Annotated in this window: 129 protein-coding genes, 2 tRNA genes and 4 pseudogenes (2 of these 135 cut by a window edge); 83 read left to right on the forward strand and 52 right to left on the reverse strand. The window is 69.9% G+C overall.

Annotation, left to right across the window (positions count from 1 at the left end):
* The 19 genes in view from OG407_RS42285 to OG407_RS42375 are tightly spaced (at most 15 nt apart) and all read left to right on the forward strand, a layout consistent with a single transcriptional unit that may run on beyond the window.
* Positions 1 to 364, forward strand: partial view of a glycosyltransferase family 4 protein gene (locus tag OG407_RS42285; RefSeq protein WP_405865685.1) — the end only. 902 nt of this gene lie to the left of the window's left edge; the window shows 364 of its 1,266 coding nt (coding positions 903-1,266); its start codon lies beyond the left edge, outside the window; it ends in the stop codon at positions 362 to 364.
* The gene (locus tag OG407_RS42290; protein WP_405865687.1) at positions 361 to 1,731 is read left to right on the forward strand and encodes a Wzz/FepE/Etk N-terminal domain-containing protein; all 1,371 of its coding nucleotides are present in this window, start codon (positions 361 to 363) and stop codon (positions 1,729 to 1,731) included. The genes OG407_RS42285 and OG407_RS42290 overlap by 4 nt, the downstream gene beginning before the upstream one ends.
* A complete protein-coding gene (locus tag OG407_RS42295; protein WP_405865689.1) occupies positions 1,728 to 3,281 on the forward strand; it encodes a Wzz/FepE/Etk N-terminal domain-containing protein in 1,554 nt (517 codons plus the stop codon). Before OG407_RS42290 ends, OG407_RS42295 begins: the two co-directional genes overlap by 4 nt.
* Before the next feature lie 2 nt (positions 3,282 to 3,283).
* Positions 3,284 to 5,218: an asparagine synthase (glutamine-hydrolyzing) gene (gene asnB / locus OG407_RS42300; RefSeq protein WP_405865691.1), complete on the forward strand. Its 1,935-nt coding sequence runs from the start codon at positions 3,284 to 3,286 to the stop codon at positions 5,216 to 5,218.
* Positions 5,219 to 5,233: 15 nt separating this feature from the next.
* Positions 5,234 to 7,423 (forward strand): bi-domain-containing oxidoreductase, encoded by a 2,190-nt coding sequence (locus tag OG407_RS42305; protein ID WP_405865693.1) that lies wholly within the window; start codon positions 5,234 to 5,236, stop codon positions 7,421 to 7,423.
* Positions 7,420 to 9,396, forward strand: a complete 1,977-nt coding sequence (locus OG407_RS42310; protein ID WP_405865695.1) for an alginate lyase family protein — start codon at positions 7,420 to 7,422, stop codon at positions 9,394 to 9,396. Before OG407_RS42305 ends, OG407_RS42310 begins: the two co-directional genes overlap by 4 nt.
* Complete coding sequence (locus OG407_RS42315; RefSeq protein WP_405865697.1) at positions 9,393 to 10,937, forward strand: right-handed parallel beta-helix repeat-containing protein; 1,545 nt, start codon at positions 9,393 to 9,395, stop codon at positions 10,935 to 10,937. The genes OG407_RS42310 and OG407_RS42315 overlap by 4 nt, the downstream gene beginning before the upstream one ends.
* A gap of 1 nt (position 10,938) precedes the next feature.
* Positions 10,939 to 12,228 carry an O-antigen ligase domain-containing protein gene (locus OG407_RS42320; protein WP_403585607.1) on the forward strand — a complete coding sequence of 430 codons (1,290 nt, stop codon included), beginning with the start codon at positions 10,939 to 10,941 and terminating at the stop codon, positions 12,226 to 12,228.
* Between the two features lie 2 nt (positions 12,229 to 12,230).
* Positions 12,231 to 13,472, forward strand: coding sequence for a glycosyltransferase family 4 protein (locus tag OG407_RS42325; RefSeq protein ID WP_405865699.1), 1,242 nt, complete (start codon positions 12,231 to 12,233; stop codon positions 13,470 to 13,472).
* A complete protein-coding gene (locus OG407_RS42330) occupies positions 13,469 to 14,719 on the forward strand; it encodes a methyltransferase domain-containing protein (RefSeq protein WP_405865701.1) in 1,251 nt (416 codons plus the stop codon). The genes OG407_RS42325 and OG407_RS42330 overlap by 4 nt, the downstream gene beginning before the upstream one ends.
* Positions 14,716 to 15,510, forward strand: a complete 795-nt coding sequence (locus OG407_RS42335; protein ID WP_405865703.1) for a sugar phosphate nucleotidyltransferase — start codon at positions 14,716 to 14,718, stop codon at positions 15,508 to 15,510. Before OG407_RS42330 ends, OG407_RS42335 begins: the two co-directional genes overlap by 4 nt.
* Positions 15,507 to 16,154, forward strand: a complete 648-nt coding sequence (locus OG407_RS42340; protein ID WP_405865705.1) for a PIG-L deacetylase family protein — start codon at positions 15,507 to 15,509, stop codon at positions 16,152 to 16,154. Before OG407_RS42335 ends, OG407_RS42340 begins: the two co-directional genes overlap by 4 nt.
* Before the next feature lie 6 nt (positions 16,155 to 16,160).
* Positions 16,161 to 17,186: an NAD-dependent epimerase/dehydratase family protein gene (locus OG407_RS42345; protein WP_405865707.1), complete on the forward strand. Its 1,026-nt coding sequence runs from the start codon at positions 16,161 to 16,163 to the stop codon at positions 17,184 to 17,186.
* Positions 17,174 to 18,457, forward strand: a complete 1,284-nt coding sequence (locus OG407_RS42350; protein ID WP_405865709.1) for a DUF4910 domain-containing protein — start codon at positions 17,174 to 17,176, stop codon at positions 18,455 to 18,457. Before OG407_RS42345 ends, OG407_RS42350 begins: the two co-directional genes overlap by 13 nt.
* Positions 18,454 to 19,761, forward strand: a complete 1,308-nt coding sequence (locus tag OG407_RS42355; protein WP_405865711.1) for a hypothetical protein — start codon at positions 18,454 to 18,456, stop codon at positions 19,759 to 19,761. The genes OG407_RS42350 and OG407_RS42355 overlap by 4 nt, the downstream gene beginning before the upstream one ends.
* A complete protein-coding gene (locus OG407_RS42360; RefSeq protein ID WP_405865713.1) occupies positions 19,758 to 20,705 on the forward strand; it encodes a glycosyltransferase family 2 protein in 948 nt (315 codons plus the stop codon). The genes OG407_RS42355 and OG407_RS42360 overlap by 4 nt, the downstream gene beginning before the upstream one ends.
* The gene (locus OG407_RS42365; protein ID WP_405865715.1) at positions 20,702 to 21,940 is read left to right on the forward strand and encodes a polysaccharide pyruvyl transferase family protein; all 1,239 of its coding nucleotides are present in this window, start codon (positions 20,702 to 20,704) and stop codon (positions 21,938 to 21,940) included. Before OG407_RS42360 ends, OG407_RS42365 begins: the two co-directional genes overlap by 4 nt.
* Entirely contained in the window at positions 21,937 to 22,488 is a 552-nt protein-coding gene (gene rfbC / locus OG407_RS42370) for a dTDP-4-dehydrorhamnose 3,5-epimerase (RefSeq protein WP_405865717.1), read from the forward strand. Before OG407_RS42365 ends, rfbC begins: the two co-directional genes overlap by 4 nt.
* Positions 22,489 to 22,495: 7 nt before the next feature.
* Complete coding sequence (locus OG407_RS42375; protein ID WP_405865719.1) at positions 22,496 to 23,821, forward strand: glutamate-1-semialdehyde 2,1-aminomutase; 1,326 nt, start codon at positions 22,496 to 22,498, stop codon at positions 23,819 to 23,821.
* Positions 23,822 to 23,828: 7 nt separating this feature from the next.
* Here OG407_RS42375 and OG407_RS42380 read toward each other — a convergent pair whose 3' ends face one another.
* Together OG407_RS42380 and OG407_RS42385 are read right to left on the reverse strand one after the other, a co-directional pair.
* Positions 23,829 to 24,503 (reverse strand): phosphatase PAP2 family protein, encoded by a 675-nt coding sequence (locus OG407_RS42380; RefSeq protein WP_405865721.1) that lies wholly within the window; start codon positions 24,501 to 24,503, stop codon positions 23,829 to 23,831.
* Between the two features lie 264 nt (positions 24,504 to 24,767).
* Complete coding sequence (locus OG407_RS42385) at positions 24,768 to 25,226, reverse strand: hypothetical protein (protein ID WP_405865723.1); 459 nt, start codon at positions 25,224 to 25,226, stop codon at positions 24,768 to 24,770.
* Between the two features lie 62 nt (positions 25,227 to 25,288).
* On the opposite strand from OG407_RS42385, the gene OG407_RS42390 reads away from it, so the two are divergent.
* From OG407_RS42390 to OG407_RS42410, 5 genes are all read left to right on the forward strand, one after another.
* Positions 25,289 to 26,374 (forward strand): S-(hydroxymethyl)mycothiol dehydrogenase, encoded by a 1,086-nt coding sequence (locus OG407_RS42390; RefSeq protein ID WP_405865725.1) that lies wholly within the window; start codon positions 25,289 to 25,291, stop codon positions 26,372 to 26,374.
* Positions 26,374 to 27,003, forward strand: a complete 630-nt coding sequence (locus tag OG407_RS42395; protein ID WP_405865727.1) for an MBL fold metallo-hydrolase — start codon at positions 26,374 to 26,376, stop codon at positions 27,001 to 27,003. The genes OG407_RS42390 and OG407_RS42395 overlap by 1 nt, the downstream gene beginning before the upstream one ends.
* Positions 27,004 to 27,162: 159 nt before the next feature.
* A complete protein-coding gene (locus tag OG407_RS42400; protein WP_266766476.1) occupies positions 27,163 to 27,525 on the forward strand; it encodes a bifunctional 3-phenylpropionate/cinnamic acid dioxygenase ferredoxin subunit in 363 nt (120 codons plus the stop codon).
* Positions 27,522 to 28,691 carry an NAD(P)/FAD-dependent oxidoreductase gene (locus OG407_RS42405; protein WP_405865729.1) on the forward strand — a complete coding sequence of 390 codons (1,170 nt, stop codon included), beginning with the start codon at positions 27,522 to 27,524 and terminating at the stop codon, positions 28,689 to 28,691. Before OG407_RS42400 ends, OG407_RS42405 begins: the two co-directional genes overlap by 4 nt.
* A gap of 76 nt (positions 28,692 to 28,767) precedes the next feature.
* Entirely contained in the window at positions 28,768 to 29,898 is a 1,131-nt protein-coding gene (locus tag OG407_RS42410) for an aromatic ring-hydroxylating dioxygenase subunit alpha (RefSeq protein WP_405865731.1), read from the forward strand.
* A 12-nt stretch (positions 29,899 to 29,910) separates the two neighbouring features.
* Here the strand turns inward: OG407_RS42410 and OG407_RS42415 are convergent, their stop codons facing one another.
* The 5 genes from OG407_RS42415 to OG407_RS42435 form a co-directional block, all read right to left on the reverse strand.
* The gene (locus OG407_RS42415; protein WP_405868890.1) at positions 29,911 to 30,657 is read right to left on the reverse strand and encodes an IclR family transcriptional regulator; all 747 of its coding nucleotides are present in this window, start codon (positions 30,655 to 30,657) and stop codon (positions 29,911 to 29,913) included.
* Between the two features lie 233 nt (positions 30,658 to 30,890).
* A complete protein-coding gene (locus tag OG407_RS42420) occupies positions 30,891 to 32,111 on the reverse strand; it encodes a metallophosphoesterase (RefSeq protein ID WP_405865733.1) in 1,221 nt (406 codons plus the stop codon).
* Between the two features lie 242 nt (positions 32,112 to 32,353).
* A complete protein-coding gene (locus OG407_RS42425; RefSeq protein ID WP_405865735.1) occupies positions 32,354 to 32,587 on the reverse strand; it encodes a tautomerase family protein in 234 nt (77 codons plus the stop codon).
* Between the two features lie 53 nt (positions 32,588 to 32,640).
* Positions 32,641 to 33,603, reverse strand: a complete 963-nt coding sequence (locus tag OG407_RS42430) for an SDR family oxidoreductase (RefSeq protein WP_405865737.1) — start codon at positions 33,601 to 33,603, stop codon at positions 32,641 to 32,643.
* 58 nt (positions 33,604 to 33,661) lie between these two features.
* Positions 33,662 to 34,447: an SDR family oxidoreductase gene (locus OG407_RS42435; protein WP_405865739.1), complete on the reverse strand. Its 786-nt coding sequence runs from the start codon at positions 34,445 to 34,447 to the stop codon at positions 33,662 to 33,664.
* 163 nt (positions 34,448 to 34,610) lie between these two features.
* On the opposite strand from OG407_RS42435, the gene OG407_RS42440 reads away from it, so the two are divergent.
* From OG407_RS42440 to OG407_RS42450, 3 genes are all read left to right on the forward strand, one after another.
* Positions 34,611 to 35,516, forward strand: coding sequence for a helix-turn-helix domain-containing protein (locus OG407_RS42440; RefSeq protein ID WP_405865741.1), 906 nt, complete (start codon positions 34,611 to 34,613; stop codon positions 35,514 to 35,516).
* A gap of 345 nt (positions 35,517 to 35,861) precedes the next feature.
* Entirely contained in the window at positions 35,862 to 37,367 is a 1,506-nt protein-coding gene (locus OG407_RS42445; protein WP_405865743.1) for a pyridoxal phosphate-dependent decarboxylase family protein, read from the forward strand.
* On the forward strand, positions 37,364 to 37,639 hold the full coding sequence (locus tag OG407_RS42450; protein ID WP_405865745.1) for a hypothetical protein: 276 nt from the start codon (positions 37,364 to 37,366) through the stop codon (positions 37,637 to 37,639). Before OG407_RS42445 ends, OG407_RS42450 begins: the two co-directional genes overlap by 4 nt.
* A gap of 10 nt (positions 37,640 to 37,649) precedes the next feature.
* Here the strand turns inward: OG407_RS42450 and OG407_RS42455 are convergent, their stop codons facing one another.
* Positions 37,650 to 38,324, reverse strand: coding sequence for a lysophospholipid acyltransferase family protein (locus OG407_RS42455; protein WP_405868892.1), 675 nt, complete (start codon positions 38,322 to 38,324; stop codon positions 37,650 to 37,652).
* Between the two features lie 125 nt (positions 38,325 to 38,449).
* On the opposite strand from OG407_RS42455, the pseudogene OG407_RS42460 reads away from it, so the two are divergent.
* A pseudogene (locus tag OG407_RS42460) lies at positions 38,450 to 38,629 on the forward strand (substrate-binding domain-containing protein); the annotation flags it as partial.
* Positions 38,630 to 38,691: 62 nt separating this feature from the next.
* Here OG407_RS42460 and OG407_RS42465 read toward each other — a convergent pair.
* Together OG407_RS42465 and OG407_RS42470 are read right to left on the reverse strand one after the other, a co-directional pair.
* Positions 38,692 to 40,740, reverse strand: coding sequence for a WD40 repeat domain-containing protein (locus OG407_RS42465; protein WP_405865747.1), 2,049 nt, complete (start codon positions 40,738 to 40,740; stop codon positions 38,692 to 38,694).
* Positions 40,741 to 40,872: 132 nt separating this feature from the next.
* Entirely contained in the window at positions 40,873 to 42,591 is a 1,719-nt protein-coding gene (locus OG407_RS42470) for a hypothetical protein (protein ID WP_405865749.1), read from the reverse strand.
* A 148-nt stretch (positions 42,592 to 42,739) separates the two neighbouring features.
* Between OG407_RS42470 and OG407_RS42475 the strand changes: the two are divergent.
* The 4 genes and pseudogenes from OG407_RS42475 to betA form a co-directional block, all read left to right on the forward strand.
* Positions 42,740 to 42,910: pseudogene (locus tag OG407_RS42475) on the forward strand (glycoside hydrolase family 1 protein); the annotation flags it as partial.
* A gap of 142 nt (positions 42,911 to 43,052) precedes the next feature.
* Positions 43,053 to 43,666, forward strand: a pseudogene (locus OG407_RS42480) (twin-arginine translocation signal domain-containing protein); the annotation flags it as partial.
* Positions 43,667 to 43,700: 34 nt separating this feature from the next.
* On the forward strand, positions 43,701 to 43,841 hold the full coding sequence (locus OG407_RS42485) for a hypothetical protein (RefSeq protein WP_405869006.1): 141 nt from the start codon (positions 43,701 to 43,703) through the stop codon (positions 43,839 to 43,841).
* A 178-nt stretch (positions 43,842 to 44,019) separates the two neighbouring features.
* On the forward strand, positions 44,020 to 45,690 hold the full coding sequence (gene betA, locus OG407_RS42490) for a choline dehydrogenase (protein ID WP_405865751.1): 1,671 nt from the start codon (positions 44,020 to 44,022) through the stop codon (positions 45,688 to 45,690).
* Between the two features lie 195 nt (positions 45,691 to 45,885).
* Here the strand turns inward: betA and purU are convergent.
* Positions 45,886 to 46,755: pseudogene (purU, locus tag OG407_RS42495) on the reverse strand (formyltetrahydrofolate deformylase); the annotation flags it as partial.
* A gap of 233 nt (positions 46,756 to 46,988) precedes the next feature.
* Here purU and OG407_RS42500 point away from each other — a divergent pair.
* The 9 genes from OG407_RS42500 (at position 46,989) to OG407_RS42540 (ending at position 61,726) form a co-directional block, all read left to right on the forward strand.
* Entirely contained in the window at positions 46,989 to 48,458 is a 1,470-nt protein-coding gene (locus OG407_RS42500; RefSeq protein ID WP_405865753.1) for an aldehyde dehydrogenase family protein, read from the forward strand.
* 20 nt (positions 48,459 to 48,478) lie between these two features.
* Positions 48,479 to 49,567: a glycine betaine/L-proline ABC transporter ATP-binding protein gene (locus OG407_RS42505; protein ID WP_403585538.1), complete on the forward strand. Its 1,089-nt coding sequence runs from the start codon at positions 48,479 to 48,481 to the stop codon at positions 49,565 to 49,567.
* Positions 49,567 to 51,573, forward strand: coding sequence for an ABC transporter permease (locus OG407_RS42510; RefSeq protein WP_405865755.1), 2,007 nt, complete (start codon positions 49,567 to 49,569; stop codon positions 51,571 to 51,573). The genes OG407_RS42505 and OG407_RS42510 overlap by 1 nt, the downstream gene beginning before the upstream one ends.
* 14 nt (positions 51,574 to 51,587) lie before the next feature.
* The gene (locus OG407_RS42515; protein ID WP_405865757.1) at positions 51,588 to 52,550 is read left to right on the forward strand and encodes an ABC transporter substrate-binding protein; all 963 of its coding nucleotides are present in this window, start codon (positions 51,588 to 51,590) and stop codon (positions 52,548 to 52,550) included.
* 216 nt (positions 52,551 to 52,766) lie between these two features.
* The gene (locus OG407_RS42520; RefSeq protein ID WP_405865759.1) at positions 52,767 to 55,205 is read left to right on the forward strand and encodes an FAD-dependent oxidoreductase; all 2,439 of its coding nucleotides are present in this window, start codon (positions 52,767 to 52,769) and stop codon (positions 55,203 to 55,205) included.
* Between the two features lie 21 nt (positions 55,206 to 55,226).
* Positions 55,227 to 56,510, forward strand: coding sequence for a serine hydroxymethyltransferase (gene glyA / locus OG407_RS42525; protein ID WP_405865761.1), 1,284 nt, complete (start codon positions 55,227 to 55,229; stop codon positions 56,508 to 56,510).
* Positions 56,507 to 57,739: a sarcosine oxidase subunit beta family protein gene (locus OG407_RS42530; RefSeq protein ID WP_405865763.1), complete on the forward strand. Its 1,233-nt coding sequence runs from the start codon at positions 56,507 to 56,509 to the stop codon at positions 57,737 to 57,739. The genes glyA and OG407_RS42530 overlap by 4 nt, the downstream gene beginning before the upstream one ends.
* An 11-nt stretch (positions 57,740 to 57,750) precedes the next feature.
* The gene (locus OG407_RS42535; RefSeq protein ID WP_405865765.1) at positions 57,751 to 61,122 is read left to right on the forward strand and encodes a sarcosine oxidase subunit delta family protein; all 3,372 of its coding nucleotides are present in this window, start codon (positions 57,751 to 57,753) and stop codon (positions 61,120 to 61,122) included.
* A complete protein-coding gene (locus tag OG407_RS42540) occupies positions 61,115 to 61,726 on the forward strand; it encodes a sarcosine oxidase subunit gamma (protein WP_405865767.1) in 612 nt (203 codons plus the stop codon). The genes OG407_RS42535 and OG407_RS42540 overlap by 8 nt, the downstream gene beginning before the upstream one ends.
* Before the next feature lie 77 nt (positions 61,727 to 61,803).
* Here the strand turns inward: OG407_RS42540 and OG407_RS42545 are convergent, their stop codons facing one another.
* Complete coding sequence (locus tag OG407_RS42545) at positions 61,804 to 63,264, reverse strand: MFS transporter (RefSeq protein WP_405865769.1); 1,461 nt, start codon at positions 63,262 to 63,264, stop codon at positions 61,804 to 61,806.
* Between the two features lie 607 nt (positions 63,265 to 63,871).
* On the opposite strand from OG407_RS42545, the gene OG407_RS42550 reads away from it, so the two are divergent.
* Positions 63,872 to 64,261: an ABC transporter permease subunit gene (locus OG407_RS42550; RefSeq protein ID WP_405865771.1), complete on the forward strand. Its 390-nt coding sequence runs from the start codon at positions 63,872 to 63,874 to the stop codon at positions 64,259 to 64,261.
* A 9-nt stretch (positions 64,262 to 64,270) separates the two neighbouring features.
* On the opposite strand, the gene OG407_RS42555 is transcribed toward OG407_RS42550, so the two are convergent.
* From OG407_RS42555 to OG407_RS42580, 6 genes are all read right to left on the reverse strand, one after another.
* Complete coding sequence (locus tag OG407_RS42555) at positions 64,271 to 64,807, reverse strand: NUDIX hydrolase family protein (RefSeq protein ID WP_328676127.1); 537 nt, start codon at positions 64,805 to 64,807, stop codon at positions 64,271 to 64,273.
* Between the two features lie 15 nt (positions 64,808 to 64,822).
* Positions 64,823 to 65,962: an amidohydrolase family protein gene (locus OG407_RS42560; RefSeq protein ID WP_405865773.1), complete on the reverse strand. Its 1,140-nt coding sequence runs from the start codon at positions 65,960 to 65,962 to the stop codon at positions 64,823 to 64,825.
* Positions 65,963 to 65,964: 2 nt separating this feature from the next.
* Positions 65,965 to 67,368: a glutamine synthetase gene (locus tag OG407_RS42565; protein ID WP_405865775.1), complete on the reverse strand. Its 1,404-nt coding sequence runs from the start codon at positions 67,366 to 67,368 to the stop codon at positions 65,965 to 65,967.
* A gap of 40 nt (positions 67,369 to 67,408) precedes the next feature.
* Entirely contained in the window at positions 67,409 to 68,221 is an 813-nt protein-coding gene (locus tag OG407_RS42570; RefSeq protein ID WP_405865777.1) for an SAM-dependent methyltransferase, read from the reverse strand.
* Positions 68,222 to 68,356: 135 nt separating this feature from the next.
* On the reverse strand, positions 68,357 to 69,253 hold the full coding sequence (locus OG407_RS42575) for a hypothetical protein (RefSeq protein WP_405865779.1): 897 nt from the start codon (positions 69,251 to 69,253) through the stop codon (positions 68,357 to 68,359).
* Positions 69,254 to 69,808: 555 nt separating this feature from the next.
* Positions 69,809 to 70,156: a hypothetical protein gene (locus OG407_RS42580; RefSeq protein ID WP_405865781.1), complete on the reverse strand. Its 348-nt coding sequence runs from the start codon at positions 70,154 to 70,156 to the stop codon at positions 69,809 to 69,811.
* A 211-nt stretch (positions 70,157 to 70,367) separates the two neighbouring features.
* Here OG407_RS42580 and OG407_RS42585 point away from each other — a divergent pair, with 211 nt between their 5' ends.
* The gene (locus OG407_RS42585) at positions 70,368 to 70,841 is read left to right on the forward strand and encodes a potassium channel family protein (protein ID WP_405865783.1); all 474 of its coding nucleotides are present in this window, start codon (positions 70,368 to 70,370) and stop codon (positions 70,839 to 70,841) included.
* A 190-nt stretch (positions 70,842 to 71,031) separates the two neighbouring features.
* On the opposite strand, the gene OG407_RS42590 is transcribed toward OG407_RS42585, so the two are convergent.
* From OG407_RS42590 to OG407_RS42605, 4 genes are all read right to left on the reverse strand, one after another.
* Positions 71,032 to 72,585: a carboxylesterase/lipase family protein gene (locus OG407_RS42590; RefSeq protein WP_405865785.1), complete on the reverse strand. Its 1,554-nt coding sequence runs from the start codon at positions 72,583 to 72,585 to the stop codon at positions 71,032 to 71,034.
* A gap of 107 nt (positions 72,586 to 72,692) precedes the next feature.
* On the reverse strand, positions 72,693 to 74,174 hold the full coding sequence (locus OG407_RS42595; RefSeq protein ID WP_405865787.1) for an MFS transporter: 1,482 nt from the start codon (positions 74,172 to 74,174) through the stop codon (positions 72,693 to 72,695).
* An 84-nt stretch (positions 74,175 to 74,258) separates the two neighbouring features.
* Positions 74,259 to 75,476, reverse strand: coding sequence for a sensor histidine kinase (locus OG407_RS42600; protein ID WP_405865789.1), 1,218 nt, complete (start codon positions 75,474 to 75,476; stop codon positions 74,259 to 74,261).
* Between the two features lie 102 nt (positions 75,477 to 75,578).
* Positions 75,579 to 76,616 (reverse strand): zinc-binding dehydrogenase, encoded by a 1,038-nt coding sequence (locus OG407_RS42605; protein WP_405868894.1) that lies wholly within the window; start codon positions 76,614 to 76,616, stop codon positions 75,579 to 75,581.
* Positions 76,617 to 76,880: 264 nt separating this feature from the next.
* Here OG407_RS42605 and OG407_RS42610 point away from each other — a divergent pair, with 264 nt between their 5' ends.
* Positions 76,881 to 77,384, forward strand: a complete 504-nt coding sequence (locus tag OG407_RS42610) for a MarR family winged helix-turn-helix transcriptional regulator (protein WP_405865791.1) — start codon at positions 76,881 to 76,883, stop codon at positions 77,382 to 77,384.
* Between the two features lie 35 nt (positions 77,385 to 77,419).
* Here OG407_RS42610 and OG407_RS42615 read toward each other — a convergent pair whose 3' ends face one another.
* Together OG407_RS42615 and OG407_RS42620 are read right to left on the reverse strand one after the other, a co-directional pair.
* On the reverse strand, positions 77,420 to 78,232 hold the full coding sequence (locus tag OG407_RS42615) for an SAM-dependent methyltransferase (protein WP_405865793.1): 813 nt from the start codon (positions 78,230 to 78,232) through the stop codon (positions 77,420 to 77,422).
* Positions 78,233 to 78,322: 90 nt separating this feature from the next.
* Positions 78,323 to 79,162, reverse strand: coding sequence for an alpha/beta hydrolase (locus OG407_RS42620; protein ID WP_405865795.1), 840 nt, complete (start codon positions 79,160 to 79,162; stop codon positions 78,323 to 78,325).
* A 114-nt stretch (positions 79,163 to 79,276) separates the two neighbouring features.
* Between OG407_RS42620 and OG407_RS42625 the strand changes: the two genes are divergently transcribed.
* Positions 79,277 to 80,074: a sulfite exporter TauE/SafE family protein gene (locus OG407_RS42625; RefSeq protein WP_405865797.1), complete on the forward strand. Its 798-nt coding sequence runs from the start codon at positions 79,277 to 79,279 to the stop codon at positions 80,072 to 80,074.
* 33 nt (positions 80,075 to 80,107) lie between these two features.
* Positions 80,108 to 80,857: a cobalt-precorrin-6A reductase gene (locus tag OG407_RS42630; protein WP_405865799.1), complete on the forward strand. Its 750-nt coding sequence runs from the start codon at positions 80,108 to 80,110 to the stop codon at positions 80,855 to 80,857.
* Here the strand turns inward: OG407_RS42630 and OG407_RS42635 are convergent.
* The 4 genes from OG407_RS42635 to OG407_RS42650 form a co-directional block, all read right to left on the reverse strand.
* A complete protein-coding gene (locus OG407_RS42635; RefSeq protein ID WP_405865801.1) occupies positions 80,841 to 81,326 on the reverse strand; it encodes a hypothetical protein in 486 nt (161 codons plus the stop codon). The two genes, OG407_RS42630 and OG407_RS42635, sit on opposite strands and share 17 nt — an antisense overlap.
* A gap of 43 nt (positions 81,327 to 81,369) precedes the next feature.
* A complete protein-coding gene (locus OG407_RS42640; RefSeq protein WP_405865803.1) occupies positions 81,370 to 83,448 on the reverse strand; it encodes an MDR family MFS transporter in 2,079 nt (692 codons plus the stop codon).
* A gap of 73 nt (positions 83,449 to 83,521) precedes the next feature.
* The gene (gene cobF / locus OG407_RS42645) at positions 83,522 to 84,295 is read right to left on the reverse strand and encodes a precorrin-6A synthase (deacetylating) (RefSeq protein ID WP_405865805.1); all 774 of its coding nucleotides are present in this window, start codon (positions 84,293 to 84,295) and stop codon (positions 83,522 to 83,524) included.
* An 88-nt stretch (positions 84,296 to 84,383) separates the two neighbouring features.
* Positions 84,384 to 84,905 (reverse strand): DUF309 domain-containing protein, encoded by a 522-nt coding sequence (locus tag OG407_RS42650; protein WP_328676110.1) that lies wholly within the window; start codon positions 84,903 to 84,905, stop codon positions 84,384 to 84,386.
* A 99-nt stretch (positions 84,906 to 85,004) separates the two neighbouring features.
* Between OG407_RS42650 and OG407_RS42655 the strand changes: the two genes are divergently transcribed.
* Positions 85,005 to 85,078 (forward strand) — tRNA-Pro (locus tag OG407_RS42655).
* Here OG407_RS42655 and OG407_RS42660 read toward each other — a convergent pair.
* The 8 genes from OG407_RS42660 to OG407_RS42695 all read right to left on the reverse strand — a co-directional run bounded on the left by OG407_RS42660 (position 85,060) and on the right by OG407_RS42695 (position 96,452).
* Complete coding sequence (locus tag OG407_RS42660) at positions 85,060 to 86,055, reverse strand: ROK family protein (RefSeq protein WP_405865807.1); 996 nt, start codon at positions 86,053 to 86,055, stop codon at positions 85,060 to 85,062. The two genes, OG407_RS42655 and OG407_RS42660, sit on opposite strands and share 19 nt — an antisense overlap.
* Positions 86,052 to 87,755: a class I mannose-6-phosphate isomerase gene (locus OG407_RS42665; RefSeq protein WP_405865809.1), complete on the reverse strand. Its 1,704-nt coding sequence runs from the start codon at positions 87,753 to 87,755 to the stop codon at positions 86,052 to 86,054. Before OG407_RS42665 ends, OG407_RS42660 begins: the two co-directional genes overlap by 4 nt.
* 29 nt (positions 87,756 to 87,784) lie before the next feature.
* Positions 87,785 to 88,699, reverse strand: coding sequence for a carbohydrate ABC transporter permease (locus tag OG407_RS42670; protein ID WP_405865811.1), 915 nt, complete (start codon positions 88,697 to 88,699; stop codon positions 87,785 to 87,787).
* Positions 88,696 to 89,625, reverse strand: coding sequence for a carbohydrate ABC transporter permease (locus OG407_RS42675; RefSeq protein ID WP_405865813.1), 930 nt, complete (start codon positions 89,623 to 89,625; stop codon positions 88,696 to 88,698). Before OG407_RS42675 ends, OG407_RS42670 begins: the two co-directional genes overlap by 4 nt.
* Positions 89,622 to 91,007, reverse strand: a complete 1,386-nt coding sequence (locus OG407_RS42680; protein ID WP_405865815.1) for an ABC transporter substrate-binding protein — start codon at positions 91,005 to 91,007, stop codon at positions 89,622 to 89,624. Before OG407_RS42680 ends, OG407_RS42675 begins: the two co-directional genes overlap by 4 nt.
* A gap of 32 nt (positions 91,008 to 91,039) precedes the next feature.
* Positions 91,040 to 92,137, reverse strand: a complete 1,098-nt coding sequence (locus tag OG407_RS42685) for an enolase C-terminal domain-like protein (protein WP_405865817.1) — start codon at positions 92,135 to 92,137, stop codon at positions 91,040 to 91,042.
* A 97-nt stretch (positions 92,138 to 92,234) separates the two neighbouring features.
* A complete protein-coding gene (locus OG407_RS42690; protein ID WP_405868896.1) occupies positions 92,235 to 95,441 on the reverse strand; it encodes a discoidin domain-containing protein in 3,207 nt (1,068 codons plus the stop codon).
* A gap of 243 nt (positions 95,442 to 95,684) precedes the next feature.
* Positions 95,685 to 96,452, reverse strand: coding sequence for a FadR/GntR family transcriptional regulator (locus OG407_RS42695; RefSeq protein ID WP_405865819.1), 768 nt, complete (start codon positions 96,450 to 96,452; stop codon positions 95,685 to 95,687).
* Between the two features lie 247 nt (positions 96,453 to 96,699).
* Between OG407_RS42695 and OG407_RS42700 the strand changes: the two genes are divergently transcribed.
* The 7 genes from OG407_RS42700 to OG407_RS42730 all read left to right on the forward strand — a co-directional run bounded on the left by OG407_RS42700 (position 96,700) and on the right by OG407_RS42730 (position 108,764).
* The gene (locus OG407_RS42700; RefSeq protein ID WP_405865821.1) at positions 96,700 to 97,686 is read left to right on the forward strand and encodes an aldo/keto reductase; all 987 of its coding nucleotides are present in this window, start codon (positions 96,700 to 96,702) and stop codon (positions 97,684 to 97,686) included.
* 142 nt (positions 97,687 to 97,828) lie between these two features.
* Entirely contained in the window at positions 97,829 to 100,930 is a 3,102-nt protein-coding gene (locus tag OG407_RS42705; protein WP_405865823.1) for a carbohydrate-binding protein, read from the forward strand.
* Between the two features lie 252 nt (positions 100,931 to 101,182).
* Positions 101,183 to 104,743, forward strand: coding sequence for a choice-of-anchor D domain-containing protein (locus OG407_RS42710; RefSeq protein WP_405865825.1), 3,561 nt, complete (start codon positions 101,183 to 101,185; stop codon positions 104,741 to 104,743).
* A 102-nt stretch (positions 104,744 to 104,845) separates the two neighbouring features.
* Positions 104,846 to 106,819, forward strand: a complete 1,974-nt coding sequence (locus OG407_RS42715) for a discoidin domain-containing protein (protein ID WP_405865827.1) — start codon at positions 104,846 to 104,848, stop codon at positions 106,817 to 106,819.
* Positions 106,820 to 106,951: 132 nt separating this feature from the next.
* Positions 106,952 to 107,605, forward strand: a complete 654-nt coding sequence (locus OG407_RS42720; RefSeq protein WP_403585451.1) for a hypothetical protein — start codon at positions 106,952 to 106,954, stop codon at positions 107,603 to 107,605.
* Positions 107,606 to 107,649: 44 nt separating this feature from the next.
* Entirely contained in the window at positions 107,650 to 108,066 is a 417-nt protein-coding gene (locus tag OG407_RS42725) for a DUF6153 family protein (RefSeq protein WP_405865829.1), read from the forward strand.
* Between the two features lie 74 nt (positions 108,067 to 108,140).
* Positions 108,141 to 108,764 carry a DUF305 domain-containing protein gene (locus OG407_RS42730; RefSeq protein ID WP_405865831.1) on the forward strand — a complete coding sequence of 208 codons (624 nt, stop codon included), beginning with the start codon at positions 108,141 to 108,143 and terminating at the stop codon, positions 108,762 to 108,764.
* 54 nt (positions 108,765 to 108,818) lie between these two features.
* On the opposite strand, the gene OG407_RS42735 is transcribed toward OG407_RS42730, so the two are convergent.
* Positions 108,819 to 109,946, reverse strand: coding sequence for a DUF5954 family protein (locus tag OG407_RS42735; RefSeq protein WP_405865833.1), 1,128 nt, complete (start codon positions 109,944 to 109,946; stop codon positions 108,819 to 108,821).
* Positions 109,947 to 110,111: 165 nt separating this feature from the next.
* Between OG407_RS42735 and OG407_RS42740 the strand changes: the two genes are divergently transcribed.
* Both OG407_RS42740 and OG407_RS42745 read left to right on the forward strand, forming a co-directional pair.
* Positions 110,112 to 110,774 carry an NUDIX domain-containing protein gene (locus OG407_RS42740; protein WP_405865835.1) on the forward strand — a complete coding sequence of 221 codons (663 nt, stop codon included), beginning with the start codon at positions 110,112 to 110,114 and terminating at the stop codon, positions 110,772 to 110,774.
* Positions 110,775 to 110,861: 87 nt separating this feature from the next.
* Complete coding sequence (locus OG407_RS42745) at positions 110,862 to 111,848, forward strand: aldo/keto reductase (protein ID WP_405865837.1); 987 nt, start codon at positions 110,862 to 110,864, stop codon at positions 111,846 to 111,848.
* A 1-nt stretch (position 111,849) separates the two neighbouring features.
* Here the strand turns inward: OG407_RS42745 and OG407_RS42750 are convergent, their stop codons facing one another.
* The 6 genes from OG407_RS42750 to iolC are packed head-to-tail and all read right to left on the reverse strand — an operon-like array spanning position 111,850 to position 118,865.
* Positions 111,850 to 112,635 carry a GntR family transcriptional regulator gene (locus OG407_RS42750; protein WP_405865839.1) on the reverse strand — a complete coding sequence of 262 codons (786 nt, stop codon included), beginning with the start codon at positions 112,633 to 112,635 and terminating at the stop codon, positions 111,850 to 111,852.
* Positions 112,636 to 112,667: 32 nt separating this feature from the next.
* Positions 112,668 to 114,161 carry a CoA-acylating methylmalonate-semialdehyde dehydrogenase gene (locus OG407_RS42755; RefSeq protein ID WP_405865841.1) on the reverse strand — a complete coding sequence of 498 codons (1,494 nt, stop codon included), beginning with the start codon at positions 114,159 to 114,161 and terminating at the stop codon, positions 112,668 to 112,670.
* 29 nt (positions 114,162 to 114,190) lie between these two features.
* Positions 114,191 to 116,068, reverse strand: coding sequence for a 3D-(3,5/4)-trihydroxycyclohexane-1,2-dione acylhydrolase (decyclizing) (gene iolD, locus OG407_RS42760; RefSeq protein ID WP_405865843.1), 1,878 nt, complete (start codon positions 116,066 to 116,068; stop codon positions 114,191 to 114,193).
* Positions 116,068 to 116,964, reverse strand: a complete 897-nt coding sequence (gene iolB, locus OG407_RS42765; RefSeq protein ID WP_405865845.1) for a 5-deoxy-glucuronate isomerase — start codon at positions 116,962 to 116,964, stop codon at positions 116,068 to 116,070. The genes iolD and iolB overlap by 1 nt, the downstream gene beginning before the upstream one ends.
* Positions 116,965 to 116,978: 14 nt before the next feature.
* Entirely contained in the window at positions 116,979 to 117,857 is an 879-nt protein-coding gene (locus tag OG407_RS42770) for a deoxyribose-phosphate aldolase (RefSeq protein ID WP_405865847.1), read from the reverse strand.
* A 39-nt stretch (positions 117,858 to 117,896) separates the two neighbouring features.
* Positions 117,897 to 118,865 carry a 5-dehydro-2-deoxygluconokinase gene (gene iolC / locus OG407_RS42775; protein ID WP_405865849.1) on the reverse strand — a complete coding sequence of 323 codons (969 nt, stop codon included), beginning with the start codon at positions 118,863 to 118,865 and terminating at the stop codon, positions 117,897 to 117,899.
* 287 nt (positions 118,866 to 119,152) lie between these two features.
* Here iolC and OG407_RS42780 point away from each other — a divergent pair, with 287 nt between their 5' ends.
* From OG407_RS42780 to OG407_RS42800, 5 genes are read left to right on the forward strand one after another with little or no spacing between them, the layout of a single operon-like run.
* Entirely contained in the window at positions 119,153 to 120,172 is a 1,020-nt protein-coding gene (locus OG407_RS42780) for a sugar ABC transporter substrate-binding protein (protein WP_328676087.1), read from the forward strand.
* On the forward strand, positions 120,172 to 121,248 hold the full coding sequence (locus OG407_RS42785; protein WP_405865851.1) for an ABC transporter permease: 1,077 nt from the start codon (positions 120,172 to 120,174) through the stop codon (positions 121,246 to 121,248). The genes OG407_RS42780 and OG407_RS42785 overlap by 1 nt, the downstream gene beginning before the upstream one ends.
* Positions 121,249 to 121,253: 5 nt before the next feature.
* Complete coding sequence (locus OG407_RS42790; RefSeq protein ID WP_405865853.1) at positions 121,254 to 122,168, forward strand: ATP-binding cassette domain-containing protein; 915 nt, start codon at positions 121,254 to 121,256, stop codon at positions 122,166 to 122,168.
* Between the two features lies 1 nt (position 122,169).
* Entirely contained in the window at positions 122,170 to 123,078 is a 909-nt protein-coding gene (locus OG407_RS42795) for a sugar phosphate isomerase/epimerase family protein (protein WP_405865855.1), read from the forward strand.
* 38 nt (positions 123,079 to 123,116) lie between these two features.
* Positions 123,117 to 124,142, forward strand: a complete 1,026-nt coding sequence (locus OG407_RS42800; protein ID WP_405865857.1) for a Gfo/Idh/MocA family protein — start codon at positions 123,117 to 123,119, stop codon at positions 124,140 to 124,142.
* A 58-nt stretch (positions 124,143 to 124,200) separates the two neighbouring features.
* On the opposite strand, the gene OG407_RS42805 is transcribed toward OG407_RS42800, so the two are convergent.
* From OG407_RS42805 to OG407_RS42820, 4 genes are read right to left on the reverse strand one after another with little or no spacing between them, the layout of a single operon-like run.
* Entirely contained in the window at positions 124,201 to 125,223 is a 1,023-nt protein-coding gene (locus OG407_RS42805; protein WP_405865859.1) for a Gfo/Idh/MocA family protein, read from the reverse strand.
* On the reverse strand, positions 125,220 to 126,224 hold the full coding sequence (locus OG407_RS42810) for a Gfo/Idh/MocA family oxidoreductase (protein WP_403585407.1): 1,005 nt from the start codon (positions 126,222 to 126,224) through the stop codon (positions 125,220 to 125,222). Before OG407_RS42810 ends, OG407_RS42805 begins: the two co-directional genes overlap by 4 nt.
* Before the next feature lie 50 nt (positions 126,225 to 126,274).
* Complete coding sequence (locus OG407_RS42815; protein WP_405865861.1) at positions 126,275 to 127,078, reverse strand: SDR family oxidoreductase; 804 nt, start codon at positions 127,076 to 127,078, stop codon at positions 126,275 to 126,277.
* Positions 127,079 to 127,086: 8 nt separating this feature from the next.
* Complete coding sequence (locus OG407_RS42820) at positions 127,087 to 128,262, reverse strand: phytanoyl-CoA dioxygenase family protein (protein ID WP_405865863.1); 1,176 nt, start codon at positions 128,260 to 128,262, stop codon at positions 127,087 to 127,089.
* A gap of 107 nt (positions 128,263 to 128,369) precedes the next feature.
* On the opposite strand from OG407_RS42820, the gene OG407_RS42825 reads away from it, so the two are divergent.
* Positions 128,370 to 129,401 carry a LacI family DNA-binding transcriptional regulator gene (locus OG407_RS42825; protein ID WP_405865865.1) on the forward strand — a complete coding sequence of 344 codons (1,032 nt, stop codon included), beginning with the start codon at positions 128,370 to 128,372 and terminating at the stop codon, positions 129,399 to 129,401.
* A gap of 6 nt (positions 129,402 to 129,407) precedes the next feature.
* Here the strand turns inward: OG407_RS42825 and OG407_RS42830 are convergent, their stop codons facing one another.
* Complete coding sequence (locus OG407_RS42830; protein ID WP_366096950.1) at positions 129,408 to 129,752, reverse strand: cupin domain-containing protein; 345 nt, start codon at positions 129,750 to 129,752, stop codon at positions 129,408 to 129,410.
* A gap of 122 nt (positions 129,753 to 129,874) precedes the next feature.
* Between OG407_RS42830 and OG407_RS42835 the strand changes: the two genes are divergently transcribed.
* Positions 129,875 to 130,399: a hypothetical protein gene (locus OG407_RS42835; RefSeq protein ID WP_405865867.1), complete on the forward strand. Its 525-nt coding sequence runs from the start codon at positions 129,875 to 129,877 to the stop codon at positions 130,397 to 130,399.
* Between the two features lie 89 nt (positions 130,400 to 130,488).
* Here OG407_RS42835 and OG407_RS42840 read toward each other — a convergent pair whose 3' ends face one another.
* Positions 130,489 to 132,531, reverse strand: a complete 2,043-nt coding sequence (locus OG407_RS42840; RefSeq protein WP_405865869.1) for a helix-turn-helix domain-containing protein — start codon at positions 132,529 to 132,531, stop codon at positions 130,489 to 130,491.
* 214 nt (positions 132,532 to 132,745) lie between these two features.
* Between OG407_RS42840 and OG407_RS42845 the strand changes: the two genes are divergently transcribed.
* The 3 genes from OG407_RS42845 to OG407_RS42855 are packed head-to-tail and all read left to right on the forward strand — an operon-like array spanning position 132,746 to position 136,458.
* The gene (locus OG407_RS42845; protein ID WP_405865871.1) at positions 132,746 to 134,491 is read left to right on the forward strand and encodes an FAD-dependent monooxygenase; all 1,746 of its coding nucleotides are present in this window, start codon (positions 132,746 to 132,748) and stop codon (positions 134,489 to 134,491) included.
* 42 nt (positions 134,492 to 134,533) lie between these two features.
* Positions 134,534 to 135,391 (forward strand): intradiol ring-cleavage dioxygenase, encoded by an 858-nt coding sequence (locus OG407_RS42850; protein ID WP_405865873.1) that lies wholly within the window; start codon positions 134,534 to 134,536, stop codon positions 135,389 to 135,391.
* Positions 135,388 to 136,458 (forward strand): maleylacetate reductase, encoded by a 1,071-nt coding sequence (locus OG407_RS42855; RefSeq protein ID WP_405865875.1) that lies wholly within the window; start codon positions 135,388 to 135,390, stop codon positions 136,456 to 136,458. Before OG407_RS42850 ends, OG407_RS42855 begins: the two co-directional genes overlap by 4 nt.
* A 24-nt stretch (positions 136,459 to 136,482) precedes the next feature.
* On the opposite strand, the gene OG407_RS42860 is transcribed toward OG407_RS42855, so the two are convergent.
* Positions 136,483 to 137,061 (reverse strand): TetR/AcrR family transcriptional regulator, encoded by a 579-nt coding sequence (locus tag OG407_RS42860; protein WP_405865877.1) that lies wholly within the window; start codon positions 137,059 to 137,061, stop codon positions 136,483 to 136,485.
* A gap of 147 nt (positions 137,062 to 137,208) precedes the next feature.
* Between OG407_RS42860 and OG407_RS42865 the strand changes: the two genes are divergently transcribed.
* The 4 genes from OG407_RS42865 (at position 137,209) to OG407_RS42880 (ending at position 140,593) form a co-directional block, all read left to right on the forward strand.
* Positions 137,209 to 138,669, forward strand: coding sequence for an MFS transporter (locus tag OG407_RS42865; RefSeq protein WP_405865879.1), 1,461 nt, complete (start codon positions 137,209 to 137,211; stop codon positions 138,667 to 138,669).
* A gap of 26 nt (positions 138,670 to 138,695) precedes the next feature.
* A complete protein-coding gene (locus tag OG407_RS42870) occupies positions 138,696 to 139,457 on the forward strand; it encodes an NUDIX domain-containing protein (protein WP_405865881.1) in 762 nt (253 codons plus the stop codon).
* 86 nt (positions 139,458 to 139,543) lie between these two features.
* Positions 139,544 to 140,458, forward strand: coding sequence for a YceI family protein (locus OG407_RS42875; RefSeq protein WP_405865883.1), 915 nt, complete (start codon positions 139,544 to 139,546; stop codon positions 140,456 to 140,458).
* Between the two features lie 61 nt (positions 140,459 to 140,519).
* Positions 140,520 to 140,593, forward strand: a tRNA-Pro gene (locus OG407_RS42880).
* A gap of 114 nt (positions 140,594 to 140,707) precedes the next feature.
* On the opposite strand, the gene dpgD is transcribed toward OG407_RS42880, so the two are convergent.
* Positions 140,708 to 141,511, reverse strand: a complete 804-nt coding sequence (dpgD, locus tag OG407_RS42885; RefSeq protein WP_405865885.1) for an enoyl-CoA-hydratase DpgD — start codon at positions 141,509 to 141,511, stop codon at positions 140,708 to 140,710.
* Between the two features lie 59 nt (positions 141,512 to 141,570).
* Complete coding sequence (locus tag OG407_RS42890) at positions 141,571 to 141,792, reverse strand: hypothetical protein (protein ID WP_403585321.1); 222 nt, start codon at positions 141,790 to 141,792, stop codon at positions 141,571 to 141,573.
* A 401-nt stretch (positions 141,793 to 142,193) separates the two neighbouring features.
* Here OG407_RS42890 and OG407_RS42895 point away from each other — a divergent pair, with 401 nt between their 5' ends.
* The 13 genes from OG407_RS42895 to OG407_RS42955 all read left to right on the forward strand — a co-directional run.
* Positions 142,194 to 143,225 (forward strand): ornithine cyclodeaminase family protein, encoded by a 1,032-nt coding sequence (locus OG407_RS42895; RefSeq protein WP_405865887.1) that lies wholly within the window; start codon positions 142,194 to 142,196, stop codon positions 143,223 to 143,225.
* A 302-nt stretch (positions 143,226 to 143,527) separates the two neighbouring features.
* On the forward strand, positions 143,528 to 144,538 hold the full coding sequence (gene gntD / locus OG407_RS42900; RefSeq protein WP_405865889.1) for a guanitoxin biosynthesis L-enduracididine beta-hydroxylase GntD: 1,011 nt from the start codon (positions 143,528 to 143,530) through the stop codon (positions 144,536 to 144,538).
* A gap of 46 nt (positions 144,539 to 144,584) precedes the next feature.
* A complete protein-coding gene (gene vioD, locus OG407_RS42905; RefSeq protein ID WP_405865891.1) occupies positions 144,585 to 145,700 on the forward strand; it encodes a capreomycidine synthase in 1,116 nt (371 codons plus the stop codon).
* 137 nt (positions 145,701 to 145,837) lie between these two features.
* Positions 145,838 to 147,079: a sensor histidine kinase gene (locus OG407_RS42910; RefSeq protein WP_405865893.1), complete on the forward strand. Its 1,242-nt coding sequence runs from the start codon at positions 145,838 to 145,840 to the stop codon at positions 147,077 to 147,079.
* Positions 147,076 to 147,777, forward strand: coding sequence for a response regulator (locus OG407_RS42915; RefSeq protein WP_405865895.1), 702 nt, complete (start codon positions 147,076 to 147,078; stop codon positions 147,775 to 147,777). Before OG407_RS42910 ends, OG407_RS42915 begins: the two co-directional genes overlap by 4 nt.
* A gap of 211 nt (positions 147,778 to 147,988) precedes the next feature.
* Complete coding sequence (locus tag OG407_RS42920) at positions 147,989 to 149,938, forward strand: ABC transporter ATP-binding protein (RefSeq protein WP_405865897.1); 1,950 nt, start codon at positions 147,989 to 147,991, stop codon at positions 149,936 to 149,938.
* Positions 149,939 to 150,032: 94 nt separating this feature from the next.
* On the forward strand, positions 150,033 to 150,254 hold the full coding sequence (locus OG407_RS42925; RefSeq protein WP_403585304.1) for an MbtH family protein: 222 nt from the start codon (positions 150,033 to 150,035) through the stop codon (positions 150,252 to 150,254).
* A gap of 11 nt (positions 150,255 to 150,265) precedes the next feature.
* On the forward strand, positions 150,266 to 151,063 hold the full coding sequence (locus tag OG407_RS42930; protein ID WP_405865898.1) for an alpha/beta fold hydrolase: 798 nt from the start codon (positions 150,266 to 150,268) through the stop codon (positions 151,061 to 151,063).
* A 138-nt stretch (positions 151,064 to 151,201) separates the two neighbouring features.
* Positions 151,202 to 171,205: a non-ribosomal peptide synthase/polyketide synthase gene (locus OG407_RS42935; protein ID WP_405868898.1), complete on the forward strand. Its 20,004-nt coding sequence runs from the start codon at positions 151,202 to 151,204 to the stop codon at positions 171,203 to 171,205.
* On the forward strand, positions 171,202 to 177,798 hold the full coding sequence (locus OG407_RS42940; protein ID WP_405865899.1) for an amino acid adenylation domain-containing protein: 6,597 nt from the start codon (positions 171,202 to 171,204) through the stop codon (positions 177,796 to 177,798). Before OG407_RS42935 ends, OG407_RS42940 begins: the two co-directional genes overlap by 4 nt.
* 2 nt (positions 177,799 to 177,800) lie before the next feature.
* Positions 177,801 to 202,589, forward strand: coding sequence for a non-ribosomal peptide synthase/polyketide synthase (locus tag OG407_RS42945; protein ID WP_405865901.1), 24,789 nt, complete (start codon positions 177,801 to 177,803; stop codon positions 202,587 to 202,589).
* A complete protein-coding gene (locus OG407_RS42950) occupies positions 202,586 to 203,404 on the forward strand; it encodes an FkbM family methyltransferase (protein WP_405865903.1) in 819 nt (272 codons plus the stop codon). Before OG407_RS42945 ends, OG407_RS42950 begins: the two co-directional genes overlap by 4 nt.
* A 259-nt stretch (positions 203,405 to 203,663) precedes the next feature.
* A protein-coding gene (locus tag OG407_RS42955) for a non-ribosomal peptide synthase/polyketide synthase (RefSeq protein ID WP_405865905.1) crosses the window boundary here: on the forward strand, positions 203,664 to 230,686 show its 5' portion. Its footprint extends 5,965 nt past the window's final position; only the first 27,023 of its 32,988 coding nucleotides appear in the window; the start codon lies at positions 203,664 to 203,666; its stop codon lies beyond the right edge, outside the window.

Raw genomic sequence — 230,686 nt, forward strand, 5'->3', positions numbered from 1 at the left:
TTCCCCCGACCCGTGCAATCCGCTCAACGACGTGTCGACCATGAACAAGGTCCTGGAATACATGGCGATGGGACGGCCGATCGTCTCGTTCGACCTCCGGGAGGCGCGCGTCTCCGCCGGTGACGCCGCCGTCTACGCGCCCGACGACGACGAGGCCCAGTTCGCCAAGCTCATCGCGCTGCTCCTCGACGATCCCGAGAAGCGGGCCCGGATGGGCAAGATCGGCCAGGAGCGGGTCAGCGGGCCGCTGTCCTGGGAGAACTCGCAAGCGTCACTGCTCGCCGCCTATGCCGCCGCCTGCCGGGACCAAGCCCCGGTGTCCGCGGATGGGCCGGTCCGTACGGGGAAGAGGCCGCACCATTGAATGACGACACGATCCGCCTGGTCACGATCGGACGGATTCTCCGTCGGCGATGGCGGCTCCTCGCCGTCCTCGCCGTAGCGGGCGCGCTCTTCGGCTACGGCACCTCGGTGCTGCTGCTTCCGCCGCGCTACACGGCAGAGGCATCGGTGCTGCTGCCGGGCCAGTGGGAAGAGCGCGAACTGCTGACCCAGGTGGACATCGCCACCAGTTCGGCGGTGGTCGACCGCGCGGCCGCCGCGCTCAACTGGACCGGCGTCAACGGCACCGAACTGCAGAAAGACGTGAGTGCCAAGGCGGACGACGGAAACATCATCAAGGTCTCCGGTACGGCCGACACCCCGGAGCGCGCGCAGCGGCTCTCCGACCAGCTGGCCCAGCAGTTCGTCACCTTCGCCACCCGTATCGCGGGCGGCAGCACCGACCCCGCGGCGGACACGGCGACAGAGGCGCTGCGGAAGCAGGTGGCCGAGACCAACCGTCGTATCACCGATCTGGCCGACTCGGCGGATCCGGGGCAGACCGTGGAGGGCGTGCAGGCCCGCACCGAGCTGGAGGGGCTGCGCACCGGGCTGCAGGACGCCATGAAGAAGCTGGAGGAGGCCAACCCGGCGAGCGCCAAGGCCAGCATGGTCGTCATGGGGCCGGCACCCCGGCCGACCGGAGCGGCGGCGCCGACGAGGACGCAGCTCATCGTCGCCGGGGCGCTGCTGTTCTTCGTGCTCGCGATCGTGGGCCATCTCGCCGCCGCACGGGTGAGCCGCCGGCTGCGCGCCGAACCGGAGATCGCCGCGGCGCTCGGCTCGCCGTTCCTCGGCACCGTCGACGTGCCCGGCGAACGGCACGGGCACCGGCCCGAGAGCCACGGCTCGCGGGCCCGGCTCCGCCGCCTTCTCGGCATCGACACCCGGTGGGACGTACCGGCCCCGCAGCGGTCCGGCGACGAGGCCGAGCGGCGGCTCCGCTACCGGCGGGTGTGCGCCCGCCTCCGGGACCAACTGCCCGCCCCCCGGCGGCTGCTGGTCGTCGTACCGGAAGGCGACGAGGTCGCCCGGCTGGCCGCCGGACAGCTCGTCGCCGAGGCCTCCGGTGACCCGCGGCTGCGGGTGGTGGAGGTCTCGGTGGACCGGCCGATCGTGCCGGACCGCGACACCGAGTCCGGTGCCCTCGCCGTCCTCAGCGCCGGGAGCTGGACCGCCGGGGAACTCGCCGGCATCGCCGAGGCGTGCGCGGACGGCGGCCACGAGCTCGTCGGCGTCGTCGTCGCCGGCACGGTCCGCACCCGGCCGACGGAAACCGCCGAACGACTTTCCGACGACGCCACTTTGACGTTCGCGGTACACGGCCGCGCGACAGGAGATTCAGCGTGACGACGAGCACGACTTCGGAGTCGTCGGCCGCCGCCCCGCTCCTCGACCTCCAGGCGCTGGTGGTCGCGGTGCGCAGACGCCGCCGTCTGTGGGGCGCCATGGCGCTCCTCGGGATGCTGGCCGGCGCGGCCGTGGCGGTCCTGCTGCCGCCGGCCCCGGCCGCCGTGACCAAGGTGCTGGTCGCGCATCAGGAGGACCAGCCGAACGACACCGGAACGCTGATCCGCACCGACGCCCAGCTGCTGGCGACCTCGCGGATCGCCGGCCAGGCCCTGCGGATCCTCAAGTCCCCGGAAAAACCCGAGGACTTCATGAAGAACTACCGGGGCACCGGACTGACCAACAACGTCCTTGAGATCGATGTGACGGGCAAGACCGACGCGGAAGCGGTGGCCCGGGCCAAGGCACTGGCCGAGGCGTTCGTCGCGGACCACGCCAAGCGCATCAACGACATCGCCAACGCCAACGCCCAGGGCCTGCTCGACCAGCGGGACCGTATGGAGGCGGAGCTCGCCGACGTCAACAAGTCGATCGGCGGCCGGTCGCCCGACACCGACCCCAAGGACGCGGCGAACCTTGAGTCGCTCTTCGCCCGGCGGGCCGAACTCACCTCGCAGATCTCCGACTTCGGCCAGCGCGCCGAGGAGGCCCGCGTCGGCGCGCCCCAGCTCGTCGCAGGCACCCAGATCGTGGACGCCCCGCGCGCGGTGCGGCACTCGCTGCCCAAGGCCCTCGTCACCGACGGCGTGGTCGGCCTCGTCCTCGGGCTCTTCCTGGGGCTCGCGCTGGCCGCGGTCGGCGTGGTGGTCGCGGACCGCCCCGTCCTGCGCCGGGACATCGCGGCGAACCTCGGCGCCTCGGTCATCGCCGAACTGCCGCGCCGCTCCGGCAGGTTGTGGCAGCGCCGGCGGACCCGGGTGGCACGCGAACGGCTCGCCACCACGCTGGCCCGCACCTCGCGCGGCTCGGCGGAGCCGCTGTCGCTGCTGGAACTCGGCTGCGCGCGCAGCACGGCCGTGATCGCCCTCGGTCTCGCCCGGGCCCTGGGGGAGGACGGGCCGGTGACCGTCGTCGACGGTCTCCCCGGCACGCAGCTCTCGGGCCGCCGCCCGAAACCGGGGGACCCCACCGTGGTCGGCGGCGAGAAGGCCGCCACCGTGTCCCCGCAGGAGCAGCGGATCGGCGTCGGCTCGGTGGCACCCGGCACGGCGTGGACCGACCTTCAGCACCTCGGCTCCCGGACCGTGCTCGTCGTGCGTGCCGGGCACGGCAGCGCCGCATGGCTGCACACCGTGGCCCGGCAGCTCGCGGACCAGCACATCCCGGTGATCGGTGTGGTGCTGATCGACCCCGATCCGCGCGACCGGACCGACGGCACGCTGTGGGACGGGCTGGCCAACGCGCTGCGTGGCCGGAGCGAGCGGCCGACCTGGCAGAACGGTGGGGGTACCTCCCACGCCGTTCAGGCAGCGGGGGAGGGCCGGCGGCTCACGGAACGCCAGCCGATACGGGCCGCACGGGTCCCGGACAACGACCAGGAGGTGCGGTAGACGTGTGTGGCATCGCGGGCACATACCGCTGGCCGGACGGAAAGGCCGTCACCGACCGCCTCACCGACACCCTCGCCCACCGCGGCCCGGACGGCGCGGGCCGCTACGGTCACCCCCTGGGTGACGGCGAAGTGCAGCTCGGGCACCGTCGGCTGTCCATCATCGACCTGTCCGAGACCGGCGCCCAGCCGATGGTCTCGGACGGCCTCGCCCTGACGTACAACGGCGAGCTGTACAACGCGCCCGAGCTGCGGGCCGAGCTGGCGGCCACCGGGGTGCGCTTCCGCGGCACCTCCGACACCGAGGTGCTCCTGGAGGCCTGGCGGCGCTGGGGCACGGACTGCCTGCCCCGGCTGCGCGGCATGTTCGCGTTCGGCGTCTTCGACGAGCGGACCGGTGAACTGGTGCTCGCCCGCGACCAGTTGGGCATCAAGCCGCTGTTCCTGCTCCGGCGCGGCGAGGGCCTGATGTTCGCCTCCGAGCTCAAGGCGCTCGCCGCCGCGACCGGCAAGTCGCTGGAGGTGGACCAGGCGGCGCTGGTGGCGTCCCTCCTCTACTACTGGGTGCCGGACTCGCGCTGCGCGTTCCGCGAGGCGGAGAAGCTGCCGCCGGGGAGCTGGCTGCGCTGCCGGCCCGACGGCCGGGTGGAGCGCGGCAGCTTCTGGAACCTGAAGGACGTCGCCGCCGAGGGCCGGGACCGGGCGCTGGCCGGTGAGCACCCGGACCTCGACGCCGTCGTCGAGGAGTCGACCCGGCGCCACCTGCTCTCCGACGTACCCGTGGCGACGTTCCTCTCCGGCGGCCTCGACTCCAGCTATCTGACCGCGCTGGCGGCCCGCCACCAGCCCGGGATCTCCGCCTACACGATCGGATTCCGCGCCGAGGACGCCAAGTTCGAGGCGATGCCCGACGACCTGCGCTACGCCCGGCAGGTCGCCGAGCAGTTCGGCGTCGACCTGCACGAGATCGAGATCGCCCCGAACGTGCTCGACCTGCTGCCGCAGATGACGTACAGCCTCGACGAGCCGATCGGCGACCCCGCCGCGATCAACACGTACCTGATCTGCATGGCCGCCCGGGAGGCCGGGGTCAAGGTGATGCTCTCGGGGATGGGCGCGGACGAGCTGTTCGCGGGATACCGCAAGCACTTCGCCAACCTGCTCGCGCTGCGCTACCAGCGCGTCCCGCGGCCCCTGCGGCGCGGGGTGTCCGGAATCGTGGACCGGCTGCCGGTCGCCTCGGCCCGGCGCGGCTACCGGTCGGTGCGTTTCGCGAAGCGGTTCCTCTCCTTCGCCGAGCTGCCCGAGGAGACCGCGTTCCGGCGCAGCTACACCATGTACGACCAGGACGAGCTGCTGGCCCTGCTCAACCCGGATCTGGCCGGGACGGTCGACGACGTACTGACCGAACACGCGGACGTCTACCAGGACAACGACCTCGACGACTTCGTCAACCGCATGTGCCTGACCGATGCCCGGATGTTCCTGCCGGGCCTGAACCTCGCCTACACGGACCGGTCGAGCATGGCCGCGTCGACCGAGGTGCGGGTGCCGTACGTGGACGTCGAGGTGGTCAAGGCGGCGTTCGCCGTGCCCGGCGATCGCAAGATCGTCGGACGGCAGGGCAAGGCCGCCCTCAAGGAGGCGGCCACCTCGATCCTGCCCCGGGAGATCGTGTACCGGCCCAAGGGCCTGTTCAGCGCCCCGCTGCGCGCCTGGATGAGCCGGGACCTGGCACCGCTGGTGCGCGAGGTGGTCAACGACGGCGTGCTCGTCAACTCCGGGCTCCTGCGCCGCGACGCGCTGGCGCGGATGGTCGCCGAGGACGCCGCCGGACAGGCGGACTACTCCAAGCATCTGTGGCACGTACTGACCCTTGAGTACTGGTATCGCGACGCGACCTCTGGCTCCGCCCAGAGCGCTCGGACGACGGCTTAGAAAACAGGAGTTCTGGTGAAGCAGGTTGTACAGAACTACAAGAGCGGCGAGCTGGCGGTGCTCGACGTTCCGGTGCCGGGGTGCAAGCCGGGCGGTGTGCTGGTCCGCAGCGCCTACTCGCTGATATCCACCGGCACCGAGCTCATGAAGGTCTCCGAGGCCGGCATGTCGATGCTGGGCAAGGCCCGCTCACGGCCGGACCAGGTGGCCAAGGTCATGCAGAGCGTGGCCACCAACGGGGTGCCCGCCACCTACCGCAAGGTGATGGGCAAGCTGGACTCCTACACGCCGCTGGGCTATTCGCTGTGCGGGGTGGTCGAGCAGGTCGGCGCCGGGATCGACGACGTGAAGGTCGGCGACCTCGTGGCCTGCGCCGGCAACGAGCACGCTCTGCACGCCGAGTTGAACTGGGTGCCGAAGAACCTCTACGCCCCCGTCCCCGACGGTCTCGCGCCGCGGCACGCGGCCTTCGGCACCGTCGGCTCGATCGCGATGCAGGGCGTCCGCCAGGGCGAGCCGCAGCTCGGCGAGGTGGCGCTGGTCATCGGCCTCGGACTGATCGGGCAGCTGGTGGTGCAGCTGCTCACCGCCGCGGGAGTCCGCGTGGTCGGCGCCGACCCCGACCCGACGCGCTGCGAACTCGCCGCGCGCCTGGGCGCCGCGGCCTGCGGCGATCCCGCCTCCGCGGCCGTGGAGGCGGCGGTCGCCGAACTCACCGGCGGTCACGGCGTGGACCATGTGTTCCTGGCCGCCGGCGGCGGCAGCAACCAGCCCGTCGAGCTGGCCGCCCGGCTCGCACGGGACCGCGGCCGGGTCGTCGACATCGGCAAGTGCCGCCTGGACCTGCCGTGGAACGCGTACTACGAGAAGGAGCTCGACGTCCGGTTCTCGCGCTCCTACGGCCCCGGGCGCTACGACCCGTCGTACGAGCTGGAGGGACGCGACTACCCGATCGGCTACGTGCGCTGGACCGAGCGCCGCAACCTGGCCTGCTTCCTCGATCTCCTCGCCCGCGGCAGGGTCGACGTGGAGCCCCTGGTCTCCCACATCGCCGACTTCGACGATGCCGTGGAGACGTACCAGCGTCTGAAGGACGGCGAACTGAAGGCCGTGGCCGTGCTGTTCCGCTACCCCGAACAGGCGGCGGAACAAGAGGAGTCGGCGGCCCCGGAGGTGTCCGTGCCCGAGGTGCGACGCACCGGCACGACCGTCGCCCCGGCCCGGTCCGCCAAGACTCCCGTGCGGCTCGCTTTCGTGGGTGCGGGAAACTATGCGACGTCGATGCTGCTGCCGCACCTGGCCCAGCGCGAGGGCGTCGAGCTGTCGACCGTCGTCACCACGACGGCGCTGTCCGCGGCCAACGCGCAGCGGAAGTTCGGCTTCGCCGAGGCGACCACCGACCTCGACGCCGTGCTCGGCGACAAGTCCATCGACGCGGTGTTCGTGGTCACCCGGCACAGTTCGCACGCCGAGCTGACCCGGCAGGCGCTGCTGGCCGGCAAGACCGTTTTCGTGGAGAAGCCCCTGGCCCTCACCGAGGACGAGCTGGCCGGCGTCCTCGCGGCGGTGGAGGAGTCCGGCAACGACCGGCTCCAGGTCGGCTTCAACCGCCGGTTCGCGCCGCTGCTCCAGGAGGCCAAGGACCGCTTCGGCACCCGGACCGGTCCGGCGAGCCTGCGCTACCTGGTCAACGCGGGCAAGCTCCAGCACGGCAGCTGGTACCTCCAACAGGGCGCCGAGGGCTCGCGGTTCGCCGGCGAGGGCGGCCACTTCATCGACACGGCGAGCTGGCTCCTCGACGCCGACCCGGTCTCCGTGTACGCGACGGCCGCGCCCGGCAACGAGGACCTCCAGGTCGTCCTGCGCTACCCGGACGGGTCCACCGCCACCATCAGCTACGTCACCACCGGCGCGCCCGGGTTCCCCAAGGAGACGCTGGACCTGGTCGCGGACGGCAAGGTGCTGCGGCTCGACGACTTCGTCAAGGCCTCGGTGTACGGGAGCAAGAAGTGGGTCAGCTCGCGGCTGCCCAAGGCCCGGGACAAGGGCCAGAACGCCGAACTGGCCGCGTTCATCAAGGCGGTTCGGACCGGCGGACCGATGCCGGTGCCGCTGGAGTCGCTGGTCGCCACCACGGCGGCCACCCTCGCCGTGGGGACCGGCCTGGCCGGTGGCGCGCCGGTGACGTTGGCGAGGACGCCATGACCGTGACCTCGGGGAGTCCGGGCTGGTACCTGCGCCGGCTGTCCCGGATGGGCCCGGGTGAGATCGCGGGCCGGGCCGGCGACACCGTGCGCAGACGGCGCTGGCGGTCGGCGCCGCCCGGCTGTCCGACCGTCACCGGCGCCCGCTTCACCTCCGTCCTGCCCGCGGGCACGGTCGCCGAGGTGCCGCCGGACGCCGTGAAACGGCTTGTCGCCGATGCGGACCAACTGATGGGCGGGCACGCCGAGTTCTTCGGCGTGGTCCGCGACGACCTCGCCGACCCGGACTGGTTCTACGACCCGAAGACCGGGCGCCGGGCCCCCTCGGGCTACGCCTTCGACGTGCCGTACCGGAACGAGGACCTGGCCGGGGACATCAAGCAGATCTGGGAGCCGTCCAGGCACCAGTACCTCACCGTGCTCGCCGCCGCCTACGCGGTCACCGGGGACGAGCGGTACGCCGAGCGTGTCGCCGCGCACCTACGGTCGTGGTGGGCGGCCAACCCGCCGCTGCGAGGCGTGCACTGGATCAGCGGCATCGAGCTGGGCATCCGGCTGCTGTCCTGGGTGTGGATCCGTCGTCTCCTCGACGGCTGGCCGGGCGCGGCCGAGCTGTTCGAGGACAACCCGGTGGCCCGGAACCAGATCTGGCACCACCAGCGCTGGCTGGCCGCGTTCCCCAGCCGGGGCTCCTCGGCGAACAACCACGTCATCGCCGAAACGGCCGGGCAGTTCGCCGCGGCCTGCGCGTTCAACTGGTTCCCCTCGTCGGCGCGTTGGCGCTCCGACGCACTGCGCTCGCTGGAACGCCAGTTGCGCGCCAACACCTTCGGCTCCGGCCTCAACCGCGAACTGGCCACCGAGTACCACGGACTCGTGCTGGAACTCGGCCTGGCCGCGCTGGCCGAGGCCGATGTCGCGGGCGTGCCGGTGCCCGGATCGCTGCGGTTGGTGCTGCTGCGGATGACCGACGCGCTGGCCGCCGTAGTGGACAACCGGCTGCGTCCGCCCCGCCAGGGGGACGCGGACGACGGATACGGCCTGATCCTGGACGGTGCGGGCACCGACCGCTGGGGCTCGCTGCTGGCCACCGGCGAGGCCGTGTTCGGCCGGCTCGACTGGTGGCCGACCGTCACCGGCACCGATGTGCGCACCCCGCTGCTGGCCGCGCTCGTCCGGCCGTACGCGAAGGACGGAACCGCCCGCCCCGCGACCAGGCCCGCCCGCTTCGCCGACGCGGGGCTCACCGTCCTGCGCGGTCCTGAGGAGATCTGGTGCCGCTGCGACGGCGGTCCGCACGGCTTCCTGTCCATCGCCGCGCATGCCCACGCCGACGCGCTGTCCGTGGAGGTCCGGCACGACGGGGTGGACGTGCTCGCCGACCCGGGGACGTACTGCTACCACGGGCAGCCCGCATGGCGGCGGTACTTCCGCTCGACCCTCGGCCACAACACCCTGCAACTGGACGGCGCTGACCAGTCCGTCTCCGGCGGCCCGTTCCTGTGGACCCGGCACGCCCGCAGCCGCGTCCTGGACGTGGACAACTCCGGTGCGGGGGTGGCCCGTTGGGCCGCCGAGCACGACGGCTACCAGGGCTCGGTGCACCGCCGGCGGGTGGAGCTGACGGCCGAGAGCCAGGAGCTGAGGATCGTCGACGAGGTCCGTGGCCGACTCAGCCCGCGCCGGGACGTGCGGTTGGCGTTCCACCTCGGCCCGGCGATCGCCGCGGACCTGGCCGGGCACCGGGCCGTGCTCACCTGGACCCGGGACGGTGAGGAGCGCTCCGCGGTGCTCGACCTGCCCGGGCAGCTGTCCTGGCAGGCGCATCGCGGCGAGACGGACCCGCCGCTGGGCTGGTACTCCGCCGGATTCGGGCGCAAGGAACCCACCACCACGCTGATCGGCACCGGCTTCGCCGACGGCGCGGACGGGTTCACCACCGTGCTCGGGTTCCGCGGCCAGGGGGACGCGTGAGGATCAACAGGCGGCACTGGGCGTCGGCGGCGGCACCGCTGGTGCTGGCCCTGCTGACGGTCACCGGCTGCGACAGCACGTCGAGCGCCCCGGCCGCGACGAAGCCCAACGCCGCGCCGTCCACGGCGACGTCCGCCGCCCGGTCCGTGGCCCGGGTGTGCGCCGGCCCCGCCGCCGGACCGGCGAAGGCACCGGCGGGCGCGGTCACCGTGGACCCCGAGGTGGTCGGCGACCTGGCGGCGAAGACCAAGAAGAGCCCCCCGGACACCACGTTCTGGCTCAAGCCGGGCACGCACCGGCTGGAGCGGGACCGCTACGCCCAGGTCATCCCGAAGAAGGGGGACCACTACATCGGCGCGCCGGGCGCGGTGCTCGACGGCCGGAAGGTCAACCAGTACGCCTTCACCGGCAGCGCCGCCGATGTCACCATCCGCTATCTGACAGTGCAGGGTTTTGTCGCGCCGCAGGACGAGGGCGTCGTCAACCACGACTCGGCCGACGGATGGGTCATCGAACACTCGACGATCAAGGACAACTCCGGCGCCGGACTGATGGCCGGTGCCCGCCAGCAGGTCCGCGCCGACTGCCTGCGCGACAACGGCCAGTACGGCATGAACGCGTACAAGGGCAACGGCCGTATCACCGGCCTGGTGGTCGAGGGCAACGAGATCACGGGCAACAACACCGGTGACTGGGAGCGGCGCAAGGAGGGCTGCGGCTGCACCGGAGGCATCAAGTTCTGGGAGGTCGACGGCGCCGACATCAGCGGGAACTGGGTGCACGACAACCGCGGCACCGGACTGTGGGCGGACACCAACAACAACGACTTCCGTATCGAGAACAACGTGATCGAGGCCAACGACGGTGCCGCGCTGATCTACGAGACCAGCTACAACGCGGTCATCCGCGGCAACACGATCCGGCGGAACAACTGGGTCGAGGGCCGCAAGGCGGCCGACGGCGGCGACAACTTCCCGTACGCGACCGTCTACCTGTCCGAGTCCGGCGGTGAGCCACGGATCAAGGCCCGCACCGACAAGATCGAGATCTACCGGAACGTGCTGGAGGACAACTGGTCCGGGATCACCCTGTGGGAGAACGCCGACCGGTTCTGCAACAGCCCGGCCAACACCTCGTCCGGTGACTGCACGCTGCTGGTGAAGAAGACGAGCAGTTGCGTGCGACCGGCGATCACCAAGGCACCCCTCTACTCGGACTGCCGGTGGAAGACCCAGCGGGTGGACATCCACGACAACCGCTTCGTCCTCGACGAGTCCGTCGTCAAGTGCACGGAGATGTGCGACCGCATGGCCGTGCTGTCCAACTACGGCACCTATCCCGACTGGTCGCCGTACAAGGGCGAGCAGGTGGCCGACGCCATCACCGAGAAGCAGCACAACAGCTGGCACGACAACGTCTACGTCGGACCGTGGAAGTTCGTCGCCGAGGACCAGAGCCGGGTGCTCGACTTCGGGCAGTGGCAGGCGACGCCGTACTCGCAGGACAAGGGCAGCACCCTCGACCTTCAGGCCGGTGGTTGAGATGGCTGAGAACCTGACGCGCGCGGCGGCCACGGCGGGGACGCCGCCCGGCGCCGCACCGCGCCCGGCCGGCCCACCGAAGACCGTCGGCATCGTGTGGGGGCTGCTGGTCCTCAACACGCTCGGCTCCGCCGGGGCGAAGACCATCGTCCCGCTGCCCCGCTCCCTCATCCAGATGGTCACCATGGGCTCGCTGGTCGCCGCGTTCGGGCTGGCGCTCGTGGTCAACCAGCGGGTGCGCATCAGGGCCAGCGCCTATGTGCTGCTGCTCTCCCTGCTGCTGGTGTCCAGCGTGATCTCCAGCGCGAGCCTGGAGTCCGGGATGGGCGCGCTGTTCCGCTGCTTCCGGCTGACCCTCTTCGTCGGCACCCTGTGGCTGCTCAGCCGCTGGTGGGACGGCAGCCTCACGTTCGTCCGGTACCACATCCGGGCCTACTTCGCGGTCCTCGGCTCGGTGGCCCTCGGCCTGGCCGTCTCCCCGGGCAAGGCCCTGCCCGGCCTCTACGGCGGACGCCTCGTGGGCGCGCTGTGGCCGCTCACCCCGCCGCAGATCGGGCAGTACGCGGCGGTGATCATCGGGCTCACCGCGCTGCTCGTCATCGGCAAGCGGACCGACCGGACCAGCGCTGTGCTGGTCATCGTGCCGTCGCTGGTGCTGCTCGCGCTGACCCACACCCGGACGGCCACGCTCGGCCTGCTCCTCGGGCTGGCGCTGGCGATCGGCTCGCTCATCCTGACCAGCGCCGCGGCCCGCCGCTTCTTCACCTGGGCCGTGCTGATCTCCGTGGTGGCCGCGGTCGGCTTCGCCTCCGCGCTGCAGACCTGGTTCCTGCGCGGACAGAGCCAGGAGAACTTCTCCAGTCTCACCGGCCGGGCCAAGGTCTGGAACGCCCTGCTGGCCGAGCCCCGGACCGCCGCGCAGCAGGCGTTCGGCGTGGGCCTGGGCGACAAGTCCTTCGGCGGGCTGCCGATCGACAACAGCTGGCTGGCCGTCTACAACGAGCAGGGTCTGATCGGCGTCACCCTCGTCGCGTTGATCATCGTCGTGCTGGGCGGCGTCGCGCTGCTGAGGCCGCCGTCCTTGCAGCGGGCCTGCGCGATCTTCCTGATCAGCTACTGCGCGATCGCCTCGTACACCGAGGCCGGCCTCGGCGACGCCTCGCCGTATCTGCTCCATCTGGCCCTGGCCGCCTCGCTGTTGGCGGCACCCGCCCGGGCCGTTGCGCTCGCCCTGCCCGAAGCCCCTCGACGGCACGTCCCGCGCTGGGCCCGTAGATCGGAGGTGAACTGAGCATGCACGTTCTCGTGGTGCACAACCGCTACAACTCGGCGCAGCCGAGCGGGGAGAACAAGGTCGTCGACCAGGAGGTGGACCTGCTGCGCGCGGCCGGCCACCGGGTCGAGGTGTTCGAGCGGCGCAGCGACGACATCGGCGCCCGCTCCCTCCTCGGCAAGGTCGCGGTGCCGCTCCTGGTGCCGTGGAACCCGGCCGTCCGCACGGAACTCGCGGCCAGGCTGCGCGCCGAGCGGCCGGACGTGGTGCACGTCCACAACGTGTTCCCGCTCCTGTCGCCCGCCGTGCTCGCCGCCTGCGCCGACGCCGATGTGCCCGCCGTCGCCACGCTGCACAACTACACCCAGGTCTGCCCGCCCGGCACACTCCAGCGGGACGGCCGACCGTGCACCGAGTGCGTCGGCTCGACACCGCTGCCCGCCGTCCGGCACGGCTGCTACCGCAACTCCAGCCTCGCGACCGTGCCGCTCGCGGTCAGCCTCTCGGTCAACCGGAAGCGCTGGTGGACCGGCGTGGAGCGCTTCCTGTGCATCTCCGCCGCGCAGCGTGACGTCCTGGTGAGCTCCGGCATGCCGGCCGAACGCCTGGCGGTGAAGCACAACTTCGTCCCGGAACCCGACATCCGCCGGGAAGGCGGGGGAGAGCAGGTGCTCTACCTCGGCCGGCTCGCCGAGGCCAAGGGCGTACGGCTGCTCATGGCCGCGTGGGACGAGGTCGCGGCGGGCGGCGGTGCGGGCGTCCCGCTCGTGATCGCCGGCACCGGGCCGCTGGAGAAAGAGGTGACCGCCTGGGCGGCGGGCCGCGACGACGTGCGCTACGTCGGCCTGCTGGACCCGGCGGAGTGCCGCAAGGCCATCGCGCGCTCGGTCGCCGTGGTGGCGCCCTCGACCTGGCTGGAGGCGTTCGGCCTGGTGGTCGTGGAGGCGATGGCGGCCGGGGTCCCGACCGTCGCCGCGGGCCACGGCGCCTTCGTCGAACTCGTCGAGGACGGCGTCACCGGGCTGCTGCACCGGCCGGGCGAGCCCGCCTCGCTCGCGTCCTGCATACGCCGGATCGCGGCCGAGCCGACCCGCAACCGGGAGATGGGGCAGGCGGCCCGGCGCCGCTACGAGCAGGGATTCAGCCCGGCCGTCGGCCTGGAGCGCCTGCTGGAGGAATACCGCACCGCGATCGCGGGTCGGTCAGCACTGGCTCGCGGCGGGGACACCCGCGCGGGCAGGGGGGATGGGGAGAGCAGATGACACGATGCCGACTCTGCGGCTCGGAAGCGACGACGAGCGTCGTCGATCTTGGGGCGACACCGCCATGTGAGAGCTTTCTCGCCGCGGACCAACTGGACCTGCCGGAGCAGACGTACCCGCTGCACCTGCGGGTCTGCACCGACTGCTGGCTCGCGCAGCTCCCTCCGTTGATCACGCCGGAGGAGACGTTCAAGGAGTACGCGTACTTCTCCTCGTTCTCGACCTCCTGGGTGGAGCACGCGCGCACGTTCGTCGACGGCGCCGTACAGCGCCTCGACCTGGGCCCCGACGCCTTCGTGGTCGAGGTCGCGAGCAACGACGGCTACCTGCTGCGGCACGTGGTGGACCGGGGGATCCGCTGCCTCGGTATCGAGCCGTCGGTGAACGTCGGTGCCGCGGCGCGGGAGGCGGGGGTGCCCACGGTCACGGAGTTCCTGAGCCCCGACACCGGCTCGGCCGTCCGTGCCGAGCACGGTCCGGCGGACCTGGTCGTGGCCAACAACGTGTACGCGCACATCCCCGACGTCGTCGGGTTCACCCAGGGGCTGCGCGCGCTGGTCGCCGACGACGGCTGGGTCTCCATCGAGGTGCAGCACCTGCTGACCCTGATCGAGGAGAACCAGTACGACACGATCTACCACGAGCACTTCCAGTACTACACGGTCGCCTCCGCGATCCGGGCCCTCGCGAGCGGCGGACTCGCCCTGGTGGACGTCGAGTTGCTGCCCACGCACGGCGGCTCCATCCGGCTGTGGGCCCGGCCGGCCGAGGTGGCGGGCGAGCCGTCGCAGCGGGTGGCCGACGTGCTGGCCCGGGAGAAGGCCGCAGGCTTGCAGGAGCTGTCGGGGTACACCGAGTTCTCCGCCCGGGTGGCCAAGGTGCGCCGGGATCTGCTGCGGTTCCTCATCGAGGCGGCCGAGCGCGGCGAGACGGTCGTCGGCTACGGCGCCCCGGGCAAGGGCAACACCCTGCTCAACCACTGCGGTATCCGGTCCGACCTGCTCGCCTACACGGTCGACCGCAATCCGTACAAGCACGGCAGGTTCACCCCGGGCACCCGCATCCCGATCCTGCCGCCCGAGCAGATAGCCGCCGACAAGCCGGACTACGTCCTCGTCCTCCCGTGGAACCTGCGGGCCGAGCTGGTCGAGCAGCTGTCGTTCGTGCACGAGTGGGGCGGCCGGCTGGTCTTCCCGATCCCGGAACTGAGCATTGTCGAAGGCGTTCTGAAGGAGGTCACAGCATGAAGGTCGTCCTGTTCTGCGGCGGTTACGGGATGCGCATGCGCAACGGAACCTCCGACGACGTGCCCAAGCCGATGGCGATGGTCGGGCCGCGCCCGCTGATCTGGCACGTCATGCGCTACTACGCGCACTTCGGGCACACGGAGTTCATCCTCTGCCTCGGCTACGGGGCCCACCACATCAAGGACTTCTTCCTCAACTACCAGGAGACGGCGTCCAACGACTTCGTCCTGCGGGGCGGGCGCACCGAGCTGCTGTCCACCGACATCGCCGACTGGACGATCACGTTCGCGCAGACCGGCATCGAGTCACCGATCGGGGAGCGGCTGCGCAGGGTGCGGCACCATCTGGACGGCGACGAGATGTTCCTCGCCAACTACGCCGACGTGCTCACCGACGCCCCGCTGCCCGAGATGATCGACCGGTTCGCCCAGCGCGACGCCGGGGCGTCGATGATGGTCGTACCGCCACAATCCTCCTTCCACTGTGTGGAGTTGGGCGAGGACGGCCTCGTAGGGGGCATCACCGCGGTGAGCGACATGCCGCTGTGGGAGAACGGCGGCTACTTCGTGCTCCGCCAGGAGGTCTTCGACCACATACCGGAGAACGGGGACCTGGTCGCCGATGGATGTGCCCAACTGGCCAAGCGCGGACGGCTGGTGGCGCACCAGCACCGCGGCTTCTGGAAGCCGACCGACACCGTGAAGGAGCGGGCCGCGCTCGACGAGGCCTACACCCGGGGCGACCGTCCGTGGGCCGTGTGGGAGCGGGACAGCGCGGAGGTGCGTACGTGATCAGGCTCGGAGCCGGTCCTCTCGACCGGATCGTCGTCGTGGGCGCGCACTGCGACGACATCGCCATCGGCGCCGGCGGCACCCTGCTGACGCTCTGTCAGGCGCGGCCGGGCCTACGCGTAGACGCACTTGTGCTCTCGGGCGGCGGCAGTGAGCGCGAGCAGGAAGAACAGGCCGCGCTCACCGCCTTCTGCCCGGGCGCCGACCTGCGGCTGACCGTGCACAAGCTGCCGGACGGCCGGCTGCCCACGCACTGGGACGAGGCCAAGGCCGCGGTCGAGGAACTGCGCGAGCGGACCGACCCGGATCTGATCCTGGCCCCGCGTACCGATGACGCGCACCAGGACCACCGCGGCCTGGCACAGCTGGTACCCACCGCGTTCCGCGACCACCTCGTGCTCGGCTACGAGATCGTCAAGTGGGACGGCGATCTCGGCCGCATGGCGGCGTACCAGCCGCTGGCGCCGGAGACCGCCGAAGAGAAGGTGCGGCTGCTTCAGGAGCACTACGCCTCGCAGCGACACCGGCCCTGGTACGACCGGGAGGCCTTCCTCGGCCTGGCCCGGATCCGCGGCATCGAATGCCACGAGCGATACGCCGAGGCGTTCGCCGTCACCAAACTCACGCTCAACCTGGGGGGTTGAACAACCTTGCGCGTACTACTGACCGGACACCAGGGCTATCTGGGCACCGTCATGGCACCCGTCCTCACCGCCGCCGGACACGAGGTCGTCGGCCTCGACTCCGGCCTGTTCGCCGACTCCGTCCTCGGCCCGCAGCCCGCCGACCCGCCCGGGGTGCGGGTGGACCTGCGCGACATCACCGCCGAGCACGTGGCCGGGGTGGACGCGGTGATCCACCTGGCCGCGCTGTCCAACGACCCGCTCGGATCGCTGGCACCGGAACTCACCTACGACATCAACCACCACGCGTCCGTACGGCTGGCCCAACTGGCCCGCGACGCCGGTGTGCGGCGCTTCCTGTACGCGTCGACCTGCTCCGTCTACGGCGCCTCCGGCGGCGACGGCCTGGTGACCGAGGACGCCCCGCTGCGCCCGGTGACGCCGTACGCGGAGTCGAAGGTGCGGGTCGAGGACGACCTGCACGAACTGGCCGACGGCGACTTCACCCCGGTGTTCATGCGCAACGCCACCGCCTTCGGCTACTCGCCCCGGCTGCGCGCCGACATCGTGCTGAACAACCTGGTCGGCCACGCGCTGCTGTCCGGCGAGGTCCTTGTCCTCTCCGACGGCACTCCCTGGCGCCCGCTGGTGCACGCCGGCGACATCGCCCGCGCCTTCACGGCCGCGCTGACCGCGCCGCGCGAAGCGGTGCACGACCGGGCGTTCAACATCGGCAGCGAGATCAACAACGTCACGGTCGCCGAGATCGCCGACCAGGTCGCCGAGGCGGTGGCCGGCGCCAAGGTGGTGATCACCGGGGAGAACGGTGCCGACCCGCGGTCCTACCGGGTGGACTTCTCCCGGTTCCGCGCCGCGATCCCCGGCTTCGACTGCGAGTGGACGGTGAAGCAGGGCGCACTCGAACTCGCCGACGCCTACCGGAAGTTCGACCTGACCCGGGAGGACTTCGACCGCTGCTTCACCCGCCTCGCCGTGCTGCGCGCGGCGACCGACGCCGGCACCGTCGACGACACCCTGCGGTGGCGCCGATGACCGACACGGGCGAGGAAATGTACGGCCTGGTGGAGCGGCTGTATCCGCTCTGCCGGAGCATCACGGGCGACGGTGTGCGCGCCACCCTGGACATCGTCGGCGAGTACCTTCCGCTCCAGGTGCACGAGGTGCCGACCGGGACGCAGGTCCTCGATTGGACCGTTCCACAGGAGTGGAACATCCGGGACGCGTACATCGCCGACAGCACCGGCCGGCGGGTCGTCGACTTCGCCGCGTCCAGCCTGCACGTGCTCGGCTACAGCGTGCCGGTGGCGAGGACCATGCCCCTGTCCGAGCTGCGCGCGCACCTGCACACCCTGCCGGACCAGCCCAACTGGGTGCCGTACCGCACCAGTTACTACAAGCCGGAGTGGGGCTTCTGCCTGGCCCAGGAGACCCTGGACGCGCTGCCGGACGGCGACTACGAGGTGCGGATCGACTCCACCCTCGCCGACGGGCACCTCACCTACGCCGAGCACGTGGTCCCCGGGCAGGTCGCCGACGAGGTGATCGTCTCCTGCCACACCTGCCACCCGTCGCTGGCCAACGACAACCTGGCCGGCATCGCGGTGGCGACGTTCCTCGCCCGGGAGCTGGCGCGGCAGACGCCGTACTACACCTACCGGTTCATCTACGCCCCCGGCACCATCGGGGCGATCACCTGGCTGGCCCGCAACGCGGAGCGGATCGAGCGGGTCAAGCACGGGCTCGTGCTGGCCTGCGCCGGGGACCCGGGACAGGTGACGTACAAGCAGAGCAGGCGCGGCGACGCGGAGATCGACCGGGTGCTGCGGCACGTGCTGGCGGCGTCCGAACGCCCGCACCAGGTCAACGAGTTCACCCCGTACGGCTACGACGAGCGGCAGTACTGCTCGCCCGGCTTCAACCTGGGCGTGGGCTCGCTCACCCGGACCCCGTACGCGGGCTACCCCGAGTACCACACCTCCGCGGACAACCTGGACTACGTCTCCCCGGAGGCGATGGCGGACACCCTCGCCGTCTGCCGCGAGGCGTTCGCCGTTCTCGACCGCAACCGGCGGTACCTCAACCTCAGCCCCTACGGCGAACCACAGCTGGGCCGGCGCGGGTTGTACGACGCGCTCGGCGGGCGCAGCGACACCAAGCAGGCCCAGATGGCCATGCTCTGGGTGCTCAACCTCTCCGACGGCGAGCACAGCCTGCTCGACGTCGCCGAGCGGTCCGGGCTGCCGTTCGACACCGTCGCCGGCGCGGCCGACGCCCTGCACGAGGCCGGACTGATCAAGACATGACGCCGATGACCACCGACGGGGAGAATCCGCCGACGAAGGCGAGACCCGCCCGATCCGCCAAGCGGGCCCTCGTCGGCCGGCTGTCCTGGGGACTGGCCGACCAGGCGGCCTCCAGCATCAGCAACTTCGCGGTGGGCATCTACGTGGCCCGCTCCCTCGGGGTTACCGCGTTCGGCGTGTTCAGCCTCGCCTGGGTGACCTACGGCGTGGTGCTCAACGTCTCCCGCGGCCTGGCCACCGACCCGCTCGTGGTGCGCTTCAGCGGGGTGCCGGAGCCGTCCTGGCGCGGGGCGGTGGCCCGCTCGACGGGTACCGCGCTCTGCGTCGGCACGGCGCTCGGAGTGCTGTGCCTGGCGGCCGGGCTCGGGCTCGGCGGCGGGGTGGGGCCCGCGTTCGCCGCCCTCGGTCTCATGATGCCGGGGCTGCTGCTCCAGGACGCCTGGCGGTTCTCGTTCTTCGCCGCCGGCGACGGCAGGAAGGCGTTCGTCAACGACATCGTGTGGGGCATCGCGCTCATCCCCGCCATGGTGGTGGCGGCCCATGTCGGCACCGTGGCCGCCTTCGTGCTCGCCTGGGGCGCGTCCGCCACGGTGGCCGCGGGGTACGGCTGCGTCCAGTCCGGCATCCGGCCGCGGACCGCACAGGCCCGCGGCTGGCTGCGCGAACAGCGCGACCTCGGCTACCGGTACCTGGTCGAGAACGTCAGCCTCAGCGGCGCGAGCCAGCTCCGCGCGTACGGCCTCGGCGCGATCGTCGGAGTGAGCGCGGTGGGGGCGGTGCGCGGTGCCGAACTCCTCCTCGGCCCCTTCCTCGCCGTACTGATGGGGCTCTCGCTGGTCACCGTCCCCGAGGCGGCACGCGTGCTGCGGCAGGCCCCGCACCGACTGGGCAGGTTCTGCCTCCTCCTCGGCGGGGGACAGGCCACCGGAGCGCTGCTCTGGGGCTCGGCGCTGCTGCTGATGCCGGGCCGGCTCGGCGAGTTGGCGCTCGGCGACGTCTGGCACTCCTCCTCGCACCTCATCGTGCAGATCACCCTCAGCGTCGCGGGAGCGGGCCTCGGCACCGGAGCGGCGGCCGGACTGCGCGCGCTCGGCGCCGCCCGGCGCAGCCTGAAATGCCAGCTGTTCGCCTCCGCCTGCTACGTCGGCGGCGGACTCGGCGGGGCGGCCCTCGCCGGTACGGCCGGCTCGGCCTGGGGCGTCGCCGCCGCGACCATCAGCGGTTCGGCCGTGTGGTGGCTGCAACTGCGCTCCGCCCTGCGCGAGCGCCACCGCGATCCCATCCCCGAAGTGAGGACCTCATGACCGACCGACCGAGGCTGAGCATCGGCCTGCCCGTGTACAACGGCGAGGAGTACCTGGCCGAGTCGTTCGACGCCCTGCTCGGCCAGACCTACGAGGACTTCGAACTGGTCGTCTCCGACAACGCCTCGACCGACGGGACCGAGGCCATCTGCCGCAAGTACGCCGCGCAGGACTCCCGCATCCGCTACCTCCGGCTGCCCCGCAACATCGGCGCCACCCCGAACCACAACCACGTCTTCGCCGAGTCCCGCGGCGAGTTGTTCAAGTGGGCCTCGCACGACGACCTCTACGGCCGCGACCTGCTGCGCCGCTGCATAGAAGCACTGGACGAGCGCCCGGACGTGATCCTCGCCCACACCGACCAGGCGGTCATCGACGGCGACGGCCAGGTGACGGTGCCCTACGACTACACGCTCGCCACCGGCTCCCCGCACGCACCGGACCGCTTCCGCAGCCTGCTGTTCGAGCCGGGCGGTGACGACTTCTACGGCGTGATACGCGCCGACGTGCTGCGCCGGGTGAAACCGATGGACAGCTACCACCACGCGGACCGCACGTTCGTCGCCGAGATCACCCTGCACGGACGCTTCCACCAGGTCCCGGAACTGCTGTACTTCCGCCGCGACCACCCCACCCGCGCCGAACGCGCCAACCCCTCCAAGCGCGCCCGCTGCGTCAACCTGGACCCGCGCCGGGCGGGCGCGCTGCACCCGACGCCCCGACTGCTGGCCGAGTACGTCTGGGGCTTCGCCTCGGCGATCCGGCGGGCGCCGCTCTCCCCGGCCGACCGGCGCGCCTGCTACCGCCACCTGGCTTCCTGGATGACCAGCCGGGTCCGGCCGGGCGCCGGCGAGCGGGTGGAGGACCGCGCCCCGGTCGACCCGGCCCAGCTCACGGTCTCCGTCGACGCCCTCGTCGCCGGCCGCGAGGGGAGGCGCGCATGACGTCAGCGCCCGAACGGCCGGTGCGCGTCGGGGTGTTCGGCCTGCTCGGCTCCGGCAACCTCGGCAACGACGGGTCGCTCGAAGCCGTCCTCGGCTACCTCCGCGCCGACCACCCGGACGCGGTCGTGGACGCCTTCTGCGGCGGACCCGAGGCCGTGACGGCCCGGTTCGGCATCCCCGCCACCCGGATGCACTGGAACCGCGCCGAGTACCGGACCGCGTCCCGCTTGGGCTCGATCGCGTCGAAGGGTCTGGGCAAGTTCGTCGACATCTTCCGCACCGCCGCCTGGGTGCGGAAGCACGACGTGGTGATCGTGCCGGGCATGGGCGTCCTGGAGGCCACCCTGCCGCTACGGCCCTGGGGCTTCCCGTACTCGCTGTTCCTGCTCTGCGCGAGCGGCCGGCTGACGCGCACCCGGGTCGCGCTGGTCAGCGTCGGCGCCGCCGAGATCCGCGACCGGCCCACCCGGGCCCTGGTCCGCCGGTCGGGGCGGCTGGCCGCCTACCGGTCGTACCGGGACGCCCAGTCCCGGGACGCGATGCGGGCGATGGGCGTGGACACCGCACGCGACGAGGTCTACCCGGACCTCGCCTTCTCCCTGCCGGCACCGCCCGCGAGCGCGCCCTCGGACGTGCCGGGCACGGTCTGCGTCGGCGTCATGGACTTCCACGGCGGCAACGACGACCGCGCCCGGGCCGACGAGATATACGGTCGCTACCTCGACGGGACCATCCGGTTCGTCCGCACGCTGGTCGAGGAGGGCAGGCCGGTCCGGCTGCTCACCGGCGACCGGTGCGACGCCACCGTGGTCGCCGCGATCCTCGACGCGGTCGACTCACCCCTGGTCACCGCCGCCGAACCGACCTCCCTGGCCGACCTGATGAAGGAGATGGCGGCCGCCGACACCGTAGTAGCAGTCAGATACCACAACTTGATCTGCGCGCTGAAGACCGGAACACCGGTGCTCGCCCTCAGCTATGCGGCGAAGAGCGACGCGCTCATGGACCGGATGGGCCTCGGCGCGTACTGCCACCCGGCGCGCGAGGTCGACGCCGACCGGTTGCTGGAGCAATTCCGGGCGCTGGAGAAGCGATCGGCCGAGCTGCGGCAGACCCTCGCCGAGCGGAACCTGGCCGCCGCCCGCCAACTGGAGGACCAGTTCAGCTCGTTGACCGCGGCCGTGTTCCCCGCGACCGGCCACGCCCACGCCCACGCTCGGCAGGAGTCTCCATGAAAGCGACCGAAGTCCCGGAGATCGCCGGTGCGTTCCTCTTCGAGCCGACGCCGTACGCCGACGAACGCGGCTTCTTCTGCCGCACCTTCGACGCCGACGTGGTCCGCTCGGTGGGCCTCGACCCGGACGCCTTCGTCCAGGACAGCCTGTCCCGCTCGGTCCGGGGCGTGGTGCGCGGCCTGCACCTGCGATCCGGCGCGGGCGAGGCCAAGTTGGTGCGGTGCTCGTACGGGCGGATCTTCGACGTCGTCGTGGATCTGCGGCCGGATTCCCCGACCTACCGCCATTGGGTTTCCTTTGAACTCACAGGAGAATCACAACCAACTCTTTACATTCCCGCGGGATGCGCGCACGGTTTTCAGGCACTGACCGACACCGCCGACACCTCGTACCGGATCGACCGCCCGCACGATCCGGCCGAGGACGTGACCATCGCCTTCGACGACCCGGAGCTCGCCATTCCCTGGCCGCTGCCGGTTGCACTGATGTCCCAACGGGACCGAGAGGCGCCGAGCCTCGCCGAGGTCCTGAAGCACAGAGAAAGATGAGGTCCCCGTGGACACCGAAGTGCTTGACCTGCCCTTGTCGCGGACAGCCAACGAGCGGCTGCACGCCATGATCCCCGGGGGCGCTCACACCTACGCCAAGGGCGACGACCAGTACCCCGAGAACCTGGCCCCGGTCATCAGCCACGGCAGCGGTGCCCACGTGTGGGACGTCGACGGCAACCGCTACATCGAGTACGGCTCCGGCCTGCGGTCGGTCAGCCTCGGTCACGCCCACCCGCGCGTGATCGAGGCGGTGCGGCGGGAACTCGACCGCGGCAGCAACTTCGTCCGGCCGTCCATCGTGGAGGTCGAGGCCGCGGAACGCTTCCTGGCCACGGTGCCGACCGCCGAGATGGTGAAGTTCGCGAAGAACGGCTCCGACGCCACCTCCGCCGCGGTACGCCTCGCCCGTGCCGCCACCGGCCGCACGAGGGTGGCCCTCTGCTCCGACCACCCGTTCTTCTCCGTCGACGACTGGTTCATCGGCACCACACCGATGTCCGCCGGCATTCCGGCGGCGACCACCGAGCTCATCGCGTCCTTCCCCTACGGCGACCTGACCGCCACGGAGGAGATGCTCAACCGGTACCCGGACCAGATCGCCTGCCTGATCCTCGAACCCGCCACCCACACCGAACCGCCGCCCGGATACCTCGCCGGCCTGCGCGACCTGGCCGACCGGTACGGCTGCGTACTGATCTTCGACGAGATGATCACCGGCTTCCGCTGGTCCGAGGCCGGCGCCCAGGGCCTGTACGGCGTCGTCCCCGACCTCTCCACGTTCGGCAAGGCGCTGGGCAACGGATTCGCCGTCTCCGCGCTGGCCGGGCGCCGCGACCTGATGGAGCGGGGCGGGCTGCGGCACTCCGGCGACCGGGTGTTCCTGCTGTCCACCACGCACGGTGCGGAGACGCACTCCCTGGCAGCGGCGATGGCCGTGCAGGCCACGTACGTCGAAGAGGGGATCACCGCGCGGCTGCACGCCCTGGGCGAGCGGTTGGCCGCCGGTGTCCGCGAGGTCGCGGCCGGCATGGGTGTCGCCGACCACGTCGTCGTCCGGGGCCGGGCCAGCAACCTGGTCTTCGCCACCCTCGACGAGAACCTGCAGCCGTCGCAGCGGTACCGCACCCTGTTCCTGCGCCGGCTCCTCGCGGGCGGAGTGCTGGCCCCCTCGTTCGTGGTGAGCAGCGCACTCGACGACGAGGACATCGACCGTACCGTCGACGTGGTGGCCGAGGCGTGTGCGGTGTACCGGAAGGCGCTGGACGCCGCCGATCCCACCCCCTGGCTGGCCGGGCGACCCGTGAAGCCCGTGTTCCGCCGCTTGGCCTGACGAGACGTCAGCGGTGGTCTCGCCGACCGGGCTCGGCCATCCGGTCGGCGATCCGGTCGACCAGCCACGCGGTCGCCGGAACCACCGCCAGCGCGGTGCACCAGCCGCCGAGGACGTCGGTCGCGTAGTGCGCGCCGAGGGCGACCTCGGCCCAGCCCATGGCGGCTCCGGCCGCCAGCCCCGCCGCGAGCACGAGTGACGTACCGGCCGTCCTGCCGAGGCCGAGCCGGTCCGTCGCGAACAGCGCCGCCATGAGGGCGAGCGCGGTGGCGAAGGCGGTGTGCCCACTCGGGTAGGACAGGTTGCCGGGGCCGTGGATGGTACGTCCCACCAGATGCTTGATGAGCGTGGTCGCCCCCACGGTCGTGCCGACGCCGACCACGACCAGCCCCGCCGCGCGGGGACGCCGAAGCAGCAGACAGCCCACCACGCCGGCCACGATCAGCATCGCCGACCCCGCGGGTTCCCCCAGGAAGTCCAGGGCCAGGGCGACATGGCGCCACGGCGGACGCACACTGTCCGCCGTCGGCGGGATGATCCAGCGGTCCACCGCGCCGGGCTCGCTGTGGCCGGAGTACAGGACCCCGAGCGCGCCGACCACCAGCGCGGCGAGGACCGCGATCAGCCCGAGCCACGGGCGCAGCGACGGGGGCAGCACCGATGGCGCCGGCCGGACGGTCACCACGTTCACCGCGTCCGGTCGACCTGGGCTGGTGCCCTTGCTCCGCTGCCGCCCGCCGTGATCCAACCCGAGCCCCCGTCGTGTCGTGAGCCGTCAACCCTAGCCGCAATCCGGGATGGTGTACGGGTTCGACCTGGTCCATGGCGAGATCAGTACGATGACCGCACCTGACGGTATGCACCCTGCGGGTGCGCGCGGAGGACGACCTCGCCGTGGCGAGTCCGGTTGTGCCGCCCGCGATGGTCACGACGTGTGCCGACGCGCTCATGCGCGTTCGGGGGCGTGGTGGTCACGCGTCGGTGCGGGCCGTGGTGAGCTGGGTCCGGTACCGGCGTGGAACAGTGCCGCGTACAGCAGCGCCCCGACGGTGGGGCCGACCAGCGCGGACAGGTCGGCTCCGCCCAGTCCGGTGGCGAGGGGGCTCTGGAAGTCCGTGGAGTTGATGCACAGGAGCGCGGCGGCGGTGCCGAGGACCTGCGCGGTGACGCCGGTGATGTTGACACCCCCGTGGTACCAGTAGGCGCTGGCGGGGGTCTCGTCGTGCAGGCCGGGGCCGCGGTAGCGATTGCGGCGCAGCAACTGCCCGAACTCGCCGATGCCCAGGCCGCCGACATGGTCGTCGACACCTTTCTGCGGGGGCTCGGTGGTCGGTGAAGTCGGCGGTGTGCGCCGACCCGAATCCTTGACCCCCGTTCTGCCCTCCATGATGCTGTGTTGCGACACGCGCGAAGCGTGCCGTAATGAGCAACGTTATGCCCAGGTCCAGTACCAGCGGAGGAGTGGCCATGACGCATCAGGTCCGTGCTGTCGTCGCGCGAGGCAAGGGTGCCCCCGTCAGCCTGGAGACGATCGTCGTCCCCGATCCCGGGCCGGGCGAGGCGCTGGTGAAGGTCGATGCGTGCGGGGTCTGCCACACCGATCTGCACTATCGCGAGGGCGGTATCAACGACGACTTCCCGTTCCTGCTCGGGCACGAGGCCGCGGGCGTCGTGGAGTCGGTGGGGGAGGGCGTCACCGATGTGGCCCCCGGCGACTTCGTGATCCTCAACTGGCGTGCCGTGTGCGGGAATTGCCGGGCCTGTCGGCGCGGACGGCCGCAGTACTGCTTCAACACCCACAACGCCAAGCAGAAGATGACCCTGCTCGACGGCACCGAACTCTCACCCGCCCTCGGCATCGGCGCCTTCGCCGAGAAGACCCTGGTCGCGGCGGGCCAGTGCACCAAGGTAGACCGGGCCGCATCGGCTGCCGCCGCCGGGCTGCTGGGCTGTGGCGTGATGGCCGGCATCGGCGCCGCCATCAACACCGGGAACGTCGGGCGCGGTGACACCGTCGCGGTCATTGGGTGCGGTGGCGTCGGTGACGCGGCGATCGCCGGGTCCCGGCTCGCGGGTGCGGCACGGATCATCGCCGTGGACATCGACGACCGCAAGCTGGAGAAGGCCCGCTCGCTCGGCGCCACGCACACGGTCAACTCCAAGGCCGGAGATCCCGTCGAGGCCATCCGTGAACTGACCGGTGGCTTCGGTGCCGATGTCGTCATCGAGGCGGTCGGCCGCCCGGAGACCTACAAACAGGCCTTCTACGCCCGGGACTTGGCGGGCACGGTCGTCCTCGTCGGCGTGCCGACCCCCGAGATGAAGCTCGAACTCCCGCTGCTGGACGTCTTCGGGCGGGGCGGCTCGCTCAAGTCGTCGTGGTACGGCGACTGCCTGCCCTCCCGCGACTTCCCGATGCTGATCGACCTCTACCTCCAAGGGCGGCTGGATCTCGACGCGTTCGTCACCGAGACCATCGCGCTGGAGGATGTCGAGAAGGCCTTCGAGCGGATGCACGGCGGCGATGTGCTGCGTTCGGTGGTGGTGCTGTGATGGGCGCTCGTATTGAACACCTCGTCACGTCAGGGCAGTTCACGCTCGACGGCGGTACCTGGGACGTCGACAACAATGTCTGGATCATCGGTGACGACACCGAGGCCGTCGTCATCGACGCCGCGCACGATGCCGACGCCATCGCGAAGGCGGTCGGCGACCGCCGGCTCGTCGCCGTCATCTGTACCCACGCCCACAACGACCACATCGACGCGGCGCCCGACCTCGCCGACCGCACCGGCGCTCCGATCCTGCTGCACGCCGACGACCTGCCGCTGTGGAAGCAGACCCACCCGGACCGGGTGCCCGACGGCGAACTGGTCGACGGGCAGGTCGTGGTGGTGGCGGGGGTCGAGGTGACCGTGCTGCACACGCCCGGGCACGCGCCCGGCGCCGTCTGTCTGTACGCGCCCGCGCTGAACGCCCTCTTCAGCGGGGACACGCTCTTCGCGGGCGGGCCGGGGGCCACGGGGCGGTCGTACTCCCACTTCCCGACCATCGTCGACTCCATCCGGGACCGGCTGCTCGGTCTGCCGGGGGACACCGTCGTATACACCGGACACGGGGACACGACGACCGTCGGCGCCGAGGCTCCGCATCTTCAGGAGTGGATCGACCGCGGGTTCTGAGCCCTGTCCGGTGTTGCTGATGGCGCGCTATGTTGCGTGAAAAGCAACACTGGGTAAGGGGTTCGCGTGGCCTCTGAATGCCTTGACAACGGTTTGGGGCCGCCCTCAAACTGACGTTGCGCTTACCGCAATCCGTTTCGCTATACGCACCGAGGTGTCATGATGATTCCCGCGTGCCTTCTCGTGGATCTGCCGCGAGGCGAGGCCTACCGGCTCGACATCGATCCGCCGGTTTCGGTGTTCCACACCGACGACGGCGAGGTCTTCGCCATCGACGACACGTGCACCCACCAGGACGCCTCGCTCGCGGACGGCTGGCTGGAGGGCTGCGAGGTGGAATGCCCGCTGCACGCTTCGAAGTTCGACCTGCGGACGGGTGCCGTGGACGCTCCGCCGGCCAAGCGCCCGGTGCGTACCCACGAGGTTCTGGTGCAGGACGGCATGATCTACGTCGTGCCGTCCACGGACGCCCCGAACCTGCCGCCCTGCGTCGCGGCCCGGCTCGCCGGAGGCCCCGCGTGAGGACCGTGGCCGTGGTGGGCGCCTCGCTGGCCGGGCTGTCGACGGCGCGCTCGCTGCGGAAGCAGGGCTTCGACGGACGGCTCGTCGTCATCGGCGACGAACCCCATCGCCCGTACGACAGACCGCCGTTGTCCAAGGAGTTCCTCGCCGGGACCGTCACCGAGGACGATCTCCTGCTGGAGATGGACGACGAGGACCTGCGGGCCGAGTGGCTGCTCGGTGCCCGTGCCGTCGGGCTCCAGGTCGACGGCACGGAGCGGGTGTTGCTCCTCGACGACGGGCGGGAGGTGCGGGCCGACGGTGTCGTCGTCGCGACCGGCGCGGTGGCGCGGAACCTGCCCGGCACGGACGGACTGACCGGCGTGCACACCCTGCGCACCCTGGACGACGCCCGCGCCCTGCGCGACGAACTCGCCCTGGGCGGACGGCTGGTGGTGATCGGCGGCGGGTTCATCGGCGCCGAGGTCGCCTCCACGGCCTACGCTCTCGGACTCGACGTCACGGTGATCGAGGCGGCGCCGACCCCCCTCGCGGGACCGCTCGGCGAGACCATGGGCGGGATCGTCTCCGCCCTCCACGAGGCCCACGGCGTACGGCTGTTGTGCGGTGTCGGGGTCAAAGGGCTGAGCGGGGAGGCCCGCGTCGACGCCGTGCTGCTGGAGGACGGGCGAACTGTCCCCGCCGACATGGTCGTTGTCGGTGTGGGCGCGCGGCCCTGCGTCGAGTGGCTGGAGGGTTCGGGGGTCGAGCTGGACAACGGCGTCAAGTGCGGTGCCGACGGCCGGACCAGCCTCGCCGGCGTGGTCGCCGTAGGAGACTGTGCCAACTGGTATGACCCGCGGGCGGGTTCGCACCGGCGGGTCGAGCACTGGACCGGGGCGCGGGAGCGGCCCGAAGCCGCTGTGGCCGCGTTGTTGTCGTGGGGTGCGGTGGAGGCGGGGGCGTCGCGGCCTCCGTACTTCTGGTCGGACCAGTACGGCGTGAAGATCCAGTTCGCCGGTCATGCGGCCGGTGCCGACAGCGTGACCGTCGAGGAGGGCGCCACCGGCGACCGCAGTTTCCTCGCCGTCTACCGGTGTGCCGGGCAGCCGGTCGCCGTGCTCGCGATGAACCAGCCGCGGCTGTTCATGCGGTGGCGCAAGCAGCTTGCCGCCACGGTGAGTTGACCGTAACTACGCCGTCCGGAGTCATTCGTCCCGGCGCGTGAATGACCGACCCACGACGTTCTCCGAGGAGTGCTCTGTGACCTCGACCAGCCTGCCGGACAGCCTGATCGCCACCCTGCCCGGCTCCTCCTACACGGACCCGGACATCTTCGCCCAGGAGCAGGAGCGCATCTTCGAGACGATGTGGTTCTGTGCCGTGCGCTCCTCCGAACTCGCCAAGCCCGGCGCCTTCCGGACCGTGGACGTGGGCCGCGAGAGCATCCTCATCACACGCGCCCGCGACAACTCGATCCGCGCCTACTTCAACGTCTGCCGGCACCGCGGCGCCAAGCTCTGCACCGAGGAGACCGGCGAGGTCAAACGCGCCTTCCAATGCCCGTACCACGCCTGGACGTACGACCTGAACGGCAAGCTCGTCGCGGCGCCCAACCTGACCAAGATGCCCGATGTCGGCCGCACCGAGTTCGGCCTGGTGAGCGTCGCCGTCCGCGAATGGCTCGGCTATGTGTGGGTCAACCTGGCGGAGAATCCACCGTCGTTCGACGAGGACGTCATCAGTGAGGTCGTCACCCGCCTCGGCGACGTGGAGTCCCTCGACCACTACGACATCGACCACCTCTCGGTGGGCCGGCGCATCGTCTACGACGTCAAGGCCAACTGGAAGCTCATCATCGAGAACTTCATGGAGTGCTACCACTGCGCCACGATCCACCCCGAACTCACCGAGGTACTACCGGAGTTCGCCGACGGCTACGCCGCGCAGTACTACGTCGGCCACGGCGCCGAGTTCGGCGAGGAGGTCCAGGGATTCACCGTCGACGGCTCGGAGGGCCTCGACCGCATCCCCGGGGTGAGCGACGACCAGGACCGCCGCTACTACGCGATCACGATCAAGCCGCAGGTGTTCATCAACCTCGTCCCCGACCACGTGATCTTCCACCGGATGTACCCGGTGGCCGTCGACCGCACGATCGTCGAGTGCGACTGGCTCTATCTCCCGCACGTCGTCGAGAGCGGCAAGGACGTCAGCCGGTCCGTGGAACTCTTCGACCGGGTCAACCGCCAGGACTTCGAGGCCTGCGAGCGCACGCAGCCCGGGATGAGCTCCCGGATGTACGCCAAGGGCGGGGTACTGGTGCCGAGTGAGCACCACATTGGAGCGTTCCACGACTGGGTCAACGAGCGCCTGGGGATCAACCAGGGCTGAGCCAAGGGTGTTTCAGCCCAGGTAGCCCATGCGGTGGCTGATCTCCTCGGCGCCCTTGACCAGGACCGGGGCGAGTTCGTGCAGGCGCTCCTCGGTGAACCGGTACGCCGGTCCCGAGGCGCTGACCGCCGCGATGACCTCGCCGTCGCGGTTGCGGACCGGGGCGGCCACGGCGTGCAGGCCGAGCTCCAACTCCTCCAGCGTCCAGGCGTATCCGCGCTCCCGGGCCTCGGCGAGGTTCTTCTCCAGCTTTGTCTTCGAGGTGATGGTGCGCGGGGTCACCTTCTTCAGGCCGGCCTCCGCCAACAGCGCCGTGCGCTCCTTGGCGGGCAGGTGGGCCAGCAGGGCCTTGCCGCTGGAGGTGGCGTGCAACGGGGTGAGTTCTCCTACCCAGTTGTGCGCAGTGACGGCGCCGGGGCCGCGGACCTCGTACAGGTTGATCGCGTACTGCTCCTGCATGACGGCGATGTTGACGGTCTCGCCGATCTCCTCGGCGAGGCGCTCGCAGACCGGGCGGCCCTGCTGCGTGATGTCGATGCGCCCGGTGACCGCGCCGGCCAGCCGCACGATCCCGAACCCGAGCCGATACTTGCCGCGTTCGCCCGCCTGCTCCACCAACCCGCGTGCTTCCAGCGCCCCGAGCAGCCGGAACGCGGTCGACTTGTGAACCTCGATCTCGCCGGCCACCTCACTGACACCGGCCTCGCCACGCTGGGCCAGGATCTCCAGCACGCTGATGGCACGGTCCACGGACTGCACCCCGCCGGACTGCGAACCTGTCGTTTCAGTATCTGGACTGTAGTTGCTCACAGCGAAACTATACGCGTAGTGCGGTACAACCTGTTTACGATGCGGACTCTGATCAGGTCTTTTCGCCTGGTAGCTGCCGGTTCACGCGACGGGGGCATACCGCCTCCACCTGCGGGTTCCGGGGAGTTCCGGGGAGTCTGTGCACAGGTTGTGTCCACGTGGCTGCGCCGGCCCGGCCGGTGCTACGGCGAGGTGGGCGGGTGCGGGGAGCGGAGCACGAGCAGGGTGATCTCGCTGGGGGCGAAGACGCGGAACGGCGGGCCCCAGAAGCCGGTGCCGCGGCTGGTGTAGAGGAGCGTGCGGGTGCCGTGGTGACTGAGACCGGCGAGGGCGGGCTGGTCGATGCGGACCAGGTGGTGGAAGGGCCAGATCTGACCGCCGTGGGTGTGGCCGGAGAGCTGGAGGTCGATGCCGGCGGCTGCCGCCCGGTCGACGAACTTGGGCTGGTGGGCCAGGAGCAGGACAGGGAGATCGGGGTCGGCGCCGTTCAGGGCTCCGTCGAGGTGCGCACCGTGGCCCGCCAGGCCGGACGACTCGGCCGTGACGTCGTCCACGCCGGCGACCACGAGGGTGTCGCCACCGCGTTCGAGCAGCAGATGGCGGTTGCGCAGCGGCTCCCAGCCCAGCTCGCCCATCAGATCGACCCAGCCCTGGGCCTCGCTGTAGTACTCGTGGTTGCCGGTGACGTACACCCGGGCCCGGGTGGCGCGCACGGTACCGAGCGGGACGGCCTGGGCACGACGGCGTTCGGCCGTGCCGTCCGCGATGTCGCCGGTGTGGCAGACCAGGTCGGCCTCCAGCGTGTTCACCGTCTCGCACACCCGCTCCGACCAGCGGGCGCGGTCGAGCGGGCCGTAGTGGGTGTCGGTGATGAGGGCGACCCGGGTGCCGTCCAACCCGGCGCCCAGCCGCGGGAGTTGGACGTCGAGGTGGCGCACGCGTGGCACGCGGCGGGCCTCGGCGTATCCCCAGACGAGCAGTACGGCGGCCGTGCCGAGGATCGCCCAGGTGACGATCCGGGCCCAGTCCTGGCCGTCGCCCACACCGGCCAGGGTCAGGGCGAGCCGCAGCAGGATGCCGAGCAGGACGGACCAGGTGAACAGCACCCAGCTGCCGCCCAGCAGGGTGTCACCGACGATCGCCGCCCAGTCCTGCTGACGCCGGCCGTGGCCGCGCCCCATCGCGAGCGGCATGGCGACGAGGCCGAGGACGAACAGGGCGGTGCCGGCCAACGCGACGGGCAGCGGCCAGTGTTGCCCGGTGTACAGGAGCACCCAGCAGGGCACGGCCCACAGCAGGACGGGGGCGATCAGGGGGAGGTAGCGCATCAGGCGTTGCAGTCGGCTCCGCCGTGGAGCCCGCACTTCGCCTTCGGCGGGGCGGGTGTTGTCGGTGTCGGTCACGCTTCCCCTATCTGGCCGGGCTGCCGTCTCGCGCACTGTATCCGGTCGCCCTCGGGCCGACCGGGCGGGCGGTCAGGGGTACGACTCGGTGGGGCGAAGGGTTCTCCGCGGGACGGCGGGGCTTCGCCGTGGACACCTTTGCGGCACAGAGCCCCCGGGAGGAGGGGGGCCGTGTGGCGACGCTCGTCCCGGGGGCGCTTGGCTTCAAGGGTGTCGGCTTGACCGGGTGGCGGCAGGTGCGGTCAGGCCTCGGTGGTGTCGGTCGGTGTTGCGTCGCCGCCGAGCATGGCGAGGGTCAGCACGTTGCCGGAGATGCCCCAGCCGCCGTCGGGAACCTCTTCGATCAGGACCATGGTGGTGGCGCGGGCGCGCTCGCCGTAGAGCTCGACGTACAGCTCGGTGGTGCGGGTGACGATCTCCTCCTTCTGCTTCGGGGTGAGGGTCTTTTCGAGGACCTTGAAGTTCGCGAAAGGCATGGCTGGTTGTTCCTTTTCTCGGTGGGGTTCTCAGCGGAGTTCTCAGTGGGGTGTTACAGGGAGCTGCCTGCGGTGAGCAGGTTGTCCAGCCCGATGCGGTGGAAGAAGTCGGCGCGGATGCGGTCGGCGACCGCGGAGACGACTTCGCTGCCGTCCCGGCTGGGGTCTATGTGGGTGCGCAGCGGCCGGGTGCTGTGCCGCATCGCGACCAGCCGCGTGACGGCTTCGGCGACCTCGGTCACATCGGCGTCCGGAGGGGTGAGCGCGGCCAGACGTTTGCCCAGATCGCTCATCAGGGGTTGGTGGCGCCGGTCGTAGGCTTCCGCGCGGTCGGTGTCGGCGGGGGTGCCCGCGTGGGCGAAGTGGTTGGTGCCGCTGGTGAACGCACCGGGCACCACGATCGCGGTGTCGATGCCGAACGGGAGCACCTCGGCGGCGTAGCTGACGGCCAGGGCGTCCATCGCGGCCTTGGCCGCGAAGTACGGGGCCAGGAACGGCGGGCAGCCGCCGCGGGTGCTGGAGCTGCCGATCCATACCAGCAGCCCCGAACCCTGCTCGCGCAAGGTCGGCAGGGCGGCGCGGTTGACGCGCTGGGTGCCCAGGACGTTCACGTCGTACAGGTCCGCGAACTGCTCGGGGGTGAACGCCTCGGCGGCGCCCAGGACCATGTGCCCGGCGTTGTGCACGACCACGTCCAGCCGACCGCGTTCGGCGAGGATCCGGTCGATCGCCGCGTCGGCGGAGTCCTGGGAGGTGACGTCCAGTTCGACGGCGTGCACATCGACCTGGTGGTCGGTGCCGTAGCGCGTCAGGTCGGCCGCCGCGGGCGCGTTACGGGTCGCGGTCTGGCGGATGCCCGCGTACACGGTGTGACCGGCGAGGGCCAGCGCACGCACGGACAGTGCGCCGATGCCGCTGGAGGCCCCGGTGACGAGGACGACCTTTCCGGGTCCGTCCCCTCTTGCGTTCCCTGCGTTCCCTTCCTTTCCTGCGTTCCCTGATTCGTTGTTCGTCATGACAGGGCCTTTCGTTGATCGAATCGATGGGGTGACTGCTGGTTGTTCTGTGCGAGTTTCAGATGATTCCACCGTTGGCGCGGATGACCTGTCCGTTGATCCAGTGGCCGGCCGGGGAAGCCAGGAACGCGACGACCTCGGCGATGTCGGCCGGGGTGCCGAGGCGTTCCAGCGGGGACTGGGCGGACAGGCGGGCGATGGTCTCCTCGTCCTTGCCGTCCAGGAACAGGTCGGTGGCCGTGGGGCCGGGCGCGACGGTGTTGGCGGTGACGTCCCGGCCCCGCAGCTCCCGGGCCAGGATCAGCGTCAGCGCCTCGACCGCGCCCTTGCTCGCGGCGTAAGCGCCGTAGCCCGGGAACGCCAGCCCCACCACGGAGGTGGAGAACGTCACGATCGCGCCGCCGGGGCGCACCCGGCGGGCGGCCTGCTGGAGGACGACGAACGTGCCGCGGATGTTGGTGCGGTGCAGGTCGTCCAGGACGGCCAGGTCCAGCTCGGCGATCGGAGCGAGTTGCATCCGTCCGGCCGCGTGCACGACTACGTCGACGCCGCCGAACTCCCCTTCCGCCGCGTCGAACAAGGCCGCGACCGCGTGCTCGTCGGCGACGTCCGCGCGCACCGCGATCGCCCGGCCGCCGGCGGTGACGGCCTCCTTCGCGGCGGCTTCGGCCTCGTCCTGGTTGCCGGCGTAGCCGACCACGACGGCGTACCCGTCGGCGGCCAGCCGGCCGACCGTCCGGCGGCCGATGCCACGCGAGCCGCCGGTGACGACCGCGACCCGGGGTGAGACGGCGGGGGGCCGGGCCGAGGCAGCGGTCCCGTCGGGGGAAGTGGGGACAGGCATGACTGACTCCTGTGGTGGTGGAGGAAGGGGGCGGGCCGCGGTCCTGCCGTTGCCCTGCTGCGTCCTCCACGATCGGCCGGTCGCCCATCGCTAGCCAGGGCTGTGTCTACCCAGGGGTTGCCACCCCCTGGCTGCGTTCTGCCGTACGAGCGACCATGGAGGGGTGAACCTTCCCGAACTCGGCGCCTTCCTCAGGACCCGCCGCGACCGCATCCGACCCGGCGAGGTCGGTCTCCCGCAGGGCCCGCGCCGGCGCGTCCCCGGGCTGCGCCGCGAGGAGGTCGCGCAGCTGGCGGGGCTGTCGGCCGACTACTACACCGAGCTGGAACGCGGCAGCGCGAAGAACGCCGTGCAGCCCTCGGCCCAGACCCTGGCCGCCCTCGCCCGGGCCCTGCGCCTGAACGGCGACGAGCGCGACCACCTGTTCCACCTGGCCGAACGGCCGGTCCCGCCGTCGGCACACGGCCCCTCGGCACATGTGCAACCCGCGCTCCTCGGACTCCTGGACCGGCTCTCCAACACCCCCGCGCGCGTCATCACCGACCTGCACGAAACCCTGGTCGAGAACGACCTCGCCCTGTCCCTGCTCGGCAGCTCCCCGGCCCGCCGCGGTCCGGCGGCGAGCCTCGTGTACCGCTGGTTCACCGACCCGCGGACGCGCGGGATCTATCCGACCGAGGACCACCCGCACCACTCCCGGGTGTTCGTGGCCGACCTCCAGGCGGCGGCCGCCCGGCGCGGCCGGGACGCGGAGGTCACGAAGATGGTCGCCGTACTGCGCCGCCACAGCCAGGAGTTCGCGGACCTCTGGGACACCCACGACGTCGCGGTGCGCCGCATGGACCACAAGAGGATCGTCCACCCCCTGCTCGGCGTCATCGAACTCGACTGCCACAACCTCCTCAGCGAGGACGGCCGGCAACGCCTCCTGTGGTTCACCGCCCCGCCCGGAAGCGCGGGCGCCGAGCAGCTGGAACTGTTGTCCGTCGTAGGGACCCAGGAGCTGAGCGTCACGGAGGGCACGGCACCGGAGAGGTGGTCCGCGGCGGAACCCGGACCGCAGCGCTGAGCTGCGCCGCAGCGGGATACCCGGATCCGCGACGCACGCGGGCGCGGTGCGATCAACACGCCCGCACAGAGCCTCCTGCCGGGGCGGCACGGCCTCAACACCCGTTGTTCCTGGCTGTGTTCACGGGCAGGGGCAGCGGATGTTCACCGGTCCGGACAGTGGTCATCGGCCGTCACTGTGCGACCGATTCGGCGGATGGCTACGGCCCCTCGCGGGAGGCCCCGTCGAGTTGTGCGGGTACACGTGTCGGCCGTTGCGCGTGCTCGTTACGATCATGGCCCTCGCTTCGCTGACCAGGGGGTCCTGTGACGACGAAAGGCCCCACGCGCCACCATGGTTCACCGTTTGTACGACCATGCTCCGTCCCGGTTCGGTGAGTTCGGCCCGTCCCCGGAGCCGCCCGCGGTTCACGCGAAGGTGCTGCGGGACGAACTCGTGGCGGCGGCCGAGTGGGCCGCCCGGTACCTGAGCGAACTGCCCGAGGGCAGGGTGAGCCGTCCGCTGCCTCCGCAGGTGCGGGCCCGGCTGCGGGCGGGGCAACTGCGGGAGCGGGGAGGGGAGTTGGGCGGGGTGCTGGACTTCGTGCGCGAGGAGATCGCGCCGTACCCGACCGGGAACGGGCACCCCGCGTTCTTCGCCTGGGTCAACTCACCGCCCGCACCGGCCGGGATCGTCGCCGACCTGCTGGCCTGTGCCGTCAACGCGACCTGCGGCATGGGCGAGAACGCCCTGATGGACCTGGAACGCGGCACCGTGCGGATGCTGGCCGACCTGGCGGGCCTGCCCGACGGCGCGGGCGGGGTGCTGACCAGCGGCGGCTCCATGGCCAACCTGCTCGCCCTGGCCACGGCCCGCACCTGGTTCCTCACCCGGCGCGGCTCCGGCGACGGCCCCGCCTACGACCGCGACCACGCCCGCCTCACCCTCTACTACAGCGCCCAGGCGCACATGTCCGTCGCCAAGGCGGCCGCCTGCATCGGCCTGCCCGCCCACCGGCTGCGCCCCGTCGCCACCGACCCGCACGACCGGCTGGACCCTGACGCGCTGCGCGCCGCGGTCACCGCCGACCTGGACGCGGGCCTGCTGCCCTTCTGCACCGTCACCACGCTGGGCACCACCGCCACGGGGGCCGTAGACCCGCTCGAACCAGTCACGGAACTGTGCCGGAGCGTGGGGATGTGGCACCACGCGGACGGAGCCTGGGGAGGACTCGGCGCCGCCGTCCCCGCCCTGGCACCCCACTACGCGGGCATCGGCGGTATCGATTCCCTGACCGTTGACCCGCACAAGACCCTCAGCGTGCCGGTGGGCTGCGGGGCGTTGCTCGTCCCGGACCCCGAGCACCTGCACACGGCCTTCGCCCACCAGGCGTCCTACCTCACCGCCGGTGAACCGGACGCCCTGCCCTGGCTGTCCCACGCGACGATCGAGCTGACCCGCCCCGGCACCCGGGCCCTCGCCCTGTGGGCCACGCTGCACCACCTGGGCCGCGACGGGGTCACCGGCCTGATCGAGCAATACCTGGCCCTCGCCGACCAGTTGCGCGAGCGGATCACCGCCGAACCCAGGCTCCATCTGCTGGCCGGCGGCCCGTGGCCGGTCGCCTGCTTCCGGCTCACCGACCCGGACGACGCCGACGCTCTCCACACCCGCATCGCCCGCCGCGTCCAGGACAACGGACGCGCCTACCTCGCCACCGTCGCCGTCCACGGCCGTACGGTCCTGCGCGCCGCCCTGTGCAACTACCGCACCACCACGGACGACCTCGACCTCCTGATCCGCGAGGTCCTCGACGCCGCCGACGCCGAGCACTCCGCCCCCGGAACCGATCAGTCACCGCGGCATAGGTGACCACGGGTCGACGGCCGTCCTCGACCTCGCTGGACCGGATCGATCCGCCTGGCTCGGCGATGGATCGGTCAGGCGGCCGGCGGGGCCAGTCGGGGGAGCTGCCCGAACGTCAACTGGCCGAGGTCAAGGTGCCCGTGTCCTTCTACCTGGCCGACGGGATGCTCCACGGACATCTGAACCTCACCAAGTCCCTTCCGCGGATCGGGAGTTCACTCGACTTCCTCGCCGGGGCGCCGGGGCGGGACGACCACCCGCGACGCACTGTGACCTGACCCGTCCGTCTCACACCTGGGGGTTCGGTGCCGTGCGGGAGGACGGCAGTTGACCGACCGCCTGCTGCCAGGCGGCTTCAACTGCCCTACGGGCGTGTGCGGTTGCCTCGTCGATGCCGCCGGTGAGGTGGACGGGTTCGCCGAGGTGGACGTGGAGGTCCGGGCGGCGCAGCGGCGCGGTGATGACACCGGCGATCTGCTTGACCCGCCCGCCGGAGACGATCCGGCGGGCTCCCGCGTGTCCGAGCGGGACGACGGGCGCGCCGGTGGTGAGCGCGAGGCGGGCCAGTCCGGTACGGAAGGTGCCGGGTCCGCGGTCGGCGGAGTCCCGGCGGCGGGGGAGTCCGCCCTCGGGGTAGATCACCACGACCCGGCCGGCGGCGAGGGCCTCGGCCGCCAGGTCCAGGGCAGCCGCCGCGCTACGACTGCCCCGGTGGACCGGTATGTGGCCCTCGCGGGTGAGACGGCGGCCGAGTACGGGGACCTTCCACAGTCCCGCGGTGGCGAGGACGACCGGCTCGACGCCCAGCCGGTGCAGCGCGGCCAGGACGAGTCCGGGATCGGCGAGAGCGGTGTGGTTGGGCGCGACGATGCTGCCGGGCGCGATGGTGCGGGCCGTCCCGGTGGTGGTCACCGTCAGGCGGCCGAGGAGGGGGACGACGGTACGGGCGAAGGTGCTGAGCACGTGCTGCTGACTCTCTGATCTGCCGGTGATGCCCGGTGTGCGGACGATCTGTATCGTCACGCGACGGGGTGGCCGGGGGCATGAGTACGCGTACTCACCACACCGGCGGTCCGCCGCCCCTGGCCTTGACGACGGTGCGTCAGCCCATGCTGCGGCTGGGGGAGCAGGCTGCCGAACTGCTCGTACAGCGACTCAGCGGAGCGCCGGACAAGGAGCCGGTGTCGTTGATGCTTCCGGTCGCCGTCGTACGCCGCGGCAGCTGTGGGTGTGGCGAGGTCGAGGGGAGCGGACCTCAACTGGGTTAAATCCTGGACGAGTTGGCGACGCAGGCACGGCCGGCCGGCCGGCGGGTCGGTACGGGGTCGGTTCACTGCCTCGTGAGGGGGACTCCGATAACTCCGTGGTCGTGTCCGACGAGCAGGTCGGAACCCGCGGCGGTCAGGCAGGTGATGGTCACATCCAGGGATATCTGCCGCACCGCGCCGGTCGCCGGTTCCCACACCCGCAGGTCGTGCCCGCGCCGGGTGCCCGTGACCAGGACGGTGCGCCCGTCGTGTGGTGTGGTGGCAGCCATGACCGGTAGGCCTGCGGTGCCTGTCGCGGGAGGCAGCCCCTCGCCGACCGGCGTTCCGGTGGCCGGGTCCCAGAGCATGACTACGCCGCGATCGTCGGCGGTCGCCAGGAGGGTTCCGCCGGGCGTGGGTACCGCCGCGACGGCTGCCACCCGGTGTCCGCCATCGCTGAGCGCGCGGTCCTTCAATTGCACGGCCGTGCCCGGGTCCCAGGGGTCGTCGACGGCCGGGTCCCACATGTGAACGCCGCCCTGGGTGTCCGCGGCCGCGATCATCGTCCGTCCGTCGGCGACCGGGACGGCGGCGAGCGACCGGATCGGACGACCGGAGGGGTTGAGCCGCCCGACAGGTTCACCCGTGGCCGGGTCCCGCAACCGGACCGCGCCTCGGGAGGTGGCGGTGACGAGCAGGGTCCGACCGTCGGTGAGGGGCGCGGTGCACATCCCGGTCACCTCGCCGAGCCAGTTGGCGATGGGCTCTCGAACCGGCCGCCCGGTAACGGCATCCCACAGGCCGATCGCCCCGCTGTCGCCCCCACTCGCCAGAAGGACGCGGCCCTCGGCAAGGGGCAGCGCCGTCAACGCGCGGACACGGTCGGGATGTCCGGCCAGCGGCCCATGGACGAGCCGGCCGTCGGCCACGTCCCACAGACACACCAGGCCCTTGTCTCCGGCGCCAACACAGGCTCCGGCCACGAGCGTTGGCCCATCGGGGAGGGCCACCACCGTCAGCGAGTCGACGCCGCTGGGTGAACCCGGTGCGGAATCGGAGAACAGTGTTATACGGCCCCAGGGCGTGCCGTCGGCTGTGAGAAGAGCGTTTCCGTCCTGCCGGAGACGGGGGGTTGCGTCGTCTGTGGGTTCACCTGTTGCTGGCTGCACCGCAGTAGCCGAGCTGTCGGCGGCGTCCGTCGATGCCTGCGCGGCGACGCTCTGGGGGCGGGCGCCGTGCGGGTTCTCCACCAGGCCGTCGGCGATCGTCCAGGTCTGTTCGCAGTTCCAGCAGCGGAAGTGGCCGGTGAGCAGGGCCAGTTGGCGGGCCCATTCGCTTCCGGCCCACTGCGGGGTGCCCTTGGCCGCGACCATCCCGGCGACCAGGCACAGGACGGCAGGCCCCGGTGTTCCGACGGGGACCCCTGCCGCCGCGACCGCACGTGCCACCCGCAGGAAGGGCTCCCACTCCTGCCCCAGGGTTTCCGCCCGCAATGCGTCGGCGACTTCACCCCAGGGATGCTGCCCCTGACGGGCACGGTGGTCCGGATCGGGCAACTCGGGGGCCTCGAAAGACGGATGCACCGGGTCCACGAAGAACGTGAGCATCTCGGTGTCGTACTCGCACCCGGGACACACCAACTGAAGGTAACTTTCCCCGGGTTCAAGGCGCCGCAGCGCCGCGCCGATGTGGTGACCGGCGAAGGCGACGCAGCTCAGGGCGAGTTGGCCGCAGACCTTCGCGGGAGCACCGGCGTCAAGGAGGCTCCGTGTGGCCGCCCGCTCGGCCAGCCGGAGCGCGGCACTGAACCCCGCCTCCAGATCGGCCGGGACGGGGGGCCTGTCCTCCGCGGTCACGATGAAGCCCATGTCCACCCAGAAGTCCACCGACTGATCCGGGGGCAACTCCGCTGCCGCCTCGACGAGATGGGGCAGGACCGCGTAGGCGCTGTCGTACACGGTGCCGTCGGCCATCAGGTCGTCGGTCATGTACGTCCAGGTCTGCCGCCATTCATCGTCGGCGCCGGTGACGGCAGTTGAGGCCATCTGTTCCAGGAGCGCTTGCACCTCCTCGGCTGTCACACCGGCGAGGTCACGCCAACGAGGGCTCTGCAGAGGCAGTTTCGGAATCATGGAGTGAGTCTCGCAATCAGCACTGACAAGAAGCAGAAGAAGCAGAAGAAGCAGAAGAAGCAGAAGAAGCAGAAGAAGCAGAAGAAGCAGAAGATGGAGAGGCGGGAGACGCGGGAGAGGTAGGGCGGCCCGTCACGCGCTGTCGGGCAGCAACTCCTCGGCATGGTCGGCGACGGTTGCCAGCGCACGTGGCGCGAGCCGCTCCAGCAAGGGCAGGGCAGGGACCCAGCCGTCGAGGACCATGACCTGCGCGGCCAGCCTGCGGGCGCGGGGCGGATCGGACAGCTCCGCGAGTGCGACCAGCGCACGGTCTCGGGTCGCGCGGTAGACGATCGAGCGGGCGAGGACCTCCGCGCGGTCCGGATCGCCGCGCCGCCCGACTTCCCGGACGACCGCGATCAGCGCCTCGCCTTCCGCCCAGCGGTCCGTGATCGAGTGGGCCACGGCCTCGGCTTGGTCCGGATCACCGCGCCGGGCCAACTCGCGGACCACGTCGATCAGCGCCCTGGCCTGCGCCCGGCGGTCGGTGATCCCGCGTGCGAGAGTCTCGGCTCGTTCCGTGTCGCCGTAGCGGGCCAACTGCCCGACGATCTCCGCCTGTTGCCCCGCACGCGCCACGGGGGAGTCGATCCGGTCGGCGAGCGCCATGGCCCGTTCGACCTCCCCGTGCCGGGCCAGCAGAAGCACCAAGGAGCGCAGCAGATCATGCCGATCAAGGCCTACGACGGTGTCGAGCAACGCCTCCGCCCGGTCCGCCAGACCGAGGGCCACGTCCTGGGCGGCGGTTCCGGCGACCGCGTCCAGCACACGGGCCGTGTCCAAGGCACCGAGAGGGGAACGGGGCACCGGCAGGTACGTGATGAACGTGTCCGGCTCCGTTTGCGGGGCCACGCCCTGGCCGCCGGAGTGGTCGCCGCCCAACCCGCCCCCGCCCCCACCCCCCGCACCGACCGTCCCCCGCAGCAAAGCATCGACCCGATCCAAGTCCCCTCTCAGCGCCTCCCGAGCCAACACCACGGCCAGCGGCCCGGGTTGACCCCACGGGCCCGGCGAGCTCGACCTGTGCGACCGCGCGAAGTCCTCGACGCGATCGGCGAGCAGGGCCGCCCGCACCTGGTCGCCGACGGCGTCCGCCACCTCCACGAGAAGGGCAAGCACCTCTCCCGTCCCGTCAAAGCCGGCAGAACTCGCCTCGGCGTCGGCGCGCCCAGCGAACCCGAGGGCGTCGAGAACGTCACCCCTGTCGGCCGAGGCTTTCGCCAACAGGGCCCACGCCACACCCCAGTTGTGCGGATAACGCACGCTCCCCGCCACGGCGACAGCCCGGTCGCGCTCGCCCGCGAGGGCCCACGCCGGCACCAGGGCGACCAGCGCCCGGTCTCGCACTTGGCGCACGGGGATAGCCTCGGCCAACTCCTGTGCCGCGCACAGGTCTTCGGCGCCGGCGGCGGCCTTCACCAGGGCCAGGAGTTCCTCACTCCGCTCGGCCTCGTCATCGATGGCGTACGCCGACTCGGCCGCCCGGGCGAGGTGGCCCGTGCGGGCGAGTGCCTGCCGGAACCACCCGTCGGAGACGCGGGTGTCCGGGGCAGTCCCCAGAGACAGCCGGAGCACAGCCAGCAGACAGGGCTCGAACCCCCTTCGCACGAGGGCGAGTTCCGCGTGGTTCTCCGGCGCCAGGCCACCACGTCGCTCCTCCTCCCTGCTCCAGAAAAGCTCTTCACCCCACAGGGCCAACCTCTTCGACGACATGCCGGCATCCCCCTCGGTGTGCGAAGTCCCGGAGCCCAGTACGTCGAAGAAGGCCCAGTACGACACATCATCGTCGCGGATCACCGACCGCACGGGCATCGGGTAAACCACTGAACTTCCCCCGTTCCACAGCGGCCAGGACGGGACCGCCCGTGCCGCCCACCACGACACCCGACCCCACCCAAAGCTCCCTGAATCACCAAATCTTCCGACTCCGAGTTCACGTCATCACCGGATGTCCCAGTCGTTGCGGTGGAGCGCCCTCGACAACTACGAATGGGGCTCCTACCGGCCGACGTTCGGCCTGATCGCCGCGGACCCGGTCACCTTCGCCCGCACCGCCAAGCCGTCCGCCGCCTGGCTCGGCGCCCTGGGCCGCACCCGCGAACTGCCGCGCACGGCAGGCGGGAACGCGTAGCCCCGCCCCAAGTCCCGCGAGCCGACGGGCCCCTGACAACACGTCGGCTCCCGCCCCACCGCTGTCCCACGCCGGGACACGACGACGCGCACACCCCTTCCCTTGCCCGTCCCGCCCGCATTCCCCTGGGAGTTGGACCCACATGAACCGTCGTACGTTCCTCACCACCGCCACGGCCGGAGCCGCCGCCCTCACCGCCGCGCTGCCCCTCGCCTCCGCGTCGGCGCCGGCCTGTGGCCGCCTCGCCCCCGACAGCGCGCCGCTGCGGACCTGGTTCGAGGCGACCTACCGCTCGATGACCGGGATGACCACCGAACTCGGCCTGACCGCCGACACGATGGACGTCTCCGGCACCGGCACCCCCGTGCCCTCGACCCAGACCTCGCCGACCAACATCGGCTGCGTCCTGTGGTCGACCGTCGCCGCGGCCGGCCTCGGCGTGATCTCCGGGTCCGTCATGCACCAGCGCCTGTCCCGCACGCTCACTGCCGTCGAGAAACTGGAACGCGCGCACGGCTTCTGGTTCAACTGGTACGACGCGCACGGCGGTTCGGCGGTTCGGTCCTCACCAGCTGGCCCGGGACGGGCGACCCGGTGCGCCCCTTCCTCTCCACCGTCGACAACGCCTGGCTGGTCACCGGCCTGAAGATCGCCGCCGACGCCGATCCCGAACTGCGACCGCGCGTCGCCCGGTTCCTCGCCGACGCCGACTGGTCGTACTACTACACCCCCTACGACCCGGTCGCCGGACCCGGCCACCATCCCCGAGGGCGGCTACCGCGAGTACGGCGTGGACGCGATCGGCATGCAGGAGGACGGCTACGACTCCCTCGGCGTCGTTACCCCGCACGCCTCCTTCCTCGCCCTGCCGTACGCCGCGCCCGAGGCCCTCGTGCGTCCACTCCTCGGCAAGGAGCGCTTCAGCACCTGAGAGGCGCGGGGAGCCGATCGGGACTCGGCTCGGGCCGCGGGGTGGGAAATCGGGACCCGGGCCTGGAAACAGGGCGGAAACCTGGGCCGTCAGGTTGCGTGGCGCGCAACCTAGTGCGTATAGCGGTACTCGTATTAGCATGCCTCGCGTATCTACGGCGCGAGCGAGACGAGAGATCATGGCTCCCCTGCAATACGACTTCGTCATCGTCGGCGGTGGATCCGCCGGCAGCGCACTGGCGAACCGGCTCTCCGCGGACCCGGCCCACCAGGTGCTGGTCCTGGAGGCCGGCCGGCCCGACTATCCGTGGGACGTCTTCATCCACATGCCGGCCGCGCTGACCTATCCGATCGGCAGCCGGTTCTACGACTGGAAGTACGAGTCTGAACCCGAGCCGCACATGGGTGACCGGCGCGTCTACCACGCCCGCGGCAAGGTGCTCGGCGGTTCCAGCAGCATCAACGGCATGATCTTCCAGCGCGGCAACCCCATGGACTACGAGCGCTGGGCCGCCGACGCCGGCATGGCGAGCTGGGACTACGCGCACTGTCTGCCGTACTTCCGGCGGATGGAGAACTGCCTCGCGGCCGATCCCGACGACGAGTTCCGCGGCCACGACGGCCCGCTCGTCCTGGAACGCGGCCCCGCCTCCAACCCGTTGTTCGGCGCGTTCCTCAACGCCGTGCAGGAAGCGGGGTATCCGCGCACCGAGGACGTCAACGGCTACCAGCAGGAGGGCTTCGCGCCCTTCGACCGCAACGTCAGCCGGGGCCGACGGCTGTCGGCTTCGAAGGCGTATCTGAAGCCGGTGCGCAAGCGGCCCAACCTCACCGTCACCACCCGCGCGATGGTCACCCGCGTCCTCTTCGAGGGCAAGAAGGCCGTCGGCGTCGAGTACCGGCACCGCGGCAAGGTCCGGCAGGTGCGCGCCCGCGAGATCATCCTGTGCGGCGGCGCGATCAACTCCCCCCAGTTGCTTCAGCTTTCGGGTGTCGGCAACGCGGAGGAACTGACCGCGCTCGGCATCGACGTCGTCCACGACCTGCCGGGCGTCGGCGAGAACATGCAGGACCACCTGGAGGTGTACATCCAGTACGCCTGCAAGCAACCCGTCTCCATGCAGCCGTACATGGCGAAGTGGCGCGCCCCCTTCATCGGCCTGCAATGGCTCTTCCGCAAGGGCCCCGCCGCCACCAACCACTTCGAGGCCGGCGGCTTCGCCCGCAGCAACGAGGACGTCGACTATCCCAACCTGATGTTCCACTTCCTGCCCATCGCGGTCCGCTACGACGGCTCGTCGCCGGCCGGTGGTCACGGGTACCAGGTGCACGTCGGGCCCATGTACTCCGACGCGATCGGCTCGGTGAAGATCAAGAGCAAGGATCCGCTGGAGCACCCCGCGCTGCGCTTCAACTACCTGTCCACGGAACAGGATCGGCGTGAGTGGGTCGAGTCGGTCCGGGTCGCCCGCAAGCTCCTCAACCAGCCCGCGCTCGCCCCCTACAACGACGGGGAGATCTCGCCCGGGCCGTCCGTGGAGAGCGACGAGGAGATCCTGGCGTGGGTGGCCAAGGAGGGCGAGACCGCTCTGCATCCGTCCTGCACCTGCAAGATGGGCACGGACGAGATGGCTGTCGTCGACCCTGACAGCATGCGGGTGCACGGGGTGGAGGGGCTGCGGGTCGTGGACGCGTCGGTGATGCCGTACGTCACCAACGGCAACATCTACGCGCCGGTGATGATGATCGCGGAGAAGGCGGCGGACCTGATCCTGGGCAAGGAGCCGCTGGCTCCTTCCTCGGCGGTGTACTACCGGCACCGAGGTGCGCAGCAGAAGCAGGCGGGGTAAGCGCGCCGGGCGTCGAGAGGCTGAGGGTGCCGGGGGTTCTGGGGGCGGTCGCCCCCCGGCCCCCGCTTCGGCCTGAACGGCCTCGTCCTCAAACGCCGGACGGGCTGATGGTGCGGGCCCGTGCCTCCAAGTCCCGCTACCGGAAGCCGTATACAGCGTGCCCGGCACCCACCCCCACTCCCACCCCCACCCCCACCGAAACACCACCGTCCGATTCCCGTACACCATCACCCTGCTCTCGCTGTGCCACTTCACCGCGTGCGCCAGCACCTGCGCCTCCACGTCCCGCCCCACCGTCACCAGCTCGTCCGGGTCGAGCGAGTGGTCGACGCGGACCACGTCCTGGTCGATGATCTGGCCCTCGTCCAGTTCCGGTGTCACGTAGTGCGCCGTGGCGCCCACGAGCTTGACCCCGCGGTCGTAGGCCTGCTGGTAGGGGCGGGCGCCCTTGAAGCTGGGGAGGAAGGAGTGGTGGATGTTGATGGCGTGGCCCTCAAGCTGCTTGCAGAGGTCGTCGGAGAGGATCTGCATGTAGCGGGCCAGTACCACCAGGTCGATGTCCAACTCCCTTACCAGCTCCAGGAGTCGAGCCTCCGCGTCCGCCTTCGTGTCCCTCGTGACGGGGATGTGGTGGAAGGGGATGTCATATGTCTCCGCCAGGCCCTCGAAGTCTCGGTGGTTGGAGACGATCGCCGGGATCTCGATGTTGAGGGCGCCGGTGCGCTTGCGGAACAGCAGGTCGTTCAGGCAGTGGCCGAACTTGGACACCATGATCAGGGTCCGGGTGGGGGTGGCGGCGTCCCGGAGGGTCCAGGAGATGCGGTACGCCTCGGCGACCGGGCCGAATCGGTAACGCAGTGTTTCCAGGTCGGCGTTTGGATCGGAAACGTCGAAGTGGACCCTCATGAAGAAGCGGCCCTTGAGTCGATCATCGAACTGCTGGCTCTCCAGGATGTTGCCGGAGTTCCGGACGAGAAAGCCGCTCACGGCATGGACCAGCCCGGCGCTGTCCGGACACGAGAGGGTGAGGACGAATTCGCGGCCAGGGTGCGGACGAGGGGACACGGGCAGCCTCCGTCGGTGCGTCACATCGATGCGTATTGCACAACATGGTGAGCGATACGCAACAAGATGAGGCCGGGTGCCGCTCGCGGTCAAGAGGCGGCCGGGCAATGGGGGGCATGGCGAAATCGTCATCTGCCAACCCCTTGACGTATGTCTGCACATTCGCCAGGGTGTTCCACCACAAGCAATACGGTGCACGATGCGCAACGGAATTCGCTCGAAGGGCTCCACACGTGGCAGACCTGTATGTGGACGGAGAATGGCGCGACGCGGTGGCCGGCGGTCACCGTGACATCCGCTGTCCCGCCGACGGCACGCTCACCGCGACCGTGTCCGAGGGAACGCGTCCCGACACCGAGGCCGCGATCGCCGCCGCCCGCCGCGCCTTCGACGAAGGGCCCTGGCCGCGTACCCCGGAGCGGGAGCGCGGCGCGCTGCTGCTGCGCACCGCCGACATCCTTGAGCGCGACGCCAAGGAGTTCGCCCGCGCCGAGTCGCTGGACACCGGCAAGCGGCTGGTGGAGAGCGAGTACGACATCGCCGATGTCGTCTCCTGTTTCCGTTACTACGGCGGGATCGGTGGCACCGATGCCGGACGGGTCATCGACACCGGGCGCGACGACGCCGTAAGTCGGGTCGTCTACGAGCCCGTTGGCGTGTGCGGGCTCATCACGCCCTGGAACTACCCGCTGCTGCAGGCCAGTTGGAAGGTCGCTCCGGCGCTCCTCGCGGGGAACACGGTCGTCCTCAAGCCGAGTGAGCTGACTCCCTCCACCTCCATCCTGCTGATGCGCGCGCTGGAGGAGGCCGGGCTTCCCGCCGGCGCCGCCAACCTCGTGCTCGGTGCCGGGCCCGAGGCGGGCGCACCGCTCTCCGAGGACCCCGCCGTCGACATGGTCTCCTTCACCGGCGGCCTTGAGACCGGCAAACGCATCATGGCCACCGCCGCCGCGACCGTGAAAAAGGTCGCGCTGGAGCTGGGCGGCAAGAACCCCAACGTCGTCTTCGCCGACGCCGACTTCGAGACGGCCGTGGACTTCGCGCTCACGGCCGTCTTCCTGCACTCGGGCCAAGTGTGCTCCGCCGGCGCCCGGTTGATCGTCGAGGACTCGCTGCACGACCGGTTCGTCGACGAAGTAGTGCGTCGCGCGCGGCAGATCCGGCTCGGCGGGCCCTTCGATCCCGAGGCCGAGACCGGGGCGTTGATCTCCGCGCGGCACCTGGAGAAGGTCGAGGCGTACGTCGCGGCGGGCATCGCCGAGGGGGCCGTGCTGAGGTGCGGTGGTGAGCGGCCGGACGAACTCGCCCTCGCCGACGGGCACTTCTACCCGCCGACCGTGCTCGACGGCTGCACGCAGGACATGCGGGTGGTGCACGAGGAGTCCTTTGGACCGGTCCTGACCGTCGAGCGGTTCACCGACGAGGACGACGCCGTACGCATCGCCAACGACACCGAGTACGGACTCGCCGGCGCCGTCTGGACCCAGGACGCGGGGAAGGCCCAGCGGGTCGCCCGGCGGCTGCGGCACGGCACGGTGTGGATCAACGACTACCACCCCTACGTGCCGCAAGCGGAATGGGGTGGCTTCGGACACTCGGGCGTGGGCCGGGAGCTGGGACCGACCGGCCTGGACGAGTACCGAGAGCCCAAGCACATCTGGCAGAACATCCAACCCCGGCCGCAGCACTGGTTCCGCGGCTGAACGCCGAAAAGAGGTCGATCGTGACCCCAGCACAGACCGAGGTGCCGCAGCGGCGCGGCACTCCCCAGGACTCGGCCCCCACCCCGGTCATATCCGTGCGCAAGCTGTGGAAGGTGTTCGGGCCGAAGGCAGAGCAGGTACCCGATTCCGAGGAACTGTGCGGGCTCACGCGCCGTGAGCTGATGGACCGCACCGGCTGCACCGCCGCCGTACGCGATGTGAACTTCGAGGTCTCGCCCGGCGAGGTCTTCGTCGTCATGGGGCTGTCCGGCTCCGGGAAGTCCACCCTGGTGCGATGTCTGACCCGGCTGATCGAACCCACCGCCGGTGAGATCGTCTTCGAGGGCGAGGACATCCGGGACGCGGACGCCAAGCGGCTGCGCGAGCTGCGGCGCCGTAAGTTCTCCATGGTCTTCCAGCACTTCGGGCTGCTGCCGCACCGCCGGGTCGTCGACAACGTGTCGTTCGGCCTGGAGATCCGCGGCATGAGCAAGGCCGAACGCACCAAACGGGCCCTGGAAGTCGTCGAGTTGGTGGGGCTCTCCGGGTACGAGAACTCCTACCCCGACCAGCTCTCCGGCGGCATGCAGCAACGCGTCGGTCTCGCACGGGCGTTGGCCGGTGACCCGGACGTCCTCCTCTTCGACGAACCGTTCTCCGCGCTCGACCCGCTGATCCGCCGCGACATGCAGAACGAGGTCATCCGACTGCACCACGAGGTCGGCAAGACCATGGTGTTCATCACCCACGACCTGTCCGAGGCCCTCAAGCTGGGCGACCGCATCCTCATCATGCGCGACGGCAAGATGGTGCAGTGCGGGACCGGGGACGAGCTGGTGGGCGCCCCCGCCGACGACTACGTACGGGAATTCGTGAAGGACGTGCCGCGCGGTGACGTCCTCACCCTGCGCTGGATCATGCGCCCGGCGGTGGACGAAGACGCCCTGGACGGGCCCGAGTTGGGCCCGGACGTCGTCGTACGTGAGGCCACGCGCGCGGTGCTCGCGGCCGACAAGCCCGTCAAGGTCGTCGAGAACGGCAAGCTGCTCGGCATCGTCGGCGACGAGGAGATCCTCGCGGTCGTCGCCGGGCGGGAAGGCGACGCGTGATGACCGTCGCCGTGGAGAAACCGGAGCCCGCACAGCAAGTCGCGGACACCGCACCGGAGTTGAAGAACCCGCGACGCAAGATCACCCGGCCCATGATGGTCGGCGCGATCCTCGTCGTATGGCTCGTGCTGTTCGCCGTGCTGCGCGGCAAGCAGACGCTGACGCTCGCGGCGGCCGATCTCACCGGACTGCACCGCTGGTTCAACGACCTCAACGACTCGGTCGGCGCCAACCGCAACTCCAACCCGCTCTTCCTCTACTTCTTCAACGAGATCCGGCTGGTCATCGACAACCTGGTGACCTTCGTCCAGGACCTGATCTCGCAGCCGAGCGGCGACCGCCCACTGCCGCAGATCGGCTGGCTCGGGGTCGTCGGCATCGCCGGCTTCGTGTCCTGGGCCGTCGGCAACTGGCGGGTCGCACTCCTCGCCATGGCCGGCTTCGCCTTCTTCGGGCTGCAGGGGCTGTGGCAGGAGAGCATGGACACCCTGGCGCTCACCCTCTCCGCGGTCCTCGTGGCGCTGCTGTTCGCGATCCCGCTGGGGGTGTGGGCGGGGCTGTCCGACCGGGTCAACCGGATCATCACGCCCTTCCTCGACTTCATGCAGACGATGCCGACCTTCGTCTACCTGGCCCCGCTGACCCTGATCTTCCTCATCGGCCCGGCCTCCGCCGTCATCGCCACCGTGATCTACGCCGCCCCGCCCGCGATCCGCATCACCGCGCACGGCATCCGCTCCGTACCGGAGACGACCGTGGAAGCGGCCGATTCCATGGGGTCGACGCGGTGGCAGTCACTGCTCAAAGTGCTGCTGCCGATGGCCAAACGGACCGTGGTCATGGGTGTCAACCAGACCATCATGGCCGCCCTCGCGATGGTCACCATCGCGGCCCTGATCGACGCGCCCGGCCTGGGCAAGACCGTCATGCAGGCACTGCAGACGCTCGACGTCGGTACGGCCTTCAACGCCGGCCTGGCCATCGTGATCATGGCCATCGTCCTCGACCGGGTCACCACCGCGTCCAGCACCCGTGCGGAGCAGGCCCGCAATTCGAGCGGCCGTTTCCTCAAGTGGCGCCGGCCGCTGCTCGGTTCGGGCGCGGTCGGCGTCGTGGTCCTGGTCTACCTCTCGCACACCTACCTGTGGGCGGCGCAGTTCCCCGGCGACGGCAGCACCGGCACCCACATCACGAGCGCCGCGAACAGCGTGACGACGTGGGTGCAGGACAACCTCTCGGGCGTCACCAACGCCTTCCGCAACGCACTCACCAACGGCCTGCTCAACCCGTTCCAGTCGCTCCTCACCGACTCGCCGTGGTGGCTCGTCGGCGCGGCACTGGTCGGGATCGGTGTCGTGGTCGGCGGGTGGCGCTCCGGCGTCACAACTGCCGTCTGCGTGGGGCTGCTTGTGGGCACGGGCGTGTGGTCGGACGCCATGACGACACTCGCCTCGACCGTCGTGGCGACCGTGATCGTGATGCTGTTCGGCATCGCCTTCGGCGTGTGGATGGGGCGCAGCGCGATGGTGGACCGGCTGTTGCGGCCCACGCTGGACGCGGCGCAGGTCATGCCGCCGTTCGTCTATCTCGTGCCGTTCCTCGCGCTGTTCGGGGCGACGCGCTTCACCGCGATCGTCGCCGCCGTCGTCTACGCCGTACCGGTCGCCATCAAGATCACCGCCGACGGGGTGCGGGCTGTGCCCGAGACCACCGTCGAGGCGGCCACCGCGGCCGGGTGCAACACCTGGCAGATCATCACCAAGGTTCAACTCCCGATGGCACGCAGCGCCTTGACCCTCGCGACCAACCAGGGCCTGATCTACGTGCTGTCGATGGTTGTTGTGGGCGGCCTGGTGGGAGCCGGCGCCCTCGGCTACGACGTCGTGGCCGGATTCTCGCAGGGCGAGCTGTACGGCAAGGGGCTGGCGGCGGGGCTCGCCATCGTCCTGCTCGGAGTCATGTTCGACCGGATCACTCAGGCGGCCGCGCGCCGAACCAGCGCTTAAAGGAGCACGACACCATGGCAAGACACTGGCGAACCGGCGCGGCCGGCCTGGCCGTCCTCGGCCTCACCCTCACCGCGTGCGGCGGGGCGAAGGTCGGCGACACCTCCTCGGGATCGAGCAGCAGCTCGGGCAAGTGCGGCACCTTCAACCTCGCGGTCAACCCCTGGGTGGGCTACGAGGCGGACGCGGCGGTCGTCGCGTACGTCGCGCAGCACCAACTCGGCTGTACGGTCGAGAAGAAGGACCTCAAGGAAGAGATCGCCTGGCAGGGCTTCGGCACCGGCGAGGTCGACGCCGTCCTGGAGAACTGGGGCCACGACGACCTCAAGAAGAAGTACATCACCGGCCAGAAGACCGCCGTCGAGGCCGGCCAGACCGGCAACAAAGGCATCATCGGCTGGTACGTGCCGCCGTGGCTGGCGAAGGCCCACCCGGACATCCTCAACTACAAGAACCTCAACAAGTACGCGTCCGAGTTCAAGACCTCCGAGTCGGGCGGCAAGGGCCAACTCCTCGACGGCGACCCGTCGTACGTCACCAACGACGCCGCGCTGGTGAAGAACCTGAAGCTGGACTTCAAGGTGGTGTACGCGGGCAGCGAGACCGCGCTCATCCAGGCCTTCCGCACCGCCGAGAAGAACAAGCAGTGGGTCATCGGCTACTTCTACGAGCCGCAGTGGTTCCTCTCCGAGGTCGCGCTCAAGAAGGTCACCCTGCCCACGTACACGACGGGTTGTGACGCCGTCGCGTCGAAGATCGCCTGCGACTATCCGGTCTACGACCTCGACAAGATCGTCAGTGCGAAGTTCGCCAAGTCGGGCAGCCCCGCCTACAACCTGGTGAAGAACTTCAACTGGACGAACGACGACCAGAACACCGTGGCCAAGTACATAGCGCAGGACAAGCTGTCCGACGACGCCGCGGCGAAGAAGTGGGTCGACGCCAACCAGGCCAAGGTCGACGCCTGGCTCAAGTAGGCGGCGGACGAACCCGGTTGACCATGCCCGGTGGGCGGTGCGCGCAGGTGCGTACCGCCCGTCGGGCATTGCCGTGTTCCGGCCGGTGACAGGGGCGTCGTCCGACGTCACGGGACCCCTTGACACCCGCTCCTCACGCCGGGCACATTGAGTTGCGCAACCTGAAGCATGTTGCGCAGACAGCAACCGGATTGCTTTCTAGCCGGAGGTGCGGCGATGGCGGGACCCCGAGTGGTCATCATCGGAGCGGGTGTCGTGGGGGCGGCGCTCGCGGACGAGATCTCCGCGCGAGGCTGGACCGAAGTGACCGTGGTCGACCAGGGCCCGCTGCCCGCCACCGGCGGCTCGTCCTCGCACGCCCCGGGGCTGGTCTTCCAGACCAACTCCTCCAAGACCATGACCGAGTTGGCCCGCTACACGGTCGAGAAGTTCTGCTCCCTCGACGTCGACGGCACGCCCTGCTTCCTCCAGGTCGGCGGTCTCGAAGTCGCCACCACCCCCGAGCGCGTCGCCGAACTCCACCGCCGCCACGGCTGGATCACCGCCTGGGGCATCGAGGCCCGCCTGCTCACTCCCGAGGAGTGCGTCGAGCACCACCCGCTGGTGAACCCGGACCGCGTCCTCGGCGGCCTCCTGGTCCCCACCGACGGCCTCGCGAAAGCCGTTCTCGCCGTAGAGGCGCAGATCCGCCGGGCCACCGAACGCGGCGTGACCTTCCTCGCCCGCCACGAAGTCCTGGACGTCCAGCGGGCCGACGGCCGCGTCACCGGCGTCCTCACCGACCAGGGCGAGATCCCCGCCGACATCGTCGTCTGCTGCGCCGGCATCTGGGGCCCGAAGATCGCCCGCATGGTCGGCATGAACCTTCCGCTGACCCCGCTGGGCCACCAACTCGCCTGGACCGGTCCAGTACCCGCCCTCGCCGGCCAGACCGAGGAGGCCGTCCGCCCGATCCTGCGCCACCAGGACGCCGACCTCTACTACCGCGACCGCTACGACGCCATCGGCATCGGCTACTACGGTCACCGCCCGATGCCCATCTCCGCCGACGACATCCTCTCGGTCGGCGAGGCCGACGACATGCCCTCCGTCCTCAAGTTCACGGAGGACGACTTCGCGCCCGCCTGGACGGAGACGCAGTCCCTGCTCCCCGCGACGAAGGACGCGAAGGTCGAGGAGGGCATCAACGGCCTCTTCTCCTTCACCACCGACAACTTCCCCCTCCTCGGGGAGAGTTCGGCCGTCAAGGGCTTCTGGGTAGCCGAGGCGGTCTGGGTCACCCACTCGGCGGGCGTCGGCCGCGCGATGGCCGAGTGGCTGGTCGACGGCTACTGCTCGTCCTTCGACCTCCACGAGTGCGACGTCAACCGCTTCGAACAGCACCAACTCGCCCCTGAATACGTCCTGGCCCGCGACTGCCAGAACTTCGTCGAGGTCTACGACATCCTCCACCCCCTCCAGCCGTCCGGGAAGCCGCGCCCGATCCGCACCAGCCCCTTCCACACCCGCCAGCAGGAACACGGCGCGGTCTTCCTGGAGGCCAACGGCTGGGAGCGCCCGCAGTGGTACGAGGCCAACTCGGGCCTGGTGGAAGGCCGTTCGATCACCACCCCGAACGACTGGGCGGCCCAGTACTGGTCGCCCATCGTCGGCGCCGAAGCACAGGCCACCCGCGAGACCGTCGCGATGTACGACATGACGGCCCTCAAACGCCTGGAGGTGACCGGCCCCGGTGCCGCCGACTTCCTGGAGGGCCTGGTCACCGGCAAGGTCGCCAAGTCGGTCGGCTCGGTGACGTACACGCTCCTGCTGGACGAGGACGGCGGCATCCGCAGCGACATCACCGTCGCGCGCCTGGCCCGCGACCGCTTCCAGGTCGGCGCCAACGGCAACCTCGACCTCGACTGGTTCACCCGCCACCTGCCCGCCGATGGAACGGTCCAGGTCCGCGACATCACCCCCGGCACCTGCTGCATCGGCCTGTGGGGCCCACTGGCCCGCAAGGTCCTCCAGCCCCTGACGGACGAGGACTTCACCAACGAAGGCCTCAAATACTTCCGCGCCAAAAACGCCTACATTGGAACGGTCCCGGTCACCGCCATGCGCCTGTCCTACGTCGGCGAACTCGGCTGGGAGCTGTACACCACCGCCGACCAGGGCCAGAAACTCTGGGACACCCTGTGGCAGGCGGCCAAGCCCCTCGGCGGTGTCATCGCGGGCCGCGGCGCCTTCAACAGCCTCCGCCTGGAGAAGGGTTACCGCTCCTTCGGCACCGACATGACCTACGAGCACGACCCCTACGAAGCAGGCGTCGGCTTCGCCGTCAAACCCGACAAGGGCGACTTCATCGGCAAGGCCGCACTGGAACGCCGAAAGGCCGACGTACAAAGGCAGTTGACCTGCCTGACCATCGACGACCCGCACGCCGTCGTCATGGGCAAGGAACCGGTCTACGACGGCGAGCGCGCCGTCGGCTACGTCACCAGCGCCGCCTACGGCTACACGATCGGCAAGGGCATCGCGTACGCCTGGCTGCCGTCCGAACTCGCCACCCCCGGCACCCAGTTGCACATCGGCTACTTCGACGAGCGCGTCGAGGCGGTCGTGGCGGCGGAGCCGCTGTTCGACCCGACGATGTCCCGTCTCCGTGGCTGACCGGAAGGACGCGAACTCCCCATGAACGCGCTGAACACCCCCTTGGCGGAACTGGACCCCGAGGTCCACGCCGCGCTCCGCGCCGAACTGCACCGCCAGCAGTCCACGTTGGAGATGATCGCCTCCGAGAACTTCGCGCCCTCCGCCGTGCTGGAGGCGCAGGGCTCGGTCCTCACCAACAAGTACGCGGAGGGCTATCCCGGCCGCCGCTACTACGGCGGCTGCGAACACGTCGACGTCACCGAGCGGTTGGCGATCGAGCGGGTCAAGTCCCTCTTCGGCGCGGGCTTCGCGAACGTCCAGCCGCACTCGGGCGCACAGGCCAACACGGCCGTGTTCTTCGCCCTGTTGAAGCCCGGCGACACGATCCTCGGCCTCGATCTCGCCCACGGCGGGCACCTCACCCACGGCATGCGCCTCAACTACAGCGGCAAGATGCTGAACGTGGTGCCGTACCACGTCTCCGAGACCGACAACCTGGTCGACATGGACGAGGTGGAGCGCCTCGCCAAGGAACACGGCCCCAAGATGATCATCGCGGGCTGGTCGGCGTATCCACGGCAGTTGGACTTCGCGGAGTTCCGGCGGATCGCCGACGAGGTGGGCGCCCTGCTGATGGTCGACATGGCGCACTTCGCGGGCCTGGTGGCCGCAGGCCTGCACCCCAACCCGGTCCCGCACGCCCACGTGACCACGACGACGACACACAAGACCCTCGGCGGCCCGCGCGGCGGAGTCATCCTCACCAACGAGGCCGACCTCGCCAAGAAGATCAACTCGGCGGTGTTTCCCGGCATGCAGGGCGGCCCGCTGGAGCATGTCATCGCCGCGAAGGCGGTGTCGTTCAAGGTCGCGGCGTCCCCGGAGTTCGCGGAACGCCAGTCCCGCACCCTGGCCGGCTCCCGCATCCTCGCGGAGCGCCTCACCCGAGCCGATGTGGCCGCGACCGGCGTGAAGGTCCTGACCGGCGGCACGGACGTGCACCTGGTCCTGGTGGACCTGCGCGACTCGGAGTTGGACGGCAGGCAGGCGGAGGACCTCCTCCACGAGATCGGCATCACCGTCAACCGCAACGCCGTGCCCTTCGACCCACGCCCGCCCATGGTCACGTCGGGCCTGCGCATCGGCACACCGGCGCTGGCCACACGCGGCTTCACGGAGGAGGACTTCGCCGAGGTCTCCGACGTGATCGCGCTGGCCCTCCAACCGGCCCCGGATATCGGCGACTTGCGCGCCCGCACGGAGGCACTGGCGGCGAAACACCCGCTCTACCCGCACCTGTCCGAGGAGGACGCCCCCCGATGACCCCCCGCACCCCGGGCGCAGACCTCCCCGAACACCCGGACTGGCTCTGGCGCACACCGGAGCCGAAACGCTCGTACGACGTAGTCATAGTCGGCGGTGGCGGCCACGGCCTGGCCACCGCCCACTACTTGGCGAAGAACCACGGCATCACCAACGTCGCGGTGCTGGAGAAGGGTTGGCTGGCGGGCGGCAACATGGCCCGCAACACCACGATCATCCGCTCCAACTACCTCTGGGACGAGAGCGCGGGCATCTACGAACACGCGCTCAAACTCTGGGAGGGCCTGGAGGAGGAACTCGACTACCCGATCCTCTTCTCCCAGCGCGGAGTCCTCAACCTCGCCCACAGCCTCCAGGACGTCCGAGACAGCGTGCGCCGAGTGGAGGCGAACCGCCTCAACGGCGTGGACGCGGAATGGCTGGACGAACGGCAGGTCAAGGAGGTCTGCCCGATCGTCAACACCTCACCGGACGTGCGCTATCCGGTGATGGGCGGCACCTACCAACCGCGAGCAGGCATAGCCAAACACGACCACGTGGCGTGGGGCCTGGCCCGCTCCGCAGACGCGGCAGGCATCGACCTCATCCAGAACTGTGAAGTGACCGGCCTGGACATGGTCGACGGCAGAGTGGTGGGCGTACAGACGACGCAGGGACCGATATCGGCGGGCAAGGTGGCACTCTGCTCGGCAGGCCACACGTCGGTCCTTGCCGCCATGGCAGGCATCCGACTCCCGCTCCAGAGCCATCCGTTGCAAGCGCTGGTGTCGGAGCTGCTGGAACCGGTCCACCCCACGGTGGTCATGTCCAACGCGGTCCACGTGTACGTAAGTCAGGCGCACAAGGGCGAGTTGGTGATGGGGGCGGGCATCGACTCGTACAACTCCTACACCCAGCGCGGCGCGTTCCACATCATCGAGGAACAAATGGCCGCGGCCCTGGAACTCTTCCCGGTCTTCGCCCGCGCGCATGTACTGCGCACCTGGGGCGGCATCGTGGACGTCACCCCGGACGCCTCACCGATCGTGGGCCTGACCCCGGTGGACAACCTGTACCTCAACTGCGGCTGGGGAACCGGCGGTTTCAAAGCCACCCCGGGCGTCGGCTGGGTCTACGCCCACACGATCGCCCACGACACCCCTCACCACCTCAACGCCCCCTTCTCGCTCGACCGTTTCACCACCGGCGCGCTCGTCGACGAGCACGGCGCCGCCGCGGTGGCCCACTAGGGAGCCCAACCATGCTGCTGATCCCCTGCCCCTGGTGCGGGCCCCGCGACGAAGCCGAGTACCACTACGGCGGCCAGGCCCACGTCGCCTACCCGGACACCCCGGCCGACCTCACCGATGAGGAGTGGGCCCGCTACCTGTTCTTCCGCGACAACCCCAAGGGCCCCTTCGCGGAACGGTGGAACCACGCGGCGGGGTGCCGCCGATGGTTCAACGCGGTACGCGACACGGCGACGAACGAGATTCTGGGGGTGTACCGGGCGGGGGAGGAGCGGCCAACGGCGAGTGGACAGGGGACGGTTGCCGATTCGCAGGGAGCCCATCCGGCGCCGACGTCCCCTCTCCAGCCCGGGCCGGCAATCTCAGCCCCTCCGGCGTCCACTCTCCAGCGCGGGCCAACAACCGCAGCCCGTACGGCGTTTGAGGACGAGGCCCTTTCGGGGCCGACGGGGGTCCAGGGGGCGGAGCCCCCTGGGAACGGGGTCGAAGGGGCAGAGCCCCTGGAGGATGGGACGGGTAGGGGCGGCGGGGGCGCTGCATCCACCAGCGGCTCTGCCGAGGGCCACCCGCTCCGCCACCCCACCCGAGGCCGAATCCACCGAGACACCCCCCTCACCTTCACCTTCGACGGCACCGAATACCAGGGCTACAAAGGCGACACCCTCGCCTCCGCCCTCCTGGCCAACGGCGTCATCCAAACGGGCACCAGCATCAAACTCGGCCGCCCCCGAGGCATCTTCACGGCGGGCGTCGAAGAACCGAACGCCGTCATCCAGATCGAGGCCCCCTTCCCCGAGCCGATGCTCCCCGCGACAACGGTCGAGCTGTACGACGGCCTGGTAGCGACCAGCCTCCCCGGCCAGGGCCGCCTCGCCACAGAACCGGACCCCGCCCGCTACGACGCGGTCCACGCCCACTGCGACCTACTCGTCGTAGGCGCAGGCCCAGCCGGCCTCGCAGCCGCCGCAGCCGCCGCCCGCACCGGAGCCCGCGTCATCCTCGCCGACGACCGCCCCGAACTGGGCGGCAGCCTCCTGGACACAGCCCAACACCTCGACTGGGTCGCCGAGTTGAGCGAAACCCTCACCACCGCACCCGAGGTCCGCGTCCTGCGCCGTACCACCGTCTTCGGCCACTACGACGACAACCACCTCCTGGCAGTGGAACGCCGCACCAACCACCTGGGCGCGGCAGCCCCCACCCACGTCTCCCGAGAACGCGTCTGGCGCATCCGAGCCCGCCGAGTAGTCCTGGCAACCGGCGCCCACGAACGCTCCCTCGCCTTCCCGGACAACGACCGCCCCGGCGTCATGCTCGCCGCCTCGGCCCGCGCGTACGTCAACCGCCACGGCGTCCTCCCCGGCCGCAGCGCCGTCGTCTTCACCACCAACGACAGCGCGTACGCAGCCGCGTTGGACCTGGTGTCGGCAGGTGTGAAGGTCGAGGCGATCGTAGACACCCGCCCGTCCGGGCCGGAGGAGTGGGCGAGCCGAGCCCGCGAGGCAGGCATCGAGGTACTGCTCGGACACGCCGTCGTAGGCACCGAGGGCGCCCCACGCCTGACCGCTGTAACGGTCGCCCCCTACGGCGAAACCACAGACAAGCCAAGGCAGTTCACCGCGGACCTCCTCCTGGTCTCCGGCGGCTGGAACCCGGTCGCCCACCTCTTCAGCCAGGCAGGCGGCAAACTCCGCTACGACGACACCCTCGGCACCTTCGTCCCCGACACCTGCCGCCAACTGCTGGAGGTCGCGGGCAGCGCGAACGGTGAATTCGACCTGGCCGGAGCCCTGTTGCAGGGCGCAGCCGCAGGCACCCGAGCGATAGAGGCCGAGGGCTACACGGCCGGGACGCCTTCCCTGCCCCAGGTGACCGCAGAAGCCCACACCCCCGCGATGCAGGTCTTCGTCGTCCCCGCCCCCACCGACGCCCCCCGCTTCGTAGACCTCCAACGAGACGTCACCGTCGCCGACTTGACCCGAGCCACCACCGCCGGCCTCGACTCGGTCGAACACACCAAGCGCTACACGACGGCCGGTACGGCCAACGACCAGGGCAAGACCTCAGGCGTCCTGGCCAGCGGAGTGGTCGCCGAACTCCTGGGCGTGGACGTGTCGTTGCTGGGCACCACGACGTTCCGCCCGCCCTACACGCCCGTCTCCTTCGCCACCCTCGCAGGCCGCGACCGGGGCGCGCTGCACGACCCGATCCGTACGACCGCCCTGCACGACTGGCACGTCATGCAGGGCGCGTTGTTCGAGAACGTCGGCCAGTGGAAGCGGCCTTGGTACTACCCGCGCGACGGCGAGAGCATGGAGACCGCGGTCCTGCGCGAGTGCGCTGCGGCCCGCGAGGGCGTCGCCTTCATGGACGGTTCCACCCTCGGCAAGATCGACGTACAGGGCCCGGACGCACCCGTCTTCCTCGACCGGCTCTACACCAACATGATGAGCAACCTGAAGGTCGGCATGATCCGTTACGGCGTCATGTGCCGCCCGGACGGCATGGTCTTCGACGACGGCACGGCCATCCGCCTCGCCCCGGACCGCTACCTGGTCACCACGACCACGGGCAACGCCGCCGCCGTACTGGACTGGATGGAGGAGTGGCACCAGACCGAGTGGCCCGAACTCCGCGTCCACTGCGCCTCGGTGACCGAACAGTGGGCCACCGTCGCCCTGGTCGGCCCCCGCTCCCGCGAGGTGCTCGGCTCACTCGCGCCCCAACTCGCCGTAGGCAACGACGACTTCCCGTTCATGGCCTGGCGGGACACCATCGTCGCCGGCATCGAGGCCAGGGTGTGCCGGATCAGCTTCTCCGGCGAACTCGCCTACGAGATCAACGTGTCACCGTGGGAGGCCCTCGCCCTGTGGGAGGCGTTGTACGAGGCCGGTGCCCCCTTCGGCATCACCCCGTACGGCACCGAGACCATGCACGTCCTGCGTGCCGAGAAGGGCTACCCGATCATCGGCCAGGACACCGACGGCACGGTAACTCCCCAGGATCTCGGCATGAGTTGGGCGGTCTCGAAGAAGAAGCCCGACTTCGTCGGCAAGCGCTCCTTCGCCCGCGCCGACGCCGTCCGCCCCGACCGCAAACACCTCGTCGGCCTGCTCCCCGAGGACCCCGCCGCGTTCCTCCCCGAGGGCACCCAACTGATCACGGACAGCGTGCTCCCGGCCCCACCCGTCCCGATGCTCGGCCACGTCACCTCCAGCTACCGCAGCGCGGCCCTGGGCCGCACCTTCGCCCTGGCTCTCGTCAAGGGCGGTCGCGACCGCATCGGCGAACGCCTCTACGCCCCCGTGGGCGACCAGTTGATCCCGGTCACCGTCGCAAGCCCCGTCCTCTACGACCCCGAGGGAGCCCGCCGCGATGGCTGACACCGCCCTTTCCGTCCCGCGCCGCAGCCCCCTCGCGGGTACCGCCGGCCGGCTGGCGGCCACGACCCGTTCCTCCGGCGGCACGGTCCGGCTGGCCGAACTGCCCTTCCTGGCCCAGGTGAACCTCCGGCTCGACGCGAAGGGCGCGGCGGCGGACGCCGTAGGACTCGCGCTCGGCCTGTCTCTGCCCCTTGAGCCCAACACGGTGGTGCGGGCAGGGGAGTTGACCGTGTTGTGGCTCGGTCCGGACGAGTGGCTGGCGGTGGGACCGCCGGACACTCAGTGGGACGTGGAGAGTCGGATCCGGGCGGCGGCGGGTGACGAACACATCGCCGTCACCGATGTCTCCGCCCAGCGCACCACCCTCCTCGTCTCCGGCGCCCGCGCCCGTGAACTGCTCGCCCACGGCTGCCCGTTGGACCTGCACCCACGAGCCTTCGGCCCCGGACGCTGCGCCCAGACCACCCTGGCCCGCGCCCAGGTCGTCCTGGTCGCCCGGGACGAACCCGGCGCCGGGTTCTGGGTGTTGGTCCGCTCGTCCTTCGCCGGGTATCTGACGGACTGGCTGCTGGACGCGGCGGCCGAGTACGTGCGGAACGACTGAAACGGCCGTACGTCGAAGGCCGTTCGCCCGTCACCGGGAGAACGGCCTTCCGCATGTCAGCGGTTGTGCCGGTGGTGTCAGGCGACGGCCTGCCCGACCTCCACCTCGTCGAGGCGCTTGCTCTTGGGGATCAGAGCGACGAGCACCGCGCCCACGGCGACGCAACCGACCACCAGCCAGAGCCCGTTGGTGAAGCCGGCGTCGAGGTAGAACTGGGTGCCCTTGAGGACCGCCCCGTGCTGCGCCATCACGACGAAGGCCAGCTGGGAGACGACGATCTGGGCGACGCCCTGGCCGAGGGTCTGGACGCCGTTGGCGAGTGCCTGTTCCTCGGGGGTGACCACCTCGATGATCATGATGGGCACGATCGCCATCACGATGCCCGTGCCCAGCCCCGCGATCACGCCCATCTCGATGATCTGCGGGGCGCTGTGGTGCAGATGGGTGCCGATGCCGTAGCCGAGGACCGCGAGCGCGGCGCCGGTGCCCAGGAGGATGCGGGCGTCCACCCGGCGGGAGATCAGACCGGTGCCGACGGCTCCCGCGATGATCATGGCGCTGATCGGGCTGGTGACGATGGCGTTGTGGGTTCCCGACCAGCCCAGGCCCGCTGAGATGGTGGGGATGCTCGGCATCAGGATCAGCAGCTGGATCACCACGCCGACGGCGCTGAGCGAGCCGGCCGCGATGGACGTGGCCAGCAGGACCGTCCACACCGGCCGACGCCGGGTCATGGAGAGCGGGAACAGGGGTTCGGCGACTCGGCGCTCCACGAGGACGAAGACGATCAGCACGATCGCCGCACCTACGACGTAGCCGATGAACTTGGCGCTGCCCCAGCCCCAGTCCGTGCCCTGGCCGACGGCGTACACGATCGCCGTGACCCCGCCGCCGAGGAGGATTCCGCCGACCCAGTCCATCCGGCCGGCCGCCGCACGGATCGGGCTCTCCGGCACGAAGGCCGCCACCAGGGCGAAGCTGACCGCGGTGCTGATGGCCATGAACCACAGGACGCCGCGGAAGCCGTAGTCGTCCAGCAGCCAGCCGGACAGGAACGGCCCGCCGAACGCGACGAGACCGACACCGCCGGCCAGGATTCCGCTGGCGACTCCGACCCACTTACGGGGGAACACGTCGCGGGTGATGGCGTAGGCGAGCGGCGCGCTGGCAGCGTAGATGCCGGCGATGCCGCGGCCGACCAGCAGGGTGCGGTAGTCGGTGGCGACGGCGGCGACGAGGTCGCCCACGAAGCCGAGTCCGATGGCGACGAGCAGGACGCGCTTCTTGCCGAAGATGGCCGCGGCCTTGACCACGAACGGCAGGAAGAACGTCCCGGTCAGCAGGGTCATCAGGGTGAACCACGCGATTTGGGTGGTCCTGAAGTGGATCGCGACGTCGGCCTGCGCGATGCCGGACAACGCGGCGATGAGCGCGACCAGTTGGACGGTCCATACGAGGGCGATGATGACGAGGGCATTGCGTGTGGCAGAGGGCGGTCTTTCGTCTGCCGGCGGGGGAACGAGCTGGGTCTGGGACATCGGCGGCCTTCCGTAAGCGAGCGGAGCGAAGGTCCAGAGAGCCGATAAATTAGACCTAACGGTCGGTACAATCAATGAGTTGCGCAGAAAGAAAGCTAACGTTGTGGTGAGCGTGGACTCCGGGCCTGGTCAGCGGCGCCGGGCCAAATCTTCGACCATATTGTCAACAATGGAGTCGACGCTATTGCTCGCGAATCGCTGAAGAGCTACGTTCCTCGCCGTGCACGCCCCCCGATCCGGCGATCGAACGGACTACCCGGCACGCCCAAGCTGTTCAGATGATGTCGGTGGAATGCGGCCACCTTCAGGGCCACCCTCGCACCAGCCGTCCCATGCTCCTCCGCCGCCCAACTCGACCTGGCCGCCGCCGTCCCCGGCGTGCCCTTCGAGATCACCTCGGCCACCGAACTCGCAGCGAGCGCCAACACCCCCCAAGACGGGGGGCGATGCGAGCGTCCTGTGTCGATGAGCTGGTCCGAACACTGGAGTGCCGGGGCGAATTACCACACGGTGATCGACAAGGGCTCGTATCTCACCGGCCTGGGCGTACGCCCGTTCCGACTCGCGGACGCTGCGGTTCGCGTACTGCACGTCCGCGCTGTCGATCGTGCTGCCCCCGGCTCGGGGTGGTGATCTTCCTCGCCACCGGGTTCGTACGCACCCGCACGACTTCGAGGAGGCCGCGCAGTTGGACGGGGCGAACAAGTGGCAGATCTACTGGCGGATCGTGCTGCCCGTGCTCACCCCGGTGCTCTTCACCGGCGCGGTCATGCTGATCATGTCGGTCTGGAACGACTTCTACTTCGCCCTGTTCCTGCCGCGTGGCTCCCAAGCGGCCACGCTGCCACTGACGTTGTACTCCTTCGCCTCCTCGTCCACGCACGGTGTCAGCCGGAACCGGGTGTTCGCTCATGTGGTGCTGACCAGCCTGCCGCTCGTCCTCGTCCTGCGGCGCCACGTCCTCGCGGGCCTCACGGAAGGAGGCGTCACGGGCTGAGCGTCCCCGTCAGGACACACAACCCACGTGCGCCAGCGCCTGCTTGAGCAACACCCCGTGCCCGCCCGGCATTTCGCTCCGCAGCGCCTCCGAAGCGGCCTCCTCGGGGCTGAACCAGACGAGGTCCAGGGCGTCTTGGCGGGGCCGGCAGTCACCGGTGACCGGCACGACGTAGGCGAGGGACACCGCGTGCTGGCGGGGGTCGTGGTACGGGGTGACGCCGTGCGTCGGGAAGTACTCGGCGACGGTGAACGGCTGTAGCGAGGCCGGGATCCGGGGCAGCGCGACCGGGCCGAGGTCCTTCTCCAGGTTGCGCAGGAGGGCGTCGCGGACCCGCTCGTGGTGCAGCACGCGGCCGGAGACGAGGGTGCGGTTGACGGTGCCGTCGGGGCCGATGCGCAGCAGCAGTCCGATGCTGGTCACCTCCCCGTTGTCGTCGACGCGGACGGGCACCGCTTCGACGTAGAGGATCGGCATGCGGGCGCGTGCCTGTTCGAGGTCGTCGGCGGACAGCCAACCGGGCGTGGTATCGGTCATGTCAGACATTGCTTGATCATACTTTCAGTGTCCGTCGGATAGCCGGTAGACCCGGCGGGCATTGTCGGCCCCCGCCCAGCGTGCCAGTCGCAGCGCGTCGGGCAGGCCCAGTTCGTCGGCGTCCACCCGCTCCTGGAGCAGATCCCCCAGTCCCCGGCGGAACGCCAGTGCTCCGAGCCCATAGAACTCCGCAAGACCATAGGCGTCAGAGCTGTACAAAAGTTTGCGGAACGGTGTGATCTCCATCGCCTCCGCCAGCACCGCCCGCGCCCGGACCGGTCCAACATGGTGCAGGGTGAGCCCCACGTCGAGGTATACCTGTTCGAAGACGGCAGACAGGTAGCCGGCCTGACGCTGATACGGCCAGCAGTGCAGAAGCAGCACCGGGATCGTCCCTGCGGTCAGGTGCAGCCAGTCCGTGAGCAGGGCGGGGTCCGTGCGGTGCAGCCGGATGTCGTTGTCGCCGAACCCCGTGTGGAGCTGGAGCGGAAGCCCCAGGTCGACCGCGGTCCACAGCAACTGCCGTACCAGGACCGGGTCTTCGAGCCGCCCGCCACGGTCCAGCCAGCCGCGGGCCGCCGCGGTCACCTCCGCCTCGGACGGCCTGGCCGGGTCGAGATCGAACCCCGTCCGGTACGCGGCCACCGACTTCACCGCCACCACCCCCGGCTGCCGCACCGCGTCCAGCGCGGCGGCCCTGAACGCGTCGGCGTACCCGTCCGGTTCGACCCCGCGCGCGGCCACGGACTCCGCGACGGCTTCGAGTCGTACGACCTCATGGGCTACGGCGCCCGCCGCCTCCGCGAGTTCGGTGGGCGAGGTGATGTGGTGCGGCGCGAATCCCGTGTCGACGCAGAGGACGCCGGTGCCCGCGGCGGCGAGGAAGCGCCGGTTGACCTCGCCCGGGCCCAACTCTGCCCGCCGGGCGAGGTATTCGTCGGCGGGTGCGTGCCGCTCCAGGTCCAACACCGGTGCGCAGTGACGGCGTACGGCGATGCCGACCGGGCTGTCGAACGGCGAGATCCCGCTGCCGGGCCAGACGTCGCCCTCGGTGAGCAGCGACTCGAAGGCCGCCCGGTCCAGCTCCTCGGTGACGACTCCGTGGCAGTGGTGGTCCACCAACTCCAGCGCGGCGAGCGCCTCGTGGACCGGTCCAGTGGCCATCGTCAGTACTTCCAGCGGTACGCCGCTGCGATCTGCTCGTCGTCCAGCTCCGCCACGGCCGCGATCTCGCCCTGTCGTACGGCGATCACCGCGTCCGCGAGGACCGGTCCAAGCGCGGCCCGCAGCTGCGTGTCCTTGCGGAACTCCGCGACGGACTCGGCGAGGGAGGTCGGCAGTCGTCGTACGCCCCTGGTCTCGGCCTCCGAAACGCCCAGATGTGCGGGGTCTCCGGTGGTCTCCTCGGGCAGGGTGGCGGATGACGTCAGGCCGTCGAGGCCGGCGGCGATCAGGCAGCCGAGGGCGAGATAGGGGTTGGCGGCCAGGTCGACCGGCTTGACCTCCAGGTTCGCCGCCTGGGCGCGTTGGCCCGCCGTGCCGGTGACGACGCGTACCGCCGCCTCGCGGGTCTCGCGGCCCCAGGCGGTGAACACTCCGGCCCACTGGGAGGGTTGGAGGCGGAAGTAGCTGGCCGGGCTCGGCGCGGTCACGGCGGTGAGGGCCGGGAGGTGGGTGAGGACGCCGGCCGCGAAGGACTCGGCGTCGGCCGTCATGCCGTAGCGACGCTCGCCCCTGGTGTGCAGGTTGGCGCCGTCGCGCCAGGCGGAGAGGTGGATGTGGCCGCCGTTGCCGACGCCCTGCGCGAGGACGGACGGCGTGAACGAGGCGCGCAGGGCGTGCCGTTGGGACACCGCGCGAATCGTCTGCCGTACGAGGACACTGCGGTCGGCCGCCGCGACCGGGTCGAGCGCGCCGATCGACAGCTCGAACTGCCCGGCCGCGTACTCGGGATGGAACTGGTCCACGTCCACGCCCTGCGTCGCCAGGGCCGACAGCAACTCGGCGCCGTAGTCGCTCAGTTCGACCTGGCGGGCCGCTCCGTACGCCGGACCGGTCGTGGCGGGGACGAACGCGCCGTCGGGTGCTGTGGCCAGGCCGAGTGCCCACTCGATCTCGATGCCCGCCCGGAAGGTGAGCCCGTGCTGCCGCTGCGCGTCAACGACCGTACGGCGCAGGAAGGTTCGGCTGCACCCGGGGTGCCGCTCGCCCTCCTGGGTGACGCGGTCGACCGGGGCCCAGGCCCAGCCGGGCTGGCCGGACAGGATGGCCAGGTGGTCGAGGTCGGGGTAGAGGCGCAGATCGCCGTCCGGGGAGCCGAGGACGTCGGTGGTGACGATGGAGTCGTTCGCCAGGAACGTGTCGAACACCGGGGACATGCCGACGCCCCAGGCCGCCGCCGAGGCGAGTTTCGCGGTCGGGACCGTCTTCACCCGGCCCACGCCCGCGGTGTCGACGTAGGCCAGGACGATCCCGTGCACACCCCGCCCGGTCAGCTCCGCGGCCAGCGCGGTGGCGCGCTCGACCTCGCCGGGGCGGCCGCCGGGCAGGGGGTCGGCAAGGGTGGTCATACGTCCTCCACGGTCGCGTCCTGCACGGTCGGCGTCACCGTCAGGGTTTCACGGCCACCGCCCCGAACTGCGGTACCACGGCCGGGGAGTCGGAGTCCGGACGCCAGCGCGAGCACGGCACCAGGCCCGGGTCGAGGAGGTCGAGTCCCTCGAAGAACGCGGCGACGTCCGCGCGGCTGCGGGCGGTGATCGGGGGAGTGGCGTTCTCGTTCCAGAACTCCATGGCCGGGACGTTGCCCTCGCCGCCGAGGTCGGCGTCGAAGGTCGGGTGCGTGAGGACCAGGAAACTGCCCGAGGGGACCGCTGCCATGACTTCGCGTACGACGTTCCGGGCGTCCTCGGTGTCGAGGATGAAGTTGAGGATGCCGAGCATCATCACCGCGACGGGACGGTCGAAGTCCAGGGTCCCGGCGACCTGTTGGACGATCGCCGCCGGGTCGTGCACGTCCGCGTCGATGTAGTCGGTGACGCCCTCGCGCGTGCTGGTGAGCAGGGTGCGGGCGTGGATCAGCACCAGCGGGTCGTTGTCGACGTAGACGATGCGTGCGTCGGGGGCGACGCGCTGGGCGATCTCGTGGGTGTTGTCGACCGTCGGCAGTCCGGTGCCGATGTCGAGGAACTGCCGTACCCCGCGCTCGGTGGCGAGGAAACGCACCGCGCGGCCGAGGAAGTCCCGGTCGGCGCGGGCCACTTCACGGATCACCGGGAACAGTCCGGCGACGTGCTCGCCGACCTGCTGGTCGATCTCGTAGTTGTCCTTGCCGCCGATCCAGTAGTTCCACACGCGGGCGTTGTGCGCCACACCGGTGTTGAGCCGGGTAGGTCCCTCTGCCGGGGTGTCGCTGTCACTCACGTCGTGGCTCCTTGTCGCCGGTCTGACTCGTCAACTCCATTGTGCCGTCAGGTGATCACTCCGCCCAAGGGTTCGCGACGCTCGGGCCGAATGTTCCGGCGCCGGTCCTTCGGGAGCGGCGGACTCGGTGAACTGTCAGTCCAGGTTGCCGGGTTGGGCGGGAGGGGTCCGGCCGGCCAGGACGTCCTTCAGGTGCGAAGTGCCGTCCTGTACGGCGGCCTTGGTCGTGTCGCTCTCGGTGCCGTCGAGGCCGCCGGAGGTGACCGTGATCGCGTCGGTGCCGACCCGGACCACGGCCAACTGCAGGGTGAGCGTGGTGGGTTCGTTGCCGCTCGTGCCCGTGACGGTGACCTGGAGACCCTGGCGGGCGTCGCCCACGGAGGGCACCGGGTCCTCGATGACCTGGACCGTCCGGTGGCCGCCCTTGGAGTCGGTCGCGGTGAACTGGTCGCACTTCACCGGCAGGGTCTTCAGCCAGTTCAGGGAGGCACCGAGCTTGGCCCGGTCGTAGGCGGCGACCTGGTACAGCAGCCGTGAGTTGCTCTCCTCGAACCCGGTCAGCGCGGACGCGCCGGTCGGCTTGCCGAGGAGCGTGTCGTCGTAGAGCGCGTCGAGCAGTTTCTGGCAGTCGGCGGCGTTCGTCTTCGCGGTGAGGAAGTCGGCGACGTCGACCTTCCCGATGACCAGCTTGTCGCCCCAGCCGGCGGCACCCTTGACCTGCGTCCAGCTGTCTTCGAGATCGGCCTCGGTGATGAGCGCGGCCCTGGCTCCGGCCGGGGTGAGGACAGGGGCCGCGGACTTCTCGGCGCGGGGCGAGGCGGACTTCCCGGTACGGGGCGAGGCGAGCGGGGACTCGGCGGCGAGGGGTGAGGCGGCCACGTCGGAGGCGGTGTCGTGGCCCGCGCTGCCGCCGTTGCTGCCGCCTCCGCCGGAGCAGGCCGCGCAGGTCAGCAGGGCGCCTGCCGCGAGGACCGAGGCGAGGACACGGCCACGGACAGGGCCGGCGGTTCGGGAGGGCGGGCGACGGTGCATGGCGGGGCCTCCGGGGGAGTGACAGGTGTGTCCCCAGCGCACCACCGGGGGGCCGGGCCCTCCAGTGCAGGGGGCCGTTCGGGTGAGTCACCGGGGGTAGGGGACATGTGCTCGCGGGTGGGAGGCAGGTCAGGGTGGCGCAACCTTGCGGGTCAGAGACGGGTCTGGACGTCTCGTCCTTCGGGTGAGGGTGTGTGCCTGGGCGCGTCGGCCAGTGGAGCGAGGGGGTGCTTGGGTGCGCTGTTCCTGCGGGCGGGTGACATGTCGGCGGGATTCGTCTTCACGGGCGTTCATCCGGGGCGAGAGGGCGGATGGGTGAGTCGTTCCTTGCGGCGAGCGGCTCGCCAGCCCCGCCCTCCAGGGTGAGAGGCGCCCCGGGTCGGGCGTCCCCCGGTGCCCGGCGCGTCAGAGCGTCTCGTCCCTGGGTGAAGGTATGCGCGTGAGTGCGCCGTCCGCTCGGGGCCGGCGGCACACCAGCGAGTCGGGTCCTCCGGTGTGAGGGGCACACATGGGCGCAGCGCCCCACCCGGTGCCCGGTGCCCGGCGCCCGGCGCCTCAGCGCGCCTTGTCCTCCGGCGGGCCGGAATGCCGGTGCGGCAGATGCAGACGATGCTCATGGGGCTCGCGCGGCGGCCGGGGTTCGTGTTCCGCGCGGCGCGCCCGTGCCGCGAGTCCTGCCTCCAGCACATGCACCGTGCGCCCGCCGCACTTGGGGCAGATCGCGTCGGCGAGGGGTGATCTGAGGGCCTTGCCCTCCTCGTCGACGTACTCCTGCGTGGTGAGGCCTGAGGCGTCGGTGGGGTTGGTGAAGAACATCACCTGGAAGGTGGCCTCCCAGCAGTGGCCGCAGTCACCACAGGTGAACGCGAAGGTCTCCGGCACGGCTCGGGGTTCCGCGGTCATGGCAGGGCCCTCCGTTGTGTGGGGCGGTCGGTTGCGTTCCGGGGCGATCGGTCGGGCGGTGAAGCCGTGCCCCCAGCGCACAACGCCCCAGGTCGTACGGCAACTCGAACGCCCCGCCCGGCATGCCCGCACCCCCGCCCGCCCCGACACTGGCCCCAGGCCGGGACGAGCTCCGGCCGCCGCCCCGGCACCCTGACGCGAAGGAGTGACCATGCTGCCCGGATTCCTCACCAGGGCGGTCGAGTTGCTGCTCGGCAAGGAGGGCCGCTCGCTCCACCTGAGGGCGGCGGGCGCGGCGACGGTGGTCCTCGGCGTGGTCATGCTCGTCGGGTCCTGGGCGGTGGTCACCGCCGAACAGGGAGCGCGCGGCGCCAATCTGACGACGTACCCGAAGGCCCTGTGGTGGTCGATCGAGACGGCGACGACTGTCGGATACGGCGACTTCTACCCGGTGACGCTGTGGGGCCGCGTCGTCGGCTCGGTGGTCATGGTCACCGGCATCACCACCTACGGCCTCGTCACGGCGGCCCTGGCCACGTGGTTCGTCGGCCGGGAACAGCGTCGTCGGCATCATCTCGCGCACGGGGCGGAGGAGTTGGGCGAGGAGACGGTACGGGCTCTGCATGACCGGTTCGACCGGTTGGAGCGGATGGTGGCCGGGAAGGGCGGGGACTCGGGAGGGTGAGGTGACGGGGGAGACGGGCGTACCGCCGGGAGGGCGGGAAACTGCTCGCCGACCGGGCACGGGGGTGGCGCCTTACGACCCCTCGCGCCCGCGCGATGCCGCCGACCTCAGCACCTCAGCTCAGCTCATCTCGCCGATCACGGGCGACCCCGCGCCCACCGAGGCAGACGTGCTACTCGGAGTACCCGGTCTACTCGGCCAACGTCGCCGCACCGAAGGCATACCCTTCCCACAGCCGCCGCGAGACCTCCTCCGGATACGCCGTGACCACGGGCTCCGCGTTGAGCACCTGCACCAACCGCCCCTCCGTGTCGTACGCGGGCCATCCAGGGTCTCCCGTCCGCGCGAACGCCGTCCAGGACGCCCGGAATCGGGACGACAGCGCCAGCGCCTCGGGCGACGGGACGACATCGGCGAACAGCAGATTCCCCAGGTCGGCGGTGAACGTGCCGAACAGCAGCGGGATGTCGAGGCCGTGGCAAGATCCCAGCGTTCCGCCCAACCCCGGGGCGGGCCAGGTGAGTTCGTAGACGTGGACACGTCCGCCCGCGGCGACCTGAGCATCCGCCAGGTGGACGCAGGGCATGCGGAACACCCGGTCGGAGTGGACGAGTTCGTACAGCTCGCCCGGGGAGGCGTCCGGGAAGGCGTTGCGATAGGCCCGTTCGGCATCGGGGCCCGGGCCGAACCGGCGCAGTGCGGTCGACGCGTCCTCCTCGGTGATCTTCCCGAGTTGGTCGCCGAGCGTGGTGAACAGGCGGAACTCGTCCCGGTTGTGACCCAGGATCAGTTCCACGTCCCGGGCCGCGCCCGCCGCGACCCCCTGCCAGGGTGTGGTGGGCAGCACCTCTCCGTCGACGACGGGTGCGAAGGGGCTCAGTGTGTGCGCGAGGCTGCCCCACCGGTCCTCGTACTGGTGCATCTTGGCGGTCAACGTCTCGCCCGCCGTGGGCAGTTGGCGCGGGTCCACGGTCGCGAGGTCGGCTGCCGTGGGGCGCAGTCCCGCCTCGGCGGCGATCGCGGTCGCGATGTCCCTGGCCAACCCGTCGGAGAAGAAGGGGCCCGGCACACTCTGCGCGACGGCCCGGCGGAACAGTCCGGCGGCGCTCGGCATGACCAGCAGCGAGGCCACCGATCCGGCACCGGCCGACTCGCCGAAGACGGTGACCTGTTCGGGGTCGCCGCCGAACGCGGTGATGTTCTCCCGTACCCACTCCAGTGCGGCGACCTGGTCGAGCAGCCCGCGGTTGGCGGGGGCGCCGTCGATCCGGGCGAACCCCTCTATGCCGACGCGGTAGTTGAAGGTCACGACCACCAAGTCGCCGTCGCGGGCGATGTGTTGGGCGTCGTAGCCGGGGCTGCCCGCGTGTCCCAGCTTGTAGGCGCCGCCGTAGATCCACACCATGACCGGCCGGCGGGCCGTCGGATCGGGAGCGGGTGTCCACACGTTGACGGTCAGCCAGTCGTCGCCCGTCGGCCCCTCGACCACGCCACGGCGGCCCTGGAATCCGGACTCCTGCGGGGGTGGCGGGCCGAAGTCGCGGGCCTCGCGTACGCCGTCCCAGCCGTGTACGGGTCGGGGTGCCTGGAACCGGGCCTCCCCGACGGGCGGTTCGGCGAACGGGATGCCGCGGAAGACCGCCAGTCCGTCCTCCAGCCGCCCGCGCACCGCTCCGGCGCCGAAACGCACCACGGGTGCGTCGGCCGAACCAGCCGCCGTTTCAGGGGAGTTGGGTGTCGTCATCGTGGACTCCTCGCTGGGTGCCGGGCAAGTGCGGGTACGCGGAGGGCGGTCGCCGTCCCGCAATCACGCGGGACGGCGACCGCCGTGTGCTCGATGGCCAGAATGCCTTACGCCTTGGCCTCGGCGATCTCGGGAGCCGGGGTCGGCTCCTTGTCGGCCGGTGTCTCAACTGCCTTACGGGCCTTGGGGATCAGGCTCGCCAGGAAGAAGGCCAACAGCGCGGCTCCGGCACCGATCGCCATGACCACCTTGAAGCCGTTCTCCGAAGGGAGTGCGGAGCCGCCGAAGTCCGTGGTCATCTGGGCCAGGATCACACCGGCGATGGCGCTGGCGAAGGAGGTGCCCAGGGACCGCATCAGGGTGTTGAGGCTGTTCGCCGCGCCGGTCTGGGACGGGTCGACCGCGCCCATGATCAGGGCGGGCAGGGCGCCGTAGGTGAAGCCGACACCGGCACCGATGATGCAGGACACCAGGACGAGGTGCCAGACCTCGGACATCAGCAGGATGTTGAGGGCGTAGCCGGAGGCCACGATCAGCGCGCCGATCATCAGGGTGACCTTCGGGCCCTTGGCCTTGGTGACGCGGGCGGACACGGCGGACATCGCCATCATCACCAGGCCCTGCGGGGCGAGGACCAGGCCGACCGCCAGCATCGACTTGCCGAGGCCGTAGCCGGTCTGCGTGGGGAGTTGCAGCAGCTGGGGGAGGACCAGGGACATCGCGAACATCGAGAAGCCGAGGGCGATCGAGGCCAGGTTGGTGAACAGCACCTGCGGCTTCGCGGTCGTACGGAGATCGACCAGCGGCTGCGGGCTGCGCAGCTCGTACCAGCCCCAGGAGAGCAGGATCGCGACGGCGGCGAAGCCGAGGGCGAGGGTCGTCGCGCTGGTCCAGCCCCAGTCGGAGCCCTTGGAGATCGCGAGCAGCAGGGAGATCAGTCCGGCGGACAGGCCGAGTGAGCCGACCAGGTCGAAGCGGCCCCCGGTGCGGACCTTGGACTCGGGTACGACCAGCAGGACCAGCAGGAAGGACAGGGCGCCGAGGACGGCGGAGACCCAGAAGAGGATGTGCCAGTTGTAGCGGTCGGCGAGGAAGGCGGCCGAGGGCAGACCCAGGGCACCGCCGACGCCGAGCGAGGCGCTCATCAGCGCGGTGGAGCCGGCCAGCCGGTCGCTGGGCAGCACATCGCGCATGATGCTGATGCCGAGCGGGACGACCGCGGCGGCCAGCCCCTGGAGCGCGCGGCCGATGACCATCGGGACCAGCGAGTCGGCCAGGGCGCAGACGACCGAGCCGGTCACCAGCAGGATGATGCTGGTCAGCAGCATGCGGCGCTTGCCGAACATGTCACCGAGGCGGCCCACGACCGGGGTGGCCACAGCGGCGGCCAGCAGCGTGGCGGTGACCGCCCACGCCGTGTTCGACGCGGAGGCGTTCAGGTACTTCGGCAGCTCCGGGATGATCGGGATCACCAGGGTCTGCATGAGCGAGACGACGACTCCGGCGAGGGCCAGCACCGCGACGACGGCGTTCGACCTCGGCGGAGCGGAGGAGCCCGCTTCGGCGGGTCGGGCAAGGGCGTCGGACATGGCAGTGCCTCCATCTGGAACGAGCGTGACGGTCTGGACGAGCCGACTTGCTTGACTCACTCAACCATAATGAGATTGATTGACTTACGCAAGTGAATTCTGGGTGTGGGGCAGCAGCGGCAGTTCGGTGACGACCTCGAAGCCGCCCCCTGCCCGGTGCCCGGCCCGGAGCCGCCCTCCCGCGGACAGGGCACGCTCGCGCATGCCGATCACGCCGTAGCCGTCGGCCCGAGCGGGGGAGGAAGGCGTCGCGGGGGAGGCGGGAGCCGCCGTACCGCCGTGATCCGTGACGGTGATGCCCAGCCGGTCGTGCGCGTAGGTGAGCCGCACCTCCGCCGAGCCGGTGCCCGCGTGCTTGGTCACGTTGGTGAGTGCTTCCTGCACGATGCGGTACGCCGTGAGATCCGCACCGGCGGACAACGGCCGTGGTGTGCCTTCGGTGTTGACGGTGACGGTCAGCCCGGCGGGCTCGAACGAGGCGGCCAGCTCGGCGAGTTGGGCCAGACCGGGTGCGGGCCCCGACGGGGTCTCGGAGTCGTCGGCGTGACGCAACAGGCCGACGGTGGCCTTGAGTTCGCGTACGGCCGACAGGGTGGTGCCCGCGAGTTCACCGGCGATCCGCTCGGCCTCCTCGGGGCGACTGCGCATCAGCCGTACGACTGTGCCTGCCTGGAGGTTGGCCAGGACGAGGTGATGGGCGACGACGTCGTGGAGGTCGCGGGCGATCCGCATGCGTTCCTCGGTGACGCGGTGCCGTGCCTCGTTCTCCCGGGTGCGTTCCGCGTGGTCGGCGCGGGCCCGCACCGCCTCCAGGTAGGCCGCGCGGAGCCGGGTCGTGGTGCCGAGGGAGGTCGGCAGCAGCAGCCAGAAGACCGGCCCGACCAGTTTCAGGACCAGCGGTTCGGTGTCGGGGCCCACGACCAGGGTCGTGCCCAGCAGCAGGGCGATGCCGGAGACGGTGAACAGGTTCGCGGTGGTCCGGTCGAAACCGCGGGCCAGGGTGTAGAGCGCGACCATCAGCGGTCCGATCACCAGGACCGTGAGGATGTAGCCGAGTGCGGCCACGGCCGTGGCACAGCAGAGGGTGACCACCACCGTGGTGCGCGGCAGGGTGCGCCGCCACAGCAGGGCGACGGACGCGACACCCGCGACCAACACGCCTGGCCACCAAGGGACTTCGAGGTCGCGTCCCGGGAGCGTCAGCACGCTGCCCGGGAAGGAACAGGCGAAGAGCGCGGCGGCGATGACCAGGTCGACGGTGCGGGGACGGCAGCGCAGCAGTCGTTGCAGGCGGTTGATCATGGCGTGGGGATCATGGGGTGGGGGTTCCTGTCCGAGAAGGCCGGCCGTCCGCGGGGTCCCGCCGTCGACCGCTGCCGACGGCGGGAACCCGCGTGCCCACGACTACTCGTCGAAGGTGACGACGACCTTCTCCGCCGCGCCCGGTGTCAGCGCGAGGTCGAAGGCGTCCCCGACCTCGGCGAAGGGCACGCGATGGCTGATCAGCTTGGCGAACCGCTCGTGGTGCTCGGCGATCTCCCGCGTGACCTCGAAGATCTCGGTGGGGTAGCCCTGCGAGGCGATCAGCGTCAGCTCGCTGCGCAGCATCCCGCCGAGGTCGATGTCGGCGCCCTTCTTCTGTACGGCGACCATCACCAGCTTGGCGCCCCACTTCGCGGAGTCGACCGTGGTGTTGACGACCGCGGCGACACCGGCGGCGTCGATGTAGATGTCCGTGCCGGGGCGGGGCTGGCCGAGCGCGTTGGCCGCCTGGCCGTGCAGCTCGGTCAGCCGGGCGGTGACGTCCTCCTCGGCGGAGTTGATCACGGCGTCGGCGCCGACGGCGAGCGCGGTCTCCAGGCGTGAGGCGATGACGTCCGCGACGACGACGTGCTCGACCCCGCGCAGCTTCAGCCAGATCGCCGCGCCCAGCCCGATCGGCCCGGCACCGAAGATGACGACCTTGTCGCCGGGCTTCGCCTCGGACCGGTTGACGGCGTGCCGGGCGACGGCCATCGGCTCGTTGAGCGCGGCGACGTCGAACGGCACGGTCTCGGGGAAGACGGTGACACTCCTGCCGATCTCGCAGTCCTCCAGGAGGAGGTAGTCGCTCATGGCACCGTGCTTGCCGCCGCAGCCGATGATTCCGCTGGGCGCGCCCTGCGGGTTGACGACCACCCGGTCCCCGGCCTTCAGGCCCTCGACCTCCGCGCCGACCTCGACGATCTCACCGGCCGGCTCATGGCCGAGGGGGACCGGGGCCATGGCGCCGCCGGGTCCGAAGGGGCCGCCGCCGAGGTGCAGGAAGAAGGTGTCGGTGCCGCAGATCCCGCAGGCGCGGATCTTCATGAGGGCGTCCTTCGGCCCGGGCGCCGGACGCTCGACGTCCACCACGTCGATCGCGTCGACGGCGCCGGTCCGTACGGACTTCATCGTGGCCATGAGGGGCTCGCTTTCCATGTGCGTGAGGGGATGCGTGAGGGGTGTCACCGGCCCCGGCGGCGGACGGGGGGAGTGCTCCGGTCGCCGGGACCGGTGACTGCGCCGTACTCCGTCCCCACGGCGTACGGCGCGACGGGGACACCTCCGCTCAGGCGGCCCCAGCTCTGGGCTTGCTTGAGTTAGGCAACCATAAATGCGTTACTTGAGTCAAGCAACCGTTTCCGACTTTGCTTAACTCAGGCAAGTAGCTGTTACGGTGGGCGCATGTCCACACTGCCACCCGTAACAGCGCCCGTTCCGGAGGACGTAGCCGAGATCGAGCGGGTCCTCACCCGCATCGCCTACCTGGCGGGGCGGGCCCGGCAGCACGAGCGGTTGATGGCGCTGGCCGGGCTGCCGCTGGACCGGGCCGCCGTGTCGATCCTCCGCTACATCGCCGAGAGCGAGCCGCTGCGCCCCGGTGTGCTGGCGGTCCGGATGTCCGTGGAGGCATCCCATGTCACGCGCCAGCTACGGCAGTTGGAGCAGCTCGGCCATGTGGTCCGCATCCCGGACCCCGACGACGGCCGCGCCCAGCGCGTCCAGCTCACCGACAGCGGCCTGGCCGCCGTCAACCGCATCCGGGACGCGAGCCGCCGCGGCATCGAGATGGCCCTGATCCACTGGTCCGCCGAGGACCTACGCCACCTCGCGGGCCTCTTCCACCGGCTGGTCGACGACTTCGTCAGCCATGCCGAGGCAGCCGTGGACGTCGAGACGTCCGCCTGACGGCTCGGGAACCCGGCCGTGCTCCATCGGAAACCTCAGACCTTGAAGCCGACCCCGCCGTACAACGAGACCGGCCCCTCGCCGAGCGGGGTCTCGTCCTCCGCGAGTTCGGGGTGCCACTCGGACACGGACACGATGCCGGGGTCCATCGGCTCAAGTCCCTTGAAGATGGCGCTCACTTCGGCGTGCGAGCGGGCCACCAGGGTCACCCCGCCCGCCGCGTAGGCGGCGATGCCCCGCTCGACCTTCTCCCGTTCCAGGTCGGCCGTCATCGCGGACAGCACGAGGCAACTCCCCGGCGCCAGCGCGTCGATGAGGGTCGCCACCAGCTCGTGGGCGCCGTCCTCGTCCGGGATGAAGTGCAGCAGGGCGATGAGGGACAGGGCGATCGGGCGGTCGAAGTCGAGGACGCGGGCGGCCTGTTGGAGGATCGTGAGCGGTTCGCGGGCGTCCGCCTGGATGTACTCCGTCGCACCCTCGGGCGTACCGCGCAGCAGTGCCGCCGCGTGGGCGAGCACGATCGGGTCGTTGTCGACGTACACGACCCGCGCGTCCGGCGCCGTGGACTGGGCGATCTGATGGAGGTTGGGCGCGGTCGGTATGCCGGTGCCGACATCCAGGAACTGACGGATGCCCGACTCCCGGACGAGCATCCGCGTCGCCCGCCGCATGAACCAGCGGTTGGCACGCGCGGTCCGCGGGGCGCCCGGGTCAAGTGACGTGATCCGCCTGCCGAGTTGCTCGTCGACCGGGTAGTTGTCCTTGCCGCCGAGGAACCAGTCGTACACCCGCGCCGGATGCGGCTTCGACGTGTCGATCCGCTGGACGGCCGGCTCTGACCCGGTCACGCGATGCTCCTCTGCTCGACGGTGCCCTACGACGACCCGCACGGGCCGGGTACGACGACTCCCGTGGGCTGTGCGAGAAGTTTGGCACGCTCATGCCGACCGGGTGGTGCCGTTTTGGGTGGCGCTGCTCAACACCCCGTCCAGGAAACGGATCAGGTCCGCGAAGACCTCCGCCCGGTTCGTCTCGTTGAACACCTCGTGCCGGGCGCCCGGATACACGCGCTCGGTCAACTCGCCGCCGCTCAACCGCTCCACGCCGCCCCGGCTGCCGGTGAGCGGGACGAGCCGGTCGTCACCGCCGTGCAGCCAGAGCAGGGGGAGTCCGCCGACGTTCCCCAACTCGCCCACGATCTTGAGGGTTTGGGCGAAGGCCTCCAGCGTCGGCCGCTTCATTGGACCGTGCCAGACCAGCGGATCCGCCGCGTACGCCGCACCGACACCGGGGTCGCGGGACAGCGCGGCCGGGCTGATCGGGATGTCGGGGATCTCGTCGAGGGCGAGCAGCCGGCCCGGCAGTTCCCAGGCGCCGATCACCGGTCCGGACAGCACGAGCGCGGCCAGCTCGTCGCCGTAGCGCTGAGCGAAGCGGGAGGCGATCAGGCCGCCCATGGAGTGGCCGATGAGAACGAGGGGGACGCCCGGGTACGTGGCGCGGGCCAGGTCGGCGACGGCGTGCAGGTCCGTGACCACGTCCTCGAAGTCCCCGATCAGCACGCGCTCGCCGGCCGATGTGCCGTGGCCCTGGTGGTCGGGACCGAAGACCGCCGCGCCGTTCGTCTGCAGTACGGCGGCCAACTCGGCGTAGCGGCCGATGTGTTCGCCGTATCCGTGTGCGACGAGGGCGACGAACCGCGGGTGTTCGTGCGGCCACTCGTGTGCGGTGATCGGGTTCCGGGTGCCGGAGAGGACATGCTCGCGGGTGTCGTCCACACCCGAAAACTAGCATCGCTCATCTGATGCCCCGGTCCGCCGCGGGGTGGCAGGGGCCATCTGACGAGACACTCCTTACGCTGGCAGATGTATGGACATACCATCGGTCCTCGCATGAACACGATGACTCTCTGGCACATATCCGGCTGGGAATTCGCCGCGCTCGCCGCCGCGGCCCTGCTCGTCGGCTTCTCGAAGACCGCCGTGAGCGGGGCCAACACGGTCAGCCTGGCGATCTTCGCGGCCGTGCTGCCCGCGCGTGCCTCCACCGGCGTCCTGCTCCCGATCCTGATCGTCGGCGACGTCCTCGCCGTCCTCACCTACCGTCGGCACGCCCACTGGCCCACCCTGTGGCGGCTGTTCCCGGCGGTCGCGGCGGGAGTCGTGATCGGGACGCTGTTCCTGGTGTGGGCGGACGACGCGGTCGTACGGACGTCGATCGGGGCGATTCTGCTGTTCATGGCGGGGGTCACTCTGTGGCGCCGGCGCAAGGCGGAGGCGGCGGCTGGGGACTCGGCAGGGGCTGCCGACGAGCCGGACTCCGTCGCCACCAGGTCCGGGCGGGCGAAGGCGCGCTCCTACGGTGTGCTCGGCGGTTTCACCACGATGGTCGCCAACGCGGGCGGCCCGGTGATGTCGATGTACCTGCTCTCCGCGGGCTTCCGGAAGCTGGGCTTCCTCGGCACGTCGGCGTTCTTCTTCCTGATCGTCAACGTGACCAAGGTGCCCTTCAGCGTGGGCCTCGGCCTGATCGACGGGCACTCCCTCCTCCTTGACGCGGCGCTCGCGGCGTTCGTCGTGCCCGGTGCGTTGATCGGCAAATGGGCTGTGAACCGAATCAACCAGCGATTGTTCGAGCAACTGGTGATCGCGGCGACGATCATCGGCGGCCTGCAACTGCTCCTCCGCTGACCCCTCCGCCCCGTGACCTCGTACGCTCGCCGCATGTCCCCGCACATCCTGATCCTCGGCGGCACCACCGAGGCACGTGAACTGGCCGCCGAGCTGACGGCACTTCCCGAGCTGAAGGTGACCACGTCCCTCGCCGGGCGGGTGTCACGGCAGGGCGCGCTGGCCGGGGACGTACGGATCGGCGGATTCGGCGGAACCGAGGGGCTGGCCGCATGGCTGCGCGAGCACCACGTGGACGCCGTCGTCGACGCCACCCACCCCTTCGCGGCGACGATCACCGCGAACGCGGCGCGGGCCGGTGCGGCGACCGGGCTGCCGGTGGTCGTGCTGCGCAGGCCGGGCTGGCAGCCGGGGCCCGGGGACCACTGGCACCCGGTCGCTTCCTTGAGCGAGGCCGCCGAGGCACTGCCCGCACTCGGACGCCGGGTCCTGCTCACCACCGGCCGCCTCGGCCTCGCCGCCTTCGCCCACCTCGCCCAACTGCACTTCGTCGTACGGTCGGTGGAGCCGCCCGAGCCCCCGATGCCGCCGGACGTCGACGTGCTGCTGGCACGCGGGCCGTTCACGGTGGCCGACGAGTCGGCGCTGCTCCACGAACACCGGATCGACGTGATCGTGACGAAGGACAGCGGGGGAGCGGCGACGGCGGCGAAACTCACGGCCGCGCGGGAGGCGGGCGTCCCCGTCGTGGTCGTACGACGGCCGCCGTTGCCGGACGGGGTGAGCGCGGTGCCTGATGTCGCCGGGGCGCTGGAGCGGCTGGGGCTCAGCCCGGGGCGCTGACCGTGGCCCGGAGACGGTCCACCGCGCGCAGTACCTCGGTCCGGTTCTTGGCGTTCTTCATCCAGGCCGGAAGGCGGGCGACCAGCGTCATCTTCTGACCGGTGTCGTACCAGGGCGCGCGCTCGCGCAGGTCGGCGGCGACGAACCGCCTGATCAGGTCCAGGTGTTGGAGGTTGTACGCCCACAACTCTCCGTGTCTGGTGCCGGTCCGCAGCCACAGGGCCGGGTAGGAGCAGGCGCTGGGGTACCGCGAGAAGCTGTACGGACGGCTGCCGTCCCGGCACAGGCCGCAGGACCGGCAGACCAGGCGGGAGTGCGGATGTGTCCCGCGGTCGGCGCTCGGCGGGGTGCACGGGCGTCGCCCGAAGTACGCGCTCCGCTCGCAGCGCGGGCAGCGGACCAGTATCGACGACGCGAAGTCGGCGAGCGTGGCGCGCGGGTCGTAGAAGCGCACGGGCGTCGGGGACATGCCGTGAGTATGACCGGAGCCCCTTTCACCGTTCACCCGGTTTTCACGGCGCCGAACTGGTCTCCAACTCCGCCGCGCGCTGCGGCAGTCCGGAGCTCAGGTCCTCCACGAGGAGCCGCTTGGCGATGGAGTCGACCGCGGCGCGCAGATCCGTGCCCGAGGGGCGGCCGATGTCCTGCTGGACGCGGTCCTCCAGCCAGGTGCCCCACGCCTTGCCGATGACCTCGGCCTCGCGTTCGCCGGCCGCGGTGTGGGAGAGGAGGTAGCCGTCGCGGGTCAGATAGCCCTCCTGGACCATGCGGTCGAAGACCGGGAGAAGCACCTCCGGAGGCAGGTGGCGGCGGGCGGCGATCAGGCCGAGGCTCGCGTGGCCGACCATCCTGCCGAACAGTTCGACCTGCATCACGGCCCAGGCACCGGCGACGTCCAGCCGGGTGTCGGAGCCCGTGATGATCCGCCGGGCGGTGTCCAGGTCCGTGCTGCCGATGACCTTGCCGACGGCCGCTTCGAGGAGCCGTTGCGAGTCCGCGCCGCGCGGTGACGCGAAGCCCTCGCCCATGTCGGTGGAGCCCATCCGCGCGCTGTCGCGCAGCTGGACCTGCTTGAGGAACAGGGCGACGACGAAGCCGATCACGGCGACCGGGACCGTCCACCGGAACACCGTGTGGATGGTGTCGGCGTAGGCGTTGATGATCGGCGCGGCGGCGGCGTGCGGCAGCTTGTGCAGGCCCTCGGGGCTGGTCGCCGCCTTGGTGATCACGGCCGGGTTCAGCGCGCTGGTCTTCGCCGCCGTGGCGATCCCGTCCTTGAGGTTGGGGCCCAGGCTGTTGGCGTAGATCGTGCCGAAGACGGCCGTACCGAACGAACTGCCCAGCGTACGGAAGAAGGTGACGCCGGAGGTCGCGGTGCCGAGGTCGGTGTACTCGACGGTGTTCTGCACGGCGATCGTCAGCACCTGCATGCACAGTCCGATGCCGGTGCCGAGCACGAACATGTACACCGACTCCAGGAACGCGCCGGTGCCCGGGCCCATGAGGGACATCAGATACAGGCCGACGCCCATCACCGCGGAGCCGATGATCGGGAAGATGCGGTACTGGCCGGTCTTGCTGACCACGTTGCCGCTGAAGACGGACGCGATCAGCAGTCCCATCACCATGGGCAGCGTCCGCACACCCGAGATCGTGGCCGAGTCGCCGTCGACGTACTGCAGATAGGTCGGCAGATACGTCAGCGCGCCGAGCATCGCGAAACCGACGATGAAGCTGAGGATCGAGCAGACCGCGAACACCGGGTTGGTGAACAGCCGCATGGGCAGCATGGGTTGCTCGGCCCGGGTCTCCACCCAGCAGAACAGGCCGAGCGCGATCGCGCCGCCCACGAACAGGCCGATGATGGTCGCCGAACCCCACGCGTACTCGTTGCCGCCCCAACTCGTCGCCAGGATCAGCGAGCTCGCGCCGACCGCGACGAGCGCGATGCCCAGGTAGTCGATGACGGGCCGCATCGCCGACTTGACCACGGGGATGGTGCGGGCCGCCGCGATGACGACGACGATCGCGATCGGGACGTTCACGTAGAACGCCCAGCGCCAGGTGAGGTGGTCGGTGAACAGGCCGCCGAGCAGCGGTCCGATGACCGTGGCGACGCCGAACACCGCGCCGATCGCGCCCTGGTACTTGCCGCGTTCGCGCAGCGGGATGACGTCGGCGATCAGTGCCATGGCCGTCACCATCAGGCCGCCCGCGCCGATGCCCTGCACCGCGCGCCAGGCGATCAGCAGTGTCATGTTGGTGGAGAAGCCGCACAGGAACGAGCCCGAGATGAACACGATCGCCGAGACCTGGAAGACCACCTTGCGGCCGAACAGGTCGCCGAACTTGCCGACCAGCACGGTCGCGACGGTCTCCGCCAGCAGATAGGCGGTGACCACCCACGACATGTGCTCGGCACCGCCCAGGTCCGACACGATCGTCGGCAGGGCCGTACCGACGATCGTCTGGTCGAGGGCCGCCAGCAGCATGCCCAGCATGATCGTCACGAAGACGACGTTGCGGCGGCGGGAATCCAGCACGGGGGGCTGCTGCGCGGAAGGCAGCGAGGTTTCCTCGGCGACTGTCACGAGGTCACTTTCACACCAGGGGGCCACCTCTGCACAGTGGGCGGGTCCGCTCGGGTGCCAGAACCCCCGCCCGTTACTCGCCCTTCGGGTGCCGCCGCAGGAGATACGTGTCCATGATCCAGCCCTTGCGCTCACGGGCCTCCGCGCGCAGCCGCTCGATGCGCGGGGCGGCCTCGGCTATCGGACCGGAGGCGAGGATCTCGTCCGGGGTGCCCAGGTAGGCGCCCCAGTAGATGTCGATGTCCTGGTCGGCGTACCGCCGGAACGCCTGGTGCGCGTCCAGCATCACGACCACGTCGTCCACGCCGTCCGGGAACCCCTCGGACAGCCGTCGGCCCGTGGTGATCTGCACCGGCCGGGCGACCCGGTTGAGTCCCGTGCGGTGCCGGGCGACGAGCGCCGAGACACTGCTGATGCCGGGCACGACGTCGTACTCGAACGCCACCGCACCCCGCTCCAGGATCTCCTCCAGGATGCCGAGCGTGCTGTCGTACAGCGAGGGATCGCCCCACACCAGGAACGCGCCGCTCTCGTCCTCGCCCAACTCCTCGGCGACGAGCCGCTCGTAGATGTCCGCGCGGGCACTGCGCCAGTCCCCGACCGCGGGCGAGTACGCGGCACCCCCGGCCTTCCGGTCGCGCTCCGGGTCCCGCGCCTCGACCAGGCGGTACGTCCCCTCCGGCAGGTGCGCGTCGAGCATGTCCCGGCGGAGCCGGGTGAGATCCGACTTCACCTCGCCCTTGTCGAGGATGAAGAACACGTCCGTGCTCCGCAGCACCCTGACCGCCTGCAGGGTCAGCTGCTCGGGGTCGCCCGCGCCGATACCGATGACATGAATCTTTCGCACACCCCGAGTCTGCCCCACGCCACTGACAGCCCGTACACCGCACCGGAACCTGTCGACACATACCGGGACGATTCGAACTCCCCGTCGGCTACGACGTCCCGCGCAGCCGAGGCGCCCGCGCCCCCGCGTCGACACTCCCGCCGCCCCGCTCCACATCGTCCCCGAGCCCCCGCGCCCAGGCCGCGACCCCCGCGAGATCCATCCCGTACGGCCGCTCCCGCCCCGACCGGGCCGCCCACTCCTCGACGCCCCCGGCACCGCGCCGCAGCAGCCGGACCCCGCCGGTGACGTTCCCGCGGGCCGCGTGCGTGAGGCCCACGGCGAGCTGGGCGAGCCCGCGCCACAGGGCGCGCTCCTCGTCCGGCCCCGACTTCCAGGCGTCCTCGAAGACCTCGTGCGCGTGGAACGGCTTCCCCTCGTCGAGCAGCGCCTGCGCCTCCACGACGGTGTCCTCCGGCGCCCGCACGACCCCCTCGGGCTGCCTCGCCACACCGTCCGCGTCGTACGGCAACGGTCGCCCGAGCCCGTCCCGAGGCCGGGCATTGCGCGCCCGCCCCTCGCCGTCCCGGTCCCGCGCACCGGCCGTACCGCCTGAGGTTGTGTCGCTCATACGACGATTGTCCCGCGCCCGGCACCGGCTTCGGCGCACCCCCCGGCGTGGGGTAAAGTGCAGTTCGCGCGATCACACGGTTCTCCGTGCGAAGCGCACCGGGACGTGGCGCAGCTTGGTAGCGCACTTGACTGGGGGTCAAGGGGTCGCAGGTTCAAATCCTGTCGTCCCGACGGTGTGAAGGGTCTTCGCAGGCGAGAGCTTGCGGGGGCCCTTTTCGTATGGGGCGTTTCCCGTCCTCGGGGTTGAGCGCGCCGCCTGCCGCGCGGGCCGCGCCGACCAGTGCGGCGTCCTCCGCGGAGCCGGCGGGTCTGATCGCGCGGGCTCCGGGAGGCGGCGGATCCGCGCGGGCACCCGGGTCGTCCGGTGTCCAGCCCCCGGCCGCGAGACCGGTGGCCAGAGCGGGGGCGACGAGGTCCCAGGAGCGGGCCATGGAGCCGCCGACGACCAGGGCGGTCGCGCCGAAGTCCACCATGCGCGGGCCCAGTGCGACGCCCAGTGTCCTGAAGGCGTCTTCCAGTACCCGCCGGGCCCGCTCTTCCCCCGCTCGGGCTCGTCCGGCGATGTCGCTCACGTCGGCGGCGGGGTCGCCGTAGCGGGCGAGGATCGCCCTGCGGGAGACGGTGTCCTCCAGTGGCCGGCCGTCGATCTCGGTGAGGTCCATCCGGCCCTCGGGCGGTATGCCGGGACCGGTGTCGCGGATGCGGCCGTCGGCGAGGAACGCGGAGCCGACACCGGTGCCGAGCGTGATGCCCACGGCACGGCGGTGTCCGCGGACGGTGCCTGCCGACCACTCGCCGGTCAGGAAGGCGTGGGCGTCGTTGAGGAACACGATGGCGCCGGGGCGCTGTCGTAGTCCGTGGAGGAGTGCCGCTCGCATGTCCGTCCCGTACAGGGCGTCGAACTTGCCCACCCCCTTGAAGAGGGCGATCCCCCGTGCGTAGTCGAACGGTCCGGGCACCGCCACGCCCCACCGTGCGCCAGGAGGTACCGGCAGTCCGTCGGCGCAGTCGCGTACGCGGCCGAGTATGGCTTCGGCGTCGCCGTCCGCGTCGAGCGGCTTGCGCGTACGGCTGGTGACGCGGCCGTCGCGCGGGTCGACGAGCGCCGCGGTGACATGGGTGCCGCCGATCTCCAGGACAGGGATCAACGGACCAGCGCCTTCACGACACGCACCGGGCCGCCGGTTGTTGCTCGCAGGGTGTAGCGGCCTACCGCGGCCGGCACGGTGAGCGTCTCCGCGTAGGCCAGTTCGTGCCGGTCTCCGGCCGCCGTGCGCACCGTGACGCCTTCCCCTTCGACCACGTTCAGGATGTGGAACCGTCCCTGTGTGTCGTCGACCGCCTCGACCCCGGCGTCGAGGACGAATCTCCTGACCTCGTAGAACATCTCGGGCAGCGCGCCGATGGTCTCCTCCCGCCAACCGGTGCCCTCGCGCAGGGTGCGCGGCCTCTGGACCAGGTCGCGGGCGACGGCCTCCCCGCGTCGTCCGGTCTCCAGGTTGGCGAACCCGTGCTCGTAGGGGAGGGGGCGCGGGTTGCCGTCGGCGCCGGGCCGCAGCCAGTCGTAGAACCTCAGGCTGTACAGGTAGGGGGTGGCGCTGATCTCCAGCACGAGGTTGCCCGCGCCGCTGGCGTGCGGGGTGCCTGCCGGGATCATGAACAACTGGCCCTGTTCGGCGGGGAAGGCGAGGACGTGGTCCTCGGGGTCCATGGGTACTCCGTCGGTGATGGACCGTTCCACCTCCTTGCGGAAGACGTCCACGTCGGCGTCCTCGCGCAGGCCGAGGAACACCTTGGTGCCGGTGCTGCCGAGGGTGAGGTAGTACGTCTCGTGCTGGGTGTACGCCCAGCCGAAACGCTCGCGCATGTACGGCTCCTTCGGGTGGCAGTGCACGGAGAGGCTGCCGCCGCCGACGGTGTCCAGGTAGTCGAAGCGGATCGGGAAGGACGTGCCGAAGCGGGCGTGCACCTCTGCCCCGAGTACGCTCAACGGCTCCAGTACGCACAGGAGTTGGAACGGCACCTCGGCCTGGGTCTCCGGTCCGGTGCCGATGAGGATGCCTGCTTCGGGTGCGATCAGTTCGTAACCGAGCGCGGTGTTGGGGGAGTCGGGGTTGAAGCCGAGTTCGCGCTGGGCCCAATGGCCGCCCCAGGGAGTGGAGTTGAAGTACGGGCGGGTGCGGACGGGCTTGTGGGCCAGGGTGGCGTACGTGGCGCGCAGGTCCGCTCCGTCGATCCACGCCGGGTGCTCGGGGCGCTGCATGTCGAGCCAGGCGTCGAGGTGGGGTGCGAGTGTGTCGCGGTGCCGGTCGAGCATCGGCCAGTCGATGTAGAAGAGGCGTCTGAAGTCGGGCTTCTCGTCCGGCAGTCCGAGGTTGGAGCCGGTCTCACCCGCGCCGACGGCGGCCTCCGCGTAGCGCTTCGGCACATCGGCGTACCAGAGCAGGTCGTGCTCCACGAGGGCGGCGCCGGGGCCGTGGACGAGGAGCAGTCCTGTCTGTGGTGGTGCGGGGACCGGGAGGGTCGGGAGGGTTTCGAAGAGGTCGTCGAGGGGGTTGTCGGCGAGCTTGCGGAAGTAGGGGTCGTCGGCGTCTGCCAGGTGTTCGGTACGGCTCCTGACGCGTGCCGGCGGTGCGTAGTGGCTCCGGATGTCGAGCAGGGTGACGGGGGTGCCGCGCTCGGTCAGCTCGTGTGCGAGGCGGTCGGCGAGGAGGGACCAGTCGACGGACGGGGGGCCGTCGATGGCCAACACCGCCGGGCCGGTGGGGAGTTGGGAGGCCACTGCCTGCCAACCGGTGTGGAGGGCGGCCTGGGGGGCGGGGGCGTAGCGCGGATCGAGCCGGTACACGGGGTTTCCTTTCGCGGACAGGGCGCCGCTCATTCCTTGCTCGATCCGGCGAGCATCCCGGACACCAGCGTGCGCTGCGAGAAGAGGAAGAGCACCAGCACGGGCAGGATGGCGATGACGATGGCCAGGGCGAGTTCCGGGATGGTGATGTTCAGGCCGGCGCCGGCGACCGGATTGAACGACGGTGTGGAGGTGAGGAGTTGGTTCAGTCCCACCTGGACGGGGAACTGCTCGCTGTTCGGCAGGACGAGGTAGGGCAGGAAGAAGTTGTTCCAGTTGCCCACGAAGCTGAAGAACGCGACCAGTCCGACCACCGGCTTGGCGAGCGGGAGCGCGATGCGCGCGAAGAGCTGCCACTCGGTGCAGCCGTCGATGCGCGCGGCGGACAGCAGGTCCTTGGGGAGGCTGCTCCCGAAGTAGATGTAGACCAGGTACACGCCGAACGGATAGAAGGAGAACGGGAGTATCAACGACCAGACGGTGCCGATGAGATGGAAGCGGTTGAGTTCCAGGAAGATCGGCAGCACCAGGGTGGCCTGCGGCATGATCATGGTGACCAGGGTGATCACGAGGAGTGTCTTGCGTCCCCGGAACTTCGTCAGCGCCAGCGCGTAGCCGGCCGGGACGCTGACGGCCAGCGTCAGGACGAGTGAACCGCCCGAGTAGATGGCCGAGTTGAGCAGCCACCTCGTCATGGCGCCATCCTGGAAGGCGAACAAGTGCCGCCAGGCCGTGCCTATTTGATGGAACGAGCCGAAGGACAGCGGGTTGTCCCGCACCACTTCGCCGGCGGTCTTCGACGGTGCCAGCAGCAGCCAGATCACCGGCAGGACGAAGAACACCAGGAGGAAGGCCAGGAGGAGTCCAACGACCAGGAAGGGGAGGCTCTTTGACGGGCGGACGCGTCGCCTCATGGCCGTCAGGGAGAGAGTCGTCTGTGTCATTTCTCGTCCAACGTGAACAGGTTCGAGCGGGCGACCAGGAGACCGGCGGCCAGGAGGCCCACGGCGAGGAGGACGACGGAGATGGCGGCGGCGCCGTTGAAGTCGCCCTGCTGGAAGGCGTAGACGTACGCCAGTTGGTTGGGTGACCAGGTGGGACTCACCCTGCCGAGGCTGGCGGTCTGGAGGAGTTGGGGCTCCACGAACAGCTGGGTGCCCGTCGCGAAGGCCATGATCGCCATGTAGACGATCCACTGCCGGATCATCGGGATCTGGATGTGCCAGGCGGTGCGCCACGGTCCCGCGCCGTCCATGCGGGCCGCTTCCAGCACCTCGTCGGGGATGTTGTTCAACGCCCCGTACATCACGACCATCCAACCGCCTGCACCGGTCCAAAAGGCGATCAGCATGAGGATCAGCGGCAGGTTGCCGGGCGCCAGGACGGCGGCGAACGTCTTGAACCCCAGGGCGGTCAACAGCCGTGACACCGGGCTGACATCGGGGTCCAGCATGAACAGCCAGACCAGCACGCTCGCCACTCCGGCGAGGGCGCCGGGGATGTAGTAGAGGAAGCGGAAGAGCGCCGAGGTGCCCGGCCGCACGCGGCTGCGCAGGATCACGGCGGTCAGCACGACCAGGACGACGAGCGTCACCAGCCACAGGACCAGATAGATCAGCATGTGGGTGAAGGCCGGGGCGAAGCGGTAGTCCTGGACGACCTTCGTGAACTGGTTGAGCCCGGTGAACTGGCCCCGGTCGTTGGTGAGCGACAGGTAGAACGCGTACCCGGTGGGGAAGACGCCGAACGCGAGCAGCAGCAGCGCGTAGCCCGCGACGAAGAAGTAGCCCGCGCGACCGCGGCCCGTGCGCCGCGGCGTGGCGCGGCGCACGGGGGAGACGGTGACGCGCTCGGTCTCCAGCAGGGTCACTGACCGACCACCTTGTAGCCCTGGGTCTTTGCCTCGCCGGCGATTTCCTTCTGCCAGGCCGGCAGCGTCTCGGTCAGGCTCTTTCCGGCGGTCAGCGCCGGGAGTACGACGCTGGACCAGGCGGTGGAGTCCGAGAACCTGGTGTTCGACCAGCCGGTCCACACCTCGTTCGCGGCCTGCTCGAACGGCCCGCTCACGTCATTGGCGAAGTAGTCCTTGTTCACCGGGTTCGCCAGCCATGCCTTCGCGGCCTGGGTGTACGCCGGGTAGGTGGGCGCGGTCGCCTGATTCGCGTCGGAGGTGGTCAGCCAAGTCACCAGATCCGAGGACGCCTTGAGGTTGGCGCTGTGCGAGGACACCATCCACACACCGCCGCCGACGTTGCCCGTGGCAGCCGTGCTCTCTCCCTTCCAGGTCAGCGGAGGTGCCGCGGCGATCTGCTTGGCCGGAGTCTTGAAACCGGCCTTGAACAGGTACTGGCCGTACCACGAAGGGCCGTATGCCATAAGGACTTTGGAGCCGCTGTTCTTGGCGAAGCCCTGGCTGAAGAAGCCCTGGGTGGCGACGGCCTTGGCGCTGATCAGGTGGTCCAGCAGGGTCGCCATCCGGGTGCACTTCGGGTCCTGGAGGTCGGTGCGCAGGGTGTCCGGCTTCGTCAGGCTGAACGCGGGGCACTGGCCCGACCAGAAGTACGACTCGTGGGAGTTGGTGTCGCCGACCGAGCCGACGAGGTAGCCGGGGTGCTCCTTGGCGACCTTCGTGCCGAGCGCCTCGTAGTCCTCCCATGTGGTGGGGACCTGGTAACCCCACTTGTCCATAAGGGACTTGTTGTACCAGAGGACGACCTGCGCGATGTCGTTGCGCATGCAGTAGGTGTGGCCGTCGAACTGACAGGGCGTCAGGGAGCCCTTGGCGAAGCCGTCCAGGGTGCTCTGCGGTACGAGCTTCTCGTCCAGGGGCGCGGCGAACGGCCGCGCGCCGGGCTTGGTGGCCTGCGACGCCCAGGTCACGTCGGTCGGCGTGCCGAACACCACGTCCGGCCAGCCGCTGCCGGTGCGGTCGAACAGCTGCACCTTCGACTGGAGGTACGTCGATCCGTCGGCGCCGCCGTCGTACGTGACGATCTTCATCTTCACGTCCGGGTGAGACTTCTGGTACGCCTGCACCGACGGCAGCCGGGTCGAGTCGGCCCACACCGTGATCTGTGAATTCGCCTTCTGCGCAACCGGCTTGAACGCCGACTGCTTGGAGGCGGAAGGGGTGGTGGTGTCGGCGCTGGCGCAGCCGGCCAGGGCGGCGGCGGTGGCCAGGGACAGCGTGACGGCCGCCGCGCGGAGCAGCGAGTGTCGCCGGCCTGTTCTCGGAGATCGGGAAGACTCCATCGTCTTGCCTTGCCTTTCTGTTCTTGCGCCGCTCAGCGCGGTTGCTCGACGAACGGCAGGAGTTGGCTGCCGTAGCCGAAATCGAGGGGGAGGGCTATGCCGGGCCCCGTGGGGGCGTGCACCAGGCCCTGGTCGTCCACATGGCGCTCTCGGACGACGTTCACCGAGGTCACCAGGGACTCGTAGTAGGTGGTGTTGGAGATGGCCATGCACAGGTGGTGGTTGGGGATGTCCGAACCGTGCACCTCGGCGCGCAGCCGGTAGGCGTCGGCGAGATGCGCGGTGCGCATGGCGCCGGTGATGCCGCCCCGGAGGGTGGTGCCGGCCCGGACACCGAAGGTGGCGGCACCGGCCCGGATGAAGTCCGCCGCGTTCATGTGCGCGCCGTCGGACGTCTCGGCCACCAGCAGCGGTACGCCCACGACCTCGGCCAGCCTCTGGTACGCGGAGATGCTGAACTCCCGCATCGGCTCCTCGTACCAGAGGTAGTCGGCCTCGGAGAGCGCCCGCCCCAGCCGGATCGCGTCGGGCAGGTCGAACCCCGCCGAACCGTCGTACATCAGCGGGACGTCGGGACCGACGTGCTCGCGCAGGGCCAGGCACAGTTCCGCGTCACGGCGGGCGTCGCCCCACGCGTGCAGCTTGATGCCCCGGTAGCCCAGCTCCAGGCACTGGTCGGCCACGTCGAGGAACTCCGCGATGCCGGCGAACGTCGAGGTGGAGGCGTAGGCGGGGATGGCGTCCCGGAAACCGCCGAGCAGGCGCCAGACCGGTTCGCCGTGGTAGCGGCCGGCCAGGTCCCACAGGGCGATGTCGATCAACCCCAGGGTGGGGAGCGGGAGTTCGTGGATACGGTCCAGCTCCCACACCCGGTGCCACAGCCACTCCCGCTGGAACGGGTCGGCTCCGACCAGTTCCGCGCGGAAGACCCGGTCCACCAGGTCCCGCAGCATGGAGTGGGCGCCGGGACGGGCGAACACCGCCACGCCCTCGGCTCCCTCGTCGGTCCCGATGTGCAGGACCGCGCCGTCGCCCACCGGAGCGCTGCCGCTCAGCCCGTCGCGCCAGTGGAAGGGCGGACTGGCTGCCGGAACGTCGATCCGGTGCACTTCGACATGGGTGATCTTCATCCTGGCTTTCGTCTTCTGTAGGGAGAAAGGTTTCGGCTCCGACGCGGAGTATCCGGACGCGGAGTATCCGGAATCGGAGTACTCCGCATCGGAGTGCTCAGAAGCCGCCGTACGCCTGGAGCGCGTAGACGCTGCCGCCGTTGCCGCTGGAACCGGTGACGGTCAGGCGCAGGAAGCGTGCGGTGACGGGGGTGCCGGCGAAGGCGTAGTCGGTCCGCGCGGTGGTGCTCTCGGCTGTGTGGTCCTCGAACGTCGACCAGTTCTGGCCGTCGGTGGAGTACTCCAGGCGGTACTTGTAGCCGCTGGGCAACTCGAACGTGGTGACCACGGTGGAGACGGCGGTGTCCTTGCCGAGGTCGACCTGGAGCCAGGACGGGTCGGGCAGGCCCAGGCCCTGCGCCCAGCGGGTCGACAGATCGCCGTCGACCGCCTTCGCCGGGGCGTAGCCGTCCGACTGGGAGGACGCGGTCGCCGTCCTGTTCAGGGCCAGGTCGTTGTCGGCCGGGGTGGTGACGACTGCTGCCTTGCTGGGGGCGGAGGCGTTCAGCGCCTCGTCGCGTGCCACGACGGTGAAGGAGTACGAGGTGTCGGCGGTGAGGCCGGAGACCCGCAGGGTCGTTGCGTCGGTGACAGCGATCCGCTTGCCGTCCTGGTACACGACGTAGCTGGTGACGCCGGTGTCGTCGGTGGCCGCGATCCAGCTGACATCGACCAGGCTGGGCAGCAGCGGCTTGACCGTGGGCTGTCCGGGGGCAGTTGGGGCCGTGTGGTCCGTGACGGTCCTCGGAGTGCCGTAGACCTGGAAGTCGTAGATGCTGCCGCCGTTCCAGCTGGAGCCGGTGACGGTCAGCCGTACGAAACGGCCCGCGACCGGGGTGTCGGTGTGGGCGTAGTCGGTCGCCGCCGTGGTGTTCGCGGCGGTGCGGTCCGCGAGGGTCTTCCAGTGGACCTCGTCGGGGGAGACCTCGATGCGGTACTTGTAGCCGCTCGCCTTCTCGAAGGTGGTGATCGCGCCGTTCACGTCGTACGACGCCCCGAGGTCGACCTGGATCCAGGACGGGTCGGGTAGGCCCAGGCCCTGGGCCCAGCGAGTGGAGAGGTCTCCGTCGACCGCCTTCTCCGGGGTGTTGGCCTCCGAGTACGACGAGGCGGTGATCGGCTTCTTGAGGGCGAGGTCGGAGCCGGACGGCATGGTGACCTTGACCGCCTGGCTGGGCTGGGACTCGTTGCCGGCGGCGTCACGGGCGGTGACCTTGAAGGCGTACGTCTTTCCGGCGGTCAGGCCTGGGAGGCGTACCGAGGTCTTGCCGGTGGCGCTGACCAGCTTGCCGTCGCGGTAGACGGAGTAGCCCGTGACCGCGGTGTCGTCGGTGGACGCGGGCCAGGTGAGGTCCGCGATCGTCGGGAAGTCGGTGACCGCGCTCGGAGTGCCGGGCCTGCTGGGCGGCTGGTGGTCGGGGACGGCGGGGTCCGGGTCGAGGTGGCGGTAACTCGCTTGCAGGCCCGCGTTGTTGACGATGGAAGCGGGCAACTGGGCGCAGGAGTCCACCGTGGTGTTGCCGGTGATGGTGCTGCCCGTGCTGTTGGCCTGGGTGGAGTAGGCGGGCTGGGTGGTGAAGTTGCCGGTGGCGTCGATGTCCATGCCGTGGTTGAGGAACAGCCACTGGTAGGCGACGTCGCACAGGGCGTTGCGGGTGTTCGTCCAGTACCGGCTGCCCTCGTCGTGGTAGATCGCGCCGTAGGCGGGTGGCGGTGTGCCGTGGATGTAGTTGCCGGACACCACGCCGCCGGGGTTGGAGCTCAGCGTGTAGATGGCACCGCCGTCGGCCTGCGACTTCATGATGTCGTGGATCTCGTTGTCCGTGACCTGGGTGTCGCGGCTGGTCGTGGGGGTGTCCCAGATCGGAACGCCCAGATTCCCGGGGTAGTTGGTGTCGCCGCCCTGGTCGGTGAGGCCCCAGCCCCAGCCGACGGATATGCCGGTGTAGGGCAGGTCGTAGACCTTGTTGTGGGTGATGGTGGTGTGGTCGGTGTAGCCGGCCAGGATGCCGACGGAGCCGTTGTACTGGTCGGCGACCTTGGTGACCACGTTGTTGGCGACCCTGGTGTCCTTGGTGATGTCCCGGGGGTCGTCGGGATGGGCGTCGATCACCTCGACCCCGCCGATCTGGATGCCGGTGGCGGCGATCTGGCGGAAGACGTTGCCCGTGATGTCGGTGCCCTGCGTACCGGTGTTCAAGTTCAGCCCGACCGCGCCGAGATGGGTGAAGGTGTTGCCCTCGAAGCCGATGCCGTGGCCGTAGTCGACGTTGACGGCACCCGGTGTCTTCTGCCACTTCAGGCGGGTCGCGTCGAAGGTCGGGTCGTTGCCGACCATCCGGAAACCGGCCTGGCCCTCGATGAGGCCTTCGGAGGAACTGGGCGCGAGCCAGGTGGAGTTGGAGAAGGTGATGCCGCGGAACGACACGTCGCTCACCGGGGCGGTCCTGGTGCCGTCGAGGTCCACCAGGTCCTGCACCAGCGGCACGGTGACGTTCGCGGTGGACAGGTTCTGGCCGGACTCGGGCATGTAGTAGATCTCGCCCGCGCCCTTGTCCAGGTACCACTCACCGGGGGTGTCCAGCAGTTCGCGGGCGTTCTCCAGCCAGGTCGGGTTCTGGATCTCCTGGCCCTGCTGGAGATGGGCGTTGTGCCAACAGGGCTGCCGCATCGTCATCTTGTTGTCGGCGATCGACTGCACGGGGCAGCGCATCAGCTTCCAGCCCCAGGAGCTGACGACCTCCAGATCCGAGGGACGCTTGTACGCGTTGAGGGCTGAGTCGGTGAAGGCGTAGCCGGTGGACGTCTGGCTGAACCCGGCGGGGTTCTTGCCGCTGCGCGCCCGGGTCTCCAACTCGCCGTCCACATACAGCTGTCGGGTGTCGATGTCACCCACTTTGGCCTTGTAGACCTTCCCCGCCGAGTCGGCCGGGGTCCAGCCGGTGACCTGCTTGCCCCCGCTGATCACCGGGTGCGCGCCGGGCGCGGCCTCGTAGAAGATCCGGTGTCCGTCGCGGCCGGAGTCCCGGGCGGTCAGGGCGAACGTACGGCTGAGTTGGTAGGTGCCGGACATGAGCCGGACATGGATGTCGCCCTTGGCCTTCTGCTTGACGTCGCGCACGTAGTCCCGCGCGTGGTCGAGGGTCTTGAAGGGGTGTGCGGCGGTGCCGGAGCCCACGTCCCGGCCGGTCGGGGAGACATAGACATCGAGGTCCGGCGACCTGGGAGCCGCGTGGGCCGGCACGGCGTTCAGCAGGGCGGCCACAACGGCTGCCGAACAGACGGCCGTGAAACTTCTTCGCAGTGGCACGAAGGCGCCCCTGCGCGCAGACGGATGAGACACACCTATCCAATCGCCTGAGGGAGGTTGATCCCTGCAAGTCCCGGTCGTCCACCGGGACTTCAGGGCGTCGGGCGACCCGATCGCCGTGCTGCGGCACATGCGGGGCCGGCCGGATCTACGGGGCTGCCGCGTCCGCGGACGGCGGTGGAGCCCCGGTGCTGCCACTTATTGAGAGGGCCCCGGAGGTCCCTCGGGGGCCGCTTGGGCGTCGGTACTGAACAGCCGGCCGCGGATCTTGTTCTCGAACTGGCTCTGGGTGGTGCCGATGTGCTCCACCATCAGCCGCTCGGCGAGATCGGCCGCCCCCGCGGCGACCGCCTCCGCTATGGCCACATGCTGGTGTGCGGCGACTTCCAGCGATCCGGGCACGTCACCGTGGAAGAGCAGCACGTCGGACTGGGACGCCAGGCGGCGCACGCCGGCGACGCTCGCCCGCAGGAACACGTTGTGCGAGGCGGCGCCCACCGAGTCGTGGAAGGCCGCGTCCGCCTTGGCGAAGGTGTCCACGTCGTTCATCGTGGCCGCCGTCAGGGAACTCTCCGCGCTCTCCCGGATGGCCCGGACCTCGATCGGGGTCGCGTGGGAGGCGGCACGGCGTGCTGTCTCCGACTCGATCACCTTGCGGTAGTCCAGGAGCATGCGGACGTCTTCCATGCTGGTCGGCCGGAAGTGCGAGAGTTCGTCGTCCAGCAGTCCGCCCACGGAGGCGGCGACGAAGATGCCGGCGCCGCGCCGCACGGTGAGCCGGCCGATGGCGGCCAGCACCTTCACGGCCTCGCGGGTGACGTTGCGGGACGCTCCCAGGATCTGGGCCAGACCCTGCTCCGTGGGGAGACGGTCGCCGGGTCGCAGGTTCTGCTGGGCGATGTACTCCAGCAGTTGCTCCGCGACCAGTTCGTACCCCGGACGGTAGGCCGGTGTTGAGTCACCCAAGGCGAGCCCCTCTTGCGTCACGAATGAATCAGGTTCATTTTCCGGGGCCAATATGGCACTGCCGTTGCGAGTTGGGAAGAGATCGGACGGATCTCGGTATGCAGCCCTGCAAAGATGCCGACAGAGGCTGATGAACTACGCATATCGTCCGAGGTGTTGCGCGAAATGGATCCCATCCTTAGGGTCCTGCCTGCCAGATGAAGCAGATCCTTCCCTATGCGGCGCGGGCCGTGGAAGCGGGAATCCCGTGAGGGCACGCGCACTCGGCCGTACGAGCGTCCAGGTCGGCACGCTGGGATTCGGCGCCGCCCCCATCGGCAATCTCCACAGCCCGATCGGCGACCTCCAGGCGCGGGCCACCCTCGATGCCGCCTGGGACGCGGGGGTGCGCTACTACGACACCGCCCCGCACTACGGCCTCGGACTGTCCGAACGGCGGCTCGGCGACGCCCTCGCGCACCGCCCGCGGACGGGGTTCACCGTCTCCACCAAGGTCGGCCGGCTGCTGGAACCCCACCCGGCACCCACCGGATCCGACCTGACGGCAGGCGGTTTCGCCGTACCCGACACGCTGGTCCGCCGCCCCGACTACTCACGGGACGGCGTGCTGCGAAGCCTCGAAGGCAGCCTGGAACGCCTGCGGTTGGACCATGTGGACATCGTCTACGTCCATGATCCCGACGATCACCTGGACGCTGCCCTTGCCCATGCGCTGCCGGCGTTGACCGCGCTGCGCGACCAGGGTGTCATCGGCGCCGTCGGTGTCGGCGCGAACACGGTCGCCCCGCTGCTGCGCGTGGTCACGGAGGCGGAGGTCGACGCCGTGATGGTGGCCGGGCGGTGGACTCTCCTCGACCGTACCGCCCGCCCCTTGCTGGACGCGTGCGCCGGGCGTGGGGTCTCGGTGGTGGCCGCCGCCCCGTTCAACTCCGGTCTGCTCAGCCGTCCTTACCCCCCGAGTGACGCCACCTTCGACTACGGCCCCGCCTCGGAATCGGCACTGCGTCGTGCCCGGCTTCTCGCCGAGGTGGCAGGTCGACACGGCACCGAACTCCCGCACGCCGCCCTGCTGTTCCCGCTGCGCGACCCCGGGGTGGCCTGCGTGGTCGCGGGTTTCCGCAGCCCGGAGGAGGTCGAGTCCGCTGCCCGCTGGACCGCCACCGAACTGACCGAGGAAGCGTGGCTGGACCTCGACACGGCAGCCGCGCGGGCGGCGGAAGTCCCGCCCGCGTAACGTCAGTGAGTTGCGTATTGCTGCAAGAATCTTGCAGTGGCTTGCGTATTTAATTCTTTACTTCGTCGGAATCTAGCGGGGTCGATGGGGTCTCTGTACGGTCGGGGCGCCGGTCTCCCCCCACTCCGTGAAGGAGCCTCACATGCCGACGATCCTCAGACCCCGGCGACTGGCGGTGGCTGCCGTCGCCGCGGTCGGTGCGCTGTGCGTGTCCGCCTTACCGGCCGCCGCCACACAGCAGGCGCCGCCGAGCAAGGCCGTGGCGAGCGCGGCGGTGGGTGCGACGACGCCGTTCTCGGTCTATGAGGCCGAGGGGGGAACTCCCGGCGGCGGCGCGGCAGTTCGGTCGCTGACCTCGGCGCCGACGACGCAGTACTCCAGCGCGGTCCTGGAGGCGTCCGGCCATTCCTATGTCCACCTGGGCGACACGGGTCAGTCGGTGCAGTGGACGAACACCACCGGGCAGCCGATCTCCTTCCTCAACGTCCGGGCCAGCATTCCGGATTCGGCCTCCGGCGGTGGTCTCACCGGCACGCTGAACCTGTACGTCAACGGCGTGTTCCGGCAGGCGCTGAACCTCAACTCCCGGCAGACCTGGGTGTACGAGGGCAACGGCAACTACAACACCAGCGACGACCAGAACCCGGCCGACGGCGACCCGAGGGTCTTCTGGGACGAGTCGCACACCTTCGTCACCGGGGCCCCGATCCCGGCGGGTGCCACGTTCTCGCTGCGGAAGGACGCCGACAACAGCGCGTCCTTCTACGACGTGGACTCCGTCGACGTGGAGAACCCGCCGGCCCCGCGGACACAGCCCGCGAACTCGATCTCGATCACGAGCTGCGGCGCGGTGGCGGACAACACCCCGACCAACGGCGCGGCCGACAGCCAGGCCGTGGACAGCCGGGCCGCCATCCAGAGCTGCGTCGACCAGGCCGAGCAACAGGGAAAGATCCTCTGGATCCCGCAGGGCACCTTCTACGTGAAGGGCACCGCGGGACTGGACGCACAGGGGATCACCATCGCGGGCGCGGGCCTCTGGTACAGCACGGTCTACCGTGACGTACCCGTCCCCAACTCCACTCCGCTGGCAGCCCTGTTCGACCTGACGTCCTGCACGGTGCGCGACTTCCACATCGACGCCGACGCCGTCAGCCGGAGCACCATCGGCGGGGACGGCGGCGCGATGGACACCACCGGCACCGACTGGGTGGCCGACGGCATCTGGACCCAGCACACCATGTCCGGCTTCTGGGCCTCCGGCACCGGCGGGACGGTGAAGAACAGCAGGCTGACGTCGATCTGGGCCGACGGGATCAACGTCAACAACGTGTCCCTTGGCGCGGACACCGGGAACGACCTGACGGTCACGAACAACTTCGTGCGCGGCACCGGGGACGACGCGATCGCCATCAACTCGGTTGCCTACAACGCCAACAGCGACGGTTCCCAGACCCACTACAACCCGATGACCGATGTCACCGTCAGCGGCAACACCTCGATCGCACCCTGGGGCGGCAAGGGCATCGGGATCTACGGCGGCAGCGGCCACCAGGTCGAGGACAACTACATCAGCGACACGGCCCGTTACATCGGCCTGGGCGCCGGCCGCTTCGGCGTCAACGGCAGCGACCTGCTGTCCGCGACCGTGACCGGCAACACCGTGGTCCGCTCCGGCGGCAACGCCTACAGCCAGGGCCAGCCCGCCCTGCACATCGGCAACGGCGGCGACGGACAGAACACCGGGACCGTCGACAGGGTCACGGTGACCGGCAACACCGTCACCGACTCCCTCTACGACGGCATCGCCTTCTCCACCTCGACCAACACCCTGCTCCAGGACAACACGGTCAACGCCCCCGGCCGCAACGGCATCGCGATCTCGCCGCCGTTCTACCCCGCGCCCACCGGCTCCGCGACGATAACCGGCAACACCGTCACGGGACTTGCCGCCGGCACCTCGGCCTTCGTCAACAACTCCACCGGATTCGTCGCCACGTCGAGCGACAACCACTGGCCGCCCACCGCCCCCGAGGGTCCCTACGGCGGCACCCCGGCCGCCGTGCCCGGCACGGTCCAGGCGGAGGACTACGACACCGGCGGCCAGGGGGTCGCCTACAGCGTCAACTCCGTCAACGGCAACGCCAACTCCTACCGCGCCGACGGCGTCGACCTGGACAACGCCTCGGACACCGGCGGCGGTTACAACCTCGGCTGGACCGACGCGGGACAGTGGTTCCGCTACACCGTGGACGTCGCCACGGCCGGGACCTACACCCTCGACCTCCGTGTCGCGGCCCCGTCCGCGGTGCCCGGCGCGCTGCACCTGTCGGACGCCTCCGGCACGAACCTCACCGGAGCCGTCGACCTGCCCGCCACCGGCGACTGGCAGACCTGGGGCACCGCGACCACGCACGTGACCCTGCCCGCGGGCCGACAGGTTCTGGCCCTCGACCAGGACAGCGGCGGCTGGAACATCAACTCCCTTACGTTTACGGCGAGTAGCGGCTCGCCGTCGGCCGTCCTGACCGCGTCCCCGGGATCACTGACCTTCGCCGACCAGACGGTGAACTCGACCAGCGCCGCGCAGACCGTCACCGTCACCAACTCCGGTAACGGCACTGCCGCGTTGACCGGGGTCACCGCCGGAGGTGACTTCGCCCAGACCAACACGTGCGGCAACTCCCTTGCCGCCGGGGCGAGTTGCGCGGTCTCCGTCACCTTCACCCCCACCGCCTCCGGCACCCGAACCGGCACCCTCACCCTGGCCGGAAACCAGTCCAACAGCCCCACCGCGGTGGGCCTTTCGGGCACCGGCACCGACACCGCCGGGACGAATCTCGCCGCCGGCAAGCCCACCGGCGAGTCCAGCCACACCGACGTGTACCCGTCGTCGAACGTGACGGACGGCAACCAGAACTCCTACTGGGAGAGCGCCAACAACGCGTTCCCGCAGTGGGTCCAGGTCGACCTCGGCTTGGCCCGGAGCGCCTCCCGCGTGGTCCTGCGGCTGCCCGCCTCCTGGGGTGCCCGCACCCAGACCCTGGCCCTCGGCGGCAGCACCGACGGCACCTCCTTCACCACCCTGAAGTCCCCGGCCGCCCACACCTTCGACCCGGGCACCAAGAACACCGTGACGCTCACCTTCCCCGCGGCCACCGACCGCTACTTCCGCGTCACCGTCACCGCCAACACCGGCTGGCCCGCGGGCCAGTTGTCCGAATTCCAGGTCTGGAACGCCTGACCCCGCCCTCCTCCTGACCCACCCTCCCCACGGTGCCGCCGGACATCCCGTCCGGCGGCACCTTCGCGTGTACGGGCACCTGAGATCTTGCGGGATCCAAATTTGTTTGTTGCAAAGCTCTGTCGAGATATTGCGTGATCATGTCAACGATATTACGGTCCCCCATGCATCGTCACCAACCACCCGTCTCCCCTCCCTCTCCGGCGGCACCAGCGCGACAGTTCCGGCATTTCATTACGTAAGGAGTGGCACGTGTTCCATTCCATCCGAGACCTGAGACGAGCCCTCGTCTGGGTGGTCAGCACCGTGATGCTGGCCGCCGTGGGCGTGTTCGCTCTGGCTGTCCCACCCGCCGCGGCGGCGTCCACCGCCACCGGCGGCAGCGGCGCGAGCCTGCCCTACGTCGAGGTGCAGGCGGAGAACTCCGCCACCAACGGCTCGGCCATCGGCCCGAGTTACACCGCGGGCCAGCTGGCCGACGAGGCGTCGTACCGCAAGGCGACGACACTCCAGGGCACCGGCCAGTACGTCACGTTCACCACGCCGGTGGCGACCAACTCGATCAACTTCCGCTACAGCATCCCCGACACCTCGGGCGGCTCGGTCTACACCGCCGCGCTGTCGCTGTACGTCAACGGCGTCAAGCAGCCCGACTTCACCCTGACCAACGCCTACAGCTGGTACTACGGCAGCTACCCCTTCACCAACACCCCGGGCAGCAACCCGCACCACTTCTTCGACGAGGCCCACCGCCTGTTCACCACCACCTATCCGGCGGGCACGACCTTCAAGCTCCAGGTCGACGCGGGGGACACCGCCTCCTCGTACACGATCGACTTCGCCGACTTCGAGCAGGTCGGCGCCGCCCTGACCGCACCCTCGGGCGCGGTGTCGGTGACCAGCAAGGGCGCCGACGCGACCGGCGTGGCCGACGCGACCAGCGCGTTCAACGCCGCGATCAGCTCGGCGGGCCCCGGCGGCACCGTGTGGATCCCGCCGGGCACCTTCAACATCCCCGGCCACATCAGCGTCAACAACGTCACGATCGCCGGCGCCGGCATGTGGTACTCGACCGTCACCGGCACGGCCCCCGGCTTCTACGGCAACTCCGCGCCCAACGCGAGCACCGACGTACGCCTGCAGAACTTCGCGATCTTCGGCAACGTCCAGGAACGCGACGACAGCGCCCAGGTCAACGGCATCGGCGGCGCGCTGAGCGACTCGACCGTCTCCAACCTGTGGATCGACCACATGAAGGTCGGCGCCTGGATGGACGGGCCGATGGACGGCCTGACGTTCACCGGCATGCGCATCCGTGACACCACCGCCGACGGCATCAACTTCCACGGCGGCGTCACCAACTCGAAGGTGACCAACAGCGACATCCGCAACACCGGCGACGACGGCATCGCCACCTGGGCGGACTCCGGCATCGGCGCCGACGCCAACGACACGATCTCCAACAACACCGTGTCCCTGCAGATCCTCGCCAACGCCATCGCGATCTACGGCGGCCACGACAACACCGTCAGCGGCAACCGCGTGGTGGACACCGGCATCGCCCAGGGCGGCGGCATCCACGTGGGGCAGCGCTTCACGTCGACGCCGGTCGGCACCACCACGATCTCCGACAACACCATGGTCCGGGCCGGCAGCCTCGACCCGAACTGGCAGTTCGGCGTAGGGGCGTTGTGGTTCGACGGCAGCCAGGGCGCGATCACCGGCCCCATCAACGTGACCAACGCACTGATCCAGCAGAGCCCCTACGAAGCCGTCCAGTGGGTCGAGGGCACCATCAGCGGGGTCAACCTCAACAACGTGACCATCGCCGGCACCGGAACCTTCGCCCTCCAGGAACAGACCGGCGGCGCCGCCAAGTTCACCAACGTCACGGCCACCGGCGTCGGTTACTCGTCCCCGGTGTACAACTGCTCGGGCGGCAACTTCGTCATCACCGACGGCGGCGGCAACTCCGGCATCAGCGGCACGCCGTACTGCGGCGGCTGGCCCGCTCCGGTCTACCCGCCCTATCCGTCGGAGGGCGTGACGGCCACCCCCGGCGCGCTCAACTTCGGTTCGGTGGCGACCGGTTCGACGAGTGCCGCGCAGACGGTGACGGTCTCCAACCCGACCAGCACCGCCGCGTCCGTCTCCTCGATCTCGACCAGCGGCGACTACGCCCAGACCAACACGTGCGGTTCGTCGATCGCGGCGAACGGCTCGTGCACCGTCAGCGTGAAGTTCGCGCCGACGGCCACCGGCAGCCGTAACGGCGCTCTCACCGTCAACGCGGGCGGGATCACCAACACGGTCAGCCTCTCCGGTACCGGCACCGCGCCGGGCCCGGTGCTGAACACCGATCCGGGGAGCCTGTCCTTCCCCGCCACGGTGGTCGGCTCGTCGGCCACCGCGCAGACGGTGACGGTGACCAACTCGGGCACCGCGTCGGCGACCGTCTCGGCCGTCGCGGCGACCGGTGACTTCAGCCAGACCAACAACTGCTCCACCCTCGCGGTCGGCGCCTCCTGCACGGTGACCGTCGGCTTCAAGCCCACCACGGGCGGAGCGCGCGCGGGCAGCGTGACCGTCACCAGCAACGCCAACAACAGCCCAACTGCCGTATCCCTGACCGGTAGTGGCATCGACAGCACCACCAACATCGCCGCCGGGCGTCCCGCGTCGGCGAGTTCGAGCACGAGCCCCTATGTCGCCTCGAACCTCACCGACACGGACGCGTCGACGTACTGGGAGGGCACGGACGGCTCGTTCCCGCAGTGGGCCCAGGTCGACCTCGGCCAGAACTACGGCGTCGGCAAGGTCGTGCTCAAACTCCCGCCCGCGACCGCGTGGTCGGCCCGTACCCAGACCCTGTCGGTGCAGGGGTCCACGGACGGCTCCAGCTTCTCCACGCTCAAGGCCTCGGCCGGGTACACCTTCGACCCGAGCGCCAACGGCAACACGGTGACCATCACGTTCAGTTCGGCCACCGCGAGATACGTGCGGGTCAACATCACCGCCAACACGGGCTGGGACGCTGCCCAGTTGTCGGACTTCGAGGTGTTCCCGAGCAGCGGCGGCTCCTCACCGGCGACCCTGTCGGCCGACCCGACGTCGTTGTCGTACGCCACTCAGGCGCTCAACACCGCCAGCAGCGCGAAGACGGTCACGGTGACCAACTCCGGTACGGCGGCGGCGACCGTCTCCGGTGTCACCGTCACGGGCGACTTCGCGCAGACCAACACCTGCGGTTCGTCGATCGCGGCGGGCGCCTCCTGCACGGTGAGCGTCACGTTCACACCCACCGCGTCCGGCACCCGCACCGGTGATCTCAGCATCGCCAGCAACGCGTCCAACGGCACAACCGCCGTCGCCCTGACGGGCGTTGGCGCCGGCACGGTGAGCAGGAACCTGGCGGCCGGCGCGGCCACCACCGAGTCCAGCCACACCGACGTGTACGCGTCGTCGAACGTCACGGACGGCAACCAGGGCACCTACTGGGAGAGCGCCAACAACGCCTTCCCGCAGTGGGTCCAGGTGGACCTCGGCTCAGCACAGAGCGCGAGCCGGGTCGTCCTCCAACTGCCCGCCACCTGGGGCGCCCGCAACCAGACGCTGTCCCTGTCGGGCAGCACCGACGGCGCCACCTTCGCCACCCTCAAGTCGTCGGCGACGTACACCTTCGATCCCACCACCAACAACACGGTCACCCTCACGTTCAGCGCGACCACCCAGCGGTACCTCCGCGTGAACATCACGGCGAACAACGGCTGGCCGGCGGGTCAGATCTCGGAGTTCCAGGTCTGGAACAGCTGATCCGACCCGAAGGTGCCGCCGAGCGCGAGCGTGAGCGCGCTCGGCGGCACCGCCCACCGAAGCGGAGCAAGCAGGCGTCAACAGGAGTGCGGAGGAGTCCAGATGGGTGTCACACGCAGAGTCTTCTTGAGAGCCGCGATCGCGACCACGGCCGTAGGAACGGTGGGAGCGACCGGAACCGTCCTCGCCCCCGCCGCGTCGGCGGCCGGCGCGCCGGGCGACGTCGTCGGCAAGATCACCGTCGGCTACCAGGGCTGGTTCGCCTGCATCGGTGACGGCGCGCCCATCAACGGCTGGTGGCACTGGACCCAGAACTGGAGCCAGCCCCCGTCCCCGACCAACACCGGCATCAGCTGCTGGCCCGACGTGCGGGAGTACACCAACACCTACCAGACGTCCTACACAGCCCTGGGCAACGGCCAGCCCGCCAAGCTGTTCTCCTCCTACGATCAGCAGACGGTCAACACCCACTTCCTGTGGATGCAGCAGAACAACATCGACACGGCAGCCCTGCAACGCTTCAACCCCACCGGCGGCGAGGGCCCCACCCGCGACGCCATGGCGACCAAGGTGCGCAGCGCGGCCGAGTCGTACGGGCGGAAGTTCTACATCATGTACGACGTCTCCAACTGGACGAACATGCAGTCCGAGATCAAGACGGACTGGACGAACAAGATGTCCGCGCACACGGCGAGTTCGGCCTACGCGAAGCAGAACGGCAAGCCGGTGGTCTGCATCTGGGGCTTCGGCTTCAACGACCCCAACCACCCTTTCACCCCCGACGCCTGCCTCGACGTCGTCAACTGGTTCAAGAATCAGGGCTGTTACGTCATCGGCGGCGTCCCGCGCGAATGGCGGACGGGTACCGGGGGCTCGCAGCCCGGCTTCTCGGGCGTCTACCACGCCTTCAACATGATCTCGCCGTGGATGGTCGGCGCCATCGGCAACGTGACCGAGGCCGACAACGCCTACACCACGTACACCGTCCCCGACCAGGCCGACTGCACCGCCAACGGCATCGACTTCCAGCCCTGCGTCCTGCCCGGCGACGTCTCCGGACGGCAGCGCGCGCACGGCGACTTCATGTGGCGGCAGTTCTACAACATGGTGCGGGCCGGGGTGCAGGGCATCTACATCTCCATGTTCGACGAATTCAACGAGGGCAACCAGATCGCCAAGACCGCCGAGACCCAGGCCTGGGTGCCCACCAACTCCGGGTTCCTCGCCCTCGACGAGGACGGCACCGCCTGCTCCTCCGACTACTACCTGCGGCTGACCGGCGACGGCGGACGCATGCTCAAGGGGCAGCTCGCGCTGACCTCGACTCGCCCCACCCAGCCCGTAGTTCCGAACGGCGGCGACACCACACCGCCCACCGCGCCGGGCGGCCTGACCGTCACCGGGCACACCGGCGACTCCGTCTCGCTGAGCTGGAACACGGCCACCGACAACGTCGGCGTGAGCGGCTACCGCGTCCTGCGGGTCTCCGGCTCGACCAGCACCCAGGTCGGCACCACCGGCTCAACCTCCTTCACCGTCACCGGACTTGGCGCGTCCACCGTCTACACCTTCGACGTCGTCGCCTACGACGCGGCGGGCAACGTCTCGCAGCCCTCCGGCCAGGTCACCGTCACCACCGACCCGCCGTCCAGCACCACCAACCTGGCGCTCCACCAACCGACTTCGGAGAGCAGTCACACCCAGACGTACGCCTCGGGCAACGCGACCGACGGCGACACCAACACGTACTGGGAGTCCGCCAACAACGCCTTCCCGCAGTGGATCCAGGTCGATCTGGGCGCCGCGACCGGCGTCAAGCGGATCGTCCTGAAACTTCCCCCGGCCACCGCCTGGGCCACCCGCACCCAGACGATCTCCGTCCAGGGCGGCACGGACGCCGGCACCGCCACCCAGCTGCTCGCCTCGGCGGGCTACACCTTCGACCCGGCGACTGGCAACACCGCGACCCTCACGCTTCCCTCCACCGTCACCACCCGCTACGTACGGCTCAACATCACCGCGAACAACGGCTGGCCGGCCGGGCAGGTCTCGGAGTTCCAGGTCTTCGGCGCCTGACTCCCTCAGGTCCGGTGGGGGTGTTGCCAGGACCACCCCCGATCCGGTCCTCAGGCCCAGGGACCGGGAGCGTCGCCGACGGCAGGATTCAAGACGTACCGAATCCACCACACGGAACCTCCGGGGGACCCCATGAACGAAATGTCGGCCAGGCGTCTGGCGGGTGGTGCGGGCATCGCCGCCGCCGTCGCCCTCATTGTCGAAGTGCCCCTGTACTTCGTCTACTCGGGCCCGCCGCCGGACGCCAACGTGCTGGCCCGGCTGCTGATCGGGATCGTCGCGCTGGCGTTCCTGCTGGTGTTCGTGACCGCGTTCCGCGAGCTGGTGAAGCGGGTGAATCCCGAGTACGAGTGGGCCGGTTCGATGGCCTTCACGGCGGGGCTGGTCTACACGACGATCACGCTGGTTTCCAGCGGACTGGAGGCCGGCGCGGTCATCGCCGCCGACCACCCGATCGACCCGACGATCGACGTCAGCGGCACCTACATCCTCTACGGGTCCATCTCCCGGCTCATGCTGGCGTTCTTCCTGACCGCGCTGGGCTTCGCCGTCTCCCGCACGCGACTGCTGCCACGCTGGACCGCCAGGTCGGCCTACGTCCTGGCCGGGATCAACCTCGCCTTCGTACCGTCCCTGTTCTTCGGGAACACGCCCGCGCACTTCTACGCGGCCAACGGCTGGGGCACCACCGCCCTGATGGGCGCGATCCTCAGCTACTGGCTGCTGGCCCTGGGCATCTCCACCTACCGCAGCGCGAAGGCACCCGCGGCGGGGGCACTCACCTAGGTGCCCGGTGCGGGCCGGATACCCAGGGTGGGTATGGTGGCTCCATGGCCCGTCCCGAGCAGCCCGTAGGACCGCACCCTCGCGTGCGGTCCTCCGGGCTGCTCGTGGCCGCCCTGCTGTTCGGCCTGCTCGGGATGCACGGGCTCGGGCCCGTTCCCATGGCCGAGCCCGCTCAGGGGCACACCATGGCGGTTACGACCGTGGCGACGGGCGAGACGGCGTCGACGCCGGACGCCTGCGATCACGACGCGGGCGACTGCGGCGGCAGCCACATGGCACACGCCGACGCGACCTGCGCCTCCGCGTCCGTCGCCGGTGCCCCAGCCGTGATTCCGGTGCTGCAACCCGATGTGGGGGCCTGCGCCGAGGCGCCGGACGGGCGTACGTCCGGGACGGGCAGCGGTCCCGACGGGGGCCGGGCCCCGCCCTCCCTCGCCGAACTCCAACTCCTGCGGATCTAGAGCGGCCCGCGCGACACGTCACCGTGCGCGCACCGGCATGCCCTGAACGGATCCAGACACCAGGAGTTCCCCCCATGACCGCACAGCGCAGGCTCGTCCGTCGTACCGTTCTCGCCGTCACCGCCTCGGTGGCCGCCCTCACGCTCGCCGCGTGCGGCAGCGACGGCGACGGCAAGGCGAGCGGCGGCACCGCGTCCGCCACCGCGACCGGTGGCCACAACGCCGCGGACGTCTCCTTCTCGAAGGAGATGATCCAGCACCACCGCAAGGCCGTGGAGATGGCCGGACTGGCCGTCGGCCACGCCTCCTCGGCGCAGGTCAAGAGCCTCGCCACGAAGATCGAGGGCGCCCAGGCGCCGGAGATCAAGACCATGTCCGGCTGGCTCACCTCGTGGGGCGAGCAGGTGCCCCAGGACATGTCCGGCATGGACTCCGGCATGAACCACGACATGTCGTCGTCCGCCACGCCCGGGATGATGAGCGACGCCGACATGGGCAAGCTGGAGAAGGCATCCGGCGCCGACTTCGACACCATGTTCCTCACCATGATGGTCGAGCACCACGAGGGCGCCGTCGACATGGCCAAGACCGAGAAGGCGGACGGGAGTTACGCCCCGGCCACCGAGCTGGCGGCCGACGTGATCACGGCTCAGAGCGCCGAGATCAAGCAGATGAACACGATGCTCGGCAAGAGCTGACGCCACCGCTGAGGAGGGGGCGGGACCGGTCGGCCCCGCCCCCTCCTCCTCAACTCAGGCCTCGTCGGCGGCTTCTCGCCGGCGCTTCTGCTCCTCGAACAGCCGTAGGAACTCCTTCGCCTGTTCGTCCGCCACGCGGCGCTGCTCGGTCTCCTCCTCGTTCAGGACCCGGTACTCGTCGAAGACGCCCTCCTCGCGGAGCTGCTTCTCCTGTACGGCGGTGGGGAGTTCGGGGTCGGGGTCGGAGGGGCGCGGGCCCTCGGGACCGTCGGGGCCGATGCGGACGAGGCGTTCCACGCGCACGATGCGCGTCCGGGAGCCGTCGATCACGATCTCGTCGCAGCGCTCGGCGTCGATCCGGTCGGCCAGCCGTCCGTACTCCGCCTTGGTCTCCTCGTCGAGCTGCTCCATGACCGGCGCCATCACCCGCAGATAGGTGGTGAGCGTGTCCCGCGATCCCTGCGGGCTCGCGTTCGTCATCTGCGTCGGCGCCCAGTGGCCGTCCGAGAACTCGGCCGCGGTGAACTCGGCGGGCAGCAGCACGCCCCCGGGGTGCGTCTCCAGGGCGCGCAACGAGTCCTTGCGTACGGCGGAGGGAGCGGTGCCCTTGGCTTGGACCAGTGAGAGGAGTTCCATGCGCAGGATGCCCTCGGACATCCCGGTCGGGGTGAAGGGGTCGATCACGAATCCCTTGGTACGGCCGCGGTATTCGTGACCGTGCCCCACCTTCGCCGGGTCGGGGTCGGACGGCCGGGGCGGTTCCGGTCCCGTGGGTCCCATCCGGATGAACTGGTCGCCCCGCACGATCCTGAACCGGCGCCCCAGCACCGTGAGTTCGTCCAGCGCCTCCCAGTCCAGCCGCTCCGCGTTCCGCAGCCACTCCCGCCGCGTCTCCGGGTCGCCCGCGTCCTCGGCGGCCCGCGCCTGTTCGCGGAAGGTCATGGCCATGGTGTCGCGTGCGCCCTGCGGGTAGGGGGTGGAGAAGAGGGAGACGATCTTCCAGCCGCCGGTCTCGATCTCCTCGGCCACACCGAATATCGCGCCACCACCGCCGAGGACGTCCGGATAGGCCTTTCGCGCCTGCCACGCCTCCACGTCCGCGAGGGCAGCCGCCGGGGCGTCCGGCTGGGCTTCCATCCTGATCATCCGGTATCCGGGTACCTGATCACCGTGCTCAGACATGCTTCCAGCATGCCCGGGGCGGGGGACGGTACGCGACGAATCAACGCAACCGGCGCACCAGTTGAACTCGCGGGGCACGGGTTCCGGCCAGGCGTCCCGCGCCCCGGGGTGATAGACGTCGGACATGAACAACTCGATCGTCCCCTCCCGTCCGGCCGGTGTCCGATGACCGCGGGCGCCGACACCCCCGACCGCCGGGGCCGCACCGGCCTGGACCGCACCGGCCTCGACCTGACCGGAAACCCGCGCGTCAAGGTCCGCGACGTGACCCTGCTGTCCAGCCACTGGTACGTCGAGCGGACCACGACCTTCGACTTCCGCCACGGCGACGGCACCTGGACCACCCAGGAACGCGAGACCCACGACCGCGGCAACGGCGCGACCCTGCTCCTCTACGACGCCGAGCGCGAAACGGTGCTGCTCACCCGCCAGTTCCGCTTCCCCGTGTACGTAAACGGCCACCCCGACGGCATGCTCGTCGAGACCCCGGGCGGCCTCCTCGACGACGAGGACGAGCACCCGGAGGAGGCCGTACGGCGCGAGGTGGTGGAGGAGACCGGGCACACCGTCGGCGAGGTCGAGCACGTCTTCGACGTCTACATGAGCCCCGGCTCGGTCACCGAACGCATCGGCTTCTACGCCGCCTCCTACGGCCCATCGACCCGCACCCACGAGGGCGGCGGTCTCCAGGAGGAGGGCGAGGACATCGAGATCCTCGAACTGCCCTTCCACAGAGCCCTGGACATGATCCGCACCGGCGAGATCGCCGACGCCAAGACCATCATGCTGCTCCAATGGGCCGCGCTGGACGGGCCGTTCGCCAAGTAGCCGCGCGGGGCCTTGACTTGAAGTGCGCTTCAAGAGGAAGACTCCCGTTCGCGCCCGGAGAACCGGGTGCGAACGGGAGGGACCATCATGAAGTACCGCACGATAGGCGCCGATCCGGCGCATCGCCGTGAGGTGAGCGTGCTCGCGCTCGGCGCGATGCTGTTCGGCTCCCGCACCGACGAAGCGACCTCCTTCGCCGTGCTCGACCGTTACGTCGAGGCCGGCGGGAACTTCATCGACACGTCCGACAACTACGCGTTCTGGGTCGACGGCGGCCAGGGCGGCCACAGCGAGAAGCTGCTCGGCCGGTGGCGCCGCAGCCGCGGCATCGGCGACGAGATCGTGATCGCCACCAAGCTCGGCGCCCGCCCGCTGGCCCCCGGCTCGGGTTTCGTCGACAACCCGGAGGGCCTGTCCGCGAAGGTCATCCGCGAGTCGGCCGAGCGCAGCCGCGAACGCCTCGGCGTGGACAAACTCGACCTGCTGTACGCACACATCGAGGACCAGAGCGTTCCGCTGCGGGAAACCGTCGAAGGATTCGCCGAGTTGGTGGCCGAGGGCACCGTCGGTCTCCTGGGCGTCAGCAACCACGCCGCCTGGCGGGTGGAACGGTCCCGTGCGCTCGCCGCCGCGGCCGGACTGCCCGGCTACGAGGTCCTCCAGTACCAGCACAGCTATCTGCGCCCGCGGACGGACCTGCCGTCGGAGTTCTTCCCCGACGGCAGCCTCGGCACCGTCGGCCCGGACCTGTTCAGTTACCTGCGCGCCGAGCCCGCCCTCACCCTGGTCGCCTACTCACCGCTGCTGGCCGGCGCCTACACCCGCGAGGACAAACCGCTGCCCGCCGACTACGACCACCCGGGCACCCCCGCCCGCCTCGCCGCGCTGCGGGAAGTGGCGAAGGAGACCGGGGCGAGCGTCAACCAGGTGGTGCTGGCCTGGCAGTTGGGCGGGCCGCTGCCGATCGTCCCGCTCGCGGGGGCGTCGTCGGTGGCCCAGCTGGAGGAGAACCTCGCCGCCGTGGACCTGGAGTTGACGGCGGAGCAGCGGCAACTCCTCGACTCCGCCGTGTAGTTCAGGGCCTGACCAGCAGCTGGAAGTCGAACGCGTACCGCGACGCCCGGTAGATGTGCGTCCCGTACTCGACCGCCCGCCCCGTGTCGTCGTAGGCCGTGCGCTGCATCGTGAGCAGCGCGGCGCCCTCCTTCTCGTCGAGGCGGGTGGCCTCCGCGGGGGTGGCCGAGCGGGCGCCTATCGTCTGGCGGGCGCTGTGCAGGGTGATGCCGGCGGTGCGCAGCATCCGGTACAGGCCCGTCGACTCCAGCCGGGGGGTGTCGAGTTGGAGCAGGTTCGCCGGGAGGTAGTTGCAGAGGAACGCCACCGGCTGGCCGTGCGTGGAGCGCAGCCGTTCCAGGAGGGTGACCTCGCTGCCCTCCGGGACACCGAGGGCAGCGGCGACATCCGCGGTCGCGGGCACTCCCTCGTTGCGCAGCACCTCCGTGGTCGGACCCTGTCCGGCCGACTCCAGGTCGTCGTAGAGGCTGCTGAGTTCCAGCGGTCTCTTGACCTGGCTGTGCACCACCTGCGTGCCGACCCCGCGCCGCCGGACCAACAGCCCCTTGTCGACCAGGGATTGGATGGCCTGGCGGACGGTGGGGCGGGACAGGCCGAGGCGTACGGACAGGTCGATCTCGTTGCCCAGGAGGTTGCCCGGTGCCAGCGTCCCGTGCTCGATCGCCGCCTCCAGCTGCTGTGCGAGCTGGTAGTACAGCGGCACCGGACTGTTGCGGTCCAGGGCGAAATGCAGGGCATCGAGCGGGGACCCGTTCGCGGCACGCGCGAAGTCACCGGTCTTCGCCACAGGGGCACCTCCTCACAGATCGTGACGGACAGTCAGGAGTTGCTGGGGAAACCGAGGTTGATGCCACCGTCGGCCGGGTCCGGCCAGCGGGTGGTGATCACCTTGCCCTGCGTGTAGAAGGCGACGCCGTCGTTGCCGTAGACGTGGAGGTCCCCGAAGAGGGAGTCCTTCCAGCCGCCGAAGGAGTGGTAGCCGACGGGCACCGGGATCGGCACGTTCACGCCGACCATGCCCGCCTTGACCTCCATCTGGAAGCGGCGGGCGGCGCCGCCGTCCCGGGTGAAGATCGCGGTGCCGTTGCCCCAACGGGAGCTGTTGATCAGGGTGATGGCCTCGTCGTAGGACTCGGCGCGGACGACGACCAGGACCGGGCCGAAGATCTCGTCCTTGTACGCGTCCGCCGTCAGCGGCACCTTGTCGAGCAGGGAGACGCCGAGGAAGAAGCCGTCCTCGTGGCCCTCGACCGAGAGGCCGGTGCCGTCGACGACGACCTCGGCGCCCTGGGCGGCGGCCGACGCGACGTACGAGGCGACCTTGTCGCGGTGCTCGCGGGTGATGAGCGGGCCCATCTCGGACGCCGGGTCGTTGCCGGGGCCGATGCGCAGCTTGCCGGCGCGTTCGGCGATCTTGCCGACCAGCTCGTCTCCGGTGTCGCCGACCGCGACCACGACGGAGACGGCCATGCAGCGCTCGCCGGCCGAGCCGTAGGCCGCGTTGATCGCCTGGTCGGCCGCGAAGTCCAGGTCCGCGTCGGGGAGTACGAGCATGTGGTTCTTGGCGCCGCCGAGAGCCTGCACGCGCTTGCCGTGCTCGACCGCCTTGAGCTGGATGTACTTCGCGATCGGCGTCGAGCCGACGAAGGAGACGGCCTCGACGTCCGGGTGCTCCAGGATGCGGTCGACGGCCACCTTGTCGCCCTGCACGACGTTCAGCACACCCTGCGGCAGGCCCGCCTCGGAGGCGAGTTCGGCCAGACGGTAGGACGCCGACGGGTCCTTCTCGCTCGGCTTGAGGATGAAGGTGTTGCCGGTCGCGATGGCGATCGGGAACATCCACATCGGCACCATGGCCGGGAAGTTGAACGGCGTGATGCCCGCAACCACGCCCAGGGGCTGGCGAATTGAGGCCACGTCCACGCGGGTCGAGACCTGCGTCGACAGTTCGCCCTTCAGCTGCACGCTGATGCCGCAGGCGAGTTCGACGATCTCCATGCCGCGCGCGACCTCGCCGAGCGCGTCCGAGTGGACCTTGCCGTGCTCGGCGGTGATCAGCTCGGCGATCTCGTCGCGGTGCGCGTCCAGCAGCTCGCGGTACTTGAACAGGATCGCGGTGCGCTTGGCGAGCGAAGACGTGCCCCAGCTCTCGAACGCGGCCTTCGCGGAGGCGACGGCGGTGTCCACCTCGTCGACGGTCGCGAAGCCGACCTGCTTCTCCTGCGCGCCGGTCGCCGGGTTGTACACGGGACCGAAACGGCCCGAGGTGCTCTCGACGGGCTTGCCGTCGATCCAGTGGGTGATCGTCTTCATGGTGCAAAGGCCTTTCGGGGGAGGGGAGTTCAGAGGTGGCGGCGACGGTCGGCGACCTGGCGGTCGTACTCCTCACGGGCCTGTACGGCCGATGAGCGCGAGGCGGTCTCGGCGACCGGCACGTCCCACCAGGCCTCGGCCGGGGGAGCGGTCGGGGTGGCGGTGTCGGTCTCGACGTAGACGCACGTCGGCCGGTCGGAGGCGCGGGCCGTGGCGAGCGCCTCGCGCAGTTCGCGCACCGTCTTGGCACGCAGGACGTCCATGCCGAGGCTGGCCGCGTTGGCGGCGAGGTCGACCGGGAGCGGGGCGCCGGAGAAGGTGCCGTCGGCCGCGCGGTAGCGGTAGGCGGTGCCGAAGCGCTCGCTGCCGACCGACTCGGAGAGGCCGCCGATGGAGGCGTAGCCGTGATTCTGGATGAGGACCAGGTTGACCGGGAGGCCCTCCTGGACCGCCGTGACGATCTCGGTCGGCATCATCAGGTAGGTGCCGTCGCCGACCAGCGACCAGACGGGGGTGTCGGGGGCGGCCTGCTGGACGCCGATGCCCGCCGGGATCTCGTAGCCCATGCAGGAGTAGCCGTATTCGAGGTGGTACTGGCGCGGGCCGCGTGCTCGCCACAGCTTGTGCAGGTCGCCGGGGAGGGAACCGGCCGCGTTGATGACCACGTCGTCGTCGCCGACGACCGCGTCGAGGGCGCCGAGGAGTTGGGTCTGGGTGGGGACGGCGTTCTCGTCGGGGGCGGTGAACGCGGTGTCAACAACCCGCTCCCAGCGCTCCTTGCCCGCGCGGTACTCGGCCTCGTAAACCGAGTTCACACGGTGATCGGCGAGTGCCTCGGTCAACGCGGTGAGCCCGGCCCTCGCGTCGCACACCAGGGTGCGCGCCGCGAGCTTGTGGGCGTCGAACGCGGTGATGTTGAGGTTGACGAACCGGACGGCCGGGTTCTGGAACAGGGTGTTGGAGGCCGTCGTGAAGTCCGTGTAGCGGGTGCCGACGCCGATCACCAGGTCCGCCGTGCGCGCGATGTCGTCGCTGACCGCGGTGCCTGTGTGGCCGATGCCGCCCAGGTCGGCCGGGTGGTCGTGGCGGAGCGAGCCCTTGCCCGCCTGGGTGGAGGCGACCGGGATGCCTGTCGCGTCGACGAGCGCCTTGAGCGCGTCCTCGGCCTGGCTGTGGTGGATGCCGCCGCCCGCGACGATCACCGGACGCTCGGCGGCCCGGATCGCCGCGACCGCCTCCGCCAGCTCGAACGGATCGGCCGCGGGACGCCGTACGTGCCACACGCGGTCGGCGAAGAACTCCTCCGGCCAGTCGTGCGCCTCGGCCTGAACGTCCTGCGGGAGAGCGAGAGTTACCGCTCCCGTCTCCACCGGGTCGGCCAGCACGCGCATCGCGTTCAGCGCGGCCGGGATCAGGGCCTCGGGGCGCATGACGCGGTCGAAGTAGCGGGAGACCGGGCGCAGCGTGTCGTTGACCGAGAGGTCGCCCTCGACCGGGTGCTCCAGCTGCTGGAGCAGCGGGTCGGCGGCGCGGGTCGCGAAGTAGTCGCCGGGGAGGAGCAGGACCGGCAGGCGGTTGACAGTGGCCAGGGCGGCGCCCGTGACCAGGTTGGTGGCGCCCGGTCCGATCGACGTCGTGACGGCCTGTGCGGAGAGCCGGTCGAGCTGGCGGGTGTAGCCAACTGCCGCGTGCACCATGGCCTGTTCGTTGCGGCCCTGGTGGAACGGCATCGTGTCCTCGCCGGCTTCGAGCAGCGCCTGGCCGAGTCCGGCGACGTTGCCATGGCCGAAGATGCCCCAGGTGCCGGCGATCAGCCGGTGCCGCACGCCGTCGCGCTCGGTGTACTGGACCGACAGGAACTGCACCAGGGCCTGGGCGACGGTCAGGCGGCGGGTGGGGGTGCTCATCAGGACTTCTCCGGTGCCGTGTAGAGGGGGAGACGGGGGTCGACGGGCTGCTCGGGCCAGGTGCCGCGGACCCAGGCGTGATCGGGGTGGTCGCAGATCAGCCAGGAGCGGTCGTCGTCGGGACCCGCCATGACGTTGAGGTAGTACATGTGGTGGCCGGGCACCGCCATCGAGGGCCCGTGCCAGCCGTCCGGGATCAACACGACGTCCCCGCCCCGGACTTCGGCCAGGACGTCCGTGTTACGGCCCTGTCCGGACGGGGAGACGCGCTGGTAGCCGAGACCGGGGGTGCCCTCGTGGTCGGCGAACTCGAAGTAGTAGACCTCTTCGAGGACGGACTCCTCACCGGGCCGGTGCTCGTCGTGCTTGTGCGGCGGGAAGGAGGACCAGTTCCCGCCGGGCGTGATCACTTCCACGGCGATGAGCTTGTCGCACTCGAAGACGCCGGCCGCGCCGAAGTTGTTGACCTGGCGCGAGCTGTTGCCGGTGCCGCGCAGCTCCACCGGCACGGACGAGGCCGGGCCGTAGCGGGCGGGCAGCCGGCGGGTGCAGCGGGCGCCGGTCAGCGCGAAGCGGCCACCGCCGGGCGACAAGATCGTCGTACGGGAATCGCGGGGGACGTACGCGAAGTCGCTCACGGCGGTGAACACGCTCTCGCGGCCGTGGAGTTCGAAGGTGTCGTGGCCGAAGTCGTCGGCGGCGGAGACCGTGCAGGCGCCGCTGAGCGGGACGACGATCCACTCGCTGTCGCCGGTGTCGAAGGTGTGGATGCCGCCCGGCGGCAGCTCCAGGACTCGCAGGCTGGAGTAGCCCCAGGCCGCCGACTCGGGGGTGACGTCCACGACGTAGGGGCCGCCGAGGGCCTTGCCTGCGGGAAGGTGGTACGCGCTCGTCATGGTGTGCCTCCGGTTCACAACAGACCTACAGCGGTGTCCACCGCCGTCTCCACGCCGCCGCCGGCGGGGTAGAGCAGGGAACGGCCCACGACCAGGCCCTGGACGGTGGGCAGGCGCAGCGTCTTGCGCCACTTCTCGTACGCGCCCTCCTGGTCGTCGCCGACCTCGCCGCCGAGCAGGACGACGGGCAGTGTCGACGTCTCCAGGACCTCGGCCATGTCGTCCGGGTCGTCGGTGACGGGCAGTTTCAGCCAGGTGTAGGCGGAGGTGCCGCCCAGGCCCGAGGAGATCGCGATCGAGCGGGTCACGGCCTCGGCGGACAGGTCGTTGCGGACCTTGCCGTCGACCCGGCGGGATATGAACGGTTCGACGAACAGGGGGAGTTGGCGTGCCGCCATGTCGTCGATGGCGCGGGCGGTGGACTCCAGGGTGGTGAGCGAACCCGGGTCGTCGTAGTCGATGCGGAGCAGCAGCTTGCCCGCGTCGAAGCGGAGGCGGGCGATGTCCTCGGCGCGGTGGCCGGTGAACCGGTCGTCCATCTCGAAGGCGGCGCCGGACAGGCCGCCGCGGTTCATCGAGCCCATCACGACCTTGCCGTCCAGGACGCCGAGGAGGAGCAGGTCCTCCGCGATGTCGGCGGTGGCCAGCACTCCGTCGACGCCCGGCCGGGAGAGCGCGATGCAGAGGCGTTCCAGCAGGTCGGCGCGGTTCGCCATGGCCGTGCGGCGGTCGCCGACGCCGAGCGCGCCGCGGGCCGGGTGGTCGGCGGCCACGATCATCAGGCGGCCGCTGTCGCCCAGCAGCGGGCGGCGCACCCGGCGGGCGGCCGCCTCGGCGATCGCCTCCGGGTGCCGGGCTCTGACCGTGACCAGGTCGGGAATGCTGATGCTCAAGAGAAGCTCCGTTCAGGGGTGACCATGGCGGCCACGCGATCAGTCACTCACTCGCGCGCCCACGAGGAGGTCCTCGACCTCGGACTCGGTGGGCATCGCGGTGGAGCAGGCGAGACGGGAGGCGACGAGGGCGCCGGCCGCGTTGGCGAACCGCATGGACCGTTCCAGGTCCCAGCCGGACAGCAGGCCGTGGCACAGGGAGCCGCCGAAGGCGTCGCCCGCGCCGAGGCCGTTGAGCACCTCGACCGGGACCGGCGGCACCTCGGCGGTCGTGCCGTCGCGGTGCACGGCCAGGACGCCCTTGGGACCCTGCTTGACGACGGCGAGTTCCACGCCCGCGTCGAGCAGGGCCTGGGCGCAGGCGCGGGGCTCGCGGACGCCGGTGGCGATCTCGCACTCGTCGAGGTTGCCGACCGCGACCGTCGCGTGCCGCAGCGCCTCCGCGTAGTACGGGCGGGCCTCCTCCGGGTCCGTCCAGAACATGGGGCGCCAGTCGAGGTCGAAGACCGTGATGCCGGCCTTGTCGCGGGCCTTGAGGGCGGCGAGCGTGGCGGAGCGGCTCGGCTCCTCGCTCAGACCGGTGCCGGTGATCCAGAAGACGCGGGCCTGGCGGATCGCGAAGTAGTCCAGCTCCTCGGTGCGGATCTCCAGGTCGGGCGCCTTGGGCTGCCGGTAGAAGTACAGCGGGAAGTCGTCCGGCGGGAAGATCTCGCAGAACGTGACCGGGGTCGGATAGTCCGCGACGGGCGTGACCCAGCGGTCGTCGACCCCGAAGTCCTTGAGGGCCTCGTGCAGATACGTCCCGAAGGGATCGTCGCCGGTGCGGGTGATCACCGCGGTGGTCCGGCCGAGCCGGGCGGCGGCGACCGCCACATTGCTCGCGGAACCCCCGAGGAACTTGCCGAACGTCTCCACACGGGCCAGCGGTACGCCAGACTGCAGCGGGTAGAGATCGACCCCGATGCGGCCCATGGTGATGAGATCGAAGGACTGGGCTGACTCGGCCATGCGCGACACTCCTCTGAGCTGCTGGGGGTGGGCGGGTCCCAGGGGCCTGCCGCCTCCCAGGTGTAGGTCTCGGAGGGGCTCCGTGTCAATAGTTTGTACTTACATTCGGACCTGCTCGTGAAATGATGTCTTAACAAAGTATTGACAGCGGACGCGCCCAGGGATTTGATTCCGTCCCAGCGCAACAGCCGTGTTTCGCGGCGACGACCCGGGGTCGACAGGCCCCGAGCCCGGATTTCTGCGATCATGACTCCCTTTCCCCTGAAGCACAGTGAGGTGCAGGAAAGATGGACCGTTCCACTTACTCCCGCTCGCGCAGAATGGCCCCCTTCGTGGCGGTGGCCGCGGCAGCGGCCCTGACCCTCGCCGGCTGCTCCAGCAGCTCGGGCGGAAAGAAGGCCACGGAGGACAGCTCCGGCGCCTCCGCGGGCAAGGCGAGCACGCCTCGGATGACGGTCGCCCTGGTCACGCACCAGGCACCCGGCGACACGTTCTGGGACATCGTCCGCAAGGGCGCCCAGGCCGCCGCCGACAAGGACAACATCAAGCTCATCTACTCGGCCGACCCGAACGCGGGCAACCAGTCCAACCTGGTGCAGAACGCGATCGACCAGAAGGTCGACGGCATCGCGGTCACCCTCGCCAAGCCCGACGCCCTGAAGGACGTCATCGGCAAGGCGAAGACCGCGAACATACCCGTCGTGGGTCTCAACTCCGGTCTCAGCGACTGGAAGAAGCTCGGCCTGCTGGAGTTCTTCGGCCAGGACGAGACGGTGGCCGGCGAGGCGCTCGGCAAGCGGCTGAACACGGAAGGCGCCAAGAAGGCCGTCTGTGTCATCCAGGAGCAGGGCAACATCGGCCTGACCCAGCGCTGCGCCGGTGTGAAGAAGACGTTCACCGGTACGACCGAGGTCCTCAACGTCAACGGCACGGACATGCCGTCGGTGAAGTCGACGATCACGGCCAAGCTCACCCAGGACAAGTCCATCGACTACGTCGTCACCCTGGGCGCCCCGTTCGCGATGACGGCCGTGCAGTCGCTGGCCGACGCGGGCAGCAAGGCCAAGGTCGCCACCTTCGACCTGAACAGCACGCTGACGGGCGCCATCAAGAAGGGCACCGTCCAGTTCGCGGTGGACCAGCAGCCGTACCTCCAGGGCTACTTGGCGGTCGACTCCCTGTGGCTCTACAAGAACAACGGCAACTACAGCGGCGGCGGTGAGCAGCCCGTACTGACCGGCCCGGCCTTCGTCGACAAGACCAACGTCGACGCCGTCGCGAAGTACGCCGCCAACGGAACCCGGTGATGAGTATGGCCCAGCACGCCGAGCCGGCGGTGACCTCACCGCCGGCCCCCGGCCCCAAGGAGACCGACGGCCGGACCGCTGAACGGCCCCTGGCGCTACGGCTGTTGGCGCGCCCCGAGGTGGGTGTCTTCCTCGGTGCGGCAGCGGTGTACGTGTTCTTCCTGATCGCCGCCCCGCCGGTGCGCGAGGGCGCCGCGATGGCGAACATCCTCTACAGCTCGTCGACGATCGGCATCATGGCGCTGCCGGTCGCCCTGCTGATGATCGGTGGGGAGTTCGACCTCTCCGCCGGTGTCGCGGTCATCACCTCGGCGCTGACCGCGAGCATGCTCAGCTACCAACTCACCATGAACGTGTGGGTCGGTGTGGTCGTCGCGCTGCTGGTGTCGCTGGGGATCGGCTTCCTCAACGGCTGGATGGTCGTCAAGACCGGACTGCCGAGCTTCCTGGTCACCCTGGGCACCTTCCTGATCCTCCAGGGCGTCAACCTCGCGGTGACCAAGCTGGTCACCGGCAACGTCGCCACCGACGACATCAGCAACATGGACGGCTTCGGCCAGGCCAAGAAGGTCTTCGCGGCGTCCTTCGACATCGGCGGCGTCGACGTCAAGATCACTATCTTCTACTGGCTGGTGTTCGCGGCGATCGCGACCTGGGTGCTGCTGCGCACGAAGTACGGCAACTGGATCTTCGCGGTCGGCGGCAACAAGGACTCCGCGCGGGCCGTCGGCGTGCCCGTCGCGTTCACCAAGATCTCCCTGTTCATGCTGGTCGGCCTCGGTGCCTGGTTCATCGGCATGCACCAGCTGTTCACCTTCAACACCGTGCAGTCCGGCGAGGGCGTCGGCCAAGAGCTGATCTACATCTCCGCGGCCGTCATCGGCGGCTGTCTGCTGACCGGCGGCGCCGGCTCGGCGATCGGCCCCGTCTTCGGCGCGTTCATGTTCGGCATGGTGCAGCAGGGCATCGTCTACGCCGGCTGGAACCCCGACTGGTTCAAGGCGTTCCTCGGCGTGATGCTGCTCGGCGCCGTCCTCATCAATCTGTGGGTCCAGCGCACCGCGACCCGGAGGTGACCTTCATGGCAAGCAACGAATCCGGCACCCACGGCGCCATCCTCACCGACAGCGCGCCCGCCGACGCGGACGCCCCGATCGTCCAACTGCGCAACGCGGGCAAGGCGTACGGCAACGTCCGCGCCCTGCACGGCGTCGACCTCGCGGTCCGCCCCGGCCAGGTCACCTGCGTCCTCGGCGACAACGGCGCGGGCAAGTCCACGCTCATCAAAATCATCTCCGGCCTGCACCAGCACACCGAGGGCGAGTTCCTCGTCGACGGGGAGCCGGTACACTTCACCACCCCCCGTCAGGCACTGGACCGGGGCATCGCGACCGTCTACCAGGACCTGGCCGTCGTCCCGCTGATGCCGGTGTGGCGCAACTTCTTCCTCGGCTCCGAGATGACCAAGGGCCCCTGGCCCTTCCGCCGTCTCGACATCGAGCGGATGAAGAAGACCGCCGACGAAGAGCTGCGCAACATGGGCATCGTCCTGGACAATCTGGACCAGCCCATCGGCACCCTCTCCGGCGGCCAGCGCCAGTGCGTCGCCATCGCCCGCGCCGTCTACTTCGGCGCCCGCGTCCTGATCCTGGACGAGCCGACCGCCGCGCTGGGTGTCAAGCAGTCCGGTGTGGTGCTCAAGTACGTGGCCGCCGCCCGCGAACGCGGTCTCGGGGTCATCTTCATCACCCACAACCCGCACCACGCCTACATGGTCGGCGACCACTTCAGCGTCCTGCGCCTCGGCACGATGGAGTTGTCGGCGGAGCGCAGCGAGATCACCCTCGAAGAACTCACCAACCACATGGCCGGCGGCACCGAACTCGCCGCACTCAAGCACGAGTTGTCCCAAGTACGCGGAGTCGACGTCGAGGAACTCCCCGACGCGAAGTCCCTGAAGGCGCCGGTGGCCGCGTCTCCCGAAGGGACCGCCTGACATGTCGGACCGTCCCTTCCTGGACCGCATCCGGGTCGGCTCCGCACCCGACTCGTGGGGCGTGTGGTTCCCGGACGACCCCCAACAGGTGCCGTGGCAACGGTTCCTGGACGAGGTCGCGCAGGCCGGCTACTCCTGGATCGAGCTGGGCCCGTACGGCTATCTGCCGACCGACCCGGCCCGGCTCACGGACGAGATCGCCCGACGTGACCTGAAGGTCTCCGCGGGCACGGTCTTCACCGGCCTGCACCGGGGCCCCTCGGTCTGGGACGCGACATGGGAGCACGTCAGCCAAGTCGCCGCGCTCACCCAGGAGTTGGGCGCGCGGCACCTGGTCGTCATCCCCTCCTTCTGGCGGGACGACAAGACCGCCGAGATCCTGGAGCCGCCAGAGCTGACCGGCGAGCAGTGGGCCCACCTCACCAAGGGCATGGAGCGGCTCGGGCACGAGGTGAAGGAGGCGTACGGGCTCGACATCGTCGTCCACCCGCACGCCGACACCCACCTCGACACCGAGGACCACGTCGAGCGCTTCCTCGACTCGACCGACTCGGAACTGGTCAACCTCTGCCTGGACACCGGGCATTACGCCTACTGCGGCGGCGACAGCGTCAAGCTGATCGAGGCGTACGGCGAACGCATCGGCTATCTGCACCTCAAGCAGGTCGACCCGGAGATCCTCGCCGACGTCGTCAGGAACGAGGTGCCGTTCGGACCGGCGGTGGCGCGCGGAGTGATGTGCGAACCACCGTCCGGCGTACCGGAGTTGGAGCCGGTGCTGATCGCGGCGCAGCGCCTCGGCGTGGAGTTGTTCGCGATCGTCGAGCAGGACATGTATCCCTGCGAGCCGGACAAGCCCCTCCCCATCGCGGAGCGCACCCGCAAGTTCCTCCGTTCCTGCGGTGCCTGACGATTCCCGCGGTGCCTGACGACCCGAAAGGACGGCCGATGGCCGTGAACCCGCGCGACCCGCTCGGAGTGGCAGTCGTCGGAACCGGAAAGATGGGGGCCGACCACGTCCGCAGGATCCAGGACGTGGTCAACGGCGCCCGGGTGAGTGCCGTCGTGGACGTCGACGCCGAGCGCGCCAAACGCATCGCGTCCGGTGTCGACGGCTGCACCGCGTACACCGACCCGGCCGCGGCAATGGCGGCGGCGGACGTCGACGCGGTCCTGATCGCCTCACCGGGCCCGGCCCACGAGGCGGCTCTGCTGACGGCCTTCGAGCACGACCTCCCGGTCCTGTGCGAGAAGCCGCTCACGCCGGACGCGGCCTCGGCGCTGCGGGTGATGGAGGCGGAGCTGCGCCTCGGCCACCGCCGGGTGCAGGTCGGCTTCATGCGGCGCTACGACGCCGAGTATATGAAGCTCAAGTCCCTCCTGGGAACAGGCCAGTTGGGTAGGCCGCTCATGCTCCACAACCGGCACCGCAACGCTGCCAGCCCGCCCTTCTTCACCAGTTCCATGCTGATCAGCGACTCCGTGGCCCACGAGACGGACGCGACCCGCTGGCTGCTCGGCCACGAGATCACGGCGGTGACGGTCCTGCGCCCACGCCCCACGGCGAGCGCCCCGGACGACCTCCAGGACCCGCAGTTCGTCGTCTTCGAGACCGACGGCGGCGCGATCGTCGACGTCGAGATGTTCGTCAACTGCGGCTTCGGCTACCAGGTCCAGGCCGAGATCGTCTGCGAACGCGGCACCGCCCGCATCGGCGACGGCCACGCCATGGTCACCAACATGGCCGGCCGCTGGGGCGGCACCATCGCCCAGGACTACGTCGAACGCTTCGCCGACGCCTACGACCGCGAGGTCCAGGCCTGGGTAGACGCGACCCGCCGCGGTGAGGTGAGCGGGCCGAGCGTGTGGGACGGGTACGCGGCGGCGGCCGTGTGCGAGGCGGGGGTGCGGGCGTTGGAGGACGGGGTGCGGGTGGAGGTGGAGTTGGTGGAGCGGCCCGAGTTCTACCTGTAACCGACTTTGTCGGGGGCGGCGCGTGCGACCACGTGCCGCCCCCGACGTACGTCCACCGCTACCGCACAGCCGACACGCGAGGCCGCGCCTCGAACCCCGCCGCGCGATAGGCCTCGTCGATCAGTGTCATCGTCGCGACCGCGTCGTCCGGGCCCAACGGCAAAGGCGCGCCCTCCCTCAACCGGGCCGCGAACGCCTCCAGTTGGTAGGTGTACGACGAGCGGCGGCCGAGTCGTTCCGTGCGTTCGCCGTCCGTGGTGCGGATGACGATGCGGTCGTCCAGTTGGGGGAGGACGAAGTTCGGGGCGAAGGCCTCGCCGCGGCTGCCGGTGATGCGGCAGCTCATGGCCAGTTCGTCGTACGCCATGTGGGAGCGGGCGGAGCCCGTGGCGCCGCTGGGGTAGACGAGGTTGGCGTCCAGCCACTCGTCGACGCCCGGGGCGCCCGCGCGTTCGCCGCCGCGGGCCGAGGCGAGGCGGGGTGCGCCGCCCGCCCAGGGGGCCAGCATGCGCTGGGCGTGCAGGCTGTAGCAGCCCAGGTCCATCGTGGCGCCGCCGGCCAGGTCCAGGGACCAGCGCGGGTCGGTGTCCGACGGGGCCGGGATCGCGACGAGCGTCTCGACGTGCCGGAGTTCGCCGAGTTCACCGGAGGCCAGCAGTTCGTGCAGGCGCCGGGTGACCGGGTGGAAGAGGTAGTGGAAGGCCTCCATGAAGACCGTCCCGGACTTCGCCGCCGCCTCTCGGACCTCGGCGGCCTCCGCCGCGTTGCTCGCCGACGGCTTCTCCGACAGGACATGCTTGCCCGCCGCGAGCGCGGCGAGGTTCCACGGTCCGTGCAGGCCGTTGGCGAGCGGGTTGTAGACGACCTCCACCTCCGGGTCGGCGATCAGGTCGGCGTACGAGTCCGCCACCCGTTCGACGCGGTGCTCGGCGGCGTACGCCTCGGCCCGGGACCGGTCGCGCGCGGCCACCGCGACGATGCGGTGGCCGGTCGTCCGGGCGGGACCGATCAGGGAGTTCTCGGTGATCCGAGCCGCTCCCAGTACTCCGATGCGCAGGGGTTCCCGGCCCGGACCGCTCATGCTTCGCGTACCTCCTGGATGGTGACGGGGCGGTGCTCGTGCAGCGACAGGGTGCAGGCGTCGGCGATCCAGCCCGCCTCCAGGGCGTCCGCGACCGTGCACGGCGAGGTGCGGGTGCCGGCCACGACCTCGGTGAACGCGGTGAGTTCGGCGCGGTAGGCGGCCGTGAAGCGGTCCATGAAGAAGTCGTGCGGGACGCCCGCCGGGAACGTCACGCCCGGCTCGACCGAGCGCAGCGGCAGCTTGTCCTCCAGGCCCACCGCGATGGAGTCCGTGAAGCCGTGGATCTCCATGCGGACGTCGTAACCCCGGGCGTTGTGGCGGGAGTTGGACACCACCGCGATGGTGCCGTCGTCCAGGGTGAGGATCGCGCCGGTGGTGTCGGCGTCGCCCGCCTCCTTGATGTACTCGGCCCCCCGGTTGCCGCCGACCGCGTACACCTCGGTGACCTCGCGGCCCGTCACCCAGCGGATGATGTCGAAGTCGTGCACGGAACAGTCCCGGAAGATGCCCCCGGACGCGGCGATGTACGCGGCCGGCGGCGGCGCCGGGTCCAGCGTCGTCGAGCGCACGGTGTGCAGCTTGCCCAGCTCGCCGGACCGCACGGCGGCACGCGCGGCGACGAAACCGGCGTCGAAGCGGCGGTTGTAGCCGATCTGGATCGGCACGCTGCTGCCCTCGACGGCCTTGAGGACCTTGACGCCCTCGGCCATCGTCTTGGCGACGGGCTTCTCGCAGAAGACGGGGATGCCCGCCTCGACGGCGGCCAGGATCAGACCCGGGTGGGCGTCCGTCGCCGCGGCGACCACGACACCGTCGACCCCGGCGGCGAGCACGGCCTCGGGGGAGTCCGCGACCTCGGCGCCGAACCGCTCGGCGGCCTTTTTCGCCGCCTCCGCGAACGGGTCGGCCACGACGAGGGACTCGACGACGTCGAGTCCGGACAGGGTCTCGGCGTGGAAGGCGCCGATGCGGCCGAGGCCGAGGATTCCGATGCGCATGAGGGCTCTTGCTTTCTTGAGAGGTGCGGGTGTGTCGCTTGTGCCGAAGGTCAGTCGAGGGCGCCGAGGACGTTCTGGTCCCAGTCGATCACCGAACCGGTGACCACTCCGGACCGGTCGGAGAGCAGGAACACCACGAAGTCGGCGATCTCGTCCGGCTGTCCGAGCTTGCCCATCGGCTGGCGTTCCGCGGCCTGTTGGAGCCAGTCGTCCCCGGCGCCGTGGAAGGCCCGCTGGACGGCGTCCTCGCCCTCGGTCGCCGTCCAGCCGATGTTGACGGTGTTGATCCGGATCCGGTCGAAGCGGTGCGCGTGCGCGGCGTTGCGGGTGAGGCCCGCGAGGCCGGCCTTGGCCGTCGAGTACGGGGCGAGGTAAGGGGGCCCGCCGTGGGCGCAGTTGGAGCCGATGTTGACGATCGTGCCCGGCGCTTCGCGGGCGGTCATGTCGGCGACCGCGGCCTGCATCGCGAAGAACGGCGCCTTCACATTGATGGCCATGTGCTGGTCGAACAGCTCGGGCGTGGTGTCCAGCAGCGAGCCCCGCGAGGTGAGTCCGGCGGAGTTCACCAGGCAGTCGACACGTCCGTGCGCGGCGATCACCTCGGCCACCGCGCCCTTCGCCTGCTCGGCGTCGGACAGGTCGGCCCGGACGAACGTCGCCTTGCCGCCCGCCTCGGTGAGTTCGGCCACCAGGGCATCACCTGGCTCGGCACGGCGACCGGTGAAGGACACCACCGCCCCCTCGCGCACCGCCGTCCGGACGATCGCGGCGCCGATGCCCTGGCTGCCGCCGTTGACGAGGACGACCTTGCCGTCGAGGAGCCCCGTGAGCCCTGTACGTTCCGTGGATCCCATGGTGTTCCTCAGCTCTCGCGCCGCTCGGCACCGGCCCGCAGCTCCCCGCGGAGCGCCTGCGGGTCCCAGCCCTCCCGCACCGCGCGGCGCACGAGGTCGGCCTGCGACGGCGGGGCCAACCCCTCGACCGGCGGGTCGTTGTCGAGGTTGGTCGGGAACGGATAGCCCTCGGCACTCGCCGCGACGACCGTGTCCAGCCACTCCTCGCCCACACCCTCGGCCTTGCGCTTGAGCAGCACCGGGAAGACGGCGTTGGTGACGGCCTCGCGGTCCACCGTCTCCATCGCCCGCCCGAACGCGGAGGACACCTGGAGCAGGTTGGCCATCCGCCGCACGTCGGTGGTGCGGTTGGTGCCGGCCGCGTGGAAGAGCGCCGGGTTGAAGAACGCGGCATCGCCCTTGGCGAGCGGGAGTTGGATGTAGTTCGCTTCGAAGTAGGCCTGGAATTCCGGGAGTCGCCACGCCAGATAGCCCGGCTCGAACTTCTGGGAGTGCGGCAGATACATCGTCGGCCCCGACTCCACCGGCATGTCGCAGTGCGCGACCGCCCCTTGGAGCGTGAGCACGGGGGAGAGGCGGTGCACGTGCGCCGGGTACTCGGCGGCGACCTCGTTCGTGAGGAACCCGAGGTGGTAGTCGCGGTGCACGGTCTGTGCCGCGCCGCCCGGGTGGACCACGTTGATCTGCGAGGTGACCTGGTAGCCGGGGCCGAGCCACGCGGTGGACACCAGGGCCAGGATGTCGTTCGCGTAGTAGTCGGCGAACACCTCGGGGTCGTAGAGCGCGGCCTTCTCCAGCGCGTTCCACACCCGGTCGTTGGCCCCGGGCTTGGCGAAGTGGTCCCCGGCGCCCGCGCCCGAGGCGCGCTGCTCGGCGATCAGGGCGTCGAAGACCCCGGTGGAACGGTCCACCACCGACAGGTCGGGGAAAGCGCCCCGCAGGACCACGATGCCGGGCCCCTCGGCGAACGCCCGGACCAGCTCGGCCTGCACCTCGCGGCGCTCGCCGGCCGCCACGGACTTGCGGAGCCGGTCGCTGTCGTAGACGAGGACGTTCCGCTCGACCGAGGACGCGTACGGGAAGTCGGCCAGCTCGGTCGGCTGCTCGACCAGCGTGCGGAAGGCGTCGAGGTCGCAGTCCTGCTCGGTGAGCCAGGCGCGGGATTCTGCGGATGTGAAGGACATCGTCGTCCCCTCGGGTCACGGAGTGGTGCGGTGCTGTCATTCTTGTCAGTACAAACCCATCGAACAACCAGCAGCCGGCCATCAAAAACCCCTCAAGGAGGCGACCCGTGGGCCACCCCTTCCCGATCCGTGAAATCGCACGTCAGGCGGGTCTCAGCGAGGCCACCGTGGACCGTGTCCTGAACGGCAGGGGCGGGGTCCGCGAGAGCACGCAGCGTGAGGTGCGGCAGGCCATCGCCGATCTCGACCGGCAGCGCACCCAGGTCAGACTCGTCGGCCGTACGTTCATGATCGACATCGTGATGCAGACGCCGGAGCGCTTCTCCACCGCCGTACGGAACGCGCTGGAGGCCGAACTGCCCGACCTGCACCCGGCCGTCGTGCGATCGCGCTTCCACTTCCGGGAGACCGCCCCGGTGAAGGAGCTGGTCGGGACCCTGGACAGGATCGTGCGGCGCGGCTCGCAGGGCGTCATCCTCAAGGCCCCGGACGTCCCCGAGATCACCGCCGCCGTCGGCCGGCTCGTCGCCGCCGGCATCCCGGTCGTCACCCTGGTCACCGACCTGCCCGCGAGCGCCCGCCTGGCCTACGTCGGCATAGACAACCGGGCGGCGGGCGCGACCGCCGCCTACCTCATGGGCCAGTGGCTCGGTGACCGCCCCGGCAACATTCTCACCAGCCTGAGCAGCGGTTTCTTCCGCAACGAGGAAGAACGCGAGATGGGCTTTCGCAGCACCATGCGCGCCCGCTACCCGGAACGCGTGCTGGTGGAGATCACCGAGGGCCAAGGCCTGGACGCCACCCAGTACGAACTCGTCCGGGCCGCCCTCAAGCGCGACCCGGACATCCGCGCGGTCTACTCCATCGGCGGCGGCAACATCGCGACCCTGCGCGCCTTCGCCGACCTGGGCCGCGAGTGCGCCGTGTTCGTCGCGCACGACCTCGACCACGACAACACCCGACTGCTGCACGAGCAGCGGCTCTCCGCCGTCCTCCACCACGACCTGCGCCAGGACGTCCGTGAGGCCTGCCGCATCGTGATGCGCGCCCACGACGCGCTGCCGCCCGCGGGCCCGACCCTGCCGTCCGCGATCCAGGTCGTCACGCCCTACAACCTGCCTACGACACCGCCGCGTTGACCCCGTCTACAGATTGATCGCGTACGCCTTGCGCAGCGTCTCGTGCACCGTCCACGTCGTACGGTCGCCCTCGCGCAGCACGGCCATGTCCCCGGGACCGACCGTCAGCGTCTCCCCGCCCTCGACCTCGATCGTGGCCGAACCGCTGATCACGACGAACAACTCGTCCGCCTCTGTGTCGGTGACCACACCCGGCGTGATCTGCCAGATCCCGCGGACCTGCTTGCCGTCCTCGGACTCCCACACGACCTTCCCGGTGACCTCGGGCGTACCGGAGACGATCTGCGCCGGATCGAGCGGCTCGGGTTCGAGCTCGGCATCGGGGATGTGGACTACGAAACTGTGCGTCATGCCGCGACCCTAACCGGGGTGGACCGTTCCAGGCGTGGACACTGTGTGGGGTATCGGCCCAGGTCGGAGGACACTTCGTCGCGGAGTGGCGGCCCGGACGGCGCCGGGTGATCGTGGAGGGCATGGCGCAGACCACGGCAGCCGTCCCCGAGCCACACCCGCAGCCGCACCCGCACGCAACCCGGGAGAACATCCTCTTCGGGGGCGTCTACGGCTCCGTCCTCGCCTGCTCGATGGTCGCCGCGTTGACTCAGTACGGCCACACCGACAGGGGCAGCCGCCGCTACGACGCCCTGTGGCTGCTGGTGACCGCCGCCGCCTCGGCACTCGCCCACGGGTACGCGCACTACATCGCCGAGCGCGCCCCGCACCGCCGCTGGGACGCCCTGCGCACCCTGCGCGACGAGTGGCCCCTGGTCGCCGCCGCGCTGCCGACCGTGCTGCTGCTCGCCGGGGCCGGCTGGGGCTGGTGGCCCGCGAACGGCGTCGAGTACGCGGCCTTCGTCCTCAACATCGCGCTGCTGTTCTGCCTGGGGCTGGTCACGGCCCGCTGGTCGGCGAGGAGTTGGGCGGCGGCCGTGGTCATCGGGGCGGTGGACGCACTGCTCGGGGTGGTGGTCGTCGTGGCCAACGCCCTGATCAAATAAGCGCGTTCGGCCTGTGCAGTCCGTTCGGCCTGTTCAGCCCGTTCAGCCCGTTCGGTTTGTTCATCAAACGGCACCCGCCTACAGGAGGCCTACGGAATATCCCGGTACCCGCGCAGCTTGCGGTACAGCGTCGCCCGCCCGATCCCCAACGCGGCAGCCGCCCGCGCCTTGTTGCCCCCGTGCCGGCGCAACGCGGCCAGGATCGTCGCGCGTTCGGCGTGCTCCATCGGGCTGAGCCGCCGGGCCGCAGGGCCTTCCCGCACAGGGTCGGGCAGCTCGGCCCGCCGCACCGGGCCGGTGACCCGCCGGTGTTCCGCCAACGCCCTGACGACATGGGCGAGTTCGGTGACGTTCCCGGGCCAGGGGTGTTCCTCCAGGGCCCGGAGCGCGTCCAGGGTCCAGGTGAGCGGCGGCTGTCCCACGGCCGGTCGGGGCGCGAGGACCGGCAGCAACTCCCTTACGTCCTCCGGGCGTTCACGCAACGCGGGCACGGTCACCGACCGAGCCGCGAGGGTGTCCAGCAGTCGCTGGAAGCAAGGGCCCGGGGGAGTGCCGGGCGTGTAGGTGACCAGCAGCCGCACGTCGGGGTGTTCGTCGAGCAGGGAGTTGAGCGCGGCGACGTCCGGCTGGGCGAGCCGTTCCGCGTGCCGCAGGAGGAGCGGGCGACCGTCCGCCAACTCGCTGTACTTCACGCCCAGTTCGGGCGACTCGGCGGCATCGGCAACCAACGGCACGGTCCCGCCGAGCAGTTCACGGGCCAGCGCGGTCTTCCCGCTGCCGCGTTCACCGGTCAGCAGCAGCGGCTCATGGACCCGGGCCAGCTCGACCGCCCGGGCGACCGCGTGCCGCCAGGGTACCGAACCACCCGCGAGCGCCAGCGCGGGTCGCGGCACGAGACGCGGTACCGGCGCCTCGGCAGGGCGGGCTTGGAGTACGGCGACGATCCCGAGGACGCGGCCCTCATGCCGTACCGGAGTGATCTCGGCGGTGCATCCGGCACCGTCGGGGAGCGTCAGGTTGTAGGAGTGCTCCCGCACCGGACGGCATCCGGTGTCGTTGGACCGTTCCACCACGGGACCGCCCCCGGCGTCGGCCGGCTGCTCCCGGCTCGGACCGCTCCCGGCGTCGTTGGACCGTTCCACCACAGGACCGCCTCCGGCGTCGGCCGGCCGTTCCAGGCTCGGACCGCCTCCGGCGTCGTGGGACCGTTCCACTGCGGGACCGCCCCCGGCGTCGGCCGGCTGCTCCCAGCTCGGACCGTCCCCGGTGTCGTTGGACCGTTCCACCACCGAACCGCACCCGGTGTCCTGAGGCGGCCGTGAGCCCTGAGGCGGCCGTGAGTCGTGGAGCGGCCGAACGCCGGAGGCGCGCTCGCTCGCGCTGGACCGTTCCAACGCGGCCAGTACCTGAGGTGTCGCGAGCCGCACCGCCGCCTCGCTGACGATGCGGTTGCGGCCGTCGAGGGCGACGATCGCGCGGGCCGGGCCGTGGGCGGCCGCCCGGGTGTAGGCGTCGAGGAGCACCCGTTCGGCGGTGCGGGAGCGGGCGAGTAGTTCCGCTTCGACCGCCGTGGCCGTCGCCTCGGCGAGGGCGGCCCCGGGGTGCGGGCCGCAGCCGGCGCACAGGGCGGACGCGACGGTCACCGTGCCCAGTACCTGCCCGGAATCCGGGGCGAGCAGCGGCACGCTGACGGCGGACACGTCCTGCCACACGTCGAGGAAGTGCTCGGGGCCGTGCACCTCGGCCCTGCGCCGGGTGCGCAGGGCGAGGGCCGCGCTGTTGTGGCCCACCTCCCGCTCGGACAGGTCACGGCACCGGTCGTCGCCCGGCACCTCGCCCGTGGTCCACAGCACCCGGAGACGCTCGTCGGTGAGGAGCATCGCCGAGTGGCCGAGGGCCGGCGCGATGCGGTCCAGCACGGGCCGCGCGGCCTCCAACAGGGGGGATTCGGCGGGCAGTTCGGGTTCGTGGACCGGTCCATCGAGGTCGTGCCGTACGCCGAAGAAGCGGGCGCGGCGCCAGGCCGCGAGGACCTCGTCCGGGACGTCGTCGGGCAGCGGGCGGCCGCTCAGGAACCGCTCGCGCGCCTGGCGCAGCGGGGCGAGGGCGGGGGGGTGATCCAGGGTGGTCATGACGCCTCTCACCGTATCGGGCCCGTGGCGGCGGCCGCCGAGGGGCTGTAACTGTCTCGTAATGAGACACCCGCGCAGGTCCGGCCCGCATCATGATCGTGAAGAGTCGGTGCCTTTCTCACCTCTGCCTCACCTCTGACTCACCCTGTCTCAACCCGCCCCACCTCCACCCCACCTCCGTCGCACCCCTGCCTCACCCCTGGAGCGTCCCGCCGTGCACGTTGTCGAGACCGACGTACTGATCGTGGGCAGCGGCCCGGCCGGAGCATCCGCCGCGCTGGCGCTGAGCACCTACGGCGTGCCCCACATCGTCGTCACGCGCTACTCGCGCCTCACCCGGACGCCCCGCGCGCACATCACCAACCAGCGCACCATGGAGGTCCTGCGCGACCTCGGCGTCGAGGACGAGGTGCTGGCCCAGGCGACACCGCAGAACCTGATGGGCAACACCACGTTCTGCACCAGCCTCGCCGGTGAGGAGCTGGGCCGGATCCGCTCCTGGGGCAACGACCCGCTCGTGCAGGCCGCCCACGAACTGGCCAGCCCGACCCGCATGTGCGACATGCCGCAGCACCTGATGGAACCGGTGCTCATCGACGCGGCGCTCGCGCGCGGCTCCAACGTCCGCTTCAGCACGGTCTACAAGTCCTTCGTCCAGGACGAGGACGGCGTCACGGTCACCGTCGAGGACCGGCTGCGCGGCGACGAGTACTTGATCCGGTCCAAGTACCTCATCGGCGCCGACGGGGGCCGCTCTCAGGTCGCCGAGGACGCCGGGCTGCCGATGGGCGGCCAGATGGGGGTCGCGGGCAGCATCAACATCGTCTTCGACGCGGACCTCGGCAAGTACACCGCGCACCGCCCCTCCACCCTCTACTGGGTGCTCGCCCCCGGCGCCACCGTCGGCGGCATCGGCGCGGGCCTGGTGCGCTGCGTCAAGCCGTGGAACGAGTGGCTGATCGTGTGGGGCTACGACGTGAGCGCCGGCGCCCCCGACCTCACCGAGGAGTACGCGCTGTCCGTCGTACGGCAGTTGGTCGGCGACGACGACATTCCGGTGACCATCAAGTCGTCCTCGGCGTGGACGGTCAACGAGATGTACGCCGAGACCTACGCCAACGGCCGTGTCCTGTGCGCCGGTGACGCCGTGCACCGCCACCCGCCGTCGAACGGGCTCGGCTCCAACACGTCGATCCAGGACGCCTACAACCTGGCGTGGAAGCTGAAGCTGGTCCTCGACGGCACCGCCACGCCGAAGCTCCTCGACACCTACGACGCCGAACGCGCGCCCGTCGGCAAGCAGATCGTCACCCGCGCCAACAAGTCCATCGGCGAGACCGCCCCGATCTTCGAGGCGCTGGACGGGCTCTCCCCGCAGACGCCCGAGCAGTTGTGGGCCAACATCGAGGCCCGCAAGGACGCCACGGAGGCCGCCGGGAAGCAGCGGGCCGCGTTGCGCGAGGCGATCGCGTTCAAGGTGTACGAGTTCAACGCGCACGGTGTCGACCTCAACCAGCGCTATTCCGCGGAGAGTTCGACCGCGGTCGTCTCCGACGGCACGCCCGACCCCGGCTTCGAGCGCGACCGCGAGCTGCACCACCAGCCCAGCTCCCGCCCCGGTGCCAAACTCCCGCACGCCTGGATCACGTCGGGCACGCGCACCGTCTCGACCCTCGACACGGTCGGCAAGGGCCGCTTCACCCTCCTCACCGGCATCGACGGCGAGGCCTGGGTGCGCGCGGCGCAGGCGCAGTCCCTGGACATCGCCACGGTCGTGATCGGCCCCGGCCAGGAGTACGACGACCCGTACGGCGACTGGGCCCGCCTGAGCGAGGTGTCCGACGGGGGCGCGCTCCTCGTACGCCCCGACGGGTATGTCGCTTTCCGCCACGCCGACGCGGCCGAGAACGCCGGACAGTTGCTCACGGACGCGTTGCGACGCATCCTCGGGCACGGCTGACATTTCGCACAGGGGCAGTTAGCAGAGGGTAGGGAGCCGCAAATGACCACTGACGTCACCGTCACGGACGAGGCCGTCGCCAGCCTGGAGGGGACGGCCGATCCCCGCCTGAAGGAACTGCTGACCGGCCTGATCCGGCACCTCCACGCGTTCGCGCGGGAGACCGACCTGACCCAGGCGGAGTGGGAGCGGGCGATCGGCTTCCTGACGGAGACCGGCAAGATGTGCACGGACACCCGGCAGGAGTTCATCCTCCTGTCGGACGTGCTCGGCCTGTCGATGCTGGTCGAGACGATCAACGGCGACCGGGCCGCCGGTTCCACCGAGTCGACGGTCCTCGGCCCCTTCCACATGACCGAGTCCCCGGTCCGTGAACTCGGCGCGAACATCGACCTGGTGGGCGGCGGCGAGCCGTGCGTGGTCAGCGGCCGGATCGTGTCGGGGGACGGCACGCCGCTCCCCGGCGCGGTCCTCGACGTGTGGCAGGCCGACGGCGACGGCTTCTACGACGTGCAGCGCCCCGACCTCCAACCCCCGGGCAACGGGAGGGGGTTGTTCACCGCGGACGCCGAGGGCCGCTTCTGGTTCCGCACCTGCGTACCGAGCCCGTACCCCATTCCCACGGACGGCCCGGTCGGCGAACTCCTCAAGGCGACCGGCCGCCACCCCTACCGCCCCGCCCACATCCACTTCATCGTCTCGGCCGAGGGCCACACCCCGGTCACCACGCACATCTTCGTAGCGGGCAGCGACTACTTGGACTCCGACGCCGTCTTCGCCGTCAAACAGAGCCTCGTCGAGGACTTCACCCCGACCGACGACCCGTCCCTGGCACGGGAGTTCGGCATCGCCAACCCCTTCCGCCACGCCCGCTTCGACCTCGTCCTGGACCGCGCGTGAAGAACTTCCTGGACTTCGCCTACGACGCCCAGCCCATGCGCGTCGTGTTCCGCCCCGGCGCCGCGCTCACCGCGACCGCCGGTGAGGCCGAACGGCTCGGTCTGCGGCGGGTGTTGGTGCTCTCCGGCGCGCGGGGTGCCGACACCGCCCAGGCGGTCGCCGACTCGCTGGGGGAGGTGTGCGTCGGGGTGCACGCCGAGGCGAAGATGCACGTCCCGGTCGAAGTCGCCGACCGTGCGGTCGAGTTGGTGCGCACGCTGGGCGCCGACGGCTGCGTCGCGGTGGGCGGCGGTTCGGCGGTCGGCCTCGGCAAGGCGATCGCCCTGCGCACCGGCCTCCCGCTGATCGCCGTCCCCTCCACCTACGCCGGCTCCGAGATGACCCCGGTCTGGGGCCTCACCGAGAACGGCGTCAAACGCACCGGCCGCGACCCCGCCGTCCTGCCCCGCAGCGTCGTCTACGACCCCGAACTCACCCTGGAACTCCCCGTACCGCTCACGGTGACCAGCGGCATCAACGCGATCGCGCACTCCGTGGAGGCGCTGTACGCCCCGGACACCTCGCCCGTGGTCGCCCTCATGGCGGAGGAGGGCGTGGGGGCGCTGGCGGGCGCACTGCCCGAACTGGCCGCCGAGCCACGGTCGTTGGAGGCCCGGAGCCGCGCCCTGTACGGGGCGTGGCTGTGCGGTTCCTGCCTCGGCGCCACGACCATGGGCCTGCACCACAAGCTGTGCCATGTCCTCGGCGGCACCTTCGGCCTGCCGCACGCGGAGACGCACACGGTGGTGCTGCCGTACGCGCTGGCGTACAACGCGCCCGCCGTACCGCTGACGGCCTCCGTCGTGGCCCGCGCGCTGGACGCCGACGACGCCCCGCGCGCCCTGTGGGACCTGGCGAGGCGGCTCGGCGCACCGCGCTCGCTCGCCGAACTCGGCCTGAAGGAGGGCGACTTGGCGACGGCCGCCGCGCAGGCGGTGAGCCAGGCGTACGCCAACCCCCGGCCGGTCACGGAGGACGGGGTGCTCGCGCTGCTGCGCGCGGCGTACGAGGGAACTCCCCCCGCGTAGACGGCCGTTCGGTGGTGCGCGCGATCAGTGGTTCGTGCGGACGCCGTCCAGTGCGATGGCCAGGACGCGGTCGCGCTGGGCGTCGTCCACGAACGTCGTGCCGGTGATCCCGGCGGCCATGCGCAGCAGGTCGTTGAAGTCCATGTCCGTGCGGGCCACGCCCGCCTTCTGCGCGCGCTCGAACAGCGGGCCGCCTGCGGAGAACATCGACTCACGGCAGGTCCCGAAGATCTCCGAGTCGTTCTCCAGCGCCTGGCGCACCGCCTGCTTGGTCGTCACGTAGCTTGCGAAACGGTTGAGCCACGAGGTCAGCGCCTCCCACGGCTCCTGGTCGGCGACGTCCAGGGCGAACTGGCACAGCGCGTTCACCTCGTTCGCGTAGACGCTCTCGAAGAGGGCCCGGCGGGTCGGGAAGTTGCGGTACAGCGTGCCGATGCCGACGCCGGCGCGCCGCGCGATGTCCTCCAGCGACGCCTCCGAGCCGTGCTCCGCGAAGGCCTCGCGGGCCGCGGCCAGCAGGGCGTCGTAGTTGCGGGCGGCGTCCTTGCGGTGGGGTCTCTGGGCCGCGACGATCTCGCTGACGGGGAACGGCTGGGCCGTCACGGGTGCCTCCCTGGGATGGGCCCGGTTGAACCGGAGGTATGCCTCCGCTATGGTGGAGGGGTACCTCCACTTTAGCAGTGTGGGCGCGTTCCGCCGTAGAGCCATGCGCGGGCGCACCCCCGTTCGCTTGTTCCGGAGAGGCTCTCGATGCCCCGCAAGTCCTCCCGCCTCACCTTCGCGGTCCTCGCGACCGGTGCGGGCGTGTTCTCCATGCTGCAGTCGCTGATCGCGCCGGCCCTGCCGACCGTCCAGCACGCGCTGCACACCTCCCAGTCCACCGCGACCTGGGTGATGACGGCCTATCTGCTGTCCGCCTCGGTCTTCACCCCGATACTCGGCCGCGTCGGCGACCTGGTCGGCAAGAAGCGCACCCTCGTCGCCGTCCTCCTGGCGGTCCTGGCCGGCTGTCTGGTCGCCGCGCTCGCCCCGAACATCGGCGTGCTGATCATCGCCCGGGTCGTCCAGGGCATCGGCGGCGCGCTGTTCCCGCTGTCCTTCGGCATCATCCGGGACGAGTTCGCCGCGTCCCGAGTCCCCAGCAGCATCAGCAACTTGTCCGCCGTGATCGCCGCGGGCGGTGGCGTCGGCATGGTGGCCGCCGGTCCCATCGTGACCGCGCTCGACTACCGCTGGCTGTTCTGGTTCCCCGTCGGCATCGTCGCCGTCACCACCCTCATCGCCGTGCGCTACGTCCCCGAGTCACCCAACCGCGCCCAGGGGAACGTCAATTGGCTCGGCGCCGTACTCCTCTCCGGCTGGCTGGTCGCCCTGCTGCTCCCGCTGAGCCAGGCGAGCAGCTGGGGCTGGGGCTCCGTGCGGGTCGTCGGCCTGTTCGCCGCGGCCGTCGTACTCTTCGCGGCCTGGCTGCTCTCGGAGGCCCGCTCCCGCAGCCCGCTCATCGACCTGAAGGTGATGCGCCTGCCGTCCGTGTGGACCACCAACACCGCCGCGCTGCTGTTCGGCGCGGGCATGTACGCGATCTGGTCCTTCCTGCCCGGCTTCGTCCAGACCCCGTCGTCCGCAGGCTACGGCTTCGGCGCCAGCGTCACCGCGTCCGGACTCCTCATGCTCCCGATGCTGCTCGCGATGTTCGTCTCGGGCGTGCTGAGCGGCCGCCTGGAACCGGTCGTCGGCGCCAAGGCGCTGCTCACCACCGGTGCCGCCCTCGGCGCCGTCGCCTGCGCGATCCTCGCCCTCTGGCACGACCAGCAATGGCAGATCGCCCTGGTGGCAGGCATCTTCGGCCTCGGCATCGGACTCGCCTTCGCCTCCATGGCCAACCTCATCGTCGGCAGCGTCCCGCCCGAGCAGACCGGCGCCGCGACCGGCATGAACGCCAACATCCGCACCATCGGCGGCTCGATCGGCGCCGCGGTCACCAGCGTCCTGGTCACCGGCCACCTCCAGCCGTCCGGCCTGCCCTACGACTCCGGGTACACCCACGGGTTCACGCTGCTCGCGGTGCTCCTCCTCGGCGCCGCGCTGGCCGCGCTCCTGGTGCCGCGCCGGTCCGGCCGTAGCGGAGGAACGACCGTCGGCGGCTCCGAGTCGGCGCTTCTGAAGGCGGAGGAGGAAGCGTCGGTGATGGCTCCCGGCGCCCTCAACTGACCCGGCCGGTGTGCCAGCATGAGCCGATGATCGAACAGAGCGCGCGGGGTTCCGGTGGTGAACTCCTGGACGTGCACCGGCTCCGGTTCGTCGAGACCGCCGCTCCTCGGCTCACGCCCGAGGAGCGGCTGGCGATGGACCGGGTGTGGGACGCGAAGGTACGGGACAACCCGACCTTCTTCGACGGGCCGGTCCTGGTGTGCGCGGGCACGCGACGGGAGGGACCGGACGACCTCGCCGTCTCCTGGGTCAGGACGACCTACCGCCACTTCGCCCTCCGCCGCGTCCCGTTCTCGACCTCGTGGCTGCCGTCGTTTTTCGTCTCCGTCCTCCAACCGGCCGACGACGGACGCCTGTTGGTGGGCCGGATGTCGAACTCGACGGCGGCACCCGGACGTTGGCAGCTGCCGGGCGGCTCGCTCGAACCGCCCGAGGGGGACGAGCCGCTCGACATGACGGCCCTCCGCCGCCACGCCGCACGGGAGTTGATCGAGGAGACCGGAATCGACACCTCGCCCCACGACCTCACCTTCTGGAACGTCACCCGCGCCGGAAACGGCAGCATCGGCGTCCTGTTCCGCGCCCCCTCCCTCCCGGAGGCGCGACTGCGCGAGCGGTACGAGGCCATGGCGGCGGCGGAGCGGACCCGGGGCCGCGAACCGGAGCTGGACGACATCGCCCTGATCCACTCGACGGCCCAACTCCCGCTCCTGGTGGGCCCGCACGCGGACTACCTGGAGCCGATCGTCCGCCGCTACGAGACATCGGGCGGCGTGGAACGGGCGTAACGGGTGTCTCGATATGAGACACCCGTTCCACGGCCGGAGCCTTCAAGATCGGCAGGGTACGACTGCTGTGAAGAAAGGTGATCACCATGGCCCTCGCACTGCTCAGGCGCTGGCTGCCCCAAGGCGGCCCCGCCACGGCGGCGGGCCTCTCGCTCCCCCTCCCGCCCGGCGCGGGCGGCTTCGGCCGTGAGATCGTCGACCCGATGGGCGTGCCCATGGCCTCCGCCGACGTGACGGTGACGGCCCTGGACTCGCACCGCGTCACGGCCTCCGGTACGACCGACCCGTACGGCTTCTTCCTCGCGGCCCTGCCACCCGGCCGCTACGGCCTCCTCGTCTCGGCCCAGGGGCTCCAGCCGCACCAGGAGACGGTCGAGATCGTCGCCGGAATCGCCGAGCCCACGGAACGCGTCTGGCTCCAGCCCGGCCGCGCCCAGGAACTCCCGCCGCCCGGCACCTGGCTCTTCGACCCGCCGCACACCGCGATCCGCTTCATCGCCAAGCACGTCGGCATGGCCCATGTGCACGGCCGGTTCGAGCGGTTCCAGGGCGGTATCCAGATCGCCCGGGAGATGACCGACTCCCAGGTCCACGTCCGCATCGACGCGTCCAGCATCACCACGGGCAACACCACGCGGGACAACCACCTGCGCTCCGGTGACTTCCTCGACGTCGAGCGCTACCCGTACATCGACTTCGCCAGCACCAGGTTCGCCTACCGCGGCGGCAGCAAATGGACGCTGCAGGGTTCCCTGACGATGCACGGCGTGAGCCGCTCGGTGAACCTGGACACGACCTACCTGGGCACGGTCAACGGCGGCTACGCCGAGGAACTCCGCTGCGCGGCCCTGGCCACGGCCGAGTTGCACCGCGAGGACTACACCCTGAACTGGCGCAGCATGCTGGCCCGGGGCATCGCCGTCGTAGGCCCCACCGTCCAGCTGGAGTTGGACATCCAGGCGATGTACCGCACCCACGACACCCCGACGCCGCCGAAGTGACCTGTCACATGCGGTAGGGTTTCACCTGCGCGTTCACCCGGCCGACCGGGTGCGGCGCGAGCGGGACGTGGCGCAGCTTGGTAGCGCACTTGACTGGGGGTCAAGGGGTCGCAGGTTCAAATCCTGTCGTCCCGACTTGAGAGAGTCGCAGGTCAGGGCCGGTTTCGGAGACATCCGAAACCGGCCGTTGGTCATTCTGGGCAACGGGGCCATCGAACTGGAGAGCGTCGCCCGGCACCGCTGAGTTGCTCATCGGGCCTGCCATTCGGGCTCGCGCTTCTCGGCGAAGGCGCGCGGGCCCTCGACAGCGTCGTCGCTGTGCATCCGGCGCTCCTCCCACGGGTACCGGGTGGCGAACGCCGACTCCAGAGGCAGCGCGGCCGACTTGGTGGCCGCCTCCTTGACGGCGCGGACTGCCAGGGGCGCGCAGCGCACGATGTCCGTCACCCAGGTCTCGGTGACATCATCGAGGTCGCCGGACGCCGCGACCTCGTTGACCAGGCCGAGTTCGTAGGCACGCTGCGCGGTCATCGGCCGCCCGGTCAGCAGATGCCCCATCGCCGTCTTCCACGGCAACTGCCGGCTCAGCCTGAACACCCCGCCGGCCCCCGCGACGAGCCCGAGCCTGGCCTCCGGCAGGGCGAAGGTCGCGTCGTGGGAAGCGACGACGATGTCACAGGCCAGGACGAGTTCGAAGCCACCGCCCAAGGCGTATCCGCGCACCTTGGCGACGACCGGTTTGGCCAGATCGAACCGCTCGGTGAGCCGCGGCCAACCGGGCTTTCCCCGACTGCCGAAGGTGGAGGGAGCGGCCTGCCCCTCCCGCTCCCGGCGCGCCAGCTCCTTCAGGTCCTGTCCGACGGAGAACGCGCGGGAACCGGCGCCGGAGAGAACGGCGACCCACATGTCGTCATCGGCTTCGAAGTCGTCCCAGATCTCCGCGAGTTCCTCGTGCATCCGCAGATCCATCGCATTGAGGACCTCGGGCCTGTCGAGCGTTATCCGGGCAACGTGGGCGCTCTTCTCGTAGCGCACTCTTGGACGCTGAGGCATGCCGGGGACTCTAGCCCGGCCGGGGCGCCCGGCCATCCGTGACCGGCCAGTCGGTTCCGCTACGAGGGGGTCGGGCTGGTCGGGGACGGGCTCGGGCTGGCGGGCGGGCTCGGACTGTCCGTGGACTGGCTCGGGCTGGTCGACGGACTGTCCTGAGGAGGGGCCTGCTCCTTGTCGTTGTGGCCGCACGCGGCCAGCGCGGTCACGAGGCTCGCCGTCCCCAGCCCTGTCACGAAGGTGCGGCGGCTCATCGCTCCCGGAATGCCGGACATCCTGGCCATGCGTCACTTCCTGTCGCCTCGTCTCGGACCGGCCGGCGAGGCGCCGCCGACCGGAGCGTGGGAACACGCTCCGCTCACCGTATGGATCAGGAGCGCCGGTTGTTCGACATTACGGCGAAAGACGCCTCGCGGGCGACGCGATCGAGACAGCCCGGGGTCCGCGCCATCGCCACGACGGCGACGACCGTGTGTCAAGCGACGCACGATCCGTCCGGCCGAACGCGTAAGTGATCACCGGCCGTTCAACCGGCGCGGGGCCGCAGTTGAACGACTGCCCTGGTGAACGCGCCATTGATCGCCCGGGTGGCGTCGGGTCATAGTGCTGCGGCAAGGACCTTTTTCCTTCGCCGGAGGTACTCCCGTGGCAGTGCGAGACAGCGCGTACACCGAGCGGCGCTTCCATGCTTGAGCTGACCCGCGAGGACGTGGCCGGGCTGCTCGGCAAGGTCGACCTCGTCGACGTCGTACGCGAAGTGTTCCTGGCGCACGCGTCCGACCGGACCGTGCTGCCGGAGGAGAGCTGTCTGCGGTGGACCAACGACCAAGGTGAGTCCTGCCGCAGTCTCAACATGCCCGGCCTTGTGGAGATCGACGGCCGGCGCACCGCCGGAACGAAGATCATCAACGCGAGTCTGGGCAATCCGGACCGTGGCCTGCCCCGCGCCGGCGGAATCGTCCTGCTCTTCGACATCACCACCGCCCGGCTGGTGTGCTCCATGGACGCGGCACACATCTCCGCCGGGCGAACGGCGGCGGTGAGCGTGCTCGCCGCGGAACTGCTGTGGGCCCGACCCGCCCGTTCCATCGGGCTGGTGGGTGCCGGGGCCTTGGCCGAGGCGCATCTCGACCTGGCCTTGCGAAGATGGCCGTCGGTACGGGAGGTCCGCCTCCACGACCAGGTGCCCGAGCGGGCGGTACGCCTCACCGAACGTCTGGGAGACACGTTCCGCACGGTCGCCTTCCACGTCGCCTCCACCGCCGAGCAGGCGGTGCGCGAAGCGGATCTGGTCATCCCCGTGACCACCACGACGACCGGCTACATCCCGGCCGACTGGATCGCCCCCGGTACCGTCACGGTCAACGTGTCGCTGGACGACCTGCTCCCCGACGCGTTCACCGCCGCCGACCAGGTGATCGTGGACGACTGGAGCCTGGTCGCCGCCGACACCACGCGGCTGCTCGGCAGGATGCACCGCTCCGGCGACGTACTGCCGCCACCGCGCCACCGGACAGCTGGTGCCGCCGGACACCGGGCGCCCGCCGTCGAGGTCGCGGCCGAACTGTGTGACCTCATCAGCGGCGCCGCGACGGGCCGGAGGTCCGCCGAAGACCGCATCGTGGTGAACCCGTTCGGCATGTCACTGCACGACGTGGCGGTGGCCGGAAAGCTCTACCACGAGCACCACGGCACACCGATCACCACGCGCACCTGACCATCACGACCGCGTGATCACCAGGATCACACGAGTTGACCAGCTCCTGCTTTGACCGGCGATCGTTTCCAGAAAACGTGTCATCGCCCGGTGAGGAGTGCGAATCAGCGTTCGCTGCGGCAGCGCAGAGCACACATCAATCAGATTCATTGTGCGGATGTCGATGTCGAAGGATCGCGACCGACGGTGTTTCCTGACGGGCACCGTATCGGTCAGCACCTTCTCAACGGGCCGGAGAGATGCTCTCGACGGCGTATCCGGAAACCAATTCGTCGTATGCAAGGTACGGAGAGGAAATCAGCATGGACAGGCTGGAACTCGACGAGACTGAAATCGGCGCGATGACAGAACTCGTCGACGAGTTCGAGGACGAATTCGCGACCCTCGACTCCGAGGAGACGCTGCACCGTGCCACCGTGCTCGCCCACCAACTTCCCAACAGGGTCCGGCTCCACCTGAACGCCTTCCGGCTGGAGCAGCTGTCGGGCGTGCTGTGCATATCCGGCTATCCGGTCGACCAGGACCGGCTCGGCCCCACGCCGGCGCACTGGCGCGGCCAGTCGGGGCCTTCCCCCGCACACCGCGAGGAACTGCTTCTCATGCTCTGCAGCTCGCTCCTGGGCGACCCGTTCTGCTGGGCGACCCAGCAGGACGGCAGGATGATCCACGACATCATCCCCATCCAGGGCCATGAGCACGAGCAACTGGGCTCCAGCAGCGAGGCGTTGCTGACCTGGCACACAGAGGACGCCTTCCACCCGCTCAGGGGCGACTTCCTGTCGTTCGCCTGCCTCCGCAACCCCTACGGAGCCGCGACGACCGTCGGATACGCGGACGCGCTCCAACTGCCGCAGGACGTACGGGAGACGCTGTCCGAGGAGCGGTTCATCATCTGCCCCGACGAGTCGCACCTCGGGAAGAACAACTCCGTGAAGGACCCCGAACACCTCGAATCCTTCGAGGAGATCGAGGAGATGCAGCGCAACCCCGATCTGGTGGCCGTCCTCTTCGGCAACCCGCAGCAGCCCTACCTCCGGGCCGACCCGTACTTCATGAGCGTCGCGGACGGGGACGACCAGGCGCGCTTCGCACTCGACACGCTGGTCAAGGCGATGGACGAGGCGATGTTCGATCTCACGCTCGCCAGCGGTGACTTCTGCTTCCTGGACAACTTCCGGGTCGTCCACGGCCGCAAGCCCTTCAAGGCTCGCCACGACGGTACGGACCGGTGGCTCAAGCGCGTCAACGTCACCGGCGATCTGCGTAAGTCCCGTGCCGCGCGGGACGCCAGGGCGGTGCGCGCCAGCCGCTGACCTGTCCGGCACCGCGACCTTCCGACACGGAGAACGAGGGCACACCATGAGACTTCGGTCCGCACCGCTTGAGGACTGGCTGCGCGACTACTACTTCACCGCCGAGATCGACATCAGCTCCAGCGGGTTCCACTCGTACTCCATGGCGGAGCTGCGCGCGAAGACCGGCCTGCGCCACGCGGACGTCGACCGGCTGGTCTTCGACGACGGCTACTCCCTCGGCGCACCCGAAGTACGGGCCGCCGTCGCCCGTCACTGCGGGGGCGTCGACCCGGACAAGGTGATGACGACAAGCGGCTCGGGCGAGGCCCTGTCCCTCGTCCTCAGCGCGCTGCTGCGCCCCGGCGACGAGGTCGTCGTCGTCCAGCCCGGCTACCACCTGCTCGTCGAGTACGCCATCGCGCTCGGCTGCACGATCAAGACCTGGCGGCTGGATCCCGACAAGGACTGGCAGCCCTCGCTGGACGAGCTCGCCGAGCTGGTGGGCGAGCGCACCCGGGCGATCATCGTGAACTTTCCGCAGAACCCGACGGGTGCCACCCTCACCGAGGCTCAGCTGGACCGTCTCGTCGGCCTCGCGGAGGGCATCGGCGCGTACGTCCTCTGGGACGGCGCGTTCACCGACCTCACCTACGATGCCCCGCCGCTGCCGGAGATCACGACCCGGTACGAGCGCGCGGTCAGCTTTGGCACCTTCTCCAAGGCGTTCGGGCTGCCCGGCCTGCGGTTCGGCTGGTGCGTGGCACCCCCGGAGCTCCTCGCCGACTGCGTCCGCATCCGTGACTACACCACGCTGCATGTGTCGCCGCTCGTCGAACTCCTGGCCCTGGGTGTCCTGGAGAACGCCGAGGCGTTCATTCGGCCGCGCCTCGACCAGGCCAGGATCAACCGTGCGACCCTGACGAACTGGGCCGCGGCCCATCCCGAACTCGTCACGCTCGCGGTGCCGGCGGGCGGGGTCACGGCCTTCCCGCGGCTGACGGGCCCGGCCGACGTGGACGAGTTCTGCGACGAGCTCTTCCAGAAGCGCGGCGTCCTTGTCATTCCCGGATCCTGCTTCGGCCGCCCCCGGCACATCCGGGTCGGCTTCGGTGGCACCGCCGACCTGCTCCAGGAAGGCCTGGACCGCCTGGCGCTCGCACTGACCGAGGCCCGCGGCTGAACCGCTGACGCACGGCTGGTCCGCCGGATCCCCCTGTCCGGGGACGGCGTCGTCCCTCGCACGGGGGATGGCGCCGTGGCTGGCTGGAAGGACGATTCCGAGCGGCGCCGACTGCCATAATGACCAACGTGCACCGTGTGACGGCTTGGCGTGACACCTGGATCGCAACACGACGGCGGGTGACGGAACTACCGCATGTGAGTGCGCTGTCCGGGACCTTTCTCGTGCTGTTCGCCGTCCTGGAATCGCTGGCGGAGTTCGTCGGCGCCCACGGGTCGATTCCCCGGCTGTTCGCCGACGCCACCGCGAAAGCCGGCCCGCACGGCAGCGCGGCAGGCCTGCAGTTCGCCATGGTGGTCGGCCTGTTGTGCCTCTCCACCGCACTGCCCTTGGTCTTCCTGCGTCCTCTGGTGGCCGGGATCACCGTCACCGCGGCCAGCGTCGGATCCCTCCTGATCTTCGACACACTGACCCTGGCGGGCATCGCCGCCCAGCTCGTCGCCCAGTACCGGCTCGGCCGCAGCGGCCACCTCCTGTCAGCCGCGCTCCTCGGCACATCCTTCCTCGCCCTGGCCCTGACGGGGCCCGACGACACCGACTACCGCGTACGGGTCGTGGTCGTCGCGGCACTGGCCCCACTGGCCGCCTTCGTCGGGCTCGTCGTCCGTTCCAACGAACAGGACCGGCAGCACAGCGCCATCCGCGAGGTCATGGACGGCACCCAGTGGGAGAACGCCGCACGCGGAGAACGCGTCCGTATCGTCCGTGAGCTGCACGACGTCGTCGGCCACCACATCTCCATGATCGCCGTGCAGGCGGAGACGGCCCGGATGGCCACCCCGGGCATGCCCGCCGAGGGAGCCGAACGGCTGCTCGGCATAGGGGACACCGCCCGCGCGGCCCTGAACGAGATGCGTCGGCTGCTCGGCGTGCTCCGCGAGGACACCGACTCCGTCGCCGGAGGCGACCGCCGGCCGCAGCCCGACCTGCGCCAGCTCCACGAACTGCTGGAAGAGGCACGCAAGGCGTCCGCGACGTCCATCCGCCTCATCCTCAGCGGATCGCCGAGCGAACTGGACCCCGGCATCGAACTGGCCGCCTACCGCATCGTCCAGGAATCCCTCACCAACGCCCGCAAACACGCCACCGGCGCCGCTGTCGACGTGGAACTCACCTACACCGACGAAGCCCTGCACGTGCGGGTCCGCGACAACGGCCCGGGACCGCTGCCCGACCGGACCACCGGCGGACACGGCCTGCTCGGCATGCGGGAACGCGCGTCCGCGGTCGGCGGCGACGTACACACCGGCTCGGCGTTCGGCGGCGGCGGTTTCGTCGTCGAGGCGCGCTTCCCCGCCAAGACGGAAGGGACCCCATGAACACCCCGTCCTCGCTGATCCGGGTCGTTGTCGCCGACGACCACGTCGTGGTCCGCACCGGCTTCGCCGCGCTGCTCGACAGCCAGCCGGACTTCACCGTCGTGCGGACCGCCTCCTCCGGAGCGGAAGCGGTACGGGTCTGCCGCGAGGTCCTGCCGGACGTCGTCCTCATGGACATCCGCATGCCCGAGATGGACGGCATCGAGGCCACCAGGCAGCTCGTCGGCTCCTCGCCCGACGGCGTCGACGCACCGCGCGTCCTCATCCTCACGACGTTCGACCTCGACGAGTACGTGTACGACGCGCTGCGCGCCGGAGCCAGTGGGTTCCTCCTCAAGGAGGTCACCGCGGAACGGCTCTTCGACGCCGTACGCGTCGTCGCCGCCGGGGACGCCCTGCTCGCGCCCGGTATCACCCGTCGGCTCATCAGCGAGTTCGCCCTGATGCCCGCCAGACCGGACGCCTCGCCGCCACCCGGCATGAAGGCGCTCACCGCACGCGAGCGAGAGGTCCTGCTGCTTGTCGCCGAGGGCCTCTCCAATCCGGAGATCGGCGCCAGGCTGGTCGTCGGCGAGGAGACGGTGAAGACACACGTCAGCCGCATCCTCGCGAAACTCGCGCTGCGCGACCGTACACAGGCCGTGATCGCCGCGTATGAGACGGGACTTGTCGTTCCCGGCACCCGCAAGTCGGAATAGGGCTCCGCCGGCACCGCTCGTTCGACGGCTCATCCACGGACCGCGCCCGCCTCGGCGGCGCGTCCGAGTGTTCAACTGCGGCACGGCGTCAGTTGAATACCACCGTCAGCGCCTGAACCTATTGCCACTTCAGAGCGCACTCGGGGATGCTTGCAGCCGAGCGAAGCTGTGCCGAAACAATGCGAGAGAATTCCGTGAGGAGATACCCGCTGTGAAAGTGACGGTGCAGGCTCCGGCCGACGAACCGCCGCCCGAGGGAAATCCTCCGGGCCGAGAAGGCCATCAGCGAATTCGCCCCGGAATCGTTCCGAGGATTATTCCCTATGCAAAGCCGTATCGGCTGCGTCTCCTGTTTCTGATAGGCGCGTCCGCGCTGGGCGCGCTCGTCACCGCGGCCAGCCCCCTGCTGTTCGGCATCATCATCGACAAGGGCATCACCCCGCGGAAGACGGATGTCGTGATCGCGGTGGCCGGCGCCCTGCTCGCGCTGGCCCTGCTCGAAGCCCTCACGACGTACTGGCAGGCCAGACTCTCCGCGCAGATCGGTGAGGGCCTCATCTACGACCTGCGTACCGCCGTGTTCGGACACGTTCAGGCGCAGCCCCTCGCGTTCTTCACCCGGTCCCAGACCGGATCCCTCGTCAGCAGGCTGAACACGGACGTCATCGGGGCACAGCAGGCGATCACCGTGCTGATGGCCGAGACCGTCAACACCGTGCTCACGCTCGTCCTCGTCCTCGCCGCGATGTTCTACCTCTCGTGGCAGCTCAGCCTCATCGCGCTGGTGATGGTCCCCTTCTTCCTCTTCCCCGGAAAGATCATCGGCCATCGCATGCAGCGCCTCGCCAGGGGCACCATGCAGCTCAATGCGGAGATGGGCTCGTTGATGAGCGAGCGCTTCAACGTCGCCGGGGCGATGCTCAACAAGCTGTACGGTCGCCCCGCCCACGAGTCCGCCGTGTTCGCGGGGCGAGCCCGCGACGTCCGCGACATCGGTGTGAAGACCAACGTGACGGCACAAGTCCTCGGCATCATCATGGGTCTTACCGCCTCGGTGACCCTCGCGCTGCTCTTCGGAATCGGCGGCCTCCTCGTCGTCCACGGCGCCTTCGCCCTCGGCACCCTCGTCTCCCTGGTCACGCTCGTGGGCCGCCTATACACGCCCATCCAGCAGCTGTCCAGTGTGCAGGCCAACGCGATGACCGCGCTGGTCAGCTTCGACCGGGTCTTCGAGATCCTCGACCTCGAACCCCTGGTCAAGGAGCGGCCCGGCGCGAAAGCGTTGCCCGCCGCCGGCGGGGCCTCCACGGGCACGGCCGCACCGGAGATCGAGTTCGACAGGGTCTCCTTCCGCTACCCCGCCGCCGGCGAAGTCGCCCTGGCCTCACTGGAGTCGATCTCTCTGCCCCACCAGGAACGCGGCGACGACGCCCTGGTCCTCAACGAGGTCAGCTTCCGGGCACCCGCCGGAAAACTCACGGCACTCGTCGGCCGCTCGGGCGCCGGCAAGACCACCATCACCAACCTGATGCCGCGCTTCTACGATCCCGTCTCCGGCTCTGTACGCATCGCGGGCCACGACCTCCGTGATGTCACCCTGGCCTCCCTGCAGGACACGGTCGGAGTGGTCACCCAGGACGCCCACCTGTTCCACGAGACCATCCGGGCCAACCTGCTGTACGCCCGCCCGGACGCCACCGAACGCGACCTCGTCGAGGCCTGCGACGCAGCCAGGATCTGGGACACCGTCGCCGGCCTGCCGAACGGCCTCGACACCGTCGTCGGCGACCGCGGGTTCCGGCTCTCCGGCGGCGAGAAACAGCGCATCGCCCTGGCCCGGCTGCTGCTCAAGGCCCCGCCCGTGGTGGTGCTGGACGAAGCCACCGCCCACCTCGACTCGGAGTCCGAGGCGGCCATCCAACGGGCCCTCAAGACCGCACTGTCGGGCCGCACCTCCGTGGTGATCGCCCACCGGCTGTCCACCATTCGCGAGGCCGACCAGATCCTCGTCATCGACGAGGGCCGGATCCGCGAGCGCGGCACCCACGAATCGCTTCTGGCCGACGGTGACCTCTACGCCGACCTCTACGACACACAGTTCGCCCGGCAGAAGACGGCCGTCGACGAAACCGTGCTCGACGTCGCGGGTCCCCAGCGCTGACGGCCCGCGCGCCCACGTACACCCCAGAACTCTTTCGCGCAGTTCTCTTTCCCGCAGTTCCTTACTCGGTCAACGTCGTGATGAGGAGATCGCCTTGCGCACCGTGAGCTTCGACTTCGAAACCCCTGAGGCACGATTCAAGGTACTGATCAACCATGAGGAGCAGTACTCCCTGTGGCCCGCCGACCTGGATGTCCCGGGCGGCTGGAACGAGACGGGTGTGACCGCCTCCAAGGAGGACTGCGACAAGTACATCGAGGAGACCTGGACCGATATGCGGCCCAAGAGCCTGCGTATCGCGCTCGACGGCGAATAGCGGGACACGGAATGCCGCACGTATTCACCAACGGCATCCGGCTCTCCTACGAACGGTCGGGCCGAGGCGAACGAGTTCTCATGATCATGGGCTCCTCGGCCGCGGGCCGGGTCTGGAGCCTGCACCAGACCCCGGCACTGAACGAGGCCGGCTATCAGGCCATCACGTTCGACAATCGCGGAGTCGCCCCCTCGGACATTCCACCGGGCAAATACACCCTCGCCGACATGGTCGCCGACACCAAGGGCCTCATCGAGGCCCTCGACGCCGCGCCCTGCCGGATCGTCGGAGTCTCCCTGGGGGCGATGATCGCGCAGGAACTCGCCATCAGCCACCCGGACCTGGTCCGATGCGCCGTCCTGATCGCCACCAAATCGCGTTCGGACACTCTCCGAACCGCTCTTGGCACGGCCGAACGCGCCCTGACGCAGAGCGGGATGAAGCTGCCGGCCGACTACCAATCCGCGATGTCGGTACTGCAGATGCTCTCGCCCGCCACGCTGAGGGACGACAACGCCGTCTCCCTGTGGCTGGAGACGTTCCGGCTGGCCGGCGCGGAGAATTCGGTCGGCCAGTCCTGGATCAACACGGACGAGGATCGGCGCAAGGCACTCCAGGACATATCCGCGCCGTGCCGCGTCATCGGCTTCAGCGACGATTTCGTCACCCCGCCCCATCTGGCCGCCGAAGTCGCCGAGGCGATTCCGGAGTGCGACTACGTGGAGATTCCCGACTGCGGGCACTTCGGCTACCTCGAACGTCCCACCGAGGTCAACTCGGCCATCATCGAATTCCTCGACAACCACTGAGAAGTCCACTGAGGACAGCGTCGAGGAGAAGGCCGAAGGGATGAGCCGACGGAATGATCCGACGGAATGATCCGACGGAATGAGCTGACGGAATGAGCTGAGAAAAGACATCGGGACGAGCAGGAGAAGTACGCCGGTATCGCGGTGTGGCAGCTCGAAGGGCTTCGTGGGGGCGTCATGGACAGTGAACTGAATGACTGGCGCAGCCAGTTGGCCGATCAGCCGGTACCGGACCTGCCCATGGACCGGCCACGCACACCGGCACGGTCCCCCGAAACGGCGGTGATCGAGTTCCAGGTGCCGGCGGACACGACGGAGCGGTTGCGAGCTCTGCCCGGTGACCTGGGCGCGACTCTGCTCGCGGCGTTGAGCACCCTGCTGGGACGGTATTCCGCCACGGACGACGTGTCGCTGGTGGCCGGCACGACGGTGACGCGTACGGATCTGTCGGGCGATCCCACGTTCCGCGAAGTGCTGGGACGGGCGGGACAGAGCTCGCCGGACCAGTCGCGCACCACTCTCTTCCCCGTCTGCTTCGGCTACACCGATTCAGAGGGGAGCGGGCGACACCTCTCGCCCGAGGACCAGGCGGAGTTCGATCTGGGGGTGCGCCTCGGCGACAGGGAGAACGGGGGACTGGGCGGCGAAATCCAGTACAGCACCGCCCTGTTCGACGCGACGACGGCGCAACGGATGGCGGGACACCTGGTCACGCTCCTGACCTCCGCCGCCCTGAACGCCGACCAGCCGGTGGGCGACCTCGTCATCCTGACCGCCGCTGAGCGTGATGAGTTGGTGGGGGAGTGGCAGGGCGCTGTGGTGTCTCTTCCCGAGGTGGGTGGAGTGCATGAGGTGATCGCCGCGCGGGCGTTGTCGATGCCGGATGCGGTGGCGGTGGTCGCTGGCGGTGGGGTGTTGACGTACGGCGGGTTGATGGACCGCGCGAACCGGCTGGCGCATTACTTGCGTGGGTTGGGGGTTGGTGCGGAGTCGGTGGTGGGGCTGTGTCTGCCGCGTGGGGTCGGCATGGTTGTGGCGATGGTGGCGGTGTGGCAGGCCGGTGGTGCGTATCTGCCGCTGGATCCCGAATACCCGGTGGAGCGGCTGGAGTTCATGCTCGCCGACAGCGGAGCGAGGGTGCTGATCGGGCACCGGTCGGTGGCCGAGGTGGTTGAGCGGCTGCCGGTGGATTCGGTGGTGTGGCTGGACGATCCGGCCGTCGCCGATGGCCTCCCGCCGTCCACGGCCCCCGAAGTCCCTGTACGTCCTGATCAGTTGGCGTATGTGATGTATACGTCGGGTTCGACGGGGCGGCCGAAGGGTGTGTTGGTTGCTCATGGTGGTGTGGTGAATCTGGCGTTGGTGTTGCGGTCGGCGTTGGGTGTGGGGCCGGGTGTGCGGGTGTTGCAGTTCGCGTCGTTCAGTTTTGATGCGGCGGTGCTGGATGTGGTGGTGACGCTGGCCGCGGGTGGGGTGTTGGTGGTGGCTGGTGGTGGTGAGCGGGTGGTGCCGGGTGCGTTGATGGCTTTGGTGGGTGCTGAGGGTGTGGGGGCGGCGAGTGTGTCGCCGTCGTTGTTGGGGGTGTTGGAGCCGGGTGGGCTGTCGGGGGTGGGCAGTCTGTTTGTGGGTTCGGAGCGGGTGGGTGGCGAGGTGGTGGCGCGGTGGGCGTCGGGTCGGCGGATGGTCATCGGGTATGGGCCGACTGAGGTCACGGTGATTGCGTGTGCCGGGTTGGTGGGGGCGGGTGTTGTCGGTGCGCCGTCGATTGGTGGGCCGTTGGCGAATACGCGGGTGTATGTGCTGGACGGGTCGCTGCGTCCGGTGCCGGTGGGTGTGGTGGGGGAGTTGTTTATTGCGGGTCGGGGTGTGGCGCGGGGGTATGGGGGCCGTGGTGCGCTGACGGCGGAGCGGTTTGTGGCGGATCCGTTCGCTGGGGATGGCAGTCGTATGTATCGGTCGGGGGACCGGGTGCGGTGGCTGGCGGACGGCACCCTGGATTTTGTGGGGCGGGCGGATGGCCAGGTCAAGGTCCGTGGGTTCCGGATCGAGCCGGGTGAGGTGGAGGCGGTACTCGCCTCGCATCCGATGGTCCGTTCCGCTGTGGTGACGGTGTGGGGCGAGGGTGATGACCGTCGTCTGGTGGCGTATCTGGTTCCGGCTGATCTGGGTGTGGGTGTTCCGTCGGTTGGTGGGCTGCGGGAGTTCGCGGGTGGGCGTCTGCCGGCGTTCATGGTGCCGTCGGTGTTTGTGGAGTTGGCGGCGTTGCCGTTGACGGTGAACGGGAAGCTGGACCGGGCCGCGTTGCCCGAACCGGAGGGTGTGCGCCTGGAGTTGGATGTCTTCGTGGCGCCGTCGGGTGCCACCGAGGAACTGCTGGCCGGGGTGTGGGCCGGGCTCCTGGGTGTGGACCGGGTGGGTGTGACCGACAACTTCTTCGAGCTGGGCGGGCATTCCCTGCTGGCCACGCGGGTGGTCTCCCGTATCCGGGATGTGTTCGGGGCCGACATACCCGTCGCGACGATATTCGACCATCCGACCGTGCGAGACCTCGCCGGAGTCATCGAGGGGTTGGGCAGCCGCGGTGTAGTCGTGGCGCCGATGGCCGTGAGTGGCAGGGACGAGGCGTTGCCGCTGTCGTTCGCTCAGCAACGGCTGTGGTTCCTGGACCGCCTGGAGCCGGGATCTTCGGAGTACAACCTGCCGTTGCCCATCCGCTGGGACGGGGACCTGCGGGTCGACGTGCTGGTTGCGGCCCTTGGCGGGGTGGTGGCGCGGCACGAGGTCCTGCGGACCCGGCTGGTCGAGGGCGAGGACGGGGTCGCCTATCAGGTGATTGATCCGCCGGCGCCGTTCGTGCTGCCGGTGGTCGACGTCTCCCGCGACGCCGATGCGCTGAGCGCGGCCGAACGGCTGATCGCGCAGGACGCGTCGACGCCCTTCGATCTGGCCGCCGGTCCGCTGGTCCGGGCCGTGCTCATCCGGCTGGCCGCCGACGAGCACGTTCTGGCCCTGTCGGTGCATCACGCGGTCTTCGACGAGTGGTCGGATCACATCTTCCAGCGTGAACTGTCTGCCTTGTACGAGGTGTTCCGCGCGGGTGAGCCGGATCCGTTGCCGCCGCTGCCGGTGCAGTACGCCGACTTCGCGGTGTGGCAGCGGGAGTGGCTGGACGGGGAGGTACTGGAGGCACAACTCGACTACTGGCGCGCACAGTTGGCGGGGGCTCCGGCGCTGGAGATGCCCACGGACCGGCCCCGGCCGGCGGTGCGGTCGTCCGCGGGAGCGGTGGCCGGCTTCGCGGTTTCGCCGGAGACGGCGGAGGTGTTGCGGAGGCTGTCGCGTGAGTGTGGCGTGTCGATGTTCATGACGCTGTTGGCGGCCTTCGATGTGTTGTTGGGGCGGTATGCGGGGTCGGAGGATGTGGTGGTGGGCACGCCGGTGGCGAACCGGAACCGTGCCGAGACGGAGGACCTGATCGGGTTCTTCGTCAACACCCTTGTGATGCGGGCTGACTTGTCGGGAGACCCCACGTTCCGGGAGTTGTTGGGCCGGGTGCGGGAATCGGCGTTGGGTGCGTACGCGCATCAGGATGTGCCCTTCGAGCAACTGGTGGAGGCGCTGGTCACCGAGCGGGACCGGTCGCGGAGTCCGCTGTTCCAAGTGCTTTTCAGCTACGTGGCGGAGCGCGGCGCGTACGTGAACCCGGGCGCGCTGCCCGTCAAGTTCGACCTGGCGGTGAAGCTCGGGGACAGCGGCGATGGACTGGCTGGGGAGATCGAGTACAGCACCGCGCTGTTCGACGCGGTGACGGTGGAGCGGTTGGCGGGGCATCTCGTCGCGGTGCTGGAGGCCGTTGCCGCAGACGTGGATCGGTGTGTTGGTGATCTGGCCGTGGTGGGGGCTGAGGAACGTAATCGGCTGGTGCGGCAGGGGAGTGGTGTGGTTGAGCTGCTGCCGGGTGTGGGTGGGGTGCATGAGCTGATCGCTGCGCGGGCGTTGGCGGGTCCGGATGCGGTGGCTGTCGTGTCGGACGGTGGGGTGTTGACGTATGGCGGGTTGATGGTGCGGGCGAACCGGTTGGCGCATTACTTGCGTGGGTTGGGGGTTGGTGCGGAGTCGGTGGTGGGGCTGTGTCTGCCGCGTGGGGTTGACATGGTGGTGGCGATGGTGGCGGTGTGGCAGGCGGGGGGTGCGTATCTGCCGTTGGATCCTGAATACCCGTTGGAGCGGCTGGAGTTCATGCTCGCCGACAGCGGTGCGAGGGTGCTGATCGGAGACCGGTCGGTGGCCGAGGTGGCTGAGCGGCTGCCGGTGGAGTCGGTGGTGTGGCTGGATGATTCGGCCGTCGCCGATGGCCTCCTGCCGGCTGTGGCGCCCGAAGTCCCTGTACGCCCAGACCAGTTGGCGTATGTGATTTATACGTCGGGTTCGACGGGGCGTCCGAAGGGTGTGCAGGTCGCGCATCGCAGTGTGGTGGGCATGGTGACCGGACTGGGTCCGGTGTTGGGTGCCGGTCCTGGTGTGCGGGTGTTGCAGTTTGCGTCGTTCAGCTTTGATGCGGCTGTCCTGGACGTGGCGGTCACGCTGGCCTCGGGCGGAACACTGGTGGTGGCGAGCAGTGCTGAGCGCACCGCCCCGGAGGCCCTGACGGGGATGATCGGCGCCCAGGGCGTGGATGCGGCGAGCGTGGTGCCGTCCCTGCTCGGGGTGCTGAACCCGGAGGAAGTCCCCGGTATTGAGACGCTGTTGCTGGGTGCGGAGCGGCTCACCCGGCAGGTCGCGGAGGCGTGGGCGCGGGGCCGCACGCTGGTGAACACCTACGGTCCCACCGAGGCGACCGTCATGGTGACCGCCGGTGCGGTCGACGCGGACGCACACGTGGTCCCGCCGATCGGCGCTCCGGTGGCGAATGCCCGTCTGTATGTCCTGGACGCGCGGTTGAGTCCGGTGCCGGTCGGTGTTGCGGGTGAGGTGTACATCGCGGGCCCGCAGGTCGCCCGCGGCTACCGTGCTCAGCCCGTGCTCACCTCAGAACGCTTCTTGCCCGACCCGTTCGCCGCGGACGGCACCCGCATGTACCGCTCCGGCGACCGGGCCCGCTGGCTTGCGGACGGCACCCTCGACTTCATCGGGCGGGCGGACGATCAGGTCAAGGTCCGCGGGTTCCGTATCGAACCCGGCGAGATCGAGGCCGTACTCGCCACCCACCCCCGGATCCGCACCGCCGTCGTGACAGCCTTCGGCGACACCGAAGACCGCAAGCTCGTGGCCTACCTCGTACCCGCCGACCAGACCGACGGCATCCCCTCCGTCGCCGACCTCCGTGCTTTCGCGGGCGAGCACCTCCCCACCTACATGATCCCGGCAGTCTTCCTGCCGCTCATGGATGTCCCCCTCAGCTCCAACGGCAAGCTCGACCGCTCCGCACTACCGCTTCCGGACGGCGGGTGGCGGGCGGAGTCGGGTGAGTTCGTGGCTCCGGCCACGATGACCGAGGAGCTGTTGGCCGGTATATGGCAGCACCTGCTGGGTGCGGACCGGATCGGGGTCACGGACAACTTCTTTGAGCTGGGCGGGCATTCGCTGCTCGCGACTCGCGTCAACTCCCGCATCCGGGAGCTGATGGCGGTCGACGTACCGCTGTCCGCATTGTTCGACCGCCCGACCGTGCGCGAGCTGGCCGTCGTCGTCGAGGGAGCGGGTCAGGCGATTGCCGTGCCGCCGGTGGTGGCGGTGGGCCGGGACGAGCCGCTGCCGCTGTCGTTCGCCCAGCAGCGGCTGTGGTTCCTGGACCAGCTCGAACCCGGCTCGGCCGAGTACAACATCGCGCTGCCCGTGTGGCTGAGGGGCGAGAAGCCGGACGTGGAGGCGCTCAACGCGGCTCTGACCGCGCTCACAACCCGGCACGAGGTGCTGCGGACCCGGCTGGTGGCCGGCACGGACGGTGTTCCGTACCAACTGATCGACCCGCCCACGGAGTTCGCGCTGCCGCTGGTGGACGTCTCCGGCGAGCCGGATCCGGTGAACGCCGCGCGCGACCTGGTGGCGGTGGACGCGAGGGTGCCGTTCGATCTGACAAACGGTCCGCTGATCCGTGCCACGCTCGTCAGGCTGGCTCCCGACGAGCACGTACTGGCCCTGTCGGTGCACCATGTCGTCTTCGACGAGTGGTCGGATCGAGTCTTCCGGCGTGAGCTTTCGGCCTTGTACGGGGCGTTCCGTGATGGCGGGACGGATCCGTTGCCGCCGCTGGCCGTGCAGTACGCGGACTTCGCGGCCTGGCAACGCCATTGGCTCACCGGCGACGTGCTCGACCTTCAACTCGGTTATTGGAAAGGAACGTTGGCGGGAGCTCCGGTGCTGGAGCTACCCACCGACCGGCCGCGTCCGCCGGTTCGGTCCAGCGAGGGCGCGGCTTTGCGGTTCTCCGTTTCTGAGCGGACGGCTCAGACGCTGAGGCAACTGTCGCGCCGGAGCGGCGTGACCATGTTCATGACGTTGCTGGCCGGGCTCGACGTCCTGCTGAGCCGGTATGCGGGGTCGGACGACGTGGTCGTGGGCACGCCCGTCGCTCACCGGAACCGGACCGAGACGGAAGACCTGATCGGGTTCTTCGTCAACACCCTGGTACTGCGCACCGACTTGTCCGGTGACCCCTCCTTCGCCGAGCTGCTCGGGCGCGTGCGCGAATCGGCGCTCGGTGCCTTCTCGAACCAGGATGTGCCGTTCGAGCAGCTCGTCGACGAACTGGTCACCGAGCGGGATCGTTCCCGTACGCCGCTGTTCCAGGTCATGTTCAACTACGCCGCCCGGGACGCCGACGACACCCGTGGTCCCGCCGAGGAGGACCGAGGCACTGGCCCGGGCCTCGGCGACCACGCCGACGCGGGGGCGTTGTCCGCGGACGTGCTGGCCGACAGCCTTCCCGCGAAGTACGACCTGCTGATCACGCTGGGCGACAGCGACAGCGACAGCGGCGCTGGTGGCGGCTGCCTGGTCGGTGAGGTGCAGTACAGCACCGCTCTGTACGACGCCACCACCATCGAGCGGATGGCCGGGCATCTCGTGACGCTGCTGGAGTCGGTCGCCGCCGATGCCCAGCGGCCGTTGTCACAGGTCCCCATGCTGCCGGCGGACGAGTGGAACCTCCTGGTGGACGAGTGGAACGCCACTCCGACGCTGCCCTCCGCCGTCGCCCCCCGGGGTGTCCACGAGACGATCGCGGCACATGCGGCCGAACGGCCGGACGCCGTGGCCGTGGTCTGCGGCGGGCGCCGGCTGACCTACGCGGGACTGATGGAGCGCGCGAACCGGCTGGCACACCAGCTGCGCGCGGCCGGTGTGGGTCGCGAGACGGTGGTGGGGCTGTACCTGGAACGCGGTCTCGACCTGGTGACGGCCATGCTGGCGGTGTGGCAGGCGGGCGGCGCCTACCTCTCGCTCGACCTGGGTTACCCGCCCGAGCGGCTCGGGTTCATGCTCGCCGACAGCCGTGCGACGGTCGTGGTGACTCAGTCGCACCTGTCCCATGCCATGACCCATGCCGTGACCGACATACGGGCCGAGGCGCCGGACGCCGACCCGGCCGCGCTCTTGGTGGTGGACCTTCCGGCGACAGCCGCCGCGATCGCCGCGCAACCGGTAACCGCGCCCTCGACGACCACTACCGCCCCGGAACAGCTTGCCTACGTGATCTACACGTCGGGTTCGACCGGGCGACCCAAGGGCGTGCTGGTTCCGCACGCCAACGTGCACAGCCTGTTCGAGGCCGCCGACAACACCGGCACCTTCGGACTCGACCCGGATGACGTGTGGAGTGTGAGTCACTCCTCCGCGTTCGACTTCTCGGTGTGGGAGATCTGGGGCGCACTGACACACGGGGCCCGCTGCCTGCTCGTACCGACCGAGACCGTGCGGGAGCCGTGGCTGCTTCACGACGCGCTCGCCGCCGAGGGCGTCACCGTGCTCAGTGCCACACCGGAGCTCTTCCGTCAGCTGGCGGACGTCGGCGAGGCCGGCCGTATGCTCACTGACCTGCGGTTCGTCGTGTTCGGCGGCGACGCTCTGCACCAGGCACACGTGGCACGGTGGGCCGTCACGCGGGGACTCGACGCCTCCGCCCTCGTGAACATGTACGGCATCACCGAGACCACGGTCCACGTCACCCACCACCGGATCGACGCCACAGACCTCGACGCCGACCTGAAGGTACCCATCGGCCTTCCCCTGCCGGGGTGGCAGGTGTACGTCCTGGACGAGCACCTGAGGCCGGCCCCGGTCGGCGTACCCGGTGAGCTGTACATCGGGGGCGCCGGGGTGGCGCGTGGCTACGGGGGCCGACCGGCGCTGACGGCCGAGCGGTTCGTGGCCGATCCGTTCGCCGAGGACGGCTCGCGGCTCTACCGGTCGGGCGACCGGGCACGCCGACTGCCCGGCGGTGTCCTGGAGTTCCTCGGGCGCGCCGACAAGCAGGTCAAGGTTCGCGGATTCCGTATCGAACCCGGCGAGATCGAGTCGCTGCTGACCGCACACAGGGGGGTGCGATCCGCAGTGGTGGACGCTTTCGGGGACGGCCCCGAACGCCGGCTGCTGGCCTATCTGGTGCCCGCCGATCCCGCCGAGGGCATCCCCTCACCGGCCGAACTGCGCGACCTTCTACGGCAGAACCTCCCCGACTTCATGGTTCCGGCTGCCTTCGTCGAATTGGCCGCACTGCCTCTGACCTCGAACGGCAAGCTGGACCGGGCCGCGCTGCCCCGGCCGGACCAGGCGCACCCGCAGGACGACTTCGCCCCACCGACCGGAGTCACGGAGGAACTCCTCGCGGACATCTGGGCCCACGTGCTCGACGTGGAACGCGTCGGAGCCAACGACAACTTCTTCGAGCTGGGCGGCCACTCCCTGCTCGCCACCCAGGTGGTCTCCCGGATCCGCGAGGCGTTCGCGGTCGAGACCCCCCTCGCTGCCCTCTTCGACCAGCCGACCGTACGTCGACTCGCGGCGTCCCTCGACGAGCCGGTCGCCAACCCCGCCATCGTCCCCCCGGTGACACCGGCGGACCGCGGCCGGCCGCTGCCGCTGTCATTCGCCCAGCAACGACTGTGGTTCCTGGACCAACTCGCACCCGGCGCGGTGGAGTACGCCCTCCTGTCACCCGTCGGCTGGAGCGGCTTCCTGGATGTGGCGGCGTTGGGTGGGGCGTTGTCGGGTGTGGTGGCGCGGCATGAGGTGTTGCGGACGCGGTTGGTGGCGGATGGGGAGGGTGTTCCGCGTCAGGTGATTGATGGGCCGGTGTCGTTCGTGCTGCCGGTGGTGGATGTGTCGGGGGAGGTGGATCCCGGGGCTGTTGTGCGGGCTTTGGTGGCGGTGGACGCCGCGGTTCCCTTCGACCTCGCGGCCGGACCGCTCGTACGGGCGACGCTCTTCCGGCTCGCACCCGACGAGCATGTACTGGCGTTGGCCATGCACCATGTCGTCTTCGACGAGTGGTCCGACCGGATCTTCCACCGTGAACTGATGGCCCTGTACGAGGCCTTCCGGTCGGGCGAGCCGGATCCGCTCCCCTCGCTGCCTGTCCAGTACGCCGACTTCGCGGTCTGGCAGCGGGAGTGGCTGACGGGCGAACTGCTCGACGAGCAACTCACCTACTGGCGAACCCAGTTGGAGGGCGCACCGACCCTCGACCTGCCGACTGACCGGCCTCGTCCGCCGGTTCGTTCCTCGGTGGGTGCGTCGGTGCGTTTCGCTGTGCCGGATGGGGTGGCGGGGGCGTTGCGGGGGTTGTCGCGCGAGTGTGGCGTGTCGATGTTCATGACGTTGTTGTCGGTGTATGCGGTGCTGTTGGGGCGGTATGCGGGGTCGGAGGATGTGGTGGTGGGCACGCCGGTGGCGAACCGGAATCGTGCCGAGACGGAGGATTTGATCGGGTTCTTCGTCAACACCCTTGTGATGCGTGCTGACTTGTCGGGTGATCCGTCGTTCCGTGATGTGTTGGGCCGGGTGCGGGAGTCGGCGTTGGGTGCGTACGCGCATCAGGATGTGCCGTTCGAGCAGTTGGTGGAGGCGTTGGTCACCGACCGGGACCGGTCGCGTACCCCGCTGTTCCAGGCCCTCTTCAACTACGACTTCGTCGAGAGCGACACGCACTCCGGGGATCGTCCCGCGACGGGTCGGACCGTCGACAGGAGCGGCAGCGCCGCCGACATGGTCGTCGCGAAGTTCGACCTCCGCCTGGTCCTGAGCGACGACGGTGACCGCATTGCCGGTGAGTTCGAGTACAGCACGGCGTTGTTCGACGCGGTGACGGTGGAGCGGATGGCCGGACACCTGGTCACGCTGCTGGAAGCAGTGGCGGCGGGTGCGGGCCGGCCGGTGGCCGAGCTGCCGCTGCTGACCACCGACGAGAGCGATCAACTCGTGCGGGAGTGGAGCGGCACCGTCGCGTCTCTCCCCGGGGTGGGTGGGGTGCATGAGCTGATTGCCGCGCGGGCGGTGTTGATGCCGGATGCGGTGGCGGTGGTGTCGGGTGGTGTGGCGTTGTCGTATGGGGGGTTGTTGGGTCGGGCGAATCAGCTTGCGCATTACTTGCGTGGGGTGGGGGTGGGTGCGGAGTCGGTGGTGGCGTTGTGTCTGCCGCGTGGGGTGGACATGGTCACGGCTGTTCTGGGTGTGTGGGGGGCGGGTGCGGCGTATGTGCCGTTGGATCCGGAGTTTCCGGTGGAGCGCCTGGCGTTCATGCTCGCGGACAGTGGTGCGTCGGTGTTGGTCGGTACCGGCGACATCCTGGACGAGCTGCCGGTGGGGCGGTTGCGGACTGTGGTCGTGGACGACCCGATGGACTGTGCGCGGTTGGCTGGTATGCCGACCGTGTCACCCGAAGTGCCCGTGCAGCCTGACGAGTTGGCGTATGTGGTTTATACGTCGGGGTCGACGGGGCGGCCGAAGGGTGTGCAGGTCACGCATGGTGGGTTGTTGCAGTACACGGTGGGTGTGGTGGAGCGGTTGGGGTGGTCGGGGGTGGGGGGCCGGTTCGGGTTGTTGCAGTCGGTGGTGACGGATCTGGGGAACACGGTGGTGTTCGGGTCGTTGGTGTCGGGTGGTGTGTTGCATGTGGTGGGTGCGGATGTGGCGGTGGACGGTCGGGCGGTGGCTGGGTATTGGCGGGCGTGGGGGATCGATTTTGTGAAGGTGGTGCCGTCGCATCTGGCGGCGTTGGCGGCGGGGTGTGGTGGGGGTCTGGGGGGTTTGGTGCCGGCGCGGGGTGTGGTGCTGGGTGGTGAGGGTGCGTCGGGGGTGTGGCTGGGGGAGTTGGTGGCGGCTGCGGGGGGGCGGGTGGTGGTCAACCATTACGGGCCGACGGAGTCGACGGTGGGTGTGCTGGCGGGGCCGTTGGGTGGGGATGGTGTGGTGTCGTTGGGGCGGCCGTTGGCGGGTTCGCGGGTGTATGTGCTGGATGGGGCGCTGCGGCCGGTGCCCATCGGGGTGGCGGGTGAACTGTTCATTGCGGGTGGGCAGTTGGCGCGGGGTTATCGGGGTCGGGGTGGGTTGACGGCGGAGCGGTTTGTGGCGGATCCGTTTGCTGGGGACGGGTCGCGGATGTATCGGTCGGGGGATCGGGTGCGGTGGTTGGTGGATGGTCGGGTGCAGTTTTTGGGGCGTGTTGATGATCAGGTGAAGGTGCGGGGTTTCCGTGTTGAGCCGGGTGAGGTGGAGGGGGTGCTGGCGGGGCATCCGTTGGTGCGCGCTGTGGTGGTGTCGGCGTGGGGTGAGGGTGTGGAGCGTCGGCTGGTGGCGTATGTGGTGCCGGACGATGTCGGGGACGGTATTCCGTCGGTGGGTGAGTTGCGGGGGTTTGTTGGGGCGCGGTTGCCGGAGTACATGGTGCCGTCGGTGTTCGTGGAGTTGGCTGAGCTGCCGTTGACGGCGAACGGGAAACTCGACCGCACCGCCCTCCCCGAACCACAAGGAGTCCAGGGCAGTGGAGTGGACGGATTCGTTGCTCCGACCACCGAGACCGAGGAACTGCTGACCGGGATTCTGTCCGAGGTGCTCGGCTTGGACCGCGTCGGTGCGGCAGACGACTTCTTCGAGCTCGGTGGGCATTCGCTGCTTGCCACCCAGGTCATCTCCCGGGTCCGTGAGGTGTTCGGGGTCGAGGTACCGCTCTCGGCTCTCTTCGACCAGCCGACGGCACGAGGGCTGGCATCTGTCATTGAGGAGTCTGCCCGGGAGATCGCGCCTTCGGTGACGTCGGCCGACCGAGGTCAGGACCTGCCGCTGTCGTTCGCGCAGCAACGCCTGTGGTTCCTCGACCAGTTCGACCCCGGCTCCGCGGAATACATCGCCCCGGCACACGTACGCCTACGGGGGCACTTGGACGTGTCCGCGTTGGGTGCGGCGTTGTCGGGCGTGGTGGCGCGGCATGAGGTGTTGCGGACGCGGTTGGTGGCGGGTGCGGAGGGGGTGGCCTATCAGGTGATCGACGCACCTGCGTCGGTCCCGTTGCCGGTCGTGGACGTGTCGGGTGCGGTGGATCCGCGGGCGGCTGCGCGGGTGTTGGTGGCGGTGGATGCGGGGCGCGCGTTTGATCTGTCGGCGGGTCCGTTGGTGCGGGCGGTGTTGGTCCGGCTGGCGGTGGATGAGCATGTGCTGGCGTTGGTGATGCATCACGTGGTGTCGGACGAGTGGTCCGGGCGGATCCTGCGGCGTGAGCTGTCGGCTCTGTACGAGGCGTTCCGCGATGGCGGGCCGGATCCGTTGGTGCCGCTGGAGGTGCAGTACGCGGATTTCGCGGTGTGGCAGCGGCAGTGGCTGACCGGTGAGGTTCTGGAGGAGCAACTGGCGTACTGGCGGGGGGTGTTGTCGGGGGCTTCGGTGTTGGAGCTGCCGACGGACCGGGCGCGTCCGGCGGTGCGTTCCACCGAGGGCGGCGTGGTGGGGATACGGGTGCCGGCCGCGACCGCTCAGGCTTTGCGGACGCTGTCGCGTCGTGGTGGGGCGACGATGTCGATGACGTTGCTGGCGGCGTTCAGCGTGCTGCTGGGCCGGTACGCGGGTACGGACGATGTGGTGGTCGGTTCGCCGGTGGCGAACCGGAATCGTGCCGAGACGGAGGACCTCATCGGCTTCTTCGTCAACACCCTGGTGATGCGGGCCGATCTGTCGGGCCATCCGTCCTTCGTTGAACTGCTGGGCCGAATCCGGGAGATGGCACTGGGCGCGTACGCCCACCAAGACGTGCCCTTCGAGCAACTCGTCGACGAACTCGTCACCGAACGCGACCGATCCCGCAGCCCCCTCTTCCAAGTCCTCTTCAACTACGACACGGCAGAAGCAGAGGGCGACGCAGGCGGTCAGCCGGGCGATCTCGTCTGGAAGAACGCGGCCGACGAGTCGGGTGGATCGGGCGGACTCTCCCCCGACGGCCCGATGCCGATCAGTTTCGATCTCGCGCTCAGGCTGGGGGACAGCGGCGAGGAACTGGCGGGAGAGCTGCAGTACAGCACCGCGCTGTTCGATGCCTCCACGATCGAGCGAATGGCTGGACACCTCGTCTCACTGCTGGACGCCCTCGCCGTGGACGCGAACCGGCCGGTTGCCGCGCTTCCGCTGCTGACCGCCGCTGAGCGCGATCAGTTGGTGGGGGAGTGGCAGGGCGCTGTGGTGTCTCTTCCCGAGGTGGGTGGAGTGCACGAACTGATCGCCGCACGGGCGCTGTCGATGCCGGATGCGGTGGCGGTGGTCTCGGGTGAAGTGTCTTTGACGTACGGCGGGTTGTTGGCACGGGCGAATCGGCTGGCGCACTACCTCCGGGGTCGGGGAGTGGGTGCGGAGTCGGTGGTGGGGCTCTGCCTCCCGCGCGGGGCCGACATGATCACGGCCGTTCTGGGTGTGTGGCGGGCGGGAGCGGCGTATCTGCCGCTGGATCCCGAATACCCGGCCGAGCGCCTGGAGTTCATGCTCGCGGACAGCGGCGCGAAGGTGCTGATCGGGCACCGGGATGCGGAGGCACTCGGCGCTGTCGTCGACGACGTGGTGGTGCTGGATGACCCGGCGGTTGCTGAGGCGTTGGCGGGTCTGCCGTCCACAGCGCCCGAGGTGTCGGCGGTTCCTGATCAGTTGGCGTATGTGATTTATACGTCGGGGTCGACGGGGCGGCCGAAGGGTGTGCAGGTTGCTCATGATGGTGTGGTGAATCTGGCGTTGGCGTTGCGGTCGGCACTGGGTGTGGGTCCGGGTGTGCGGGTGTTGCAGTTCGCGTCGTTCAGTTTTGATGCGGCCGTGCTGGATGTGGCGGTGACGCTGGCTGCGGGTGGGGTGTTGGTGGTGGCCGGGAGCGCTGAGCGGGCTGCTCCGGGTGCGTTGGGTGGGTTGATCGAGGCGCAGGGTGTGGGGTCGGCGAGTGTGTCGCCGTCGTTGTTGGGGGTGTTGGAGCCGGGTGGGCTGTCGGGGGTGGGCAGTCTGTTTGTGGGTTCGGAGCGGGTGGGCGCTCAGGTGGTGGCGCGGTGGGCGTCGGGTCGGCGGATGTTCAACGGGTATGGGCCGACCGAGATCACGGTGATTGCGTGTGCCGGGTTGGTGGAGGCGGGTGTCGCTGGTGCGCCGTCGATCGGTGGGCCGTTGGCGAATACGCGGGTGTATGTGCTGGACGGGTCGCTGCGTCCGGTGCCGGTGGGTGTGGTGGGGGAGTTGTTCATCGCGGGTCGGGGTGTGGCGCGGGGGTATGGGGGCCGTGGTGCGCTGACGGCGGAGCGGTTTGTGGCGGACCCGTTCACTGCGGACGGTAGCCGCATGTATCGGTCGGGGGACCGGGTGCGGTGGCTGGCGGATGGGCGGTTGGACTTTGTCGGTCGGGCGGATGATCAGGTCAAGGTTCGTGGGTTCCGTATCGAGCCGGGTGAGGTCGAGGCGGTCCTGGCTTCGCATCCGCAGGTCCGTGCGGCGGTGGTGACGGTCTTCGGTGACTTGGGGGATCGTCGTCTGGCGGCGTATCTGGTTCCGGTCGATCACAGTGTGGGTGTTCCGTCGGTTGCTGGGCTGCGGGAGTTCGTGGGTGGGCGTCTGCCGGCGTTCATGGTGCCGTCGGTGTTTGTGGAGTTGGCGGCGTTGCCGTTGACGGTGAACGGGAAGCTGGATCGGGCGGCGTTGCCCGAACCGGAGGGTGTGCGCCTGGAGTTGGATGTCTTCGTGGCGCCGTCGGGTGCCACCGAGGAACTGCTGGCCGGGGTGTGGGCCGGGCTCCTGGGTGTGGACCGGGTGGGTGTGACCGACAACTTCTTCGAGCTGGGCGGGCATTCCCTGCTGGCCACGCGGGTGGTCTCCCGTATCCGGGACGTGTTCGGGGCCGACATACCCGTCGCGACGATATTCGACCATCCGACCGTGCGAGACCTCGCCGACGCGGTCGAGGGCGCCGCGCGGGGTCTGGTCGTACCGTCTGTACGGGCTGCCGATCGCGACCAGGTGCTGCCGCTGTCGTTCGCCCAGCAACGACTCTGGTTCCTGGACCACTTGGAGCCCGACTCGACCGAGTACAACCTGCCGTTGCCCATCCGGCTGGACGGGGCGCTCGACGTGGCGGCCCTCGGAGCGGCCCTGGACGCTGTGGTGGCGCGGCACGAGGTGCTGCGCACCCGACTCTCCGACGGTGTCGACGGAGTGGCGTACCAGGTGATCGACCCGCCCTCGGGGATCCCGATGCCGGTGGTCGACGTGTCCGGCGACGCCGATCCGCTGAGCGCGGCCGAACGGCTGATCGCGCAGGACATGACAGCACCCTTCGATCTGGCGACCGGACCCTTGATCCGGGCCGCGCTCATCCGGCTGGCCGCCGACGAGCACGTCCTGGCGCTGGCGATGCATCACGTCGTCTTCGACGAGTGGTCGGGCAGGATCCTGCGGCGCGAACTGGCCGCTCTGTACGAGGCGTTCCGGGCCGGCCGGCCCGATCCGCTGCCGCCACTGCCCGCGCAGTACGCGGACTTCGCCGTGTGGCAGCGGGAGTGGCTGGCCGGAGAAGCCCTGGACAGCCAACTTGACTACTGGCAGCGCAAGTTGGAGGCGCTTCCCGTGCTTGAGCTGCCGACCGATCGCCCTCGGCCGCAGAAGCGCTCCCCGGAGGGAGGGGCGACCCGGTTCACCGTCCCGGCGGAGACCGCGGAAGCGCTGCGGGCGCTGTCGCGCGAGCACGGCTCCACGATGTTCATGACGCTACTGGCCGCCTTCGACGTGGTGCTCGGCCGCTATTGCGGAGCGGACGACGTGGTGGTGGGTACACCGGTGGCCAACCGGAACCGTGCCGAGACCGAGGACCTGATCGGCTTCTTCGTCAACACCCTGGTGATGCGCACCGATCTGTCCGGGGACCCGACCTTCGGTGAACTCCTCGACCGGGTACGGGAAGCCGCGCTGGACGCCTACGCCCACCAGGACGTGCCCTTCGAGCAGCTGGTGGACGCGCTGGTCACCGAGCGGGATGGCTCTCGTACACCGCTCTTCCAGGTCTTCTTCAACTACGCCATGGAGGACCCGCGGGACGGCACGAGCCTGCTGGAACAGGGCGACGGCCCGGCGAGGGGCGAGGTGCGGATCAAGGACGCGGACACGGCACCGCGGGGCGCCTTGTTCGACCTGACGCTCAGGTTCGGCGACGCCGGCGAAGGCGCGCTCTCGGGCGAGATCGAGTACAGCACCGCACTCTTCGACCCCACGACGGCGGAGCGGCTGGCCCGGAGTCTGGCCGCCGTACTCGATGCCGTCGCCGACGACGCGGGACAGCACGTGGGTGATGTGTCGGTGGTGTCGGTGGGTGAGGTTGAGGGGTTGGTGCGGGGTGGGTGTGGTGCGGAGTTGGCTTTGCCTGGGGTGGGTGGGGTGCATGAGCTGATCGCGGGGCGGGCGTTGGCGGGTCCGGATGCGGTGGCTGTCGTGTCGGGTGATGTGTCGCTGACGTATGGCGGGTTGATGGTGCGGGCGAGTCGGCTGGCGCATCACTTGCGTGGGTTGGGGGTTGGTGCGGAGTCGGTGGTGGGGCTGTGTCTGGGGCGTGGTGTGGATTTGGTGGTTGCGGTGGTGGCGGTGTGGCAGGCGGGTGGTGCCTATCTGCCGTTGGATCCTGAATATCCGTTGGAGCGGCTGGAGTTCATGCTCGCCGACAGCGGAGCGAGGGTGTTGATCGGGCACCGGTCGGTGGCGGAGGTGGCTGAGCGTCTGTCGGTGGAGTCGGTGGTGTGGCTGGACGATCCGGCCGTCACCGATGGCCTTCCGGCTGCGGCTCCTGAGGTTCTGGTTCGTGGTGGTCAGTTGGCGTCGGTGATTTATACGTCGGGGTCGACGGGGTGGCCGAAGGGTGTGTGGGTGTCGCATGGGGCGTTGGTGGGGGTGTTTGGGGGGTGGGAGGTTGCTCATTTTGGTGTGGGGGTGGGGTTGCGTTGGTTGACGGTGGCGAGTGCGAGTTTTGATGTGTTTACGGGTGATGTGGTGCGGGCGTTGTGTTCGGGTGGGGTGTTGGTGGTGGGGCGGGTTGGTTTGCAGGTGGATGTGGGTGAGTGGGTGGGGGTGTTGCGGGGTGCTGGGGTGAGTGCGTTGGAGTGTGCGCCGCGGTATGTGGATGAGTTGGTGGGTTATGTGGAGCGCGGTGGGGGGCGGGTGTGGTTGGGGGGTTTGCGGTTGGTGGTGGTGACGACGGATGTGTGGCGTTGGGGTGGGGTGGTGCGGGCGCGGGCGGTGCTGGGTGAGGGGGTGCGGTTGTTGGTGGGTTATGGGGTGACGGAGGCGGCGGTCGATTCGACGTTCTGTGTGTTGGGTGGGGTGGGTGTGGTGGATGGGCCGGTGCCGATTGGTGGGCCGTTGCCGAATGTGCGGGTGTATGTGCTGGACGGGTCGCTGCGTCCGGTGCCGGTGGGTGTGGTGGGTGAGTTGTTTATTGCTGGTGGGCAGTTGGCGCGGGGGTATGGGGGTCGGGGTGGGTTGACGGCGGGGCGGTTTGTGGCGGATCCGTTTGCTGGGGACGGGTCGCGGATGTATCGGTCGGGGGACCGGGTGCGGTGGGTGGTGGAGGGGGAGCTGGAGTTTCTGGGGCGGGTGGATGAGCAGGTCAAGGTGCGTGGTTACCGCATCGAACCCGGCGAGATCGAAACGGCGTTGGTGGCTCATCCCGGAGTGCGCGCCGCTGTGGTGAACGTGTTCGGGGAGGCCGCCGATCGTCGACTGGTCGCCTACCTGGTGCCGGCGGAGCCGGCAGTGGGCGTACCGGCGGTGGGGGAGCTGCGGGAGTACCTGAAGCGGACTCTGCCGGACTTTATGGTCCCGGCCGTCTTCACGGAGCTGGCCGCGCTGCCTCTGACCCCGAACGGGAAGGTCGACCGGGCCGCGTTGCCCGAACCCGACGGCATACGCCCGGACCTGGACGGGTTCCTCGCTCCCGCCACGGCTACCGAGGAACTGCTCGCCGGAATCTGGGCACAGGTCCTCGGCGTCGACCGGGTCGGCATCCACGACAACTTCTTCGAACTCGGTGGCGACTCGATCATCAGCATCCAAGTGGTCGCGCGGGCCCGGGAGTTCGGGATCCATGTCACCGTGGCCCAGCTGTTCGACCACCAGACGGTGGCGGGTCTTGCGACCGTGTCGGCGAGCCGGAGCACGGCCGATGCCGAACAGGGCCTGGTCATCGGTGACTTCTCCTTGTCCCCGATCCAGCACTGGTTCTTCGAACAGGAACTGCGGGAGCCCGCGCACTTCAACCAGTCGATGCTGCTGGAGGTCACCGGACGCCTTGAGCCCGATCTGTTGCGGGTGGCCATGGTCTCGGTGCTTGAACAGCACGACGCGCTGCGGTCGAGGTTCGTCCGTGAGGGAGACGGATGGACCGGCCGGCTGATGGCGGCCGAGCCGGCCGATCTGGTGCGGGTCTTCGAGACCACCGGCCTTGACGACGAGGACGAGTGGGCGTTCCTGGACACTCGCGGTCAGGAGGCCCAGGCCAGTCTCGACCTGGCGGACGGGCCACTGGTGAGGCTGGTCGTGTTCGACCGGGGCGAGGCGGGAGGCGGGGGCGAGCGGCGAGGCGGAGGGCAGCTGCTGTTTGTCGTGGCGCACCACATGGTGGTGGACGCGGTGTCGTGGCCCGTACTGCTGGAGGACCTGGCGGTCGCCTATGGGCAGGTCGAACGCGGGGCCGCCGTGAACCTGCCGACGAAGACGACCTCGTACATGCGCTGGTCGCAGCGGTTGGCCGAACTGGCCGGTTCGCCGGAGCTGATGGCCGAGGCGGAGCACTGGCGTGCGGCCGAGGCCGATGCCCGGCCGCTGCCCCGGGACCATGACGGGGCGAACAGCATCGCCTCGGCCAGGCAAGTGTCCGTCGCGCTCGGCGAGGAACAGACCGAACAACTCCTGCGGGATGTCCCGAGCGCCTTCGGAACCCAGATCAACGACGTCCTGCTGAGCGTGCTCGGTTCGGTGTTCACGGAATGGTGCCGCACCTCGACGGTCCTGGTGGACCTGGAAGGCCACGGCCGTGAGGACGTGGGCGACGACATCGACGTGTCGCGGACGGTGGGCTGGTTCACCAGCGTGTATCCGGTGGTCCTGGGCGGGGCGTCGGGAGGCGACCCGGGCGAGGCGCTGCGGCGCACGAAGGAGTACTTGCGCGCGGTGCCGCGCAAAGGCCAGGGCTACGGCCTGCTGCGCTATCTGGCCGACTGGGACCCGGCACCGGGCGCGAGCGCGGAGGTGGCCTTCAACTATCTCGGTCAGACAGGCCAGGCGGTCGGCGCGGGCAGCGGCTTCGGAGGGCGCTTCACCCCGACGGGCCGGGCGCTGGGCACCCCACAGTCCGTACAGGGAAGTCGTACGCACCTGATCGAGATCAACAGCCAGATCGCCCTCGGCCGCCTTGAGCTGGTCTGGACGTACAGCGACCAGGTGCACGAGGAAGCGACGGTACATCGCCTCGCGCGACGCTACATCAAGGTCCTCGGCGACTTGATCGAGCACTGCTGCCGCTCCGGCATCGGCGGCTACACGCCCTCCGACTTCCCCCTGGCCGACCTGGACCAGGACCTTCTCGACCGCATTCAGCAGCGCTTCGACTCACCCGAACCACCCGGTGGGATCGCCGACTTCGGAGGAGCATCATGACGGCATTCGACGCGGCGGCCGACCGGCAGGGCCGGACGAGTGGGACCGGTCGTGGGGCCGGCAACGGTGCGGGCGGTGGGGCAGGCCGTGGGCCCGGCGGCCGGGCGATCGAGAACATCTATCCGCTGACCGCGTTGCAGCAGGGCATGTTGTTCCACACCGAACTGGCCGACGAACCCGGCATGTACTGGGTCCAGGACGGGCTGCTGATGGAGGGCGAGCTCGACCTGGACGCGCTGCGCCGGGCGTGGGAGCTGATGTTCGCCCGGCACGAGGTGCTGCGGACCACCGTCGTAAGGGACGGAGTCGCCGAGCCGCTGGCGGTGGTGTCCCGGTCGGTCCCCCTGCCGTTGCGGGTGGTGGACCTGTCGCACCTGGACGAGGCGGCCCGACGTGTCCGGCTCGACGACTACCTCACGTCCGACTGGGAGCAGGGTGCCGACTTCACGGCCCCGACTCTGGCGCGCATAGCCGTGCTCCGCCTGGCGGCCGACCGCCATCAACTGGTGTGGAGCTACCACCACTTGCTGCTGGACGGGTGGAGTGCCCCGATCGTCATCGGGGAACTGCTGCAGGCCTACGACGCGTTCCGCACGGGCGACGAACCGCGGCTCCCGGCACGCAGGCCCTTCCGTGACTTCGTCGCCTGGTTCGCCGCGCAGGACATGGACGAGGCACGGGCGTACTGGCGCCGCCGGCTCGCGGGGGTCACCGAGCCGACCTCCCTCGGGATCGAACGCGCCATCGGTGAGCAGGGCCCCGGCGAATCCAAGGTGCCACTGTCGGCGGAGGTGGCCGGAGCCGGGGTCGGGGTCGGACTGGCGGACTTCGCGCGTCGGCACCGGCTCACGCTGAACACCGTGGTGCAGGCGGCGTGGGCCGTGGTGATGGGCCTGTACTCCGGCAGCGACGACGTCGTTTTCGGCGTGACCTCCTCGGGTCGCGACGGTCGGCTCGACGGCGTGGACTCCATGGTGGGAATGCTGCTCAACACCACACCCGTGAGAATCCACCTCGACCGCGAACAGCCCGTGGCGGCCTGGCTCGTCGGGCTTCAGGAAGAGCAGGTACGGGCCCGGCAGTTCGAGCAGACGCCCCTGGTCACGATCGCGGCGTGCAGTGAACTGCCGCCCGGCAGAGCACTGTTCGACAGTCTCTTCGTCTTCGAGAACTTTCCGGTCCGGGAACTCGAAGCGCGACAGCGGAACTCCGCGGCAGACAGCCTGAAAGCCGGTGCCAACTACGGTCGCGAGCAGGCCAATTACCCCCTCAGCGTGACCGCCAGCTCCGGACGCGAACTCACCATCACCTTCTCCTACGACCGCTCCAAGTTCGACGCGGAGTCGATGGACCGCATGGCCGGCCAGCTGGCCCGGGTCCTGGAGTCCTTCATCGAAGACCCAGAGCGGCTGCTGGGTGATGTGTCGGTGGTGTCGGCGGGTGAGGTTGAGGGGTTGGTGCGGGGTGGGTGTGGTGCGGAGTTGGCTTTGCCTGGGGTGGGTGGGGTGCATGAGCTGATCGCGGGGCGGGCGGCTGTGTCGCCGGATGTGGTGGCGGTGGTGTCGGGTGATGTGTCGCTGACGTATGGCGGGTTGATGGCCCGTGCGAATCGGTTGGCGCATCGTCTGCGTGGGTTGGGGGTTGGGGCGGAGTCGGTGGTGGGGCTGTGCCTGGGGCGTGGTGTGGATTTGGTGGTTGCGGTGGTGGCGGTGTGGCAGGCGGGTGGTGCCTATCTGCCGTTGGATCCTGAATACCCGTTGGAGCGGCTGGAGTTCATGCTCGCCGACAGCGGAGCGAGGGTGCTGATCGGGCACCGGTCGGTGGCCGAGGTGGCCGAGGTGGCCGAGGTGGCCGAGGTGGCTGAGCGTCTGTCGGTGGAGTCGGTGGTGTGGCTGGACGATCCGGCCGTCACCGATGGCCTTCCGGCTACGGCTCCTGAGGTCCTGGTTCGTGGTGGTCAGTTGGCGTCGGTGATTTATACGTCGGGGTCGACGGGGTGGCCGAAGGGTGTGTGGGTGTCGCATGGGGCGTTGGTGGGGGTGTTTGGGGGGTGGGAGGTTGCTCATTTTGGTGTGGGGGTGGGGTTGCGTTGGTTGACGGTGGCGAGTGCGAGTTTTGATGTGTTTACGGGTGATGTGGTGCGGGCGTTGTGTTCGGGTGGGGTGTTGGTGGTGGGGCGGGTTGGTTTGCAGGTGGATGTGGGTGAGTGGGTGGGGGTGTTGCGGGGGGCTGGGGTGAGTGCGTTGGAGTGTGCGCCGCGGTATGTGGATGAGTTGGTGGGTTATGTGGAGCGCGGTGGGGTTCGGGGGCGGGTGTGGTTGGGGGGTTTGCGGTTGGTGGTGGTGACGACGGATGTGTGGCGTTGGGGTGGGGTGGTGCGGGCGCGGGCGGTGCTGGGTGAGGGGGTGCGGTTGTTGGTGGGTTATGGGGTGACGGAGGCGGCGGTCGATTCGACGTTCTGTGTGTTGGGTGGGGTGGGTGTGGTGGATGGTCCGGTGCCGATTGGTGGGCCGTTGCCGAATGTGCGGGTGTATGTGCTGGACGGGTCGCTGCGTCCGGTGCCGGTGGGTGTGGTGGGTGAGTTGTTTATTGCTGGTGGGCAGTTGGCGCGGGGGTATGGGGGTCGGGGTGGGTTGACGGCGGGGCGGTTTGTGGCGGATCCGTTCGCTGGGGACGGGTCGCGGATGTATCGGTCGGGGGACCGGGTGCGGTGGGTGGTGGAGGGGGAGCTGGAGTTTCTGGGGCGGGTGGATGAGCAGGTCAAGGTGCGTGGTTACCGCATCGAACCCGGCGAGATCGAAACGGTTCTGGCCGGACACGACAGGATTCGGACCGCGGTCGTGGTGGCGAGGGGGGACGACGCGGACCGCCGACTGGTCGCCTACCTTGTGCCGGCGGGCCAGGGGGAGAGCAGTCCGTCGGTAGGTGATCTGCGGGCGTACGCCGGTGAGCGGCTGCCCGACTTCATGGTCCCGTCGGTGTTCGTCGAGCTTGACGAACTGCCCCTCACCCCGAACGGGAAGGTCGACCGGGCCGCGTTGCCCGAACCCGACGGCATACGCCCGGACCTGGACGGGTTCCTCGCTCCCGCCACGGCTACCGAGGAACTGCTCGCCGGAATCTGGGCACAGGTCCTCGGCGTCGACCGGGTCGGCATCCACGACAACTTCTTCGAACTCGGTGGGCACTCGCTGCTCGCCACCCAGGTCGTCTCCCGCATCCGCACGGTGTTCAGGGTCGAACTACCCCTCTCCGTGTTATTCGACCGGCCCACGGTCCGGGACCTGGCGGCGGCGGTCGAGAACTCGACCAAGGAGATCTCGGCGCCGCCCGTCACGCCGGTCAGCCGCGACGAGCCCCTCCCGCTGTCCTTCGCGCAGCAGCGGCTGTGGTTCCTGAACCAACTGGAACCCGGCTCACTTGAGTACAACGTGCCGCTCTTGGTGCGATGGCCGGGCGACCTGGACGTCGAGGCCCTGGTCGCCGCACTGAGCGGAGTGCTCGCGCGGCACGAGGTGCTGCGGACCAGGCTGGTGGCCGACGCGGACGGGGCGGTCCACCAGGTCGTCGACCCGCCGGCGCCGATTCCGGTCTCGGCCACGGACGTGTCCTGGTACGCCGATCCGGTGACGGCTGCGCGAGAACTGGTGGAGGCGGAGGTGATGACGCCGTTCGATCTGGCGGCCGGGCCCCTCGTCCGCGCCACGCTCATCAGGGTCGCCGCCGACGAGCACGTGCTGACGCTGGCCATCCATCACGTGGCCTTCGACGAATGGTCGGTGCGGATCCTCCGCCGTGAACTCTCCGCCCTGTACGAGGCGTTCCGCGCGGATGAGCCGGATCCGTTGCCGCCACTGCCGGTGCAGTACGCGGACTTCGCGGTGTGGCAGCGCGAGTGGCTGACCGGAGACGTACTCGACGACCATCTCTCCTACTGGCGACGGCAGTTGAAGGATCTCCCCGCACTCGAACTCGCCACGGACCGACCACGTCCGGCCGTTCGGTCCACCGAGGGAGCCGTCACCGAGTTCACCGTCTCCGCGCACACGGCTGATGCCCTACGAGCGCTGTCCCGCAAGAGCGGCACGACGATGTCCATGACCCTCCTGGCCGCCTTCGACGTGCTCCTGGGCTGGTACGCCGACACAGACGACGTGGTGGTGGGCACGCCGGTGGCCAACCGGAACCGGGCCGAGACGGAAGACCTGATCGGCTTCTTCGTCAACACGCTGGTGCTGCGGACCGATCTCTCCGGCGACCCGTCCTTCAAGGAGTTGCTCGGACGCGTACGAAACGTTTCCCTGGCCGCCTACGCCCATCAGGACCTGCCCTTCGAACACCTCGTGGACGACCTTGTCGTGGAACGGGACCGGTCCCGCACGGCGCTCTTCCAGGTGTTCTTCAACTACACGCCTGACAACAGCGACCACAGTGCGCACCACGAGGCGCACGACGGCACCGGCAACGACGGATCCGCGATGGCCGCGCCGGCCACGACCTCGGTGAACTTCGACCTGTCGCTGATGCTGGGAGACCGCGACGGCGGCCTGGCGGGTGCGATCGAGTACAGCACCGCGCTGTTCGACGCGGCGACCATGGAGCGCATGGCCGAGCACTTGGTCGTGGTGTTGGAAGCCGTGGCAGAGGATGCGGGGCGACGCGTCAGCGAGGTGTCGGTGCTGACTGGCGCTGAGCGGCGGCGGGTGGTCGAGGAGTGGAATGGGGCTGTTGAGCCGCTGCCGACGGCAGGTGGGGTGCATGAGCTGATCGCGGGGCGGGCGTTGGCGGGTCCGGATGCGGTGGCTGTGGTCGGTGGCGGTGGGGTGTTGACGTATGGCGGGTTGATGGTGCGGGCGAGTCGGCTGGCGCATCACTTGCGTGGGTTGGGGGTTGGTGCGGAGTCGGTGGTGGGGCTGTGTCTGCCGCGTGGGGTCGGCATGGTGGTGGCGATGGTGGCGGTGTGGCAGGCAGGCGGTGCGTACCTGCCGCTGGATCCCGAGTACCCGGCCGAGCGGCTGGAGTTCATGCTCGCCGACAGCGGTGCGACGGTGCTGATCGGAGACCGGTCGGTCGCCGAGGTGGCCGAGGTGGTTGAGCGGCTGTCGGTGGAGTCGGTGGTGTGGCTGGATGATCCGGCCCTCGTCGATGGCCTTCTGCCGTCCGCGGCTCCTGAAGTCCCGGTTGACGGTGGCCAGTTGGCGTATGTGATTTATACGTCGGGGTCGACGGGGCGTCCGAAGGGTGTGCAGGTCGCGCATCGCAGTGTGGTGGGCATGGTGACCGGACTGGGCCCGGTGTTGGGTGCCGGTCCGGGTGTGCGGGTGTTGCAGTTCGCGTCGTTCAGTTTCGATGCGGCTGTCCTGGACGTGGCGGTGACGCTGGCGTCGGGTGGCGCGTTGGTGGTGGCGAGCAGTGCTGAGCGCGCCGCCCCGGAGGCCCTGACCGGGATGATCGGCGCCCAGGCGGTGGGTGCGGCCAGTGTGGTGCCGTCGCTGCTGGGTGTGCTGAACCCGGGCGAAGTCCCCGGTATTGAGACGCTGTTGCTGGGTGCGGAGCGGCTGACCCGGCAGGTTGCGGAGGCGTGGGCGCGGGGCCGCACGCTGGTGAACACCTACGGTCCCACCGAGGCGACCGTCATGGTGACCGCCGGTGCGGTCGACGCGGACGTGGCCGTGGTCCCGCCGATCGGCGCCCCGGTGGCGAACGCAGGCCTGTACGTACTGGACGCGCGCCTGAGTCCGGTGCCGGTCGGTGTTGCTGGCGAGGTGTACATCGCGGGCCCGCAGGTCGCCCGCGGCTACCGCGCCCAGCCCGCCCTGACCGCCGAGCGCTTCCTGCCGGACCCGTTCGCCGCGGACGGCACCCGCATGTACCGCTCGGGCGACCGGGCCCGCTGGCTGGCGGAAGGGCAGTTGGACTTCATCGGGCGGGCGGACGATCAGGTCAAGGTCCGCGGGTTCCGTATCGAACCCGGCGAGATCGAGGCCGTACTCGCTGCTCATCCGCAGGTCCGCTCGGCGGTGGTGGCGGCGTTCGGTGACACCGAAGACCGAAAGCTCGTGGCCTACCTCGTACCCGAGGACGCGTCGGAGGGCATACCGGCGGTCAACGACCTCCGGGACCATGTCCAGCGGAGTCTGCCGGCCTTCATGGTTCCGGCCGCGTTCGTCGAACTGGCCGCCCTGCCGCTCACCCCCAACGGCAAACTCGACCGCTCCGCCCTGCCTGAACCGGACGGGGCACGGCCGGAGTTGAACGAGTTCGAGGTGCTGTCCGGCGACGTCGAGGAGGTGTTGGCGCGCCTGTGGGTGCAACTGCTGGGCGTGGACAGGGTCGGGGCCACGGACAACTTCTTCGAGCTGGGCGGGCATTCGCTGCTCGCCACCCAGGTGGTCTCCCGGATCCGGGAACTCTTCGAACTCGACATACCGCTGGCCGCGCTGTTCGACCAACCGACCGTGCGAGGTCTGGCAGCCGTCGTCGAAGAGCGCATCTTGTACGAGATCGAGCACATGTCGGAAGCCGAAGTGCTGCGGAGCCTGGACGTTCACGAACAGGGCGCAGAGTCTGACGAGAACGGGGTTTCCTCATGACCATGTCCCCTGCGGAATTCCTGGAGGGGCTTGAGAGCAGAGGCGCCCGCTTCAGCGTCGTCGACGGCCGGCTCCGGTTGTTCGCCCCGAAAGGTGTGCTCACGGACGAACTCCGGGCCCGCCTTCAGGGCTTCCGCGACGAGATCATCGCGTTGCTGACCGACCGTGCGCCCGAACAGAACACCGGTCATGGACCTCGGATGAGGGTCGCGGACCGGGCCGAGCAGTTGCCGTTGTCCTTCGCGCAGCAGCGGCTGTGGTTCCTGGACCAGCTCGATCCCGGCTCGGCCGAATACAACGTACCCATGCCGGTACGCCTCGGCGGTGCGCTGGACGTGGTGGCGCTCAACGCCGCCCTGAACGCGATCGTGGCACGCCACGAAGTCCTGCGGACCCGGCTCGTGTCCGGCGCCGACGGCGTGCCGTGCCAGGTGATCGACCCGCCCGCGCCTCTTCTGCTGCCGGTGGCCGACGTGTCCGGCGAGGCGGATCTCGGCGCCGCGGCATGGGTGTTGATGGCGGCGGACGTGGCGCTCCCGTTCGACCTGGCGGGTGGGTCGCTGATCCGGGCCCTGCTGATCCGGTTGGCCCCGGACGAGCACGTACTGGCGCTGTCCATGCATCACGTGGTCTTCGACGAGTGGTCGAAGGGTGTCTTCCAGCGCGAACTGGCCGCCCTGTACGAGGCGTTCCGCGCCGGTGAGCCGGATCCGCTGCCGCCGCTGTCGGTGCAGTACGCCGATTTCGCGGTGTGGCAGCGGGAGTGGCTGGAGGGGGAGGTCCTGGAGGGCCAACTCGCCTTCTGGCGCGACAAGTTGGCCGGGGCTCCCGCGCTCGAACTGCCCACCGACCGGCCGCGGCCGCCCGTATGGTCACCGGCAGGCGCGCAGACGCGTTTCACCGTCCCCGCACGGATCGCGAACGTGTTGCGAGAACTGTCCAGGCGGAGCGGCGCGACGATGTTCATGACGCTGCTGGCGGCGTTCAACGTGCTGCTCAGCCGCTACGCGGACACGGACGACGTGGTCGTGGGAACGCCGGTGGCGAACCGGAACCGGGCCGAGACCGAGCAAATGATCGGCTTCTTCATCAACACCCTGGTGATGCGCACCGATCTGTCCGGCGACCTCACCTTCGATGAACTCCTCGTCCAAGTACGGGACATGGCGCTCGACGCGTACGCGCACCAGGATCTGCCGTTCGAGCAGCTGGTCGACGCCCTTGTCACCGAGCGGGACCGGTCGCGCAGCCCGCTGTTCCAGGTACTGTTCAACTACTTCACCGAGGACGGGCGGCAGCAGCGGGACAGCGGTGGGCTGTCGCTCGGCGGTGTCGAAGGCGATGTGGTCGCCAAGTTCGATCTGCGGCTGATGTTCACCGACGGCGGCCGTGAGCTGACAGGCGTCCTTGAGTACAGCACCGCGTTGTTCGACGCGACGACGGTGGAGCGAATGGCCCGGCACCTGGTCGTCCTGCTGGACGCCGTCGCCGACGACGCGGGACGACACGTCGCCGATCTGCCGGTGCTGACGGCTGCCGAACGAGACGTCCTGGTACATGACTGGAACGACACGGCCGAGGCTCTGCCCGCGGTGGGCGGGGTGCACCGGCTGATCTCGGAACAGGCGGCCGCGGGCCCGGACGCCCCGGCGATTGTCTTCGGTGAAGTGTCGCTGACCTACGGTGAGTTGACGGCACGGGCGAACCAGCTCGGCCACTATCTGCGTTCCGTGGGTGTCGGCCCCGACACCCTCGTGGGCCTGTGCCTGCCGCGTGGCATCGACATGGTCGTGGCGATGCTGGGGGTTTGGCAGGCCGGAGGAGCGTATCTGCCGCTGGACCCGGAGTATCCGGTCGAACGGCTCGGATTCATGCTCGCGGACAGCCGGGCGACGGTGCTCGTCGGCACCAGCGACATCCTGGACGAGCTGCCGGTCGGACGGTTGCGGACCGTGGTCCTGGACGACCCTGCGGACCGCGCTCAGCTGGCCGGCATGCCGACCGGGTCACCCGAAGTCCCCGTACACGGCGACCAGTTGGCGTATGTGATCTATACGTCGGGTTCGACGGGGCGGCCGAAGGGTGTACAGGTCGCTCACCGCGGTGTGGTGAACCTGGTGCGGGCGCAGGGACGGGCGTTCGGGGTCGGGGCTGGGGACGCGGTGGTGCAGTTCGCGCCGTTCGGGTTCGACGCCGCCGTGTCCGAGGTGTGCGTGACGCTGGCGTCGGGCGGCACGTTGGTGGTGGCGACGGCGGAGCAGCGGGCCGAGCCGGAGGCGTTGGCGGCTCTCGTGCGAGAACGAGAGGTTCGGGTGGCCACGTTGCCGCCGTCGCTGCTCGCCGTCCTGAACCCCGGTGACCTGACGGGCCTGCGCACGCTGGTGACGGCGGGTGAACGGCTGGAGACCGGCGTGGCCGCCGGATGGCGGACCGAGCACCGGCTGCTGAACGCGTACGGTCCGACCGAGGCCACGGTCTGCGCGAGTATCGCGACCGTCGATCCGGACGGCCGGGGTGTGCCGTCGATCGGCATCCCGATCGACAACACGCGGACGTACGTCCTGGACGAGCGGCTCAACCCGGTCCCGGTCGGTGTGGCGGGCGAGCTGTACATCGCCGGCGCGGGGATCGCGCGCGGCTACGGCCGCCGCCCCGGGCTGACAGCCGAACGTTTCGTGGCGGACGCTTTCGCGGGCGACGGCTCACGGATGTACCGCTCCGGGGACCGGGTGCGTTGGCTGGCGGACGGGCAGTTGGAGTTCCTCGGCCGTACCGACCAGCAGACCAAGGTCCGCGGATACCGCGTCGAGCTCGGCGAGATCGAAACGGTTCTCGCGACTCATCCGGCGATTCACACGGCAGTGGTGACCACGGACGGCGAGGACGCCGACCGTAGGCTGGTCGCCCACCTCGTCCCCGCCGACCAGGCCGAGGGCATCCCGCCCGTCACAGACCTGCGCGCCTTCGCGGGCGAACGCCTGCCCGCCTTCATGATTCCCTCGGTTTTCACCGAACTGGCCGCGCTGCCCCTGACCGCCAACGGAAAGATCGACCGGGCCGCGCTCCCGGCACCCGACGCCGTCCGTCAGCACCTCACGGGCTACGTGGCACCGGCGAACGTGACCGAAGAACTGCTCGCCGGAGTCTGGGCCCAGGTCCTCGGCCTGGACCGGGTCGGCGCGACCGACGACTTCTTCGAACTGGGCGGACAGTCGCTCCTGGCCACCCAAGTGGTCTCCCGGGTCAGGGAAGTGTTCGGGGCGGAGATACCGCTGGCCGCACTGTTCGACCACCCGACCGTGCGTGCCCTCGCGGCGTTGGTCGGGACCGCCGCGCCGCGGACCTCGGCACCGCCGATCGTGACGGTCGGCCGGGACCAGGACCTGCCCCTGTCGTTCGCCCAGCAACGGCTCTGGTTCCTCGACCAGATGGAACCAGGCTCCGGTGAGTACAACGTACCCATGCCCGTCCCCTGGCCCGGCGGCCTGGACGTGGAGGCCCTGGGGAGGGCACTGAGCGCGGTCGTGGCACGCCACGAAGTCCTGCGCACCCGGCTGGTGGTGGACACCGACGGCGTACCGCACCAGGTGATCGACCCGTCCGAGCCCTTCCACCTGACGGTCGTCGACGTGTCCGACCGAACCGAACCCATCGCCGCCGCCCGCGAATTGGTACTCGCCGACGCGGTCACCCCCTTCGACCTGTCGGGCGAGTCACTGATCCGCGCCACCCTGATCCGGGTCGCGGCAGACGAACACGTGCTGGCGCTCGCGATGCACCACGTCGTCTCCGACGAGTGGTCGCGGCTGATCCTGCGCCGCGAACTCAGCGCCTGTTACGAGGCGTTCCGCGCGGGTGAGCCGGATCCGTTGCCGCCGCTGTCGGTGCAGTACGCGGACTTCGCGGTCTGGCAGCGGGAGTGGCTGACCGGAGAGGTACTGGGACAGCAACTCGCCTACTGGCGAAATCAGTTGGTCGACCTTCCGGTCATGGAGCTGCCGACTGACCGGCCCCGGCCGGCGGTGCGGTCGTCCGCGGGAGCGGTGGCCGGGTTGCGTATCGAGCGTGAGACCGCGGAGGCGTTGCGGACGCTGTCGCGTGAGTGCGGCGTGTCGATGTTCATGACGCTGTTGGCGGCCTTCGATGTGTTGTTGGGGCGGTATGCGGGGTCGGAGGATGTGGTGGTGGGCACGCCGGTGGCGAACCGGAACCGTGCCGAGACGGAGGACCTGATCGGGTTCTTCGTCAACACCCTTGTGATGCGGGCTGACTTGTCGGGCGACCCCACGTTCCGGGAGTTGTTGGGCCGGGTGCGGGAGACCGCGCTGGGCGCGTACGCCCATCAGGATGTGCCGTTCGAGCAACTCGTGGACGAACTGGTCACCGAGCGGGACCGGTCCCGCAATCCACTGTTCCAAGTCCTCTTCGGCTATGTCGCCGGGGAGAGCGATGGCGACGCCGGCGCGGTTGCCGAGCCCGAGGGTGAGGGGGATGCCGCGGCCGGGGCGGGGGCCAGTGACGAGACCGGCTCCAGTGGCCTTCCGGTGAAGTTCGACCTGGCGGTGACGCTTGGCGACAGCAGCGATGGCGCTCTCACCGCGACGATCGAGTACAGCACCGCGTTGTTCGACGCGGCGACGATAGAGCGGCTTGGCGGGCATCTCAGTGTGCTGCTGGGTGCGGTGGCGGAGGATGCGGGGCGGCGCGTCGGCGAACTGCCGGTGCTTGGTGCGGGTGAGCGGCGCCAGGTGGTCGAGGAGTGGAATGAGGCTGTTGAGCCGCTGCCGGGTGTGGGTGGGGTGCATGAGCTGATCGCGGCGCGGGCGTCGGCGGGTCCGGATGCGGTGACTGTCGTGTCGGACGGTGGGGTGTTGACGTATGGCGGGTTGATGGCCCGCGCGAGTCGACTGGCGCATCGTTTGCGTGGGTTGGGGGTTGGTGCGGAGTCGGTGGTGGGGCTGTGTCTGCCGCGTGGGGTCGGCATGGTGGTGGCGATGGTGGCGGTGTGGCAGGCCGGTGGTGCGTATCTGCCGCTGGATCCCGAGTACCCGGCCGAGCGGCTGGAGTTCATGCTCGCGGACAGCGGTGCGAGGGTGCTGATCGGGCACCGGTCGGTGGCCGAGGTGGTCGGGGGGTTGCCGGCGGAGTCCGTGGTGTGGCTGGATGATCCGGCTGTCGCCGGTGGCCTTCTGCCGTCCGCGGCTCCTGAAGTCCCGGTTGACGGTGGCCAGTTGGCGTATGTGATTTATACGTCGGGGTCGACGGGGCGTCCGAAGGGTGTGCAGGTCCCGCATCGCAGTGTGGTGGGCATGGTGACCGCGCTGGGCCCGGTGCTGGGTGCCGGTCCGGGTGTGCGGGTGTTGCAGTTCGCGTCGTTCAGTTTCGATGCGGCTGTCCTGGACGTGGCGGTGACGCTGGCGTCGGGCGGCACACTGGTCGTGGCGAGCAGTGCCGAGCGCACCGCCCCGGAGGCACTGACCGGGATGATCGGCGCCCAGGCGGTGGGCGCGGCCAGTGTGGTGCCGTCGCTGCTGGGTGTGCTGAACCCGGGCGAAGTCCCCGGCATTGAGACGCTGTTGCTGGGTGCGGAGCGGCTGACCCGGCAGGTTGCGGAGGCGTGGGCGCGGGGCCGCACGCTGGTGAACACCTACGGTCCCACCGAGGCGACGGTCATGGTGACCGCCGGTGCGGTCGACGCGGACGTGGCCGTGGTCCCGCCGATCGGTGCCCCGGTGGCGAATGCCCGTCTGTATGTCCTGGACGCGCGCCTGAGTCCGGTCCCGGTCGGGGTTGCGGGCGAGGTGTTCATCGCGGGTCCGCAGGTGGCTCGCGGCTATCGGGGTCGGCCGGCTTTGTCGGCGGAGCGTTTTGTGGCGGATCCGTTCGCCGCGGACGGCACCCGTATGTACCGTTCGGGTGACCGGGCGCGCTGGCTGGCGAATGGGCAGTTGGACTTCGTCGGGCGGGCGGACGATCAGGTCAAGGTCCGCGGGTTCCGTATCGAACCCGGCGAGATCGAGGCCGTACTCGCTGCCCATCCGCAGGTCCGCTCGGCGGTGGTGGCGGCCTTCGGCGACACCGAAGACCGCAGGCTCGTGGCTTACCTCGTACCCGAGGACGCGTCGGAGGGCATACCGGCGGTCAATGACCTGCGGGACCATGTCCAGCGGAGTCTGCCGGCCTTCATGGTTCCGGCCGTCTTCGTCGAACTGGCCGCGCTGCCGCTCACCCCCAACGGCAAGCTGGATCGGGCGGCGCTGCCGCAGCCCGACGGGGAGCGTGCGGGTTCGGCGGGGGAGTATGTGGCACCCCGTACAGAGGTCGAGCAGGTTCTGGCTGAGGTGTGGGCTCAGGTCCTGGGCCTGGAACGGGTGGGCGTCGAGGACAACTTCTTCGAGCTGGGCGGCGACTCGATCAGCAGTATCCGGGTGGTGGCCCGGGCCCGGAATCTCGGGATCCATGTGACGGTGGCGCAGTTGTTCGACCATCAGACGGTGGGCGAGCTGGCGCCGGTGGCGTCGAGCGAGAGCGCGGCCGATGCCGAACAGGGCCCGGTCGTAGGGGACTTCCCGTTGACACCCGTCCAGCGGTGGTTCCTGGAGAGTGAGCAGCCGGAGCCGTGGCACTTCAACCAGTCGGTGGTGTTGCAGGCAACCGCTCAGGTGGACGCGGACGTGCTGCGGGTGGCCGCACGGGCTGTTGTGGAGCAGCATGACGCGCTGCGTTCTCGTTTTGTGCGGGAGGGCGGGGAGTGGGTCGGTCGTGTGGTGGCCGCGGAGCCGGCCGACCTGGTATCGGTCATCGACGCTACTGACGTAGCGGCTGCGGATGAGCCGGCGTTCCTGGAGGCACGGGCCACGGAGGTGCAGGCGGGACTCGATCTGGTGGAGGGCCCGCTGCTGCGTGCGGTGCTCTTCGACCGGGGTGAGCGTGGTCAGTTGCTTCTGGTTGTTGTCCACCACTTGGTCGTGGACGCGGTCTCCTGGCCGATCCTGTTGGAGGATCTGGCGTCGGCGTATGAGCAGGTCGAGCGTGGTGTGGCGGTGGTGGGGTTCCCGGCGAAGACGACGTCGTTCTTGCGTTGGGCTCGGCGGCTGGGTGAGTTGGCGGTGTCTTCGGAGATCGCGGCCGAGGGTGCTCATTGGCGGGGGGTGGGGGCTGGGGCGGGTGTGTTGCCGCGTGAGTTCGAGGGTGTGAATTCGGTCGCGTCGGCGCGGCGGGTGTCGGTGGCGTTGGGTGCCGAACTCACGGAGCGTTTGCTGCGTGAGGTGCCGGGTGCGTTCCGGACGCAGATCAATGACGTGTTGCTCAGTGCCCTGGGTGCGGTGTTGACGGAGTGGGCCGGGTCGGCGTCGGTCGTGGTGGATGTTGAGGGCCACGGCCGCGAGGATGTCGGCGCCGACATCGATGTGTCGCGGACGGTGGGTTGGTTCACGAGTGTGCATCCGGTTGCGCTGGGCGGTGTGGAGGACGGTGATCTGGGCGCGCTCCTTCGCCGTACGAAGGAAGACCTGCGGACGGCACCGCGCAAGGGCCTGGGTTACGGCCTGCTGCGGTACTTGACCGACTGGGAGCTGGTCCCGGGTTCGGGTGCTGAGGTGTCCTTCAACTACCTCGGCCAGTCCGCTCAACAGCCGGTCGACAGTGCTGCTCCACGAGCTGAACGAGCGCCCGATGAGAGCCGTAGCCGCTTTGTGCAACTGCCCGGGACGTTGGGCGAGTTCCAGTCGCCGCAAGCGGATCGTTCGTACTTGGTCGAGGTCAACAGTCAGGTCGTTGACGGCAGTTTGGAGATGGTGTGGACGTATGGGGGTGAGGTCTACGGCGAGGCGACGGTGCGGCGGTTGGCGCAGCGGTATGTCGATGTCCTCACCCAGATCATCGAGTACTGCTGCGCTCCAGGTGTGGGTGGTTATACCCCGTCGGATTTCCCGTTGGCGGGTTTGGATCAGGATGCGCTGGATGGTGTCGCGCGTCGGGTCCGCACGGTGATTGATGACATTTATCCGTTGACGGCGTTGCAGCAGGGGATGGTGTTTCACAGTCAGTTGTCTTCGGATGCGGGGATGTACTGGGTGCAGAACGGTCTGCTTCTGGAGGGGCGGCTGGATCTCGATGCTCTGAGGCGGGCGTGGGAGTTGGTGTTTGCGCGGCATGAGGTGTTGCGGAGTGCGGTGGTGTGGGAGGGGGTTCCGCGGCCGTTGGCGGTGGTGTCGCGGTTGGTGTCTGTTCCTCTGGAGGTGTTGGACTTTTCGAGGCTGGGTGAGGATGCCTGCCGTCGGCGGGTGGATGACTTTCTGGCTGCGGACTGGGCGCGGGGTGCTGATTTTTCGGCTTCGACGTTGGTGCGGATCTCGCTGATCCGGCTGGCGGACGAGCGGCATCAACTGGTGTGGAGCTTCCATCACTTGCTTCTTGACGGGTGGAGTGTGCCGATTGTGTTGGGGGAGGTGTTGGAGGCGTATCACGCTTTTCGTGAGGGGAGGCGTGCGGAGTTGGTGGTGCGTGCGCCGTTCCGGGATTTCGCGGGGTGGGTGGCGGGTCAGGATGTGGTGGAGGCGCGTGGTTTTTGGGGTGGTCGGCTGGCGGGGTTTGTGGAGCCGACGGTGTTGGGTGTGGGGCGGGTTTTGGGGGAGGTGGGTCAGGGGGATGTGCATGTGGTGTTGCCGTCGGTGGTGGCGGGTGGGGGGTTGGCGGGGTTTGCGCGGCGGCATCGGTTGACGTTGAACACGGTGGTGCAGGGTGCGTGGGCGTTGGTGTTGTCGTTGTATGCGGGTTCGGATGATGTGGTGTTCGGTGTGACGTCGTCGGGTCGTGGTGGCCAGATCGATGGGATGGACTCGATGGTGGGTCTGTTGCTGAATACGACGCCGGTGCGGGTGCGGGTGGAGCGGGACCGGCCGGTGGTGGAGTGGTTGGCGGGGTTGCAGGATGAGCAGGTGCGGGCGCGGAGGTTTGAGCACACGCCGTTGGTCGTGATCGGTGAGAGCAGTGAACTCCCGCCGGGTCAGGCTCTGTTCGACACCCTCTTCGTCTTCGAGAACTACCCGGTCCAGGAACTGGAAGAGGGGCAGGCCGAATCGGCCGACAGCGGCCTCAACGCCGGGTTCAACCACATGCGCGAACAGGCCAACTACCCCCTCTCCGTGGCGGTCAGCTCGGCCCACGAGCTGGCGCTTCGTCTGTCCTACGACCGATCCCGGTTCGACGCGGTGACGGTGGAGCGGTTGGCGGGGCATCTCGTCGCGGTGTTGGAGGCCGTTGCCGCGGATGATTCGGATCGGCGTGTTGGCGATCTGACCATGGTGGGAACTGAGGAGCGCGATCGGCTGGTGCGGCAGGGGAGTGGTGTGGTTGAGCCGCTGCCGGGTGTGGGTGGGGTGCATGAGCTGATCGCTGCGCGGGCGTTGGCCGGTCCGGATGCGGTGGCTGTCGTGTCGGACGGTGAGGTGTTGACGTACGGCGGGTTGATGGACCGTGCGAGTCGGCTGGCGCATCGTCTGCGGGGGCTTGGAGTCGACGCGGAGTCGGTGGTGGGGCTGTGTCTGCCGCGTGGCGTCGACATGGTCGTGGCGATGCTGGCGGTGTGGCAGGCCGGTGGTGCGTACCTGCCGCTGGATCCCGAATACCCGGTGGAGCGGCTGGAGTTCATGCTCGCCGACAGCGGTGCGAGGGTGCTGATCGGAGACCGGTCGGTGGCCGAGGTGGCTGAGCGTCTGTCGGCGGAGTCGGTGGTGTGGCTGGATGATCCGGCCGTCGCCGATGGCCTCCTGCCGGCTGCGGCGGCCGAAGTCCCTGTACGTCCAGACCAGTTGGCGTATGTGATTTATACGTCGGGGTCGACGGGGCGTCCGAAGGGTGTGCAGGTCGCGCATCGCAGTGTGGTGGGCATGGTGACCGGACTGGGCCCGGTGTTGGGTGCCGGTCCGGGTGTGCGGGTGTTGCAGTTCGCGTCGTTCAGCTTCGACGCGGCGGTGCTGGACGTGGCGGTGACGCTGGCGTCGGGCGGCGCGCTGGTGGTGGCGAGCAGCGCTGAGCGCGCCGCCCCGGAGGCACTCACCGGGATGATCGGCGCCCAGGCGGTGAGTGCGGCGAGCGTGGTGCCGTCCCTGCTGGGTGTCCTCAGCCCGGAGGAAGTCCCCGGTATTGAGACGCTGTTGCTGGGTGCGGAGCGGCTGACCCGGCAGGTTGCGGAGGCGTGGGCGCGGGGCCGCACGCTGGTGAACACCTACGGTCCCACCGAGGCGACGGTCATGGTGACCGCCGGTGCGGTCGACGCGGACGTGGCCGTGGTCCCGCCGATCGGCGCCCCGGTGGCGAACGCCCGCCTGTATGTACTGGACGCGCGCCTGAGTCCGGTCCCGGTCGGTGTTGCTGGCGAGGTGTACATCGCGGGCCCGCAGGTCGCCCGCGGCTACCGCGCCCAGCCCGCCCTGACCGCCGGGCGCTTCCTGCCCGACCCGTTCACTGCGGACGGCACCCGCATGTACCGCTCGGGCGACCGGGCCCGCTGGCTCGCGGAAGGGCAGTTGGACTTCATCGGGCGGGCGGACGATCAGGTCAAGGTCCGCGGGTTCCGTATCGAACCCGGCGAGATCGAGGCCGTACTCGCCACCCACCCTCGGATCCGCACCGCCGTCGTCACGGCCTTCGGCGACACCGAGGACCGCCGCCTGGCCGCCTACCTCGTACCCGCCGACCAGACCGACGGCATCCCCTCCACCCCCGACCTGCGCACCTTCACCGGCTCGCGACTGCCGGCCCACATGATCCCGGCGACCGTCACCGAACTCGCCGCCCTCCCCCTCACCCCCAACGGCAAACTCGACCGCACCGCCCTCCCCGATCCCTCCGCCTCCCCGGAGCTGGAGGGCTCTGTGGCCCCGGCCGGTGAGACCGAGGAGTTGCTCGCGGGGATCTGGGCGCAGGCGCTCGGCGTGGAGCGGGTCGGCGTCACCGACGGCTTCTTCGATCTCGGTGGTCACTCGTTGCTGGCCACCCAGGTCATGTCGCGTATCAGGGAAGTGTTCGGCGTCGAGTTGCCGCTCGCTGCCCTGTTCGACCGGCGGACCGTGCGGGCGCTGGCCATGGCGGTCGAGGACGCGGCGCAAGGGGGCGTGCAGCCGGTGACGGCGGCGGACCGGAGCCGGCCGCTGCCTCTGTCGTTCGCCCAGCAACGGCTGTGGTTCCTGAACCAGTTGGACCCCGGCTCGACGGAGTACAACGTCGCGCTGCCCGTCCGTCTGGACGGTGTGCTGGACGTTGCCGCGCTCGGCGCCGCACTGGACACCGTGGTGGCACGGCACGAGACGTTGCGGACCCGGCTGGTGGCCGGCGCGGACGGGGTGGCGTACCAGGTGATCGACGCCTCGGCGCCGTGCCCCCTGCCGGTGATCGACGTGTCCGGCAGCGACGATCCGCTGGGTGACGCGGAGCGGCTGGTCACCCGGGACATGGCTGAGCCGTTCGACCTCGAGGCCGGGCCGCTGCTGCGCGCCGCGCTGATCCGGCTGGGCCTCGGCGAGCACGTACTGGCGCTGGCCATGCACCACATCGTCTCCGACGAGTGGTCGGCGCGAATACTCAGCCAGGAGGTGGCGGCGCTCTACGAGGCTTACCGCGCGGGTGAGCCGGATCCGTTGCCGCCGCTTCCGGTGCAGTACGCCGACTTCGCGGTCTGGCAGCGCGCATGGCTCAGCGGAGAGGTGCTGGACGAGCAACTGACCTACTGGCGCGATCAGTTGGCGGGCTCGACGGAGCTGGAACTGCCGCTCGACCGGGCCAGGCCGCCGATCCGGTCGTCGGTCGGGGCGACGACGCGGTTCACGGTTCCGGTGGAGATCGCCCAGGAGTTGCGGGCGTTGTCGCGCGAGCACGGCTCCACGATGTTCATGACGCTGCTGGCCGCCTTCGACGTCCTGCTCGGCCGCTACTGCGACACCGACGACATCGCGGTCGGAACGGCGGTCGCGAACCGGAACCGGGCCGAGACCGAGGCCCTGATCGGTTTCTTCGTCAACACGCTCGTGCTGCGCGCCGACCTCTCCGGCGACCCGACGTTCACCGAACTCCTGGGCCGCGTACGGAACATGGCGCTCGACGCGTACGCGCACCAGGACCTGCCCTTCGAGCAGCTCGTCGACGACCTGGTCACCGACCGCGACCGGTCCCGCACGGCCCTGTTCCAGGTGTACTTCAACTACGTACGGGATGGTGGGGCGGCGGGAGGTACCGCGCCGGACGCGGACGGCGACGACGGTCGCCACGGCCCCCCGGACGAGGACCAAGACGCTCACACCGCCGAAGTCGCGATGTCGCGCGACCTCGCCCTCTCCGATCTCGCGCTGACCGTCAGGGACACCGGTGACGGAGCGCTGACCGGTGAACTGGAGTACAGCACAGCGCTGTTCGACGCTGCCACGGTACGGCGGATGGCCGATCACCTGGTCGTCGTCCTGCGGTCCGTCCTGGACCCCGCCCGCCGGATCGGCGCGCTCGACCTGCTCTCCGAAGCCGAGCACGGGACGCTGCGCGCCCTCGGCACGGGAGCGGAGACCCGCACGGAAGCGCGCCTCGTTCACACGCTCTTCGAGGATCAGGCACACAGCGCCCCCGACACCGTCGCCGTCCAGCAAGGCGAGCGCCTGCTCACATACGGCCGACTGAACGCGAAGGCCAACCAACTCGCCCATCACATAGGGGCGTTGGGTATCGGACGGGAAGACGTCGTCGGCGTGTGCCTGGCGCGCGGCCCGGAGGCCCTCGTCGCGCTGCTCGGCATCATGAAGGCCGGCGCGGCATACCTGCCCCTTGACGCCGACCAACCCGTCCAGCGGCTCGCCCGCATGATCGAGTCGTCCGGCGCCTCGCTGCTCATCACGCAGGCCCTGTCCGCGGAGCGGCTGGAATCCGTGCCCGCCCCGAAACTGCTCATCGACACCGACTGGCCGACGACCGCCACGTACGACGTCCACAACCCACGGACGGGAGTCACACCGCAGAACCTGGCGTACGTCATCTTCACCTCCGGCTCGACCGGTACGCCCAAGGGCGTGCTCGTCCAGCACAGTTCATGGAGCCGGGAACTCCAGGAGATGGGCCGCCGCTACGAACTGACCCCGACGGACGTCACCCTCCAGCTGGCGTCGCTCACCTTCGACGCCGCACAGGAACAGCTCTTCGCCACCCTGGTGCACGGCGGACGGCTGCTGCTGGGCGGAGCGGAGACGTGGACACCGGAACGCGTCCTGCGCGAGATCCGTGAACAGGCCGTGACCTCGGTCGACATCACCCCCTCACTGTGGGAGATGCTCATCCCCGGCCTCACCCGACAAGGCACCCTCGGACCGGACTTCCGCCTGCTCATCATGGGCGGCGAGGCGATGCCCGCGCGGACACTCGCCGAGTGGTTCGCACACACCTCGGTGCCCGTCTACAACGTGTACGGACCGACGGAGGCGACCATCACCAGCGTCGCCGGCCTCCTGCGGCAGCCGGTGACGTCGTCCGTACCACCGATCGGACTGCCGATCGCGGGGACGACGGCGTATGTCCTCGACGCCCGGTTCCAGCCGGTCCCGACGGGCGTGCCGGGCGAGCTCCTCATCGGCGGCGCGGGAGTCGCGCGCGGCTACGGCGGACGTCCCGCACTGACGGCCGAACGCTTCGTCGCCGATCCGTTCGCGGGCGACGGCTCCCGGATGTACCGCTCCGGCGACCGGGTGCGCCGGACGGCGGACGGGCAACTGGAGTTCCTCGGGCGCGCCGACCACCAGATCAAGGTACGTGGTGTCCGCATCGAGCCCGGCGAGATCGAGGCCGTTCTCGCTGCCCATGCGGGGATCCGGTCGGCGGTCGTAACGGCGTTCGGGGACGGCACGGACCGCCGTCTGGTGGCACACCTGGTCCCCGCCGACCCGGCCGAAGGCATCCCCGCGGTGGCCGAACTGCGTGACCTCCTGCGGCAGACCCTGCCCGACTTCATGGTCCCCGCGGTCTTCACCGAACTGACCGAACTGCCCCTCACCCGCAACGGAAAGCTCGACCGTGCCGCGCTTCCGCAGCCCGACCCCGCCGCCGCGCGCTCGGAGACGCACGCATACGTGGCACCCTCGGGCGCCACGGAAGAACTTCTCGCGGAGATCTGGGCCCATGTCCTGAGGGCGGACGCGATCGGCGTCGCCGACGACTTCTTCGCGATCGGCGGCCACTCGCTGCTCGCTACCCAGGTGGTCTCCCGGGTCCGCGAGGTGTTCGGGGTGGAGGTTCCGCTGTCGGCACTGTTCGACCGGCCCACGGTACGCGGCCTGGCTGCGGCGATCGACGCCTCGGGCAAGGGAGTTGACGGCTTCGGTACGGGACCCACGGCGCCGGCGATCATACCTGTCGACCGGAACCGGCACGAACCACAGTCGCCGTCCCTGCCCCTGCCGCTGTCGTTCGCGCAGCAACGGCTGTGGTTCCTCGACCAGTTGGACCCGGGCGCCACGGGCTACGTCCTGCCGTCCCCCCTGCCCTGGTCCGGAGACCTGGACGTGGCGACCCTCGGTGCGGCACTGAGCGCGGTCGTGGCGCGCCACGAAGTCCTGCGCACCCGACTGGTCGCGGACGGGCACGGCGTGCCGCACCAGGTCATCGACCCGCCCGCCCCCTTCCCGCTCCCCGTCGTCGACGTGTCCGGCGCCGTCGATCCGGTCGCGACCGCCCAGAACCTGATGACGGTGGACGCCTCCACTCCCTTCGACCTCACCAACGGACCCCTCGTCCGCGCCACCCTGATCCGACTCGCGGCGGACGAACACGTGCTGGCGCTCGCGATGCATCACATCGTCACCGACGAGTGGTCGGAGCGGATCTTCCAGCGCGAGCTGTCTGCCCTGTACGAGGCGTTCCGCGCGGGTGAGCCGGATCCGTTGCCGCCGCTGGCGGTGCAGTACGCGGACTTCGCGGTGTGGCAGCGGGAGTGGCTGACCGGGTCCGTACTGGACGGACAACTCGCCTACTGGCAAGAGGAGTTGTCCGATCTCCCGGTGCTGGATCTGCCCACGGACCGGCCGCACCCGGCGACCCGGACCTCGGCGGGAGCCGTGGCCGCGTTCACTGTCCCGGAGGAGACGGCCGAGGCGCTGCGGGCACTTTCGCGCGCACATGGCTCCACGATGTTCATGACGCTGCTGGCGGCCTTCGATGTGTTGTTGGGGCGGTATGCGGGGTCGGAGGATGTGGTGGTGGGCACGCCGGTGGCGAACCGGAACCGGGCCGAGACGGAGGACCTGATCGGCTTCTTCGTCAACACGCTGGTGTTGCGGGCGGATCTGTCCGGCGATCCGTCGTTCACGGAGTTGTTGGGGCGGGTGCGGGAGTCGGCGCTGGGTGCGTACGCGCATCAGGATGTGCCGTTCGAGCACCTCGTGGACGAACTGGTCACGGTGCGGGACCGGTCCCGCACGCCGCTGTTCCAGTCGTTCTTCAGCTACGACGCAGGGAGCGCTGACACGGAGGGAGCTCCGGGGTCGAGCGGGCCATCCGGGGAGTCTCACGCGCACGTCTCACGCACGGTCCAGTTTGACCTGGCGCTTCGGCTCGGCGACCGGGAGGGCGGGGGACTCTCGGGGCAGATCGAGTACAGCACCGCGCTGTTCGACGCCGCGACGGTGGAGCGGATGGCGGGCCATCTCGTCAACGTGTTGGAGGGCATTGCGGAGGATGCGGCGCGGTGTGTCGGCGAGTTGTCGGTGCTTGGTGTGGGTGAGCGGCGGCGGGTGGTCGAGGAGTGGAACGGGGCTGTTGAGCCGCTGCCGGGTGTGGGTGGGGTGCATGAGCTGATCGCGGGGCGGGCGTTGGCGGGTCCGGATGTGGTGGCTGTCGTGTCGGACGGTGGGGTGTTGACGTATGGCGGGTTGATGGACCGGGCGAGTCGGCTGGCGCATCGTCTGCGGGCGCTTGGAGTCGACGCGGAGTCGGTGGTGGGCCTGTGTCTGCCGCGTGGGGTCGACATGGTTGTGGCGATGTTGGCGGTGTGGCAGGCGGGTGGTGCGTATCTGCCGCTGGATCCCGAATACCCGGCCGAGCGGCTGGAGTTCATGCTCGCGGACAGCGGTGCGAAGGTGCTGATCGGGCACCGGTCGGTGGCCGAGGTGGCTGAGCGGCTGCCGGCGGAGTCGGTGGTGTGGCTCGACGATCTGGCCGTCGCCGATGGCCTGCCGGCTACGGCGCCCGAAGTCCCTGTACGTCCAGACCAGTTGGCGTATGTGATTTATACGTCGGGTTCGACGGGGCGTCCGAAGGGTGTGCAGGTCGCGCATCGCAGTGTGGTGGGCATGGTGACCGGACTGGCTCCTGTGTTGGGTGCCGGTCCTGGTGTGCGGGTGTTGCAGTTCGCGTCGTTCAGTTTCGATGCGGCGGTGCTGGACGTGGCGGTGACGCTGGCGTCGGGCGGGACACTGGTGGTGGCGAGCAGTGCTGAGCGCACCGCCCCGGAGGTACTGACCGGGATGATCGGCGCCCAGGCGGTGGGCGCGGCCAGTGTGGTGCCGTCGCTGCTGGGTGTGCTGAACCCGGGCGAAGTCCCCGGTATTGAGACGCTGTTGCTGGGTGCGGAGCGGCTGACGCAGCCGGTTGCGGAGGCGTGGGCGCGGGGCCGCACGCTGGTGAACACCTACGGTCCCACCGAGGCGACGGTCATGGTCACGGCCGGTGCGGTCGACGCGGACGTGGCCGTGGTCCCGCCGATCGGCGCCCCGGTGGCGAACGCCCGCCTGTATGTCCTGGACGCGCGCCTGAGTCCGGTCCCGGTCGGTGTTGCGGGCGAGGTGTACATCGCGGGTCCGCAGGTCGCCCGCGGCTACCGCGCCCAGCCCGCCCTGACCGCCGAGCGCTTCCTGCCGGACCCGTTCACTGCGGACGGCACCCGTATGTACCGTTCGGGCGACCGGGCGCGCTGGCTGGCGAATGGGCAGTTGGACTTTGTCGGGCGGGCGGACGATCAGGTCAAGGTCCGCGGGTTCCGTATCGAACCCGGTGAGATCGAGGCCGTACTCGCTGCTCATCCGCAGGTCCGCTCGGCGGTGGTGGCGGCGTTCGGTGACACCGAAGACCGCAGGCTCGTGGCCTACCTCGTCCCCGAGGACGCGTCGGAGGGCATACCGGCGGTCAACGACCTGCGGGATCACGTTCAGCGGAGTCTGCCGGCCTTCATGATCCCGGCCGCGTTCGTCGAACTGGCCGCCCTGCCGCTGTCGCCGAACGGAAAGCTGGACAGGTCCGCGTTGCCCGAGCCGGACGGGGCACGGCCGGAGCTGGCGGGTTTCGTGGCCCCGGCCACTGCTTCCGAGGAGCTTCTGGCGGGCATCTGGCAGCACCTGCTGGGAGTGGACCGGGTCGGATCCACGGACAACTTCTTCGAGTTGGGCGGGCATTCGCTGCTCGCCACCCAGGTGGTCTCCCGGGTCAGGGAGGTGTTCGGCGTCGACCTGGCCCTGACGACCCTGTTCGATCGCCCGACGATCGCCGGGCTGGCAGCGGACCTCGATGCGGTGGCACCGGGTGGGGCAGAACCGGAGTGGACGGTCGTCAGCAGGGACGAACCGTTGCCGCTGTCGTTCGCTCAGCAGCGGCTGTGGTTCCTGGACCAGCTCGAACCCGGCTCGGTCGAGTACAACCTGCCGTTGTACGTGCCCTGGGACGGTGAACTGGACGTTGCCGCTCTGGGGGCGGCCCTGGACGCGGTGGTGGCGCGGCACGAGGTCCTGCGGACCCGTCTCGTGACCGGTACCGACGGCGCGCCGTACCAGGTGATCGACCCGGCGACAGTGTTCCCGCTGCCGGTGGTGGACGTGTCCGACTGCCTCGACCCTGTGCGTGTGGCCGAGCGGCTGGCGCTGGCGGACGCGACGGAACCCTTTGATCTGGCGGCAGGGCCCCTGATCCGGGGCGCACTGATCCGGCTCGACGAAGAGCAGCACGTGCTCGCCCTGATGACACATCACGTGGTGTCCGACGAGTGGTCGGCGCGGATCCTGCGCCGTGAGCTGTCCGCGTTGTACGAGGCGTTCCGCGCGGGTGAGCCGGATCCGTTGCCGCCGCTGCCGGTGCAGTACGCCGACTTCGCGGCATGGCAGCGGCAGTGGCTGGACGGAGAGGTGCTGGAGAGCCAACTCCATTACTGGCGAGGTGCGTTGGCCGACGCTCCGGTACTGGAGCTGCCCACTGATCGACCTCGGCCGCCGGTACGGTCCGCCGAAGGAGCGATGGCTCCGTTCACCGTCCCGGCGGAGACGGCCGACGCGCTGCGGGCGATGTCCCGCGAGCACGGCACGACGATGTTCATGACGCTGCTCGCCGCGCTCGATGTCCTGCTGGGGCGGTATGCGGGGTCGACGGACGTGGTGGTGGGCACGCCGGTGGCGAACCGGAACCGTGCCCAGACGGAGGACCTGATCGGCTTCTTCGTCAACACTCTTGTCATGCGCGCGGATCTGTCCGGCGACCCGTCGTTCTCCGAGGTGCTACGGCGGGTGCGGGAGTCGGCGCTGGGCGCGTACGCGCATCAGGATCTGCCGTTCGAGCAGCTCGTCGACGACCTGGTCACCGAGCGGGACCGGTCCCGTACCCCGCTGTTCCAGGTTTTCTTCAGCTACGGCGCCGGAGACGGTGACGTCGTTCGAGGCGCCAACGATGCCGATGCCGATCGAGAGCCTGGCGCACAGGCAGGCCAGGTCGCGGTGCCGTTCGACCTGTGGGTGATGGTCGAGGAAGCCGGCGATGGCACGCTCAAGGCAGGCATCCAGTTCAGTACGGCGTTGTTCGACGCGGTGACGGTGGAACGGATGGCGGGGCATCTGGTGACGCTGCTGGAGGCGGTCGCTGTTGACGCGGGCTGTCCTGTGGGGGAGTTGCCGTTGCTGGGTGTGTCGGAGCGGGATCGGTTGGTGGGTGAGTGGAATGACACGGCGGTAGTGCTGCCCGGGTCGGTGGCCGGGGTGCATGAGTGGGTCGCCGGGCGGGCGGTGGTGGCGCCGGATGCGGTGGCTGTCGTAGCGGGTGAACTGACGGTGACGTATGGCGGGTTGGCGGGACGGGTGAACCGTCTTGCGCGTCATCTCCGTCGGGTGGGTGTGGGGTCGGAGTCGGTGGTGGCGCTGTGCCTGTCCCGTGGGGTGGACATGGTGGTTGCCGCGTTGGCGGTGTGGCAGGCGGGTGGGGCGTATCTGCCGTTGGATCCGGAGTTTCCGGTGGAGCGGCTGGGGTTCATGCTGGCCGACAGTGGGGCGTCGGTGCTGGTCGGGCATCGGGCGGTTGCTGCCGGTCTGGTGGTGTCGGCCGGGGTGGAGTCGGTGGTCTGGCTGGATGATCCGGCGACGGTGGAGACGCTGGCCGGGCTTCCCGCCACGGTTCCTGAAGTGCCTGTCCATGCGGGCCAGTTGGCGTATGTGTTGTATACGTCGGGTTCGACGGGTCGGCCGAAGGGTGTGCAGGTTTCGCACGGCAGTCTGGTGAGTTTCCTGTCGGCGATGGCTGGGCGTCCTGGGCTTGATGGTGCGGATGTGCTGTTGGCGGTGACGACGCTGGGTTTTGACATCGCGGGGCTGGAGTTGTGGTTGCCGTTGGTGTCGGGTGCGCGGGTGGTGGTGGCCGGCCGGGATGTGGCGGGTGTGCCTGCTGTGTTGGCGGGTGAGTTGGTGCGGGTCGGTGCGACGGTGATGCAGGCGACGCCGGCGACGTGGCAGATGCTGGTGTCGGACGGCTGGCAGGGGCAGCCAGGTCTGAGGGTTCTGTGTGGTGGTGAGGCGCTCCCGGTGTCCTTGGCGAGGGCGTTGGTGGAGCGTACGGCTGGTGTGTGGAACATGTACGGGCCGACGGAGACCACCATTTGGTCGGTGTGCGAACCTGTCGACGGCGGCGCACCTGGTATCGGCGTGCCGATCGCGAACACGCGGGTCTATGTGCTGGACGAGCGGTTGAATCCGGTGCCGGTGGGCGTGGCGGGCGAGTTGTTCATCGGTGGTGCCGGTGTCGCCCGTGGTTATCTCGGGCGTCGGGCGTTGACCGCCGAGCGGTTCGTGGCGGATCCGTTCGCGGCTGATGGTGCGCGTCTGTATCGCACCGGGGACCGGGTGCGGTGGCTGGCCGAGGGCCGTCTGGAGTTCCTGGGCCGGGCCGATGACCAGCTGAAGGTGCGCGGTTTCCGGATCGAGCCCGGTGAGATCGAGTTCGCGCTGTCCACACATCCGCGGATCGGTTCGGCGGTGGTCACCGCACACGGTGAGGGAGCCGAACGCCGCCTGGTGGCCTACCTGGTCCCCACCGGCCACACCCACGGCATTCCCGCCCCGGAGGTACTGCGGGAGCACCTGCGCCTATCCCTGCCGGACTACATGATTCCGTCCCTGTTCATCGAGCTGAGCTCCCTGCCCCTGACCCCCAACGGCAAGATCAACCGGTCCGCGCTGCCCGAGCCGCAGGCTTCACGGCTCGAAAACGAGTACGTCGCCGCGTCCGGGGCGACGGAGGAACTGCTCGCCGGTGTCTGGGCGCAGGTGCTGGGTGTGGAGCGGGTCGGTGTCACGGACGGTTTCTTCGATCTCGGTGGTCATTCCCTCCTGGCCACGCTGGTGGTCTCCCGGATCCGGGAGGCGTTCGGTGTCGAGGTATCCCTTGCCGACCTGTTCGATGCCCCCACCGTCCGCGCACTGGCCGCCGTGATCGACGACTCCGCCCGGTCGGCCGCGCCCCCGCTCACCCCCGTCGCCCGGGACGGGGTGCTGCCGCTGTCGTTCGCGCAGCAACGGCTGTGGTTCCTGGACCAGTTGGAGCCCGGCTCGCCGGAATACAACATGTCGACCCGGCTGCGCCTGACCGGCGACGTAGACCTGCCGGCGCTCGGCGCGGCGCTGGACGCGGTCGTGGCCCGGCACGAGGTGCTGCGCACTCGTCTGGTGGCCGACACCGACGGGGTACCGCACCAGCTCATCGACCCGCCGATCCCGGTATTCCTCCCGCTGCTGGACGTGTCCGGCAGCGAGGATCCACAGGGGGAGGCGGAGGGGCTGATCATCAAGGACGGCCTGACGCCCTTCGATCTCGCGGCCGGTCCTCTCCTCCGCGCGTCCCTCGTCCGACTGGCCCCGGACGACCACGTACTCGTCCTCGCGATGCATCACGTGGTCTTCGACGAGTGGTCGGACGGCGTCCTCCAGCGTGAGTTCTCCGTCCTGTACCGGGCGTTCAGGGCCGGTGACCCGGATCCGCTGCCGCCGCTCGCGGTTCAGTACGCCGATGTCGCGGCGTGGCAGCGCAGTTGGCTGTCGGGAGATGTGCGAGATGCACAGATCGCTTACTGGCGTGAGCAGTTGACCGGAGCGAAGAAGCTGGAACTGCCGACCGACCGGCCCCGTCCGACGGTCCGCTCCACTGAGGGGTCGGTGGCGAGGTTCACCGTCCCGGCGGAGACCGCCGACGCCCTGCGGGCACTGTCGCGCGAACACGGCACCACGATGTTCATGACGCTGCTCGCCGCCTTCGACATCCTCATGGGCCGCTACACCGAGTCGGACGACATCGTCGTGAGCACGCCGGTGGCGAACCGGAACCGTGCCGAGACGGAGGACCTGATCGGGTTCTTCGTCAACACCCTGGTCATGCGGACGGACCTGTCCGGAACCCCGTCCTTCACCGAGGTGCTGCGCCGCGTACGGGAGACGGCCCTCGGGGCCTACTCGCATCAGGACCTGCCGTTCGAGCAGGTGGTGGACGCGCTGGCGGATGTGCGGGACCGTACTCGTGGCCCACTCACCCGCGTGTCCTTCAACTACACCGCGGGGGCCGCCCGGACGTCCTATTCCGACGACGAGGGCGATGGGAACGACGCGGCCGGCCTGCGTGTCGAGACCGGCACGGGGCTGCTGCCCGTGCAGTTCGACATGGTCGTGACGCTGGGGGAGGACAACGGCGTCCTGACCGGCGAGATCCAATACAGCACCGCTTTGTTCGACGCGGTGACGGTCGAGCGGATTGCGGGGCACATGGTGACATTGCTGGGAGCTGTGGGCGAGGACGCCGAGCAGCCGGTGGGAGAACTGCCGATGCTGACCGAGGCCGAATACCGGCGCCTGGTGCACGAGTGGAACGACACGGCCGAGGAACTGCCCGAGGCGAGCGGAGTCCATGAGCTGATCGCCGAGTGGGCGGCCGCGACGCCGGGCGCCGTGGCCCTCGTATCAGGCGAACTGACCCTGAAGTACGACGAGTTGCTGCGGCGCGCCAACCGGCTCGCGCACTATCTGCGCGCAGCGGGGGTCGGATCCGAGTCGGTGGTTGGACTGTGCCTGCCGCGCGGGATCGACATGGTCGTGGCGATGCTCGCGGTGTGGCAGGCGGGAGCGGCCTATCTGCCGCTGGACCCGGAGTACCCGGCGGACCGGCTCGGGTTCATGCTGAAGGACAGTCGGGCGACACTGCTGCTGGGCACCGAGGAACTGGTGGACGAACTGCCGGTGGGCCGCCTGCGGACGGTCGTCGTGGACGCTCCCGACGTCATGGCGGAGCTCGCCGCACAGCCGTCGACCTCGCCCGAAGTCGCCGTACGGGCAGACCAGTTGGCGTATGTGATCTATACGTCGGGGTCGACGGGGCGGCCCAAGGGCGTGCAGATCGCGCACGCCGGTGTGGTGAACCTGGTGCGGGCACAGGCGAAGGCGTTCGGCGTCGAGGCCGGGGACGCGGTGGTGCAGTTCGCGCCGTTCGGGTTCGACGCCGCCGTCTCCGAGGTGTGCGTGACACTGGGGTCCGGCGGGACGCTGGTGGTGGCCACCGCTCAGGAGCGTGCCGAGCCCGAGGCGCTGGCCGCACTCGTCCGGCGACGGCAGGTACGGGTGGCGACGCTTCCGCCCTCGCTCCTCGCGGTGCTGCGGCCCGGCGACCTGACGGGTCTGCGGACCCTGGTGACGGCCGGCGAGCGCCTGGAGGCGACGACGGCCGCCGCATGGCGGGACGAACACCGGCTGCTCAACGCGTACGGACCCACCGAGGCGACGGTGTGCGCGAGCATCGCAGCCCTCGCCACCTCCGACGCACTCGACACCTTCGACGTCGAGGCGGGCACCCAGGACGCCGGTGGGCCTCCCATCGGCGGACCGATGGCCAACACCCGCGTCTACGTGCTCGACGAGCAACTCCGCCCGGTCCCCGTCGGCACCACCGGTGAGCTGTTCATCGGCGGCGCGGGCGTCGCACGGGGCTACCTGGGCCGTGCCGCGCTGAGTGCGGAGCGGTTCCCGGCCGACCCGTTCGTCGGCGACGGCACGCGCATGTACCGGTCCGGCGACCAGGCACGCTGGCTGGCCGACGGGCAGCTCGACTTCGTCGGCCGCACCGACGACCAGGTCAAGGTGCGCGGGTTCCGGGTCGAGCCCGGCGAGATCGAGGCGGTGCTCGCCGCCCACCCGGCGGTACGGACGGCGGTCGTGACGGCGTACGGGCAGGCCGCGGACCGCAAACTCGCCGCCTACCTGGTGCCGGCCGACCACAGTGAAGGCATCCCCGAGACCGCCGACCTGCGCGAGGCGCTGCTGCGCAGCATCCCGGACTACATGGTCCCGGCGGCCTTCATGGAGATGTCCCGGCTGCCGCTCACGACGAACGGCAAGGTCGACAAGGCGGCCCTGCCGGAACCCGAGACGGTCCGCTCCACCAGCACCGAGTACGTCGCCCCGTCCGGCGCGGCCGAGCGACTGCTCGCGGAGGTGTGGTCCGAGATCCTCGGCATCGAACGCATCGGAGCCCACGACAACTTCTTCGAGCTGGGCGGCAACTCACTGCTGGTCACCCAGATCGTCGGCCGCATCCGCAGCGCCGGGCACGACATCAGCGTCGGCGACCTCTTCGACCATCCGACGATCGCGGCCGCCGCGCCGCTCATCCAGATCCACACCGAGGACCCCGAGGTGCGTTCCGCGGTGACCATCCGCGCCGGCACGACGCTGCCGGCCGTGTTCGCCGTCCACACCCTCACCGGCGAGGTCGCGGCGTTCGCCGAGGTCGCCGGGCATCTCGCCGGGGGCCAGCAGTTCTACGGCCTGCAGGAACGCGGACTGACCGGCGAGGACGCACAGCCCACGTCGGTGGAGGAGATGGCGACCACCTACATCGGCGAGGTGCTGCGCATCCAGCAGGACGGACCGTACGTCCTCACCGCCCAGTCCGGCAGTTCCTATGTCGCTTTCGAGATGGCCCGCCAGCTGACGTCCATGGGCAAGGACGTCGCCGGCGTCTATCTCATGGCACCGGCCCGCCAGCCCTTCGCCCGCCGCCTGCCCAGCCAGGCCTTCAGCAAGTCCGACCGCAAACTCCTCGACAGCATCGAGGTGGCCCTCGACGGCGACCCCGGTACGACACTCGACCGCAGGACCGAGAAGCGGCTCCTGAAGTACGGCGCACCGGACGAGGAGATCGCCCAGGGCGTCCGCGACGGCGACAAGCACGCCCTGCGCATCATGCGAGCCCTCGCCACCAACCGGCTGGCCTACTCCTACTACGGCGAGCTCATGCACCGCGGCATGCGCAACTACGACGGCCGCGTCGTCCTGCTCATGCCGCGCGACGACCAGCCCAAGCCGTACAAGTGGACGCTCGAACAGTGGCAGATCCCCGTCACCCGCGGCCCCGAGGTCATCGACGTGCCGGGCGAGCACTCCAACGTCTTCTACGGCGAGGGAGCACAGGCAGTGGGCGTCTATCTGAGCACCGAGATCGAACGCCTGAGGAACGGCAACGGTGGAGGAGCGTCCGCATGACCGAGCCGACGAAGCCGACGAGGTCGACGACGCCCCGGACGACCGGACCAACGGAGACCAGCCCGTACGAGCTGCCCAACGGACGAGGGATCACCTGCGTCAGCGCGGCCGAGGCCAAGGTCCTCTGGGCGGAGGCCACGGGCCAAGGGCTCTACCGGTCGGCCGCCGACGCGCTGCGGCCCGGCGACACCGTGCTCGACATCGGCGCCAACATCGGAATTGTGTCCCTGATGTTCGGCTGGCGGGTCCCCGATCTGCGGATCATCTCCGTGGAACCCGCGCCGACGACATTCGCGTGTCTTGAGGCGAATCTCCGCAGCCATCTGCCGGGATCCGTAGCCGTGCGCAGCGCCGTGAGCGACCGTGCGGGAGAGAGCACCTTCACCTACTACCCGAAATCGACGGGAAACTCCGGACTGTTCGCCGACCGGCAGGCCGACGACGCGAACACCCGGATATTCCTGCGTAACTCCGGAATTCCCGAGGACTACATCGGGGAAATCGTCAAGGACCTGCACCACGGAATTCATTTGACAGTTCCCACGCTCACCGTCTCGGATCTGGTCAGACACCACGAGCTGCGCGAGATCGGCCTGCTGAAGATCGACGTGGAGCGCGCCGAGCACCTGGTCCTGGCCGGCGTCGAGGACGCGCACTGGCCGTTGATCAGTCGTGTCGTCGCCGAAGTACACGACGAGGAAGGCCGGTTGAAGAGCATCACCGGACTCCTCGAACGGCACGGATTCACCGTCTCCGTCGCCCAGCAGCCCCAGCTGGCGGGCACGGACCTTTACGAACTCGACGCCACGCGCTAGATCCGGGCGTTCTCCGGACGTTCAAGCGCCGCCGCGCAGCAGTTGAACATCCCGATCCGACACCGCCGGCGACCGGTCGACCCGCTGAGCGGTGACCGATCGCCGACTCACTGGATCAATGATCCAGCCGTGTGCCATGGTGAGACGGAGAATCTGTTCTTGCCGTCGCGTTCCCTTTCGGTGCCGCGATGGATTTCCCAGGGCCGAGCAGCGCACCGTCATGCACTAATTCAGCTTTCTCATTTGCAGGGGACAACTGATGCTTTCTGACGCCAAGCGGGAATTGCTGAAGCGACGCCTCAAGGGAGAGCAGGCATCGCGTCGCGAATGGGGGCCGCGTCCCGACGGCCCGATCCCCCTGTCGTTCGCGCAGCAGCGCCTCTGGTTCCTGGCCCAGTTGGACCCGTCGTCGACCGAGTACAACCTGTCGATGCGGGTGCGCTGGGACGGCTTCCTGGATGTGGCGGCGTTGGGTGGGGCGTTGTCGGGTGTGGTGGCGCGGCATGAGGTGTTGCGGACGCGGTTGGTGGCGGATGGGGAGGGTGTTCCGTGTCAGGTGATTGATGGGCCGGTGCCGTTCGTGTTGCCGGTGGTGGATGTGTCGGGGGAGGTGGATCCCGGGGCTGTTGTGCGGGCTTTGGTGGCGGCGGATGCCGCGGTTCCCTTCGACCTCGCGGCCGGACCGCTGATCCGCGCCACGCTGCTCCGACTGGCACCGGAGGAGCACGTCCTCGTGGTCGCCATGCACCATGTCGTCTTCGACGAGTGGTCCGACCAGGTCTTTCACCGCGAGTTGATGGCCCTGTACGAGGCGTTCCTGGCGGGAGACCCCGACCCGTTGCCGCCGCTTGAGGCGCAGTACGCGGACTTCGCCGTGTGGCAGCGACAGTGGCTGGACGGCGAGGTCCTGGACCAGCAACTGGGCTACTGGCGCGAGCGGTTGGCCGGAGCACCGGAACTGGACCTGCCGACTGACCGGCCTCGTCCGCCGGTTCGTTCCTCGGCGGGTGCGTCGGTGCGTTTCGCTGTGCCGGATGGGGTGGCGGGAGCGTTGCGGACGCTGTCGCGCGAATGCGGAGTGTCGATGTTCATGACGCTGTTGGCGGCCTTCGATGTGTTGTTGGGGAGGTATGCGGGGTCGGAGGATGTGGTGGTGGGCACGCCGGTGGCGAACCGGAATCGTGCCGAGACGGAGGATTTGATCGGGTTCTTCGTCAACACCCTCGTCATGCGGACCGACTTGTCGGGAGACCCCACGTTCCGGGAGTTGTTGGGGCGGGTGCGGGAATCGGCGTTGGGTGCGTACGCGCATCAGGATGTGCCCTTCGAGCAACTGGTTGAGGCGCTGGTCACCGACCGGGACCGGTCGCGTACCCCGCTGTTCCAGGCCCTCTTCAACTACGACTCCGCCGGGCCCTCCACCAGCGCTGGTGCCGGCGACCTCGCCACGGCCGACACGGCGGACGACGGTGTCGTCGCCAAGTTCGACCTGCGGCTGATCTTCAGCGACAGCGATGCGGGGCTGGCGGGCGAATTCGAGTACAGCACCGCGTTGTTCGACGCGGTGACGGTGGAGCGGATGGCGGGGCACCTGGTCACGCTGCTGAGCGCGGTGGCCGAGGACACCGGCCGGGAACTGTCACGGCTTCCGGTGCTGACGGCGGACGAGCGGCGCCAGGTGGTGGAGGAGTGGAACGACACTCCGGTCCCGGCCGGGGCTCTGATACCGGGTGTCGATGCGCGTGGGGTGCATGAGCTGATTGCCGCGCGGGCGGTGTTGATGCCGGATGCGGTGGCGGTGGTGTCGGGTGGTGTGGCGTTGTCGTATGGGGGGTTGTTGGGTCGGGCGAATCAGCTTGCGCATTACTTGCGTGGGGTGGGGGTGGGTGCGGAGTCGGTGGTGGCGTTGTGTCTGCCGCGTGGGGTGGACATGGTCACGGCTGTTCTGGGTGTGTGGGGGGCGGGTGCGGCGTATGTGCCGTTGGATCCGGAGTTTCCGGTGGAGCGCCTGGCGTTCATGCTCGCGGACAGTGGTGCGTCGGTGTTGGTCGGTACCGGCGACATCCTGGACGAGCTGCCGGTGGGGCGGTTGCGGACTGTGGTCGTGGACGACCCGATGGACCGTGCGCGGTTGGCTGGTATGCCGACCGTGTCACCCGAAGTGCCCGTGCAGCCTGACGAGTTGGCGTATGTGGTTTATACGTCGGGGTCGACGGGGCGGCCGAAGGGTGTGCAGGTCACGCATGGTGGGTTGTTGCAGTACACGGTGGGTGTGGTGGAGCGGTTGGGCTGGTCGGGGGTGGGGGGCCGGTTCGGGTTGTTGCAGTCGGTGGTGACGGACTTGGGGAACACGGTGGTGTTCGGGTCGTTGGTGTCGGGTGGTGTGTTGCATGTGGTGGGTGCGGATGTGGCGGTGGACGGTCGGGCGGTGGCTGGGTATTGGCGGGCGTGGGGGATCGATTTTGTGAAGGTGGTGCCGTCGCATCTGGCGGCGTTGGCGGCGGGGTGTGGTGGGGGTCTGGGGGGTTTGGTGCCGGCGCGGGGTGTGGTGCTGGGTGGTGAGGGTGCGTCGGGGGTGTGGCTGGGGGAGTTGGTGGCGGCTGCGGGGGGGCGGGTGGTGGTCAACCATTACGGGCCGACGGAGTCGACGGTGGGTGTGCTGGCGGGGCCGTTGGGTGGGGATGGTGTGGTGTCGTTGGGGCGGCCGTTGGCGGGTTCGCGGGTGTATGTGCTGGATGGGGCGCTGCGGCCGGTGCCCATCGGGGTGGCGGGTGAACTGTTCATTGCGGGTGGGCAGTTGGCGCGGGGTTATCGGGGTCGGGGTGGGTTGACGGCGGAGCGGTTTGTGGCGGATCCGTTCGTGGGGGACGGCAGTCGTATGTACCGGTCGGGGGATCGGGTGCGGTGGTTGGTGGATGGTCGGGTGCAGTTTTTGGGGCGTGTTGATGATCAGGTGAAGGTGCGGGGTTTCCGTGTTGAGCCGGGTGAGGTGGAGGGGGTGCTGGCGGGGCATCCGTTGGTGCGCGCTGTGGTGGTGTCGGCGTGGGGTGAGGGTGTGGAGCGTCGGCTGGTGGCGTATGTGGTGCCGGACGATGTCGGGGACGGTATTCCGTCGGTGGGTGAGTTGCGGGGGTTTGTTGGGGCGCGGTTGCCGGAGTACATGGTGCCGTCGGTGTTCGTGGAGTTGGCTGAGCTGCCGTTGACGGCGAACGGGAAACTCGACCGCACCGCCCTCCCCGAACCACAAGGAGTACGTCAGGACGCGACCGGACCTGTGGCACCGCGTACCGAAGCGGAACGCATCCTCGCCGACGTCTGGGCACAGGTTCTCGGTGTGGACGAGGTGGGCGCCGAAGACAACTTCTTTGATCTGGGTGGGCATTCGCTGCTCGCTACGCAGGTCATCTCCCGGGTGCGTGAGGTGTTCGGGGTCGAGGTGCCCCTGTCGGTCCTCTTCGACGAGCCGACGGTGCGGGAGTTCGCCTCTGTGGTCGAGACCGCGGGCGCCGGTGTGACGGCTCCGCCGGTGACGGCCGTGGACCGGGACCAGGTGCTGCCGTTGTCGTTCGCTCAGCAACGCCTCTGGTTCCTGGACCAGTTGGAACCGGGAAGCGCGGAGTACAACCTGTCGTCCCTGATGCGGTGGGCCGGTCCGCTGGATGTGGCGGCGTTGGGTGGGGCGTTGTCGGGTGTGGTGGCGCGGCATGAGGTGTTGCGGACGCGGTTGGTGGCGGGTGCGGGGGGTGTGGCGTATCAGGTGATCGATGCGCCGGCTTGCGTTCCGTTGCCGGTGGTGGATGTGTCGGCGGCGGTGGATCCGTGGGCGGCTGCGCGGGCGTTGGTGGCGGTGGATGCGGGGTGTGCGTTTGATCTGTCGGCGGGTCCGTTGGTGCGGGCGACTTTGGTGCGGCTGGGGGTGGATGAGCATGTGCTGGCGTTGGTGATGCATCACGTGGTGTCGGACGAGTGGTCGGGGCGGATCCTGCGGCGTGAACTGTCGGCTCTGTACGAGGCGTTCCGTGCTGGCGGGGCGGATCCGCTTCCCTCGCTGCCTGTCCAGTACGCGGACTTCGCGGTGTGGCAGCGGGAGTGGCTGACGGGTGGGGTCCTGGAGGAGCAACTGGCTTACTGGCGTGAGCGGTTGTCGGGGGCTTCGGTGTTGGAGCTGCCGATGGACCGGGTGCGTCCTGCGGTGCGTTCCGCCGAGGGTGGGGTGGTGGGGGTGCGGGTGCCGGCCGCGACCGCTCGGGCTTTGCGGATGTTGTCGCGTCGTGGTGGGGCGACGATGTCGATGACGTTGCTGGCGGCGTTCAGTGTGCTGCTGGGTCGGTATGCGGGTACGGACGATGTGGTGGTCGGTTCGCCGGTGGCCAACCGGAACCGTGCCGAGACCGAGGGCCTGATCGGGTTCTTCGTCAACACCCTCGTCATGCGGGCCGATCTGTCGGGTGATCCGTCTTTTGTCGAACTGCTGGGCCGGGTGCGGGAGATGGCGCTGGGCGCCTACGCGCATCAGGACGTGCCCTTCGAGCAGCTCGTCGACGAACTCGTCACCGAACGCGACCGATCCCGCAGCCCCCTCTTCCAAGTCCTCTTCGACTACGACAACGGGCAGTCGGGAGAGGAGCCCCGGGAGTCCGACGCCCACGCGGCCCCCGACGCGGACGCTGACCCCGACGCCGGACCGGCGGACGCGGACGAACTGCCCGTGAGGTTCGACCTGGTGGTCACGCTGGGGGAGGCCGGCGGCGAACTCGCGGGGGAGTTCCAGTTCAGCACCGCGCTGTTCGACACCTCCACGATCGAGCGGATGGCAGGGCACCTGGTCACGCTGCTGGAGGCGATCGCGGCCGACGCCGAGCAGCGGGTGGGTGAACTGCCGGTCCTGAGTGCCGTCGAGCGGCGCCGCATGGTCGAGGAGTGGAACGACACCGCGGCACCGATGCTCTCGGCGGGTGGAGTCCACGAGCTGATCGCGGCCCAGGCGGACGCGCACCCGGACGCGGTGGCCGTCACCTGCGGTGAAACGGTCCTGAAGTACGGCGAGTTGATGACCCGCGCCAACCGGCTGGCCCACCACCTGCGTGGATCCGGCGTGGGTACGGAGTCGATCGTGGCCCTGTGCCTGCCACGCGGGGTCGACATGGTCGTGGCGATGCTGGCGGTGTGGCAGGCAGGCGGTGCGTATCTGCCGCTGGATCCCGAATACCCGGCCGAGCGCCTGGAGTTCATGCTCGCGGACAGCGGCGCGAAGGTGCTGATCGGGCACCGGTCGGTGGCCGGGTCGACCGAGGTGTCCGAGGCGGCGGAGGTGGCCGGAAGGCTGCCTGTGGAGTCCGTGGTGTGGCTGGACGACCCGGCCGTCACCGAGGGCCTGCCGGGCACGGCGCCCGAAGTCCCCGTACACGGCGACCAGTTGGCGTACGTGATCTATACGTCGGGGTCGACGGGCCGGCCCAAGGGCGTACAGGTCGCTCATCGCGGTGTGGTGAATCTGGTGCGCGCACAGGGGAGGGCCTTCGGTGTGGAAGCCGGGGACTCCGTGGTGCAGTTCGCACCGTTCGGCTTCGACGCCGCCGTGTCCGAGGTGTGCGTGACGCTGGCGTCGGGTGGCACGTTGGTGGTGGCGACGGCAGAGGAGCGCGCCGAGCCGGAGGCGTTGGCGGCTCTCGTACGGGGGCGGAATGTGCAGGTGGCGACCTTGCCGCCGTCACTGCTGGCCGTACTGAACCCGGGTGACCTGGACGGTATGGCCACCCTGGTCACCGCCGGCGAACGCCTCGACGCGGCGACGGCGGCCATATGGAGTGAACACCACCGGCTGCTGAACGCGTACGGTCCGACCGAGGCCACGGTCTGCGCGAGTATCGCGACCGTCGATCCGGACGGCCGGGGCGCGCCGCCGATTGGCATCCCGATCGACAACACGCGGACGTACGTCCTGGACGAGCGGCTGAACCCGGTGCCGGTCGGTGTGGCGGGCGAGCTGTACATCGCCGGGACCGGCGTGGCCCGCGGCTACGGAGGGCGCCCCGCGTTGTCGGCCGAGCGCTTTCTGCCCGACCCGTTCACTTCCGATGGTTCACGCATGTACCGCTCGGGCGACCGGGCGCGCTGGTCGCCGGACGGGCAACTGGAATTCCTGGGCCGGGCGGATGACCAGGTCAAGGTCCGCGGGTTCCGTATCGAACCCGGCGAGATCGAAGCCGTCCTGACCACTCACCCGCAGATCCGCTCGGCTGTCGTGACGGCCCACGGGGACACCGCCCACGAGGACACCGAGGACCGACGCCTCGTCGCCTACCTCGTTCCGGCGGACCAGGCCGAGGGCATACCGGCGGTCAATGACCTGCGGGACCACGTTCAGCGGAGCCTGCCGACCTTCATGGTTCCGGCCGTGTTCATGGAACTGGCCGCGCTGCCGCTGACCGCGAACGGGAAGATCGACCGGGCCGCGCTGCCCGCGCCGGACGCCTCGGCCCGCGTGGGTTCGGCGGAGGCCTACGTCGAGCCACGTACCGGCGTCGAGCAGGCTCTGGCCGGGGTGTGGGCGCAGATCCTCGGCGTGGAACGGGTGGGCGTCGAGGACAACTTCTTCGAGCTCGGTGGCGACTCGATCAGCAGCATCCGCGTCGTGGCGCGAGCCAGGGAACTCGGCATTCACGTGACCGTGGCGCAGTTGTTCGACCACCAGACGGTGGCCGGTCTGGCGTCGGTGGCATCGAGCGAAAGCACGACAGATGCCGAACAGGGTGTCGTAGTCGGGGAGTTCCCGCTGACTCCGATCCAGCGCTGGTTCCTGGAACGCGAGTTGCCGGAGCCCTGGCATTTCAACCAGTCGACGGTGCTGGAGATCACCGGCCGGGTCGAACCCGAGCTGCTGCGCGCCGCGTTGGCCGCGCTGGTCGAGCACCACGACGTACTGCGCTCCAACTTCGCGCAGGAGGACGGGGCGTGGGTCGGCCGTGTGATGGCGGCAGTCGAGCCGGCCGACTTGGTGACGGTGATCGATGCCTCCGCGGCGGACGTCGAAGGCGAGTTCCTGGAGGCACGGGCCACGGAGGTGCAGGCCGGTCTCGGCCTGAGTGACGGCCCGTTGCTGCGTGCGGTGCTCTTCGACCGGGGTGAGCGTGGTCAGTTGCTTCTGGTTGTTGTCCACCACTTGGTCGTGGACGCGGTCTCCTGGCCGATCCTGCTGGAGGATCTGGCGTCGGCGTATGAGCAGGTCGAGCGTGGTGTGGCGGTGGTGGGGTTCCCGGCGAAGACGACGTCGTTCTTGCGTTGGGCTCGGCGGCTGGGTGAGTTGGCGGTGTCGTCGGAGGTGGTGGCTGAGGGTGTTCATTGGCGGGGAGTGGGGGCTGGGGCGGGTGTGTTGCCGCGTGAGTTTGGGGGTGTGAATACGGTTGCGGCGGCGCGGCGGGTGTCGGTGGCGTTGGGTGCCGAACTCACGGGGCGTCTGTTGCGTGAGGTGCCGGGTGCGTTCCGGACGCGGATCGACGATGTGCTGCTGAGTGCTCTGGGTGCGGTGCTGACGGAGTGGGCAGGTACGGCGTCGGTCGTCGTCGACGTGGAGGGCCACGGCCGCGAGGACGTGGGTTCCGACATCGACGTGTCCCGTACCGTCGGTTGGTTCACGAGTGTGCATCCGGTCGTGCTGGGTGGTGTGGAGGACGGTGATCTGGGTGCGCTGCTTCGGCGTACCAAGGAGGGTTTGCGGGCGGTGCCGCGCAAGGGGCTGGGGTATGGCCTGCTGCGGTACCTGAGTGACTGGGAGCCGGTCCCGGGTTCGGGTGCGGAGGTGTCCTTCAACTACCTCGGCCAGTCGGGCCGACGTCCGGACGCGCACGACGCCGGCGAGGGCCGAAGCGCCGACCGCTTCCGTCCGTCAGGCAAGGACCTGGGCGTGGCGCAGTCGTCCGAGGGCGATCGTCCCCACCTGATTGAGGTCAACAGCCAGGTCGTTGACGGCAGTTTGGAGATGGTGTGGACGTATGGGGGTGAGGTCTACGGCGAGGCGACGGTGCGGCGGTTGGCGCAGCGGTATGTCGATGTCCTCACCCAGATCATCGAGTACTGCTGCGCTCCAGGTGTGGGTGGTTATACCCCGTCGGATTTCCCGTTGGCGGGTTTGGATCAGGATGCGCTGGATGGTGTCGCGCGTCGGGTCCGCACGGTGATTGATGACATTTATCCGTTGACGGCGTTGCAGCAGGGGATGGTGTTTCACAGTCAGTTGTCTTCGGATGCGGGGATGTACTGGGTGCAGAACGGTCTGCTTCTGGAGGGGCGGCTGGATCTCGATGCTCTGAGGCGGGCGTGGGAGTTGGTGTTTGCGCGGCATGAGGTGTTGCGGAGTGCGGTGGTGTGGGAGGGGGTTCCGCGGCCGTTGGCGGTGGTGTCGCGGTTGGTGTCTGTTCCTCTGGAGGTGTTGGACTTTTCGAGGCTGGGTGAGGATGCCTGCCGTCGGCGGGTGGATGACTTTCTGGCTGCGGACTGGGCGCGGGGTGCTGATTTTTCGGCTTCGACGTTGGTGCGGATCTCGCTGATCCGGCTGGCGGACGAGCGGCATCAACTGGTGTGGAGCTTCCATCACTTGCTTCTTGACGGGTGGAGTGTGCCGATTGTGTTGGGGGAGGTGTTGGAGGCGTATCACGCTTTTCGTGAGGGGAGGCGTGCGGAGTTGGTGGTGCGTGCGCCGTTCCGGGATTTCGCGGGGTGGGTGGCGGGTCAGGATGTGGTGGAGGCGCGTGGTTTTTGGGGTGGTCGGCTGGCGGGGTTTGTGGAGCCGACGGTGTTGGGTGTGGGGCGGGTTTTGGGGGAGGTGGGTCAGGGGGATGTGCATGTGGTGTTGCCGTCGGTGGTGGCGGGTGGGGGGTTGGCGGGGTTTGCGCGGCGGCATCGGTTGACGTTGAACACGGTGGTGCAGGGTGCGTGGGCGTTGGTGTTGTCGTTGTATGCGGGTTCGGATGATGTGGTGTTCGGTGTGACGTCGTCGGGTCGTGGTGGCCAGATCGATGGGATGGACTCGATGGTGGGTCTGTTGCTGAATACGACGCCGGTGCGGGTGCGGGTGGAGCGGGACCGGCCGGTGGTGGAGTGGTTGGCGGGGTTGCAGGATGAGCAGGTGCGGGCGCGGAGGTTTGAGCACACGCCGTTGGTCGTGATCGGTGAGAGCAGTGAACTCCCGCCGGGTCAGGCCCTGTTCGACACCCTCTTCGTCTTCGAGAACTACCCGGACCAGACTCTGATCGACAGCCGCGAACTCTCTGCGGCGAGTGGTCTGCAGACCGGCCTCAATCATGTCCGCCAGCAGGCGAGTTACCCGCTCAGCGTGACCGCCGGCTCCGGGCACGAGCTCATGATCAAGATGTCGTACGAGCGTGCTCAGTACGACTCCGCGACCGTCGAGCGCTTGGCGGGCCATCTCGTCAACGTGTTGGAGGGCATTGCGGAGGATGCGGGGCGGTGTGTCGGCGAGCTGTCGGTGTTTGGTGCGGGTGAGCGGCGGCGGGTGGTCGAGGAGTGGAACGGGGCTGTTGAGCCGTTGCCGGGTGTGGGTGGGGTGCATGAGCTGATCGCGGGGCGGGCGTTGGCCGGTCCGGATGCGGTGGCTGTCGTGTCGGACGGTGAGGTGCTGACGTACGGCGGGTTGATGGACCGCGCGAACCGGCTGGCGCATCACCTGCGGGCGCTTGGAGTCGACGCGGAGTCGGTGGTGGGGCTGTGTCTGCCGCGTGGCGTCGACATGGTTATGGCGATGCTGGCGGTGTGGCAGGCAGGCGGTGCGTATCTGCCGCTGGATCCTGAATACCCGTTGGAGCGGCTGGAGTTCATGCTCGCCGACAGCGGTGCGAGGGTGCTGATCGGAGACCGGTCGGTGGCCGAGGTGGTCGGTGGGTTGCCGGTGGAGTCGGTGGTGTGGCTGGATGATCCGGCCCTCGTCGATGGCCTTCTGCCGTCCACGGCTCCTGAAGTCCCGGTTGACGGTGGCCAGTTGGCGTATGTGATTTATACGTCGGGGTCGACGGGGCGTCCGAAGGGTGTGCAGGTTGCGCATCGCAGTGTGGTGGGCATGGTGACCGGACTGGGCCCGGTGCTGGGTGCCGGTCCGGGTGTGCGGGTGTTGCAGTTCGCGTCGTTCAGTTTCGATGCGGCTGTCCTGGACGTGGCGGTGACGCTGGCGTCGGGCGGCGCGCTGGTGGTGGCGAGCAGTGCTGAGCGCACCGCCCCGGAGGCCCTGACCGGGATGATCGGCGCCCAGGCGGTGGGCGCGGCCAGTGTGGTGCCGTCCCTGCTGGGTGTGCTGAACCCGGGCGAAGTCCCCGGTATTGAGACGCTGTTGCTGGGTGCGGAGCGGCTGACCCGGCAGGTTGCGGAGGCGTGGGCGCGGGGCCGCACGCTGGTGAACACCTACGGTCCCACCGAGGCGACGGTCATGGTGACCGCCGGTGCGGTCGACGCGGACGTGGCCGTGGTCCCGCCGATCGGTGCCCCGGTGGCGAATGCCCGTCTGTATGTCCTGGACGCGCGCCTGAGTCCGGTCCCGGTCGGTGTTGCGGGTGAGGTGTTCATCGCGGGTCCGCAGGTCGCCCGCGGCTACCGCGCCCAGCCCGCCCTGACCGCCGAGCGCTTCCTGCCCGACCCGTTCACTGCGGACGGCACCCGCATGTACCGCTCGGGCGACCGGGCCCGCTGGCTCGCGGAAGGGCAGTTGGACTTCATCGGCCGGGCGGACGACCAGGTCAAGGTCCGCGGCTTCCGTATCGAACCCGGCGAGATCGAGGCCGTACTCGCCACCCACCCCCGGATCCGCACCGCCGTCGTCACGGCCTTCGGCGACACCGAAGACCGCCGCCTGGCCGCCTACCTCGTACCCGCCGACCAGAACGACGGCATCCCCTCCACCCCCGACCTGCGCACCTTCACCGGCTCGCGACTGCCGGCCCACATGATCCCGGCGACCTTCACCGAACTCGCCGCCCTCCCCCTCACCCCCAACGGCAAACTCGACCGCACCGCCCTCCCGCTCCCGGACGCCGCCGGCCGCACCGGCTCGGCAGGCGAGTACGTGGCTCCTCGTACCGAGGTCGAACGGATCCTGGCCGAGGTGTGGGCGCAGGTGCTCGGCGTGGAACGGGTCGGGGTCGAGGAGAACTTCTTCGACCTGGGCGGTGACTCGATCATCAGCATCCGGGTCGCGGCGAAGTCCCGGGAGTTCGGCGTTCATGTCACCGTGGCGCAGCTGTTCGAGCACCAGACGGTGGCCGGTCTGGCGTCCGTGGCGTCGAGTGAGAGCGTGACGGATGCCGAACAGGGCCTGGTTGTCGGCGACTTCTCGCCGACGCCTGTCCAGCGGAGTTTCCTGGCGCGTGAGTTGCCACATCCCTCGCACTTCAACCAGTCGATGGTTCTGGAGACAGGCCGCCGGGTCGAACCCGAGCTGCTGCGCGCCGCGTTGGCCGCGCTGGTCGAGCACCACGACGTACTGCGCTCCAACTTCGCGCAGGAGGACGGGGCGTGGGTCGGCCGTGTGATGGCGGCAGTCGAGCCGGCCGACTTGGTGACGGTGATCGATGCCTCCGCGGCGGACGTCGAGGACGAGTTCCTGGAGGCACGGGCCACGGAGGTGCAGGCCGGTCTCGGCCTGAGTGACGGACCCCTCCTCCGTGCGGCCCTCGTCGACCGGGCCGACCGGGGTGAGCGAGGCCAACTGGTCCTCCTGGTCGTCCACCACCTGGTCGTGGACGCGGTCTCCTGGCCGATCCTGCTGGAAGACCTGACATCGGCGTACGAGCAGGTCGAGCGCGGTTCCGCGAGGGTGGAACTCCCTGCCAAGACGACGTCGTTCCCGCGCTGGGCTCAGCGGCTCGGCGAGCTGGCGGCCTCCCCGGAGGTCACGGCGGAAGCCGCGTACTGGGAGGAGGTCGAGACCGCCGCGGTACGCCTCCCGCGCGACCACGACGGCCTGAACCGGAACGCCTCTGTACGCAACGCCCGGACGACCCTGGACACCGAGCGAACCGAGCGCCTGTTGCGCGAGGTGCCCAGTGCCTTCCGGACGCAGATCAACGACGTACTGCTCAGCGTGCTGGGCGTGGTGCTGACCGAGTGGGCAGGTGCGGCGTCGGTCGTCGTCGACGTGGAGGGGCATGGCCGCGAGGACGTGGGCTCCGACATCGACGTGTCCCGTACGGTCGGGTGGTTCACCAGCGTGCACCCCGTCGCGTTGAGTGGCGCCGCCGACGGTGATCTGGGTGCGCTGCTGCGGCGTACGAAGGAGAACCTGCGGGCAGTCCCGCGCAAGGGCCTGGGACACGGCCTGCTCCGGCACCTCACCGACACCGACCGGACGCCGCCCGGCACGGCTCCCGCCGCCGAGGTCTCCTTCAACTACCTCGGTCAGTCCTCCCACCACCCGGCGGACACCCGCACCCCCTCACCCGACCGGGCCCTCTTCGGTCCGTCCGGCCGGTCGCTCGGCGAATCCCAGTCGGCGGACGGCACGCGTACGCATCTCATCGAGGTGAACGGCCAGGTCGCCGACGGCAGCCTGGAGATGGAGTGGACGTACAGCTGCGAGGTGCACGACGAGACGACCGTGCGGCACCTCGCACAGCGGTACGTCGATGTCCTCGCCGACCTGATCGAGTACTGCTGCCGTCCCGAGGTCGCCGGACACACCCCGTCGGACTTTCCGCTCGCCCGGCTCGACCAGGGCGCCCTGGATCTGATCACGGGCCGCGTCCCGACGGTGATCGAGGACATCCATCCACTGACAGCCGTCCAGCAGGGCATGCTCTTCCACACGCGGCTGGCCACCGAACCCGGCATGTACTGGGCTCAGAACGGCGTTCTCCTCGAAGGCCGACTGGATCTCGACGCCCTGAAGCAGGCGTGGGGGCTGGTCCTCGCCCGGCACGAGGTGCTGCGCACCGCGGTGGTGTGGGAGGGGGTGCCGGAGCCGCTGGCGGTGGTCTCCCGGTCCGTACCCCTGCCCCTCCACGTACTGGACCTGTCGCATCTCGACGAGGAGGCGCGGCGGCGCGCCGTCACCGGACATCTGGAGGCCGACTGGGAACGGGGCGCGGACTTCTCCGCTCCGACACTGGTGCGGATCTCTCTGATCCGGCTGGCCGACGAACGGCACCAACTGGTGTGGAGCTTCCATCACTTGCTGCTCGACGGGTGGAGTGTGCCCATCGTGCTGAACGAAGTGCTGGAGGCGTACCAGGCGCTCCGTGAGGGCAACCGGCCGCGGCTCGCCGCCCGTGCGCCCTTCCGGGACTTCGTCGCCTGGGCCGTCGGACAGGACGCGGACGAGGCGCGGGAGTACTGGCGCGAGCGGCTGGCCGGGATTTCCGAGCCCACGACCCTCGGCCTGGAGCACGCCACCGGGAACCAGGGGCGGGACGAGCGCCGAGTACCGCTGCCGGCCTCGGTGTCCAGGTCCGGTCTCGCCGAGTTCGCCCGCAGGCACCGGCTCACGCTGAACACCGTGGTGCAGGGCGCGTGGGCGCTGGTGCTCGGCCTGTACGCCGGCCGCGACGACATCCTGTTCGGCGTGACCTCGTCGGGCCGCGGCGGTCAGATCGACGGCATGGACGAGATGGTCGGCCTGCTCATCAACACCACCCCCGTGCGGGTGAGCATCGACCGTGACCGGCCCGTCGCCGACTGGCTGTCCACGCTGCAGGACGAGCAGGTACGCGGCCGCAGGTACGAGCACACGCCGCTGGTGACCATCGCCGAATGCGGTGAACTGCCGCCGGGACAGGCCCTGTTCGACACCGTCTTCGCCTTCGAGAACTACCCCGACCAGGCGCTGGTCCAGGGTGGGCGGGCCGGACAGTACGCGGGCGAGGACGAGGGTCTTCGGGCGGGGACCAACTATGGACGCGACCAGTCCAACTACCCCCTCGGCGTGATCGCCTCCTCCGCCCACGAGCTGGTCGTCCGTCTCTCCTACGACCGCGCGCACTACGACGACGAGGCTGTCGAGCGGCTCGCGGGCCACCTGGGCACGGTCCTGGAGGCCATCGCCGCCGACACCGGCCAGTACGTCGGTGACCTGCCCGTACTGACGGCGGACGAACACGAGCGGCTGCTGGGGGAGTGGAACGACACTGCCGTGGCGCTGCCCGCCGCGAGTGGTGTCCACGAGCTGATCGCCCGGCACGCGGACGTGAACGGCGACGCGGTGGCCGTGGTGGCGGGCGCGCGGTCGCTCTCGTACGACGGACTGCTGCGGCGCGCCAACCGGCTCGCGCAGCGTCTGCGCCGGACGGGCATCGGGTCCGAGTCCGTGGTGGCGCTCTGCCTGGAGCGCGGTGTGGACCTGGCGGTCGCGGTCCTCGCGGTGTGGCAGGCGGGAGCGGCGTATCTGCCGCTGGATCCCGAATACCCGGCCGAGCGGCTGGAGTTCATGCTCGCCGACAGTGGTGCGACGGTGCTGGTCGGCCACCGGAGCACGGCCGCCGACCTGGTGGCGCACACCGCGCCGGAGACCGTGCTGTGGCTGGACGACCCGGCCACCTGGACGGACCTCGCGGCGCTCCCCGACGTCCCTCCGCAGGGACGCGTCCTGCCCGACCAGCTCGCGTACGTGATCTACACCTCCGGTTCGACGGGCCGGCCCAAGGGGGTTCACCTGTCCCACCGGGGGCTGGTCAGCCTGTCCACCGTGCAGCGGACGGCGCTGGGTACGGGACGTGACGACGTCGTGCTCGGATTCGCGCCGTTCAGCTTCGACGCCTCGGTGTGGGAGCTGGTGATGGCGCTGGCGGTGGGCGCGACCCTGGTGGTCGCCGAGGCGTCCGAGCGTTCCGACGCCGAACGGCTGGCGTCCCTGGTCGTGCGTGCCGGGGTCAGTGTGGCGACCGTACCGCCGTCCCTCCTGGACGCGCTGCGGCCCGGTGACCTGGACGGCATGACCACCCTCGTCACGGCGGGCGAACGGCTCGACGCGACGCTCGCCGCCGCGTGGAGCGAACACCACCGGCTGCTGAACGCGTACGGGCCGACGGAGAGCACGGTGTGCGCGAGCATCGCTTGGATCGGGGTGACACAGCCGCAGGACGTGCCCGGCGTTCCTCCCATCGGTGCCCCCGTCGCAGGTACCCGGGTGTTCGTCCTGGACGCGTTCATGAAGCCGGTGCCGGTGGGTGTGTCCGGTGAACTGTTCATCGGGGGACCGCAGTTGGCGCGCGGTTACGGCGGCCGTGCGGCGCTCAGCGCCGAGCGGTTCGTGGCCGACCCGTTCACCGGGGACGGCTCCCGCCTGTACCGGACCGGGGACCGGGTGCGCTGGCTGGCGGACGGGCAGCTGGAGTTCCTGGGGCGCGCCGACGACCAGCTGAAGGTACGCGGCTACCGCATCGAGCCCGCCGAGATCGAGGCGGCGCTCGCCGCCCATCCGGGTGTCCGGACGGCGGTCGTCACGGCGTTCGGCGAGGGCGGGGACCGGCGCACGGTCGCCTACCTGGTCCCGGCCGACCAGGCCGAGGGCACCCCGGCCGCTGCCGAACTGCGGGCCTTCGCGGGCGAGCGGCTGCCGTCGTTCATGGTCCCGTCCGTGTTCGTCGAGCTGGCCACGCTGCCGCTGACCCCGAACGGCAAGACCGACCGGGCCGCCCTGCCCGAGCCGGAAGGGAGCCGGGCCGGTTCCGGCAACCGGTATGTCGCCCCCGGCACCGCGACCGAGGAGCTCCTCGCCGGTATCTGGGAGCGCGTCCTCGGCGTGGACCGGGTCGGTGCCACGGACGGCTTCTTCGACCTCGGCGGGCACTCGCTGCTGGCCGGCCAGGTCGTCTCCCGGGTGCGGGAGATACTCGCGGTCGACCTCCCGCTCTCCGCGCTGTTCGACCGGCCGACGGTGCGTGGGCTGGCCTCGGTGATCGACAGTTCCGCGCGGGATGCCGCGCCCCCGGTGGCGGCCATCTCCCGGGACGAGGCACTGCCGCTCTCGTTCGCGCAGCAACGGCTTTGGTTCCTGGACCAGTTGGAGCCGGGCTCGCCCGAGTACAACATGTCGACCCGGGTGCGTCTGACCGGCGATGTGGACCTCGCGGCGCTCGGCGCGGCGCTGGACGCGATCGTCGCCCGCCACGAAGTCCTGCGGACCCGGCTCGTGGCCGGCGCGGACGGTGTCGCACACCAGGTGATCGACCCGCCGACGGGCCTTCCGCTGCCGGTCGTGGACGTCAGCGGATGCGCCCGGCCCCGGGACGAGGCCGACCGTCTGGTCGGCAAGGACGGGCTCACCCCGTTCGACCTGGCGTGCGGTCCCCTGGTCCGGGCCACCCTCGTCCGGCTCACCCCCGACGAGCACGTACTGGCCCTGGCGATGCACCACGTCGTCTTCGACGAGTGGTCGGACGGCATCCTCCGCCGCGAACTGTCGGCCCTGTACGAGGCGTTCCGCGCGGGTGAGCCGAATCCGCTGGAGCCGCTCGCCGTGCAGTACGCCGACGTCGCCGCCTGGCAGCGCCGGTGGCTGTCCGGTGACGTCCTGGACAGCCAACTGGGTTACTGGACCGGGCAGTTGCACCAGACTCCGGTGCTGGAGCTGCCGACCGACCGGCCGCGCCCCCTCGTACGGTCCACCGAAGGGGCGGTCGCCAGGTTCACCGTCGCTCCCGGGACCGCCGAGGCCCTTCGCACGCTGTCCCGCGAGCACGGCAGCACCATGTTCATGACGCTGCTGGCCGGGTTCAACGTGCTGCTGGGCCGCTACGGCGACACCGACGACGTCACCCTGGGCACACCTGTCGCCAACCGGGGCCTCGCCGAGACCGAGGACCTGATCGGCTTCTTCGTCAACACCCTCGTCATGCGCACCGATCTGTCCGACAACCCGTCCTTCACCGAACTCCTGGGCCGGGTGAGGGAGACGGCACTGGGCGCCTACGCGCACCAGGACCTGCCGTTCGACCGGCTCGTCGACGCCCTCGTGACGGAACGGGACCGGTCCCGCACCCCGCTGTTCGACGTCATGTTCAGCTATGTGCCCGAGGAGCCGGGCGAGGGCGGCACCGCGAGCGGCGACACGGCGGAGGAGGCGGACGCCGGCGGCGCTCCGGAGCCCATCCCCGTCAAGTTCGACCTCGTGCTGACCCTGGCGGACGAGAACGGCTCGCTGACCGGTGAACTCCAGTACAGCTCCGCCCTGTTCGACGCCACGACCGCCCAGCGGATGACTGGGCACCTGGTCACGCTGCTCGACGCGGTCGCCGCCGACCCGGACCGGCACATCGGCGAACTCCCGTTGCTGTCCCGCGCGGAGCGCCACCAGGTCGTCCACGAGTGGAACGACACCGCCGTGGATCTGCCTCCCGCGGGCGGTCTGCACGAGCTGATCGCCGCCCAGGCTGCCGCGACCCCGGATGTGGCGGCCGTCATGGCCGGCGAACACACGCTCACGTACAGCGCGTTGATGTCACGGGCGAGCAGGCTCGCCCACCGCCTGCGCCAGGCGGGGGTGGGCCCCGAGTCCGTAGTGGCACTGTGTCTGGAACGCGGCGCCGACATGGCGGTCGCCACCCTGGCGGTGTGGCAGGCCGGCGCGGGCTATCTGCCCCTGGACCCCGCCTATCCGCTCGAACGGCTCCAGTTCATGGTGGCCGACTCGGGCGCCGCGGTCCTCCTGGGCCACGAGACGGTGGCCGCCGGCCTGGCGGCCGACGCCACCCTGGAGACCGTGCTGTGGCTGGACGACCCGGCCACCTGGACGGGCCTCGCGGCGCTGCCCTCCACACCTCCGCGGATACGGGTCCTGCCCGACCAGCTCGCGTACATCATCTACACCTCCGGCTCGACGGGGCGTCCCAAGGGCGTCCACGTGCCCCACCGGGGTGTGACGACGCTCGCCGAGGCGATGCGGCCGCTGCTGCACGCCGGGCCGGGTGACCACGTGCTCGAATTCGCCTCGTTCAGCTTCGACGCCTCGGTGTGGGAGCTGGTGATGTCGCTGCCCACCGGCGCGACCCTGGTCGTGGCCGAAGCGCAGGACCGCACCCCGCCCGAGCGGCTGACCTCGCTGATGCGGCGCGCTGCCGTGAGCCTGTCGTTCATGACACCTTCCGTGCTGGAGGTGCTGCTCCCCGACGAACTCCCCGATCTGGCAACGGTGTTGGTGGGCGGGGAGCGCGTGGAGGCCGGGCTCACCGAACGGTGGCGCGACCGTCTGCGACTGCTCAACGTCTACGGTCCGACCGAGACCACCATCGCCACCACCGCGGGCGAGGTCGAGACCGACGGCACACCGCCGATCGGCACTCCCTACGTCAACGAACGGGTCCACGTACTCGATCAATGGCTGAACCCGGTGCCCGTGGGCGTCGCGGGCGAACTGTTCATCGGCGGCGCCGGAGTCACCCGCGGCTACGGCGGCCGTGGGGCCCTGACCGCGGAGCGCTTCCTCGCCGACCCGTTCGCGGCCGACGGCTCCCGCATGTACCGCTCGGGCGACCGGGCACGCCGACTGGCCGACGGACAGCTGGAGTTCATCGGCCGCGCCGACAACCAGGTCAAGGTCCGCGGGTTCCGTATCGAGCCCGGCGAGATCGAGACCGTACTCGCCGAACACCCGGGCGTCCGAACCGCCGTCGTCACGGCCTACGGAACCGGTACGGAGCGCAAGCTCGTCGCCTACCTGGTCCCCGCCGACATGGCCGAAGGCATGCCGCCCGTAGCCGAGTTGCGCGCGTTCGTGGGTGAGCACCTGCCCAAGTTCATGGTTCCGGCGGTCTTCACCGAGATGGCCGGCCTGCCGATGACGCGGAGCGGCAAGATCGACCGCGGAGCCCTGCCCGCACCCGACGGAACGCGCGCGGTGGCCACGAGCACCTACGTCGCGCCCCGCACCGACGTGGAACGGATCCTCGCCGAGGCCTGGGCCCAGGTCCTCGGCCTCGACCGGGTCGGCGTCGAGGACAACTTCTTCGACCTCGGCGGCGACTCCATCATCAGCATCCGCGTCGTGGCCCGGGCCCGCGAGTACGGCGTCCATGTCACCGCGGCCCAGCTGTTCGACCACCAGACGGTGGCGGCCCTGGCGTCCGTGGCATCGGGCGAGAGCACGGCGGACGCCGAACAGGGCCTGGTGGTCGGGGAGTTCCCACTGACCCCGATCCAGCACTGGTACCTGGAACGCGAGCTGCCGGCACCGTCGCACTTCAACCAGTCGGTGGTCCTGGAGGCCGTCGACCGGGTGGACACCGACGCGCTCCGAGCGGCGGCACGCGCCGTGGTGGAGCAGCACGACGCGCTGCGCTCCCGCTTCGTACAGGACGACGACGGTGCGTGGACCGGGCACGTGGCGGCCGTCGAGCCGGCCGACCTGGTGTCGGTGATCGACGCCTCCGCCGCGGACGGTGAGGCGGAGTTCCTGGAAGCCCGGGCCACAGAGGTGCAGGGCGCGCTCGATCTGCACGAGGGCCCACTGCTGCGACTGGCTCTCCTCGACCGGGGCGAGCACGGCCAACTGCTCCTCGTGGTCGTCCACCACCTGGCCGTCGACGCCGTCTCCTGGCCGATCCTGATCGAAGACCTGACATCGGCGTACGAGCAGGCCGCGCGCGGCGCCACGACGGTGGAGCTGCCGGCCAAGACGACGTCGTTCCAGCGCTGGTCGCAGCGGCTCGGTGAACTGGCGGCCTCCCCGGAGGTGACGGCCGAAGCCGCCCACTGGCGGGAGACCGAGATCGCGGCCACGCCACTCCCGCGCGACCGGGACGGGCGCAACACCGTGGCCTCGGCCAGGGACGTCGTCACCGCGCTCGGAGCCGAGCAGACCGAACGGCTGCTGCGCGAGGTGCCGAGCGCGTTCCGGACACAGATCAACGACGTGCTGCTCACGGCACTCGGCATGGTCCTCGCCCCCTGGGCGCGCGTCCCGTCGGTGGTCGTGGACCTGGAGGGTCACGGCCGCGAGGACGTCGGCGCCGACATCGACGTGTCCCGCACCGTCGGCTGGTTCACGAGCATGTACCCGGTCGCCCTGACCGGCGCCCGGGACGGGGACCTCGGAGCAGTGCTCCGCCGCACGAAGGAGTACCTGCGGGCGGTCCCGAGGAAGGGCCTGGGACACGGTCTGCTCCGCCACCTCACGGACCGGCTCCCGCGCACGGGCACCGCGGCGGAGGTCAGCTTCAACTATCTGAGCCGGCGAGCCGACACCCACGAGTCCGCCCCCGGCGGCGGGACGGGCCCGTTCCGACCCGGCCGGGGATCGCTGGGCCGCGCATGGTCGGAGGAGGGCGACCGCGCCCACCTCATCGACGTCAACTGCCGGGTGTCCGACGGCCGGCTGGAAATGGTGTGGACGTACGGCACCGAGGTGCACGACGAGGCGACGGTACAGCGGCTCGCACAGCGGTACGCCGAAGTCCTGAGCGACCTCATCGAGTACTGCTGCGACCCCGATGTCCACGGGCACACCCCGTCGGACTTCCCCCTGGCCCGTATCGGCCAACAGGCCCTCGACCGCGTCGCACGGCAGCTCCCCACGACGATCGAGGACATCTATCCGCTGACGGCACTGCAGCAGGGAATGCTGTTCCACACCCGGCTGTCCGCGGACCCCGGCATGTACTGGGTCCAGAACGGCATGCTGCTGGAAGGCGAACTGGACCTCGAAGCCCTCAGGCGCGCCTGCGAGTTGGTGTTCGCCCGGCACGAGGTGCTCCGCACCACGGTGGTGTGGGACGGCGTGCCCGAACCACTGGCCGTGGTCTCCCGGTCCGTACCCCTGCCACTGCGGGACCTCGACCTGGCCCACCTGGCGGAGGAGGCGCAGCAGCAGGCGATCGGCGACCACCTGTCGGACGACTGGGCCCGCGGCGCCGACTTCTCCGCTCCCACCCTGGTGCGCCTGGCACTGATCCGGCTCGCCGACGACCGGCACCAGCTCATCTGGAGCTATCACCACTTGCTGCTCGACGGGTGGAGCCTGCCCATCGTCATGGGCGAGATGCTGGAGGCCTACCAGGCCTATCGCCGTGGAAGCGTGCCGGCCCTGGCGCCCCGCCCGTCCTTCCGGGACTTCATCGCGTGGACCACCGCCCAGGACGGGGACGAAGCACGGGAGTACTGGCGCGAACGGCTGTCCGGCATCACCGGGACCACGACTCTCGGCGTAGCCCGTGCCACCGGCGACAGCGGTCGCGACGAACGTCTGGTCTCCCTGCCACCGACCGTGGCGGCGTCCGGCCTGGCCGAGTTCGCCCGCCGGCATCGGCTGACGGTGAACACCGTGGTGCAGGGCGCCTGCGCGCTGGTGCTCGGCCGGTACGCCGACACCGACGACGTGGTGTTCGGCGTGACCTCCTCGGGCCGCGGCGACCAGATCGACGGTATGGACGCGATGGTCGGTCTGCTCATCAACACCACACCGGTACGGGTCCGCGTCGACCGGGACCGGCCGGTGGCCGACTGGCTCGCCGAGCTCCAGGACGAGCAGGTACGGGCCCGCAGGTACGAGCACACCTCGCTCGTGACGATCACGGAATGCAGCGAACTCCCGCCCGGCCAGGCCCTGTTCGACACCCTCTTCGTATTCGAGAACTTCCCCGACCAGACCCTGGCCGCCAGCCGGGAGACCTCTGCCGCCGACGGCCTCGAAGCGGGTCTCGACTACGGGCGCGAGCAGGTCAACTACCCCCTCCACATCACCGCCGGCTTCGGCCGCGAACTCAAGATCAAGCTGTCGTACGACCGCGCCCGCCTCGATGCCGGAACCGTGGAGCGGATGGCCGGACACTTGGCGACGGTGCTCGCGGCGATCGCCGAGGACGCCGGGCGGCAGGTGGGTGAGCTGCCGGTGCTGACCACCGCGGAGCGGGACCAGTTGGTGGGTGAGTGGAACGACACGGCGGCCCCGCTGCCGACGACGGGCGGGGTGCATGAGCTGATCGCTGAAGGGACGCGGTCGGCGCCGGACGCGGTGGCTGTGGTCTCGGGCGATGTGTCCTTGACGTACGGCGGGTTGGCGGGACGGGCGAACCGTCTCGCGCGTCATCTCCGTCGGGTGGGTGTGGGGTCGGAGTCGGTGGTGGCGCTGTGCCTGTCCCGTGGGGTGGACATGGTCGTCGCGGCGTTGGCGGTGTGGCAGGCGGGTGGGGCGTATCTGCCGTTGGATCCGGAGTTTCCAGTGGAGCGGCTGGGGTTCATGCTGGCTGACAGTGGGGCGTCGGTGCTGGTCGGGCATCGGGGTGTGGCTGCCGGTCTGGTGGTGTCGGCCGGGGTGGAGTCGGTGGTCTGGCTGGATGATCCGGCGACGGTGGAGAGGCTGGCCGGGCTTCCCGCCACGGTTCCTGAAGTGCCTGTCCATGCGGGCCAGTTGGCGTATGTGTTGTATACGTCGGGTTCGACGGGGCGGCCGAAGGGTGTGCAGGTTTCGCACGGCGGTCTGGTGAGTTTCCTGTCGGCGATGGCTGGGCGTCCTGGGCTTGATGGTGCGGATGTGCTGTTGGCGGTGACGACGCTGGGCTTCGACATCGCGGGGCTGGAGTTGTGGTTGCCGTTGGTGTCGGGTGCGCGGGTGGTGGTGGCCGGCCGGGATGTGGCGGGTGTGCCTGCTGTGTTGGCGGGTGAGTTGGTGCGGGTCGGTGCGACGGTGATGCAGGCGACGCCGGCGACGTGGCAGATGCTGGTGTCGGACGGCTGGGACGGCGTATCGGGTCTGAGGGTTCTGTGCGGTGGTGAGGCGTTGCCCGCTTCGCTGGCGGGGGCGTTGGCGGAGCGGACCGCGGCGGTGTGGAACATGTACGGGCCGACGGAGACGACGGTCTGGTCGGTGTGCGAACCCGTCGATGGCGGCGCACCTGGTATCGGCGTGCCGATCGCGAACACGCGGGTCTATGTGCTGGACGAGCGGCTGGCACCGGTGCCGGTGGGCGTGGCGGGCGAGTTGTTCATCGGTGGTGCCGGTGTCGCCCGTGGTTACTTCGGGCGTGGGGCGTTGACGGCGGAGCGGTTCGTGGCGGATCCGTTCGCGGCTGATGGTGCGCGTCTGTATCGCACCGGGGACCGGGTGCGGTGGCTGGCTGAGGGCCGGCTGGAGTTCCTGGGCCGGGCCGACGACCAGCTGAAGGTCCGTGGTTTCCGGATCGAGCCGGGTGAGATCGAGTTCGCGCTGTCCACACATCCGCGGATCGGTTCGGCGGTGGTCACCGCACACGGTGAGGGAGCCGAACGCCGCCTGGTGGCCTACCTGGTACCGAGTGCCCCGAGCGAGGAGGGCGGAAGCACTCCGCCACCGGGAGAGCTGCGTGAGCATGTACGGCAGACGCTGCCGGAGTACATGGTCCCGTCCCTCTTCACGGAACTGGCGGCGCTTCCCCTCACACCCAACGGAAAGATCAACCGGTCCGCCCTGCCCGAGCCGGAGGGACTGCGGCCCGAGGGCGGTTACGTCGCTCCGGTGACCACGACCGAGGAACTCCTCGCCGGAATCTGGACCCAGGTCCTCGGCTCGGACCGTGTCGGCATCACGGACGGCTTCTTCGATCTCGGCGGCCACTCACTCCTGGCCACACAGGTGATCTCCCGTATCCGGGAGGCCTTCCGGGTCGAGATACCTCTCGCCGTCCTCTTCGACGCGCCGACCGTACGGGAGCTGGCCGCGGCGGTCGACAGCGCCGGACGAGGCGGCGTCCTGCCGCCGATCGCGATCGCGGACCGCACCCGGGCACTGCCGTTGTCCTTCGCGCAGCAGCGGTTGTGGTTCCTCGACCAACTGGAGCCCGGTTCGGTCGAGTACAACCTGCCCACGCCGATGCGCTGGCGCCACGCAGTGGACGTCGACGCCCTGGCCGCGGCGCTGGGCGCGGTCGTCGCCCGGCACGAGATCCTGCGGACCCGGCTGACGGCGGGCGCCGACGGAGTGGCGTACCAGGTGATCGACCCGCCGTCGGGATTCACTCTGCCGGTGGTCGACGTGTCCGGGAGCGTCAACCCCGCAGCGCTCGCACGGGAGTTGGTCTCGACGGATGCCGTCACACCCTTCGACCTGGCGAACGGCCCGATGATCCGCGCCACACTGATCCGGCTGGCCCCGGACGAGCATGTACTGGCTCTGGCCACGCATCACGTGGTGTCCGACGAGTGGTCGGACCGCATCCTTCAGCGTGAACTGCTCGCCCTGTACGAGGCGTTCAGCGCGGGACGGCCGGATCCGCTCCCGCCGCTGCCGGTCCAGTACGCGGACTTCGCGGTGTGGCAGCGCGCATGGCTGACCGGCGCGACGCTGGACACACAACTCGATTACTGGCGACAGGAGTTGGCCGGATTCCCGGTACTGGAACTCCCCACTGACCGGCCACGCCCGCCCGTCCGGTCCACCGAGGGCGCGGTACACAGGTTCTCGGTCCCGGACCGGACCACGAAGGCCTTGCGCACCCTTTCCGGCCGCAGCGGAACGACGATGTCGATGACGCTGCTGGCGGCGTTCAGCGTGCTGCTGGGCCGCTACGCCGGCTCCGAGGATGTGGTGGTGGGCACGCCGGTGGCGAACCGGAACCGGGCCGAGACGGAGGACCTGATCGGGTTCTTCGTCAACACCCTGGTCATGCGGACGGATCTGTCCGGCGACCCCTCGTTCGGGGATGTGCTGGGGCGGGTGCGGGAGACCGCGCTGGGCGCGTACGCCCATCAGGATGTGCCGTTCGAGCAACTGGTGGACGACCTGGTCGTGGAACGCGACCGTTCCCGTACCCCGCTGTTCCAGGTCCTCTACACCTACGCGGCGGCAGATCCTGACGACGCTCACCACGAGGAGGCGGGAACCGAACCCGACGCCGATCCGGGTCCGGGCCGGAACAGAGGCCCCTTGCCGGTGAAGTACGACCTGATGCTGGCCCTGGCGGAATCGGGCGGTGCCCTGACCGCGGAGATCCAGTTCAGTACGGCGTTGTTCGACGCGGTGACGGTGGAGCGGATGGCGGGGCATCTGGTGACGCTGCTGGAGGCGGTCGCTGTTGACGCGGGCTGTCCTGTGGGGGAGTTGCCGTTGCTGGGTGTGTCGGAGCGGGATCGGTTGGTGGGGGAGTGGAATGACACGGCGTCCCCGCTGCCTGGGTCGGTGGCCGGGGTGCATGAGTGGATCGCCGGGCGGGCGGTGGTGGTGCCGGATGCGGTGGCTGTCGTAGCGGGTGAACTGGCTGTGACGTATGGCGGGTTGGCGGGACGGGTGAACCGTCTTGCGCGTCATCTCCGTCGGGTGGGTGTGGGGTCGGAGTCGGTGGTGGCGCTGTGCCTGTCCCGTGGGGTGGAGATGGTGGTTGCCGCGTTGGCGGTGTGGCAGGCGGGTGGGGCGTATCTGCCGTTGGATCCGGAGTTTCCGGTGGAGCGGCTGGGGTTCATGCTGGCTGACAGTGGGGCGTCGGTGCTGGTGGGGCATCGGGGTGTGGCTGCCGGTCTGGTGGTGTCGGCCGGGGTGGAGTCGGTGGTCTGGCTGGATGATCCGGCGACGGTGGAGATTCTCGCCGGGCTTCCCGCCACGGTTCCTGAAGTGCCTGTCCATGCGGGCCAGTTGGCGTATGTGTTGTATACGTCGGGTTCGACGGGGCGGCCGAAGGGTGTGCAGGTTTCGCACGGCAACCTGGTCAATTTCCTGACTGCGATGGCTGGGCGTCCTGGGCTTGATGGTGCGGATGTGCTGTTGGCGGTGACGACGCTGGGCTTCGACATTGCGGGGCTGGAGTTGTGGTTGCCGTTGGTGTCGGGTGCGCGGGTGGTGGTGGCCGGCCGGGATGTGGCGGGTGTGCCTGCTGTGTTGGCGGGTGAGTTGGTGCGGGTCGGTGCGACGGTGATGCAGGCGACGCCGGCGACGTGGCAGATGCTGGTGTCGGACGGCTGGCAGGGGCAGCCAGGTCTGCGTGCTCTGTGTGGTGGTGAGGCGTTGTCCGCTTCGCTGGCGGGGGCGTTGGCGGAGCGGACCGCGGCGGTGTGGAACATGTACGGGCCGACCGAGACCACCATCTGGTCGGCGTGTGAGCGCGTGTCCGGGGGTGTCCCGTCGATCGGCGTGCCGATCGCGAACACGCGGGTCTATGTGCTGGACGAGCGGTTGAACCCGGTGCCCCTCGGAGTCGGAGGCGAGTTGTTCATCGGTGGTGCCGGTGTCGCCCGTGGTTATCTCGGGCGTCGGGCGCTGACCGCCGAGCGGTTCGTGGCGGATCCGTTCGCGGCTGATGGTGCGCGTCTGTATCGCACCGGGGACCGGGTGCGGTGGCTGGCTGAGGGCCGGCTGGAGTTCCTGGGCCGGGCCGACGACCAGCTGAAGGTGCGCGGTTTCCGGATCGAGCCGGGTGAGATCGAGTTCGCTCTGACGGGCCACGCGCAGATCAGCGCGGCGGTGGTCACCGCGCACGGTGAGGGTGCTGAGCGTCGTCTGGTGGCCTACCTGGTCCCCACCGGCCACACCCACGGCATCCCCGTCCCGGAGGTGCTGCGGGAGCACCTGCGCCTATCCCTGCCGGACTACATGATTCCGTCCCTGTTTATCGAGCTGAGTTCCCTGCCCCTGACCCCCAACGGCAAGATCGACCGGTCTGCCCTCCCGGCGCCGGACCCCTCCCGCACGGGCCTCAGTGGTTTCTCGGAGCCGTCCGGGGCGACGGAGGAACTGCTCGCCGGTGTCTGGGCGCAGGTGCTGGGCGTTGAGCGGGTTGGTGTCACGGACGGTTTCTTCGATCTCGGTGGTCATTCCCTCCTGGCCACGCTGGTGGTGTCCCGGATCCGGGAGGCGTTCGGTGTCGAGGTGTCTCTCGGCGACCTGTTCGATGCCCCCACCGTTCGTGGTCTGGCTTCGGTGATCGACCGTTCCGCGCGGGATGCCGCACCCCCGATGGCGCTCCTCGCCCGGGACGGGGTGCTGCCGCTGTCGTTCGCGCAGCAACGGCTGTGGTTCCTGGACCAGTTGGAGCCCGGCTCGCCGGAATACAACATGTCGACCCGGCTGCGCCTGACCGGCGATGTCGACCTCCCGGCGCTCGGCGCGGCGCTGGACGCGGTCGTGGCCCGGCACGAGGTGCTGCGCACTCGTCTGGTGGCCGACGCCGACGGGGTACCGCACCAGCTCATCGACCCGCCGATCCCGGTGTCCCTCCCGCTGCTGGACGTGTCCGGCAGCGAGGATCCACAGCGGGAGGCCGACGGCCTGATGGTCGACGACGCGCTGGCTCCCTTCGACCTCGCGCAGGGGCCCCTCGTCCGCGCGACCCTCGTCCGGCTGGCCCCGGACGACCACGTACTGGCTCTGGCGATGCATCACGTCGTCTTCGA

This window comes from Streptomyces sp. NBC_01515 (assembly GCF_045040345.1).
In the GTDB taxonomy this organism is placed as follows: Bacteria; Actinomycetota; Actinomycetes; order Streptomycetales; family Streptomycetaceae; genus Streptomyces.

Excerpts from the sequence above, each read along its gene's own strand:
- rfbC (WP_405865717.1), top strand. The coding sequence starts at position 21,937 with ATGAAAGCGACCGAAGTCCCGGAGATCGCCGGTGCGTTCCTCTTCGAG.
- OG407_RS42895 (WP_405865887.1), top strand. The coding sequence starts at position 142,194 with ATGCTTGAGCTGACCCGCGAGGACGTGGCCGGGCTGCTCGGCAAGGTC.
- OG407_RS42715 (WP_405865827.1), top strand. The coding sequence starts at position 104,846 with ATGGGTGTCACACGCAGAGTCTTCTTGAGAGCCGCGATCGCGACCACG.
- OG407_RS42530 (WP_405865763.1), top strand. The coding sequence starts at position 56,507 with ATGACCCCCCGCACCCCGGGCGCAGACCTCCCCGAACACCCGGACTGG.
- OG407_RS42395 (WP_405865727.1), top strand. The coding sequence starts at position 26,374 with ATGGGCGCTCGTATTGAACACCTCGTCACGTCAGGGCAGTTCACGCTC.
- OG407_RS42815 (WP_405865861.1), bottom strand. The coding sequence starts at position 127,078 with ATGGGATCCACGGAACGTACAGGGCTCACGGGGCTCCTCGACGGCAAG.
- OG407_RS42930 (WP_405865898.1), top strand. The coding sequence starts at position 150,266 with ATGCCGCACGTATTCACCAACGGCATCCGGCTCTCCTACGAACGGTCG.
- OG407_RS42335 (WP_405865703.1), top strand. The coding sequence starts at position 14,716 with ATGAAGGTCGTCCTGTTCTGCGGCGGTTACGGGATGCGCATGCGCAAC.
- OG407_RS42510 (WP_405865755.1), top strand. The coding sequence starts at position 49,567 with ATGACCGTCGCCGTGGAGAAACCGGAGCCCGCACAGCAAGTCGCGGAC.
- OG407_RS42625 (WP_405865797.1), top strand. The coding sequence starts at position 79,277 with ATGAACACGATGACTCTCTGGCACATATCCGGCTGGGAATTCGCCGCG.
- glyA (WP_405865761.1), top strand. The coding sequence starts at position 55,227 with ATGAACGCGCTGAACACCCCCTTGGCGGAACTGGACCCCGAGGTCCAC.
- vioD (WP_405865891.1), top strand. The coding sequence starts at position 144,585 with ATGAGACTTCGGTCCGCACCGCTTGAGGACTGGCTGCGCGACTACTAC.
- betA (WP_405865751.1), top strand. The coding sequence starts at position 44,020 with ATGGCTCCCCTGCAATACGACTTCGTCATCGTCGGCGGTGGATCCGCC.
- OG407_RS42630 (WP_405865799.1), top strand. The coding sequence starts at position 80,108 with ATGTCCCCGCACATCCTGATCCTCGGCGGCACCACCGAGGCACGTGAA.
- OG407_RS42515 (WP_405865757.1), top strand. The coding sequence starts at position 51,588 with ATGGCAAGACACTGGCGAACCGGCGCGGCCGGCCTGGCCGTCCTCGGC.
- OG407_RS42915 (WP_405865895.1), top strand. The coding sequence starts at position 147,076 with ATGAACACCCCGTCCTCGCTGATCCGGGTCGTTGTCGCCGACGACCAC.
- OG407_RS42725 (WP_405865829.1), top strand. The coding sequence starts at position 107,650 with ATGGCCCGTCCCGAGCAGCCCGTAGGACCGCACCCTCGCGTGCGGTCC.
- OG407_RS42790 (WP_405865853.1), top strand. The coding sequence starts at position 121,254 with ATGGCAAGCAACGAATCCGGCACCCACGGCGCCATCCTCACCGACAGC.
- OG407_RS42535 (WP_405865765.1), top strand. The coding sequence starts at position 57,751 with ATGCTGCTGATCCCCTGCCCCTGGTGCGGGCCCCGCGACGAAGCCGAG.
- OG407_RS42310 (WP_405865695.1), top strand. The coding sequence starts at position 7,420 with ATGACCGTGACCTCGGGGAGTCCGGGCTGGTACCTGCGCCGGCTGTCC.
- OG407_RS42595 (WP_405865787.1), bottom strand. The coding sequence starts at position 74,174 with ATGTCCGACGCCCTTGCCCGACCCGCCGAAGCGGGCTCCTCCGCTCCG.
- OG407_RS42820 (WP_405865863.1), bottom strand. The coding sequence starts at position 128,262 with ATGTCCTTCACATCCGCAGAATCCCGCGCCTGGCTCACCGAGCAGGAC.
- OG407_RS42425 (WP_405865735.1), bottom strand. The coding sequence starts at position 32,587 with ATGCCTTTCGCGAACTTCAAGGTCCTCGAAAAGACCCTCACCCCGAAG.
- OG407_RS42810 (WP_403585407.1), bottom strand. The coding sequence starts at position 126,224 with ATGCGCATCGGAATCCTCGGCCTCGGCCGCATCGGCGCCTTCCACGCC.
- OG407_RS42465 (WP_405865747.1), bottom strand. The coding sequence starts at position 40,740 with ATGATTCCGAAACTGCCTCTGCAGAGCCCTCGTTGGCGTGACCTCGCC.
- OG407_RS42755 (WP_405865841.1), bottom strand. The coding sequence starts at position 114,161 with ATGAAGACGATCACCCACTGGATCGACGGCAAGCCCGTCGAGAGCACC.
- gntD (WP_405865889.1), top strand. The coding sequence starts at position 143,528 with ATGGACAGGCTGGAACTCGACGAGACTGAAATCGGCGCGATGACAGAA.
- OG407_RS42435 (WP_405865739.1), bottom strand. The coding sequence starts at position 34,447 with ATGCCTGTCCCCACTTCCCCCGACGGGACCGCTGCCTCGGCCCGGCCC.
- OG407_RS42940 (WP_405865899.1), top strand. The coding sequence starts at position 171,202 with ATGACGGCATTCGACGCGGCGGCCGACCGGCAGGGCCGGACGAGTGGG.
- OG407_RS42520 (WP_405865759.1), top strand. The coding sequence starts at position 52,767 with ATGGCGGGACCCCGAGTGGTCATCATCGGAGCGGGTGTCGTGGGGGCG.
- iolD (WP_405865843.1), bottom strand. The coding sequence starts at position 116,068 with ATGAGCACCCCCACCCGCCGCCTGACCGTCGCCCAGGCCCTGGTGCAG.
- OG407_RS42875 (WP_405865883.1), top strand. The coding sequence starts at position 139,544 with ATGGCCCTCGCACTGCTCAGGCGCTGGCTGCCCCAAGGCGGCCCCGCC.
- OG407_RS42680 (WP_405865815.1), bottom strand. The coding sequence starts at position 91,007 with ATGGAGTCTTCCCGATCTCCGAGAACAGGCCGGCGACACTCGCTGCTC.
- OG407_RS42560 (WP_405865773.1), bottom strand. The coding sequence starts at position 65,962 with ATGGCCACTGGACCGGTCCACGAGGCGCTCGCCGCGCTGGAGTTGGTG.
- OG407_RS42325 (WP_405865699.1), top strand. The coding sequence starts at position 12,231 with ATGCACGTTCTCGTGGTGCACAACCGCTACAACTCGGCGCAGCCGAGC.
- OG407_RS42805 (WP_405865859.1), bottom strand. The coding sequence starts at position 125,223 with ATGAGCGGTCCGGGCCGGGAACCCCTGCGCATCGGAGTACTGGGAGCG.
- OG407_RS42650 (WP_328676110.1), bottom strand. The coding sequence starts at position 84,905 with ATGAGCGACACAACCTCAGGCGGTACGGCCGGTGCGCGGGACCGGGAC.
- OG407_RS42870 (WP_405865881.1), top strand. The coding sequence starts at position 138,696 with ATGATCGAACAGAGCGCGCGGGGTTCCGGTGGTGAACTCCTGGACGTG.
- OG407_RS42365 (WP_405865715.1), top strand. The coding sequence starts at position 20,702 with ATGACGTCAGCGCCCGAACGGCCGGTGCGCGTCGGGGTGTTCGGCCTG.
- OG407_RS42705 (WP_405865823.1), top strand. The coding sequence starts at position 97,829 with ATGCCGACGATCCTCAGACCCCGGCGACTGGCGGTGGCTGCCGTCGCC.
- dpgD (WP_405865885.1), bottom strand. The coding sequence starts at position 141,511 with ATGCCTCAGCGTCCAAGAGTGCGCTACGAGAAGAGCGCCCACGTTGCC.
- OG407_RS42950 (WP_405865903.1), top strand. The coding sequence starts at position 202,586 with ATGACCGAGCCGACGAAGCCGACGAGGTCGACGACGCCCCGGACGACC.
- OG407_RS42730 (WP_405865831.1), top strand. The coding sequence starts at position 108,141 with ATGACCGCACAGCGCAGGCTCGTCCGTCGTACCGTTCTCGCCGTCACC.
- OG407_RS42390 (WP_405865725.1), top strand. The coding sequence starts at position 25,289 with ATGACGCATCAGGTCCGTGCTGTCGTCGCGCGAGGCAAGGGTGCCCCC.
- OG407_RS42840 (WP_405865869.1), bottom strand. The coding sequence starts at position 132,531 with ATGACCACCCTGGATCACCCCCCCGCCCTCGCCCCGCTGCGCCAGGCG.
- iolC (WP_405865849.1), bottom strand. The coding sequence starts at position 118,865 with ATGGCCGAGTCAGCCCAGTCCTTCGATCTCATCACCATGGGCCGCATC.
- OG407_RS42360 (WP_405865713.1), top strand. The coding sequence starts at position 19,758 with ATGACCGACCGACCGAGGCTGAGCATCGGCCTGCCCGTGTACAACGGC.
- OG407_RS42670 (WP_405865811.1), bottom strand. The coding sequence starts at position 88,699 with ATGACACAGACGACTCTCTCCCTGACGGCCATGAGGCGACGCGTCCGC.
- OG407_RS42545 (WP_405865769.1), bottom strand. The coding sequence starts at position 63,264 with ATGTCCCAGACCCAGCTCGTTCCCCCGCCGGCAGACGAAAGACCGCCC.
- OG407_RS42565 (WP_405865775.1), bottom strand. The coding sequence starts at position 67,368 with ATGACCACCCTTGCCGACCCCCTGCCCGGCGGCCGCCCCGGCGAGGTC.
- OG407_RS42890 (WP_403585321.1), bottom strand. The coding sequence starts at position 141,792 with ATGGCCAGGATGTCCGGCATTCCGGGAGCGATGAGCCGCCGCACCTTC.
- OG407_RS42590 (WP_405865785.1), bottom strand. The coding sequence starts at position 72,585 with ATGACGACACCCAACTCCCCTGAAACGGCGGCTGGTTCGGCCGACGCA.
- OG407_RS42610 (WP_405865791.1), top strand. The coding sequence starts at position 76,881 with ATGTCCACACTGCCACCCGTAACAGCGCCCGTTCCGGAGGACGTAGCC.
- OG407_RS42400 (WP_266766476.1), top strand. The coding sequence starts at position 27,163 with ATGATGATTCCCGCGTGCCTTCTCGTGGATCTGCCGCGAGGCGAGGCC.
- OG407_RS42635 (WP_405865801.1), bottom strand. The coding sequence starts at position 81,326 with ATGTCCCCGACGCCCGTGCGCTTCTACGACCCGCGCGCCACGCTCGCC.
- OG407_RS42540 (WP_405865767.1), top strand. The coding sequence starts at position 61,115 with ATGGCTGACACCGCCCTTTCCGTCCCGCGCCGCAGCCCCCTCGCGGGT.
- OG407_RS42355 (WP_405865711.1), top strand. The coding sequence starts at position 18,454 with ATGACGCCGATGACCACCGACGGGGAGAATCCGCCGACGAAGGCGAGA.
- OG407_RS42685 (WP_405865817.1), bottom strand. The coding sequence starts at position 92,137 with ATGAAGATCACCCATGTCGAAGTGCACCGGATCGACGTTCCGGCAGCC.
- OG407_RS42430 (WP_405865737.1), bottom strand. The coding sequence starts at position 33,603 with ATGACGAACAACGAATCAGGGAACGCAGGAAAGGAAGGGAACGCAGGG.
- OG407_RS42320 (WP_403585607.1), top strand. The coding sequence starts at position 10,939 with ATGGCTGAGAACCTGACGCGCGCGGCGGCCACGGCGGGGACGCCGCCC.
- OG407_RS42795 (WP_405865855.1), top strand. The coding sequence starts at position 122,170 with ATGTCGGACCGTCCCTTCCTGGACCGCATCCGGGTCGGCTCCGCACCC.
- OG407_RS42850 (WP_405865873.1), top strand. The coding sequence starts at position 134,534 with ATGACCACTGACGTCACCGTCACGGACGAGGCCGTCGCCAGCCTGGAG.
- OG407_RS42830 (WP_366096950.1), bottom strand. The coding sequence starts at position 129,752 with ATGACGCACAGTTTCGTAGTCCACATCCCCGATGCCGAGCTCGAACCC.
- OG407_RS42555 (WP_328676127.1), bottom strand. The coding sequence starts at position 64,807 with ATGTCTGACATGACCGATACCACGCCCGGTTGGCTGTCCGCCGACGAC.
- OG407_RS42600 (WP_405865789.1), bottom strand. The coding sequence starts at position 75,476 with ATGATCAACCGCCTGCAACGACTGCTGCGCTGCCGTCCCCGCACCGTC.
- OG407_RS42865 (WP_405865879.1), top strand. The coding sequence starts at position 137,209 with ATGCCCCGCAAGTCCTCCCGCCTCACCTTCGCGGTCCTCGCGACCGGT.
- OG407_RS42720 (WP_403585451.1), top strand. The coding sequence starts at position 106,952 with ATGAACGAAATGTCGGCCAGGCGTCTGGCGGGTGGTGCGGGCATCGCC.
- OG407_RS42740 (WP_405865835.1), top strand. The coding sequence starts at position 110,112 with ATGACCGCGGGCGCCGACACCCCCGACCGCCGGGGCCGCACCGGCCTG.
- OG407_RS42575 (WP_405865779.1), bottom strand. The coding sequence starts at position 69,253 with ATGCACCGTCGCCCGCCCTCCCGAACCGCCGGCCCTGTCCGTGGCCGT.
- OG407_RS42585 (WP_405865783.1), top strand. The coding sequence starts at position 70,368 with ATGCTGCCCGGATTCCTCACCAGGGCGGTCGAGTTGCTGCTCGGCAAG.
- OG407_RS42580 (WP_405865781.1), bottom strand. The coding sequence starts at position 70,156 with ATGACCGCGGAACCCCGAGCCGTGCCGGAGACCTTCGCGTTCACCTGT.
- OG407_RS42800 (WP_405865857.1), top strand. The coding sequence starts at position 123,117 with ATGGCCGTGAACCCGCGCGACCCGCTCGGAGTGGCAGTCGTCGGAACC.
- OG407_RS42745 (WP_405865837.1), top strand. The coding sequence starts at position 110,862 with ATGAAGTACCGCACGATAGGCGCCGATCCGGCGCATCGCCGTGAGGTG.
- OG407_RS42470 (WP_405865749.1), bottom strand. The coding sequence starts at position 42,591 with ATGCCCGTGCGGTCGGTGATCCGCGACGATGATGTGTCGTACTGGGCC.
- OG407_RS42735 (WP_405865833.1), bottom strand. The coding sequence starts at position 109,946 with ATGTCTGAGCACGGTGATCAGGTACCCGGATACCGGATGATCAGGATG.
- OG407_RS42780 (WP_328676087.1), top strand. The coding sequence starts at position 119,153 with ATGGACCGTTCCACTTACTCCCGCTCGCGCAGAATGGCCCCCTTCGTG.
- OG407_RS42785 (WP_405865851.1), top strand. The coding sequence starts at position 120,172 with ATGAGTATGGCCCAGCACGCCGAGCCGGCGGTGACCTCACCGCCGGCC.
- OG407_RS42835 (WP_405865867.1), top strand. The coding sequence starts at position 129,875 with ATGGCGCAGACCACGGCAGCCGTCCCCGAGCCACACCCGCAGCCGCAC.
- iolB (WP_405865845.1), bottom strand. The coding sequence starts at position 116,964 with ATGACGAGCGCGTACCACCTTCCCGCAGGCAAGGCCCTCGGCGGCCCC.
- OG407_RS42945 (WP_405865901.1), top strand. The coding sequence starts at position 177,801 with ATGTCCCCTGCGGAATTCCTGGAGGGGCTTGAGAGCAGAGGCGCCCGC.
- OG407_RS42330 (WP_405865701.1), top strand. The coding sequence starts at position 13,469 with ATGACACGATGCCGACTCTGCGGCTCGGAAGCGACGACGAGCGTCGTC.
- OG407_RS42605 (WP_405868894.1), bottom strand. The coding sequence starts at position 76,616 with ATGGCCACGATGAAGTCCGTACGGACCGGCGCCGTCGACGCGATCGAC.